Source organism: Limnothrix sp. FACHB-881, from assembly GCF_014698135.1.
GTDB lineage: Bacteria > Cyanobacteriota > Cyanobacteriia > CACIAM-69d > CACIAM-69d > CACIAM-69d.
On record NZ_JACJSN010000001.1, the window covers coordinates 345,614 to 568,455 of the forward strand.

Genomic DNA, 222,842 nt, shown 5'->3' on the forward strand with positions numbered 1-222,842 from the left:
TCTGCTAGGTGGGGCCACCGGGTTAACCGTTGGCCTGCTCACCAAATTTTTGATGCATGTTTCCTGGAGCGGGGCCCTGCGCAACGCGCTGTTGGCCTTGGCTTCCGCTGTCACGGTCATTAATTTGGCATTGGGGGTTGTCTGGCTGGGCATGGTGGGAGCCTTGGCCTTCACCTTTTCCGCCATGCCCCTTTGGACAATCATGGTTGAGCAAAATTTGTCCCAAACCCAACGCCTGTTGGTGATGGCGGGAGTGGCCACCTTGGGCGTGGCGATCGGGCGCTGGGTTGCCTAGGGGCGACTCTCTAGCCGCGATCGCGTAGTTTGATCGCTTGATCGCCTAGTTTGATTGTTCGATCGCCCAGTGCGGTCGCCTAGCCGTGATCGCCCAGTGTAGTCGCCTAGCCGCGATCGCCTAGTTACGATCGCCTAGTGCAGTTGTTCCCAGGTGCGAGCCACCACATCACTCAGCCAGCGCCGGGACTCGCCATCCAGCAAGTTATCATCCGCCAGCACTTCCGCCGTCAGATCTTCCAAGGATTGGCCCTTGGCCCGGGCCGCCGCGATCGCCACGGTGATGGCATCCGCGATCGAATCGATCAACCCTTCACCTGAGGGGATTAACTCCGCCCGTCGGGGGCGCGGCTGGCCATAAGTTGGATTAAACGCATTCACAACCGAAACTCCGAATCGAAAAGGTGTGTTGAGCGGGGAGCGATCGGGAAGTTTATTTCCCAAGGACAGCAAGCGAAACTGCAACGGGCAACGAGCACTGGGTCCCACAGATTTGTCCGGTTTTGGGTTGGCAAGGGCAGGCGCGATCGGGAAGAGATAACCCAATTTCGGGTAGCCATCTCATGTAGCAATCTCGCTGAAACCCCCATCCAACCCCAGTCAAAACCCAATTCAATTGGTCATCCTGGGGACAGGCGAGGTCGGCCATTCGGTGGCGCAGTGGGGTAACCCATCAACCATCCGGCTTGATCAAGCTCGCCTGTCCCCAGACCACTTGCAGATCTAGGGAACCCGCAAGGTGTTCACAGACAGGTCAATACAGAACAGGTCAATACGGGCGGGGCAATTCCGAATCTTTAGGGAGCGATCCCGATGCGATCGTCCCTGCCAAGTCAGCCCTGTTAAGTCAGCTTAGGCAATTACTCTCGATATTTGTAAACTTCTGTAAAGTTTATTAATTATTTTGAGTAAACGGAAGGATAGCGCATTTCTTTCATCTGTCAAGGATATTTCCAGGATTGCTTAAGATCACAGGTGAAACCATCTCGCCTCCGGGGTTCGTGGCCGCTGAGCAGGGATCCGTCGCTTGGCTAGGGCCTCGGAAACACGCGATGATGGAAATGATCGCCAAAGCCTGAGATGCTTTTCAGGCGAGCTTTGCAGCGTCCACAGCACCCCAAGGGCTGAAAAACTTCACCCTAAAAAAGGAAACACTCCCGCTTTGGTTGCAAGTTTGTTGCAAAACGCTTCTTTTTACGCCCGTTTACGATTTGAGTAATCAGAACCCAATCCATGAAAGAACTGCTTTATCTGGAAGTGCCGACTCCGGAAGCCGCAACGGTGCTGAACTGGTTGCAGCAAGAGTTTATGGTTCCCAGCGGGGTGAAGGTAGCGGCTCCCACGGGGTTTCGCTGGCAACCGGCGGGCGATCGGGATGGGGAAACCGTGGCGGGTTGCGTTTGGTCTTTGCAGCGCACCACCTATCTCAAGCTGTTTCGGTGGAGCGATCGCCCGATCGCGGGGGAAGGGGCCTTGGTGCGGGCCCTGCGGCAACAGGTGGCCGAAAAATTCCCCACCACCTACCCAGAACTTCCTGAGATTGACTTAACAAAGAGCAATATTTTCGAGGCCCTTGCGCCCAAATATCCGCAAACCGCTAAGTATTTCCAACGGATGCCCAATGGTGAACGGGATTTGCTGCGGGCCTATTGGTGGGAAAAGCGCTGGCGGGAAGCGGTGCGGAATCCTCAGCAACATAAGCAGGTTATTTTTCAGGGCCAGACTTCTCAGGGCGCGACTTCTCAGGGCGCGACTTCTCAGGGGCAAAACCCCGACCCATTGCCGGCCATTACCTATGACTTGATCTACGTGGGCGGGGCCTTGGGGGTAATTCATGCGGCGATGATGGCGCGGTTGGGCTATCGGGTGTTGTTGCTGGAGCGGTTGCCCTTTGGCCGCATGAATCGGGAGTGGAATATTTCCCGGGAAGAGTTGCAAGTGCCGATCGACCTGGGCCTCTTCACGCCCGCTGAGGTGGAAGGATTGATCGCCACGGAATATCGCGATGGGTTTCACAAGTTTTTTGATGCCAACAATCCACCGCAAGCGCGGGCCAATGTGCTGCACACGCCGACGGTGCTAAATGTGGCGATCGCGGCCGATCGCATCATTCAGCTCTGTGGCCAAAAGCTGCGGGAAGCGGGCGGCGACATTTGGGACGAAACGGAATTTGAACGGGCGGACGTGATGGGCGATCGGATCACCATGACCGCCAAACACTTGCCCACGGGGGAAACTCGCCAAGTAGCCGGTCGGTTGCTGATTGATGCCATGGGCACGGCTTCCCCGATCGCCTGGCAACTGAACGGAACCCGCGCTTTCGATAGCGTTTGTCCCACGGTGGGGGCCGTGATTGCCAATGGGATTGATTGGCCGGTCTGGGATTTGGACTATGGCGACGTACTGTTCAGCCACGGGGACATTTCCCGTGGCCGGCAACTGATTTGGGAGCTGTTCCCCATTGGGGGCAAGGCCGTGACAGTTTATCTGTTCCACTACCACCAAGTTCACCCCGAAAATCCCGGTTCCCTGCTGGAAATGTATGAGGACTTTTTCAGCATCCTGCCGGAATATCGCCGCTGCGATTTGGATAAGCTGACCTGGGGCAAGGCCACCTTTGGCTATATTCCCGGTCACTTCAGCCAAAGCGAGGGCGAGCGGCGTGTCTCGTTCGATCGCCTCTTGGCTCTGGGGGATGCCGCTTCATTGCAATCTCCCTTGGTGTTCACCGGTTTTGGTTCCATGATTCGCAACTTGGGCCGGCTCACAGACCTGCTGGATACGGCCTTGAAACATGACTTGCTGACGGAACAGGACTTGGGTTCAATCCGGGCCTACCAAAGCAACGTGGCGGTTACTTGGATGTTCTCGAAGGGGATGATGGTTCCCACGGGTCGCACGCTGCCACCCCAGCGGGTGAATTCCATGCTGAACACCTTCTTTGGCCTGCTGGCCGATGCCGAAGAGGATGTGGCCGATCGCTTCATTAAGGATCGATTTGATTGGTGGTTGTTCAATCGCCTGGCCCTGAAGGCGGCGGTGCAAAATCCAATGCTGCTGTGGTGGATTTGGGATTCGGCGGGCCCTTGGGATCTGTGGCGCTGGATGGGCAGCTATCTTACCTTTACCCTGTCGAGCTTGGTGGCTTGGCTGCTGGGGTGGCTACCGGCGATCGCCCGCCGAATTCAGCCCTGGTTGGAGCAGCGCGCGCCGGGTCTGTGGTTGCGGGTGTTGGCCCGGTGCTATGCGATCGACCTCACTTGGGGGCAACGGGCCCGCGTGGCTCGCACGGTTCCCCGATCGCCCACGGAAGCGGTTTCCAGCAGCACGATCTAGGCCAGGAGTCGCCGGGCGATCGAAATAGGGTGATCATCCCATCTCGATCGCCCAATCCCATTGCAGTTATTAACACAGGCTTGCCCCACCGTTGGGATCGCGTACGATCGCCCATGAGCAGCGTTTGCATAAGAGATGCAATCCTATGGGTGAGATAAAACGAATCGGAGTGCTGACCAGCGGCGGAGATTGCGCAGGGCTAAATGCTGCCATTCGGGGTGTGGTGATGCGGGCTGCCAGCTACGGCTGGGAAGTGATGGGCATTCGCCACGGTACGGAAGGGCTAACCCGGCAGCCCACCGAAGCCCTGCTGCTGACACCGGACAAGGTTGAGCGGTGGTTAACCTTGGGGGGAACCCTGCTCGGAACCATTAACCGGGGCCAACCCTTTCAGGTGACCTTGCCCGATGGCACGATGCACGATCGCACCTTGGACTTTGCCAAGGGCTGTCGGGAGTTGGAGCTATCGGCCATTGTTGGCATTGGCGGTGATGGCAGCCTGAAAATTCTTCATGATCTGATGACGAAAGTGGGCGTGCCCTTTGTGGGGATTCCCAAAACGATCGATAACGATGTGGCCGCCACGGAACAATCGATCGGGTTTGACACAGCCGTGAACATTGCCACGGAAGCCCTCGATCGGCTCCACTTCACCGCCGCCAGCCACGATCGAGTCATGATCCTGGAAGTGATGGGGCGCGACGCGGGCCACATCGCCCTCCACGCCGGCATTGCGGGCGGGGCCCATGTGATTTTGATTCCCGAAATTCCTTACAAGCTGGAAGTGGTGTCCCAGGCCATTCGCGATCGCCAGGCCGCTGGCAAGGCCTTTTCCGTGGTGATTGTGTCCGAAGCGGTCTGCACCAGCGGCGGTGACGTGGTGACGCAAACCCAGGCCTTTGGGGAATGTCGCCTGGGGGGCATCGGGCAATATTTAGCCCAAGAGCTGGCCCAAAGCACTGGCGCTGAAACCCGCGTCACCGTGCTGGGCCATGTGCAGCGCGGTGGCGTACCCTCGCCGCTCGATCGATTGATTGCCTCGGCCTTTGGTGTGGAGGCGGTGGATCTGATTGCTCGGGGCGAGTTCGATCGGGTGGTGACTTGGCAACAGCGCCAGGTGGTGAGCGTGCCCGTACTGGAGGCCATTTCCCACTGCCGCATCGTTGACCCCAATGATACGCTGCTGAAAACCGCACGGGGCCTGGGGATTTGCCTCGGGGATTAGTAGGCAAGCCAGGACAAGAGGCGACATAGCAAAGGATTAACCAAAAGACCAACCAAAAGACAGAGGACACCCTAAAAAGACAAGGGGCTGAAGCCCCTTGCCCCCATCATCAATGGCACTGAGTCGGGATTGGAAAACTGAATCAAGAGGCTTTCAGAACCAGCCTCAAAACCAGTCCAGAAACCAGTCTTGAATCGATCTCAAAACCACAGACAATCTGACCAGGAAGGGGTGAACTGTACTGTTCCGGTCGTGACTCCATTGCTGGGCTGATCCAAGCGCGTAATGCGCTGCAAAATTTCTAAGTTGGTGGGATCTCGAAAGGTCGCAATTCCAATAAAAATTAGCCCCATCACCCAAAGCTGGCTGTTGTCCTTCGGTGGTGGCGTGGCATCCTTTAAGGTGCAGACTTTGACCTTCCCTTTTTTGGCCTTGGCGATCGCGGCGGCCTCGTCTTTGTCGGTAAAGTGGATTGCTTTGCAAGCGTCGGGCACTGAACCGTTGGGGACATAATAGGAGCCATCGGGCAATTCGACAACGTAACACATGCTCAATTCCCTGATCGATGATCCTGAAAGGATGGAAATTTTAGACAGCACAAATCCGCACAGCTTTTGATGAAGAAAGCTGCTTTGGGTTGACCCTCAAGGTCAAGTCAATTCAGTGCAAAATAGAGAGCGAGAAATGACGAAGACGGCGCATAACCATCCGTCTCGTTTCACGCCTTGTTTTGCATTCAAAAATTTGTACTAGTCATCTATCGAGAAAGCTTCAAAAAATTATGCAAACCTGACCTGATCGGGATCATCCGTTAGGTTTTGGGCCTCGCCAAGATCAACTAGCCGAGGGCATAGAGCCAGCCATCGCGCCCACTCAGATAGACCGTTCCATCCCAGACGATCGGGGTGGCCTCAAAGGAAGATCCCGGGGCAAAGTGCGCCAACAGAGTGACCTCCAAGCGAAACCACTGGCCCCGACCATTGGGCAAAGCGGCCGGGTCTTGGGACTGGGTGGGCAAAAAGCGCAACTGAAACAGCCGCACCCCGTCGTAGCTGGCGGCCACGAGGCGATCGCCCTCGGTGAAAATCGGGGTGGAAATGGTGGGGCCAATCCGGGTTTGAAAGGCCACGTAGGGCGAGTTGTGTGGCCCATCCCGCTGTGGCCCCCAGTGGGCCAGGCCGGTGGTGCGTAACTGGGAGCCAATGTAGAGGATTCCATCGATCGCTCCCGTGGCAAACAGGGGCGGCTGTCCCCGATCGCGATAGTCATCATTCAGGGCCGCTGAGCCGATAATTCCACCCTGCCAATCTTGGTAGCGTAAGGAGCCGGTGGGTAAAAACCATTCCACGGCCTCGGCGGGCGGCCTGGCCGGATTCAGTTTAAAAAGACCGCCGGGCCCGGATGTATATTGCCGCTCGATCGCGCAAAAGAGCTTGCCATCGCGGGAAACCACCGCCGTTCCGTCAATATCCGTACCGGTGAAGAAATCCCAGTCAATTTGCCGACTGTTCAGGTCAACGCCATAAATGTGACCGGAGCCAGCCGCCACAAACAACCGATCGCCCAGTCGCGACGGAGAAGATTCCGCCACCAGGTTGCCGCCATGGCGGGCCCCATCGCCCGGGGCATAGAACAGCAATTCCCCCGCGATCGCCGGTTGGGTGATGCCGTCCCGTTGGGTGACCGTGTTCAGCGCGGCCCCCAAAAAGGAACCAATCCCGTTTTCGCCCACATTAAACAGCAGCCCATTACGCAAATCGAGGGGGCTGCTGTCGTTGTCGCGGCTGTAGCTGGCGGTTTGGCGCACGTTCCACCGCCACAACTCTTGGCCCGTGCGAAAGGAAATGGCCCGCAAACTGGGAACCACCCGCGCCGTAAAGGGCACATTCACCCCCTGGCGACTGCCCTGAAGCACAATCACTTGATCGAGCGGTGGTGCGGTGCGATCGATGTAGATCGTGGCTGTTCCCTTCAGCACGTCGTCAAATCGATAGCGCCAAACCTCTTGCCAAGTTTGCAGGTCAATTTTGCGCAGGTGGTGGTCAAACGCGCCGATCAGCAGATAGTCTCGTCCCCGATCGCGCACGAGGGTGCATTGCCCCGTCCAGCCCGCACCGCTCCAAACCTCCAATCGCCGCCCAATCCTTGTTGGGCCGGATCCCAAAAAGAACTTGCGCCGTACCCCCAATCCCTGGGGAATGCCTCGGCCATAGAACCGGCGGGCTTGGTTACCCAAAAAGCTGGGAATCAGCAGTTCCACTTCGGCGCGGGGATCTTGGGCGGCGGCCAACTGTTCTTGGGCCAAGCGATCGGCCATCCGCAGGCGATCGGCCCAGGCGGCGGGTTGTCCAGGAATTAACGGCGCGGCCTCAGCCTGTTGCCGCAGCTCGCTGACCCGCTGGCCCATGGCGGCTCCCATGGATCCCAACAATCCCCCTTGGGCAATCCAGCGGGTGACGGTACGACGCGAGGGCACGATCGACTCCTGAAGCGAGGCCTAAAAATCAGCCCCATCATCGCAAGATTTCCAGGGTTTTTCAGCCTGCTGTGGAGAAATGGCCGATCGGGGAGGGCGATCGAACCGGGCTACACCGTCGCCGTGGATCGGGGCCCCGGGTGAATTGTGTTTTGAAGCTTGCTGGATCCGCAAATCGGCAGCTCAATGTAAAACTCCGTGCCCCAATCGGGACTGGACTGGCAAGTCAGCGCCCCGCCGTGCTGTTCCACAATCACTTGATAGCTAATGGACAGGCCCAAGCCCGTGCCTTTGCCCGTGGGTTTGGTGGTGAAAAACGGCTCAAAAATTTGATCGCGTACCTCCGGTGGCATTCCTGGGCCATTGTCTCGAAACCGAACAATCACCAATTGCTGATTCAACGTGGCCGTGGTGATTTCAATGCGGCTGGGATTTTGGCGCATTTCCGCAAGGGTTCGGCCCGCATCCCGCAGGTCGATCGCATCGATCGCATTCACCAACAAATTCATAAACACCTGATTCAGATGTCCCCCGTAGCATTCCACTAACGGCAATGGGCCATATTGCTTAATTACCTCAATGGCCAAGCGATCGGAGCGGCCCTTCAGCCGGTTTTGCAAAATAATTAATGTGCTATCAATGCCCTCATGTAAGTCAAACGTTTGCAACTCTGCTCGATCGATCCGAGAGAAAGTCCGCAACGATTGCACAATGTCCTGCACGCGCCGCGCACCCAACTGCATCGATTGAAAAGTCTTTGGCAAATCCTCAACCAAGAAATCCAGCTCTAACTCCTCTAAAGCTTCACGCAAGGTTGGCTCTGGGTCTGGATAGAACGTGTCAAACAAACTCATCGCCTTCAGCAGGCTTTGAACATATTCTTCCGCGTGGGTTAAGTTGCCCGCAATGAAGTTAATAGGATTGTTGATTTCGTGGGCTACCCCTGCCACCAACCCTCCCAGGCTTGACATTTTTTCCGTTTGAACGAGCTGGGTTTGGGTCTGTTTCAGTTGGCTGAGGGTTACTTCCAAGTCCTCCGTGCGCTCTGCCACCCGCTGTTCCAATTGCTCATTTGCCTGGTGAATTTCTAGAAATCTTTCCCGCAAACTTTCGGCCATTAACTGCCCATTGGTTGATAGTTGATCAAACTCCTGAACTGGGCTTTGTGGCCAATCCACATCTTGTTGATCATTCACGCGATCGGGCAGGTCTGTGGTGATTTTTGCCAAAATTTGCAAGGGCTTAACCAAGGCCTTGCTCACCCAATAGGCCGCCAGCATACTGCCATAGACCACCAACATCACAATCCCAAATCGCTGGTTATAGGCCACCTGTAAATCATCCATGTGGGGTTGCGCGGGGAATGAAATCCACAAATGCCAACCCAAATCGCCCGGCAGGATACTATCAAGCCAATAGGTGGACTGGCGAGCACGCACCATCGGCGGCCGAACGGGATCGTTGGTCAAAACCTGATAAAACTCGGTGCTGCCGGTTCCCAGTCGCCGCACCCAAACCTTCGGTTGCTTGAGATTAAAAACATCCTGCGGATCATAGGCGGGGTTCACACTGCCCATCACTTGCTGGTTTTCATTCACCAACACCGCGCCCACCGCCTGATCGTAAATTTTCACCGGACTCGTGAGCGCATCAATGAATCGATCGAACCGCAGATGGGCAATTAAAAATCCCGTGAACTCCAACCCCTGGGTTAAGGGCCGCACCAACCAAAGCTGATGCTCATCGCCAGTTTTGTCCTTCGGAATTGCCACAATTCGCCAGGCTTGAAGCTGATTGGGTTGACTTTCACGTAGCTCCAACTGCGATAGGGACTGAAGGCTGAGAGACACATCAGGATTATTGGTTGCCTGGGTCAGAAAACGTAGTTTGGAATCCAGCACCCAAAGACCATCAATCAGCACATTCTGTTCCAGGGCCGTGATTAACTGAGCTTCGGTCAGGGACTCCGCTTTGAGTTGGGAAAAATCCGTGGCTGTTTCCCAAATTTGTCGCTGCCAATTGCGAATTTGCTCAATGATTGGCGCACTTGCCAGTTGTAAATCTGTCCTGACCGATCGCTCCAAATCCACCAACATTCGGTTGGCATCCAGGGTGAAGAGCAACATAATCGGCAGCAACACAAAAGCTACCAAAATATCGTTCAAAACATCCCGCAATGGCCAGCGAACCGATTGAAACCTTTGTGGAAATCGCTGTCCTAAAAAAGAAAAAATTCCAAGGATGCCGCTGGCAATTAGAGCATTACAGACCCCATTCAGGGCTTGTTTCAGCAAAATGAGCTGCACCTGTAAAACGCCCACCTGCAACAGGGCCCCATAAAACAGAGCCACCAACAACGATCCCACCACCAGCCAATACAGACCATCCAGCAACAGCAAACTTTGGCGATGGCGCTGGCGAACCCACCCCACCAGGGCCGCTTCCACCGTGAAAATAATCATGGCGTAGGGGTGGCTCCAAAGCACCCAGGTATAGCTCCCGATCGCTGCCCCGGCAATGCCACCCCAAAGGGGCCCATAGAATCGTGCTGCCAGTAGAGCGGCCACACTCCCAAAGATAAAATCAACGCCTAAAAATAACTTTGCTCGGTAGTAGTTACCGAGTAAGCCCAAAATAATTAGCCCAATAAAGCAAACAATTTTGAGTCCTTGGGGATGAACCCCCTTTTTCGAAACTGTCATTTTGCCCATTGCTTGAGGAAAAATCTTATTGATCTACAGATATAGACTCAACCGGCACAGATTCCACAGATACAGACCCAATATGAATTTAATTTCATGGAACTGAGTTTGGGCCTCTTGGCGCGACGGACGAGACCGATCGCCCGCTGGGTTGCCGATCGGGTCGGGGAAGCCCGCTATGATGGAGAGGCTTAGAATTATGAAGTTTTTTTGCTAGAAACTTATCAATGGCCATTGCACCGAACCAAAACATCAGTTCCGGCTCCGACGCGATCGCACCCCAGGATCCGCCAACGGGGCGATCGCCTGGTCTGCGCTCGGCGATCGTTGAAAAGCTTTTCTTTGGCAACGAGCCAACCCCGGAACTGATTGCCATTTTGCTGGTGTATCTGGTGCAGGGCATTTTGGGACTGGCTCGTTTGGCCGTCAGTTTCTTTTTGAAGGATGAGTTGCACCTGAGTCCGGCGGAAGTGGCGGCCCTGATGGGGGTTGTGGCCATTCCCTGGATGGTGAAACCGCTGTTTGGGTTCATGTCTGACGGGTTGCCTATTTTCGGCTACCGGCGGCGACCCTACCTCATTCTCTCGGGCATTGGCGGGGCCCTGGCTTGGGTGGCGATGGCCACGGTGGTGCATACGGGCTGGACGGCCATGCTGGCCATTGCCCTGTCTTCCCTGTCCGTGGCCGTCAGCGATGTGATTGCCGATTCTTTGGTGGTGGAACGGGCCCGCAATGAGTCCACGGGCACGGCCGGATCGCTGCAATCCCTTTGCTGGGGGGTTTCGGCGCTGGGGGGCTTGTTGACGGCCTATCTCAGCGGCGTGTTGTTGGAGCAGTTCAGCGCCCAAACGGTGTTTTGGATGACCTCCATGTTTCCGCTGCTGGTTTGCTTTGGGGCCTTTGCGATCCACGAAGCGCCTTTAACCACTCGCCCAGACCTGAGCGTGGTTCAACAGCAGGCACGGGATTTGTGGCAAGCAGTTTCCCAAAAGGCGATTTGGCTGCCCACGTTGTTTCTGTTTCTCTGGCAGGCCACGCCCTCATCGGATACGGCGTTTTTCTACTTCACCACCAACGAGTTGCAGTTTCCGCCAGAGTTTTTGGGGCGGGTGCGACTGGTGACCAGTGTGGCGGCCTTGATTGGGGTTTGGGCATTCCAGCGGTTCTTCAAAACCGTGCCTTTCCGCAAGATTTTCCTCTGGAGCACGTTGGCTTCCACGGCGTTGGGAATGACAACGCTGCTGTTGGTTACCCATGCCAACCGGGCTTTGGGCATTGATGACCGCTGGTTTAGCTTGGGCGATAGCCTGATTTTGACTGTGGCGGGGCAAATTACCTTCATGCCGGTGTTGGTGCTGTCGGCGCGGCTTTGTCCGCCGGGGGTGGAGGCGACGCTGTTTGCGCTGCTGATGTCGGTTTATAACCTGGCGGGGGCGGTGTCCAGTGAGTTTGGGGCCCTGCTGACCCATTGGTTGGGGGTGGATGAAACCCACTTCGATCGCTTGTGGTTGTTGGTGACGATCGCCAACTTGTCAACCCTGTTGCCGTTGCCGTTGGTGGGCTGGTTACCACAGGATGAGGCAACCGATGGCGCTGCCCAGCTATCGGAGTTGCCACCGGAGGTGACAGCCGTGAAACATCGGGAGCCAAACCTGGTGCCAACCTTTATGCCGGAGATGTCTCCGCAGCCCGATCGGCGCGATCGCTCCAAAGCTTAGGGGGCAAGTGGGTGATCTCCCCCCGATCGCCCGCTTGAGATTGAATCATCAAAGCCGTTCAAAGCCGTTGGGCAATTGGGACGATCGGGGCGATCGCAAAATCCACCACACCGCTTCTAGCAAATTAGCCGCCACAAAATCCGGCTGAGTCGCGTGTTGATAGTTGCCCGCCAACACCTGCTCCCCAAACCCCGTCGTCACCAAAATGCCCGTACAACCGGCATTCTTGGCCAGGTCAATGTCCGTTGCCTTGTCACCCACCATCACACTGCGCGACAAGTCCAAATCCCAATCCCAGGCGGCGGCGACCAGCATTCCGGTGTTGGGTTTGCGCCAGGTGCTGTAGCGGGTGAATTCGGGATCCTTACCGCCTTCGGGGCCGCTTAGGTATGGGCAGTAATAGAGCGCATCCAGCTTGGCTCCGGCTTCTTGATCGAGCAGGCGACAGAGCCGATCGTGCAGCGCGTCCACGTGGGATTGGGGATAGTAGCCCCGGGCCGGGCCGGCTTGGTTGGAAGCCAAACAGCAAAACCAGCCCGCCTCGTTCAGTTGGCGCACCGCTTGGGCCGTGCCGGGGATTAGGTGCAGGTCTTCGAGGCGGTGAATGTAGCCCGCCTCTTGGTTTAATACGCCGTCGCGATCGAGAAATACTGCCGGTCTAGACACCCAACTTCTCCAAAATGGCGCTGGGGGGAATGTCACTCATCCGATCGGTCGGGGACTTGATGGCCACGAAGCGATCGTCACCGGGCGGCAGCAGCTTGGTGGGATCGGTTGGGCCAAACAGGGCGATCGTGTACGTGCCCAGGGCCACGGAAATATGCATCGGGCCGCTGTCGCCACAGAGCATCACATTCGCCCCCGCTGTCATTGCTGCGAGCTGGCCAATGTTGTTGGGAGCCACCAGTTTCAGGCTCGGACAAGCGGTCTGCAACGTAGCCACAAAATCCGTATCATCGGGCCCCTTCACCAGCACGATCGGCAGTTCCGGCTTGGCCTGCTGCACCTTGGTCAACACCGCCTTCCAAGAGTCCACCGGATAGACCTTATCAAAGCCCTTCAGCTTGGCCATGGCGCTGGAACCGCCATGTACTAGTAAATAACCCTGGCCCTTGATGCCTAAGCGGGCTTGCTCTGCTTCAGCCCAGGCCAGTTCCTTTTGGGGCACTTGCAGTGACAGGGCAGGCCGGGGCGCTGTGATCCCAAAGCCGCGCACCAGGTCGTGGTAGAGATCGCCCGCGTATTGCTCCAGGTTCAGGGGCACGGGATCGGTCAAAAACATCTTGCCGCCGGCTGCATAGCCCACGCGTTTGGGAATCCCCGTCAGCCACAGCAGCAGCCCCACGGCCCACCGCCGCCCCAGCGACAGCACCGCGTCATATTCCCGATCGCGGATGGTGCCCAGCAGGTTGCCCCAGTCGGCGGGGCTGTTGCGATCCTTGAAGTCAAAGGCGATCGTGTCGCGCACCGACGCACAGACTTGGTAGGCCGCAACCGATCGCGGTTCCACCACCACGTCAATCTGTGCCTTGGGGTAAGTCTGCTTCAGTTGGGTCAGGGCGGGGAAAAATAAGATCTGGTCGCCAATGCCACCAGGTACGAGGGCGAGGATCTGCATCATAAAACTCGCGGGGTTGCCAAGTAGCGGCGGTAAAACAATATCGAAATCTGTGAAATGAAGCCTGAAAGACCGATAGCAAGCGATGGCGTTTCGACCCGCGAGGCCTTCGCAGGCGAATTCCAATTGCTACGGCAAGGAATCGCTCTCAATTTTAGAAGGATCTGCTCTGGGGTCAACTCGATCGCCCAAATCAACTCCAGGGTTTAGGGCAGTCCCATCCACAGCCTTGCGAATTCCCGAGAAAGTCGATTGAATCTTGATCGGGCGATCTGCCCAATCCCATTGGGTTCAGTCACAACATCCACAACATTATTTAGGAAACCGATTTTGTATCTCCTAATTCCGGCGGCCGGCTCCGGCAAGCGCATGGGCGCGGATCGCAACAAACTCCTGATCGACCTAGCGGGCGAAACAATCTTCGCTTGGACGCTGAAGGCCGCCCAGGCCAGCCCGTCGATCGCTTGGATTGGGATTATGTGTCAGCCGATCGACCGGCCGGATTTCGAGGCGATCGCCCAAAACCTACACCTGACCAAGCCCGTTGTGTTTATCCAGGGCGGCGACACCCGCCAAGCCTCGGTTTACAACGGACTGCAAGCCTTGCCCCCCGAAGCCGATCGGGTTTTGATCCACGACGGGGCCCGCTGCTTGGCTACCCCAGACCTGTTCGATCGCTGCACGGCAGAGCTGGCCACCTGTCCGGGATTGATCGCCGCGATTCCCGTCAAGGACACGATTAAGCAAGTGGATGCGAATCAAATTGTTAGCAACACGCCCGATCGCGCCACCCTCTGGGCCGCCCAAACGCCCCAAGGCTTTGAAGTGGCCACCCTCAAGGCCTGCCACGATCGGGGCTTGGCTGAAAACTGGGAAGTCACCGATGATGCGGCCCTGTTTGAGCGGTGCGGCTTGCCCGTAAAAATTGTGATGGGCGAAGAAACCAACCTGAAAGTGACCACGCCCCAAGACTTGGCGATCGCCGAGTTCATCCTCCGCCAGCGCCAACCCTAGCCGTTCCCCAACAACCTAACAACCCAACGCCGCAATCGCCAAAGCGAGCGCTACCATAGCGATCGCAGCCCCCTACGATCGTCTTCAAGACCATTGTGGGAGTGGCTTTCAGTTGATTCGGAGTGGTGAATATCTTGTCTAGCAATAACCCACCGGCTAAATCCGAACGCTCCGGCGTGCCGGCCAGCGACCAAGTGGTCAGTGATATTTTGCGACTGGGCGATCGGGGTAACCTCGTGCAGGTCGTCCAGCATGAATTAAACATGCGCGGTTTTGATGCGGGACAACCGGACGGTATGTTTGGCCCCCAAACCGAAATCGCCGTCAAACAGGCCCAATCCGCCTATGGTCTCACGCCCGATGGCATCGTTGGGGCAGACACCTGGGAGCGTTTGGGCTTCACGTTCCGCTAGATTGCCGCGAGCACGTTCCACCCCAAAACCCATCAACCAAAAACCGACGCGGGGCCCAGCAGCCCCCCATCGGTCAACTCAAAACGGCACTACAGTCCGCTGTTGGTAATTCAGACGCAAAATCTGATCATTACCCGCAATTGATCATCCAAAATTCATCACTTGCAATCGATCACCAGGGAGGAGCTAGAGTGCCCCTCTCTGGTGCGGTGACGTTGCCCTAGACCGCCTCTAGGTTCTTCTCACCGGTCCGAATCCGGATGATTTGTTCCACGGGCGAGATGAAGATCTTACCGTCGCCAATTTCGCCGGTGCGGGCCGCGGTGATGATGCACTCAACGACCATATCCACGTCCTTGTCGTCCACCACCACTTCGATCTTCAGTTTTTGCAGGAACTCAACGGTGTACTCCGATCCCCGGTAGCGCTCCGTTTGTCCCTTTTGGCGGCCAAAACCGCGCACTTCGGAAACGGTCATCCCGACAATGCCGGCGTTGACGAGGGCAATTTTTACATCGTCCAATTTAAAAGGACGCACGATCGCTTCAATCTTTTTCAAGGCTAGTCTCTCCCTTTGAGCATTCGTTATAGGTCTTGGTGATCACTGGGCCATTGTGGCTTTCCCCTTGGCACACCTCAAAATCCTCAGGTTGGGATCGGGTTTGCATCGGAGTTGTTGCACACAGAATCTCAGCGATCGCCCGGTTCTAGCCTGGGTGTTGCAGCCCCATCACCACCCCAGGGATCTGGCTCCTTGGGAGTTGGCAACCCAGTTTGGTAACCAAGCTTGGCAACCCAGTTTGGCAACCCAGTTTGGCAACCCAGTTGGGGTCAACCAACACCCAAGCATAGAAGGGTTGGCCGTGGCCTGCACAACAAACCGATATCTCTGACGAAATCGGCATTCTATTAACCCGGTTATCAACCTGGTTATCAACCCGGCTAACGGGGCAACCGCCAGGCGGCTGAGCTAGATCAGAGATGAACAACGCCGTGGGGCGTTATCCACAGGCTGACCCTTGCAGGCTGGAAAGTGCTGAGCTTGACCCCTGAGTTCGGCCACCGGACGAGGTTGCACGTTGGCGCAAGTGCCTGTACAGGCCACGCTAAAGCCTGGAACTGCCCACCTGCAAGAGCCAGAGAACAGTGGTTGGCATTTTTAAGGCTAGCCTATCAAAAGCCGGGGGCGCTCAGGCTAGTGGGCTGTATATCCCTGGTTGCGTTGGGTTAACAGTTAGCACTGGATCTCATCAGGGTTTTGTAATGTTCGTTACCGGTTGTTGAGCAAGACCTATCCCGAGGGGGGAGGGTTGGGTGCGGATCAGACAAGCAATGGCCCTTTGTCGTCGGTAGCCCTGCTGGCTTGCACTTGCTATGGGATTGGTATCTATTCGTAGGGGCGGCTTTGCTCCGTCATCGGTCGCGCCCGATCGCACCCAAACCTTCCGTGCCCTGGTCTTGATGACTTTGGTAACGGCGCTGATCGGATCCTTGGCGTTTCGCCTCAGTCGCTTGCAACTGGTGGAGGGGGCTGTGCAGCGCCAGGCCGCAGAGCGGAATCGATTGCGGGGGTTGCCCTTGGTTCCCGATCGGGGGGCCCTGTTCGATCGTAAGGGCCAGGTGCTCGCTCGGAGTCGCTTAATCCGCAGCGTGTATCTGTCGCCCCAGCGCCACAGCCCGGCCGAGTGGCAGCGGATCCTGAAGCCGATGGAAAGCATTTTTGATCGCCCCGTTGCGGCCATTGCCCAACAGATTGCCACTCAGCGTCAGCAGGGCCGGGGTGATATGCCCATTCGGGTGGCCCGGGATCTGACCCCTGAAGGATTTGTCCGGCTGGCAGAACTGGATCCGGGAGCAGGCATCCTCGCCGTGCGCGTGGAAGCCGAGCGGGACTATCCCCACGGTTCCACCGCCGCCCACGTGATTGGCTATTTGGGGGAAGCCAACCCCGAAGATATTAAAAACAACCCCGATTTGCCCATGGGAGCCACCGTGGGCAAGGCAGGCATCGAACGCTTGGCAGAATCGACCTTGCGGGGCACTTGGGGCTACGACTGGATTGAGGCCGATGCCAAGGGCCGTCTCCTGCGGCCGGCGGGCCAACGGCCCCCGAAGCCGGGTCAGCCCCTTCAGTTAACGCTGGATTTGGCCGTGCAACAGGCGGCGGAACGGGGACTTCAGGGACGACGCGGCGCAGTGGTGGCCATGGATCCCCGCACGGGGGCCATTTTGGCCATGGCCAGCAGCCCCACATTCGATTCCAATTGGTTTACCCAGCGCATTACCAAAAACCAGTGGGCCCAACTCCAAGACCCCAGCCGCCCCCTGTTGAATCGGGCCCTTCAGGGCTATCCCCCGGCCAGCACGTTCAAGATTGTGACTTCGGTGGCGGCGATCGAGTCGGGAGCCTATAGCCCGAATGCCACGGTGGGCACTGCCGGGGCCCTGTCCCTGGGGGGGACGGTGTTTCGGGAGCATGGGGGCGGCGGCTACGGCACGATCGGCTTTGCCAGGGCCCTCGAAGTCAGCAGCAATACCTTCTATTACCAGGTGGGAATGAAGACCGGCCCCGAGGCGATCGCCCAATGGGGCCAGGCCCTGGGCATTGGTCAGCCGCTGAAGTTGGGGCTGTTGGGCAGTCGGGGCATGTTGCCCACGCCGGCCACCAAACAAACTCTGTACCGTCAACCCTGGTATTTGGGCGATACGGTCAGTATGTCGATCGGGCAAGGATTGGTCTTAACCACGCCTTTGGAACTGGCCACGGTCGTTTCCGCGATCGCCAATGGAGGAAAGCGTGTGGTTCCCCACCTGTTGGCTAACCAAACCAGCCAATCGGACTTTCAACCCCAGTTGATCGGCCTGAAACCCGAAACCCTGAACGTGGTGCGCCAAGGACTCAATGCGGTGGTGCGTCAGGGAACCGCCAAAGTGCTCAATGATCCCAGTCTGCCCCCCAGCGCTGGCAAAACGGGAACCGCCGAAGTGCCCAGCGGCCCCAATAACGCAATGTATGTGGGCTATGCCCCGGTGGATCAACCGCAAATTGCCCTGGCGGTGGCTGTGGAAAATGCTGGCTATGGGGGAGCTGTGGCGGCCCCGATCGCGAAGGAAGTGTTCAAGGCTTACTTTGGCCCAAAACCGCCCGCCTCTAATCCGCCCGCGAATCCGTAGCAGATTCACCAAGGAGCAGATTCGCAAAAATCCACGAAACTCCTGTCAAAAGCCTGCCCAAGACCCATCAAGACCACTCCAGCGAGCGGATCCTTCAAGGCCAACCTTCTGTAGTCCCTGGATCTCGGAACAGTTAAGGGCAGGTCAGTCTCAGCAACTCAGCAACGATTTAGGGGCGATCGCACTAGCCGATCGCCCCTAAATTTATTGATTCGCATCCATTCATGAGGCTCAATTCAGGCAATTGCTCAAGATTTTGAGCCTGATGTCATCAAATCATCAGAATCCCAGGTTCAAAATTTCGAGCCTAATGTCATCAAATCATCAGAATCCCTAATCAGCCCTGCGCCCCAAGCCACAAAACAGCGTTCCATCAGGTCTTTGCGGAACCCGATCGCGCCAAATGCCCAAAACTGGTTTGGTCACCCTCAGAATTTCCGGTAAAGTATTGGGCGACGGCCGATTGGGCATGGGTGACAAACAGAAACCCTCATCAATGGGTCACTTAAGCGCCCGCCGCCCATCAGCAAACCCCCGATCAAATCCCCAAAAGCCTAATTTTTGGGATTCCAAGGGTTGTCGTGTTCCTGGTTTTGTTTTTCCCGTCCCGTTGCTTCTTCCCTGTGCGATCGCCCCGAGCCATTGACCCCGAGCCATTGACCCCGAGCCTATGCGTTGATGCTCAGAGCTAGACCAGTTGGCCCATGACCTGCACCTGTTGGTTCGATCGCTAACTGCTCTTGCGCTTGCTGATTGTTGTCCGCTTGGGATTTTTCCCCTTGCTCCCTCTTTCCATCGGCCGATCATCCTATGACGCTGTTACAACCGCTGTACGATCGCCTCAACACCGATGGCCGCACCATCGGGCGATCAAATCAAGGTTGGATTTTGATGGGTGTGGTTTCCCTGTTGATCTTTGGGGGACTGGCTCAGCGCCTAGTGCATCTCCAGCTCATGGAAGGTGAGGCCCTGCGGGCCCGGGCCGAGCGCAACCGCATTCAAACCATCCCCAAAATTCCTAGCCGGGGCAACCTGCTCGATCGCAACGGCAACCTGCTCGCGGGTAACCAGCTCACCCACTCCGTTTCCGTTTGGCGCACAGCGGTTAACCGGCCCAACTGGCCCCGACTGCGGAATGTTCTGGCCACCACCCTCAATATTTCAGAAGACGATCTCCAGGCCCGGGCCGATCATCTAGATTTTGAATCTCGCTTTCTGATTCCTGTTCAGCACAACGTGAAACCCGAAGAGGTCGTGCGGTTGCGGGAATATGGCGTGGATTTGCAAGGGGTGCAAATTGAACGGGAAACCAGCCGCTCCTATCCCTACGGTGAAACGGCCGCCCACGTCTTGGGCTACATCGGCGAAATCAGCAAGGAAGAACTGGAAGGCAACCGATTTCGGGCCCAAAAATCTGCCAAAGGCTATCGCTATGGCGACATTGTGGGCAAAATGGGCCTTGAAAAATCCCTGGAATTTACCCTGCGGGGCCAGCCCGGTAGCGGTCGGGTAGAAATTGACGGCAAGGGCAACCTGATCAACATTCTGGACGATCGCCCCGCTCGACCCGGTGAAGATATCCACCTCAGCTTAGATGTGGACTTGCAGCGGGCTTCGGAATCGGCCTTGGGGGGACGCAACGGGGCCGTGGTGGTCATGAACCCCAAAACCGGCGAAGTGTTGGCCCTGGCCAGCGAACCCCGATTTGACCCCAATATCTTCACCCGCAAGATTGACCAACGCACTTGGCAAGCCCTGCAAAAGCGTCGCCATCCCTTCGTGAACCGAGCTTTGCAGGCCTATCCCCCCGCCAGTACCTTCAAGGTGGTGACCACCGTGGCGGCGGTGGAGTCGGGCAAGCTCCCGCCGGATGCTGTTCTGCCCACCTATGCCTATTTGCCCGTGGATGGTACTCGGGTTTGGGATTGGAACAAATCCGGCTTTGGCCCCATGAGCTTCATCAGTGCCATGGCCATGAGCAGCAACACCTTTTTTGGGCAAGCAGGCCTGCGGGCGGGCGAAAAAAACCTGGTCACTTGGGCCCGAAAGCTGGGTTTTAGCTCACCAACGGGCATTGAACTGCGATTTGAGGAAGCCAGGGGACTGATTCCCAGTGATGAATGGAAGCGGAAAAATGACTTGGGACGTTGGCATCGGGTAGATACAGTCAATGCCTCGATCGGGCAAGGCTACGTGCAAGCTTCCCCCCTGCAAGTGGCGGTTATGTTTTCAGCCGTGGCCAATGGGGGCTATCGGGTGCAGCCCCGGTTGGTGCAGTCCACGCCGATGCAGCGGGAGTCTTTGGGTTTGAAACCCAGCACCTTGGAACTGTTGCGGAAATCCCTGCGCAGTGTGGTGACGGCGGGTACGGGCAAAGCCCTGAATGGCACGGTGTCGGTGGCAGGCAAGAGCGGCACGGCGGAAGATCCGCCCCGGGAAACCCATGCTTGGTTTGGGGCCTATGCGCCCTATGAAAAACCGGAGATCGTGGTGGTGGCGTTTTTGGAAAATGGTGGCGGTGGCGGCAAGGTGGCCGGCCCCGTTGCCCGATCGGTGATTGATGCCTATTTTGCCAAGGCTCGCCAACCCCAAAAGGGCAAATCCAACACTGCCCAAGCCTCAACGGCCAACCAGCCCACCGGCAACAATCGCCAATCTCAGGATTAGCCATTGGGAATCCAAGGCCGATCGACTGAGAAACCGGTTGAGGCAGTCCCGCCCACGGGGTTGCGCCGTTCCCTTGGGCGCGGAAGCGATGTGAATTAGCTTTATGAATTAGCCCTAATTGATTAGCTCTAATTGATTAGTGTTAATTAATCAATAATGAATCAGTGCCCCAAAACTGGGTGAAACCCAACCGGACTACTCGTGAACCCAAACTCCAACCCGATCGCCCAAAAACCTGAATGGCTCCGCGTCAAGGCTCCTCAGTGGGAGCGCGTGGGCAATGTCAAAGATATTTTGCGGGACTTGGCCCTGAACACGGTCTGCGAAGAAGCCTCCTGCCCCAACATTGGCGAGTGCTTCAATGCCGGAACGGCCACGTTTCTAATCATGGGGCCCGCCTGCACCCGCGCTTGTCCCTATTGCGACATTGACTTTGAGAAGAAGCCCAAGGCCCTGGATCCCACGGAACCAACGCGGCTGGCGGAAGCGGTGCGCCGGATGCGGCTGAACCATGTGGTGATTACATCGGTGAATCGGGATGATTTGCCCGACGGCGGGGCGGATCAGTTTCGCCAATGCATTGCGGCCGTGCGATCGGCCTCGCCGGGAACCACGATCGAGGTGTTGATTCCGGATCTCTGCGGTAACTGGGCGGCGCTGGATATTATCCTGTCGGCGGGGCCGGAGGTGCTGAACCACAACACGGAAACGATCGCCCGTCTTTATCGCCGGGTGCGCCCCCAAGGGGACTATCAACGCACCTTGGAACTGTTGCAACGCGCCAAAACCCTTGCCCCTTGGCTGTATACCAAATCTGGAATCATGGTTGGGTTAGGGGAAACGGCGGCGGAAGTGGAACAAGCCATGGCCGACCTGCGATCGGTGGATTGCGATATTTTGACCCTCGGCCAATATCTCCAGCCTTCGCCTAAGCATTTGTCGGTGCAGTCTTTTGTGACTCCGGAGCAGTTTGAAGCTTGGCGGGTGGCCGGGGAAGCCATGGGCTTTTTGCAGGTGGTTTCTTCGCCGCTGACCCGCAGTTCCTACCATGCGGAACAGGTGCGATCGCTGATGGAACGTTATCCCCGATCGCGCCCGCAGCCTGCTGAGGCGCTTTCCGTCGGCTAGGCAACGGTTAACGGATTCCTCAAATTGAATCCTCAAATTGAATCCTTTCGCTCCAGAACCATGGCGCAGCTCATTGCCCATCGGGGCAGTTCCGCGATCGCTCCCGAAAATACCTTGGTGGCGATCGAACAGGCGATCGCTGACCGGGTTGATGTGATCGAGCTGGATGTGCAGGAGCTGGCGGACGGCACACTGGCGGTGCTCCATGACACAAACTTGCGGCGGTTAGCCGGGGTCGATCGCCCCAGCCATCAACTGACCGCTGCGGACTTAGCCCAATTGGAGGTGGGATCCTGGTTTAGTCCCCGGTTTGCGGGAACCCGGATTCCGACCCTGGCGGCGGTGTTGGCCCAAGTGGGTGATCGGGTGGCCCTGAATTTGGAGCTGAAATGCCATGGCCACGAACGCCAGTTACCGGAAGCCGTGGTGGCTTTGTTGAGGGCGTTTCCCCAAGCACAGGTCACGCTCACGTCTTTTAATTGGGCAATGCTGCAACGGGTGCGGGCGATCGCGCCTGAGTTGCCCTTGGGCCCGATTGCGGCTGACCCGCTGGATTGGGCCGCGCTCGATCGGGAATTGGGGGCGGTGGCGGTGGTGTCGTTGCACCATGGCCAGCTCACCCCCGAAGTGGTGGCTCTGGCGCGATCGCGGCAGGCGGCCCTCTGGGTTTGGACAGTGGACGATCCCATCGAAATGGCGCGGGCCCTGAGCTTGGGGGTGGATGGCGTGATCACCAATGCTCCCGATCGGGCCCGGTTCGATCGGCTGGCTGCGGCGGCTCCTAGCCCGATCGGCTTGGACGGTCAATAGCTCACCAGCGCCCAACGGGAACCCCAGAATTTCAGGGCCCAACTGGCCCAATTACAGGCCAAATTCGCGCTTAATCTGGGCCACCCAAGTGGCAATTCGCTCATCGGTCAAGTCCGGTTGGTTATCTTCATCCAGCGCCAACCCCACGAACCGATCGCCCCGTTGGGCCTTGGATTCGCTGAAGTCATAGCCCGCGATCGGCCACATGCCCACGGTTTGGCCGCCCAGGCTGGCGATTTTTTCTTCCAGTAATCCCATCGCGTCTTGGAAATTGTCCGCGTAGCCCACCTGGTCGCCGGGGCCAAAATAGGCCACCTTTTTGCCCGCAAAGCTGATGTCGTCTAGCTCTCCGTAGAGGCCGTCCCAGTCGCTTTGGAGTTCGCCAATGTTCCAGGTAGGGCAGCCCACAATCAGGTAGTTGTAGGGCGCAAAGTCTTCGACGCTGGCATCCGCCACATCGTGCAAATCCACCACGGAATCGCCGCCCAGGGCCGCTTGAATTTTTTCAGCCAAGGATTCCGTGTTGCCCGTTTGCGTGCCGTAGAACAGTCCGATCGTTGCCATAGGTTCGATTCGTTGAAAGGTTGAGGTTGTTGAGGTCGGCCGGCCGAGTACCGATCTCGCTTCAGGGGCGATCGCCATGCACTGCTGGTTACTGACGATTGACCCTTGAAAGCTTATCTAATGAAACTTACTCTCAATAAATAAGCAATAGCAGCATAGCAAGCTTTTCTTAATTGAGAAAGAGTTTTAATAAACTGAAAATGCCCACCCAACCAGAAAAAAGGGGATCGATCGCCACCCCCAGCGACGGAGCAGCCCCGAATCCCCCCAGTCCTCGTAATCAGCCCTCCATGACCGATTTCGATTTCTGTAAATGACTGACTTTTGGATCAAAAACTCAAAAAACGGTTTGAACGATGCTGGCCAATCAGGCTGGTCGCGGGGCGATCGCCTAGAGCGCCAACAGGCCCGCCCCCTGGGTCAACAGCAGGAAGGCAAAGATCGCGCCGCCCATGCCACCTACCAAGAACATGGCGCTGAACTGGCTCCAGCCGTCCGCCGTCCGCAGGTTTTCGGGCAGCACAGCCGCATTCGCGCTCACGGCCTTGGCCATGCCTCGGAATTGATCCAGGGAGCGATCGCCTCGATTCGGGAAAGTCACCGCCCCGTAGAGCGACAGGCACAGGGACAAAATCAACAGCAGCCCCATGGTGGCAATCAGCCCCACCAGTTCCGCCGATTGGCTCGATCGCATCGGCCCCAGCTTGATGAACGGCCCCACCAGGAAGTAGCCGTGGGCCATGCCAATTTCCAGACCCCGCGACAGGGGCGACAGATTCGGGCGATAGATCGGCAGGTATTGCACCAGGGCCAGGGTCACATCGGAAGCGCTGACGGGTGTGTCCAACGTGCCCGCTTCCGGGGAGCCGCCACCGGGCCGGATAAAGCTATCGCTGCCGAACTTGAAGCCCACGGCCTCCGCCCGCACCCGCAGGGCGTGCCACAAATGCCCCGCCAAAAACAGGATCGCAAACACAAAGTGGAAAGTTGCGAGCCAGCCCCGAGCGGTCACCGTGCCGTCCTGGGTGACGATGCCCAGGGGCCCATAGAACACTTCGGGATAGGCAAAATCATTCACCGACACAAAGTAGGCGGCGAAGAAGCCCATGTAAGCCAAGGCTCCCAAGCTGTAGGACAGGTAGGCTTCTCCCGTCCAATAGAACACCCGCTCCACCCAGAGCCAGGGACGGCTGAGGATGTGCCAGAGGCCGCCCGCGATGCAGAGACCGCCGACCCACACATGGCCACCCACCAGGTCTTCGAGGTTATCGATCGCCGCCATCCCTTGGCTACCGTGGGATCCGACCAGATAACCCCAAATCGTGCCGAACTCCAGGGTGGGATGCTCAACCAAGCGCACCGAGCCGATCGCCGGGTCATAGAGACCGCCCCAGGCCATGGCCTTGGCCACCAACAGGAAGGCCCCCGATCCCAACAGCAACAGGTGAATGCCAATAATCGTGGTCATTTTGTCCTTGTCGCGCCAGTCGTAGCCAAAGAAGCCACTGAAGTTGGCGCGATCGGTCGGCAGCACCTCGGGGCCCAGCACGGCGTGATAGATGCCGCCAGCTCCCAACACTGCTGCACTGACCAGGTGCAACATGCCCACCACCAAATAGGGATAGGTGTCAGCGATCGCCCCATCGGGCCCCAAGCCAAACCCCAAGGTGGCCAAGTGGGGCAACAGAATCAGCCCCTGAGTCCCCATCGGTTGGCTCGCGTCGTAGCGAGACAGCTCAAACAGGGTCATGGCCCCCGCCCAGAGCACAATCAGCCCCGCATGGGCCACATGGGCCCCCAGCAGTTTGCCCGACAGGTTCACGAACCGACCGTTTCCGGCCCACCAGCCCAACTGCGGCATCGCGGGGGCCGCCGTCCGAGAGATCACAGCGCTCATGCAGCAGCCTCCTGGGTGGATTGAGTGGACGAATCAGCGGTGTTAGCAGTGGCCGGGGTGGTTTGCCCAAAGCCAAACCGCACACCAGCCGCTTGCAGGGCGTGGAAAATGTGCCCTTGCAGGAAAAAGAAGCCGAGCCAGAAATGGGCATTGGCCAACCAAACGCGGGAGGTCAATGCGCCATCGGGGCTGAAGAAATAGGGCACGCGATCAAACCCGATTTGCAATGTGGGGCCAAAGAATGCCTCGGGGAAGGCGACAGCGTTCACGGACACAAACAGGGTGGCCACAAAGGCCATCAGGGCCAACGCCCCCAGGCTGTAGGACAAATAGGCTTCGCCCGACCAAATAAACAGGCGCTTCACAACTGCGGACGGCTCCGAAACGATGTGCCAGAGGCCGCCACCGATCAGGATTGCGCCTAACCAAGCGTGGGCCCCGACGATCGTGGGCAGGTCATTGACGCTGGCCAGCCAGTAGCGACCGCCGGCCCCAAAGAAGTAGCCGAGGATTTGCCCCAAATCCCAGTTCAGGTCGCTGACCAACTGGACACGGCCCACCGCCGGATCGTAAAGACCGCCAAAGGTGGTGGCCTTCAGCACCAGCAGCCAAGCGCCCAACCCGAGCAACACCAGGTGAATGCCCAGAATTTGGGTCATTTTGTTGGCATCATCCCAGCGGTAATTGAAAAAGCCGGTGCGATCGAGCCGTTCGGGCCCCTTGAGGGCATGGAACAAACCGCCCGCCCCCAGGAAGGCGGCGCTGATCAGATGAATCGCCCCGATCGCAAACCAATCATCGGTTTGGGCGATCGCCCCGTCGTTGCCCAGGCCCCAACCCAACCGGGCCAGGTTCGGCAACAAAATCAAGCCTTGCTCGTACAGCGGCCGACTCAGATCGCAGCGGGAGACCTCAAACAGGGTCATTGCCCCCGCCCAAAGCACGATCAGTCCCGCATGGGCCACATGGGCCCCCAACAATCGTCCCGACAGTTCCGTCAGGCGGGCATTCCCCGCCCACCAAGGAATCGCGATCGCCGTCTGTGGCGGCGTGGTGGTGACAGTCATAGGAAGTTCCCAACAACAGCTTGCAGCGTTTGCAGTTTTTGCAGGTATGCGCCATTCGGTGCAGATTCGAGTAACTCTCGAATCTTTATTGAAACTTTATAGCAATAAAGCCTGAATCAAGATTTGGAAAATGTCAAGAATAATTTTCAATAAGATTTAAACAAGCAAGTCCAACGGCTGGAGATCCAGCGGCTGACGATCGCCCCGTTTCGTCGCGCCGGTTTCAACCGATGCTCTGGACGGCCTGAAGTAGGGGCGTACGGCCGCACGCCCCATCAAGGGTCAATGATGCGAACGGTTGAGCGAAAACCGTTGAGCGAAAACCGTTGAGTTAAAGCGGATGGTTGCCGGCTTGCAATTGCTCAGAAATTGGGCGATCGCGTGAGATGACGCGGCCTTGGGCCTGGCGACCGAGCAGGCTGCCTGTCAACTCACTGCTGGGGGGTAACCACAACAACCAACGGCTGCGATCGGGCAATTGACTGACCCGATCGACCGCTGAAGTGAGCCACAGCACGGCCCGGGAAGGCGGTTCATGTTCAGCTAGCTCCCCGGCTTGGGTTCCGGCCAGGGTTTCCAATACCACCTGTCGCCCTCGCACCAGCCCCGTGGCCGCCGTCCAAAGGAAGGGATCGAGGTAACAGCGGCTGGCATAGACATACATGGAGGCGGCCGCTTCCACGGCCTGCTCAAAGTCTTCGGGATCCCAGGCGATCGCACTATCGAGGGCCACAATCAGGTCGGGCCCCGTGGCGGCGGTTTCCAATTCCCGCACCTGAAGCTCCCCAAACCGGGCACTGCTGCGCCAATGAATGAGCCGGGTGGAGTCGCCCCAACGGTAGGGCCGCAGGGAGCGGGTGAGGCCTTCGGTTCCCAAACGTAAGGCGCGATCGCCCGCTGCGTTTTGGGCATCCCCTTCGCCCATCCAATCCACGATCGGGCATTGGGCTAGGGGCCAAACTCGAGGATAAACCACCAACTTGGCCGGTGCAGCGATCGGCTGTTGTCGCCAAAACAGACCGAAGGGCGCACCCGATCGCAAGGTGAGACTCGGCCAACGGTAGATGCCGCGCCGCTGGGCCCGAAATTGGGCTTGGATGGTGATGCTGCCTTGGGCGGGAATCAGGGCGATCGAGCCGCTGGCAATGGGCAGGGGGGCCGGTGGCCGATCGACCCATTGCAATAGGGAGCGGGCCGATCGGGCATGGTTGGTGATCCGGCATTCCACCACGGCCAAATCATCAACACTGATCGGTTGAATGGGTGATCGGCTGGCGCTCAGGCCCCCGAGCGATCGCGCCGTCAGCACCGCCGCCACCAACATCAGCGCCAACAGCACCCCACTCATCACATAGAGCCAACCGGCCATGGCGTTGGTGGCCGCCCCAAACAGAAACAGGGTGATCGCGCCCAGCAAAGCCCCCTGAAACGAAGGACTCACCAAACGGGTCTCCCAGCCCATCAGCCACATAACCCAGCGATGGCGCACCGTTGCCAGCAGTTTGAACATGATTGAAAGGGGGATCAGGGCCTTGCGATCGCAGCTTGGACTCTGGAGATCACTTGCACTGTTGATTAACCCATCATAGGGCGATCGCCCCGAATCGCCAGATCCGCCTATTGGCCGAGGGTCAGCTCTTCCTTCTTGCCCAAAATGCCCTGGGGCCGCCACATCATCAGCACCACCAAAATCAGCCCAATGACCATTAGCCGGAAAGCACCCAAGCGGGCATCATCCAAGGGCAACAGGGCCGGCAACACAAACCGGGTGAGGGTGGTGTATCCCCAAAACAGGACAGAACCCAACAGCGTGCCCGCATTGTTGCCCGCACCGCCCAAAACCACGATCGTCCAAGCTTGGAAGGTCATCAGCGGAATGAAGCCATCGGGGTTAATGAAAGTGAGATTCCAGGCATAGAAGGAACCAGCGACCCCCGCGATCGCGCCGCCCAACATCAGGGATTGCAGTTTGTACCAAAACACGTTTTTGCCCAAGGCCCGCGCGATTTCTTCGTCTTCGCGGATTGCCTTGAGCACCCGGCCCCAGGGCGATCGGCCCAGTTGTTCCAGTTGCCAATAGACCAGACCCAAAACGGCCACCACCAGCAACATCAAGCCGCCTTTGTAGTTGAAATCCCAAAGGGCGATCGCCCCACAGCCATAGAGCAACAGCCCCAATAGGGCCGAGATGCCACCCAACACCAGGCGACCCTTGGAGGGGGGCTGTTGGGTTGTGCCGGTGACTTGTCCTTGGGCGGCCTGTTGGCGCGATCGCAAGGCCTGCCGGAACCAACGCCACAGAGACCAACCCGCCGCCCCAAAGATGCCCGTCCAAAGGGCGATCGCCACCGGAGCTATCCAAGGCGCGTCCGGCACTTGGGCCAAGGGCAGCGGGTAGCCATAAACGCCCCTTGCGCCTCGGGTCAGCCACTCTTCATTCAAAGCCACCAGCCGCACCACCTCCGACACCCCGATCGTGACGATCGCCAAGTAATCTTCCCGCAGGCGCAGGGTGGAAATGCCCACCAACAGGCCCAGCAGAGCCGCCAACCCTGCCCCGATCGCCACCGCCAGCACAATCGGCCAACCTTGAAGCGACAGCAAAATGGTGGTGTAGGCCCCAATGGTCATGAAGGCCACATGGCCAAAATTAATTAAGCCCGTGAGACCCCATTGCAAATTCAGACCCAGACCAAAGAGGGCAAAGATGCCTGAAAAGATAATCAGTGAGGTGAGGTAAGCAATCATGGGGGCGCGATCGAGCCTCAGCGTAGGAATAGCCCAAATTTCACGCCCCATTGTAGGGCAGGGAGCTGATGGATCGATGGTTTAGGCGCTGGTTTAGCCTGGCGGGCCAGGGTTGCTTTAGGCGCTGCCCAAGGCCGCATTCACCACCTGAGGAAACAGACCCGAACACCACCAAACCCCCACGGCAGAACAGTAAGGCAAATGGCCCGCCGGGGCGCTGAGGCTGAAGTTACGGCTCTTTTGGCTGGTCCAACCCAGGCGATCGCCAAACCGACACCAAGCCTCCACGGGGCTGGCCGTTTGGCTGGTGACCTCTAGCCAAATGTCGTACTGAATGCGGAAGCCAAAGTGATTGTTGCTGTGGATGGTCCAGAGGCGATCGATCTCGGTTAAATCGCCCTTGGGAAATTGCTCAATGTCTTCCACCCGCAACCAACTGGCCCCCTCGCGGCCCACCACCTTCAGCATGATTCGAGTGGTTTCCCGATCGGCCTCCAGCCACTTTTGCGCTTCCAACAACTGGGACAGCCGCCCGTAGCGATCGACCGGGGCCGGAGTTGGCCCCGGCGAGGGCATCACAAACTGCAAAATGGTCACCTCCTCCTCCGTGGGCAGCCCGTGGGCCGGCGGCATGGGGGCGGAAGGGCGATGTTCCGGCAGGTGGAAAGGATTTTCGTTGCGATCGGGACTTGCCACGGTTGGTTCAGGATTGACCGCCGAACTCGGATTGCCCGTGTCTTGCAGGGCGGCTGTGTCCAAGGGGCCCAAATCAAACGGCAAGGGATCGGATCCCGACCCGATCGGATGGGATTGTGTCGGGGATCCTGCCTGGGGCGATCCTGTCTGTGGTGATCCCTTCTGTGGTGACCTTTGGGGCCCCGCACTCTGTTTCAGGGCTTGGATCTGTTGCTGGAGCTGACCCTGAAGCTGTTGCAGCGTTTCCAACCATTCCGGCGAAAGGGTTTGGAGCAGCAGTTTTTGCGATTCTTGTAGTTGTGTTAGTTCCAAATACAGGTGCGATCGCTCCTGGCGGGCCCGTTTCAGTTGGCCTTCAATGTGGTTTAACTTGGCATCCAAATTTAATCGCTGCCAAAACTCCCGGGCCCAAGTGGTGCGCACCTGGTCGCGGGCCCGCAACAGGGCAATGGTCGCCCGATCGCTCCCCGTGCCCACCAGCGCCTCCGGTAACGGGGAATTATCCCAACCACAGGTTGGGCACAGCACTTCGGTGTCTGACAACTCGGTGGAACAGATAGGACAACGCACAGCAGCCATGGGTCAAAAGGGGGGTGAGGGCAGGGGGATGCTACTGCCGCCCCTATTCTACTCAGCCGGTTGGCACTGTCGGGAACTGCGCTCTCGGCCCAGACGCAGGGGGGCCGGTGTCTGATGCAATCGTTACCGTGATCGGGGGTGGGAGCTGGGCTACACTCAAGGCGCGATCGGGACGATAAAAAGACGATAAGAAGGAGTGTTTATGACCGGCACTGCGTCATTGTGGCAGCGTTACCAAGACTGGCTCTACTATCACGAGGGCTTGGGGCTGTATCTGGACGTGAGCCGGATGCGGTTCGATGATGCATTTGTGGCTCAGATGCAACCCAAGTTGGCGAAAGCGTTTGGGGACATGACCGCTCTGGAATCGGGGGCGATCGCCAATCCCGACGAACAACGGATGGTGGGTCACTATTGGCTGCGGCAACCGGACTTGGCCCCAACACCGGAATTGCGAGACGACATCATCAACACCCTTGACCGCCTCGAAACCTTCACGGCGGCCATCCACAACGGCCAGCTCACGGCCAACGGTCAGCCTTTTACGGATGTGTTGTCGATCGGGATTGGCGGTTCGGCCCTGGGGCCGCAGTTCGTGGCGGAGGCCTTGGCTCCCAATCAGCCGCCCTTGGCCATTCACTTTGTGGACAACACCGACCCCGACGGCATCGATCGAATTCTGTCCAAGAGCACGGGCGGCTCCCCCCTGCGCGATCGCCTGGCCACGACCCTGGTGCTGATCATCTCCAAGTCCGGCGGCACACCCGAAACCCGCAACGGCATGGTGGAAATTCAAGCGGAATTTGGCCAAGCCGGTTTGCCCTATCACCGCAACTTTGTGGCCATTACCTGTGAGGGCAGCGCCTTGGATCAACGGGCGATCGCGGAAGGTTGGCTCGATCGATTCCCGATGTTTGATTGGGTCGGTGGCCGCACCTCGGAACTGTCGGCGGTGGGGCTGTTGCCAGCGGCGCTCCAAGGGATCCAAATTCGGGAAATGCTCTTGGGCGCGCAAATGATGGATCAGGCCACCCGAGACCGCAACCTAAAAACCAACCCCGCCGCCCTGTTGGCCCTCTGTTGGTATTCCGTGGGCCGAGGCAAGGGCGAAAAAGACATGGTGGTTTTGCCTTACAAAGACCGGCTACTGCTGTTTTCGCGCTATCTCCAGCAGTTGGTGATGGAATCCTTGGGCAAGGAACGCGACCTAGATGGCAACTTGGTCTATCAGGGCATTGCCGTGTATGGCAACAAGGGCAGCACCGACCAACATGCCTACGTGCAGCAGTTGCGCGAAGGGGTTCCCAACTTTTTCGCCACCCTGATTGAAGTGCTGGAAGATGGCGGCTCGGGCGTGGTGGTGGAAGACGGGGCGATCGAGTCCGGCGACTACCTCAGTGGGCTATTGCAAGGCACGCGCCAAGCGCTCTACGACAATGATCGAGAGTCAATCACCATTACGGTTCCCCGCGTCAGCGAGCGCATTGTGGGGGCCCTAATTGCGCTCTACGAACGGGCCGTGAGCTTCTATGCCTCCCTGGTGAACATCAACGCCTATCACCAACCGGGCGTTGAGGCCGGCAAAAAAGCCGCCGCCAACATCTTGGCCCTGCAAAAGCGGCTGGTGTCGGTCTTGCAAGACGCGGGAGAACCCCTGTTGATTGCGGAGTTGGCAACGCAGGTGGGGGCGATCGAGCAGGTGGAAACGATCTATTGGATCCTGCGGCACTTGGCGGCCAATGGGCGCGGCCCGGTGCTGGTGGGTAATCCTGGACAACCGGCCAGCCTGAAGGTGTCTTGGAAATAGGTGTTTGGGAAATCTTGATCCATTGCTGAGTTTGCGGTTGCCGGAATTCAATCGCAATTCAACCATTTCCCGGTTTACATTAATGTCCAAAATTAATGTTTAAACCAATGTCCAACTAATACCCAACTAATGTCCAAAAGCGAGTCGGGGTAGATGCAAAACTACCCCGATTTTTTGGGCGATCAATTCCCAATTTGGCTTGATGCAACCATGCGCCCCGCTGCCCTATTCCGGTTCTCGCAGGCGATCGGGCCCCACCCACTCATCCCAATTTTCGTCGTAGTCGTCATAGCTAATGTGGTGCAGGCCATACCAAGCCTTTTTGATTGTTGCGGGATACCAATCGCCCGCCTCATCCTGCACCTCCACCGCCGCTCCCAGGTCATACATCACCGGTTCGTAGGGACGGATGCGATCGGGCGTGACCCACTCTTCTGACTGATCCACCACGTATTGCACTCGGTATTGCGGATCGCCGTCTGAATCGCTCACCTCCACAATTTTTGCCCGATACCAATCCTCCTCATATTCCACCTCCACCCGGCGGCCCAATTGGGGATCGAACTGATCGGTAACTCGTGACAGTTGCATTTGGGGATCAAAATCATGAGTTGTGAAAAACATTGATTTTTGGTCTTCAATGAATGCCACTTCCAATTCCGTGTAGCGGGCAAAATCATAGAGCGTAATCACCCGATCTTCATCCAAATCAACCGTGGGATCTCCTTGTAATCCCTTCAGCAAAGAAGCCGTAAAAGTCCAAGCGCCCGTTGAAGTGTTGTGGGCATAGGCAGAGGTCACACAGGCGTAAGCAATTTCGCTTTCCCGCCGTTTGGCTTCATCAATCAGTCCCCCAGAGAAGCAACAGTCCGCCATCAGTAAGGCATGGGAACCATTGAAGTTTTCTTCAATATCATCAAAGATGCTGGACACTTTCCAATAGGTTTCCGTATCTTCCGCATCGGCATCATAATTGTAAAAATAATGTTCTCCCGATTCGGAATCCCAGCCGCCATGACCAGCAAAGTAGAGCATTAAGAGGGCATTTTCATCGGTGCTGGCCAAAAAATCCGGCAGTTTAGATTGAATGGCGGAGAGGGTGGCTTGACGATCCTGAAGATAAATAATTTGGGATTGAGGCACACCTTGGTTGCGGAAAAATTCCACTAACTGCGCGTCCGACCGATTGGGGACAGCATCAGGAAAAGGGGCGAAGGCTTCTGAGTCTTGCCACTCCAGCAAACCCACCGCAAAGATCCAAGTTGTTTCGGGATTCCATTCCATGGTCAAGGGCATTCTAGGAGGATGCTGTGGGGAGGATAAGGCTACGACTGGGTTCGATCGAACGGCTCTTGGCCGCCCTTGAACTTAGGACAATCGCGATCGGGCGGCGCAATTGAGGGGCAATTGGGGCGCGATCGAGCCATCCTCCGCACATCGGGCCCATCTTAATCCTGGCGTTTGGGATCTGACCACGGGCCCAGTTCGGTTTTGGGTTGCCAGAGGATGATCCCGGCCACCGAGCGATCGCCCTGGTTTTCAGGATTTGGCTCGCTTTCCATGTGATCTTTCCTTGATCTCTACTTGATCCCTGCCTGGTTCTTGCTTGAACCCTGTGGCTGGCGAGCAAACCGTAACAAAGACTACAATTTAAACAGGAAGGTTGCTCCAACTACCTTCAAGGAACGACCCGAAGCATGGAAAGCCAATCGCTGTTTGTGGGTGCGCGCCAAAATCTCGATTTGGCCCTGAAGCATATCGCCATTTCGGAAGATGCGATCGAACATTTAAAGCATCCAAAAGCCAGTCTGCAAGTTTCAATTCCCGTGCGGATGGATGATGGATCGTTACAGGTTTTTCAGGGCTATCGAGTTCGCTATGACGATACGCGCGGCCCTGCCAAAGGTGGGGTTCGCTATCATCCTCAAGTGTCCTTGGATGAGGTCACATCCTTAGCATTTTGGATGACCTTTAAATGTGCAGTGTTGGATTTGCCCTTTGGCGGCGGCAAGGGTGGAATTACGGTTAATCCTAAGCAGCTTTCGCGTTTGGAGTTGGAGCGTTTAACGCGCGGCTATATTGATGCGATCGCGGATTTTATTGGGCCCGATGTGGATATTTTGGCCCCCGATGTTTACACCAACGCCACGATTATGGGTTGGATGATGGATCGCTACAACATCATTCAGCGCAAGTCCTGTCCGGCGGTGGTGACGGGCAAGCCGATCGCCCTGGGTGGCAGTGCGGGCCGAGAAACGGCCACGGCCATGGGAGCTTTTTTTGTGATGCAAACCATTTTGCCCAAGTTCGATCGCCCACCGGACGAAACCACCGTTGCGATTCAAGGATTTGGCAATGCGGGCAGTTTTTTGGCGGAACAAATCTATCGTGCGGGCTACCGAGTGGTGGCGGTCAGCGATTCCAAAGGCGGAATCTATGCTCCGGCGGGGTTAGATATTCCTGCCATCCGCCAAAACAAGGAAGCGGGGCGCGGCATGGAGGCCCTTTACTGCCATGGCACGGTTTGCAACATGGCAGATCATCAATCGATTACCAATGCAGCACTCTTGGAACTGCCCGTTGATGTGTTAATTCCGGCGGCGCTGGAAAATCAAATTACACCGGAAAACGCCGATCGAATTCAGGCCAAACTGATCTTTGAAGTGGCAAACGGGCCGATTACCTTTGAGGCCGATCGCATCCTGAATCAAAAGGGAATTTATGTCTTGCCGGACATTTTGACCAATGCAGGTGGCGTGACCGTTAGCTACTTTGAGTGGGTGCAAAATCGAAGTGGTTTGTATTGGTCGGCGGCGGAGGTGGAACAGCGGTTGGCGGAACGGATGACCCGCGAAACTGAGCGGATTTGGCAGCTCGCCCAATCGCTGGATTTGTCCCTGCGGACGGCGGCCTATGTCCATGCGCTCGATCGCCTGCGGGCAGCGATCGAGGTGAAGGGCACACGCGACTATTACGCACAAGCCAAAGCCTAAGTTCCAATTTCAGCCGAGTTCAACAGCCGGGTTCATTCCCGGTGGGCAGCGGTCACAACCCGATCGCGCCATTGGTTGCGGGTTTCCGTGAGTTCGATCGCCCAATGAATCGCCTCAATCATGCTGGTGGGGTCGGCGATCCCTTGGCCAGCAATGTCAAAGGCCGTGCCGTGGTCGGGGGAGGTGCGCACAAAGGGCAGGCCGATCGTGGTGTTGACGGCGCGATCGAAGGCCATCAGCTTCACGGGAATCAATCCTTGGTCGTGATAAAGCGCTAAGTAGGCATCGGGCAACCCGGCTGGAAGGGTGGGCCCAAACCAAGCTTGGCCCGCTGTCACCCACATGGTGTCTGGAGGAATGGGGCCGCGCAGGGTGGCGTTGGGGTAGCGATCGCGTGCTTGGGCTAACCAGGGAATCAGCCAATCGCGCTCCTCAGTGCCCAGTTGTCCCCCTTCGCCGCTGTGGGGATTCAGACCGGCGATCGCGATGGTGGGATGCGTGATCCCCAAGTCTCGATCGAGCATGGCGATCAGCAAATCCAGCTTCCGATCGAGCAGTTCTGCCGTGAGCACCACAGGAACCTGATGCAGGGGAATGTGAGTGGTGGCCAGGAGGGCACAAAGTTTCCAACCGGTCTGGGGCGATCGACCTACAAAGGCCATCCCAAACCGATCGACCCCGGCCCGTTCGGCACAAACCTCCGTTTGTCCAGGGAAGGCGTGGCCCGCTGAATGCCAGGCGGCTTTGCTGATCGGCGCGGTGACCACTCCCGCAAACCGGCCGGCCGCCGTGGCCGCCAAGGCCGCATCGAGCCAAGCGAAGCTGGCGGCTCCGGCGGCCGCATTTTCAACCCCCCAATGAATCGATCGCTCCAACAGCGGGTCGATCGGAATATCCAGAATCCTCAATTTGGCCGGATCAGCGATCGGCTGGGAACTGCGCGGCTGAAGTTGCGCATAGGTGCGGCTGAGAATCGATCGGCTGCCCACCAGCACCGGCCGCAAAGCCGCCACCGCCGGATCCGCCAGCGCCTTCAGCACGACTTCCGGCCCAATGCCCGCCGGGTCGCCAATGGAAATAGCTAGTCTAATCATCTTGGGATCTGGAGCGTTGTTGTCGAGAGAGGGGGTGAAGGATGGGGCGCGGCATTGCCAAGGGCCTCGGGTCGATCGCCTGGTTGAGTTCGGCCCTGGCCGCTTGGGCAAAAGACCGAAACGTCCAGCCCGCTGCCCGAAATACCGGCCGATGATCTAACCAGACGGCTCCTAGGGTCAGGGTCAAAAACCAACGGTGGGCCACATGGGTCAACTTTTGATTCAGGGGCGATCGACCCCGGCGCAATTGGGCCAGTAACTGACCTTGCATTTGCAAATGTTGGCTTTCGTCCCACTCAATTTGCCATGCAACCGCTTGGGCGATCGGGTGGTCTGTGGCCCCCTGCAATGCCCGGGCATACAACAACCCCATCACCTCCGCCGTTAACAACATTGCCAGCGCCAATTCCCAATTCATGCCCCCCCGCAGCCACCGAAAAGCCGCGTCGGCCCAGTGGTGTCGCAGGCGGGGAAGCTGTTCGCGATCGAGCAGTCGCCCCAAATCCGCCGCGTGGCGCTGTTCTTCCCGCACAAACCACTTGAACACATCCACCCAAACGGGATCCGCTCCTTGGGCAACCCAAGCCCGCACCGTTCGCATCAACCGATGGCCCTCGGAACTTTCCCCCAACTGGAAAATCGCGATCGATTGGCGAAACCGTTTTTGTTCTTGGGGGGTGAAGCCCCCAGTTTGCTGCCAATTAATCGGCAACAATTGGCTGTGATTCTGTTGGAAGTAAGCGAGCCAATCGGCGGCCGTGACGCGATCGGTTGTTGTCGATCGCGCCAACGAAATTGGGTGCAACATAGGATGTTTTTGCCCATGCTAGCGCACCCATTTTTCTATGGGGTTAATAATCGCCATTGGGTCGATCGCCCTTTGGTTAACCGAAAAGGTGCTGACTGTTGCTCAGTTGGGGAGTTTAGTCACCCATTGAGTCACCCAAATTAGCAATTTCGATCGGGTCGATCGCCTCCGCTGGTTCAAAGCCAAAAACCTTGGCATAGAAATAGAATTCTCCGTCCAGAGCGCGACGGATATTTTCTGCCTTGCGGAATCCGTGCTGCTCCCCTTCAAAGGGCACGTAGGCCACCGGAATTCCCTTTTGCTGAAGCGCATTCACCATCATTTCCGCTTGATTAGGCGGCACAATTTTATCTTCAAGTCCCTGGAAAAAGGCCACGGGGCAATTGAGCCGATCGATGTGATGAATGGGCGATCGATCAATGTAGATATCCTGGCGCTCCGGGTAGGGGCCAATCAGTCGATCGAGGTAGCGAGCCTCGAACTTGTGGGTATCTCGGGCCAGGGCTTCCAAATCGCTCACGCCGTAGTAGCTGGCTCCGGCCTTGAACTGGTCACGGAAAGCCAAAGCGGCCAGGGTTGTGTAGCCCCCGGCGCTGCCCCCGGCAATGGTCAAGCGATCGCCATCCACCAATCCCCGATCGACCAAATATTGCGCACCGTTCACGCAATCATCCACATCCACCAGCCCCCATTGGCCATCCAACCGGCAATGGTAGGCGCGGCCATAGCCCGTGCTGCCGCCATAGTTCACATCCAACACCGCAAAGCCGCGACTCGTCCAATATTGAATCGACAAATTCAAACTACTGGAAGTTTGGGACGTGGGGCCGCCGTGAATCTTGACTTTTAATGGTGGCTTTTCGCCCTCCGGTGCTTGGAAATCACGATTTTTCGGCAGATACAAGAGGGCATAGGCTTCCCGATCGCCCGTGGTGGGAAATGCGATCGATTGCGGTTCCGACAAATAGCCCGAATCAATTTCTAAAGTGCTGCTGATTTTCAAAACCTCGATTGTTTCCGTTGCCAAATCCAGCCGGACAATCGCCCCTGACTTAACGGCTGAACCACCCCCAAAAATGACGAAATTCTGCGCCACAAAGGGATCAGAAATTGAAGTATAGGGCTGGTTAATGACCGTTAGTTTTTCATCAGCAAGGGCCAATTTTGCCAATTGCCACAGACCATTTTGGGTATAGGCACAAACCAGGGTTTCTGAGTCCACAAACCCATAGGTGGTCATCCCAAAAACCCACTGCGGCAAGCCAAATTCCGCCTCCATGGGGCAAAGATGCCGCGCCTTGCCATCGGATTCCTGGCGATATAAATTCCACCAGCCGGAGCGATCGCTCACAAAATACAATTGGCCGTCGGGCGACCAACTGGGCTGAAACACGGATTCTTCGGCCCCGCCGGCCACGATCTGGGAATTTTGCAGGGAGCCATCATCGGCAATCGCCGCCACCCACAGAGTGGTGCTGTCCCAAGGCAAATTGGGATGGTTCCAAGTCAACCAAGCCAACTGCGACCCATCGGGACTGAGGGCCGGCGAGGCGTAAAAGTCCCAACCTGTTGCCAATAGGCTCACCTGTTGTGATCCATCCAGGGCGATCGCCACCAACTCGTTCACTGGCTCCCGATCGGGCTGGCTGTGATCTTCACGGATGCCAATCACCCGATCGCGCTGGGCATCCACCACAAAATCCGCATAGCGCCAGGGTTGTTCAGGCGTGAGGGCGATCGGCTCCTGGCCCGGCTGGGTGCGATACAGTCGCTGATCGGCAAAGTTCACAAAATAAATCCAGCCCCGATCGACCGTCCAAGCACCGCCACCATACTCATGCACCCGACTGCGAGCGTTCCAAGGAGCCGCAATCACATCTTGGGTTTGGCCCTCGGGCGATCGGGCCACGATTGCCACACGTCCACCCTCAGCCGGCCGCGATTCACTCCAATACAACGTTTCGCCTTCCGCACGGCCACCGCCCAGCCCGATCGTTCCCGCCACGATCGCTTCGGAAGTAATCGGCGATTTCCAAGTCCCGTAGGGCGCAATTTGAGGCATAGAACCCACTACAACCAACAGTTTCTAAACAATTTCTCATCATCATCCAGCCTTGATCCTGTCGCAAGCAAGGGGAACCGTGACACCTATGGTGGAGAGTCTTTATCAGTGAAAGCGAATAATAGTGAATAATTATGAAGAATAATCTTAATTAGTTTCAGAGGTTTACCTAACCCTAAACCTGGGCTAGGTTGGAATTTATCCCTTTCTAGTTTTTGCCCTGGATAGCCGATGGATAGTGGACTGATTCTTTCCAATATTCTCAATCCTCCCATTTTGTTCTTTTTCTTGGGAATGTTGGCCGTTTTCTGTAAATCAGATTTGGAAATTCCTGCACCACTGCCCAAGCTATTTTCGCTCTATCTATTGGTGGCGATCGGGTTCAAAGGGGGCTATGAGCTACTAGAAAGCGGCATTACTCAGCAGGTGGCTGGCACGCTGCTTGCTTCGATCGTGATGGCTTCTTTGGTTCCAATTTACACATTTTTTATCCTAAGAATTCGCCTGGATCCACCCAATGCGGCTGCCATTGCGGCCACCTACGGTTCCATCAGCGCCGTGACTTTTATTACGGCTAGTTCTTTTCTGGATCAACTGCACATTAGCTATGGCGGCTACATGGTAGCAGCTTTGGCGCTAATGGAATCACCCGCCATTATCATCGGCCTAATTTTGGTGCGAATTTTTGATGCCAAGGATGATAAGGACGATCCCGATCATCCCTTTGCTTGGGGTGAAGTGCTGCGAGAAGCCTTTTTGAATAGCTCTGTGCTGCTGTTGGTGGGCAGCGTGATTATTGGAATGCTGAGCGGCCCCAGTGGTTGGCACAAACTAGAACCCTTTACGCAGGGCATCTTCTATGGTGTGTTGACATTTTTCCTGATGGATATGGGCATCATTGCTGCCAAACGAATTCGAGATCTGAAAAAAACAGGACTATTTTTAATTGGCTTTTCGGTAATTGTGCCGCTGCTGAATGCGGTGCTGGGGATTGTGATTGCCAAGCTGCTGGGCATCGGTGAAGGCAATGGGCTACTGTTTGCGGTGCTTTGTGCCAGTGCTTCTTATATTGCGGTTCCGGCAGCAATGCGGATGACGGTTCCGGAAGCAAATCCGAGTTTATATGTTTCGATGGCGCTGGCTTTGACCTTCCCATTCAACATTATTGTGGGAATTCCGCTGTATTTAGAACTGGAAAAAATCCTGGGGCTGTAGGGGCATTTTTGGGGTTCATGGATTGGCTTGTTGGCTAGTAGGTTGATATGCAATTAACAAAACGTGTGGAAATTATTGTTAGCTCTTTGGAGCTAGAGGAAATTTTGGAAATGCTGGATGGCCTGAAGTTTCCGGGTTATACGGTAATTCGCGATGCTTCGGGAAAGGGCGATCGGGGAGAATTTACCAATGATTTAGGTCGAGAATTTGGCAATTGCTATATTCTGACCACTTGCCAGGATGTGACCCAATTGGATCAGTTGGTGACGTTAATTCGCCCGATTTTGAAGCGGGTTGGGGGGCTTTGCTTGGTCAGTGATGCGGCTTTGGTCATTCACTAAATTCCGATGCAGCTAGATCCGCCAGATGGGGCCCGCCTCCCCGTTCGTCCAACTGGATTGAGTCAAATTTGCCCCATCTATTTTGATCTATCTATATAGATAGAATAGATAGACAACTGGATAGGCAACTGCCATAGATAGACAACTGCCATAGATAGATCGATTAAGGGCGCACTAGCAAAGTACCGGTGCATTGGAGTCCTTCCGGTTCGATCGACAGGCTGTTGATGGCCACGTCTTCGCCTAAGGGTAGGTGCACGGAGGATCCTTGGGCGATCGGCTCACCTGCCTGGTTCAGCCACTGGGGATTGCAGAGTTGCAAGGTTTGGGGGTCAACCAATTCCAACCCCAGGCAGAGTTGCACTGGTTGCCGCTTGATCGCCCCTGACAAAATTAACTGCCCCCCGGCTAGGGTGGCTTGGGGTTGCTCGAAGGTGACGGGTCGCCCCCAAAGGGCCAACAGCGGAGCCAGAAAGTCTGCCAACGCCGGGGCCAGCAGGGGAGCCGCCAAAGAGGCTGCCAAGTCGGGGGCAAAAAGTTTTAATTCCGCACTGACGGGAATGGGTTGCAGTAGCCTGAGGGGTTTGCCGCGCAGCACTTGCCCCAAATTGACGGCAATGTTGGTGGCTTGCAGGTTGAGATGGCTGAGGTGCAAGCCCTGATAGATCACGGATTCGGCGTTGATCTGGGCTTGGGGCAGGCGGCCCGCGAGAATGTCTCGATCGCGCCCATCCAGCCGCACGGTGATTTCAGTGGCGGCTTCTACCTGGGATCTCAGCCAGAGTTTGACCGCTGGCGCAACTAGGGAGGTAATGAGGCGGCTGCCCGTGCTGGAGTTGCTTGGGGCGATCGACTCTTGATTTCCACTACCCATCAACCGAAAACCTCTTGATACACTGGACAGCAATTCTTGCAATTTGTAAACGGTGTGTCCGGCCCTATGTTCCTAGAAGAACTCAAACCCCTTGTTGAAGAAGGCCTCAAACAGCCCGTGAGCTTCTTGGGTGGACTGGCTTCCGGCCTGTTGCGCCTGGATCTGAATCAGGATCCAATTAAGAGCTGGTTGGAGCAACAGTTGGGGAGCGATCGCCCCAATGGCTCCACGGAGTCTGCACCCAGCAGCCCCAGCGGCGGCCCTCAGTCGATCTCGATCGAGTAACTGGATTCAAGTCAATGAATTTGAGTGAATGGGTTCAAGTCGGTGAATTTGAGTCAGCGAATTCCTGAACCCATCGTCAACGTCTGAACCTGAGCGGCCAAAGCTGAAGGCTCAATGGGCGGGATCCCGCTGAGGGTTCCTGGGTTATTGGGGATCCTTATCCATCGGGGATCTTTATATAGATAGATAGGGATCCCCGGGGGATCGAGGCTGAGAGCCGGGCGGGAAGCAACGGGGCGATCGCCCACGGCCACCGAGGATCCGGACAATTGGGGGTGAAGGGTCGTCAACGATTGGTAATGATCGCGAAGGGGCAATTTGCCCCCAAATCCAAGCCATTTACCCGCTGCCAACCCCTGACTTACCCCGGATTGCAAAATAAACTCCCAAGTTTACGCCAGTAGTACCCCTTTAGGGCGCTATCATGGTGATGTTCTTTCAGCTCCTTTTGTTTTGAGCGCGATCGCGATCGGGCACAATCTCAATAGACTTGGGGCCTAGCACCGCGTGGGAATTTAGTTTGTGGAACTGTGTCCCAGTCCGCTAACCCAAGTTCTCATGAGACAAATTGAACTGAAGACTTCACGCGCTTGTTTTACCGTTCCGGACTCAAATGACGATTTACGTTGGCAATCTTTCTTACGACGCTACCGAGCAGGATCTCCAAGAAGTTTTCTCGGAGTATGGCGTTGTTAAGCGTATCACCCTGCCGATCGACCGCGAAGTGAACCGAATTCGCGGTTTCGCCTTCATCGATCTTGAAAGCGACCAGGCCGAAGAGCACGCCATCAAAGAACTCGATGGAGCAGAATGGATGGGCCGCCAAATCCGTGCCAATAAGGCTCGTCCTAAGGAGCCTCGCTCCGGTGGTGGCGGTGGGCGCTCGTTTTTCCACAACGCGTTCTAAGTCTTCAAAGATGGAGCGCGGCGGAAAACAGTCTGCCTAGTTCAGAATTGCCCGATCGGGGAACCAAGATTTTGGTTCCGCTGAAATAGCAATACTCTTCTGGAAAAGGGGTCAGTCTACGAGACTTGGCCCCTTTCGTTTTTGGATATTGCTGGGTCTTGAGCGATTGGTTGGACGATTAAAAGTTTGTTGAATGCTTGCCAGGACACCAACAAACGGGCGCAGCGAACCATTCATCGGTCAATTGCGACGGACTGCAAAGGACTACGACGAACTACGACGAACTAATGAAGTTTCTCTAAAAACACCCCAGCTTTTCGGAAATCGGTTCCTACACTGAAGGCATGACCCCCGGGGGCAATGTTCCGTTGTCGTTCCGTCGTCAGTCACGAGAGGTTCTGAGATGGCTGATGCTGCCAGTGTTGATTCCGCCAGTTATGTCGTGACCCAGGAGCGATCGCTCGATCGAGATTGCACCACGCTGGGTCGCCATGTGCTGCAACAACTGCAAAGTTTTGGCTCCGATGCCCAAGATCTCAGCGCCCTAATGAACCGAATTGCCTTGGCGGGCAAGCTCATCGCTCGCCATCTGAGCCGATCGGGTTTGATGGAAGATGCGCTGGGCTTCACGGGCAGCACCAACGTCCAAGGCGAGGCCGTCAAAAAGATGGATCTCTACGCCAACGATGTTTTTATCTCGGTGTTTAAGCAAAGTGGCTTGGTTTGTCGCTTGGCTTCCGAGGAAATGGAGCATCCCTATTACATTCCCGAAAATTGCCCGATCGGTCGCTATACCCTGCTCTATGACCCGATCGACGGTTCCTCCAACATTGACATTGATCTCAATGTGGGATCCATCTTCGCCATTCGCCAGCAGGAAGGCAACGACGAGACGGGTGAAGCCGCCGACCTGCTGCAATCGGGTCACAAGCAACTGGCCGCTGGCTACATTCTCTATGGCCCCAGCACCATGCTGGTTTACTCGATCGGGCGCGGAGTCCATGCCTTCACCCTCGATCCCAGCCTTGGAGAATTTATCCTCAGCCACGAAAACCTGAAAATTCCCCCCAGCGGCAAACTCTACAGCGTCAATGAAGGCAACTTTGGCCAATGGGAGCCAGCCACCCAAGCCTGTATTCAATACTTTCGAGAGGTGGGCGGCTATTCCTCCCGCTACAGCGGAGCCTTAGTGGCCGACCTGCACCGCATTCTGTTTCAAGGGGGCGTGTTTCTTTACCCAGGAACCCGCCAAAAACCTCAGGGCAAGCTGCGTTTGCTGTATGAGGCGGCTCCCCTCGCCTTTTTGATTGAGCAAGCGGGTGGTCAGGCCAGCGATGGCCAGAAACCGATCATGGATCTGATTCCCGATCGCCTCCATGCCCGATCGCCCTTGATTATTGGCAGTTCCGAAGAAGTCAACCGAGTGGAATCTTTGCTACAGCGGGGATCGGGCTAACCCCCGACGATCGAGACGAACGGCCCGCAAACACCCTATCCGGGCGATCGATCCTCGGCCTTTTCTCCGCTACCCGTGATCATCGATTTCCCTGCCCAACCCCCTTCCTCATTCAGCCTCGATCTTTAGCCTCGATCGCCCCTTTCAGATCCCACTTCCCCAATGCTGACCTTCCAAGAAAATCCCCTGCGCGTTGGTCTTCAGCAAGAACGCATTCCCGAACCCCAAATCCTGATTATCTTTGGGGCCTCCGGCGACCTCACCCAGCGCAAACTGGTACCCGCCCTCTACCAAATGAAACTAGAGCGGCGACTGCCCCCCGAACTTACCATCGTCGGAGTTGCCCGCCGGGAATGGAGTCACGACTTCTTCCGCGAACACCTGCGCGAAGGCATCGAAGAATTTGGTGGCGGAACCCAAAGCGACGACCTGTGGGAAGACTTCGCCAAAGGCTTGTTCTATTGGCCCGCCAACATTGACGTACCCGAAGACTATCAAACGCTCAAAACCTTCCTCGGAGAACTGGACGAACTCCGGGGCACTCGGGGCAACCGGGTCTTTTACCTGTCCGTAGCGCCCAAATTTTTTGGGGAAGCTATCCAGCAACTGGGGGCCGCCGGGATGCTCGCCGATCCCGACAAGCAACGTCTCGTGATCGAAAAACCCTTTGGTCGCGACTTTGCCACCGCCCAACAGCTCAACCGCGTCGTGCAGGCCGTCTGCTCCGAAAAACAGGTTTATCGGATTGACCACTACCTCGGCAAAGAAACCGTTCAAAACCTGTTGGTGTTTCGATTTGCCAACGCCATCTTTGAACCCCTCTGGAACCGGCAGTTTGTGGACTGTGTGCAAATCACTGTGGCGGAAACTGTGGGGCTGGAGGGACGCGCCGGATACTACGAAACTTCCGGGGCCCTGCGGGATATGGTGCAAAACCACCTAATGCAACTGTTTTGCCTCACGGCCATGGAGCCGCCCAACTCCCTTGATGCGGACAGCATCCGTAACGAAAAGGTGAAAGTGCTGCAAGCAACCCGGCTCGCAGACCTGAAAAATTTGGATCTCTGTGCCGTTCGGGGCCAATACAGTCGTGGTTGGATGCGTGGCAAGCCGGTTCCGGGCTACCGCGAAGAGGACGGGGCCAGCCCCACGTCCACTACTCCCACCTATGCGGCCCTCAAGCTATGCATTGATAACTGGCGCTGGAAAGGTGTGCCCTTTTATTTGCGCACGGGCAAACGGATGCCGAAAAAGGTGACTGAGGTGGCCATTCAATTCAAGGAAGTGCCGCTGTTGATGTTTCCGTCGGCGGCGCGCCAAACCAACCCAAATGTGTTGGCCATGCGGATTCAGCCGAATGAAGGGATCTCGATGCGTTTTGAGGTGAAAATGCCGGGTGCATCCTTGAAGACGCGATCGGTCGATATGGATTTCCGCTATGAAAGTGCCTTTGGCCAATCCCAAGGCGAGGCCTATGGTCGTCTGCTGATGGACTGTATGTTGGGCGATCAGTCCCTGTTTACACGAGATGACGAAGTGGAGGCTTCTTGGCGGGCCCTCACGCCGGTTTTGGAGTTGTGGGATGCGCCTGCGCGACCGGAAGCGATTCCGCTCTATGAAGCGGGGACTTGGGAACCGGTGGAGGCGGAGTTATTACTGGAGCGTGATGGTCGGCACTGGCGACGACTTTAGGCAGAACGGGAGGTTATCGAAATCAGGTGTTGCAACTCGGCAATTCGGAAATCAGGCGTTGAACCGTAGGTCGTTCAGCGCTCTCAAGCAGATTCCTCAACCAGATCTTTCAATCAGATCCCTCAGCAGGCAAACCATGACCACAACGATTACACTCCAAACCCCCAAGGATATTTCGCTCGGGGAAATTGAGGCAGAGTTAAACAAGATTTGGCTGAGTCAGGGATCCGGTGATGCGGCGATCGCCACAAGAGCTGCCACGTTCTGCATGGTGGTTTATGAGCCGGAGGAGTTTCAGCAATTGTTGGGTTCCCTGGGGTTTTATAAGGGGGCGATCGATGGGTTGCATGGCCCCGACACCCGTAATGCCATCAAGTTGGCCCAGTCGGCCTATGGGTTTCGGGCGACCGGGCGCGTGGACATGGACACCCTGCGGGCTTTGCGCGAAGACCACGTGAGCTTTGGGCAAACGCGCTCCCCCAATTTAGATTTGCGCGGGGCCACTGTGAGCGACGCGATCGCGGCGCAAAATCCTTCTCGGATTATTGCCCTTTGTCCCACCCTGGGGCCCGATGAAGGGGTAACTGCCCAAGTGTCCGCCTATTGCCCCGTGCAAAAGAGCAAGAGTCGGAATTTGGTTTGCTGCGAATACATCACGCTGCGCGGAACCAAGGAGGCCCTGGAGCGGGTTTCCGATTTGGTGGTGTCGTTGTTGATTCCTGATTTGCCGAAGTTTGCCTGGTGGAAGGCCACGCCCAATCCTGAGCAGGGCCTGTTCCAAGCGCTGTCGGAAACGGCCAATTGCCTGATTTTGGATTCGTCTTACTTCAGCGATCCCGAGGCGGAATTTTTGAAAATTCAGTCGCTGATTGATCAGGAAACCTACATTGCTGATTTGAATTGGCACCGGTTGTCCCTCTGGCAGGAGTTGACGGCGGCTTCGTTTGATCCTCCGGAGCGGCGGATGTGGCTGGGAGAGGTCGATCGAATCTCGATCGATTACGAAAAAGGCAGCGCGGCTCAAGCGTTGATGTTCCTCGGGTGGTTTGCGAGCCGCCTGGGGTGGGAGCCGATCGCCTATCGGGCCACGGGCGGCGACTATGACTTGGTATATGTGGATTTTGAACGCGGTGACGGGCGATCGATCCAAGCAGAATTGGCCGCCATTCCCACGGCCGATGTGGGTGAAATTCCGGGGGATTTGATTGGGCTGCGTTTGGCTTCCACCAATCCCAATGCTGACTGTGCCACGATTCTTTGTTCAGAAATGACGGGCTGTATGCGGATGGAGGCGGGGGGCAGTGCCCAATCGGCCCGCACCGAGCAGGTGACGGCTTTGCCCGACCAAAAGGCAGAATTGCTGATGGCCCAACAGCTTCAGCGTTGGGGCCGGGAGGTGCTGTATGAAGAAAGCATGGCCGTCACCATCAAAATTCTGCAATTGCGGTAGTCCGGAAAAGACCGACTAACGATCGACCAACGATCGGCCAATCATCGATTCACGGTCGCCTAGCGGTGGCCTAACAGTCGCCGGTTTGTTCGCAAGCGCCGATGCTGACCCAGTTGCTGGAACCATCGGCCCAAAATTCTTTTTTCCAAATGGGGGCGTTGTGCTTCAGTTGGTCGATTGCGTAGCGGCAGGCCTCGAAAGCTTCCGATCGATGGGGAGACCCGATCGCCACCAGCACGCTGATTTCGCCAATTTTTAGCTTGCCGATCCGATGGTGAATCACCACCCGATTCACCACGGGCCAGCGTTGGCGAATCTGGGCGGCAATTTGCTGAAAGATAACGATCGCCATGGGTTCGTAGGCTTGATAATCCAGGGCCACCACGGGTTTGCCGTCTGTTTCTTGGCGCACAGTGCCATTCATCACCACGATCGCGCCGTTGGCCGGGTCATCGGCCAAGCGATATACCGCGTCCAGCGAAAGGGGCGCAAAGGTAATGGCGAAGGAGTCGCGTGAGTCGGCCAGGGGCGCGGCTTTGGCAAGGGGAGACGGCACGGACAACATGGCTCTGATCAGGCTCGATCGGGAACGGCGACTCCTGCTATCCTAACGCCTGGCCTTGGACGATCGACACCAATGGCGAGATGGAATCCTGGAACAGATCCATCAGCCGTTCTTAGCTTGTGGTTAGCCTGAGCTTGAAGTCAGCCTTAAGCTGGCTTAACCGGCGCTTGAGCTGGCCGCGTCCTCGAAGCGATCGATGATCCCGCCGCCGAGCAACACTTCACCCCGATACCAAACGGCTGCCTGACCCGGCGTGACGCTGAATTGTGGCTCATCAAACACCAGCTTCACCTGATCGCCCCCCTCTAAGGGCACGATCGTGACCGGCACGGCGGGCGATCGGTAGCGAATTTGCACCTCCGCGTGAATGGGGGTGCGGGGCGGGGCGATCGACACCCAATTCACACGGCTGACCGTGCAACTGGGGCGGGTGGCTCGATCGCGCGTGGCCACCACCACTCGATTTCGCACCGCATCCAGCGCCACCACGTAAAGCGGTTCCGGCGCTGAAATGCCAATGCCCTTGCGCTGCCCGATCGTGTAGTGATGAATGCCTTCGTGTTGGCCCAACACCTTGCCATCGAGATCCACAATCTCACCCGCCTTGGGGGTGATGTACTTGTCGAGGAAGGCCTGCATGGAACCATGGGCCTCAACCAGGCACAGGTCTTGGCTTTCAGGCTTGTCGGCCACATGCAGCCCAAACTTGCGAGCAAACTCCCGGGTTTGGGCCTTGTCATATTCCCCCAGGGGAAAGAGCACCGCGCCCAACACGTCCTGATCCAGGTCGTAGAGGAAATAGGATTGATCCTTGTTGCGATCGAGCGCCCGCAGCAATTGATAACGCCCTTGATCCGGGTCGTAGTCTGTTCGGGCATAGTGACCGGTGGCAATGCGATCGGCTCCCAACTCCTCGCGGGCATAGCGCAACATGGGGCCAAACTTCACCGCCTTGTTGCATTGGGAACAGGGTAGCGGTGTGGTGCCGCTTTGGTAGCCATCCACCAAATAATCGATGATGTAGCTTTCAAAGGTGTCGCGAATATCCACCACGTGGTGGGTAATGCCCAATTTTTCGCAGAGTTGGGCCGCGTCCACCATGCCTTCCGAGCAGCATTGGCCCTTGCCGCGCATCAACCAAAGGGTGACACCCAGGACTTCAAACCCCTGCTCTTTCAGCAACACGGCCGTGGTTGAACTATCGACTCCACCGGACAAACCGACGGCGACTTTGGAATGGAGGGTGGCGTTGCTCATGGCGCGACGAAAGCTGACCCAAGGGGTGTTTTCAACGGGGCGTTTCCTATGATATGGGCGATCGCGGATCTTGCGGATCCAGACCGACTCCAAAAAAATGGCGAATTCCGGACGAATTTTCCTGGCCGGTGCGGTCTGGTTGCCTGGCAATTGCTGGCGTTAGGGGGCAACTTCCACGCCTGATCGGGCCCGATAAACCGCCTGCACGTTGTACCAGTTGAGGAAAACCCGAGCCACCTCCAGGGCCAGTTGCGGCCGACCCCGATCGATCAGCCACTGCAACAGGGGGCGAAGCGTGCGCTCGTTTAAGCGGCCGCCCAAGGACAGCAACCCCCACAGGGCCACATGCAGCCAGGTCATTTGAATCATCAAGCGCACATTCCAGGTGGGATGCTTGCGATAAAACTCAATGCCCATTCGGCCCCGTTCCATTTCCCGCCGAATCAGGCCCGGAATCTCATCGAGGCTGAAGGGAGGATGCCAGTGATAGCCCACGGCTTCCGGACAGGGAATGAGGCGCACGCCCAAGGCCTTGAGCCGCACCCCCAATTCCAAATCTTCCCAGCCATAGAGGGTAAAGCGCTCATCAAAGGCCCCCGCGCGATCGAGCCAATGCTTCGCGATCGCCACATTTCCCGTTGCAAAAAAGGCACGGGAAAGATCCGTGATCTTGAAGGGTTCAGCGGTGGGATCGTCAAAATTGCAAGTATTCACCACCCGCCCGTAGGTGAAATAGGCATCACCACCCGATCGGGTCTGAGCCGCCGCCAGTGCTTGGGCATGGCACTGTAAAAAATCCTCCAGCACCACCAAATCGCTGTCAATGAAGACGATCGTGTCTCCCTTGGCCGCCCGCAAGCCCCGGTTCCGGGCCGCAGCGGGCCCGCCATGATCCTGCTCAATTAAGCGCACATGGGGCAGGCGATCGCGCGACTCCGACAGCCAAGCCACCGTGCCATCCGTCGAGCCATCATCCACCACCACAATTTCATAGCCCGCGATCAGGTTAGGGTCATGCCACCGTTGATGCTCCATGGCCAACAGGCACTTTTGGAGGATGGGCAAGCGGTTATAAGTTGGAATGATGACACTAATAAACACAAGTGGGGGCAAGACCGGGATCTATGGTTGATTGCTTTCTAGGATTGATTGTAGAAGGGGGGCTTGGAAAGGGGGTGCTCAAGGAGGGGGAAATTCTGGGGGAGAAGGCTGGGGTTCAACGATTTCCCAAGGATTCCATCATCCGCCACCAACGCCCCAAGGGCCAGGACACCACCGGCGACCACAAACTGCTGAGAATCGCAGAACAGAGCGTGACCTTTTGATGCAGTGCCCACACATCGCCCGCATCGCGACCGTAGAGATAGGCAAATTGGACCGCCATCGTGGTTTCCGAAACCGCCACCAACACAAAGGTGGTTAGGGGAATCATCACCCAGGCTGTCGTGTTGGCCCGTTGGTGGATGCGGGCCGTCAGCAGGGCTACCAGGGCCAACCCCCAAACATGGCTGGGCCAAAACTCCGTCATCCCATCCTGAAGCAGGCCCGCCACCACGCCGCCGAAGATGGCCACCCACCAGGGGCGACCCACACTCCAGCTCACGACCCAAATGAGGGGCCAGTCAACGCCTACCCCCAGCAGTTCCAGACCGGGTAACCGCAGCGGCGTAAGGGTGGCGCAAAGTAACAATGAGCCGGCCGAAACGGCAACGTTAATCGCCACCTGCACCAGCACAGGGTAGCGATCGAGAATATCGCGTAGTTGGGGTTTTTGCTTGATTCCGTTCAAGGCCTAGACGGCAACCATGCCGATCGAATCAATGGTGGGCTAATCAATGGTGGGCTAATCAAGGGTGGGTTAGTTGGCCGATGCGCGGGGCGTTGCGGGCGGCTTGGGTGCTGGGTTGGTTCCGGAATTGGGGTTAGGCTTGGGGTTCCCCGATCCGCTGGGCGTTGCGGGGGCGGGTTCCTGGAACTGCTGAAAGAGTTCTGGGTTATGGGGCAAGACAGTCACCCATTCCAACGTGCTCAGGGGAGCGGATAGTTCCACCACCGCTTCCGGGGCGAGGGATTTCTTGGTGTCGATCGCGACGATGCGCCCGATCGGCAAGCCCGCTGGGAAGAATTGACTGTAGGCAGAGGTGACGATCGCGTCGCCTGGTTTCACATCGGGCAACTTGTCAAAAAATTCCACCGTTGCCGTGCGATCGCTCTTGCCCCGGAGATAACCCATATAGCGCGATCGGGTCACCGAGATGCCAATGCGGCTGCCGGGATCGCTAACCAACAGCACCCGGCTGGTGTGGGGAGTCACGGCCGTGACACGGCCCACCACGCCCCCGGGAGCCATGACGATCGCCCCCTGTTGAATGCCATCGGTTGCGCCGCGGCCCAAGGTAATTTGTTGCCACCAGCGATCGGCACTGCGGCCAATGACCGGCGATGCAATGCCTTCCACGGGCAGGGTTTTACGGTAATTCAGCAGGGTTTGCAACTGAGCATTGCGGCTCTCCACCTCCTCAAGCCGCTGCTGAAGTTCACGGACTCGGGCATCCGCGAGGTCACTTTGAGAAGGTGCTCCCAGGTGCAGGGGCAACGTCAAGGCCCGGTAGGCTTCCACCAAAAAACCGGCCCGGCTCTGTCGCACACCAAGGGCTAAGCCCAGTGCAGCGACGGCTAGGACTGCCTTTAGCCAATTGCGCCCCCACCATCGTCGAACGTCATACACGACCAGCGCTCCGTTCTAGAAATTGAGTGGCTTGCTTGCCCACGAAAGTTGCTGATTAATCCTGAAATTAAGGGGTTTGTTAGCGGGTTGGCTCCAGGACTTGCGGTGATGCATTCCGGGCTACTCCCGTCTAACCAAGGTGGGCGACCCGTGATTGGCCATGACGAACGGTGGTTGGTAAGGGCCAATCGATACCGGTTAAGGAAACGGTGAATTGGGGTCAGCCAAGATCAGTGCAGTACAGGCTGCGCAATGCAAGCTGAACAACAGAAGCTGAACAGTGCAGGCTCAGGCTGAATGCAAACTGAATGTAGACTGTGCAACTGTAGATGCAAACTATGCAACGCAGGCTTTGACTGCACCTCCACCTTAGCGGAGGTCAGGTGCTTCAGTCGGTCTTAGAGATTACGCGAGCTGCCACTGAAGACCCGCTCTAATTGCTTGAAGTTTTCGAGAACGCGACCGGTTCCCAACACCACACAGCTCAGCGGATCGGGAGCCACGTGAACCACGATGCCCGTTTCATGGCTGATCAGGGTGTCTAGTCCCTTGAGCAACGCGCCGCCGCCCGCCAGCATAATTCCCCGATCGATGATGTCTGAGGCCAATTCCGGCGGGGTTCGTTCCAAAGTCCGCTTCACGGCTTCCACAATCACCGACAGCGGCTCCGACATGCTTTCGCGCACTTCGCCCTGTTTAACGGCAACGGTGCAAGGCAGACCGGACAGGAGGTGCAGTCCGCGCACTTCCAACACCACGTCATCTTCGTTGCTGGGGTAGGCAGAGCCAATTTGGATTTTGACTTCTTCCGCTGTCCGTTCCCCAATGACGAGGTTGTGGACTTTTTTCATGTATTGGGTGATGGATTCGCTGAGTTCATCGCCCGCCACGCGCACGGATTCGCTCAACACCGTCCCCTGCAAGCTGAGAACGGCAACTTCGGTTGTGCCGCCGCCGATGTCTACGATCATGTTGCCGGTGGGTTCCGCCACGGGCAGACCGGCCCCGATCGCCGCTGCGACCGGTTCATCAATCAAGTAAACGTCTCTGGCTCCGGCTTGATGTGCCGCTTCCATGACGGCTCGCCGCTCCACGCCGGTTACGCCGCTCGGAATTCCGATCACAATCCGGGGTGGCACCAGAGCTCTGCCTTCGTTGACGCGCCGAATGAAGTGCTTCAGCATCAACTCCGCTGTGTCGAAGTCGGCGATTACCCCGTCACGCAGGGGCCGCAGGGCCATGACGTTGCCGGGCGTTCGACCCAACATCTTTTTGGCATCTTCGCCAACCGCTAGGGGGACTCGCTTGTCTTGATCAATCGCCACGACGGACGGCTCTTGGAGCACGATGCCCTTGCCGGACACATACACCAAGGTATTGGCCGTCCCGAGGTCGATGCCCATATCCCGAGACAAGGAGAAGCCATTAAAAAGACCCACGTTTTAAGCCCCCACAAGGTCAGGAACTGAAGTTGCTTCGCCAAAAATGACTGTACCGGTGACAGTCGAGCTGGATTCTATTACGTTTTGTACCAGCCGTCTATCCCTGAGTTGGGCGATCGCCCGGGCCGTTGAAACCCTCCTCTCAGTTGCAGGCAGGCTATTTAAAAGAAGCGATGGCATGGTGTGTGGCGATCAGTGGCGATCCGGTAAGTTATGCGCTGGATTCTCTGGATCTTTCCAAGGAGTACGGGGGCGAATCCTGATGGATTTGCAACCAGCTTTCCTGAAGATTTGGGCCTGAGATTTCGGCTTGCCTAGGGATTTGGGAGGAGATTTTGGCCGGGAATCCCTAGGTTTACAAGGAATGGGAAAACAAACGAATTGACAGGGCGTTGGAGAAAAACCGGCTCAGGCAGAGATTGGAATGGGATGAGGAGATAGCTGCCGAATCTGGACTGGTCTTGCCACCAGTCTAGCGTTGATTAGTCCTCAGTCTCGAAACGGGGGGCGATGCAAGCATCCGGCAGCAGCAACATGGCATCTCCAAAGGAGTAGAACCGGTAGCGATCGGGGTAGGGATCCGCTGGCGCATCCAAGGCAGCCTGATATAGCTCCAAGAGACGGGCCCGCCCCACAAAAGCCCCCACCAGCATCATCAAGCTCGATCGGGGTAGGTGGAAATTGGTGATCAGGCCGTCCACAACCCGCCATTGATAGCCGGGATAAATGAACAGATCTGTTTTGCCGCAAAACGCTTCCACTTGGCCATGGCGTGCGGCGGACTCCAGGGTTCGCACCGCCGTTGTGCCCACCGCAAATACCCGGCCGCCATTGGCCCGAGTCGTCCGAATTTTTTCGGCCACCTCCTCGGACAGCAGGGCCCATTCCTCATGCATTTTGTGGGCGGTGATATCTGGGCTGGCCACGGGCCGAAACGTTCCCACGCCCACATGCAGCGTCACGAAAGCCCGTCCCACACCAGCGGCACTCAGGCGATCGAGTAATTCTGGGGTGAAGTGCAAGCCGGCCGTGGGAGCCGCCGCCGAACCGGGATCGCGAGCATAAACTGTTTGGTAGCGATCGGGCGGGGCCGCCGAATCGGTAATGTAGGGCGGCAGTGGCATTTCGCCCCAAGCATCCAGAATTTCCAGCAGAGAGTTGGCCCCTGGCGGTAACTGGAACCGTAGCAGGCGGCCCCCCGTGTTCCGGTCAACGGCCACCACTTCGGCCGACAGTTTGGCGACTGTCGGAGTTGCTGTCGGAGTTGCTGTCGGAGCTGTTGTCGGATTCGTTTGTGCCATGCCGGGCGGTGGGTCAAATTCAATTTGGGTTCCCACCAGCAGTCGCTTGCCGGGCCGCACCAGGGCCAGCCAGCTATCGGGCGATCGCGCTTCTAGCAACAGCACTTCCACCGCCGCTCCGCTGGCCTTGTGGCCATGGAGCCGAGCTGGAATCACAGAAGAATCATTCATCACCAACAGATCGCCGGGTCTTAAGAATTCCGGCAAATCGCGAAACTGTCGGTGAACAATCTCGTGGGGCGAGGTGGCCACCAGCAATCGCGATCGATCGCGGGGTTCTCGCGGATTTTGGGCAATTCGATCATTGGGTAGCTCGTAGTGATAGCCGTCCAGCGATCGATCTGGGGCGTTGATGTATCCCATAAAAAGGGAATAGTCACGTTTTGTAAGAATCGCTTAAGATTTTAAGTCAAGAAACGTAAATCTTGAGAGAATATTAAGTGTATCGATCGCTTGGAAATCCAAGCTCGGGCCATGGAATACCTCTACCGCTTCGCCAACGCCAGTCTAACGCTCCGAGCGATCGAGCATGTCAGTACCTCCTGGCGCTCCTCTCTGCAATTTGTCACCGTTCTCCATCAGATTGATGGATGGATTTTGCGTCTCAAGTTGTTTTCGCCGCTCATTTCCAAAGCCCATCTCGATTTGCAAGCCTTTTTGCAAGAATTAGGCTCGCCTTACTTGCCCTCGCCGCAGCTCAAAGTTGTGCTCTGGAGCCTTGAATTGGGTCAATCTCCCATTTCCGTGATGGAGCGCCATCAAGTGGCCGTCATTTCCCATGGTCGCCCGGACAAAGAAGAAATAGAGGAATTCTGCAAGCAATTTATTGCTGGTTTGGGCTACTGTCCTGCAACCCTCGCTTGATGAAGAGGCTATTGCCTTTTCTGTCAGGGTCAAAGCGGCTGATGTTTCTTGAAGCTCAAACCTGAAGTCCAGCCACTTTGCTCTCTGATTTTTAGGTTCAGGAATTGTGGTCTTTACTCTCTGAATGATTCCTAAGAATCAGGAAAGTTGGGACAAATTCCGAAACTCCCAAAAAAATTGATCAATCAATAAATAGTGGAGATGAATAATTATCATGGGCGATCACAACGATCCCTAGGAATAGTAGCTGTCGCAATCCCTACGATAACTGTCTGAAAGATCAACACCAAATTCTGAAGAGTATCTTGATGAAGATTCTTATCAAGATCACTTACTAAATAATAAAACAACTTAATTATTGTCTTGATTGTTTTTGAAAATTGACTAACTTGATTGAATTCATGATTAAAACTTGACTACCAGAACTCATAAAAATCTATGAAAGTAAATTTGTAAAAATCAAATCAAAATCAAATCAAAATCAAATCAAAATGATTGAATTTAAATAATTAAATCAAGGCAAAGATCAAGCAAGAGAAACGAAAAAATACCTAAAAATCTTTAATAAACATCTGAAAAACCTTAAAAATTAATTTTAACCTGAGACAAAATTTGATCGCGATTTGCACAAACAGGGGCTAATTGCTCGAGAATTGCCGGTTTTGCGCGGTTCCAAGCAAGACAGACCATTAGACTAGAGAAGCAAGCCTTACGGATTGGGCGTTAGAGCGATCGCCCTGCGTGATTGTCCATTGTGATCGTGCATTGCGGTCACCCATGGGCCGCGATCGCTCCGAAATTGGTCGCCCGATCGGGTCTTCTGCAACCGCCACCCAACTCGATTTGATTGCGATCCATGCAAAGCCTTGAAACGAAAACCTCATCAAAACCAGTGCCCTATAGTCTCGCGGACTGGCAGCGGGGCTATGAATCTCAACCCCAAGAGTTTGAGACCTGGATTGATGACATTGAAGGGGAAATTCCCAGCAACCTCACCGGCACGCTGTTTCGCAATGGCCCCGGCCTGCTGGATGTGGCCGGCGAGCCGATCGGACATCCCTTTGATGGGGATGGGATGATTTGCCAAATTACCTTCCAAAATGGTCGGGCCCATTTTCGCAATCGGTTTGTGCGCACCGAAGGCTATTTGGCCGAACAGGCAGCCGGCAAAATTCTCTATCGCGGCGTGTTTGGTACGCAAAAGGCCGGCGGTTGGCTGGCGAATTTGTTGGATCTGAAGATTAAAAATATTGCCAATACCCATGTGATGTATTGGGCCGATCGACTCTGGGCCCTTTGGGAAGCGGCCGAACCCCACCGTTTGGATCCGGAAACCCTGGAGACGATCGGGCTGGATTCGATCGATGGACTGCTGCAGCCCGGCGATGCCTTCGCCGCCCATGCCCGCATTGATCCTGGTACGGTTCCCGGCGCGGCCGAAACAGCCACCGGAGCCAACCGCTGGGCCATGAGTCCCAACTCGGCGGGCGATCGGCGCTTCGTGAACTTTGCCGTGAAGCCCGGCCTTTCCACCAACATCACGATCTATGAATTAGACGAAGCGGGAAAACTCGCCAGCCGCCAAACCCGTAGCGTGCCGGGATTTGCCTTTTTGCATGATTTTGCCATCACTCCCCATTGGTGCATCTTTTTCCAAAATCCCGTCAAATTTAATCCGCTGCCTTTCATGCTGGGATTCAAAGGGGCGGGGCAATGCCTGGAATTTGACCCCAAACAACCCACTCGGGCCCTGCTGATTCCTCGGGATCCGAGCCAAGCGGTGCGCGTGCTGGATGTGCCGCCTTGCTTTGTGTTTCACCACGGCAACGCCTTTGAAAGCCCCGATGGTCAACAAATCACGATCGATTCCGTTTGCTATGACTCGTTCCCAACCCTGGAACCGGGCGCAGACTTCCGATCGGTTGATTTTGGCAGCCTGCCGGAAGGACAGCTTTGGCGATTTGAAATGGACTTGACCACCGATCGGGTGCGATCGCACTGCATCGAAAGTCGCTGCTGTGAATTTCCCAGCTTGCACCCCAATGCCGTGGGCCATGAACATCGCTATCTATATATCGGGGCAGCCCGATCGCCCCAAGGCAACGCGCCCCTGCAAGCGGTGTTGAAATTGGATTTGCAAACGGGCGATCGGGCCCTGTTTGACCTGGGCGCGCGGGTTTTTGGCGGTGAACCTCTGTTCGTTCCCAATCCCCAAGCCACCCAAGAGGACGATGGTTGGGTGTTGCTGCTGGCCTACAATGCCGAGCGCCACGCCTCCGATCTGATCATCCTGGCCGCTCAGGATCTGTCCCTGGTGGCTCGGTTGAAACTCAAGCACCATGTTCCTTATGGTTTGCATGGCAGCTTTGTGCCCCAGGTGTTTGGCATCGCAGACTAGAGATCACAAATCTAGAAATTGCAGAGCTAGAGATCGCAAATCTAGAAATTGCAGAGCTAGAAATTGCAGATTAGAACCGGAAAAACCCGATCGACTGGGCTGAACCATTTGAGCTGGGTGATTTGAGCTGGGTGATTTGAGCTGGGTGATTTGAGCTGGGTGATTTGAGCTGGGTGATTACCCAGCCAAGACCCAGCCCGGTGAACGTTTTCAACCCATCGACCAAGACCAACCAGCAAACTTGTCCCTGCACGGGATGCACAGATTTTGCGATACCCTAGAGGGCGGCTGTTTTGCTCGCCAGAAGTTGTTTTAATCGGCTGGCCGGTGGCGTGCGATCGCCCCAGTCTGCCGCCAACAACCGTGCAATCGCCAAGAACCGAGAGAAGCACCAAGAGAAAGCACTGCAATCATGGCTTACCAACTTCCTGCCCTGCCCTACGATTACACGGCGCTGGAACCCTACATCAGCAAGAACACCCTGGAGTTCCACCACGACAAGCACCACGCCGCCTACGTCACCAACTACAACAAGGCCGTTGAAGGGACTGAGCTGGACGCACAGCCGATCGAAGACGTAATCAAAGCCATTGCTGGTGATGCATCCAAAGCTGGCATCTTCAACAACGCTGCTCAAGCCTGGAACCACAGCTTCTACTGGAACTGCATTAAGCCCAACGGTGGCGGCCAACCGGCCGGCGCACTGCTGGACAAAATTGTGGCTGACTTCGGCAGCTTTGATGAATTCGTGACCCAATTCAAAGCCGCTGGGGCTACCCAATTCGGTAGCGGTTGGGCTTGGTTGGTGCTCGATAACGGCACGCTCAAGGTGACCAAAACCGGCAACGCCGAAAACCCCATGACCGCCGGCCAAATTCCCCTCCTGACCATGGATGTTTGGGAACATGCCTACTACTTGGATTACCAAAATCGCCGTCCCGACTACATCAGCGATTTCGTAACCAAGCTGATCAACTGGGATTTTGTGGCTGAAAACTTCGCCAAAGCTGCCTAGTTGCGGCCTCCGAACCTTGGGGTTCTTGAATCTTTCCGATGATTCAGCCCCCAATGGGTTAAACACCTTTCTCCTTTGCCTGTTTGGTTACAGGTTTGGCTAAAGGTTGATCTGCTGAATGGTCTAAATTATTCCTGGCCGACCCAAGATAGTTTGGGTCGGCATTATTTTGGGTTTTCCCGAAGGCCAAATTTCAATCACCCTGAGCAATCAATTTGGGTGGAAAATGACCTGAAAAAAAACGTCCCGCACCGCTCAGGCTTGGGACGCGTCGCTGAATTGTCGCATTTAACATAGCAGACGACGATCGCCCAAAGACGGATGCCAGTTGTTTGCAATCCTTAATTGGCAATTGTGGTCTTGTTATTTCGGCTGCCCTATGCCCGCAAAATAACCCTTTCAGCCGATCGAATCCGACCCGACATTAGGGGTTAAATTCCGGGCAAAATTTCAAAGCGGGCAGCTCTCGTGCTCGATCGACCCGCGATCGGCTCAGGCATCTGCAAACCTGAACCAATGATCCCGATCGATCGCGCTTAGGGAACCGGCGAGGCAATCAGGGCCGCCCCGATCGCATCAGCCCCCACGCCGGGCACAAAGGCCAAGAAAGCGTTGCTGCTGCCCGCAATACTCATCATGGTTCCAGCCTGACCGTTGAGCGTAAAGGGCGCATAGGCCACGGCCGAGGGAGAGAATCCATCCGTCAAGCCGATGCGATCGACCCCTGGGGTGAAGTCCGTCAAAATATCCGTCACTTCCGGCGTGGGTGCAGGAGTGCTCGTCCGCAACACAAAGATATCGGCTCCATCGCCCCCGGTCAGTTGATCCCGTCCCCGATCGCCCGAAAGGATGTCATCACCAGGGCCACCAATCAACACATCAAACCCAAAACCACCCCGCAGCAGGTCATTACCCGCCCCACCATCAAGGGTATCTGGGCCAATCCGTCCGGAAATTTGGTCATTGCCCTCGCCCCCCTGCAAAACATTCGGCAAGGCATTGCCCAAAATTTCATCAGTACCAGCCGTGCCAACCACGTTTTCTAAATTGGCCCCAATCCCAACGACCCAGCCGTAGCCCATGTCTTGGTAGTCGGGGCCGGTCGGTTCGTTTTTGCCCTTGTAAATGCGTGCGCCCAAGGCAGAACGCTCCGTCAAGCGGCCGTTATCGATCAGATCAAACAGATAATCGCCTGCCGGGAGGGCCGATGCGTCCACCGTGTCATTGCCCCCACCATCCCAAATCGCTTGCACCGTGCGGAGATTACTGGAATCCAGACGATAGGTGGTGTTCTCTGCCCGTGAACCGCGATTGGTGCCATACAAGAACTGCAAAGCGGCAATATCCAACGCCATCAGCGTTGAAGGATCCGCAAATCCCTTGTCCTGCTGAGCATCGCCGTTGTAGCTCATGACCGTGTTCACGATATTGTCGCGAGCCGAATCAAGAAACGGTTCTTCACCTGCGTTTTCTGCGGGTTGGCCAGGATCCTGGTTGGCGGTGGCGTTGTAGTTTCCGGGGTGCTTCAGACCCAAGGCGTGACCAATTTCGTGGATCAGCGTCGAATAGCCATAGCTGCCGGGGCCGGAGGTAAAGGCCGTGCTCGGGTCGCTGTTGTTTGCGGGCTGGAGGTGAACTGCGCCGCCCCGCTCGGAATTGCTGGGATAGTAGGCGTAAGCATTGCCCTCTGGCCCTGGTCCCTGGGAGTAAACGATCCGTACCTTGCTGTCTGCGGAGTCCGCCACTTCCACAAAATTCAGCGGCACAATTTCGCTGTAGTGGCGAAAGATGGCCCGCACGTTGTTTTTGACGGACTCTTCAACCTCCTGGATGTTGGTTTCATCCGGATCGGCGTTGTAGGTGCTAGCGGTGGCAGGGGAAATGAAGCTGTAGGTGATGGTGCCGCCGGGGCCCACGGGCCATTTGTCAGGAGCGCCTGAGTCAGTGGTGGCAATGATCGTATCCACCACAGGCGAACCGCTGCCGGCCGCTAGGGGGCGGGTGGGGGCTGAGCTGCCGTTGGTGCTGCCACCCCGGGCCGATCGACAGGCCCGACAACTGCAACGGGAAGATTCAGAAGCGGTGGGGAGAGAGGCGGGTGCGAGAACAGAGTCACTGAGAGAGAAAGTGGTCATAAAAATAATGAACGGTTTAACATCCCTTCAACCATTCATCCATTTATAGAAATCCTTTCTGTGAATGCCAATGTAAAAAGGAAAATGTTGCTATCCGTAAAGGAACGAATCCTAAATTGATGTTTTGTTGGGAGCTGTTATTAGTTCCTTTCCTTGAATTGGATCATTAGGGACGCAAGGTGATTGAGGCGATGATTGATCTCTCAAAATGCTTGCTCTGGAGTCAATTGACCCGGGAACCTGGACAGGCTAGGGTTCTGGCCAAAGGGTGTCTAGGGTGATGCTGAGGCTCCAATCGGCATCGGTCAGCAAGGCTCCTCGTAGGTCAGCGCGACAGAGGTTCGCCCCGTGCAAATTGGCCCCTCGTAAGTCGGCCCCTTGCAGGTTGGCATCGCTGAGATTCGCCCAGGTAAAGTCTGCGCTAATGAGGCTGGCTCCGGACAGGTCGGCTTCGGCTAGTTGAGCGGCGGCCCAGTGGGAGCGATCGCCCCGTAATTTTCGGGCCTGGAGACCGTGGCCTTGCAGTTGCCCAAATTCGGCCCCCAAGACCAAGGCACGATCGAGCAGGGCCCCTTGCAAAATTGCCCCTTGGGCGCGGGTGAATGTCCAGGTCGATCGCGCCAGTTGTCCGCGACTGAGGTTGGCTCCCCGCAGGTCAGCTTCGGCCAGGTTCACGCCGGCCCAACTCACATCGCGCAAGTCTGCGTGGCGCAGGTCGGCTTGGCGGAAGTTGGCCGCAATGGCTTGGCTGTGGCGCAACTGAATTCCAAAGCCTTGTAGTCCGATCGCCCGTAAACCGAGGCCTTGCAGATGGGAACCGTTGGCCCCTTGCAAGTCAGCGCGATCGAGAATTGCCTGCTGGAGTTGGGCCCCGGCCAAGTCCCACTGGGGCAAACGCCAACCGCTCAGATCTGCGCCGCGCAAGTCGGCGGGCCGATCGCCCTGTTGTGCCCGCCAATCGGCCCACTGTCGGGGTGATCGGGCCAAATACATGAGATCCGCTGCGTCTGCCACGATCGATTGCTACTCCTTTCGGGTCAGGAGCACCGGGGTGCGGCCATCGTTGCCATCATCCCGATCGCGTCCAGAAACATGGGTGATCGCATCCTCGACCGCCGCCACCGCCGCCAAAATATCTCGCTCTTCGCCACCGAGGTACATTCGCCCAAAGCTGCCCACCGCCGTGATGTGCAGAATATTGATCAACGCGGCCTTTTCCGCCTCGTTAGCGGCCAGGGCCGCGTAGGCTGCCGGTTCCACCTCAAAAACGTAGAGGGTTTGACCCGCCAGCAGCATGTTGCCTCGGCTGGTGCGGTTAATTAATTGCGCCTGGTGTGGATCAATATTGCGGATAATTTGGCTGGAGATGATGCGAGGCTTGAGGCGATCGCTTTCCCGCACCCCCAGGGCCTGCAAAATAGCCCGGCCCGCTGTCAGGGTTTCCCCTTGGCGGCTGGAGTGAATTTCTAACAGGCCATATAACCGTTCCACAAACTGCACGCCGGGCCGCACGGAGGTAGCCTTGAGGGCCACATCGGTGATGCGGTTGATTTCAATCCCGGGCGATACTTCAATCCAAAGGGAACTGTCCCCGGGGAGCGGCAAGAAGCCGATCGCCACTGTGCCAATGTAGGCCGCATGTTGGGGTTGCAGGCGATCGAGATAAACGTAGCTTCGGAGTTCGATACCCAAGGAGGAGGCTGGCTTCCGCAGCGGGGGCAATGGCCGGAATCTGTGGGCAATCCACGGGCTTCATTGTGCCAAGGGGCCGGCCCCAACACAAGGCCGATCGCCCAAGGTGGGGGAACAGCGGGCGATCGGGCCAGAAAATTAGACTAGCTCGCAAAATCCCTCGCCAAAGGGAAGATTTTGGGGGGAAAACTTCCGGGTAGAATGTCGATCTATGCCTGCGCAATCCCTGTCTCTTGCGCCGTTAGTTAATGCCCGTGTTATCGCGTTTTCGTACTGCTGCCAGCGCTGGCACTTTTTTGGTGACTGCCGAGGTGATGCCACCGAAGGGCAGCGACACTAGCCACATGTTGGCCATGGCCGAGCAGTTGCAACCTTGGGTTCATGCGGTGAACATCACCGACGGCAGCCGGGCCGTGTTGCGGATGTCTTCGTTGGCGGCCGCGAGCTTGCTGTTGCAACGGGGCATTGAACCCGTGTGGCAGGTGGCCTGTCGCGATCGAAACCGAATTGCCCTCCAAGCGGATTTGATGGGGGCCCATGCCCTGGGGATTCAGAACGTCTTGGCCCTCACGGGTGACCCGGTGAAGGCCGGTGACTTTCCCGAAGCCCGCAGCGTCTTTGACTGGGAAGCGGTGCGCCTGTTGGAAGCGGTGAAGCGGCTCAACCAAGGGCAAGATGCGACCGATCGCCCCTTGGAAAATAGCGGAACGGATCTCTTTGTTGGAGCGGCGGTGGATCCCCAATGCAAGAGTTGGTCGGGGGTGCAGCGGCGTTTTCAGCGCAAATTAGCTGCCGGGGCCCAATTTTTCCAAAGTCAATTAATTTCTGACTTCGATCGCTTGGATCAGTTCATGACCCAGGTGGCTGCCGGTTGCGGAAAGCCAATTTTGGCGGGGATCTTTCTGCTGAAATCAGCGAAAAATGCGGAATTTATCAACCGCAATGTGCCCGGCGTAGAAATTCCTCAGCATTTGATCGATCGCCTGGCTCGGGCCCAAGACCCCTTACGCGAGGGCATGGCAATCGCCGCTGAACAGGTGGCCATGGCCCGCCAAATTTGTCAGGGAGTCCATATGATGGCGGTGCGCCGCGAGGACTTAATTCCCGAAATTTTGCAGATGGCTGGTTTGGAACCCGTGACCCCGCCCGCCCAGCCGATCGACAGCAATGGCCAGTCCAATGGTGATGCCCATAGTCATCCCAACAACCATTCAGACAGCCCCTTAGGCAGCCAGTCAGGCAGCCAGTCAGGCAGCCAGCCAACCGACCAGATCACCGATCAAACCACCGGCCAAGCCACCGGCAATAGTTCATCCCCTTCCTTGACCTCTACCTCCTTTTTGCATCCATGAGCACCCCTGATGATTGGCTTGAAGTGGGCAAAATTGTTGCCCCCCAAGGTCTGCGGGGGGAACTGCGGATCTATCCCGACTCCGATTTTCCAGAACGATTTATGGAGCCGGGCCAGCGCTGGTTGTTGCCGCCGGGGGCCAAGCTGGGGCGGGACGAACCCCAACCGGTGCGCCTGTTGAGCGGTCGATATCTGAATAAGCAAAACCTGTATGTGGTGCGGTTTGCGGAAGTGGTCGATCGCACCAGTGCCGAAAACCTCCGGGGAGCCAAGTTGCTAGTTTCGGCCCACAGCCGCCCTCCCTTGGAAGCGGGGGAATATCACCTGATGGACTTGATGGGCATGGAGGTGTTTGATCAGGTGCAACAGGTTTCGATCGGGCAAGTGGTGGGCCTGGCAACCGCTGCTCAGGATTTGCTGCAAGTGCAACTCACGGACTCGGAACAGGTGATTTTGATTCCCTTTGTGGATGAAATTGTCCCGATCGTTGACCTAACAACCAAGCGTCTGGAAATTGTGCCCCCCGCTGGTCTTTTGGATTTGTAATTCCAGCGGATAAATTCAACCCAAAATCTGCCCGAAATCTGCGGGCGATCGGCTGTTATTTCGGTTGTTGCGGTTGTTATTCCGGCTTTGATTAAACAGCTTCCGCCAGTTCCGGCGCGGATAATTGAGAAGCAACCGCCCAACCCGCGCGTCGAGGCAGCCGGATTTCAAAACCCGTTCCTTGACCCGGTGCAGACTGGCAACTGAGCCGACCATGGTGTTGTTCCACCACAATTTGGTAGGCGATCGACAGGCCTAAACCAGTGCCCTGACCGATCGGCTTGGTGGTGAAAAAGGGGTCAAAAATGCGCGATCGCACCTCTGGGTTAATGCCCGTACCGTTATCGGTAATTTTAACCACCACCTCATGATCTTCCACGACCGTTTGAATGGTGATCTTGGGAACGAGTTTCGTGGAACTTTCCCCACCAGCAACACCATAGGCTAACGGCTGAAACTGGCTTTCCAGGGCATCGATCGCGTTGCTGAGTAAGTTCATAAAAACCTGGTTCACTTGCCCGGGATAGCATTCCACCAGTGGCAAATCACCATATTGGCGATCGATTTGAATCTCCAAGCCCTTCAACGAGGGTAAGAGTCGATGCTGCAAAATCAACAGCGTACTTTCCAAGCCCTCATGTAAATCCACCGCCTTCATTTCCGCTTCATCAACCCTTGAAAAATTACGCAGAGACAGTGCTAGCGATCGGATGCGATCGGTGCCGGTCTTCATCGAGGTAATCAGCTTGGGTAAGTCAGTCTGAATAAAATCCAGATCGAGTTGATCAAGAATTTCTTCTTGCAAGTGAGGCGATTCTTGGTGTGTTTTCAGCAGTTGAATGATCTTCACCAGCTCCGCAGCATATTCTTCGAGATAACGCATATTGCCATAGATAAAACTGACAGGATTATTCAATTCATGGGCAATTCCCGCTACTAATTGACCGAGGCTCGACATTTTTTCTGCCTGAATGAGTTGGAGTTGGGTTGATTGCAACTCTTGCAAGGTGGCTTGCAGGGTTTGTGCCTTTTCTTGTAGATGAACTTTGGATGTTCGGAGCTGGTCTTCCACCTGCTTGCGATTGGTAATGTCGGTGTGGGAACCGGCCATGCGGTAGGGTCGCCCTTGATAGTTCCGTTGCAAGGTTCCTCGGCACAATACCCAGCGATAGGAACCATCACGATGTCGCAGGCGATATTCCAACTCCCATTGGGTGCGATCGCTGGCAAAAAATTGGCTCAATGCCTGAGTGAACCGATCACGATCGTCGGGATGCAAGCGATCAAACCATTGATCAACATGGGGCGGAATGTCTGCGGGTTGATAGCCCAATAAAGCCGCCCAGCGATCGGAAAATAGCGTCCGGCCCGTTTCCACCATCCAATCCCACAGACCATCGTGGGATCCCTTCACCGCCAGGGCAAAACTCGCCGTAGTGCGCCCAAAATCTCGATAGGGCGGCACTTGCAGCACCTGGAAACATTCATGCACTGACTGATAATTCAGGGGAATTGTCCAACCAGCGGCCCCAGCCGCTTGGGCTGCGGGCGCGTCAGTGGGCATCTGCAACAGCGCAATGGTCACCGCCTCCGCGATCGCCCGAGGAACCATGGGCAAAACAGCGAAGGGCCATTCCGGATAGAGCCGAGTACTGAGGGCAAAGGGCAGCGCCGACGGCACAATCGCTGGAGGCGGCAGAATTTGAATGGTGTTTAAGTCCAGCGCCCCCGTTGCCGCGAGCTGTTCCAAAACATGGGTGCTGACGATCCCCACCTCTGCTTGACCCGATTGCACGGCGGCCACCACCCGATCGTGGCTCCCCAAAAACTCCAGCGCCGCAAAATCTCGATAGGGATCGATCGCCGCTTCGACCAATTCCCGCCATGCCATCCGCCAGCCTCCCAGGGAGGTTTCCGCCACCGCCGCCACCGATCGCCCCTTCAAATCTGACAACTGAGTCATGGGCAGGCGATCGCGCCGACTAAAAATTGCGCCGCCAAATTCCGTTGCCGGTTTTCCCAATTGCAGCGTTTTCAAAGTGGCAATTCGGTTCAGACCAAATTGTGTTTCAAACTCCACATACAGCCCCGGATTAACAATGGCAAACTGTACGGCTTGGCTGGCAATAGCTTGATGGATATCATCAAAGCTCAGGGGAACCATTGTAAATTGACGATCAGAAACAACGGCCGATAAATAATCAGCCGTTGGTTGCCACATGGACTCAGCAATCTTTAATCCTCGGTTGGCTAACACTCCAATTTTGAGTGCAGTGCCAAATTCAGATCCTTCACCATCCCATTCAGGATTTTGGTGACTTGCCTCTCCAAAATTAAATGACTTTGCAGAACTAAATTGAATCGCTTTCATTCTTCACGACGGTTGGATAACCCGCTGCTTTCCAAGCTAAAATTCCTCCCTTCAGATGCACCAACGGTAGATTGCGATCGCGCAAGAGTCGCTGACCTCCTTCAGCCGATCGTCTGCCGCTGCGGCAATATAACACCACTGTTCCCAATTCAGCGCTCCAATCTAACCCGTTCAGTTGAATCAAGGGTTGCAAAACAGCATCAGCAATATGCTCTGCCTCAAATTCTTGAACTTCTCGTACATCGATTAAGGTGATTTTTTGAGTTTTCAACCATTGGTTGAGTGTCTCGGGTGTGATTTCTGAAACTGTTTGTTCTGAGATGATCTCTTGAATACTCATGATGTTTAGAATTGCAGATTGAGACTTGAGAGTTGAGATTTATTGCAATCATTCTAGACATTCTGAAATGGGCTATTCAGGATGTCTAGAAAAGAATCAACCTAAACATCACAATGTTATTTGTGTTTTCACTGGCTATGGCTTGACTGAATGCAATCAACAGAAACTAGGAATAATGGGTGAGGCGATTGAGCGATCGCAACCCGGCATCCAGCCCATAGCCGATCGCACCGATGGTCAAAATAGCAGCCATCAATTCGCTATAGGCCAGGCGATCGCGCGTATCCAAAATGAAGTAGCCCAAGCCCGAGCTAACCCCTAACATTTCGGCGGGCACTAACACGATCCAAATCACGCCGACTGCCAGCCGCAGCCCTACGAAAAGGTGCGGCCCGATCGCGGGCAAAATGACCCGACCGATCACCTCCCAACGGGTTGCACAAAGGCTGCGGGCTAACAGCAACCATCGCCGATCGACGCTATGCACTCCCGCCGCCGCATTCAGCAACACGGGCCAAACCGCCGCCACGGTGAGCAGAAAGTACACGGGCGCATCTCCAATCCCAAAGGCCATCACAGCCAGTGGCATCCAAGACAGGGGCGACACCATCCGCACAAACTGAAACAGAACAGACGTGCCCTGCTCCAGGGGCCGCCACAGCCCCAGGGCAATGCCAACGGGAATCCCAATCAGGGCGGCAGCGGCTAAGCCAACCACGACCCGCCGCAAACTCGCGCCAATGTGGGGTTCCAAAGTGCCGTCACCCAGCAGCTTTAGGACGGTGGTGAGCGATTTTTCTGGTGAAAAGTCCCCCACGATCGCGCCGGGATGCAACAGCGGGGACGTGAGCACCCACCACAGCAACAGCCCCAGCAGCAGGCCAAGCAAGGGGCTACTCACGATCCCCAACACTCCGCGAAGTTGTCGAGCAACGCCCGATCGCCCTGCTTTTTGCCACATTCCAACCGCCATGGCTGCCCAATCCCTCCAATGCCTAATGCTTGTCTTGACGATGCTGAATGAGTGGGGCCAATGAGTGGAATCGCTGGCCACCCTTCCCCGGAATCGGCGTGAATCTAGATCGGCATGACTCGGCATGACTGTGATCTGTCGATCGGGAACTGACCCGGTGAAATTGACGTGGAATTGATGCTGAAGCGAGCTGGATCGGGTGATGCCCAAGGCTTCAGAGTGCGATCGTTTCCTTGCGGGTCAGGTTTTCGGGTAACCGGAAGGCAGCGGGGCCGCCCACCGCAGCCAGGGCCGCCTTCACCAAGGAGTCATCCACCAAGTCTTGGGCCACCCACTCGGGGTCAAGATCTTGTAAAAACTGGGTTTCTCCTTCCACTTGGGTTTCCTTGAGCAAGCGCACCAGCTCAGCGGTGTAGGACGGAAAAGGATAGGGTTGAAAATCAATTCGATCGATCTGCCAATCGGGATGGGCGATCGCCCCTTGGGCTTGATAAACGGCTGGGTCGTAGGCCGTTAGGGCCCGAATCAGGGCCGCTTTCGGATGAGGCGTATATTTGCCCCCCTCCTTCGACAAAATTTCAGCCACACCTGCGCGGTTTTCGCCGCTCCAATACTGGGCCTTGACGATCGCCTGCACCACCCGCTGCGCCCAATCGGGATGCTGGGTGAGGTCGTCTTCATGCATCAGCACCACACAGCAGGCGTGATCCTTCCACACATCGCCGGTAAAGCGCAGAATTTTGCCTGTTTTGAGGTTTTCCGCTGCCGCGTTGAAAGGTTCCGCCACGATGTAGCCCGCGATCGCTTGGTTGGCGAGGGCCGAAACCATATCCGGTGGCGGCAGCACGATTAAATTCACCTCGTTGGCGGCCACCTTGGCCTCTTTGGGCCGCCGCACCACCTTCAATCCTGCTTTCTTCAGCAGTTGCTGGAGCACCACGTTGTGGATTGAATACCAAAAGGGCACAGCCACCTTGCGACCGCCCAGGTCTTCCAGGCGATTAATTTCCGGCAAGACGGTCAGGGCTGAACCATTGGTGTGATTCCAGGCCACAATCTTGGCCGGAAACTTGCGGCCATAGCGCAACCACAAGGTGGCGGGCATCAGGATATGGATGACATTCACCTGTCTGGCCAAAAACGCTTCGACCACCTGCGGCCAAGAACGAAAGAGGGTTGGTTTTTCGGCCGTCAGTCCCTCCGCTTGGTATAGCTCGCGGGCATGGGCCACCAACAGGGGAGCCGCATCGGTGATCGGCAGGTAGCCAATTTTGACCGGGGGTTGGGCCGTGGGTGTCGCCGGGGCTGAAGCAGCGGGGCTAGATTGAGCGGGGCCTTGGGCTGGCTGGCAGCCCCCAACGGCCAGGGTTGCCCCCAGGGAGGCTGAGAATAGTCCTGTGAGTTGCAGGAAATCTCGCCGACTGAGGCCGCAGCAGTCGCAACCCAGGCCGGCAGTGGGGCCGCTGGCAAAGGGGGGCGCAATCCAATGGGGGGTGGCACGGCTCGATCGAGCGCGGGCCTGGCGATCGCTGGTCATGGTTGGACACCTCCCGCGATCGAGGGCAGAACAACGGGGTCAATCACGGTCAACAACTCCTCTAAAATTTCGCGACGCAGGGCCCCTTGGGCGGCGGGGTCTCGCAGGGCGCGATCGTTCGGATCTGTGGGGGGTGATCGCAAAATCCACTGGCGACGAATCCGCCCGGGATTGCGATCCATCAACACCACCCGATCGCCCAGGGCCAAAGCCTCATCAATGTCGTGGGTGACCATGAGTACGGCCGCTGGGTAGCGGGCGATCGCCTGAAGCAGCAACGCTTGCATCGATCGGCGCGTAATCGCATCCAGGGCACTGAACGGTTCATCCAACAGCAGCAGTTCCGGTTGCCGCACCAGGGCCCGTGCCAGGGCCACCCGCTGCGCCATCCCGCCCGAGAGTTGGTGAGGATAGGCCCGTTCCACGCCCCCTAAGCCAACGCTGGCCAAGGCTTCGGCCGCGCGCGATCGGGCAACTGCTTTGGCAATGGTGGGCATTCGCCGCAACTTCAATCCCCAGGTGATGTTTTGGGTCACCGTTAACCAGGGCAGCAAGGCCGGCCCCTGAAACACCATCCCCACCGAGGGTTGTGGCTCTTGGATAGGTTGACCCTTCAGCCGCACTTCTCCGGCTGTGGCCCGTTGCAAACCGGCGATGGCCAACAGCAAAGAAGACTTGCCGCAACCGCTGGGGCCCAGCAGGCAAACCAACTCCCGAGGGTGAAGGTCGAGGTTAATTTGCGCGAAGGCCAAGACCCGATCGCGTCCTGCGGAGTAGTGATGGGTTAGCCCCCGCACGGTCAGCAATGGGCGATCCGTTCGATCTGTTTGATCCGTTTCCCGATCGGCCGCAGCGTTCCCGACACCGGATTGAGGTGCGACTGATGGGGGCGATCGAAGAGTTGAGGTTTTGAGGCGATCGGGCGGCTTTGGGGTAGGGATGTCTGAGACCGTGGATGAGCGATCGGGTAACTCCCCGGACTCCCACAGATCCGGCGATCGGCCCACGGTCACCGGCAGCAACTCACTCATCGCCTGACCTCCGATCGGGAGGGCGATCGACTCGCGGCGGTTTTGGCGATCGACGGTGGAATGGCCCCCGTAGCCAGACCGGGGGCCGTGGTCAGGGCTGTGCGGGAGGGGTTGTGGATCGCGGGGCTGATGGTTGACTCGATTTCCGGGGTAATCGCGGTGGCGGGCGTGACGCGGGCCAACTCCGTTTCCAGTTGCACCAAGCTGGGGGTGAGCACCGGTAAAAACGCTACTTCCCGCCAGCGCCGGGCCGTTGCATGGTCGTTGAGATAGGCCCCGCCCCCCTGTGCTTCCAACTCCAACGTGATGGCATCCACGGCCAGGCGGGTTAAGGCAATGCGGACTTCAAACAGATGCCGCGTTTCAGCAAAGGAAAACTCGGAGAGCGCCGCCAATTGCCGCAGTTGCGTGGCCAGCTCGTCGTAGCGGTGATCAAGCTGCTGCAAGGCTCCCCGCAATACCTGCGATCGGGTTTGGAGCGTGTTGCGAATGGCCCGCCGAGCCGATCGAGCCTTGCCCAAACTCAAACCGCACTGCAACAGCAAGAATGCCGGCCGAATGGTTGGCAGAAACTGCCTGGCTCGATCGCTCAAAACCCAAGTGCGATCGACCTCCACCCCTTCCAGGGTTAAGGCCGCCGTGTTGGAACCACGCAGCCCCAACAAATCCAAATCCGCACTACGCGACAGGCCCGGGGTATTCGCCGGAATCACCGCCACGATCGCCTCCCCCTCAGGGGTTTCCGCCGCCACCGCCACCAAAAACTCACCCGGCACTAAATTGGAAGCCCAGGGCAAATGGCCATCCAAGCGTAACCGTTGCCCCTGCCAACGGGCTTGTACCCGCAAGGCCTCAATGCCCGCCAAGTGCTTCATGGCGTTCGATAAACCCGTCGCGCCGAAGCGATCGGCCCGTACCACCTGGGGCAGGAGGGTTTGGCGCAACTTGTCGTTATCACTGGCCACCAAATATTCCGCAAAGGCTCGCTGGCACCAAAACACGAAGGCGCTGGTTAAGCAGTCCTCCGCCGTTTGGGCGATCGCCTCGATGGCATCCAAGCGCGTGCCCCCCGTCCCGCCTTGGCGCTCAGGAATGCCCAGCCCAAGCCAGCCAACCGATGCCAACAACCGCAACGAGTTCCGACTGTCTCGGTAACCCTCGCCATCATTCACTGCTTGGGCTTGCTCCGCCAGCAAAGCCCGAATCGCCTGTGGATCGACAACACCAGTTTTCACATCTATTGCCTACAGAATGATTGCCTACAAAATTACCGACCTAAATCGACCCTAAATTGGTCATTTTTCTGGGCATTAACCTGAGCCTTAAACCTGAGTCTTAGTCCAGCGTTTCCAGACTGGTGAGCCGATCGATGGGCGCACCCACCACCTCGCGGGCTTGCTTCACCGTTGCCTCATCGGGACTGTCATAAAAACAGAGACACTTACTCAAGTCTTCGCAAACATAGGTTCGCTCAAAGGAAACCGCTGGTACTTGAGCATAAAGAGGGGATTTTTCAGCCTTGCGTTGCAAATACTTTTCCATCGTTAGCCCCGCTGGCAAATCCCATTCCACCAGGTAATTAGCTTTGTCCTTCTGGTTTTTAACGGCAGCTAAGTCTTGCCCCACCAAGCGCACAGGCTTAACTAGCTCGATCGTCAGGCTACTATTCAAAAAAGCCGCACGCACTGATACTTCATCCTGGGCATCAAGGATGGCAAAAAGCCGAAAAAGATCCTTGCCAATTTGGGCCTCAATCAATTCCGAATCGGTTGCGAGGGCCGCTTTTGATACTTGATCCAAAGCGGTACGAATTTCATCCCCATGCCGGTTCAATATGGATGCTTCAACCAAAAATAGTGCCATTTTTATCTCTCCTGGTTCTTCGGTTTGGGGCAATGATTGGCAGAAAATTCAGGCTAGTCGATTCATACAGCCTTTACCGAGAACGATTGGTGCGTCAAACCGCAGGTGCTATGAAGCGGTTAGGAGGTGGGCAATGCCCACCCTACAGGTTTGAGCTAGGTACAGGCTGTAATTTTGAATCAAGTGAATTTTGAATCAAAGGGATTGGTCAATCAGTACCGGATCAATGCTGATCAACGGGTTAAAGATTGACCAATTTTGACAACCGACCCCAAGAATCAAAATCCTGGCCTGAATTTTCAGTCAGCTTTGGGTCAATGCCTAGGCGCGATCGGGGCCAGTTTCCACCGGTAAATCAGTGGTGCTGTACTCAGTCCAAGACCCTTCATAAATGCGCACATTGGGATAGCCCAAAAGATGCTTCAGCACCACATATTGCAAAGTGGCTTCCCGTCCAGTGCTGCAAGAAACAATGATTTGTTTGTCGGGGGTGATGTTACGGCTGGCCAGAATCTGCCGAATTTCATCCAAGGACTTCAGCTTGTGGGGATTTTTGAGCGCCTCTTGGGAATTGTTGGCTTCGGTAAAGGTTGGCCAAGGAATGTTTCTCGCACCGGGAATGTGACCGTTTCGCACCCAAAGGGGCTTTTCACCACTGAATAACTCCGGAGGGCGAGGGTCAATAAAAACCACGTTGGGCTGGCCAATTAATTTCCGCACATCGGCCAGGGTGACGCGAACGGAGGGATCGTCTTTGAGTTGGAATGTTTGCCGATCGTACCGGGGATATTCCTTGGTGACGGTTTGACCCGAGGTCTGATAACCGGCAAAGCCACCATCCACGATCGCAATGTCTTTGACTCCCGATCGCTCCAACAGGTAGGCCACCATGGTTGCGCCTAACACGTCATTGCCGTTGGAATAAACGGCGACCTTTTGGCGATTGTTAACCCCAGCTTTGCCAAAGAGCGATGCGATTTTTTCGTTGTCCCAATATTGCACCGGCAAAAAGCCATCGGGGCCGCGAAAGGCTAAATCTGCAATATGCACAGCGCCGGGAACATGGCCCCCGATGTAGTCCAGGGGCGAGTTGCGCACATCCAAAACGCGCAAGTTGGTATCACTCAAATGTTGGCTGAGCCACTGGGGTGACACAAATTCAATTTTCGCCTTGGGAGCGTTGGCGACGGCGGGTAAGGCCCAAGTGGGCAACAACACCACAAGGGCGATCGCCAACATGCCCCACAGCCAGGTTGTGAAGTGCCAACGCCGGAACGCTCGTTTTGTCCAACGATCGCTGCCATTGATCCTGCCCATTTGTCGAAACCCTCATTTGCCCTTGAACTGCTTGGATCTATAAAGATCGGTTTTCCGATCGGATTACCGTTTAATGCAGTGCATGGTATCACTCCTGTTCCAAAAAGTCCACTTTCCCGATCGGGTTACCGATGATTACCAAGAAACGATCGGGGCAAGCGCTCCTGGGGGGAATTGTCCGGTTGGCTGAATCCTTGGCGGGCAAAGAGATGGAAGTTAGGCTAGGCGATAATGGCCCCAGCCGATCGCCCTGTGGATTGGCTCCCGACCTGGGCCCGATGGCTGGCCGGGTCGATCGCTCGTCGCTCATTGGTTTTTCATCGTGACCTCAGAACAACACCCCCGTCCCCAAACCCCAACGACGATCGCGGTTTTTTATCCGTTTTTTGCGGGTGGGGGAGCGGAAGCCGTGACCCTGTGGATGTTGAATGCGTTGCAGGCAGACTATGACCTGACGCTATTTACACTGACCCCGATCGACCTCAATCGGTTAAACCAGCTCTATGGAACCCAACTTTCCGATCGGGTCAAGGTGCGCTATTGCATCCCGGCTCCCTTCAAGAATTTGGTGGAATTTCTAATCGCCAATAGTCAATTTTTTCGCAAGTTTTTTTGCCACTTTTGCATCCGATTTTTCAAGAAATTTAGTCGGCAATATAACTTGGCGGTTTCTGGCTATAACGCGATTGATTTGGGTTGCGATGGGGTGCAATATGTCCATTGGGTGGGTGTCTTAGAAAATCGAAATTTCTATTGGGTTTCGCAGTTTTCGGAAGCCAGAATGCGGCGCAATTGGTCGATCGCCAATTCACGGATGGTGGCCACGGTCACCCAAGAGCGTTACGGTGGCCAACCGGTGGTAGTTTATCCACCCGTGGCCGTGGATGCGCCGACCGTGGCTTGGCCCGATCGCGAGGAAGCTTTTATCTGTAGTGGGCGCTTGACCAAAGCCAAGGAACCGCATCGGGTGCTGGAAATTTTGAAGCGGGTGCGCGATCAGGGTTTTCCGATCAAGCTCTATTTCACGGGTGGCGGTGGCGGGGTTTATGGTCAAAAATATCGGCAGTTTTTACAACAAAAAATTGATGAAAATGCCGATTGGGTGACCCTTTACGAAAACTTGAGCTATGCCGATTATGTGAATGTGCTGTCCCGTTGTCGCTATGGACTCCACTGGAAAAAGGAACCCTTTGGCATCTCGATCGCGGAAATGGTGAAGGTGGGAACTATTCCCTTTGTGCGCGATCGGGGAGGTGGTCAGGTGGAAATTGTTGGAGAACAGAACAAGGAATTGATGTTCGCCAATGACGAGGAAGCGGTGGCTAGAATTGTGGCGCTGCTGTCCTCTTCGGAGCTGCAAAATCGAATGCGATCGGCCCTTGAAAAACAGGCTCAACTGTTTTCAACGGAGCAGTTTTCCCAGGATATTCGGCAAGCCATTGAAACCTATTTGAAGCAGCGCTCTTGATCGATATTTGATCCATTTTGATCGATACCTGAAAGGGTGTCTGAAAAGTCGCGATCGCCTGGGCCGGCTGAATCAACATAGGTTGCCGAAAGCCTTGACCAGTTGCCAAGCCTTTCGACCTGGTAGGCGACACGCCTTAAGCTAGGAGAGCGCTAGGCGAGTGGGGTTAATCAACGGTCCATGCTGCTGTCATTGCGGATTGAAAACTTTGCGCTGGTGGATGCGCTGGAAGTGACCCTTGGGCCCGGGCTGAATGTGCTGACGGGAGAAACGGGCGCGGGCAAGTCGATTATTCTCGACGCGATCGAGGCGGTGTTGGGCGGGCGCATCACGGCCCGATCGATCCGCACAGGCTGCGATCGGGCAGAAATTGAGGCGACCTTTGCTATTGATCGATCGCTGCGGGCCTGGCTGGAAGCGAGGCAATGGGATATGACGGGCGATCAGCTGGTTTGCAGCGTGGAAATTGTCAGCAGTCCCGGCAATGGCGACGGGGGCAAAGGCGGCCGCGGTACGGTGCGCAGCCGGTTTCGCTGCAACGGGCAACCCATCCCCAAAACCCGCATGGCCATCCTGCGCGATCGACTGGTGACCATTGCCGCCCAGGGGCAAACGGTGCAATTGCTGCAAGCAGAATCCCAGCGGGATTGGCTGGATGAGTTTGGCGGCGCACCGATTTTGAAGCAGCGATCGGCCGTGGCCAAGGCCTATGACCGGGCCCAGGAATTGTGGTTGCAACTGAGCAGCCGCCGACAACAGGAAGCCCAGCGACAACAACAACTCGATCTCTATCAATTCCAGTTGCAAGAGCTGATGGCGGCGGCCCTCACGGAAGCGCAGGAACTGGCTGACCTGGAGCAAGAGCGCGATCGCCTGACCCATGTGGTGGACTTGCAACAGCAGAGCTACCAGGCCTATGAGTTGCTCTATGCCGGGGCCGACGATGCGGCTTCTTGTGCAGAACTGTTGGGCAAAGCGGAAGCCCTATTGGAGCGATCGGCCCGGTTCGATCGACAGGTGGAAGCCATTTTGGAGATGGTGACCAGCGCCCTCACCCAAGTCACGGAGGCGGGGCTGCAAATCAACGCCTACGGAGCCAGCCTGGAAAGCGATCCCGATCGGCTGGAGTGGGTGGAGGGGCGAATCATGCAACTCAAGGCCCTTTGCCGGAAATATAACCTCGACCTGGGTGCGCTGATTGCGCGGCGCGATGAGCTGGAACAGTGGGTGGCGGAGTTGACGGACGGGGGGCAATCCCTGGAGGCCTTGGAGCACCAGTACCAAGCGGCCTATCAAGCCCTCGAAGCCGAGTGCGATCGCTTGCATCAACTGCGTCGCCGGGCCGCGCGGGATTTGGAAACGCAACTGGTGGCGGAATTGGTTCCCCTGGCCATGGAGCGGGTGCAGTTTGCTGTGGAGTTTGGGCGGGTTTCTCCCTCGTCGGCCGGGTTTGATCGAATTACCTACACCTTCAGCCCTAACCCCGGAGAACCCTTGCAACCCTTGAGCGAAACGGCTTCTGGTGGGGAAATGAGCCGTTTTTTGCTGGCGTTTGAAGCCTGTTTTTCCCAAGTGAGCCAGGTACAAACGGCGATTTTTGATGAAATTGATGCGGGGGTTTCCGGGCGGGTGGCCCAGGCGATCGCCCAAAAGCTCCATCACCTCAGCCAAGATCACCAAGTTCTGTGCGTGACACACCAGCCGATCGTGGCGGCCATGGCCGATCACCACTTCCGCGTGGCCAAAGTGACGATCAGCACCCCCCTGGCCGAATCGATCACTGACCAAAATGATGCAGAAGGAATCCGAACCGTGGTGCGCCTCAGCGCTTTGGGATCAGAACATCGCCGGTTGGAGCTGGCCCAACTGGCCGGGGGCCTCGACGGCCCAGCGGGTTCCACGGAAACCCTGGCGGCGGCTAATGCCTTTGCCGATTCCCTGCTCGATCGAGCCGCCCGGTTACGACAGGGCGATCGTCCCCCACGGGCCCCGCGCCGCCTCCCTCGAAAAACGTCGTAAAATCAACGACAATCTCGACTCCTGAATCCCTCTATGGTCAGAGTAGCGATCAACCCGTCATCCCAAAATGGCTTTTCAACGCTGGATCGCCCATTCTGGATCGCCCATTTTGTTTGATCGCCTCTTGGACTCCCACAACCACGGCTTCATTCATGGCCCCGGGCCTAAGCCACCGAAGTTGCCCCCTGAGGAAAATAGAATAAACAGACTACACTAGGGCGTAAAAACAATGCTTCGGATTGCATCTCTGAAGCGATCGCCCTAGATCCGTGGACTCAGAAACGCCACGATCCACGCCAATTCTCAGGTTCGGGCAATGGTCTTAAAAACCAATTGCTGACCGGTTAATCACTGGTGACTCATCCAGTAGGGCGATCGATCATCAGCCGCTCCCGCCAGTTGTTTCAGTTCCGTGATTGTTTGAGGTTTCTTCGCACCCATAATCTCCACCCACCGCTGACCCATTTCTCCGCGCACCCTATTTGCACCCCATTCAAGTTACTTCCCTGCTGATTCTGCTTCGATCGCACCTTGACCCGCAGCGATAATCTCCCGAGCATCTATGGCCCCCTCGTCGCCTAAGCAACCGATCGCCCAAGCCACCATTCTCGAAGCCACCGTCGTGGATGTCGTCGCCACGGACTCCCGCGCTACCGAGGTTGTGACGGATAACACCGCTGCCACCCACGAGGCCAGCCGGCCCCCAGCCAATCCGCGCCCCTCCAGCAGCGGCGGCGGTGGGTTAGTGGTCTCGCGCCAAGGCGGGTTTAAGGCGTTCCTCGCACCCCTGAAGCGCGACACCTTTAAACAGGTGGTCACCGACGTGGAGGACAAGCTCCGGGTCGTGAACCAAACCCTCTCCATGTTGGACGTGCTCAACGACAACCAAGGGGGGTTTGAAACGGTTCTGGAGGAAATGCTCGAATCGATCAGCCTGAAAACCGGGGAACTGCTCAACGCCGATCGCACCACCATCTACCTGTTAGACGAAGAGCGCGGGGAGCTGTGGTCGAAGGTGGCCAAGGGCGCACCCGAAATTCGGATTCCTTCCACCGTCGGGATTGCCGGAGAAGTGGCCACCTCCCGCAAAGTCATCAACATTCCCTACGACTTCTACAACGATCCCCGATCGGCCGCCGCCAAAAAGTTTGATCAGCAAAACCATTACCGCACCTACACCATGCTGGTAATGCCCCTGCTCAACGAGTTTGAAGAACTCGTGGCCGTGGTGCAACTGATCAACAAGCTGAAGCCCGGCGTGGATCCGAGCACGGGACTGGCGGACAAAATCGATCTCGAAGGCTTCACCGGCCATGATGAGCAGGTGTTTCGGGAGTTTGCTCCCTCCATCCGTCTAATTTTGGAGTCGTCGCGGGCGTTCTACGCGGCCATCAAACGTCAGCGGGCGGCCAATGCGCTGATGAAGGCCACGGAAGGTCTGAGCAAGAGCAGCTTGGACTTGGAAGAAACCCTGGCCAATGTGATGGATCAGGCCAAGGAACTGATGCAGGCCGATCGCAGCACCCTTTGGCTCTACGACGAAAATAAAAATCAGCTCTGGACCAAAATTCCGATCAACGGTCGGCCCACGGAAATTCGGATTGATGCGGCCAGCACGGCCTTCGCCGCCCAAGTGGCCCAGTCTGGTCAGCCCCTGCGAATTGACTTTGACCTGTACGATCGCCCCGACTCCGAAACCTCCAAACAGACCGACCAGCGCAGCGGCTACCGCACTTGCAGCATGTTGTGTATGCCGGTGTTTAATGCCGATCGGCACTTGATCGGCGTGACCCAGCTCATTAACAAAAAGCGCCAAGGCGAATTTCCCGCCTACGATCCCGCCGATTGGCCCGCTGCCCCCGAATGCTGGAAAGCCAGCTTTGACAGCAGCGACCAAGAATTCATGGAAGCCTTCAACATCCAAGCGGGGGTGGCGCTGCAAAATGCCAAGTTGTTTGCGGAAATTAAACAGCAGGAGCAAATGCAGAAGGACATTCTGCGATCGCTCTCCGACGGGGTGATTTCCACCGACAAAAACGGCAAAATCCTGGCCGCCAACGACAGCGCCAAAAAGCTGCTGGGTCTGGAGTCCGATGACGAATTGGAAGGGCTTTCGGTCACGGATGTGGTGCGCCTGAAGGCCAAGGCCGATCGGGAAGGGGGCGACAAGTTTAACCAGTGGGTGCAAGCGGCCCTTTCCGCCAGCGAGGAAAAAGCCCGCCGGCAATATTACCCCGACCAAACCTTGATGCCTTCGACCCTGATCGAAGCGCCGCCGCCGCCCCCTGCCCCAACTCCCGTGCCCAAGCCCCCCGGCCTTGATGACGACCTGTGGGACGAGCCGACGATGATCGTTCCCGAGCCGGAACCGGAAGCCAAGCAGGAGGAACATAGCGTTAACCTGTCCCTGAACACGATCGCCGACGCAGCCGATCCCACCCAGGTGCGCGGGGCCTTGATCGTGATGGAAGATATCAGCGATGAAAAACGCCTGAAGAGCACCATGTATCGCTACATGACCCAGGAGTTGGCGGAACAGCTCCTGGCCAGTGGTGAAACCAAGATGGGGGGCGATCGCAAGGATGTATCGGTGCTGTTCTCCGACATCCGCAGCTACACCACCATCACCGAAAGCATGACCGCCGAAGAGGTGGTGGCCATGCTCAACGAATATTTCGAGTCGATGGTGGATGCGGTGTTCCAACACAAGGGAACCCTCGACAAATACATCGGGGACGCAATCATGGCCGTGTTTGGCTCACCGTTGCCCCTCGATGACCATGCTTGGATGGCGGTGCAAACGGCGGTGGATATGCGCCATCGGTTGGTGGAGTTCAACCTGAAGCGTCGTGAACAGGGCAAGAAGGAAATCAGCATCGGGATTGGCTTGCATTCCGATGAAGTGATTAGCGGCAACATTGGTTCCAGTCGGCGGATGGAGTTCACCGCGATCGGGGACGGTGTGAACCTGGGGTCTCGCCTGGAAGGGGCCACCAAGCAATATGGCTGCGACATCTTGATTAGCGAAAACACCTATCGCAAGTGCAACCCCGATCGACTCTGGGCCCGCGAACTGGACTACATCAAAGTGAAGGGCAAGAACAAGCCCGTCTCGGTGTACGAAATCATCGCCATCAAAGAAGGGCCCCTGGCTCGCGAAGTGCCCCAAGCCAAGCTGGATATCCTGGATCACTACGGCCGCGGCCGGCGGCTCTATCTCGATCGGCAGTTTGCCCGGGCCATGGCTGAATTCGGCATGGTGTTGGAAATTAACAAGGACGAAAAAGCCGCCCAACTGCAACTCCAACGCTGTCAGCATTACCTGACCAATCCTCCCGAGGCCGAGTGGGATGGTGCATTCACCATGACCAGCAAGTAAATCTGGTAATGCTCGCGTAGCTGCGCAAAATCTGGCGCAATCTAGCGAAACCGGTTCATAAATCCCATTGACCAGCCGATCGACCGGCCAATGGGGTTTACGAGCGTTAACGGGCGATCGCTTCAGCTTTGGAAAGCTGTTGATCCCCCCTGTGATTCTTCCCGATCAGTAGGCTACCTTAATGGACGCAATGGATAGGGTTGCCGCCACCATCACGGGGCCCAGCAATCCCTTGAATTGCAATCCACTTCTTCTTCAGACGTTCTATGGCGAAAAATCGCTTTTTTTGGCACTCCTCCTTGGCAGGGCTAGCTGTGGCCCTCGTGGGTTCGGCCCTGGGCGCACAACCCGCTGCTGCTGAATATCAGTCGGTGACCTTCACTCTGACGAATTCCACCAGTCGGGTGCTCGAAGAATTTTATGCATCTCCCCCCAGCACCAACGATTGGGAATCAGACATTCTGGGAACTGATGTGCTCAATCCGGGCGAGTCCATCGAGATCACGATCGATGACGGCCGCGAGGATTGTCTCTACGATTTCAAAGGCGTGCTCGGCCCCGGGAATGGTGTGGGTCGGGGAGCTTTGATTCAATCCAGCGTTTCTGTCTGTGATGGCGGCACTTACGAATATTCCGAATAGTCACGGCTCGATCGAGCGATTCTAGCGGCTGCTTGCTGTTGGCCTTGGGATGATGGTTACCGCCATGGTTGTCCCAAGGCTCAATATTTTTAGGGCGATCGGTTGGCTATTGCGCTTGGCTGAGGGTTGACTAGAGGCTGATGTAGCGATCGGCCAGTTGCTCCAACAGTTCAATCATGGCCTGAACCATCGGCAATCCTGTTAAAAGCTCAATCCAATGTTGTAGTAATTATTGACCCACTGTGCTTTGGGGAAAAGACCTGGCAGTGAGAAAATTAATGATTCAGTTTCTTGGTGGCAGTATTTGACAACCCAAGGATCTTGTACCTCTGGAAAAGGTTGAAAGTTGTTGAGTTTATGCCACCAAATAGCTCCTAGATTTTGCATTTCTCTCAATGAATCCAAAAGAGTCAGATTCTCTTGAGCTAACTGTCCGGTTTGATCTCAAGAGTGAGCATATTGACTTGGTTGAATAAAGCCAATGGGTTTTGGATGAAGTAATTTTCCTATGAGAAGCGATCAGAAAAAATTGCTAGATATCCTGGAAGCAATCGATCGCATTAAACGATTCGCCATTCCAGGAAAGATCTGAGAAAGTGTTCACTCGGTTAGCGAAGCGGTAAGAAATAAACTCTCCCCTCTAATTCCTCTTCTAACGCACATTCTTCTAAGAGTAAAATATCGTCGATCGCCACTGAAACGGCTACCCGGCGGCTAACTTCAACCAGTCCAGGCATTTTCAGACCTGCTTTGACTCGATCATAGGCAAATCCCGCCATCGTAGACACATCATGGGTTAACGTCACCCGATTCGCGTCAGCAGCCCAAGCCAAAACAGCAGGATCATCCACGCCCGACAAGCCCACATCTTGAACTCGCTCAATATCTATGGCGGTATTGCGCCGTAAAATACCGCGTACAATCTGATTATTGAAATTTTCGTCCGCAAGAAACTTCATACTTTAGAAGTGAATTAGTGACTCATCTGTCGCGCCAGCAGCCGATCGCGCAAACCCACTGGGTTATCAGTTGCTTCAATTCTTTGCTGTACTGTTACCGCCAAATTAGATCGCGATCGCAAATAGTCATCAACTTCCGATCGATGTCGCAAATAATATCCCAACACAGAATAGATATCAGCCAACTGAAGCGAAGGATATTGCTCTTGAATCTCCTCAGCTAAATTGCCTTCTAGAAATGCCAAAATTATTGTGTCCAATGTCACGCGGGTTCCTCCCACGCGAATGACACCTGTAGCATCAATGGCTAAAGGAACGGTTTCTGTCACTGGCATAATTAACATCTTAAAGCCTCCTAATTGATTGGTTCATTTGCTAAGTGCAATTTCTACATAAGGGTTCGGTAGCTTTGGAGATCAAAATTTAATTTATAGCGATCAATGTCGTTGTCCTCACAGTATCTGCATCCTTGATTTGGGATTAGTCCGGTAGCTGTGCGATCGCGAATCTGCATCAACTTCACTGACAAAATCGGCAATATTGATATGCGTCACTTTGAGCGAAGCGGTAAGCTTGGTGGTCTTAACAATCCAGTTAAATGGCTTCTTGGATTGCTTCGCTGGCAAGGGGCAACTCCTCCACAGAAGGCAGCCGCTCGATCGTGAATTCGGGCTTGCGAGATCCGGCCAAACTTTGCAGGAGCTTCGGCTTGGGATCATGGAGTAAATAGATGAGCCGATCGCCCGCTAACCATGGGTCGTGGGCAGAAACCACCATCAGCCGATCGTCCCGAGCAATCAACAATGGAATTAATTCTCCGGTGCGAATCAGGGCCGTGAGATGGGCATGTTGCAAGTCTAAATCGGTCGATCGCATGATCGTTTCTCCGAGTTTGACCGCCCGATCGCTCACCAATTGATTCCACTCCTTGAGGCTGCGTTGGGTGGCAAAGGCGGGTTGCACCTTGCTGCTGCGTTTGGCTTGGCCATTGCCGTTGCTGTTCTCTTCGGTGGGAACGGCGGCCAAGACCCGAGGCGGGGCGAATTCTTCAGCGGCGCGTTGGGCCAAAACCGCATTCACTTCCCCATTGCTGGTGGCCGCGAGGAACGTTCCCACGGACTCCAAACCGGCCGCTTCCAAAACGGCCGTGTCGAGGGCGCTGCTGGAAAACACGCGGAATCCGGCGCTTTCGGCTTGCTTGCAGGCTTCCGGGTCGGTTTCCACGATCGCCACCGCTTCCCCGCGATCGGCAAACAGCCGTGCCACCAGCAATCCAACAGGCGTGGCCCCGGCGATCGCGATGCCGCGCCGCTCCGTGGAGGTTAACCGCAACCAATCGGCTACCCAGCCCGCCGTCAGGCCTTGGGCGGTGACCGTGGTGGCGATCGTCAAAAACACCAAGGCTTTGATGGACTCGCCGCCGGTAATGCCCCCTTGGGTCAACAAAATCGAGAACAGGGAGGCCACGGACGCGGAAACAATTCCCTTGGGAGCCACCCAACCGGCAAATAGTTTTTGTCGCCAATTAAAGTCGCTACCGGCGGTGCAAAGCCACACGTTCAGCGGGCGCACCACCAACATCAACACCAAAACGGCGGCCAAGCCGCCCCAACCAAGGGTGAAAACGCTGGCGAGGGAGAGGTCTGCCGCCAACAGCACAAACAGAACGGAGATGGCCAGCAGGGTCAGTTGCCCTTTGAAGCGGCGTAGGGTGCGGGCTTCAGGCAGCTCAGCGGCCCGGAGAACAATGCCTGCAATGACCACTGCCATCAGGCCGGATTCGCTGGCGGTTTGTTGCGACAGGCTATACAGGCCCCAGGCTCCGGCCAAAACGGTTAAATTCCGAAGGTCATCGGAGAGGAAGGGGGCCCGCCGCAGGAAGGCAGCGATCGCCCAGCCGCCCAACCCACCGATCAAACTGCCGGATCCCAAGCGCCATAACATGCCGGCCAGGATGGCGCTGGGGTCGCCCCCGCCGTCGATGATGATGTCGAGGACGACGACGGCCAAGATCGCCCCGATCGGGTCAATTAATACGCCTTCGCTTTCGAGGAGGGCTGAAACCTGCCGATCGACTTGAATATTTTTCAGCAGGGGGCCGATGACCGTGGGCCCGGTCACCACCACCAGGGAGGAGTAGAGCAGGGCGATCGGCCAAGGAAACTCCGCTAACCAGTGGGCCGCCATGCCGCCGCCCGCAAAGGAAACCAACGTCCCGATCGTCACCAAGTTGCGCAGGCTGCCGGAGACTTTGCCCACATCGCGCAACTCCAGGCCCAGACCCCCTTCAAACAAAATGAGGGCTACTGCCAAGGAAACGATCGCCTCCAGGGCTGGCCCCAACTGTTGCGGGTCGATCGCCCCGAGGCCGCTGCGCCCCAGGCTAATTCCAAACACCAGCAGGCAAACGATGCCGGGCAGCCGCAACCAGGCCGCCACAATTTGGGCCCCGATGCCCACCAAAACGGCCAGGATGAGGGTTTGGGCAATCTCAGCCACAGTTGCCTCCCGCGCGATCGCCCCGAGGATGGGGATCGCGGCTGTCTTGGGTCACAATTCCCTGACGTTTGCCGAGGATGCCATATCCCGCGAGATGCCCCGCGAGGTGCCCCGCGAACCGGTAATGCTGTGAATTGAAGGGCAACAGCAACAGCGCCATCGGGCGCAAGAACTCAGTAAAAAACCTCGCCTGCTCTCCCCCTCATGCTTGTGTTGAGGGTGTTTTGGACAAAACTAGGGAGCTGGATTGGGAGCAATCGAGAGCCTCCCAAGGCGGGGACGGCCAAAACCGCTTGTGGGCCAGTATATCGCAGGGGCCCCCGGGGCCCCTGAAGGTGATCTTTATCGGCCAATGCCTACGTAGTGGAAGCCTGCGGCCTCCAAAGCCGCCCGATCGAGGAAGTTTCGACCATCAACCACCGTGGGATTGTGCATGGCTTTGGCCATCTTGGCGTAATCTAGGGTGCGGAATTGTTCCCATTCCGTGACAATCACCAGCGCATCGCAACCATCCGCCAGCAGCTCGGGATCGGTTTCCACATAGACGTTGGAGAGGCCGTGGCGCATTCCGGTTTGGGAAACGATCGGGTCGTAGGCCTTCACCTTTGCGCCCAGGCGGCTGAGTTGTTCAATCAAAATCAGGGACGGTGCATCGCGCATGTCGTCCGTGTCAGGCTTGAAGGTGAGGCCCAACAGGCCGATCGTCTTGCCCTTCAGGATTTTGAGGGTCTGTTGCAACTTCTCGATCGCGATCGCCCGTTGCCGTTGGTTCACGTTCACCGCCGCCTTCAGCAGTTCCGCATCGTAACCATAGTCACTGGCCGTATGCACCAGGGCGGACACATCCTTCGGGAAACAGGAACCACCCCAGCCAATCCCCGCATTCAAGAACTTGGGGCCAATCCGCGAATCTAAGCCAATGCCCTTGGCCACTTGGGTCACATCGGCCCCCACCCGATCGCAGATATTAGCCACTTCGTTGATGAAGCTAATCTTGGTGGCCAGGAATGCATTGGCCGCATATTTCACCATTTCCGCCGAGGCCAAATCCGTCGTGACGATCGGCACCGGAGGCAGGGCTTGGTTTTCTGCGAAGTCACGCCGGACGATCGGGTCATACAACTCGCTCATCATCCCCAGGGCCTTGGGGTCATTGCTGCCCAACACGATCCGATCGGGGTTGAAGGTGTCGTAAATGGCCGAGCCTTCCCGCAAAAATTCTGGATTGCTGACCACCGCAAAGGCCGGCTCCGGTTGGCCCGGCGAATTTTCCTTAAAGGAATCGAGCACGATGGTGCGCACCCAGTCCCCCGAGCCGATCGGCACCGTGGACTTATTCACAATTACCTTATAGTTGCTGCCACTCTTCAGGCTAGTGCCAATGCCCCGGGCCACCGCTTCCACATAGCGCGTGTCACTTTCCCCCGTGGGGAGGGGTGGCGTGCCCACGGCAATGAAGAGGATGTCGCTGTGATCAACCCCGGAAGCCAGGTCGCTGGTGAACTCGATCGTCCCCTCCGTCATGGCCGCCTGCATCAGTTCCGACAGACCCGGCTCATAAATCGGGGATTGCCCCGACTTCATCAGCTTCACCTTTTCCTCGTTGTTGTCTACGCAGGTGACATGGTGGCCCGTGCGCGCCAAGCAAACTCCGGTTACCAAGCCCACGTAGCCCGTTCCAATTACACAAACACGCATAAATTCACCTTCTGTACAAGTGGAGTCCTTACAAGTTGGGGCGATCGGCAACCATTCAGCTCTATTGGGGCCAAAGGGTGCAGACAAACTGAGATCCGTATTCCCTGGAGCCTGGCATCAGTCCGGTTGATTGCGACCGCCCGGATGGTTTCTGGCCCGGATGGTTCCTGGATGGTTTTGAGACGCTGCCTGTTCCAACTTGCCCCTTAGGCTTCAGCGGTAATCCGTTGGCGGAAGTCCTCGATCGTCTTTTGCAATCCTTCTTCGAGGGGCACGGTTGGCTCCCAACCCAGCCACAGCTTGGCGCGGGTAATGTCGGGACGGCGGCGGCGCGGATCGTCCTGGGGCAGGGGTTTATAGTCAATTTCCACGCCGGAACCCACCTGGGCTTGGACGGCTTTGGCCAGCTCCAAAATGGTGTATTCCCCGGGGTTGCCGAGGTTAACGGGGCCAGTGTGGTCGGGATTGTTCATCATCCGAATCAACCCATCCACCAAATCCGACACGTAACAGAAACTGCGGGTTTGGGAGCCGTCTCCATAAATGGTTAGGGGCTGGCCGCGCAGGGCTTGCACAATGAAGTTGCTGACCACGCGCCCATCGTTTTCCAACATCCGAGTTCCGTAGGTGTTGAAAATACGCACCACGCGGATGTCTACGCCGTTTTGGCGGTGATAGTCAAAGGTGAGGGTTTCGGCAATCCGTTTGCCTTCGTCGTAGCAACTGCGGATCCCGATCGGGTTGACGTTGCCCCGATAGTCTTCGCTTTGGGGATGGACTTCTGGATCGCCGTAGACTTCGGAGGTGGAGGCCAGCAGGAACCGGGCTTTGACCCGTTTGGCCAAGCCCAGCATGTTCATGGTCCCGATCGCGTTGGTTTTAACAGTTTTGACGGGATTGTATTGGTAGTGCACCGGAGAGGCAGGACAGGCCAGGTGATAAACCTGATCCACTTCCAGCCGAATAGCTTCGGTAATATCGTGGCGGACGAGTTCAAAGTTCGGGTGGCCCAGCCAATGAACGATGTTGCGCTTGTGGCCGGTGTAGAAATTGTCGAGGCAAATGACCTCATGACCGGCGTTCATTAGCCGATCGATCAAGTGCGAACCGATGAAGCCCGCGCCTCCGGTGACGAGGATTCTCATGGCAACGTTGCGCTAGGGGGTTTGAAATCCCCAATAACCTAGCACCTGGGATGAGGCGTTGGGTGTGTGGTGATGGATTTTCAAGGAATCGGGCGCGATCGAGGTGCGATCAAGGCGTGATCGGGTTGGTGGGCGCTGATCCCTGAGGCAAATCTTTAGCTGGCTGATGAACTCGAGTCCTTCCTAGTCTTCAAACCAAGCACTACGCCAAGCGGATTCGGCGGAGGCGATCGCCTGGCGATGTTGCACCTTCTCGTAGCGGGTGCGGAGTTGATCAAGCTGCTCCAGCACCTGTTGAATCGCGGCCCGCTGGGGCTTCAGGTCGGGGTTGCTAAAGTGAATTTCCGAGAGGCGCAAATGCACGGCCACCAGGCGGGTGGCTCCGTCGTTGTCGTTGTCGGAATCGTCATCGCCTTCGCCTTGCATGATCAGCTCAATCAGATTAGGCGAGTTGCCGGTGAAGTCGTCGAAGTCTCCCTTTGCGGCAATGTCCAGCATGGCGGGCGGGAGTTTGCGGGGCAAAATGCCGGCCGAGCGCAATAGTTCGTTGGCCTGATGGGATTGGGCCCGAAGGGTGTTGTTGGTGAGCTTTTCGCGCGATCGATGCCATTGCAGCACGCGGCTGGGGTGGGTTGCCAGCGTTGCCAGCACTTCGGGCATTCCAGCATCCAGGTCGATCGCTGGGGGCCGGGGTTCGGGATCTGACTCCGGTTCTGAGTCGGCTGCTTCCTCTGGGTCGGCTGCTAGATCGTCGTCATCGCGCCCTGAGGATGAGTTTGCGTTGGATGAGTTCGCGTTTCGGGGGCGATCGCTCGTTTCGTCGTCAGCATCTTCAGGATCTTCAGCGTCGTCCGCATCATCCCCCTCCAGCTCGATCGACTCAATATTGACCAACGAGTTAAAAGCCGCCGCCAGGGCTGCCGCCATTTCAGCGGTGCTGGGGCCCTCGTTGTCTTCGTTGTCTGATCCGTTGGCCGAACGGCGACCGCCGGATTTGGGTCGATCGATCGCCTCCACCTTCACAATCCGCTGTTTTCGCTCGGGCTTGGGAATGGGTAAGGCCAGGTTTTGTGCCAACTGTTCAGACAGGTCGCGGGCCAACTGTCGCAGGGCCTGCTGTAGGTTTTGGCGCTCCATAAAAGGCAGGGCCAAAAACCGCTCAGGATACTTATGGGTACAGATGCGGTAGCTGGCCAAAATCAACTGCTGACCGGCGGCGGTTCCCAAGGTGCGCAGATAGCTCAAATCCGCCTCGTATAAGGACTCCGCCAGCGATCGAGACCGATCGCTCAGCTCCGCCAATTCTTGCTCCAGTCGATGAATCGGGTCGGTCACGGGTGGTTTCGCCTCTTCTCTCTGCACCAGTTCAAATTCGTGCAAATTCTTACGCACAAATTCTTACGCACAAATTTTTATGCAAATCCCACTGCGCAAATTTCACCGCGCAAATTCAGGCTACATAAACTCAATTTGCGGCAATTTGCAGCAATCTGCACAAGCTCAAACAAATCCAATCTTTCAAACCAGGCTGAACAGTAAACCAGGCTGAACCAGACCAAAATTAGGAACGATCGCCCCAACAGCACCAAAGGCACAGCCACGGATCGTTCGGACGGTTGCGCGATCGATCAGGCCATGCCTTCGGGTTTAATTCAGCCGTTGGGGCGACAAGCCGGACAAAACCGCCTTCCCCACAAATCGGATGGGCCATCCAGCCCCAGCCGTCCTATTTGTTGCCGGTTTGGGCAGCCACTTCCTCAGCGAAGTTGCTTTCTCGCTTCTCGATGCCTTCACCCAACACAAAGCGCTGGAAACGACGAACTTGGATGTTTTCCCCAATCTTCGCGATCGATTCCTTGATCAGTTCTTCCACGGTCTTGCTTTGGTCGCGGATGAACGGCTGAGGCAGCAAGCACAGCTCTTCCAGACGCTTCTTAATCCGACCATCAACAATCTTTTCTTTCAGTTGCTCGGGCTTGCCGGCCAGGTCTTCGCGACCCATTTCGATCGCCTTTTCGCGGGCCACCACTGCCTCAGAAATTTCCGAAGTCGAAATGAACTCCACATTCGGACAAGCGGCAATTTGCATGGCAATGTTGCGCACCAGCTCCCGGAACTCATCGCGCTTGGCCACAAAGTCCGTTTCGCAGTTCACTTCCACCAGCACGCCGATCCGACCGCCGGTGTGGATGTATGCATCAACCAGCCCTTCAGCGGCAACGCGGCCCGCTTTCTTGCCAGCGGAGGCGATGCCCTTTTGGCGCAGCCATTCGGTGGCCTTTTCGATGTCGCCGTTGTTTTCTGCCAGGGCTTTTTTGCAGTCCATCATGCCCGCGCCGGTACGTTCGCGCAGGTCTTTAACCAGCTTTGCCGAAATCTCTGCCATGGGGCCCTCGTTACCTAAGCGTTTGCAAGCGTTGTCGTGAACTGTGCAGCAGTTATTTGCCGTTGATTGTAAAACCTGACGAGTCAGGACGGGGTTAAGCTTGCCCTAACCCGGCTCGCCCGATCGACATCAACTTAATGAACTGAGCTGAAAATGTGCTGAGCTGAACCGAGACGAATGAGCCGAAGAAGCGACGGAAATTAGGACAGTTAATTGAGCCAAAGCTTGGTGAGCCAAGGTCTGGTGAGCCAAAATCTGGCGGTGTTTGATCCGGCTCGATCGACCAGCGCCGACCCTTGCGACCTGGCCGATCGATCCAGACAGTGGCTCAAGCAGTGATTTCAACGCCTGACTTCTTCGGATCTCGCAGCGGAAGAATCAGAATTTTGCCGATCCGAGGACAAGTCTTGAAGACAGACCTTAGGCTTCGGTGCTTTCTTCTTCTTCGTACTCTTCTGCGTCGTAGTCGTACTCTTCGTCGAAGGCTTCGTCTTCGCTATCCAATTGACCGTGGCGACCTTCATAGATCGCATCGGCCAGCTTGCCGATGATCAGCTTGATCGATCGAATTGCGTCGTCGTTGGCGGGAATGGGCACATCCACCGTATCGGGATCGCAGTTGGTGTCCAGCAGCGCCACGATCGGGATCCCCAGCTTCACGCACTCTTGCACCGCGTTGTATTCCCGACGTTGGTCAACCATGACCACGATGTCGGGCAGCTTGCGCATGTGCTTAATGCCGTTCAGGTACTTTTGCAGCTTGGCCATTTCGCGGCGCAGCACCGAAGCTTCCTTCTTGGGCAGCAGGTCAAGACCGCCGGTTTCTTCGCGGCGCTCCAGTTCCTTCAGCCGATCGGCCCGGCTCTTGATCGTGGTCCAGTTGGTGAGCATCCCGCCCAACCAACGCTGGTTCACATAGAAACTGCCGCAACGGCTAGCCTCTTGGGCCACGATGCCAGCAGCTTGGCGCTTGGTGCCCACAAACAGCACGCGCTTGCCTTGCTCGGAGGCTTCGCGCAGAAATTGATAGGCATATTCCATGCACTGGGCGGTTTGCACCAGGTCAATGATATGCACGCCGTTGCGAGCCGCGAAGATGTAGGGCGACATCTTGGGGTTCCAGCGGCTAGCCTGGTGTCCAAAGTGAACACCAGCATCGAGCATTTGGGTAAGGGATACGACTGCCATGGTTGGCGATTTCTCCTGATATTCGGGTTTATCCTCCATCCAGCGAGCGATTTTGCAGAAGGCGAAAGGCTGACTAGCTCAGGGTTTGCGACCTTGGCTTCGGCTCTTTGGCAACCGACAAAACACCCGAAACGCTGGATGTGCGTTTTAGAGAGCTTGACTAGGGTATCACGGGGGGTGCGATCGCGATATTCTTTTGCAAGCGTCCGCTGAGGCGCAAGGCCGATTCCCTAAGGATGCCCCCATGATCTCTTCTCCGGCTCGATCGATTCCTGGGTCTGAGTTGCCCTTGGATGATCGCCCCGACATCTCGATCGTTGTGCCCATCCACAATGAAATTGAAAGCCTGCCCCATCTGCTGGATGCCATTACGGCGGCGATGGAACCAACGGGCGATCGCTACGAGATTGTTTGTGTGGATGATGGGTCGCGGGATGGTTCCGGCGATTGGCTGAAGCAGGCGGCGATCGAGCGCCCCAACCTACGATCAGTGATTTTGCGACGTAATTATGGTCAAACGGCGGCCATGGCTGCGGGGTTCGATCGCTCCCTGGGCCACACGATCGTGACCCTGGATGCGGATTTGCAAAACGACCCCCAAGACATCCCGGCCCTGCTGGAGAAACTCAACGAGGGCTATGACCTGGTGACCGGTTGGCGGGTCAAGCGCCAAGATGCGGCCATGACCCGACTGTTGCCCTCGCGGATTGCCAACGCCATCATTCGCCGGGTTACGGGTGTGCGTGTGCGGGACTATGGCTGCTCGCTTAAGGCCTACCGCGCTGAATTGCTGGCTGATATGAACCTTTACGGCGAATTACACCGATTTTTGCCCGCCTTGGCCTTCATGGAAGGGGCCAGAATCACAGAAATTCCTGTGCGTCACCATGCCCGCCAGTTTGGCCAAAGTAAATATGGCCTGGGCCGCACGATCCGGGTCGTGATGGATCTGCTGACCATTTGGTTCATGAAAAAATTTCTGACCCGGCCGATGCATGTGTTTGGCCCCCTGGGGTTGGGGCTAATTGCGATCGGGGGAGTCCTGTTTCTCTATTTGATTGCAATCAAAGTCTTTTTGGCCCAGGCTATTGGCGATCGCCCCCTGTTGACCATTGCCACTGTGTTGTTGCTGGCGGGTTTTCAATTCTTCTGCTTTGGTCTGTTGTCGGAGTTGACCATGCGCACCTACCACGAATCCCAGGGCCGGCCGATTTATCGAATTCGGGAAGAAGTGGGCTAGTCAACGGTTAATCAAGTTGATCAACCTGATCAAGTTGATCAGCAGCAGCTAATCCGCAGCTAATCCGCATTAATGGCTTGAGTAATGGCTTGGCGGTGGTTGAGCGACACCGGATTCACAGGCCGATCGGTTTGCGGGGAAGCTGTGAAAAGACGTTGACATCAAAAGACTTTGCCAAGGGGCGATCGCGGCCTGGGGCCAAGTGGCGCTTCATTGCATTTTTGTCACATTCGCTACAATGATCAGTCCTATCGCCAGCGTGTAAGCACCTGAAGTTGCCGTGTTATCGCTGTTTCGATCGCTGCCGGCCCACAGTCGGCGGAATTTGTTGTTTTTAGCGGGGGCGGCCTTCCTGTTTTGGTGCAGCATGGCCTCGCAACTGCCGGTGCTGTCCTTATATGTGCGTCAAACGGGCGGCAACGATAGCCAAGTGGGGCTTGTGATGGGAGCCTTCGCGATCGGGCTGTTGTTGTCGCGCCCGCAGTTGGGCCAGTTGGCCGATCTCCAAGGCCGGCGGCGGGTGTTGCTGTTGGGAACCGTGGTGGCGGCGATCGCCCCGATCGGCTACGGCTTGGTCACCTCCGTTCCCCTCTTGATGTTGGTGCGCATTTTTCATGGCCTGAGCATTGCCGCCTTCACCACCGGCTACAGCGCTTTGGTGGTGGATTTGTCTCCTCCGGAGCGAAAGGGGGAGCTAATTGGCTACATGACCCTAACTCAGCCGGTGGGCGTGGCGATCGGCCCGGCCCTGGGCAGCTATTTGCAAACGGTCTATGGCTTTTGGCCCACCTTCATTGTGGCCGCCAGCTTTGGGACGGCCGCCACGATCGGGATGAGCTTTATTCAAGAAACAGCTCCCCCAGCGGAGGATCCTGCCGCCAGCTCATCCGACAGTTCAGAGCGTTTTTGGGCCAAGCTGGCCACGCCCGCTCTGCGGACTCCAGCCCTGGTGATGCTGACGATCGGGCTGGTATTTGGTACGCTCAGCACCTTTGTGCCGCTCTTGATTGTGGAGAGCCGCGTGGCCCTGATTCCCGGCCTGTTCTACACCGCCGCCGCCGTGGCCAGCTTCAGCGCCCGATTTTTAGCGGGTAAACAGTCCGATCGCCTGGGCCGCGGTGCGTTCATCACCCTCAGCTTGGTTTGTTATGTGGTGTCCATGGGCTTGTTGGCCCAGGCGGAATCCGTGGCGGGATTCATCGTGGCCGCCTTGCTCGAAGGGCTGGGGGCTGGGTTGCTGATTCCCTCGATTGTGGCCCTGGTGTCCGATCGGGTTCCTGCCCACGAGCGCGGCCGCAGTTTTTCCCTGGTGTTGCTGGGGTTTGATTTGGGCATTGCGATCGCTGGGCCCGGTTTGGGGGCCGTGTCCGATGCCTTGGGCTATCGAGTGTTGTTCGCGATCGCCTCTGGGTTGGCTTTGGTGGCGTTGATGATGTTTATCACCCTGTCGAGCAAGTCCGTGGGGCGATCGATCCGGTTCGCCTTGGGCCGATCGCCGGATGTCTATGCCCTCAGCCCTTCGGAATCCCACTAGATTCTGATTGCCGTGATCTAACCCCTGGATGTCTGGCCTAACCCGGCCTCTGAATCAACCCTCACCCCATCAGCACCCAGCCCAGAACTCAATCCGACGAGGACTCCGGGCGGGTGCTGAGCACCGAAGGCGAAGCCGCGATCGGTGGAGTGGAGGAAGTGGCGGAACCGTTTTGGGGAGATCGATGGGCGATCGCCGTGGAGCGTCGTTCCGGGCCCCGGCTGGGGTAGCTCGATTGGCGGGTGGGAATCTCGATCGTGAAAGTGCTGCCTAATCCCTCCTGGGACTCGCACAGCAGGCGGCCATGATGTCGCTCCGTCACCACCTGATAGCTAATGGATAATCCCAGCCCCGTTCCCCGGCCGACTGCTTTTGTGGTGAAAAACGGATCAAATAGCTGCGCTCGGATGGACTCTGGGATCCCCGCTCCATTGTCCGAAATGGAAATTTGTACCCAATGGTTATCCAAAATTGGGCGAGTGGAAATCACAATTTGCGGCTGAAAATTCCTCCCCTCAACCTGATAGCGATCTTCTAACGCATCCAAAGAATTGGCCAAAATATTAATAAACACCTGATTGAGTTGGCCCGGGTGGCATTCCACCAAATTCAGATGCCCATAGTTGCGAATCACCTGCGTGGGGGGATGTTTATCGCTGCCCCGCAATCGATGATTCAAAATGGTCAGAGTACTTTCCAAATCATCGTGCAGATTCACTTCTTTCAGTTCTGATTCATCCATTCGCGAGAAGGTTCGCAGGGATTTAATAATGGCTTTAATCCGATCGGCTCCCATTTTCATGGAAGTAAATAGTTTAGGTAAGTCCTGACTGAGATATTCAAAATCAATGTCTTCTAGATGCTCAGCGATCGGCTGAATTGCTTCAAAGTCAAAATATTCCCGACAAAGCAAAATCAAATCGAGCAAATCAATGGCATATCGTTTGGCGTGATCCAAATTGCCATAGATAAAGTTCACGGGGTTATTGATTTCATGGGCCACACCCGCCACCAATTGGCCCAAGCTCGACATCTTCTCCTGTTGGATCAGTTGAGCCTGCGTGTGGCGCAATTCACTAATGGTTTCTTCTAGATCTTTGGCCTGTTGCCGCAACCGCATTTCCGATTCCCGCAAGGCCACTTCCACCGCTTCCCGATCGCTCGCATCCCGAGCAATGACCCCCAAACAGAGGGGATCATTCGTTTGGGGATGGCGAATGACGAAAATGGTGTAATCAACGGGAATATAACTTTGGGCTTGCAGATTCCACAGCCGAAAAGCCCCGCTCCAAGTGCCGTCCCGAAGGGCGATCGGGTGAATGAGTCCAGCCGCGATCGGGCGATCTTCCACCGCGAAAAAGTCCATGAGCTGGTGATTTTGAGCCGCCAATAAATTAGGCAACCCCACCAGGGCCAAGCCCGCCCCGTTCATATATAAAACTTCGCCATCCAGGCTGGTGATGCCAATGAGATTCGGGCTGTTTTCCACCAGCGCGGCCAGTTGACGGCGTTCTTGATCCGCCTGCCGCTTCAGGGTCACATCCGAAAACAAACTGACACAACCCATGTAGGAACCATCTGCATCATGGATGGGGCTGACTCGCAAAAAAATCGTCAGCATTTGCCCACGGGTGCTTTTCATGGTCACCTCGCCCACCCAAGAGCGATCCGATCGCGCCAAGTCATAGATCGCCTGCCAAGTTTGCGGTTGGGCGTAAAGACTCGCCATGCCCCCCGCCGCCACCAGCGTCGATAGCTCATCCACCTGGAACAACCGCGCAAAAGCCCCGTTGTGATAAATCGGTTGCCCCTCCGTATCAACCAACGCCACCGCCTCGCTGGTGCTATCCAGGGCGTAGCGATAGCGCATCCGATCCTTGTGTACGGTTTTGCGCGATCGCTTGAGGCGAGATTCTGCTTGTTTGAAGGAATTCACCTCCATCAAAGTGCCGTGCCACAAAATCGAACCATCCGCCAATAGCTCCGGTTCTGAGGTGGCATAAACCCAACATTCTTGATGTTGATGACCATCAAATCGCCCTTGCCAAAACCAGGACGATCGATTGCGGGCGGCTGCTTGGAGCGATCGGTGAAAAGCCCGGCGATCGCGGCTATGAATGCGCGACAACAAACAGTGACTATCGGTCATAATCGCCTCTGCCGAAAGACCAAATAGTCGATGGCAGCTTTCGCTAATAAATAGAAATGACAATCGGCCATCACGATCCATTAGGAGCTGATAAGCAACCCCTGGCATCTTGCTGAGGAGTGTATGGATAGCAGGGCTTTGCGCGATATCATGCATGGTTTAGAGCTGAGAAGAAATGGAAGCATTGCGCAGATTGTTGTTAAAACAATCAAGTCTCACTGGTCAATGCCAATGATGGGAGTCTAAAAAGATTAAGTAAGAAATTGAGTCGCAATCGGATCAAGTCGAGATCGAAATCAAAGAAAATGAACCCAACGGTATCTTTTCAGCACCTTTAAACCGATCAAAACAGATCAAAGATGCATTGAGAAATGATGCTAATCTCCATCCATCACGATCGCTGTGAGTCTTTGGGTTAAAGGATGAGCGGATTGAAAATGGGAAGGATTACCGAGTTAACCAAGGTTGGTGGTTCTCGACTCATCATTTCTCAGTGCTGCTTTGAATGTAACGGCTTTGAATGTAAAACTATCCTCCTATAAATCGATTGAGAAAGCTAGATTGAAGCTTGACCAATGGTTGGTTGTGAGATTTTTCGCAAATTTAAAGCAATGAACGCTGATTGTATTGTGGCGAAGATTGTCACAACCTGTATGGAAATTTAAAAAAATGTAAAAACTCTTGAGAAAGCTCTGATCCCCTAAAATTTTATAAGTTTTCTTTAAAAACATGCAAAAGTAGACGCATTCATCGGTTTTATGAAGAAAATCTCAAGAAGTGCATTGAATTGGTCTAAGACGAGATGCAAATTGGGACTTTCCCCTGTGGACTCGATCTAAGTTGGGTGAAATTTCAGAAAGTTTTCAGGGAAAACGATTCAATTTCAATAAATAGCGGTCTTTTTTGACTAGAAAACCGTGATCGAAAAGAAGCTGATGTTGGCACATTGATCGAAGGCATAGACAGAAAATAAGCCCCGGTTCAAGGCCCCTAAAAGAGCAAGCCATGGAAGTCATTCATCGAGGCATCTAGGGGATAGCTATGATGAATCGCTTACTTTTACCAATTGATCCCCGCCGATCCGGCAACCTGGCCAGAATCCGTTGGGGTGCTGGTTCGATCGCGCGGGTTCCTCCGGTATTGCCCTTCAGCCCATGCTCCTGGGAAGCTTTTGGGTTGGCTTCCGGCCCGTTGACGAATCAGGCGATCGCCCCAAACAACTGAACCCAGATGCTGAGGGCAACTGGGCACAGGGTGAAGATGGATTCAAGGGACTGACTTTCGGGCAATTAGCTCAACTTTGGACTGAAGTATGGGTTAACGAAACATCCAGTTCAGCGAGTCCAGTTCAGCGAGTCCAGTCTAGGTTGGGCAAACCTGCGCCTACTTCAGCCGATATTCAGCCGATATTCAGCCAATCTTTAGCCGATCGCAGGCTATATCACGTCCTATACAACGTCAAAAAGAACAGTGGTCATGTAGCGATCGGCCCAATCGGCTCCAAAGGCTTTTTCCAACACGCGGCGGGTTTTATCGTTTTGCAGTTGTTGTTGGCAATAGCGCCGCTGACCCATTTCAATGGCGGCAATTTCAGCGGCATCTTCTGTGGGAGAAAGGGCAATCGCCTGTTGACAATGCAGCCGTAAAAAGTCACCAATGCGGGTCACAATTTGTGCTTCTTCCTGGGCATTTTCGGGCCGCACAAACAAGCAGTGAGCGGAAAAAATAGTGCCCCAACTGGGGAATGTTCGTTCTTGGCTGAAAACCAATTCCGGCAAGGCGCTGAGGGCTTGGTCATAGGGGCTGGGCAAGGCGCGATCGTCCATCACGGGTGACAAGTCCGCGATCGCCATGCTCAGTTGTCCCCGTCCGGCCACCAAATCAGACCCAAACATGGGCAGAGCAAAGGTCGATCGAGGGAACATGACACAATGCAAAATATCCAAAGCGCTGCCCACTTGCGCCAATTCCAGGTGAATTTTGCGAAATTCGCGAGTTTGGTAGCAGCGATTTTCAATAATTAACTTTTCGCCTTCTAGGGTTCCTTCCACATACCCCAAATCCTCGGGCATCTGGTAGGGTTCCAGGGTCAATTCCGATTGCCAAATTTGCTCGATCGCGTTGGCAACGGCGGTAATGGTGGGATGCAGTCGATCGCGCAAGGAACCTGGCTTGATAGGCGCTTCTAAAGACATTTCAGAAGTCATGATGATTGTTGAATTTTTGAATGATTTGAATGAACTGAATTTTGAGTGATTGAGCTTGGGATGACTGAAGTTTGGATGAATAAAGCGCCCTAAAACCCCATAGGCAACCATTCCAAAATGGGCGCTGGAACCATTTCTCGGCTGTCTAAGATCTGCACCACAATCAGATAAATTGCCCCCAACAGCAACGAAATTGCGCCAGTGGCAATGGCTACCCACTTCGATCGGGTCATGGGGGTTCCTCGCAAGGTTTAGGGTGTTTTCGCGGTATTTTCGGAATTGACCGAGTTGGCTGGGGTGCTGAAAGTCTCAGTGTCCCGAATCATGGGCCCAACCGGGGCCTTGTGTATTCTTCAGTCTAAGGCTCGCCGGGCCAAGGGCGATCGTCTGCCGGCCCAATGCAAAACCCACACCCACAGGGTTCATGAACAGCACAATGGGGATTGCGACAAATGCGACAAAATTGATGCATTGGCTTGGATCTGGATGCATCCCGTTTTGATCGACCTGTGCTGGATTGATCTTGCTGTACCGACCTTGCTGCATTAACCTTGCTGCGTTGCTATGGAACTGGAATCCTGGATTGTTGAAGCCCACAACATTCGCAAAACCTACCGCACTGGTTTTTGGCTCAATCAATTGGTCACCACGTTGCGGGGCGTGTCCTTGGCGGTGCGATCGGGCGAGACCTTTGGCCTGTTGGGGCCCAACGGGGCGGGCAAAACCACCCTGCTCAAAATTCTGCTGGGAATTGCTAACCCAACGGCCGGGAGCGGCACGGTGCTGGGGCGGCCCTTGGGCGATCGAGCCGTGAAGCAGCGGGTGGGCTATTTGCCGGAAAATGCCTATTTCTATGACCACCTCACCGGTTGGGAATATTTGGAGCAGGCGGCGGCCCTGTTTCAAATTCCGCGTGCCGTTGCCCAAAAGCGGATCGTGGAACTGCTTGATTGGGTGCAACTGTCCGAAACGGCGGCCCGCAAAAAACTGATGAAGCAATATTCCAAAGGCATGTTGCAGCGGGTGGGTATGGCCCAAGCGCTGATCAATGATCCGGAGGTGATTTTTCTGGATGAGCCAATGTCGGGCCTTGACCCGATCGGGCGGCATCAGTTTCGAGAAATTGTGCTGACTCTGAAGGAGCGCGGCAAAACGATTTTTTTCAATAGCCACATCCTCTCCGATGTGGAGCAAGTGTGCGATCGGGTGGCTATCTTGGCTCAGGGGGAGTTGCTCTGTGTGGGATCTCTGGATGAACTACTGGGCCCCAGCAGTACCTATCGTGTTGTGGGCCGAGGGGGGACACCGGAGGCGATCGCGTCGTGGCTGACGGAGGCGGATTTTCAGGGCGATCACTGGCGTGGTTTGCTGAAGGGCGATCCGGCTGAGTTTCTGCGGGCGATCGACCAGGCCCAAGCCCAAGTGCTGAGCCTGAACCTTCAGCGCCCTTCCCTGGAGGATTTTTTCATGAACCTGATCCGCGATCGACAGGTTCGCCCCAGTTAGCCGTTGCGATTGCTGGGCCTCGGGGCAAGGGGCTTAGGGCCTGTCATCAAATCGCCTGAAACCCTGATGACCTCGTTCTTCAAACCAATCAATCGTAGGGGCGGGGTCTCCCCGCCCAGTTCCGGGGTCTCCCCGCCCAGTTCCCGTGACCCTTGGGTGTTCCCAGGGGTGGACAGGGTTGTGGCGATCGCCCAAGTCAGGGTTGGGAGACCCAACCCCTACGGCGCTCGAAATTTTAGAAACTCCCCAGACAGGATTCGAACCTGTGACCAATCGATTAACAGTCGACCGCTCTACCGCTGAGCTACTGAGGAATGTGCGTCCAACGCGGAAACTAAGATAATCGCCGCAGCTAGGGTTTGTCAAGCGAATTGCTCAAGAAATTTTGAATGCTGCTGTTTGGGGTCTGCGAGGCGGTCGGAAAACTTCGGGGAATTTTTGACGATTCCGGCATCCTCTGAGCGCATAACACTTTGAACCACGGCGATCGAGCGGCTCTTGGCTTGAATACTCCAGGATTCGGCGGCGCAGATCCGGATCCTCGCCCCCTTGCCCGAAACATTGGCAGGGAGGATTGTGCAACCCGGCAAATCCGCAACCCCATCCTCAAAAATGCGCTGTTTCGATCCGGTTGGTCAACTGGCTGAGGAAAGCGACGGTTTCAGGGGCGGTTGCCAAGCTGGATGGTCTCGGAAACAGATCGCCACAAGCTTTATCCCGTCTGCTCTTGGGCGTTTTAGGTGTCTGCGATGGTCGATCGCCCCGAAACAGGGGGCCGATTGCGATCGAGCCAGTGACACAGACGCGCGATCGGCAATGGGGCTAGCTCCGTAGAGTGAAGCTGTCAAGAGAAACGCACCTCCCAAGCGCTTCCCCGACAACCTTCGTCGTCACCGTTGTGTTGTGCATCCTGAGGTAAGAATCGTGAACGCTCAACTGGCCACCGCCCCCCAAGTCCGCCGCCCTTCCAGCCCCGTTCCCGCCGCGACCGTTGCCCTCAGCCTTGTGCCAGCCCCCGCCGATGCCAGCGCCCAAGTACAGATGTTGTTGGATGAGGTGATGAATTCGGTGGGGCAAATGCCCACCCGCGCGATCGCCACAGTTGAGCGCATCCTGAACGAAGTCAGCCGTGTTTGCCAAAAGAGCGATCGCATCCAAGCTTCCGGTCAAGTGGACGATTGGGCCCTGTCCTTGGCTCGTCACCGGCTCCAAAAATGCCTGGCTTACTATAAGCGCGGCTCCGAGCGTGGCCGAGTGGAACTGCACAGCACCCTCAGCGCCATGGTCTATCGCTACATTGCTCCGGCCCAAGCGGAACTGAGCTTCCAGGCTCGCTACACCCTGATTGAAGATTTCATGCAAGCGTTTTACATCGAATCCCTGCGGGCTTTTCGGCGGGAAAACGACTTGCTTGAGACCTACCAACCGCGCACCCGGCTGGAGTTGGCTGAATATCTCTCCTTCGCGGAGCAATATGCCAAGCGCCGCATTTCCCTGCCCGGTTGCCGCAACCAACAATTGATTGTGCTGCGGGCGAAAAGCTTTGCCCGTCGCCAACCGCCGGAAGTAGCGATCGACATGGAATTGGCCGTGGAAGGGGGCAAAGGCGAAGAGGCTGAACAATATGCCCGCAGCAGCGCCGTGCAGCAAGTGCGCGAGCAGATGGTTTCGGAGGCGATCGACCCGGCGGAAGCTGTCCTGCGCGATCGAATCTTGAACGAACTGGTGGACTATTTGCGCAACCAAGGTCACCACGACTGCGTGGATTACCTGGCCCTGAAAATGCAAGACCTGTCTGCCCCGGAAATTGACGAAGTGTTGGGCCTCAGCCCTCGCCAGCGGGACTATTTGCAACAACGGTTTAAGTATCATGTGGAGCGCTTTTCCCGGATGCACAACTGGGAATTGGTTCACCAGTGGCTCGGGGCCGATGTGGACGATCGCCTAGGGATGTCCGGTGCGCTGTGGACCTTGTTTTGGGAGGAACTGACCCCCGAGCAACAGCAACTAGTGCAACTGAAGCAAGCTCAAAAAGACGAAAAAACCATTGGCAAGGCGATCGGCTGCACCCCCAAACAGGTACAAAAACGCTGGTTCAAGCTGCTGACCTTTGCTTGGCAAGTTCGCAACGGTGAAGTAACGCTGCTGCAAGAGGCCTAGGCGATCGACCCATTTCCCCCTTAGGGGCCGATCGCTCAGGAATTCAGCCCCTTCGGTAACGACGAAATTCAACGGCAGGCCCCGCGCCTGCCGTTTTTGTTAGCTGGTCAACTTCAGGCAATCTGTTAGAGTAATTGGAAGCTCCGCACCACCGACCCTGCGGGCTGCCGCCAAAGCGGTATGCTCGTTTCCAACCGACGAGAAAGACCCACAGCACCTATGAAATCGAAAGCATTTTGGGGCTTGGTTTCCCTGGTGGCGGCTAGCGTGCCTACGGTGGCCCAAGCTGCGCCTGCGTTGAACCCCCACATCAAAGTTGACTACCACGAGCAAAGCCTTGCTCAAGAGGTGGTCTATGGAACCTACTACGATGGCCCTCGCCTGCGCGTGGTGACCGATCCGACCGGTGCAGCTCTGCGCAAGAGCTTTGAGTTCCCGATCGACCTCTCGATGAAGAAAGAGAGCAGCATCACCACCAGCACCCCGATCACCGATCGCTACAAGATTCACCAATTTGGTGATTGCAACAGCGACAACAAAATTACCTTCGAAGACCTCGATATTCACCGGGGCATCTGCAACTCGCGTTTCCAAGCTTGGTCGCGCGAAGTGCAAGAGTGCATGAAGGCTGGCCCTGTGTTGATTCGTGACCTGACCGGTAACGAAGTGTTCATCTACAACAAGGACGGCCAAGAGCTGTCGCGCGATATTGTGCTGAATGCTTCCGGCAAGGCCGTGTGCCGTCAGTTCATCGGCCGCGCCACCCCCGTGAGCATGGATCGTCAGTGCCGTGACGTGGTGGTTGAGCAACGTCCGTTCGTGGCTCCTTCTGCGCCGATGGTTCCCTCGGGCCCGATTCAAGGTCTGTGGTAAATTAGCCCCTCCTGCTCTGGTTGCTGCATTCGGTTTCAACGCCGAATCGTGATCAATGCTGGCGGAGTCTAAATCAGCGGAGTGAAGCAGCGGAGTTTAGATCCGGTCTCAAGACTCTCTAGATTTGCTGCTGCAAAGTGCTCTGGCAAACAACTCTGAAAAGGGTTTTTGGAAAAGGGATTGGTTTCGGCCAGTCCCTTTTCTATTGCTGGTTGCGGTTATTGGTTGCGGTTGTTGGTTGCGGTTGTTGGTTGCGGTTGAGCTAGGGAGCCGATCGCTTGCATTCGGGAAAATCTGTCTCTAAAGCCAAAAATGCAGGGCAGGGCGTTTTGGTGGTGAGGTTTTCGGGCTTGTTCCAGGTGAAGGGAGCCTGTTGTTCGGCCGCCATCCACAGCAGTCGCTTCGCCCGGGTCATGGCCACGTAAAGCAGGCGATATTCTTCGGCCACTTTTAACCAACGGGCTTGGTGGGTGGCGATCGCGATCGGGGGAAGTTTGGCGGCTCCATGCACCCGATCGCGAATTTGGGCCCGTAAACAGTCGCCCAAGTTAAATGCCCCCAAAAACTCCATTTGCAAAGGCACACGCGCTTCGGTGCTGAAATAGTCGCTGTGGAGGAAGGGCAAAAAGACCCCATCCCAGTCGAGGCCCTTGGCTTTGTGGGCGGTGATGATGGTGAGCTGGCCGGGGCGGGTGTAGGGAGACTCGGGCAACTCCTCGGCTTCGACGGGGGCGAAGGTTTCGTTACTGACAATTTCAGCGAGGTTGTTCAGGGTGGTTTCTAGCCGTTGGTCACCCCGATCGCGCTGCACGAGGGTTTCGATCAATTTGTCGGTGGTGGCCAGCTCGGCGCGATCGTAGCCCAAGGTCATGGCCAAAAAGGACAGGAGGGCATAGTGGGGCAAATGCAGCCGGGCGGCCAAAATGCCAGCACAAATGCGCCGGGCCTGGCGGGCCGGTTCTGCCAAGGGTGGATCCAATGGCCCCGGATAGAGAAACTGTTCGGGCTGGGCGGCCAGGCTGTCCAGGTCTTGGGTGGGGATTCGTTGTCGATCGACCAAAACCCGCAGCAGGGCCTTCAGGTATTGGGGTGAGTGGGGCCGATCGAGAAATTGCAACAGGGTCAACATTTCCCCGGGCACGTGGGATTGGCGATCGCTGGCTCCCACTTCGTAAAGATTGAGCCGATCGCCAAATCGATCGCCCAAGGATTTGGCCACCCAGCGCCCCTGATCATTGGTGCGCACCAAAACCGCCAAGCTGAGATCGGGGGCCTTGGCCCACAGGTCGATCGCCCGTTGGCCAATTTGGGCGATCGATTGGTGAATATCGGCGGGCCGCACCAACTCCAGCCCCAATCCGAGCGGCGTTGGGTTGGCGTTCGGCTGGGGGTCGTTGGGTTCTGCTGGTTGAATGCATTGCAACTCAAAGGGTGGCAGGGCCGATCGAGTGCCAATCTGTTGGGTGAGGCGGGGAAATTCCCGATCGTTCGTCCACTGCACCAGGACGTTGGCCGCTTCCAGAATGATCAGGCTGCTGCGTCCCGATCGATCCATTTGGGCAAACCGTCCCTGCGATCGACAGGCTTCGCAAAACCGCCGAAAGAATACCGGGTCGGCCGGCGTGAAGGAGGAGTTAATCGCCTGATTGGGATCGCCCACCCGCACCAAGTTCACCGCATTCGTGGCCGGGTCGATCGCCAATTGTTCCAACAGCCGCGCTTGCAGGGGCGAGGAATCCTGCGCTTCGTCCTCAAACACCGCAAAGATGCGAGATCGCCAGAGACTAGCCGCCTCTGGATCCGCCAAAACCCGCAAGGCCGCCAAAATCATGTCGTCATAGTCGATCGCATTGCGCCGTTGCAGTTGGGCTTCATAGGCTTCGTAGAGACCCGCCGCGATCGCCAAACCCGGGTAGCGATCGGCGGTCAGCTCCGGTGCTTGGCCCATGTGCTGCAAATCTGCGGGTTTCAGACCCGAGCTTTTGGCCTCGCGCACCACCGTTAGCATCAACTCCGGTAACAAATCTGTTCGCAACACGGACAGTCGCCGCAACCGTTCCGCCTCTTCCCCGTCAAATTCCAACCCCTCCAGCAACAGCCCGTAAAGAGATGGGTTTTGGGTAATCCAATCATCCACGGCATTGGCAATTAGTCGGTGCTGGCGATCGGGAGACACCAGGGTGCGGTCGCGCTCCATGCCCGACAGCTCCGGATTGCGTCCGGCAATTTGCAAGGCCAGCCCATGAAGGGTTTGCACCGTGAATCCCTGGCGCGGGAGGCCCAATATTTGCAGGGATTCGCGAATTTTGGCCTTCAGGTGGGCCGCGGCCGATCGGGTAAAGGTCACCACGGCCAATTGGCGGCGCGCGTCCAACTGGAACCGGGCGATCGTTAGGGCTGCTGCTCGGGCCATGCCCGTGGACTTGCCCGCGCCCGGCACAGCCGAAACCGCCAAGGGCCCACCCGCCCAGTCAGCAATTTCCCGCTGGCCCGGCCGCAAACCATCCCGTAACCGTTGCCAAGCGATCTCGTCTCGACTGCTGGTGATGACCATGCTGGCTATCTTGCTCGTGATTTCCGCAATGATTTGGCCCAAAACTATTCGGCCCAAAACTATTCAGCCCAAAACTAATGGAGTGCTTGGGGAGGGTTGAGGAGCTGAAAAAATCGCTCGATCGTTTGCCAAATTGGCTCGATCGCGTCGCCCATGCCGTGATCCGTTTCCAGTTCGATCAACTCCACCCAAGGATGGCTCGCTGCCCACTGCTGACTCAGCTCGATCGACACCGTGCGATCGGCCCGCCCATGCAAAATCACCGTTGGCAACACCCGCTGAAGCTTGGACTGATCATAGCGCTGGGCATCTTCCCAAAAGCCCAACCCCAAGGGCAGCTCTTTCCCCGCCGTGTAGTGATAAACCATCAACTGGCCGCTCCTTTGCCATTGATCTAACTGATCCGGCGACAGGCGATCGTGCCAACTTTGGGGAAATCCCAAGGCCGGAGCCAACAGCCCCAACCGTTGCACCTGGGGGCATTGTTCCGCCAGCCACAGGGCCGTCAAGCCACCAAAGCTCGAACCAATCAGCCCGATCGGTTCCTCCGGTGTTTGGTTAATCAGGGCTTGCACTTGCTGAATTTGGCGGCTGAGGGTCAGTCCGGTGAATCCCCCCTCATTAAAGTCGGGAATTTCAAGGGTGATTTGATGTTGTTGGAATCGATCGGTCAAAGCCCTGGCCTTGAATGAACTGGGGCCCGAAGCAAAACCGTGCAGGTAGAGATAGCGCATCTGGATCCAAGCCAAGGAAAAACAGCAAACGGGCAGCATGATCGCCGTGATCACCACAGTTACGATCCCAACATTGTGATCGCCCTGATTGGTCAAATGTTCACCAAATTTTTAATAGATTCGCAGCAGAAAATTCGCAGCAGAAAACCGCGCAGGACAGGCGATCCTACACGGCTATTGGGTTGCAGCGTTGGCTAACGCTGGGAAGTTGGCTGGTGCTGGGAAAATAACCAAAAAACCTTTGGGAAACTCTCTGAGCAATTCCTAGCAATTTCCCTAGTCATTTCCCTAGAAAAATTGCTTTGAGGAATCAATTGGAGAACACCAACCTATTGCGGCTCTATTGTGGCCGTTGGTTATTAGGCTGCCCTTGGTTATTGGGTTGTCCTTGCCGATTCCAGCCCTGACCACCTTGATTATTAGGTTGCCCTTGCCGATCTCGACCGCCGGGCCCACCCTGGCCGTCGGGGCCGCCATGTCGCCGGCCGGGCCCGCGCTCCTGCATCCGTTGAGCCAATTGTTGCCGCTGGGCCGGGGTCAAAATTTCCCGCATGGCCAACATGCTTTCAAAGCGCAAATCACCCATTTTTTGCATTTCCGCCTGCAAGCGGTTGTGCTGTTGGCGCAGTTGGTCGGCGCTGGCGCTGCCGGCCATCAGGCGGCCCATCTCTTGGCGAACGGTGTCGATCGCGGTTCTTTGTTGATCCATGCGGCTGCGGAATTGTTCGCGCACTTGATCGAGTTTTTGGGTTTGTTCGGTGGTCAAGTTCAGGTCGCGCAACATGCCGCCGGGGCCACCCCGACCGCCCCGTTGACCACCGGGAGGGCCACCGTCTGGGCCGCCGGGGCCGCCCGGGCCGGGGCGATCGTCCATTTGCGACATCCAATCATCATCGGGCCCCGCTTGGGCGTTGGCCAGCGGCACCAGGGCCGCAGTTCCCACGGTGGCGACGGCGGCCATGGCCATGAGGGTGATCTGAAGGCGATTCAAGTTCCAAAATTTCATAACTGACGAACTCCTGAGAGATGCTGATTAATTAGGGGCTAGAGGTAAGGTGTCCATTGATCGGGAAGCGCCATGGCTGAGAGCGATCGGTTCACCAGCTTGGTCGGCTCCGTTTCCCAGGTGTGGGGGTCAAAACTCCAGGGCAGCGAGTCATCGGTGCTGGCCGTTTGGGTGGTGACGTTGCTGGGCGCGAGGGTCATGCCCCAGGTTTCGTTGATGAAGCTTTCGAGATCGGCTTCCGCAACGCTGGGGGCTGGGGCCTGAGTTCCCGGGCCCGGTTGGAAGAGGGCCCAACAGCCGATCGCGATCGCCCCCAAACTGCCTAACCACCATTGCCGATGGCGGCGGGCGGCCCGCAGTTGGCTGGCCTCAATTTCCAACAGCAGCGATCGCTCTAGACCCGGGGCGGCGGGTGGTGGGCTGGGGCGATGTTGGCGCAAGAAGTTCACCAATTTGACATCCTCCTGACCGGAAGGGCCGGCAGCCGGCTGGGCGGGCCGGCGGGGGTTGCCACCGGGGCGGGGTTGAGCGTTAGCCTCATCGGATGGGTGGGATGGGCGATCGGTCATAGTTCCACCCCCTGTTGCTGCAAAAACTGCCGAATTTGGGCCCGGGCGTAAAAGAGCCGCGATTTGACGGTTCCCACCGGAATTCCCAAAATTTCCGCCGCTTCCTTTTGCGAAACATCTTCGAGATCACACAACACCAACACGGCCCTGGCCTCGAACCCCAAGATGGCCAGCGATCGCTGAACCAAGTCTTGGTAGTGCAGTTGGCTGAGGGGGGACTTGTCTTGGGTTCGGGGATCGATCGCCTGTTCGATCGCCCGTTCCGACAAGTCAGGATCCGCCGTCGGTTCTAAGCGGCGGGCGCGGTTTTTGGCCAACTCCCGCCGCCGATCGCTGGCCACATTCCAAGTGATTCGATAAAGCCAAGTGGAAAAGCTGGCCGACCCTCGAAAACGCGGCAACCCTCGCCAAACCCGCAGGAATACCTCCTGCACCAAATCATCTAAACCATCCGCATCGCAGAGGGAATAGAGCGTGGCGCGTACCCGAGCTTGGTGTTGGCGATAGAGATGCTGGAAGGCCCGCGCGTCCCCACCAGCGGCCCGTTGCACGATCGAGCGATCGTCCGTGGCCACCGCCAAAACCGCCGTCCTTTGCCAGCGACCCAATTGAGCATAGAGAGCCTTTCCCAGCATTCAGCCCTTAAACCTAGAAATCCTAGAAACACTGCTGCTGGCGGCTTGTTTGCCCCTCCATGCTCGCAATGCTGTTGAATTGCTCCTTTGGACAGGGGGCTAGCGAAAAAGGTTCAGCGTTGGGGCAAAGTTTTTGGGGTGATTTTGAATAACGGTTTGTTGAATGGCTGGGCGAAAGGGCTGGGATGCTCTTGGGTTAAGGACTTTGCGGGATTTTTGGGAGGTGTTTTTGGGGAATTTTTGAGGAGTGTTTGCGGAAAATTTGAAACAACTCTCCTGGGGCGTTTATCGATCGACCGGTAGGGCGATCGCCTGACGCAGCAACATCACTTGCCGACCGTCCACCACCATGGCCGTGAATCCCCGATCGCTCAAACGGCGCATCAACTCACCCGCCGCCTTGCTGTCCGTGCTGCTCGATGCCAACAGATACGGGCGATCGGCATAGCTGGCTAACCCCACATCCCGGCTCAGAAAATCCCGTAACTCGCGAGCCACCGTCGGGTCGTCAAAATAATTCACCAACACCGCATAGCCATTTCCTAATGCCGTGGGCTGAAAGGTCGCCGCCGCCCGCGCGCTGGGCGATTCGATCGCAAAAGCCTGCAACCCCGTGCGATCGCGCACATAATCGGCCCAAGCCTTGGCAATGTTCAACGAGGGAAACCCTTCCAAGCGCATCACCGCTTCCCCCACGTAGCGACAGGGTTCCGCCGACACATTTTGGGGCAACGCCGTGTAAAGCCGATCTTCCACATCCCGGCTGGCCCGGCGCACCAACAGCAAAAATTCACCGGACTGGGGCGGTTCGCACTCGGGCAAGTCTTCCCGAGTTTGGGCTTGGGCCGCAGGAATCAGACCACCGGCCGCGATCGCCGCCAGGCTGGTTCCGATCACCAGGGATTGCCACAGGGGCCGCCATAACCGCTGTTTCAACATGGTTTTGAGGGTTAGATTCTGATGGTTGGGTTCAGGGGGGTGGATTCTGAGGAATGGAATCTGGGGTGCAGTCTCCCAAGCCTAACCCGAGCGATCGTGAAAAACCGGACTTTCCCCTAAAAACCAATTCCCCCACATTTGGCAATCACCGATCAACGCCAGCAATCACCGATCAGCACCAAAAGGGAGGATCCGACTGCGGATCCTCCCTCTTCCCCAACGCACAGCCCTGGCCAAGACCAATGGGGGTATTCAGCCTTGCGCTGGTTATCGTAGTCGCTTGTGCAGAGCCTAGTAGCGTGACAGGTTTAATCGATTGGGTCAAAGTCACGAAGCCATTCGTAGTAACAAGGGGCTTAAGCCCCTTGCTGCCTAACGAGTTGGTGACGGCAACAGTCATTTAACTCGACTAACTCGACCTATCAAAATAAGCTTGACGCGCTACTAGCTAGCCGAAACGGGAGCCAACGACTTTAACGGTTCCGGAATCGACTCAGAAGGCGCTTCAAACTGGCCCGTCGCCACATATTCCAACCGTAACCGCAACCAGGTGATGAAGGTGGGGTTGGTGGAAATGATCGCCGCCGACGGTTGGGGGCATTGCTCCTTCATTTCCTTGAACTCAGGAGCTTCCAGGAATGCCGGTTGCTCCACCAGCCAAAAGTCAATTTCCTGTTCCCGCTCGTGATAGTTGCGCGTCCGTTCCTTGAGCACTTCTTCAAGGGGTTCTTCTTCCAGGAGAAAATGACGGCTAGCCAAACAGAAGTGATAGGTGGTCATCGGTTTTGGGGAGAGGTAGCAGGTTTACCAGAGGAATTTTAAGGATTTTGAAAACAGGCGCAGTCAACGGAAGTGCTAGCGACTTTGCATTTTAGCGGCCTGGCGATCGAATCGTTGGGCGATCGCACCCCTAGCGACGAAACTTTATATCCAACGCTGCCCGCTGCAAAATTTCCTTCATCTCGCGCACCGCTCGCTCCATGCCCACCAGCGCCGCCCGACTGACGATCGTGTGGCCAATGTTTAGCTCTTCCATGCCGTCAATGCAGGCCACTTCGTAGGTGTTCCAATAGGTCAAGCCGTGGCCCGCATTCACCCGCAAGCCCGCCTCCCGGGCCCGCCAAGCGCCTTGGGCCAAAATTCCCAGCTCCTTGCGCCGCTCTTCGGGGCTGTGGGCTTCCGCATAGCGACCCGTGTGCAGCTCAATGAATTTCGCGCCCGTTTTGGCAGAGGCTTCAATTTGCTTGCTGTCGGCATCAATGAACAGGCTGACGGGAACGTGGGCATCTTGCAGAGCTTCCACCACATCTCCGAGCCGATCGACCGCCCCCACCACGTCCAGGCCGCCTTCAGTGGTCACCTCTTCTCGCCGCTCAGGCACGAGGGTCACGTAATCCGGCTTGATATCCAGGGCGATCGCCACCATTTCATCGGTCGCCGCCATTTCCAAATTCAAATGGGTGCGCACCGTTTGCCGCAACAGACGCACATCGCGCTCTTGAATGTGGCGGCGATCTTCGCGCAGGTGTACCGTAATCCCATCCGCACCCCCCAATTCTGCCAAAACAGCCGCGGCCACCGGATCCGGCTCCACGGTGCGGCGGGCTTGGCGGATGGTGGCAATGTGGTCAATATTGACTCCGAGGGTCAGCAAGGGGACTGTCTCCGGTATGTGAGTGAATAAAATGATGAATAACTAGCGAAATGACCAACGAACTGGGTCAGACTAGTGGACGCATCTGGATTGATGATTGTAGCGAATGTTGCCGATCGATTGGGCAGTTACGACGGATTGCCGGATTGCCGGTTGCTCGGGTTCAATGGTCAAGTCTGTTGCGTTTTAGCCTGCCGAGTCTGGGGCTTTCAAGCTCAGGGTTAATGCAACGGCTTCCGAGTCTAGGGCTGCTGAGCTTGAGCCTGTCGAGTTTCAAGAAACCCAACGAACCCATAAAAAAAATCCCCATTCCCATTGGGAGCTGAGGATTTGGCATTGGGGTGCATCTATTTTCAAAAACTGATTGCTCGATCGCCCAAGGGCCATCCGGATGATTTAGCCACTTTCCTGGCCAATTTGCGGGGCGATCGGGTCAAGCCAGCTAGCTCACGGAAGCCTTTGAAGACTTTTTCATCACCACAGGGCGATGGGAGGCGGGGGCAACCTTGGGTTGCCTTTCAACGGCTTCATTGCCTTGATATGCTTAGTCCAATGGGCAGAACCATTCAATTTCTTCGTCGATCTATTCAATTTCGTCGATCAACCCCCTCTCGTTCCCTGTCGCACCTTGCTGCATCGTCCTCAGAGCCGGAGTCAACAGGATGGCAAACCCCGAGCACCTCGTGCTGATCGAGCAAGGTGCAGATGTTTGGAACCGCTGGCGACGCGCCAACCCCAACGTCTATCCCAACCTCCGCGAAGCCGATCTCAGCAAAGTTAACTTGCAGCAATTTGACCTCAGCCATGCGGATTTGTGTATGGCGAATTTGGAAGGGGCCAATTTGCAGCGGGCCAGCCTTCGCAAAACCAACCTCTACACGGCCAACCTATCGGGGGTGAACCTGCGGGAATCGGTGATGCGTCATGTGGACTTTCGCGAGGCAACCTTGCGACGGGCGGATTTGTGCATGAGTGTGGTGCGGGAGTCGGACTTTAGCCGGGCTGATTTGCGGGAAGCCAGTCTTTACACGGCCAACCTGAAGGGAATTAAGCTGCGGGAGGCGGATCTCAGCCGCTGCGATTTGCGAGAAGCGAACTTGGGCATGGCAGATCTGCGGGAGGCGAACCTGCGGGAGGCTAATTTGAGCCTGGCGATCGTCTGTCTGGCCAACTTGGTGGGGGCCAACCTATATTGCGCCAATATCCGCATGGCGAATCTCAGCTTGGCTAACCTCTGCATGGCCAGCTTGATGAGTGCCAATTTGGATGAGGCGACCCTGATTGGGGCGAATCTCATTGGGGCCAACTTGTATATGGCAACGCTGCGAGATGCCATTTTACGGGAAGCAGATTTGCGGGAGGTGACCCTCAGCCAGGTGGATGTGTCCGGGGCGAATTTAATGTTGGCTAACCTGAGCATGGCCAATTTGCGAGAAGCGAAGTTCCATGGGGCAAATTTGGAAGGAGCCAATTTACACCGGGCGAATCTTTACTCGGCTTCCTTTGAGGGCGCTCTGATGGCGGCGGCGATTATGCCCGATGGCCACAAGCATGAGTGATGGGCCAAGGATTCCTGAATTATAAGAATTCCTGAATTAATCGTGAATTACGTCTTCCAAATCGCGCTATGATTACTAGTTTGGTTTTGAACAAAGAGCGGTAGGTGAGGCGTATGTCTCTTCCGGTGGTGGCGATCGTGGGACGGCCCAACGTGGGCAAATCGACCCTGGTGAATCGGTTCGCGGGGGATCAATCAGCGATCGTGTTCGACCAACCGGGGATCACGCGCGATCGCACCTATCGGCCGGCATTCTGGGGCGATCGGGATTTCCTGGTGGTGGATACGGGCGGGCTGGTGTTTGATGATGACACGGAGTTTTTGCCCCTGATCCGCGAGCAGGCGATGGCGGCCCTGTCGGAGGCGGCGGTGGCGATTTTTGTGGTGGATGGGAAGCAAGGCCCCACCGATGCCGATCGGGAAATTGCCGATTGGTTGCGTCGCCAACCGAAGCCGGTGTTGCTGGCGGTGAACAAGTGTGAATCACCGGATCAGGGCTTGGCTCAGGCGAGTCTGTTTTGGGAATTGGGATTGGGTGAACCCTTCGCGGTGTCGGGGATTCACGGCAACGGCACGGGAGATTTGTTGGATGCGGCGCTTCGCTACCTGCCGCCTGTGGATCAGTTGCCGGAGGAACCGGAGCTGAACATTGCGATCGTGGGGCGGCCGAATGTGGGCAAGTCCAGTTTGTTGAACGCCTTTGTGGGCGAAAACCGGGCGATCGTCAGTCCCATTTCGGGAACCACTCGGGACTCGATCGACATGGTGGTGGAGCGTAATGGCAAGCGCTACCGGTTGATCGACACCGCCGGGATTCGCCGCAAGAAAATGATCGACTACGGCCCAGAATTTTTTAGCATCAATCGGGCCTTCAAGGCCATCCGTCGATCGGATGTGGTGTTGTTGGTGATTGATGTGTTGGATGGCATCACGGAACAAGATCAGCGCCTGGCGGGCCGGATTACCGATGATGGGCGAGCCTGTGTTTTGGTGGTGAATAAGTGGGATGCGGTGGATAAGGATTCCACCTCAATCTATGAATATGAGCGGGAATTGCGTAGCCGTCTCTATTTCCTAGATTGGGCGGAAATGATTTTCACCAGTGCCGTGACCGGTCAGCGAGTCCCGAAAATTTTGGAATTGGTCGATCGCGCCGCTGAGCAACATCGTCGCCGGGTTTCCACGGCCACAATCAATGAGGTGTTGGAAGATGCGCTGCGTTGGCACTCGCCGCCAACCACCCGCCAAGGCAAGCAGGGCAAGATCTATTACGGAACCCAAGTCAGCAGCCAACCGCCAGCGATCGCCCTGTTTGTGAACGATCCCCACCGGTTCAACGACAACTATCGCCGCTACATTGAGGGCCATTTCCGTAAAGAATTGGGCTTTGAAGGCACTCCGGTGAAATTCTTCTGGCGCGGCAAAAAGACCCGCGACGCAGAACGCACCACAAACCGTGCAACCAGGGTTTAGACGGATCCGGAGGGCGATCGTCGATCGCGGAACTAAAACAGAAGCACTACAACAGTAGTACAGCCATGCAAACCCCCGACTCGGGACAGCGCCCCCCAAATGCCCCCAAGGCATGAACAGGAGGGTCAGTCGTTCCGGGTCGAGTTTGGTTGGGCCCGTTGACCGGTGGGCCCGAACGTTGGATGGCGATGGATTGCTAATGGGGCCCGGTGTGAGGCCATGGGGATCGAAATGAGTAAGCAAATGACGGCGATCGGGTGGATGGTGGTGCTGGCTGCGGGGGGCGTAATGGTCCAGTCGTCAGCACCCGTGATGGCGCGATCGATGCCCACAACCGATGCCATGACTGCCATAACTCGCCCCACGGTTGCTCCCGCTGCTCAGTTAACACAACGAATGTCTCCGGAGGGCCGCCCGATGGTTTCGCCCCAGCCCGATCGCCCGGTGGGCGGTCTTTATGCCCCCAATCCCGATGGCTCTCTTGATCGGTTTGTGTTGGATAAAACCGAGGTGACCGCCCAGGTGACCGGCAACCTGTCGCGAGTGACGGTGCAACAGACCTTTACGAATCCGTTCGATCGCCCTTTGGAGGCGGTTTATGTCTTTCCACTGCCGGAAAATGCCGCCGTGGACGATATGGAAATTCGGATTGGCGATCGGGTGATTAAGGGAGACTTAAAAACCCGCGAAGAAGCCCGCCAAATTTATGAGCAAGCCCGCCAAGAGGGTCGCACAGCAGGACTGCTGGAGCAAGAGCGCGATAATATCTTCACCCAATCTTTGGCTAACATTCGTCCCGGGGAAGCGATCCAAGTCACCATTCAGTACACCGAATCCCTGAAGTTTGAAGGGGGGGATTATGAATTTGTGTTCCCAATGGTGGTGGGGCCGCGGTATAACCCCGGCAACCCGATCGGCCCCAATGGCAACACGGATCAAGTGCCCGATGGTTCGCGGATTAATCCGCCAGTGTTGCCCCCCGGCAGTCGATCGGGCCATGACATCAGCCTCCGACTGTCGATCGATGCGGGCGTGCCGATCGAAGCGGTGCGATCGCCCTCCCACAAAATCGACTTCACCGGCAAGGGGCGCTTCACCGCCGTGCAACTGTCCCCAGCGGACTCAATTCCTAACAAAGACTTCATCCTCCGCTATCGGGTGGCGGGGGCCAATACCCAAGCCAGTGTGCTCACCCAAGGGGACGATCGGGGCGGTTTCTTTGGGCTATATCTGATCCCGGCGATTGGCTATCCCCAGCGGGCGATCGTGCCCAAGGATGTGGTGTTCTTGATGGACACCTCCGGTTCCCAACAGGGGCAGCCGTTGGCCAAGTCCAAGGAATTGATGCGCCGTTTCATCAATGGTCTGAACCCCAACGACACCTTCACGATCATTGACTTTGCCAATGCGGCCACCCGCTTGTCCGATCGCCCCTTGCCCAACACCGCCGCCAACCGACAGCGGGCCTTGGGCTACATCGAAGCCCTGCAAGCCAACGGCGGGACTAATCTGCAAGCGGGCATTGATGAAGTATTGCGGTTTCCAGCGGCCGAAGCGGGGCGATTGCGGAGTGTGGTGCTGCTGACCGATGGCTACATTGGCAACGATCGGGAGGTGATCGCCAGCGTTCAGCGCAATCTAAAACCCGGAAATCGGTTGTTTAGCTTCGGGGTGGGCAGTTCCGTCAACCGCTTTTTGCTCGATCGCCTGGCGGAAGTGGGACGCGGAACCCTGCAAGTGGTGCGCCAAGACGAAACCACCGAAGCTCCCGTGGAAAAATTCTTTCGTCAAATTGCCAACCCGGTGCTCACGGAGGTGCGGGTGCGTTGGGAAGGGCCGGGGCCCGGCCCAGATCTTTATCCGGCCGCCGCGCCGGATCTGTTTGCGGCTCAACCCTTGGTGATCTTTGGGCGCAAGGCCGATCGCGCCCCCGGAACCCTAATTGTGACAGGCAGAACCGCCGGTAACCAACCCTTTGAGCAACGGTTCAAGGTTGAGTTTAGTCAGAGTGATCGACCGGCCATTGCTCAACTGTGGGCCCGGTCACGGATCAAAGACCTCATGAATCAGCTCTATGGCAACGAGGTGAAATCCCTGATCGATCGGGTGGTTGAAACCTCCTTGGCCTATCGAGTTTTGTCTCAATACACCGCCTTTGTGGCCGTGAGTGAGGAAGTGCGTGTCAACCCGGATGGTTCAACCCAGCGGGTGACGGTTCCCGTGGAGTTGCCAGAAGGAACCAGCTATGAAGGCTTCTTTGGCGCATCTGATCGCTCCGAGGCAGCCCGATCGGTGGGTGCTCCCCCGCGCCCCACGGGTGGCCGCAGCGGCTTGCAACCCGCGCCCCTCCCGATCGCCCCGCCGCCGCCCGCTGGGGAAGTGGATGGCGATCTTACGTCTCCTTTGCCAACGGGCCCCACGGTGCAGATTGCCAGCGCACCGGGATTGGATCAACGGGCGATCGAGCAGCTCACGCAATACCTCAAACGCAATTTGCCAGCTAATCTGCGGGGGACGTTCGTGGTTACCCTCACCCTGGAACGCGGTTCCGTGGTGGGCGTGGTTTGGGATGACACGGTTTCCAGTGCCCTGACCCCCGAGCAAGCGGCCCAATTCCGGCAAGTGCTGCTGCGTTGGGCCAATGCTCCAGCCAATTTGCGATCGCTTCAATTGCAAGTGGAATTGCGCTAGGGGGATGCCTGAATAGCCAAAACTGCACAGCCAAAACTGCACAGCCAAAACCGTGACCTGATGGGCTTCGTCGAGGTTAGGGGCTGGCTGGCGCAGGCGAGATCCACCGCTGCCAAGCACTAATTTGGGTTTGGGCGGCCTCGTAGGTGGTGGCTGCCCGGGGAATGCGGCGAGCCAACGCCACCGCACCGGGTAAGTCGCCGTTGGCCGCCTGCTGTTGGGCCAAAGCTAAAAGCTGCTGGCTCCAGCGGGCAATGTTACCGTCAGCCTGACTCCGCCAAGGGCTGTTGCGTTTGACCCGATCGGCCAGCAGGATGGCGCTCACGAGGCCGTCCGGACTGTTGGCGGTGGCGAGCTGTTGGGCCTCCGTGAGTTGTTGTTGATCTTGGCGCTGGGTTTGCCAACGGGCGATCGCCTGTTGGGCCTGGCGATAGAGCGATCGGCCACTGGCAATTTGGTTCGCCATGTCGATCGCCCCCGCGAGGTCGCCCCCCCGAGCCAGCTCCTCCGCCTGTTGCAAAATCGGCTCGTCCTGTCGCTGTTCCAACTCCGCTCGCCAAGCGGCCACCCGACGACGGGCATCGGCAGCCAAAGGGCTTTCCGGTTCAATGCGCTGGGCTTGGGCGATCGCCTCGGCCCAACGCCCCTGACCGGCCAGGGTTTCCGCTTGATCCAACAGGGGGCGATCGCGCAGTTCTTGAATTTGACGGCTCCAGTTGGTAATTTCCCGCCGCGCCAGGGCCGCCAAACCGCTGGTGTCCGGAATTTCCTGAGCCTGGGAAATGGCGTTGGTCAAGTCTACCAATGTGCCCGATTGGGCTAACTCTTTTGCTCGCTCCAACCGCGCTGCATCTTCGCTGTCCCGTCGCCATTGGGCAATTTGGGCTTGGGCCCGTTCATAGAGGGGTCGCCCTTCCGGAATTTTGCTGGCCTCCTCGATTGCCACTTCCAAATCCTTAGGCGTGCCCCCTTTGGCCGCCGTTTCCGCCGTTGCCAGGTTGCGTAAATCTTCCGCTTGGGCCCGCAACGATTCCCGATCGGGCAGCAAATCCGCCCACCGCAACGCCGCCTCTCCATTACCGCGATCGATACTTTTCTGGGCTAAGGTCAGCACCTGTTCCGTTAAATCCGCGATTGTCTGTTGCGCAAGGGGATAAAGTCGCCGCCGCGCTTCAATGCCCCGCAGCAGTTCAAAGGCCTGCTCAAAGCGATCGGGATTGCCGCCTTTTGCCAGCGCCAGGGCCCGGCGAATCCGTCCATCATCCTGGCGCGTTTCCGCAATCAGCACCCGCAGCTCATCGTGTTTGACCGTTGCCCAATAGCGCAGGGGGCCACGCACCAGCCGGTTAGCATTCCCGATCGCCGCATCCCACTTGCGTTGGTCGATCGCCCCAATCACCGCGTTATAAATGCCTTCTGCCTCCCGCCAGTCCCGCTCCCAGTCGGCCATCTGTGCTTTCACTTGGCCGTGATTGGGAACCGTTGTTGGGATCTGACGAGCAATTTTCAGCGCCTCTTCCAAGTTGCCCGCTTGCACGGCCCCATCCGCCAACCGCAAAATTTCCTCCACCCAAGCGACTAAGTAGCGATTCGCTTGGGGGCGCAATTCGTGATCTGCCGGGAGCACCTCCACCAGGGCGATCGCCTCCAGCAAATCCCGCACCGTCCGCTTGTTGGCCGCCACTTCCGCGCAGTAAAGGCGCATGGAAGCCGAAGCCAGCGGCCAAAAGATGGCGGGGCAGTTGGGCAAGGCCGGAACCCGCAACAACAGGGCGATCGCCAGGGCCGTTACAACCAGCAACGCGCCACCAATGGCAGCCGACAGCACCAACCAAGAACGATGAACAGGTTTGGGCGAAATCACAGTGACGCACTCAGCAAGGTTTGGATCGAACGAGTCGATCGCGTCCCGAATTTTAACCTTAGTGGAGAGACGACGGGGATCGCAATCAGCCAGGGGCATGGGCGATTTGCACGCAACCAACGGCTAGCCAAGACCACAATACCCATCAAAAAATTTCGTTAAACAAACTCAATTGGAGGTGATCAAATTCTGAAGGGCTTGCTCCAAAACGAAGGGCGAAATTTCTAAATCATGATAGAAACTGATTTCGGATAAGGGTGATTGATCATCCAATGGAACAGCATCCCCGACTAAATAGGAATACTGAAAATCTAGTTGACCACTCAATCGCCAATAGAAATGGCTGACATAGCTCGGAGCAAAAAATTCTAAAATACGACTTTGAGGCTGGCTAAAAATCATATTAGTAAATGCTGCGCCATGGGGGCCAATGATGACTGATGCCTCGGCAAATAACTGAATTTGCTCGGTAAAAGAGAGTCCTTCGGGAACTGACTCAAATCCCCGTTTCTGAAGTACAGGCCATAGCTGATTTTCATTCAAGATACGGCGTGCGTGCGATCGCCCTAGATATAGCCGTCTAGATTGGAGACGATTTGGCGAAGTTTTAGCTAAGAATATTTGACGCAACTTCTGAAGGCCTTCTCGGCGACCTTCAATTAGACCGCTGGCGTTGAAGGTTAACAGTAAGTCAGCTTGTAAATGGGGAATGTCTTGGCTCGCAAGAATTTGGCTACGTGAAATGCCTAAGGACTCCAAGCTTTGAATCTGAAATGGTAAATAGTCTGCATCAAAATACCAATAGTCAATGGATTTCCCCATGCTTTGGGCAAGATCTAAAAGATCGATCGCCTGGGGCAGAAATTCCGTGACCCAGTGAAAATAATTCTCTGTATGTTGTTTGGCAATGACGGCGACTGTGCCTTGGATGGGTTGTGGGGCAGGCAACCGATGGGAGGTGGCGATTAAGTGCTCCACCCCGATCGAAAGACCATCCACAACTGCTCCATCCCGATCCCAAAACACCCGATTGTAGGCATCAACCCAAACCCGGCCGTTGCTCAAAGCCCAACATTGTCGTGGCAGTTCTTGCAGGGGGCTGATAGCTGGGAAAGTGGCTGTGGGGCGATCGCGCAAAATGGATCGCGGCTCGGGTAATGCGTAGGGAGCCACTACGGGCCAGATCGCTAGTGGTTTCAAGCCCGCCGAGTCACTGGCGGCTAAGGGCACCCGGGTGATCGGGAGTGGGGAACGGGGTGCAAATTCGTCCAGAATGCTGGCGGGCACCAACCGACAAAAACAATCTTTCGCTTCTTCGGGGCGATCAAGGGCCGTTAGGGCCTCAAACAACAGGTTATAGGCAGCGTTATGGGCCGGTGCAATTTGCAATGACCAAAGACACCAGCGGGCTGCGAGGGTTGCATTGCCCTGGTGGATTAATTGGCGAACTTCGGGAATGAGCCGTTTCAAGGCAGCTTGCTCGAAGGCGGCGGCTTCGGTGGGTCGATCGCGCCGCCGCAGCCAACGACTCAGATCATCGAGGGTTTGCAGGGAAATGAGGGTGGGGTTCAGCGCGATCGCGTTCAGGAACTGCTCGATCGCCCCATTGTGTTCCCCCAGTTCCCATTGGAGTTTGCCGAGTTCCCAATGGGCGATCGCCATTTGGGAGGGCTGGGGCAATCCTTGGGCGATCGCCTGGTTCCAGGCTTGGACGGCCGCTGGTCGGCGATCGGCTCCCCGCAGCGACTGGGCTAAGGAACCGTAGGCCAGGGCGGAATCAGGGGCCCACTGGATCGCCTGTCGATCGAGGGTGATCGCCTCTGGCCAGTTGCCCTGCTCACGACAAGCAGCCGCTCGATCAAGCAGCCGCTGCAGGTCTGGGGTGAGGTCTGATGCCGCCACAGGAACTAGCCGTTGATTAACCCTTAAAAAAACCAGCCGTAGGAATGTAGGCCCTTGCCCAGCAGGTTCACGCCCAAATAGCAAACCCAAACCACCACAAAGCCCAAGGCGGCCAGGATCGCCGGTTTGCGGCCTTGCCAGCCCTTGGTTAAACGGGCGTGGAGATAGGCAGCGAACACCAACCAGGTGATGAAAGCCCAGGTTTCTTTAGGATCCCAGCTCCAGTAGGATCCCCAAGCTTCGTTGGCCCACACGCCACCGGCAATGATGCCAATGGTGAGCAGGGGAAAGCCCAGCCCGATCGTCCGGTAGCTGATGTTATCCAGGGTGTCCGCCAGGGTCAACCGTTGGGGCGACAGGTTCAGGGCGGTGGTGCTGTCAGTGGCGGGGCGATCGAGCAGGGCAACCCCGCTGGCTTCACCCCCGATCGACAGGGCGGCCGGTGCTTCAACGGCCGCCGTGCTGACCGCCAGCCGCGCCACCTTATCCCGAAAACTGCCCGTGCCCACGGAGCTACCGCGCAGGGTCACATTCTGCCCCTTCGTCACAATCAAAAAGGCGATCGCCAGCAACGACCCCACCATCAGGGCCGAATAGCTGAGCATCATCACGCTCACATGCATCATCAGCCAGTTGGACTTCAGGGCCGGAACCAACGGCTCAGCGGCCTGCATATTGTCCGGAAGGGACAGGGCCGCAAAGGCCGTGATCCCCATGGCCACGGGAGCTGTGACAATTCCAACCCAGCGGCTGCGGCTGTTGCGTTCGGTCAACAAATGGACAGCCGTGATCCCCCAAGCGAGGAAAAACAGCGATTCATATAAGTTGCTGAGGGGGAAATAGCCCGCCTCAATCCACCGTGCGCCCAACAATGCCGCCATGCAGAGGTTGGCGATCGCCATGCCAGCCGTGCCCAAGGATCCCAACAGAATCCATTGGGGAAACGCCGCCCCCACCCAATACAGCAGCATCGTCACCAGCAGGATGCCAAACGATGCGTTATCTAACCAGGTTTGCAGTACAACCAAATCCATAGCTTACGGCGGGTTTAAAAGCCCCTAGTAATCCCAACCATCCACCCTATCAACTCCCGATCGATTCCGTGCAAGTTTCGGCAGCGACGGCGGTTGACCGTGGCGGGATGTTGGGTTGGGGAAACGATTCGATCGCGGTGTTTTCTTCTCTATCGATTTTAGAGAACTAGGGAGCCAGAAAGTCTGGTCTTGGGGGGCAATCACCTTTTGCGCCGCCGAACTGGATCTTGGGGCCTGGCCGATCGGGGCCGGTAAACTAACAAACAAGCCCCTGATTGCTGTTCCCAATCGCCCAACCAGTCAGGCCATTCCGACCCATGACCCCCTTTTTTCCCGATCGCCCCGAGCCGTCTAACATGCCCGAACCGGAACCACCCCAGCCCCCCCAAGCGCAACAGACCGCCCAAAAGCGGGCGATCGCGTTTTTAACCCTGGATATTCAGCGGGTGAAAGCAGCGGCGACAGAATTGCTCGAAAAGCTAGAAGCGGTGCGAACAGGGGAACTAGACGGTTGGGAGCGGTTGGGTAATGCCTATTGTTTGAATCTGTCGGGCGATCGCGCCACGATTGAAGACACGGTGGATGACGAATCGCCAAGTTGCACCCTGTCGATCGAGGAATTTGCCCAACTCGTTCAGGATTGGATTATTGATCTGGAGGCGGATGAAACGGATGAGAATTTCTGATGGCCGCCAGGGACTAATTCAGTAAAACTTCGTAACTAGAATGTCCTTTCCGCCTTCTCTGCCCTGGCTCTCGCTTCGGCAATTTTGGTTCTGTTTTCTGAGCTATTTACTCTTGAGCACTGTCCTGTTCATGGGTAGCTCGTTTACCATGCTGGCTTGGATTGTTTATCTATTTTTTCTCTTGCCATTCTATGGATTTTTAATTCTGTGGCTGGCAACCTTAACCAGTCGATATCGTGGATATCGGTTACAGGTCAAGCCATTGTTTTTAGTCTTGGTTCTGGTTAGCCAAATTTTGGCAATTATCGTGAGTCCGGGGAATTGCTATGGCTTCAAGCAAGGCAATCAATGCTATAGCCTGGCTCAGGTTTGGTGGGGAAATTTAGGCGAAATCAGCTCTCAAAATCAACCGCCCCATTGGAGTGCGATCGAGCAATCCTTTTTGCCCTTTCTGGTAATTTACGGTTTTCTGTTAGTGCTATCAATTAGTACGCTCAGGCGGTCTAGTCGATAAACAAGGGGCTTAAGATCTTGGTTTTAAACCCCTTGTTCTGAAAATTGGGTGGAAATTTTTGCGTGATGCTAACGTGCGGTTTTAAAGCCGACGTTGAGCAACTAAACCCTACAGCAAACCAGCGTTAGCCAAACCCAAAATCATCCCTGCTCCCAACAGGTGACCAAAGCTCGCGGTTGCCAACAATTCCGGAATCCCAAACCCGGTGAAAATGGCAGGCAAAGGCAAGGGCAAAGTGGGGCCAACGCCGCGCTTTTGAATTGCGTAGTAACCAATCACGATCGCAAACACATTGCAAGTGATCATGATGATCCCCACATTGGGCGACCATTCCGTGGTGGTGGCGGCGGCCAAAAGATTTTGAATCGTGAATAGATTAAACAAGGGTCGTTCCTCCAAGGATTCAGAATGCTAAAGCCATCAATTGCTAAAGCCATCAATTGTTGAGGATAATTAACAGAAATTGCCCAAGAGCAAAGCGTTAAAAATCCAATGGAAATTGATATTGTAAACAGGTTGTGAAGGAATCGGGCTGCTGGGAACTGCTGGTTGGATCAAAAATGGGGCCAATGATTGGTGCAAATTCATGACTCAAATTCATGACCCATTGATCGGTCATTTTGATCGGTCATTGACGGCTCATGGATAGCTTATGACTAGCTCAAATTGCCATGAATGAACCATTGCAGCCTGCTGACTCCCCGCAGCGGAAACCGGCCAAATTATAGAAACCCGATCTCAGGGGTAGACAGCCCTGTTATTAAGACTTAACAGAAGTTTCGGTAGACTTTAACAGTACTCAACATTGCCAACCTTAGGGTTTTTGGACAACAAAGCCCGATCACAACGCTCAGGCTTGGAATTTTTCGGAATTTTTGCTGATGCTCGTCAAAATTTGCGGACTGAAGGATCCTGACCAAGCGGTGGCGATCGCCCGTTTAGGCGCTTGGGCGATCGGGTTTATTGCTGTGCCCGCTTCGCCGCGCTATGTCAGTCCGGCGCAAATGCGCTTGGTAAGCGATCGGCTGGTGGCGGCGGGCTGTGCAGTGGAGCGGGTGGGCATTTTTGCGAACGCGGATTTGGACACGATCGCCGCAACCGTGACCACAGGCAACCTGACGATCGTGCAACTGCATGGGGATGAGTCCCCGGAGTTTTGCGAAGCGGTGCGATCGCGCTTGCCCCATCAAACCCTTTGGAAAGCGCTGCGGGTGCGATCGGCGGAAACCCTTGATTTAGCAGAAGCCTACGCAACGGCGGTGGATGCTCTGTTGTTGGATGCTTACCGGCCTGAGGCCTTGGGCGGCACGGGCCACACCCTCGATTGGCAGCGGTTACAAGCTTGGCGATCGCCCTTGCCTTGGTTTTTGGCGGGTGGCATTACCCCCGATAACGTGCTCCAGGCGATCGACACCCTGGCCATGGCTGCCCCGATCGGGATTGATCTGTCGAGCGGGGTGGAGCGGGGGCCCGCTGATAAAGACCTGGAGCAGGTGGCTCGGTTGTTTCGGGTGTTGCGCCAGCGGTTGCCCTTGGCCGCGCCGGTCACCGATCGCCCCTTGGAGTCTTAAGGGCTGGGCTAATCGCTACCGTCGTCACCGGCTGGGCCAACGGGATGATAGCCGGTGAACTCGGCCACGATCGCCCGCAAGGCTTGATGATCCAGCGGCTTGCTGAGATAGCCCTGCATCCCGGCGGCTAAACAGCGCTGGCGATCGTGCTCCATGGCCAGGGCCGTGGCCGCCACCACGGGTAAATCCTGCCAACGTTCATCACTGCGGATTTGCTGCAAGACCGCCAGCCCGTCCATGTCCGGCAGTTGGATATCCAGCAACACCAAATCCACCGGGTGACTGTCTAGCCAATCGATCGCCCGCCAACCGTCTGGGGCGATCGCCACGCCACAACCCCAACTGCTCAACAGGTCTTGCAGCAACTTGGCATTGGTTGAATCGTCTTCAACAACCAAAATTTGCGGTGGCCGGGCCTGTTCCGCCGCCATCACGCGTGCCGCCGATGCACCGGGTTGAATGGCCGGTGCGGGCGATCGACCGGGAGGCACAAAGGTTAAGGGCAACCGAATCGTGAAGGTGCTGCCTTGGCCCAGCTTGGATTCAAAGTCCACGGAGCCGCCGTGCAATTCCGCTAACTGTCGGGTGAGGGACAGGCCCAACCCCGTACCCTGGTGCCGACGGGAGAGGGAATTATCCAGTTGATGAAAGGGCTGGAACATGACGGCGCGGGCTTCTTCGGGAATTCCGATCCCGTGATCCCACACGCAAAAATGCACGTAGCCGCCTCGCTCGATCGCCTCAAGGCCAATTTCGCCCCCCTCATGGGAAAACTTGACCGCATTACTGAGCAGGTTCAACAGCATTTGGCGCACACGCACCTCGTCGGCCATCAGGGGTTGTAAGCGCTTGGGAATTCGTTTGCGGATCCGAATATCCCGATCGGCCGCCTGTTGACTGACCAGGGCCAACGCCGAATCGCAAAGGGTGGGCACATCGATCGCCTCGATCGCTAGCTCAATTTGGCCCGCCTCAATTTTGGACAGATCCAACACGTCATTAATCAAACTGAGCAGGTGATCGCCACTCTTGCGAATTTGCTCGATATAAACCATCTGTTTTTCGTTCAGGGGCCCATAGAGCTGCTGCTTCAGCAGGGAAGAAAAGCCCAAAATAGCCGTCAGCGGTGTGCGCAGCTCATGGGACATGTTGGCCAAAAAGGCGGATTTCAATTGGCTGGCCCGCTCCAACTCCAAGTTTTTGGCCGCCAACTCCGCTTGGGTTTGCTTTTGATCACTGATGTCGCGGGTAACGATCGAAAAGGCCACGGGACGGCCCTGCTCGTCGGGCACGGGCCCCACCGAGACCAACGCAGGGAACCGATCGCCCCCTTGGCGCTGGCAAATGACTTCCCCGCTCCAACCGCCGTCGATCGCCTGCTGCACCAGCCAATGCACTTGTTTTGTGCCCGCTTCTGGATAAAAAGCTGCTGCATTTTGGGGGCGGTTGGGCCCCGTGATCCAACCAAAAACCCGATCGGTCGCTGGGTTCGCATAGATTAAGCCCCCCTGCAAGTCCGCGATCGCGGTGCTGTCGTGGGTTGATTCCAGGGCCCGCACAAACATCTGCACCTGCTGTTCTGCCTGCTTGCGATCGGTGATGTCCCGCGCAATGCCCAAGCCACCAATCAACTCTCCCCCCGCATAGAGCAAACGCCCATTCACCTGCATGTGAATTTCTCGACCGGCGCGATCGAGCAGCGCAAACTCAAAATCCATCAGTTCGCCCGTGTGCAACAGGTTGGCAAAGGCCTGGCCCGTGGGTTCCTGAAAAGCCGGAGCCACAAAGTCCATGTAGGGGCGGCCGCGCCATTCGCCCGGTTCAATCCCCAACAACCGCTCTCCGTAGGGATTAATAAACACCAGTCGCCCCAGCAGATCCACCGCATACACCATGTCATTGGCGGTTTCCACATAGGCCCGAAACAGCCCCTCGGAGTTAAAGGGATCCACTTCTGTGGGTTCCTGCGTCCGATCCAAGTTGATGCCGTAGGGCTTGGGCGGCGGCCCGGCGGTTGGGCGATCGCGCCATTGGGCCAGTTGTTGTTCCAGCTCATGCACGCGCTGCTGGAGGCGGGCGTTTTCGGCTTCGAGGGTCATGGAGAGACGGGGAAGAAACAAACAACGGGGCAATCATCGATCAGAGTCGCTACGATCTAAGCTAATACAGGCTTCGATCGACCCCTAATCGGCTACTGAATCGCTTCACGATCGCCCGCTGTTGATCCGCCCAATTTCCAAACCCCCATCCCCGATCGCCCGCTTGGCCAGTGGCGACGGCGCATGGGAGTTTGTTCGGCCCTTTGTCCTGAGACTTGACCATGGCTCCCGCCCCGATCGCCCTGAACACCGCCGCCCAAACCGATTCGCAGATTTTGCAGTCCCGCCCCGATCGGCAGCCCCTGCCGCCGCTGTTGGGTGGCTCCCTCACGGAACTCACCCAATGGGTGAAAGACCAGGGCCAGCCCGCCTATCGTGCCAAGCAGTTGCACCAATGGATCTACGAACGCGGGGCCCGATCGCTGATGGATATCACCGTCTTTCCCAAAAACTGGCGGGAAGCGGCCGCCGACATCCCGATCGGTCGATCGGAGCTGCACCACCGCTCCGAAAGCCATGACGGAACCGTGAAATTCCTGCTGAAAATGACCGACGGGCAAATCGTGGAAACCGTGGGCATTCCCACCCGCGATCGGCTGACGGTTTGCGTCTCATCCCAAGTGGGCTGCGCCATGGCTTGCGATTTTTGCGCCACGGGCAAGGGCGGCTTTGTGCGCAACCTGTCACGATCGGAAATTCTGGATCAGGTGCTGACTGTCCAAGAAGACTTCGATCGCCGGGTCAGCAATGTGGTGTTTATGGGCATGGGCGAGCCACTGCATAACCCCGCCGCTGTGCTGAGTGCAACGCGATCGCTCAACCAAGACATCGGCATCGGCAAGCGCTACATCACCATTTCCACCGTGGGCATTCCCGGCCGAATTCGGCAACTCGCCAACGAACGGTTGCAAGCCACCTTGGCCGTCAGCCTCCACGCGCCCAACCAAGAAATTCGTGAATCGATCGTCCCCAGTGCCGCCCAATACCCGATTGAAGAGCTGATCGAAGACTGCCGCGACTACGCCGCCGAAACCGGCCGCCGCGTCACCTTTGAATACATCCTGTTGGCGGGGGTCAACGACAGCCGCGACTGTGCCGCCGAGCTAGCGGAGTTGTTGCGCGGATTCCAAGCCCACGTCAACCTAATTCCCTACAACCCGATCGCGGAGGTGGACTACCAGCGCCCCGACCCGATGCGCGTGCGGGACTTCATGCAAACCCTGGACGATCGCCGCGTCGCCGTCAGTGTCCGCCGCACCCGGGGCCTGGAATCGGACGCAGCCTGTGGCCAACTCCGCGCCAACCTAGGCAAAACCACCGGCAAAATCGGCCGCTTTGGGGGCGATCGCACCCCCCGCCGCTAAAATATCCAAGCCAGGAATGGGGTTAAGCTAAAAGCAAAACCCCTATTCCGATTCGTACAGCGCTGAAAGTCCTTTCAGTCAAAAACTTTATGGCGAAGAATCATCTAGACAACCTAACTATCCATAAATTCCGAGGACTCCGCGATCTAGAACTCAAAGATCTCGGTCAAGTCAATCTATTAGTAGGCGAGAATAACTGTGGTAAAACCAGTGTCCTTGAAGCTGTCAACCTTTACTGCAATCCATTAGACCTACGGGAATGGATTTCTACTATCAGAAGACGAGAAGGTGACGTGCTGCGTTTCGCTTCATCACCTATTGAGTTACTGCAATGGATATTCGCATATGAGATTGATTCAGATCAAGAAGTCATCAATCAAGGGAAAATCTCTATTGATGGACTGGGAAAGTTTATTGTCAGAAACTTGGATGTATCTTGTGAAGCGATTGAAGAAATTCAGTTAACTGGATCTGATGAAGAGCAAAGTCCTTCGTCTGAAGACGATGTAATGTATGACGGCAAAGGATCTGACTTGCGTCGCGGAATTGAACTAAATATCAATCTAAGTATCGAAAGTGAGCAAGTGCAGCTATGGAGTCAATTCAAGGAACTGGCTCCTGTTAAAATTCAGTTATGGGAAAATCAAGCACTACGATTAGGCTCTGCAAAAAGTAAATCCTATAGGCTCTCAACATCAAATATTACGCTACCGTCTCATCGTTCCGAAACTGCTCAGGCTTTGCTCTATTCAGCAGCAATGTTTGATGAATTACAAGAGCATATCAAGCAAGATATCGTAGATATAATGCAAGAACTTGATCACAATATACAAGACATCTTAATGGTCTACTCTCGCCCTCAAGGTGAGGCTACATCCCGTAGACCAAAGCTACACATTCGCCATACAAAACTTGGACTTGTCCCTGTCAGTATCTTTGGTGATGGGGTTCGCCGATGGCTACATATTGCTCTGACAATTTTTCAAGCCAAAAATGGAATTTTATTGATTGATGAGATTGAGTCAGCTATTCATACAGAGGCTCTTCAAAACATCTTTGCAATGATTGCAAAATGGTCAAAAAAACTGAATGTTCAAGTTTTTGCTACAACACATAGCTTGGAAGCGATCGATGCCATGATTGATGCTGCTGATTCAGCATCAGATTTGGTTTTATATCGATTAGAGCCAACTGAGACCAAAACCAGAGTTGTCCGCCACGACTGGGAGCGCCTCAAGCGCTTGCGTGAAAACTTGGGTCAGGAGGTGCGGTGGTGAGTCAGCAACACTTCCTCATTGTTGTTGAAGGTAATCACGATCAATCTTTCATTGGGCGAGTTCTACAAAAAGCACTTAATTTTCGTAAGTTTGATGGCACACATCAACAGTTAGAGGAAGTCATTGAGCTAGACCGGTTCTGGCGAAAATTTATCCCGCGCTATCCAGTAGGTGACGGAAAAGTTCATGAAAGATTGAATCCACCCTCATTTTTCTATAGCAAGGATCGAAGAATTTGCGCTGGTATATATGCAGGTGGTGGTAGTAGTTTAGTCAGCAATCTTGAACTACAACTCGCAGATAATTCAGGTTATCTCGAATACTTAAGCGGCTTTGCCGTTATTGCTGATTCTGACAAGAAAGCTGTACATAAAGTAGCCAATGACTATTCTGAGAAACTGGCAGATCTCTTTCCAGGATTCGAATTAGCAAAAGACTGTATTGGTCAAGTCATCCAAAGTTCGCCAAGAATGGGTATCTACATCCTGCCTAACAATAAAGATCAAGGCGTTTTGGAACATCTCATTACCCAGTGTGGCAGCCTTGCTTATCCAAACTATATGGACAAAGCAGAGGCTTATATTCAGCAGTTTCTAGATGAAGACAACCAACTCTTAAGTCCATATACTCATCTCAAATGGAAACCATTTGATCGAGAGAAAGCGCTGATTGCAACTGTTGTCAGTGTTTTGCAACCGGGTTGCACAAACACGGTCAGTATTGCTCAAGACAAATGGATATCCCAGGAAACACTAGAGCAAGTGCCAGATATGTTGCAGCTTGTGCAATTCCTCAAAGAGTTGCTGGGGATTGAGGATTGAATTTTCGCGAGTGAACGCCTTAGCTATGCTGAAAGCGGAAGGGTTTGAGGTCGATCGCCCGTGATTGCCATTGTTCCAAATACTGACCCGGCTGGCCCAGCAAGCTCCGATCCCCAGTGGGGGCAATGTACCAGACCGGGCAAGGTGCTAAGGTATTTCGGCAGCTTGGTGGGAAATGGCGGTGAAATTCCGCGACTGTGCCGCAGCCGTGATTGGTGGGGCTGTGCCAACAAATATGCTTAGCCAGCCCTGAGCAAACCATGAGTCGGAATGCCTCCAATCTGCTGGGGCGATCGCGCTGCTTCCCTGTCCTGTGCGAGTGGCATTCGATCGGCTGTGAGCCATTAAAAACGCGGAAACTGATCGCCCCGTCAGTTCAAATCACCCATTCCCTTAGACCCTCGGCGATGCACCGGGGCGCGAACTGAAATCCATGCTGAATGTGTCTGTTAAGTCCGCTGAGTCCGTTGAAGCGATCGCCCCGTCTACCCCTGACAAGTTTCCGCTGCTGTTGATTGGTCACGGCACGCGCGACGACGATGGCCGCCGCACCTTCATGGAGTTTGTGGAAGCCTTTGCGGCCTATGACACCTCGCGGCCCGTCGTTCCTTGTTTTTTGGAGTTGACGGAACCGTCGATTCAAGAAGGGGTCGATCGAATGGTGGCCATGGGCTACCAAGAAATGACCGCTCTGCCGGTGTTGCTGTTTGCGGCGCGGCACAACAAGTTTGATGTGACCAATGAACTCGATCGCGCCCGGGCCCGCCATCCGGGGCTGAAGTTCCACTATGGTCGCCATTTTGGTGTGGCCGATCGATTGGTGGAATTGTGGCGATCACGCTTGGATGAACTCGATCGGCAAAGTGAAATCCCCCGCGATGAATCAGTGTTGCTGTTCGTGGGTCGTGGCGCTTCGGATCCCGATGCCAATGGCGATGCTTATAAGTTGGCGCGGGTGCTTTGGGAAGGCAGCGGCTTCAAGGGTTTGGAGCTGTGTTTTAGTGGCATCACCCATCCGCGTTTGGATGCGGGTTGGGAACGGGCTTGGACTTGGAACCCCAAACGGGTGGTGGTGTTGCCGCACTTCCTGTTCACGGGGGCACTGATGAAGCGGATTCACGGCTATTCCGACCAAGCACGGCTCGATCGCCCCGATGTGCAAATCCAATCCCTGCCGGAAATTGGCTTAGATCCCGTCTTGTTTGAGTTGGTGAAGGAGCGGGAACAGGAGGCGATCGCCGGTCAGGTGGCCATGAACTGCGAGCTATGCAAGTTCCGCCGGGCCGTCAGCCGCAATCTGTTGGGCTTGGGTCAGGATGATGGCGAGGCGATCGCCCCGGATGCGCTGGACAGTGGGCATCATCACCACGATCACGGCCATAGTCACGATCACGGCCACGTCCATGGCCACGATCACGGGCATCATGCTCACAGCCATGGGCACAGTCATGATCACGGCCACAGCCATGGGCATGGACACGATCATGGGCATGGGCATGGACACAGCCACGACGCACCCGATCCCTACGCCACCCAAAACGACTATCACGAAAAGGCTTGGCGAGTTCCCTAGGGTTGGATTCACGGATTTTGGATACGGCAAAGGGGCGATCGAACTAGTCGATCGCCCCTTTTAAACACCTTAAATACAGCGTTTCTAGGCAAAAGGTTTAGAAAAACCCAAAGGCTTAAAAACCAAATGCCAAACGGAGATCTAGGCTTCTTTGTTGATGAATGGCAGCAGGGCCAGGATGCGGGCGCGCTTGATGGCTACAGCCAAATCGCGTTGTTGCTTGGCCGTCAGACCGGTTACACGACGGGGCAGGATTTTGCCGCGCTCGGTGATGAAGCGACGCAGCAGATCAACGTCTTTGTAGTCGATCGGCTCTTCGGGTTTGAGGGGAGAAACGCGACGACGATAGTAAGCCATGGTGATTCGCTAAGGATTCAGGGGTGATTCAGGAAAAGCGGGCGGCTCGGCTTGGAAACAGCCGATCGCACCGAGTTCGTATAACGAGACTGCACAATCCGCAACCGGTGCGATCGAGCGCTCCGGGCAAGGACTGGGTTATGGGCGAAAAATTACTTAATTTCGCGGTGCACTGTGTGCTTGTTGCAGTGGGGGCAGAACTTTTTCAGTTCCAAACGCGCGGTGGTGTTGCGGCGGTTCTTTTGGGTGGTGTAGCGCGACACGCCGGGCGAGCGCTTGTCGGTGTTGGTGCGGCACTCGGTGCACTCCAGGGTGATCACGAGCCGTACGTCTTTACCTTTAGCCACGGTGGGAAACTCCTAATGGTTCGATCGGTGCAAAGGGTTTGCGATTGGACGATCGTGCGCCGCCGCATTGGCACTGGGCAAAACAGGCGGGGGGCGATCGCCGATCGAGCAGAACTGCTGATTTTGTCCGCAAACGGATTCGGGCAGTTTTGCAGCACTCTATCTTCGCATAAAACGCTCAGTTCGATCGCGCAGGAGACGATACCACCGTTGCACCTTCAAATCTAGGGAAAACCCCCGAGAAGTTTGCACCACAATCGACCCAATCAGGCGATCGTGAAAGGACTGTTGTTGGCGGCTTTCGTCCGTAGCCGTCACAATGCCATCGACAATTGCCGGAGCCAAACAAAGCAGCGCCACCGGGTTCACCTGCGACAACAGGGACAATCCCTGCAAGGCCAGCCAAGCTTCAATGCCCACGATGCCCTCCCGTTGGGTCAGCTCCACCATCGTTGGCAGGCGGCGGGTGCGGGGGTTCACCAGTTTGATATCCATGGCCAATCGCCCAATACTTTGGCCGCGATTATTGGCTACCATCACCACCCGCACCAGGAGCCACAGGATCACAAAAACCGGCAGTTCAAACCCGGCCCCCAACAGGCTGCTGAACAGTCCCGCAATGACCGCATCGATCGCCGTGGCCACACCACGCCGCCACAGGGGCACACGGGGAAGGTAAGGAGCAGGTTCAAGGCGATCGCGCATGGCAGGTGAGCCTAAACAATGAGGAGGAGGGGGAGATCTAATTCAGAATCAACGCATCAGAATCAGCGCAGTGGTCTGCTGCGATTCTCCCCAAATAATGCCATTAATGCCATGGCTCGAACTGTCATGGCTTGGATTGTCATGGCTCGGAATCCCAAGGCTCAGGCTCTTGGGGTTAGGGGTTGCCCGATCGCGTCGCGATCGCCAATTGCAGGTTGGGGATTTGGCGCAACCGATCCATCACTTCCACCACTCGCCCGTGGCTCACGGCTCGATCGGCCTCAATGGCTACGGTGCGCATGGGTTGGTCTGGGTTGCGGGGTCCCAACTTTGCTTGCACCAGGGTGGGTAATTGTTCGATCGGGATCGGCTGTCGATCGACTGCCAAATTTCCCGCCGCATCCACCGTCACCACTGGCATTGACTGGGTTTGGGCTTGGCCTGTGGCGGCGCTGGGCAAGTTCACCGGCAAACCACGCGATCGGGTCAAGAAAGCCGTAGCCACCACAAAAAACGCCAGAATCGCAAAAATCACGTCCACCATAGGTGTGACGTTAATTTGAAGGGGCGGATCATCATCCGAATCCAGAAAATTCATCACCTGTGCCCCAATTTCAATAACTGCAACGAAATTTAGTCCCGATCTGTTCGCCTATGCTGGCGGTGCCCATGCTGGGAGTGCCCATGCTGGCAGTACCCACGCTCGCAACGGTTAAATCAGTTGAAATTAATGATTGCACTGCGTTGATTTTAGCGACTACCCCTCCTTAGATCGGTTATAGGCGCATCGATCGCCGACCAAGAGCGATCGATGGTCAAATTCTTCCCTTGTCAAATCATTTCTTGTAAGTCATAATCATTATGAGTTTAGGCAAGATTCCATCTCACCCATAAGGAAGTCACCACCATGCTCGATCGTGTCCCCGATGTTGTGTTCAAAACCCGCGTCCGCGATGAGTCCGTGCCGGGCCCTAACCCCTTCCGTTGGCAAGATCTCAGCACCCAAGACCTCTTCGGTGGCAAGCGTGTTGTGTTGTTTTCGCTGCCGGGTGCTTTCACGCCCACCTGTTCCACCAGCCATCTGCCGCGCTACGAAGAACTCTATGAAGAAATTAAGAGCCTAGGTGTGGATGCGGTGGTTTGTTTGTCGGTGAATGATGCCTTTGTGATGTTTCAATGGGGCAAACAACAAAACGCCCAGAATGTCTTCTTGCTGCCCGATGGCAATGGGGAATTTACTCGCAAGATGGGCATGTTGGTAGACAAGTCCAATCTGGGTTTTGGGATGCGTTCCTGGCGCTATTCCATGGTGGTCAATGACGGCGCGATCGAAAAGATTTTCATTGAACCTGGCTATGGAGACAATGCTCCCAGCGATCCTTTTGAAGTTTCTGATGCTGATACGATGCTGGCTTACTTGAAGTCGGTGCAGTCATAAAAACTGCTCGATCGACTCAATTGATCAATTCAACTGATTGGATTAACTGGATCGATTTGATCGGCTTGATCGATCGAGCGGCTTAGCTCAATTAACCCATGTCATCGAGGAGGGGCAAGTTAAAAGACGGGCCCCTCTTTTTGCTGTCGTTCTTGCTGCTGTTTTTGCTGTCGTTTTTTCTGTTAGCTCGGGATGGTTATGGCAATTAGATAGGCATCTTTGGGTTAATTCCAAGACTCATCCCAAGGGTGGGTAGCCATCTTGGCGACCCATTAACGACGCACGCGAGCAGTGAACCCTGCTGCCTTAAATTGCTTGAGCTGGAGTGGTTCCGGTTGGCTGACGGGCACAGAAATCCGAAACTCAAATTCGCTCACGCCGGGCGGAATTTGCTCGATCGCGCCCAAACGAGTGCGATTTTCCATAATGGAATTATCCGTCGCGTCATAGATTCGCCCAAAGATATCCGCATCAAACACCGTTTTTCCCGTGGTGTTGTTTGCCTTGCCATAGACGATGAAGCATTTGGCCGGCAGCGTTGCGCCACCAGAGGTGACGGCCCCAGCGGCCACTTCAGCCGGACATTCCCGATAGTTCAAATCCGACAGCTTGATATTGGTGAGGGCTTGGGCCGCACCAGTGGGAACCATCAGCCACATCAACAAGCCCAACAGGCCGATCGCCCCGCATTGTCCCAGCCGTTTGCTCAGTTGCTGCCCGATCGCCCGCAATAAACCTGAAATTTGCATGATTTTGATCGTTCGGAGGAGATTACCAAAACCCTGACGCGAAGACCGACGGATCCCCGCGACCGGTGAGCAAAGTTGCCTCTTCTCATTAAAAGCGAGATGGATAGAAGCGAGATCGGAACAGGATAAAGAAAAGCGGGATAGGTTTAGCCCTACCCCGCCTTGGATGAGTCAATCCAATCGTTGATCTGAATAATCAAGATCATCAACAAATAGATATTGAGATCGAGAAAATATGAAAATTGGTTGGCGGTCTAAACCGTGCCACCAGCCGCCTGCACCCGAGCACGGGCGCGTTTGAGGGCTTGGGTTGCCTTAATTTTCTCTTGAGGACTGTTAGCGGCAGCTACCCGAGCTTCTGCGTCGGTATATTCTGCTTGGGCGGCGGAACGGTCGATCGAGTCACCCCGTTCGGCTCCATTCACCAGCACCGTCACTTCGTTATCTTCGATTTCAGCAAAGCCACCCATCAGGGCGATCGGCAACCAATCCTTACTGACCCGAACACGCATCACTCCCGTGCCCAACGCCGTCAGCAGCGGCGCGTGGCCGGGTAGGATGCCTAACTGTCCTGTGGTACTCGGCAGGATCACTTCCTCTGCCTGGTTATCCCAAACGGTCTTGTCTGGGGAAATAACACGAACTGTTAAGCTCATAACCTCTTGGCTCGATCGAGCGGAATTGCAACACCGTGAACAAACAACACCAGCGGCAGCGGAGACCGGTTAGCCCAGCCCCCGCATTCCGCAACGCGATTTAAAAACTAGCTATTCAGCAGCTTTTCGCCCTTGGCGATCGCTTCATCGATGTCGCCAACCATATAGAAGGCTTGCTCAGGATACTTATCCAGCTCACCCGACAGGATCAGCTTGAAGCCCTTGATCGTGTCTTCCAGGGTCACGTACTTACCAGGCGAGCCGGTGAACACTTCCGCCACGAAGAACGGCTGCGACAGGAAACGCTCCAGCTTCCGGGCGCGGGCCACCGTCAAGCGGTCTTCTTCAGACAATTCATCCAGACCCAAAATGGCGATGATGTCTTGCAGTTCCTTGTAGCGTTGCAGGGTGGCTTGCACTGCCCGAGCCGTGTCGTAGTGATCGCGACCCACGATCGCCGGTTGCAGCATCGTCGAGGTCGAACCCAACGGATCCACAGCCGGGTAGATTCCCTTAGCGGCCAAGCCCCGGGACAATACCGTGGTACCGTCCAAGTGAGCAAAGGTGGTTGCCGGAGCGGGGTCGGTCAAGTCATCTGCGGGCACGTAGACGGCTTGAATCGAGGTGATCGAACCTTCGGTGGTCGAGGTAATCCGCTCTTGCAGGTCACCCACATCCGTGCCCAGGGTGGGCTGGTAACCCACGGCGGAGGGCATCCGACCCAGCAGCGCCGATACTTCCGAACCGGCTTGCACAAAGCGGAAGATGTTGTCCACAAACAACAGCACGTCTTGCTTGTTGGTGTCGCGGAAGTATTCAGCCATGGTCAGACCCGACAGGCCAACACGCATCCGTGCTCCCGGCGGCTCGTTCATTTGGCCGTAAACCAGCGCAATCTTGGACTCCTTCAGGTTCTCCTCGTTAATTACGCCCGACTCCTTCATTTCGTTGTAGAGGTCGTTCCCTTCGCGGGTTCGTTCGCCCACACCGGCAAACACCGACACCCCACCGTGCTGGGTGGCAATGTTGTTGATCAATTCCATCATGATCACGGTCTTGCCCACGCCAGCGCCGCCGAACAGACCGATTTTGCCGCCGCGACGGTAGGGGGTCAGCAGGTCAACGACCTTGATCCCGGTTTCGAACACGGAGGGCTTGGTTTCCAGTTCGGTCAGCTTGGGGGCTGCCCGGTGGATGGGAGAAAATTCAGTGGCTTCGACGGGCCCTTGGTTATCAACGGGTTCGCCCAAAACGTTGAAAATGCGGCCGAGCGTGGCTTTACCCACGGGAACGCTGATCGGTGCACCGGTGTCTTGGACTTCCATGCCGCGCACGAGACCATCGGTGCTGCTCATTGCCACAGCACGGACTTGTTGGTCGCCGAGCAACTGTTGCACTTCGCAGGTCACAGAAACTTCTTGACCGGCGCGGTTCGTTCCCTGGACTTTGAGGGCGTTGTAAATGCGGGGCAATTTACCGCCGGGGAACTTCACGTCGATCACGGGGCCGATGACTTGCGTGATGTAGCCGACGTTGGTTTTTTCAGTGGTGGTGACCATGCTCGAGCCTGTGAGTTTATCGCTTCAATGATCTGGGTTGGCTTGCTCGCAAATCCAGTGATCGCGCTGTCGTGGTGGGAGGCACCGGGCGATCGCTGATTGGGGTGCGAGCGGTTTTTCAAACTCGGTGTTAACGGGGCGAACCGCACTGAAGGTACGCCAGCGCGCCTTCATCGGTATTTTTGCCAAGTATCAGATTATCACCGATGCGCCACAGGTCACTGTGAATCCCTGGGGGGCGATCGAATCCCAAGGTTGGGGATCGAGGAACTGGGAAATTATCGGGCGATCGGGACGCTCTGGTTTTGCGAATTGGCGACTCCTGGGGGGCGCAACAGGGCGATGCTGCTGGGGGATGAATCTGGGGCGATCGGGCGGGTGCTGACGGGTTTGGAGGGGGTCAGTGCTGAGCAGGGAAACTGTTTTCGCCTCAAAATTCCTCGCCTATACTCGAAACAGAGGAATGATCAGGGGGTTCAGCGGCAAAGGGAGCTGAACTGCATCAACCGAAATGTGGGATGTGGATCGATCGGCTGGGAGGTTCCTGAAAGCTCCCACGGGCAATCAACGGGCGATTAACCTGGCGATCGACTCAATGACCAGTGATTGGCTTCGATTGGCTCTGTGATCAACGCCCAGCGATCAGCACTAAATCAACATCATCCAGATCAACACCATTTGAGCTTGGGTACTTTACCTAGTAAGGGCCGACTCCCCGAATGGCTCACGAGCTAAAGATTTGCAAACGCGCAAGGACAGTCGGTCAGAAATGACCCATAACTGAACACCCACACTCAACGAGGACAGTACGGTGGCTGCAACAAAAACTCAAACTCCCGAGACCGAGAACGGTGTTGCTCCGAAAAACGGACTCAGCACGAACCAAACCGAAGCACGGCCCTGGGGATCTTTTACGGTGTTGGAAGAGGGACGCGGCTACAAAATCAAGCGCATTGAGGTGGGGCCCGGTCATCGCTTGAGCCTACAGATGCATCACCATCGCAGCGAGCATTGGATCGTTGTCTCAGGCACGGCGCGTGTGGTTTGTGGCGATAACGAAATCATGCTCACGCCCAATCAATCCACCTACGTTCCCCAATGCACTGCCCACCGGCTGGAGAACCCCGGCACTATTCCCCTGGTGTTGATTGAAGTGCAGAATGGGGAATATTTGGGCGAAGACGATATCGTTCGTTTTCAGGATGACTACGCCCGCACCCCTGCTGCTAAGTAGGGTAATTGCTTCGATTTAATTTTGATTGGTCTTGCCTGATTGGTCTTGATTTGGCTTGCCCTGATTTTGAATTGAGTCTGTTTGCCTGGGTTTGCCTGAAATCGTGAATGTTGTTGCGATGACACGGGTTTCAGGGGTGGCTCTTGGCGTTTGGCGAGCCAAATCACACTTCGTTGACCGCATTTTTTAAACCATTTCTCAAAAATTCTGTTGATTATCCATGTTGGTTCTGTCTGCTGCGGCCCAAGCTGAAGTTCAACGTCTTGCTCAACAATGGGGACTGGAGCAAGGCTGGTTTCGGCTGGAGGTGCGATCGGGAGGATGTCGCTCCTTAACCTATGTCTTGCAGTTCCACCCACCGAGCCAGGCGATCAGCCCTGATGAACAGGCTCTGGAAGGAGATGGTTGGCGGGCGATCGTGCGCGATCATGATTTGCCCTACCTGCGGGGCTTGACGATCGACTATTCCGAAGACCTGGTGGGTGGTAATTTCCGGTTTCAAAATCCCAATGCTCGCAACAATTGCAGTTGTGGGCACTCCTTTGACCATGGCGAATTGTAGCCGATCAATGCGTTTGGTTAAGGGTTGAGGGCGATCGTCTCGAAACCATGACCACCGCACCGGCCGGGGGACAGCAAACCCTGGCGAAACGCCTGCCTAGGGAAGCCATTCCCAGAAAGCTGTCAACCTAGCTACGCTTCATTGACAAAGGTAACAGCCCATCCGTATAGTTATAGACCGTGACATTTTATGACCCCATCGAATATCTAGAATCTGCCGGTGCAGTAAGCCCATGCCCACGATTCAGCAACTCATCCGATCTGAGCGCGCCAAAGCTAAGAGCAAAACCAAATCGCCAGCGCTCAAAAGCTGTCCTCAGCGCCGCGGCGTTTGCACGCGCGTGTACACCACCACACCCAAAAAGCCCAACTCTGCCCTGCGTAAGGTGGCACGTGTTCGCCTAACCTCCGGCTTTGAAGTGACAGCCTACATTCCGGGCATTGGGCACAATCTGCAAGAACACTCAGTGGTCATGATTCGCGGTGGTCGGGTAAAAGACCTGCCCGGCGTGCGCTACCACATCATTCGCGGAACCCTTGACACTGCCGGCGTTAAAGATCGTAAGCAAGGGCGATCCAAGTACGGTGCGAAGCGCCCGAAGCCCCAAAAATAATGGTGGTTCCGTAGTCCCGGGCCGGCACTGTTAACCGCAACTTCAACATGGTCAGTTCAACCACTGAAATTGCTCATAACGAAGTTGCCGGTGACTGCTCGGGTGCTTGGTACGCAAAGGAATTAGAAAATCGCGGTTAGCCATTTCAGGCTCCCAGCAAGCACCCATGCAGCCCCCTGACTGAGTGCTGACTGGGTGGCAGATATTCATGGACTTTGCGACACCAAAGTTTTAGTTTGCTTGTTCACGCTCTGATTGTGACCTAACGGCTACTGTTATATGTCTCGTCGCACAACTGTCAACAAACGCCCTGTTCCCCCTGACCCTGTTTACAACAGCCGCCTGGTCAGCATGACCGTTCGCCGGATCATGAAATCCGGTAAGAAGTCGGTTGCTTCCCGGATTGTTTACGATGCCTTCAAGTTGATCCAAGAGCGCACTGGCTCGGAACCGCTTGATATTTTCGAGCGGGCCGTGAAGAATGCAACGCCCCTGGTGGAAGTGAAAGCCCGCCGGGTAGGTGGTGCTACTTACCAAGTGCCCATGGAAGTGCGGAGCGATCGGGGCATTGCCCTGGCCCTGCGCTGGTTGATCCAATTTGCTCGCCAACGCGGCGGCCGCAGCATGGTGAGCCGCTTTGCGAATGAAGTGATGGATGCGGCCAACGAAACGGGTAGCGCAATCCGGAAGCGCGAAGAAACGCACCGGATGGCGGAAGCGAACAAGGCCTTTGCTCACTATCGCTACTAGGTTTCGAGAGTTTCGAGCGTTTGTCACGATGATTCATCGGCTGACAAATGGCTCAGTGCTTCAGTCCTCATGAGTTGGAAACTGAGACAAGCGCTTTGGTGGCAGTGGGGTTCGATCGCACTCTAAATAGCGATCAGCCCAATCTGTTCCCCCAGCGTTCTGTCTTTGTTTCGATTACTTAACAAGGATGTAACATGGTATCTGCGATAGGAGTCCCAGGAGGTTAAAGTGGCCAGATCGATTCCGCTCGAACGAGTGCGAAATATTGGAATTGCCGCCCACATTGATGCGGGCAAAACAACGACGACCGAGCGGATTCTGTATTACTCGGGCGTGGTTCACAAGATCGGTGAAGTTCACGAAGGAACTGCCGTCACGGACTGGATGGAGCAAGAGCGTGAGCGTGGGATCACGATCACCGCTGCGGCCATCAGTACGAGCTGGAACGATCACAAGATCAACATCATTGATACGCCTGGTCACGTGGACTTCACGATCGAGGTGGAGCGCTCTATGCGGGTGCTCGATGGTGTGATCGCGGTGTTCTGTTCTGTGGGTGGCGTGCAGCCCCAGTCGGAAACGGTGTGGCGGCAAGCTGACCGTTACAAAGTGCCCCGGATCGTGTTCGTGAACAAGATGGATCGGACGGGTGCGAACTTCTACAAGGTCTATGGTCAGGTGCGCGATCGCCTGAAGGCCAATGCAGTGCCGATTCAAATCCCGATCGGGGCTGAATCCGAGTTGCGCGGCATTGTTGACCTGGTGAAGATGCGTGCTTACCTCTACACCAACGATCTGGGCACCGACATCCAAGAAACCGATATTCCTGAAGATCTGGTTGACCTGGCTGATGAATATCGCCTGAAGCTGGTGGAAGCGGTTGCAGAAACCGACGATGTCTTGACCGAAAAGTATCTTGAAGGCGAAGAGCTGACCCAAGAGGAAATCAAGGGTGCGCTGCGCAAGGGCACAATCGACGGCACGATCGTCCCCATGCTCTGCGGTTCTGCCTTCAAGAACAAAGGGGTTCAACTGCTGCTCGATGCCGTGGTGGACTACCTGCCCGCCCCGATCGACGTGCCCCCGATTAAGGGTCTGCTGCCCGATGGTTCAGAAGTGACCCGTCCGGCCGACGACAACGCGCCCCCGGCAGCCCTGGCCTTCAAGATCATGGCTGACCCCTACGGTCGCTTGACCTTCATCCGGGTCTACTCCGGCGTGATCACCAAGGGTAGCTATGTCTACAACGCCACCAAGGGTAAGAAAGAGCGGATTTCGCGCTTGATCGTGCTCAAAGCTGACGAACGAATCGAAGTAGACGAAATGCGTGCTGGCGACCTCGGCGCAGCCCTGGGTCTGAAGGACACCATCACCGGCGACACGATTTGTAGCGAAAGCGATCCGGTCATTCTGGAATCCCTGTTCATTCCTGAGCCGGTGATCTCGGTGGCCGTTGAGCCGAAGACCAAGCAGGACATGGAAAAACTGTCCAAGGCCCTGCAATCCCTCTCGGAAGAGGATCCGACCTTCCGCGTCAGCATTGACTCGGAAACCAATCAAACCGTGATCGCTGGGATGGGTGAGCTGCACCTCGAAATCCTAGTAGACCGGATGATGCGGGAATTCCGTGTGGAAGCCAACGTGGGTGCGCCTCAGGTGGCGTATCGCGAAACCATCGGCAAGGCTGCCAAAGCAGAAGGCAAGTTTGTCCGCCAGAGCGGTGGTAAGGGTCAATACGGCCACGTGGTGGTTGAAATTGAGCCGGGCGAACCGGGGACGGGCTTTGAGTTCGTCTCGAAGATCGTCGGTGGTGTGGTGCCGAAGGAATACATCGGCCCTGCGGAACAGGGGATGCGCGAAGCTTGCGAATCCGGTATCCTAGCAGGCTACCCACTGATCGATGTGAAGGTCACCATGGTCGATGGGTCTTACCACGATGTGGACTCGTCGGAAATGGCATTCAAAATTGCTGGCTCCATGGCTGTCCGCGAGGCGGTCATGAAAGCAGCACCCGTCCTCCTCGAACCTTTGATGAAGGTTGAGGTTGAAGCTCCTGAAGAGTTTCTCGGTGACGTGATGGGGAACCTCAACTCCCGTCGCGGTCAAATCGAAGGGATGGGTTCCGAGAGCGGAACGGCCAAGGTTGCTGCTAAAGTACCTCTGGCAGAAATGTTTGGTTATGCCACCGACATTCGCTCGATGACGCAAGGCCGCGGTATCTTCTCGATGGAGTTCAGCCAATACAGCGAAGTTCCTCGCAACGTCGCTGAGGCGATCATCGCGAAGAGTAAGGGGAACGCATAGCAAGGAAAAGGAACGCACAAGACTCATGGCACGCGAAAAGTTTGAACGGACTAAACCTCACGTCAACATCGGGACGATCGGTCACGTTGACCACGGCAAAACGACCCTGACCGCTGCAATCACCATGTCGCTGGCGGCTCAAGGGAAGGCCAAGGCTCGTAACTACGCCGACATCGACTCCGCACCGGAAGAAAAAGCCCGTGGGATCACGATCAACACGGCTCACGTGGAATACGAGACCGAAGATCGTCACTACGCCCACGTGGACTGCCCTGGTCACGCGGACTACGTGAAGAACATGATCACCGGTGCTGCTCAAATGGACGGCGGCATCCTGGTGGTGTCGGCGGCTGACGGCCCCATGCCCCAAACCCGTGAGCACATCCTGCTGGCTCGCCAGGTGGGCGTGCCCAACCTGGTGGTTTTCCTGAACAAGGAAGACTTGGTGGATGACGCTGAACTGCTGGAGCTGGTTGAGCTGGAAGTCCGTGAACTGCTGAGCAGCTATGACTTCCCCGGCGACGACATCCCGATCGTGATTGGTTCGGCTGTGAAGGCTGTGGAAGCCCTGACCGCTAACCCCAAGACCGCTCGCGGCGAAAACGAGTGGGTTGACAAGATCCTGAAGCTGATGGACGAAGTGGATGCCTATGTGCCCACTCCTGAGCGCGATGTGGATCGTGACTTCCTGATGGCGGTGGAAGACGTGTTCTCGATTACGGGTCGTGGTACGGTTGCCACCGGCCGGATCGAGCGCGGTATCGTCAAGGTGGGCGACACGGTGGAAATCGTGGGTCTGAAGGACACCCGCAGCACCACCGTGACCGGCGTGGAAATGTTCAAGAAGTCCCTGGATCAAGGGATGGCTGGGGACAACGCTGGTTTGCTGTTGCGCGGTATCCAAAAGGAAGATATCGAGCGCGGCATGGTGCTGGCGAAGCCGAAGTCGATCAGCCCCCATACGCAATTCGAGGCTGAAGTGTACGTGTTGACCAAGGAAGAAGGCGGCCGCCACACCCCGTTCTTCGCTGGCTATCGTCCTCAGTTCTATGTGCGGACTACGGATGTGACCGGTCAAATCACGGCTTACACCGCTGACGACGGCTCGACCGTGGAAATGGTGATGCCCGGTGACCGGATCAAGATGACGGTTGAGTTGATCTGCCCGGTAGCAATCGAACAGGGGATGCGCTTCGCTATTCGCGAAGGCGGCCGGACGATTGGTGCTGGCGTGGTTGCCAAGATCGTTAAGTAGTTGTTGGTTCATCTGAGCTAGACACTGTAGGAACGCTGAATTCAGCGTTCCTACGGCTGTCTTCAGTCAAACCCTGAACCTTGAAAATTTGAGTCTTTACACCCCCTGAGTCTTTGAGTATGGCGACGATTCAGCAACAGAAAATCCGGATCCGCTTGCAAGCTTTCGATCGGAAGCTGTTGGATGCTTCCTGCGAAAAGATTGTGGATACGGCGAACCGCACGAGCGCAACGGCGGTGGGCCCGATTCCGCTGCCGACGAAGCGCAAGATCTATTGCGTGCTGCGTTCTCCCCACGTGGATAAGGATTCGCGTGAGCATTTTGAAACGCGCACTCACCGCCGTGTGGTTGATATTTATCAACCGTCGTCGAAAACGATCGATGCTTTGATGAAGCTCGATTTGCCGGCTGGTGTGGATATTGAAGTGAAGCTCTAGAGATTTTCAGTAGGGCGATTGATCGCCAATTATCCCTAGCAATTTCAATCAGCAATTACCAGCAATTGCTAGTAATTAAAAAAGTTGCCAGTGTTGCCAGTAATTAAATGCTGCGTTGGTTGAATTGCCCAGTGGGGAATTGAGTTTGTTACTCAAGCTAATGCTTCAGCGCCCGAGAGTTCATGTAACTCTTGGGCGTTTTGGATTGATTTTGGATTGACTTTGGATTGAGCTTGAAGCGACTAGGGCTGAGTGGCTTGATTGGCTTGAGCGACGGCCAGGGCGATCGCCTGGGGAAAAATCAAATGCTCTTGGGTTTGGATTCTGGCGTGGAGCGTTTCGGCGCTGTCGGTGGGGTAAACAGGAACAGCAGCCTGCATCAGGATGGGGCCGCTGTCCACCTCTAGCTCCACGAAATGCACCGTGCAGCCAGTGATTCTGACTTGGGCGGCGAGGGCCTGTTCAACGGCTCGAATGCCGGGAAAGCTGGGCAACAGGCTGGGGTGAATGTTGATGGCCCGCTGGGGAAAGGCGTTGACGAGGGTTTCGGTGGCCCGCCGCATCCAACCGGCCATGGCAACCCATTCCACTCCAGCGGACTGGAGCGCTTGGACAACGGCAGCGTCAAACTGGTTGCGATCGGGGTATTGGCGATGGTCGAGGAGAACGGCGGTCACGCCCCAGCGGGCTGCCCGGGCGGCGACTTTGGCCCCGGGATTGTTGTAAACCAGCACTTTCACCTCTGCCCGTAAGCGGCCATCGGCGATCGCCTCCATGATGGTTTCAAAATTGCTGCCACTTCCTGAGGCCAATACACCCAGGGCGATCGGGGGCAGGTTTTGATAGAGCGCTAATAGGTCACCGGACAGTTGAGGGGAGACCAAGTTAGGCTCGGAAGCGCGATCGATCGGAGCCTCGGTCATAGTTCCAGCCATTGCGAAAAATCAGCACGATTGTAGGCTCCGCTTGCCCGAAAGGGAAGTGCTAGAATACGCGACTGCGAAACAAACTGGTGCTTTACGCGGCGCAGCGCAGGAGGTGTGCTGTTTATACTCGTCCTTTGGCTCGATTAATTGAGCAATTGCAACGGCTACCGGGCATTGGCCCCAAATCTGCCCAGCGGTTGGCGCTGTATCTGTTGAATCGCCCGGAAGCGGAAATTCAAACCCTGGCCCAAACGCTGCTGGATGCCAAGCAACAGGTGGGCCATTGCCAAGTTTGCTATCACCTCTCGGCGGAGCCGGTTTGCGAGGTTTGCAGCAACCCGAACCGCGATCAACAGACGATCTGCGTGGTGGCGGATTCGCGGGATCTGATTGCGATCGAGCGCACTCGTGAATATCGTGGGCGCTACCACGTTTTAGGCGGGGTCATTTCCCCCATGGATGGCATTGGCCCCGAAAGCCTGACGATTCAGCCCCTGGTGCAGCGGGTGCATCGCGAAAAGACCCATGAGGTAATTTTGGCGATCGGGCCCAGCATTGAAGGGGAAACTACCACCCTGTATCTATCCCAACTGCTCAAGCCCTTTACCAAGGTGACCAGAATCGCGTTTGGGTTGCCCGTGGGGGGGGAGTTGGAATATGCCGATGAGGTGACCTTGGCCAAGGCTTTGGAAGGGCGGCGCGAGGTGGAATAGTTTCTGATCATTACTGGTAATTACTGGGGTGATTACCTGGGCGATCGCTCGGGCTGGGGAGAGGGAGTCAGGTTTGCTGGATGTTTCTACTGCTAATTTGTTTCGATGCTTTTCTGAAGTTTCTCGCTCCCGATCGCGATCGGGAGGCTGAATTGAAACGTGCTGCCCTTGCCTAGCTCGCTGGTCACCTCCATTTCACCCCCCTGAAGCTCCACCAACCGCCGAGAAATGGATAGACCAATTCCCGCGCCAGTGGATTGGCGACCCTCATGGCGGCAACGACTGCGATCGGCCCGCCAAAATCGCTCAAACACATGGGGCAAATCTTCCTCAGAAATGCCTTCCCCCGTATCCGTGACCCCGACCCAAAGGGCGCGTTCATCCTTGGGGTTGGCCCAAAGGCGAATTGAGCCACAGGTGGTGTGGCGTAAAGCATTGCCCATCAGATTCAGCAACACCTGTTCCACCCGATCGGGGTCGGCAGCCACGAGCGGCAGCACAGCCGGACAATCCAAAATTAACTTTGGTTCATCATCAAATACCTGATCGGCAATGCGGTTAATGATCGATTCCAAAAGGGGCCGCAGATCGATCGACTGCACATGAATTGGCAAATAGCCTGTTTCTGCCCGTGATAGTTCTTGAGTGTCGCTCACCAGTCGCTCCAGCCGTTTGGTTTCGCGAATCAAGCGATCGAACAAATCCGGCGTGGGATCAATGCGCCCTTCACTCAGTTCTTCGAGATAGCCCCTTACCACCGTCAGCGGTGTGCGCAGTTCATGGGTCAGGTCGCTGATCAAATCCCGGCGGCGCTGCTCCGTGCCCTCTAAGCTCGTGGCCAAGCGGTTGAAACTACTGCCCAACTGATTCAGCTCTGGAATATCACTGGCTTGGATGCGGGCATCCAGTTCCCCCGAGGCAAACCGCACAGTCACCTCTTCCATGTGCTTCAGGGGCCGCGCAATCCGCAAAGCCGCCCAATAGCTAAAGGCTCCTGCCGCCGTGGCCCCAACCAGCGCTGACCAAAGGGTACTTTGCTGCAACACAAACCCAAAACTGTTCACCAGTTGCGTGCGGGCATAGCGCAACCGAAACCCCCGCACCTCCAGCTCATCCAGCTTCCAAACAAAGGTTTTGGGGGACGAAAACCAACCCACCAGAGCAAAGCTACCGATGCTGAGGAAAACCACCAGCAGGTGGGATAGCAACAGGCGCGATCGCAGGTGGGGGCGAAGTTTGGTCAGGTCGGTGAGCAGGGAGTTCAAGGGCGATCGGGGGGGGGAGGGTGGATTGATGTGGCTACCGGCCCGGGAACAGGGGCAGCTCATTTCATTGTGCCAAGGTCGATCGGCTTCGTGGCCCCGATGACGTAAATCCCAAGGTCGATCAAGAGGTCGATCAAGAGGCCGATCGATCAAACGCTGGGCAATCGTGGGCATCGCTGGCTACGATCGAGCAATCATCCAACTTTTCACCACATTATCGAAACCGGCGATTCAACATGCCATTGCACAGGCGATGGGCAAGGTGACCATGAAACGACGCAGGCGGCGCTGGCCGCTTCAAACCTGGCAACGTTGGTTACTCACTGCCCTGGCAGAAATCTTGCTGGGCTTGTTGCTCTTTGCGATCGCGCCGTTCTTTCTCAATTCCCATTGGCCCCTCTTGGGGTTTGCGATTGTGTTGGGTGTGCCGATCGCCTGGGTTGGATCGCTGGGTTATGGCCTGTGGCGGTGGCTGGATGCTCGACGGGCCCGAACCCTGTTGGCGCAATACGATCCGGTCTATCGGCGGCTGCGAACGGTGCAATTACTGGCGATTTCTTCACGATCGGTGGAGGAGGCGATCGAAACATTGCAATTGCTCAATCAGGATGAAACCTATCGTGTCTTGAACCGATCGCCCTTGGATTTGTTGCAGCCTTTTCCTGATTAGGAAACTGATCATCAACGACTGATTTCCCATGTTGCCGATCAGTCCCAAGCCGTTAAACCTACTCACCGATCGCCCTAAGATATGACTCAGCACGAATTTTGTTTAAAGTTAATTTCTTAATTAATCGCTTGATCAATCTTTAATTGATTTCTGATAAATATTTTAATTAATTGTCTGCTAAATCTATAACTAATTCTTACTCGGTATTTTGATCATTTGTTTAACTTGTCACCTAGAGGATATTTCAAAGGCTAAAACTGAAATATGGCTTGCCTGATCGATCAACGATTGCCCAATCAATCAATGAAGACCAGAGGCCCAAGCCCCTAGTCATGGAGGCTGATACCTGGCAAGTGCTTCAAGACACTTTTCAGCCATTCTTTTAACTGATTTTTAATTGAGAGTAAGAGCGTCAGCCATGAAAAAATTCCCAAAACGAGTCATCATCCAAACTTCGCTGCTTGCCCTGCTTACCTCAGCCCTTAACGCCTGTGGCATCATTCCTGGAACCAGCATCACCACCGTTGAGCCAGGATATGCCGGCCTCAAAATTCAACTCTATGGTGGCAGCAAGGGAATTGATAAAGCTGAATTGGTTTCGGGGCGCGTTTGGTTTAATGGCTACACAGAAGAAATTGTTGTTTTTCCAACCTTTGTCAATACCTATCCTTTCACCAAAGAAGCAACGGAAGGCTCACCCGTTGATGAGTCGATCGTGTTTTCTGTGGCCGGTAGTCCCGTTTCGGCTGATGTGGGTCTATCGTTTGGTTTTTCTACGGAAGTAATTCCCAACACCACCAAAACCAGACTGCATGAGTTTTATGAAACCTATCGCAAAACCCCCGATCAATTTCGGGCGAATGAGCTGAGAAATGGATTGAGAAATTGTTTTTCGGAAGCGGCAGAAACCTTAGCCCTGACTCCTGTGCAAGTGCCCACCAGCCAGCAGCGATTGGTGGCAACGGTGCGGGCCTGTGTGCAACGACGCTTTCAGTTCATCACCGTTCAAGATGTGTCCCTTTTGGGGCCGTTGCGGCTGCCCCCAGACATTCAAAAAAGCATTAACGAACAGTTTGCGGCCCAACAGGCGGCCCAAACGGCTGAGGCCAATCGCCGCAAAGTGGAAGCAGAGGCGGCCTCCAATGTGGCGAGGGCCAAGGGAGAGGCGTTGGTGACGATCGAGCAGGCCCGGGCGGAGGCGGAGTCCAATCGCCTACGGGCGGGTTCCATCACCCCGCAATTATTGGAGTTGGAGCGGTTGCGGGTGGAACGAACTCGCATTGAAAAGTGGAACGGTCAGCAAGCCCCAACCATCCAAACGCCCAATGTTCAAATCGGCGGTTCGGCGGCGGGTTCCAAGGCTCCTTAGATCTGATGTTCAAGATCTGGCGCTCAAGATCTGGCGCTAACTATGGGCAGGTTGGCCAAATGGCGACGGCGCAGGACAGCAAACCTCGATCGGGGCTTGGGTTTGGGGATGGCGGAAGGCGAGGGTTTGGGCATGGAGCCAATAGCCACAGTCGCCGGGCAGGGCGATCGCCTCGGGATCCCTTGGGGCCTCCGGCGCGATCGGGGTCAGTTGCGGTTGCCCACCGGCCCCATAGAGTGGGTCGCCCACGAGGGGAAATCCGGCGGCGGCTAAATGAATCCGAATTTGGTGAGGACGGCCCGTGAGAATGGTGACTTCAACCAACATTTGGTCACGATCCCGCCGCAACACTTGGCAATCGCTGCGGGCAAAGGCTCCATCCGGGGTGACCCCGTAAAGATGCCCCAATTGGGGGTGGGGAATTTTGCCGATCGGCTGCTCAATCCGAAACCGATCCATGGGAGCGTTGCCCACTGCCAAAGCCCAGTAGACCTTATGCATTTGTCGATCGCGCATTTGTTGGGTCAGGTGCGATCGGGCCTGGGGCGATCGGGCCAACAACACCAAACCGGAAGTGCCGCGCCCCAGCCGGTGAATGGGCACAGGGCTGGATTGTGGATAGCGTTTTTGTAATTGCCGCAACAGGGTATGTTCCAAGAAACCCCCCGCCGGCATCACGGGCAAGCCAGCGGGTTTCGCCACCACCAACAGATCCGCATCTTCATAGAGCACTGCAAAATCCAGGGGCACGGTTGGTTCCACCCAAGGAGGGCGATGATAGGTTAACCGTTGTCCCGATCGCAGAATTTGCTGAGGACTGGCCGGGCCATCTTCAACCAAAATTTGACCCGCCAAAATTCGATCGCGCCAAGTCTGTTCCGTGGAGTGCCGATAGTGTTGGCTGTAGTAGGCCAAAAGGGTGAGGCCCGCCGCTGCGCGATCGACCCGATCTTGATAGACCCAACCCTGATTGAGCTTGCCGGTTTCTCCCGCCATTCAGATATACAAACTCGGATATTCTCGGATATTCAAAGACGGTCGTTACTTTGGGGTGGCGACTGCGGAAAATGTGGCAGCTCCTCATTCAGGCAAACCCACGAAGCTGCGCTCGATGTCCAGATGTCCAACGCTGGATAAAAGTTACTTTGATCGTCAAGCGTCGTGAAGCGTATGGATGTGAAATCGGGCCTTGCTTCGCCGGTTGCGAATAAAGGACTACCGCAATTTGGACAAAAGCTGCGAGTTGTTTGAGCACCACTAGAGGCGCGAACGGAGTACGTGCTTGGAGAACCCGTAACCCTAATGGACTTTGTGGAGACAACCACGCCAGATGCGAATGGCGCTCCGCTAGATTGCTGACAATCGCGACAATGGCAATTGAGCATCGCCATTGGTTGGCTAGAGCACTCGTAGCGTATGACACCGCACGCACAGCCACCTGAAAATGGAACGTTCATAAAAGCTTTTCCTCATTTATGTCTCATAGCGCTTTGAGGCTCAACCATGCATTAAACAACCCTCAAAGGCGCGATCCTCCAATCAGAATAATTCCACCAAAGGCGCAGAACGTCCCGATCGCCACTCGCAAAATTTGCTGGCGACCGGTCACCTCTCGAAATAACCACAGACCCCAAGCTGCATTCACCACGATCGCGAACTGAGTTAGGGGCATTCCCACCGCCATTCCGAGGCGATCGACCGCGAAAAAACTGCCCACATTCGCCACATTCCAAAGCATTCCCGAGCAAACCAACGCCAACAGGCTCGATCGGGGCAACTGCCGCAACACCCGACCGCCCCGTTGCCCAGCCAACAGACTCGCTGTTCCCAAAATCCCAAGGGACATAGACGGCACAAAGGCGATCGGGCTTTGGGCCGCAAAGGCAAAAGGGACTGATTGCGACCCAAACAGCAACCCCACCACGCCACAAAGCCACCAGCCCTGATGCTGGATTTTGGGTCGGCGGCTGGGCTGCTGGCTCGATCGGTTAACCGGTGAATTAGTCGATCGAGTGTCTGGGGGTTGCGTTCCGGCCGGGCGATCGGGCCAATTCATCAGGGCAATTCCCGCCACTAGCAGCGCCACTCCCCCAACGGCCACCGGCAACAACACCGGCTCCCGAAAAAACAACGCTCCCCAAAGAAACGAAACCCCAATCCCGATCGTGGCCCACAGGGCCAACCCCCGCGCCAATCCCAAGGCCCGCACCACAAAAATGGAGCCGTAATTGCCCAAGGCCCAAATCACCCCCGCCAGCAGGCCCCAACCATTGGGAATCCAAGCTCCAGAGGCGATCGCCAACGGAATGGCTAACAGCACAATCCCGATCGCCATGCTCAGTTGCGCCGCCAAGGGATCCACCGTCGGTAGCCGCTTCACGGGCACTAGATACGACCCCCAAAACAGCGCCGCCACCGTTGCCCCCAACCAGCCCACGCCAGGGTGCGCCATCCCCACCGGGGCGATCGAACTAGCCGCCAGCGTTGCCGCCATCCATCCTGTAACATCCAAAAGCCAAACTCTCCCGGTCAGCATTCCTAACCCGGAGATGATGGCACAGGCTAGGCCCAGGCCAAGCGCGGTTTTTCCAAAAAACAGCCTTTGCCCGCCAGGTCGCCAACCAGTAGCCAAAAATTAGCCGAAAAGTAGCCAAAAAAAGGTGGGCGAGTTGACTTTGCTCAACTCACCCATGACCTACCGAACCAAATCCATATCCATTGCTCGATCGAACCGGCGAATGGAACTTCAGCCCAATTGAAAGTGTCACCCGCCAGTTTGATGGCTAGCGATTGCTAACGACTAGCAATCGCTAGCCACCACCTACTTCAATCATCCGCCCATTCAATCATCTGCCTACTGGTGAGTGGCAACCCATGGCAGCATCACTTGATCGGTCTAGCTATCTTGCTGACGACGGCGGGACACCAAGCCCAGAGCCGCAGCAGCAGCCAACGACAGCATCACCGAAGGCTCAGGCGTTGCCACCTTCGAGCCGGAAACACCACGAACCACAAACACCGTGTCGTTATAGTCCAGGTCACCGCCGGTCACGATGTCTTCAAAGCCCATCAGAGTCCAACCATCGCCCAAGTCGTAGGCAACCATGTGTTGCAGCTTGTCGCCATTGCGGTTGGCATCAGCGCCCAAGAAGTTCCAAGTCCCAGTGCCATAGACCTGATCCGAAGTGATGCCAGCGTAGTTTTCGCCACGGCTGTAGCCATCAGAGTTCAGGAAGAAGTCAATCACGCTGCCTTTGCTGAAGGATCCGAGGCTCACGCCTTGACCCCGCTTCAGGGGGCCATCAGCCTCAGCCAAAATCGACTCCTTGGAAGACACATCATTAAAGACCGTGCTCAAAGGGCCATTGTTGGCGGAAAAGAGCAACTGGTTGCGATAACCTGCGCCTTCGTTGATGAAGTAAACTTCCAGCGAATCAGCAGCACCCGACCACTTCAGGCTGTTGGGGTTAATTTGCGAGAGTTCCAGCGCCGTGAATGCTTTGCGCTCCTGTTGGACATAAGTATCGAATTGGGCCAACTGTTCGGGAGTTAGTTGCAACGCGCGAGCAGCGGAGGCAGACATGGTGCCGACGAGGGTAGCCGCTGCGAGGACAAAGCCTTTCCAAATAAAACCTTTCACGATTTAAATCCTCCTAGTCCTAATCCGAATGTTCTTGGTGAGCAGTGGTAGTTTTGCTGGAATCGCTTTTCCTGACAGCACCCTTGATGTCGATCGCGCCCACTTACCAAACCGGTGAATGATTTAGTCCGCTTGTTTTGCCTGGAAAAGCACGCGCTCTTTTGGGTTCTTGATTTACTTGTACTGTGTTTACGAAGGCCTGTCTAGCGTTTTTCTGGCTCTTGGCGGAATCTTTAATTGCAAGCTAGTTTTATGAAGCCTATTTAAAGTTTAAAGATTAAATAAAGATCAAATTTAAAAAGACTAAAAGTTTTTGTGGGCAAAGCTTCTGGCGATTGAGAATTTGAAAAAGTTTAAATTATGGTGACCGTCATCACGGGAAGTTTTTGTCAGAAATCACGAAGCCTTTAGGCGAAAAATTGATAACTCTGTTCAGGTGATTCTGCAAAAGTTGCTCCAAAAATCACTCCAAATTACTCAAGATTTTTGATTGTGATTTCTGATGCCATTGTCCTCTTGGGACTGATGAGTTGTCGTGGCTTTTGTGGCCAAAGGGCTGTTGAACTATTTCGGCTTTCGAGGGGCACGAAGAGGTTAGTAATCCTAAATGAAACGTTTTAGCCCGTTTTTCGGTTAATTCGGCTGTTTAGTGCCGGTTGATGCTGGGCTATGTTGGTTTTTTGCGCTGGGGAGTTGCGCGGCTGGGGCGATCGAGGGTTGCGAGTTGCCCGAATTCGATCAGGGCGATGGGTTGAGGAACTGTTGATTAACCCCAGCGGCTGGCAACCCAGGAGGGGCCATTGGTTTGAGATAATGGGAGCCGCGATGCTTTGTGGTTGCGGGAGGGCTTGAAGGATGGTGTTGGCAAGCTGGCTACTGGCGGGAATTGTGGGAGCGCAGGGCTTGCCACCCGGAACGCCCGCACCGAGTCCGAGTCCGAATCTACGGCCCCAAGAGGTGCGATCGCTCCCGGGACATTTGGATGCGGTGCCTGTGCTGAATAGCAACAGCCCGGAAATTGTCCAGCAAGCGGGAATTTTGCTCTCGACCTTTCCCCCTGCTGGGATGCGCAGTCCCGAGGCACACCTCAACCAGGTGTTTCAAGGGCGGTTTGATATTTTTGCCCACCACATTGCCAAAGCGGCGGCAACGGGGCCGGATGGGGCGATCGACCTGCGATCGCTCTATGTGGGAATTGTGCTGGGCAATGCGGATCCCAATCGATCGGCAACGGTGCGAGTTCTTCAGGGGGCCAGTTATCTCAGCCAGCCCGATGCGCCGTTTATTGCGCTGCCGCCGATGGTGGATAACCTGATCGGCCAGGTCTACTCGGGCCCCGGCAGCCGAGCGGTGGATTGGGTGTTGCGCGGCCGCCGCCAAGCGGATTTGCCCGATCGGGTCACCATTCCCCCGGGCGAGACAGTGGTGTTGACCAGTTTGCCCATTCCGGTTCGATCGCTCAACCCACCCCTGAACGGTCGCTCAACCCTGCTGCGTCTGGACAGCGATCGCCCGGTTTATGCCGCCACCCTCGCCCGTTTTGCCCAGGCAACCCCCGACGGTGGAGAACAGCCCCCCACGGAAGCGGACTGGCGATCCACGCTCACCACCGGAACACTGTCAGGGCCGCGCGAGCCGGTTCCCACAGCCCCCGGCGCACCGGGCCCCCTGCGCTATGGCCGGGTGGCCGGCGTGGCGATCGGGTCCCGTTGGCGCGCGATCGTTACCGATGGGCCCAACAACCCACGCCTCAGCATTCCCGCTCCCGGTGCGGCCTTTTCCTATGGTGTGAGCACCCTGGTTGCCGGTCGGCTGGGGACTGAGCAAGTGCAAACCGCCCCGATCGTGGCTCGCTACCCGGATACGGCCTGGGCTGCCCACGGCAACTACGGGATTGAATATGACCTCACCTTGCCCCTGCATAACCCCACAGCCCAACCGCAGACGGTGGCCATTGCCCTAGAAACGCCAGTGAAATTTGATTCGCCCGCGCCAGGGTTGCAGTTTTTCGATCCGTTGCCCAACTCGGTCTTCTTTCGGGGAACCGTCCGCATTCGATATCCCGACGATCGGGGATTGCCACAAACGCGATATGTACATTTGGTGCAGCGCCGAGGAGAACCGGGTCAGCCCCTCGCGACGGTGCAGTTGCCGCCCCAGGGCGATCGGCTCGTGCAAGTCAGCCTGATCTATCCCCCCGATGCCACCCCGCCCCAGGTTTTGACCTTGCAAACGCGCGCGAATCCATAACCTGAGTCAGGGATGATCCAGGGTATTTGGGGGCCATGATTTTTGTGGCTTCACTGGTTTTTCATTTTTGCGGTTTAGGATGCAATCAACCAAACCCCAAGCAGGATGACTCAGCCTGACATCATTTCCAGAGTCCCATCTAGCCCCAGCATCTAACTTTCCGCGCTCAGTGTTGTCATTTTCTTGGTGCGATCGAATCGATTGGCCTGAGTCAATGAAAAGGTTTTCTGTCTCCCTCGATTTTGAGCCACGCCAGCTACGGAAATCGAAAGATCAAAGCCAAGTCATCGATCAATTCGTCCTTCACCAATTGATTCTTTCTCTCAGCATTGATTATTCGACAATTATTCGATCTCAATTGCTAAATACTACAAACTACGATGACTAAATTATGATTGAGCAGTATGAAAGTTGGTAAATTGGTCTGATTGTGATGTTTTTGTGACTTCGAAATGATTTGACCGTCAAGTAATTATCAAAGATCATCGGAAATCAAAAATTAAATTACTGAAGCATCAAGCTTAAACCATCGAACAATGCTTATTTGTTTTCTTGGTTGAAAATTGAAGAAATAATTGTACGAAGACCTTTTTTAATGAAAAAATCTAAAATCTTCCTTTGAACCGAGTTTTCTTAAGAAATTTATCGCTATATTTTAAAATCAGGGTGCAGATCGATTCAAACACATTCAAACAGAAAAATATGTTTCCTTTAGATAGATAAGACTCAAGAAATTGCTCAACGATGGTCACCCTACCCAAAATTTGAGCGATCGCAGATTACACAGCAAAGATGAAAAACCAGTGAAACTGGCTGTAGTCTTTGATACTCGATCGCCCAGGATCTGCCTTGAAGTCGTTCCTTTAGGTGTCGAACCGTCTCATCAATTTCACGGACTGTCCCAAGAGTCCTTTACAAGTCCGCAACGAAGACAGTTTACTCAGTTCAGCGCTCTGGTGAAACCCGGGTCGTTGGTCAGGGTACGTTCAAGCTGTTGTGATATCGTCATGGCTTTGCATGGCCTTGAGATTGACCTTAAGCGGAAGACGTAAAGACGAAGAGTGAATGAATTGGTTGGCATTGAGTCATGATCAGAACTCAAAATGCATGGATCAATTTCATTCAAAAAATTTAAATTTTTCGAGAATTTTTCAATCAAGATTGTAAATTTTCAATCAAGATTGTGAATTTCCGAATACTCGTTCTGCCACAGTCTGGATGACCTTTCCTTGCTTGGTTTTCACGGTGAATTCGTGACCAATATCATGCGTTGGAACTGCCCATGACCCTTCTCTCGGCACAACTAGTCCATCATTAAATTTAGACGAGAGCGATCAAGTTCTCTCAAATTTATCAATCGTCCGGGGCATCTATTTATTTCCCCGTTAAAGGGATGCAAGACACATTGTTTTCTACCTTTCTGTGAGAGCTTCATGAGCACGCATCAATCAACACAATCATCTGGGTTGACCACGCTGAGTATTTTTGCTGAGGGTTCATCATCGATGCAACGCCAAAGCAATGATCAAAATTGTGATTCGCAAGATCAACATTTTGATAGCTCATTGCAGTCCACCGATCGATCGATTGTTTTGTCTACGTCTTCTCAGTCACGCCAGCCCAACAACCTTGAATCCACCTTGGTTGTGATTGATGCAAGGGTAGAAGCGATCGACCAATTGATTCAGGGAATGCAGCCCGGCACAAGGGTGCTGAAGTTGGAGCCAACGGCGGCAGCTTGGGCCCAAGTGACCCAAGCCTTGGCTGAAAAACCGGTTCAACAACTCCATGTGATTGCTCACGGTCAACCGGGCTGGTTGCAGTTGGGCGATCGGGGGCTGTCTGTGGCGGATCTGTCTCGGGATGTGCAGGACTGGCTGCGTCGCTGGGCCCTGTTGCTGAGTGATCGAGCTGAAATTTTGCTCTATGGCTGCCGCACGGGGGCCGGCATCCTGGGGCAGCAACTGATTGAAACCCTGGCTCACCTGACCCAAGCGACCGTGGGCGCGGCCACCAGTCCGGTGGGATCGGCCGATCGGGGTGGGTCTTGGCGCTTGGATCGATCGACCGGGCCCCTGCAATCCCCAGTGCCCTTCACACAGCAGGCGATCGCCCAATATCCAGGTCTGTTGGATCCCTGTATTCCCAACCAATTCCTTGGAATCGCCAACTTCACCGATCCCTCCAACCCTTCAGCTCCACAAAACGACCTGGTGAGGGTTGACTTGGCGACTGGGGGAGTAACGCTTGAAAAAGCTGATCTCTTCCCTCACACTAGCGATGCAATTGCCCGCAAGCCTAACTCCAACGAGATCTATATCCTTCAGCAGGGTGGAGGACGGATTGACGTTTACAATCTATCGGCTAGTTCCGTCGTAAGGACTATCATTGATCCCGGCATACCCAATTCTGGGCGTTTAGCATTTGATGCTAGCGGGAACTTAATTGCCGGTAGTAATAGCACGATTCAATTTCTTGATCTAGCTAATGGAACTCCCAGTGAAACTTTCACGATCAATCAAGTTGTAGATCAAGTTGGCAATCCTGTATCAAGTCCTGTGCCTACCACAGGTAGTGGAGACTTTGCTGTTGATCCGAATACGGGTGATCTGTGGATCGTTTTACGGAATCCTGGTAATGGCTTTTCCAACGACACACGCATCTATAAAGTTGCTGCTAAAGTAGATGCTACTGTTCAGCTAGATCCAATTTCAAATCCTAGCCGCCAGCTCAGCGCAACACTATTCACACCCTCTAGTACGCTACCCGGCATTGATGCTAGCAAGATCCAGTTTGCCGGTTTAGCCTTTGGCTATGATGGCAAGCTTTATGCAACCACCACAAGACAAACACAAACAGTAGGATCAGTCACTTTGGGTGGCCCTGCTCTGTATGAGATCAATACAAGTAACGGGCAGATCGTCAAACAAGTCCCAATGACGGTTGCGGTAGGAGATTTGGGGACTTTACCAACGCTGCCGCTGCAGCCCGAGATTACATTAGAAAAAACTGACAATCTGGTCACAGCGCTTCCGGGTAGCACAGTCTCTTACACAATTACGGTAACCAACAAAGGGGCTTGTGACCTGACTTTTAACGTGTTTGATCAACCCCCGGCAACTCTACTCAGTCCCGTTTGGGCTCGGTTTGATTCTGGGGGAGCACCTCTACCGGGACCGGCTGATTTGAGTGTTCTGCCTGGTGTTGAAGTAACTCTAAATGCTCCGCCAGAATCGTCCCAAACTTTTCGAGTGTCGGGACGGATTGCAGATGGAGCTACGGGGACAATCACCAACACAGCTTCCATTACCCTGCCCCCTGGGATTTTCAATGCCAGAGGACTAAACGAGCCACCTCCGTCTTTTGATCCCGAAATCCTCCGGGCGGAAGATACAACTCAAGTCGTGGTCAACACTAACAAGCCACCCACACCTCAGAACTTAGTGTTGCCCTATAACCCCACTGGCTCGATTCCTTTGGCCGCAGTGGATCCTGATGGTGACCCGATCCAGGAATTTGTAATCACGGAAATTCCCCCGGGGAGTTCGCTGTTTCTGCTCGATCCACTGACGGGGGCGAAGGTCTCTGTATCAGCCGGACAATCAATTCCGCCGGGGAATATTGGGAACCTGCGGTTTGAGTCTCCAACTAATTCAGGGTCTTTTAAGTATGCTGCAAGGGATAACAAGGGGAACCTGAGTCCAGATTCGGCAACAGTGCAGTTCAATAATCCCCCTTTTGTGCCAGGGCCACCTGTTCCCTTTAATGCCGTTTTTAATGTGATTCCCAATGCGGCAACAGATTTAACGGAACCGCCAGCAAGTGGTGGAATTGTTCGGTTCAACCTGCCGGGTCTACCGCCCGCAGCAAGCGATCCAAATAGTGACACTATTACTCAGTACGTGATCACTGGGTTGCCTGCTTCGGGAAAATTGTATATCGGGAACCCATTCACGGGTGGAACCGAGATTCCTGCCCCAGGGCCTCTCACTCCAGCACAGTTTGGAAATTTATTCTTTTTGCCTGGTGCAGGCTTCACAGGTAAAGATTCTCTAACTTTTGATGTAATCGCTAACGGGGAGACGAGTCTGGTTCGGGGCACAATTTCCTTTATTCGCCCAATTGTGATTCCGCCGCCAGTTACGCCGACTCCGCCAGCTACGCCGACTCCGCCAGTTACGCCGACTCCGCCAGTTACGCCGACTCCGCCGCTGCCGGATAATCCCCCGCCAATTAGTGTTCTGCCATCGAACAACTCATTACCGCTAGGCAGTTTTCCCTTCTTCATCACCAGTTTTGCTGATGTGGCGGGTGTGGCCCCGAATTGCGGTTGCGTGGCCTCGCCGTTGGCGGCTTCCTGGCAAATTCCCAACCCTCTGATTGTGCCTGAGCTACCCGCGTTGGTGATTCCGCCGCCGCCCGAAACCGGCGGTAACCGACTGTTGGGCACGTCGGGTAATGATGACTTGGTGGGCACAGCGTCCAACGATTTTGTGTCGGGGTTTGCGGGGAACGATCGCCTGCGGGGCGGCCCCGGTTCCGATGAACTGATTGGCGACCTGGGCAACGATTCCATTTTTGGTGGCTTGGGCAATCGCGCTGCGGTGGGTTCCGGGGTGGATGCCGATCGCCTCGGCGGGGGCGAGGGCAACGACCTGCTCAACGGCAATGAGGGTGATGATGTGGTCTTTGGCGGCAATGGCCAAGACATCATCAACGGCGGCAAGGATAACGATATTTTGCTGGGCGATCGGGGCAGTGACATCCTGCGCGGTGACCAAGGAGCCGACACCATCATCGGCGGCCAAGGTCGCCCGGATAACCGGCCGGATCCGAGCGATCGGGACTTGATCTTTGGCAATACCGAAAACGACGTAATCAGCGCCAATGAAGGTGAAGATACGGTGTTTGGCGGCCAAGGGGATGACTACATTCGCGGCGGCAAGGAAGCCGACTTGCTGCACGGCGATCGGGGTAACGACATTCTGATCGGTGACTTGGGCAACGACACCCTGATCGGCGGAACCGGTGTGCGCCTCATTGCCGATCCCAACGGCCAAGACCTGTTGTTTGGCTTGGGCGGCGATGACTTGCTCTATGGCAACGAAGGTCAAGACACCCTTTCCGGGGGCGACGGCAAGGACACGGCCTTTGGCGGCCGAGACAATGATTTGATCCTGGGCGATTTGGGCAATGACGTGCTCTACGGTGACCTGGGCAACGACACCCTGCTGGGCAGCGGTGGCAGCAATGCCCCGATCGGGGCCGGCACGGACGATGACCTGCTCTATGGCGGTCGTGGCCAAGACAACCTGAATGGTGGTCAGGGTCAAGACACCATCTATGCCGGTCAGGAGGATGACTTGGTGTATGGCGGTAAGGACAACGATTTGCTCTATGGCGATAAGGGCAATGATGTGCTGTCCGGTGACCTGGGCAACGACACCCTGATTGGTGGCAACAACAACACGCGGGATCCCGATCGCACCGGCAACGATCTGCTGTTGGGCGGCGGCAATGAAGACTTGCTGTTGGGCAATGATGGCAACGACAGCCTGGCGGGCGAAGATGGCAACGATACGGCCAGGGGTGGTCAGGGGAATGACTACCTCTGGGGTGGTGCTGGGTTGGATCTGTTGATGGGCGATCGGGGCAACGACACCCTCTGCGGTGAAGCAGGCAACGATACCCTCTACGGCAACAATCCTGATCGGCCCCAGTCCGTTAGCACGGGTTCCGATAACGATGTGTTGTCCGGTAACGCCGGGAATGACTTGCTATTTGGCAACGATGGCGATGACCAACTGGATGGTTGCGAGGATGACGACACCCTTTTTGGGGGCAAGGGGAACGATACCCTCACGGGCAGTGCGGGCAATGACGTGCTTTCCGGCGATCAAGGGGATGACGTGCTCTTTGGTGGCGAGGGAATCGATACCTTTGTGATCGGTCTCAATCGCGGTCTGGACAGCATTTCTGATTACTTCGCTAACAATGACCGCATTGCTCTGGCTGGTGGATTGCGATTTACCGATTTGTCTTTTGTTGAAGAGGGCAACTCGATCCTGGTGCGAGCTGGCGAGACCCCGATCGCCCGTCTCCAGGGCATCCCCGCCTTGCAATTCGTGAATAGTCAGGACTTCATCTCGGTCTAGATCGAAGTCTAGATCGAATCGGTCTAGGGCAAGCGATCGGCGGGCAGTCGTTGGCAGCAACAACTACCCACCGACAACGGCGGAACTGGCCGGGTGGTTGGGGGATGGCGGGGCGATCGGGTTAGGCTCATGGCGGTTGACCCCTCCTAAGCCGATCGTGTCCCTCCGACTCCCTTTATGGCTGACCTCGCTCCGCAACACCGCGACCACCTGCTAACCATTGAATTGGCTGTCCGCACCTCTGACCCCCGACTTTTGGAGGGGTTGGAGGTGTGGTTGCGTTTGGGGTTGGTGTCGGAAGATTGGGTGCGCGAAGTGGCCAGCACCTGGCTCACCTGTCCATTGCCCGCCACCGCGCGATCGCCCGTGGCTCCCGCCCTTAGTTCCACCCCCCAACCCGCCACCCAGTCCCCCGGTCGGCTGCAGGCCATTACGGCTGAGCTGAGCGTGGTTTGGTTGCTACTGTTGGGGGCGTTTTTGGTGGTGGTGTCCTCTGCCTGGTTGGCGGCCAGCTTTTGGAGCCAAGTGGGGGGCGTGGGGCAATATGGCATCCTGCTGCTGTACACGATGTTGTTTTGGGGGGCTGCCCTCTGGACCGATCGCCAGGCCCGACTGCGCCTGACGGGTCAAACCCTACGCGCCCTGGTGACCCTGCTGTTACCGGTCAATGCCTGGGCCGCCGATGGTTTGGGGTTGCCCCTGTGGGGCTGGTTTGGAGCGGGCGCACTGTGGTTGATGATTGCCTGGACGATGGTGAGTCGGCGATCGGTTGCCCTCTTAATCCTGTTGGCCTGTGGATTGCACTGGAACTGGTCATCGGGCCAAGCTTGGGCTGGGGTGACGATTTGTGCGGGGTTGATTGCCCTGGCGGCCGCCTGGCCCGGCCGGTGGCAACTGCGATCGCGCCATCATCGGGCCCTGATGGCCGGTTCACTGCTGATTTTGCTGTTGCGGGCCCTGGCCACCCAGATCGCCAGCTTGGCCGATGTGGCGTTGGTGATGGTGGTGTCTGGGTTGCTGGTGATTTTGGATGCTCGCGAGGCGACCCGGGCCAAGGTGGGGCTGAATGGGTTTGGCTGGTTGCTGGTGGGCTTGGGTTGGTTGCTGGGGCAGACGGATGCCACGGCTCCTTGGCAGCAATTGACCTTGGCCCTGATTGCGGGAGGTCTGTTGTGGGAACGGTTGCAGCGATCGGGGCGGAGAGCGGATCTGTTGGGCTTAACCCTGGTGATGGCGGGAGCTTGCCGGGGAACCGCAGCCCTGTTGCCCAATGATTGGCGATCGAGCCTGTTGGTTGCGGTGCAATCCCTGCTGGAACTGCGGCAACCGGAACAGGTTTTGGGTCTGCTGTGGTTGCCTTACCCGATCGTGCCGGGGGGGCTGGCGATCGCCCAGCAGCGGCGCGATCGCCCCGATTTGGCGAAATTTGGTTTGGGCCTAGCGCTGGGAATCCTGTTGTTGCTCAATGCCTATGCCCTCGCCCTCTGGCCTCATAACCTGCGGCTTTTGCCCCTCAGCTTGCTCACCACCGCCAGCTTCGGCCTGGTTGCCAGTCGATCGCCCTTGGGATCCCTGCTGCCTCAAGTCCTGGCCAACTGCACCCTCACGACTGCCCTGGCCGCTGTTTATGCCCTGGCCCGGTTTGCCTTGCCCACCACCAGCGCCCCGATCGGTTGGGGGCAGGTGGGCATCGGAGCCGCCCTGGTTTTGTGGAGTTTGGTGGCGATCGGGGGCGATCGTTCCCCTTGGCAACCTTGGGTGAAAACCAGTTGGTGGCTGGGTCTTGGCCTGGCGGGTTTGAGCCTGGTGCAACTGACCCATGGGGTTTGGGAAACCGTCCCTGCACAGGTGGCGACCTCGGGCTTGCTCAGTTGGTTGGTGATCCCGTTGGCTCTGTTGGGATTAGCGGCGATCGGGCCCGGAAGGTTCCGCAAAGCTGCCAAGGGCCTAGGGGCCGGAGGATTGGTCTTGGCCCAATCTCTGGCCATTTCCTCACCCCAGTCCCTCACTCTGTCCCTGGGTGTGGCCGGGTTGGCCTTGGGGGCCAGCTCCCTGCTGCCTGGGTTTCGACAAGGGTGGGTGGCCCTGATGGCCGTGACCTTTGGTTGGTTGTCCCTATCCGCCTTGACCGGGGCCGGCGTGGGGTCTTGGAGCGGGCTGGCCTTTGGCCCTTGGGTGACGTTGCAAAGCGGCCTCTTGGTTGTGGCTTGGGGGCTGTGGTGGTTGGCGGTGGGGCGATCGAGTCCGCTGCTGCGTCTTTATGGCCAAGCCCTCGATCGCTGGGCCACGGCGGTGAGTTGGTTGCTGTTGCCCTTCACGGCCCTGCGGCTGTTGGTGTTGGCCCTGGACGGGGATCAGCCCCAGGCGCTTTGGGAAGGGTGGGTGATTGGGCTGCTGTTGGGGGCGATCGGGTTTCGGTTGCTCACCAGTCGGCGGGCCGGTCGGCCCGCCGCCATTCCGGGGTTGCTCTGGGCGGGAGCCGCGGCCTTGGAATTGGCGACGGCGGAAACCCTTCGCCAACTGAACGGCTCCCTCAGCCACTATGCGGTGGCGACGCTTGGGCTGGGGTTTATCTGCCTGTTTGCGACAGAGCGGTTGGGGCGACAGTTTCCCAGCCGTCGGTGGTTGCCCTTGGGCTATGGCCTGTTAACCCTGTTGTGGCGATCGAGCTATTGGGATGGTTGGACGGGCTTGCTGATGGTGGGGGTGGCGCTCATTGGTTTGCGGGTGGCCGCCCGATCGCCCCATCAACGCTGGCTGAGTTACAGTTCCCTGGCGATCGCCTCCTGGGGTTGGGGTGAATTAGCCTTCTTTTGGACGGGCCATTGGTTGCCCGCCGGAACCACAACCGATGCCCTGGTGTTGTTTGCCGTCGTGGCCGGATTCCTGGCTTGGTTTTATGACCTCGGACGCGATCGATGGGGGCGATCGCTCTTTGCTCTCAATGGCCGCACGCTGGCCTGGACAGCCCATGGCCACTGGCTGGTGGGCACTGGGTTTTCGGGCCTGCTGTGGCTGACGGCGGGCCCCACCCACGGCCCCTTGGCCTGGGCAGCCTTGGGATTGTTGGTGGCCTATCCCTGGGTTCAGGGGTGGCGCACCTCGGGCCTGTGGGTGGATCTGGCGGCTTTGCAAACGATCGCCTGGATCAGTTGGGGCCGCGCTTGGTTGCCTGGCTGGGCCGCCTTTGACCCCCATTGGGCTGTTCTGGCGGCCTTCAGCGCGATCGGGCTGGCGGTTTTGGGCCAAACCCGCTCCCAAAAAACCGCCTGGGAACGGGTTGCCCTTTGGTTGCCCGCCAGCATGAGCCTCTTACTGGCCGGGTCGATCGCCCCGCCCGCGCTGATGGTGGTGGCCGCCAGTTATGGTGCGTTGGCGGCCCTGTTGCGTCGTCGCCGGTTGTATTACCTGGGGCTGCTGTTTGCCACCTGGTCGATTTGGCGGAGTCTGTGGCTGGCCGGTTCCATGGAAGCCCTGCTCTATGTGGGGCCCTTGGGCAGCAGCTTAATTTTGGCGGCGGAAATTGACCCCGCTTGGCAAGGGGCCGAGGGCCGGCCCCTGCGCCACGGCCTGCGATTGGCCGGCACGGGAATCATTGCTTGGGCGGCCTTCGCACAGCACAGCACCGATTGGGTGAGTCTGGTGTTGGCCCTCGGGGCGATCGGGGCCGGCATTTTTTGGCAAGTGCGCGCCTACCTGCTGATGGGATCCCTGTTGCTGGGAGCCGCCACCTTGGCCAATTTTGTGGAGCTGAATGCCCGATGGTCGTTCCTGAAATGGTTGGTGGGGCTGGCGTTGGGCACGGGAATGATTTGGCTGGCGGCCACCTTTGAAACCCAGCGCGATCGAGCCAGGGCCCTGTTACAGCGTTGGTCAGACGACCTCGATCGCTGGGATTAGGAATAATGGTGCTGAGACCTAGGCCGATCCAAAGGCCTGATACCTAAACAAAAGCCGCCCTGCTCGGGCGGCCAGTGACCAATGGGGCAATGGGGCCTCTAGCAATCAGCCCTAGCGCGAGGTGAGCAGGCGCGGGCCTTCCACCGCCACGCGATACTGTTCCACCTTGTCGTTGTATTCAATGGGCAGCACCGCCACCACATTCTCGTGGGGACGCGGGATGATCACCCACGATTCCACCACGCCGCCGAAGACGTTTTCGGCCGCCGCGATGCCCGCTTCAACGGATTGTTTAACTTCAGCCACTTCGCCGCGCACATTAACGGTGAAGCGAGCGCTGCCCACGCGGATATAGCCAACGAGGGTGACGCGCCCGGCCTTAACCATTGCATCGGCTGCGGCCAAGACGGCGGGGAAGCCTTTGGTTTCGATCGAGCCTACCGCTTGGGCCATGGGGCGCTCTCCTGTGAAAAGCCTAGCTAAATGAAAACAATGGGTTGCAAGAGTTGCAAGCTATGGAACCGCTTCAACCGGCAGCGGTCACAACCAATTGCCCAGCGCAAATTCAATTGCTCAACGCAAATTGCCGAACACAAACAGCGCCCGGAGTTGTGACGCGGGGTTGAGCGTCCACGCAACATTGTACGGGCGATTGGCGATCGCGGCGCTGGGTGTTTGGACTTCTTTGGGAATCTGGGGGCGATCGCCCGATTGAATCTTGCAATCGCAGTGATTTTTGATCCTAATCAGCGCCCCCTTGGCCGGGGCCCAAAAGGGGATCGGGCCATGGGGCGAAAGTTCAAGGCCATGCTAGGGTGCGAGAAGCGATCGCAGCGCAGCAAGGGATTGGAGGAGAATGGCGACGTTTGCAGACATCACCAACCACTGGGCCCAAGCCTTCATCGCGGCCCTGGCCGATCGAGGGTTGATTAGTGGATTTCCTGATGGATCCTTCCAACCGGATCGCCCCTTAACTCGGGCCCAATTCGCGGCCTTGCTGGTGCGATCGGTCGATCGGCCCTCCGTGCGATCGCCCCGCAGCTTTCGGGATGTGGCCGCTAACCATTGGGCCCGAGCTGCAATTCAGCAGGCTTGGGAACGGGGTTTGCTCAGTGGCTACCCGGACGGTTCCTTTCGCCCCGATGCCACGATCGTGCGGGCCGATGTGTTGGTGGCCTTGGTGAATGGGTTGGGCTTAACCGGCGGCGAAACCTTGGATCTGAGCCGTTTTTTTGATGATGCCGGAGCGATCGCAACCTATGCCCGACAGCCGGTGCAGCGAGCCTTGCACCGTCGCTTGGTGGCGAATTTTCCCAACTTGCGGCAACTGCGCCCCAGCCAAGCCAGCAGCCGGGCGGAAGTGGCCACCATGCTCTATCAAGCCCTGGTGGCTGATCGCAATTTCCCCGCGATCGACTCACCCTACTTGGTGGAACCCGGGGAGCCGCCGCCCCAGTTGGTGAATCTGTCCCATCGACGGGAATTGCGAGCCGCTTGGATTGCCAGTGTGTGGAATGTGAATTGGCCGTCCAAGGCGGGCCTGTCCAGCGCCCAACAGCAGGCGGAATTGGTGACCCTGCTCGATCGAGCGGCGGCGGCCCGTTTAAACGCCATCTTCCTGCAAATTCGCCCGGAAGGAGACGCGCTTTACGACTCCAGCATTGAGCCTTGGAGCCGCTGGTTAACAGGAACCCAGGGCCGCGCACCCAATCCTTACTATGACCCGCTGGCCTTCGCGATCGAGCAATGCCGCCAACGCAACCTGGAACTCCATGCCTGGTTCAATCCCTACCGGGCCCGCACCTCCCTCAACGCCCCGATCGGCACCGGGAACCACGTGGAAGCCGTTTACCCCAACGCCGTTTACACCTACGGCACGCAGCGCTGGATGGATCCGGGCCTGCCCGAGGTGCAAAACCGAGCTGTGGATGTGGTGTTGGATGTGGTGCGGCGCTACGACATCGACGGCATTCACCTGGATGACTATTTCTATCCCTATCCCGTGGAGGGGCAAGAATTTCCCGATCGCCAAACCTACTGGTCTTGGGGGGGTGGCAAAACCTTGGCCGATTGGCGGCGCGACAACGTAAACAAGCTGGTGAAGCGGTTGTCGGAACAGATTCGATCAGTCAAACCCTGGGTCAAATTCGGCATCAGCCCCTTTGGCATCTATCGCCCCGGAGAACCGGCGGGCATTGTGGGACTGGATCAGTACGATCGCCTGTTTGCCGATCCCAAATGGTGGCTCAAGGCCGGCTGGTTAGATTACGTTGCGCCTCAACTCTATTGGCGGATTGATCAAACGGCCCAAAGTTACCGCACCCTGCTGAACTGGTGGGTGCAAATCGCCAACGGGGCCCATGTTTACCCCGGCAATAACTTGGACAAATTGGGCAGCAGCAGCGCTTGGTCAGTGGCCGAATTTGAGCAGCAAATTACCCTCACGCGGGAGCTGGCGGCCCGGCGAGCCTTGGGAAATGCGTTCTATAACATTGAGCCGATCGCGGAAAACCGCCAGGGATTTGCTGACCAACTGCGCCAGGAACTCTATGCCCAACCAGCCTTGCCGCCGGTTTTGAGGGCCACCGGCAACCCGCCGAGTCCGCCCACGGGGGTGAGGGTCAATGGTGGAGAACTCACTTGGGCTGCGGGTGGCGAAGGGTTGCGTGGTTGGGCCCTTTACCGACAACAGGGCAACAGTTGGACGCTCGATCGCCTGTTGGCGGCCGGAGCGCGATCGCTCGCCTTGGGGGCCGGAACCTATGCCCTCTGCGCCGTGGATCGATCGGCCCGTGAAAGCCAAGGGGTGGTGGTGACCCTGCGATGAGGCGGGTTGTCGGTTAACGTTGGCCCAGAAACCTGGACTAACCGGGGCCGCCGCCACAGGGCGATCGGGTGATGTTGTGGAGAATTGAGCATGTTTCAGGTCGATTCAGTCTTTAACCGCGATCGATTCTTATTGCGACAAAAGTTGATGACCCTCTCGGAAAAATATGACGTTTGTGATGATCACGGAGACCCAATCCTGTTCATTGAACGGCCAACCCATTGGGCGCGTAGCTTGCTGGCGGTTTTGGCCGGTTTAGTTGCCACCATCGTCATGATCGTGCTGCTGGCTCTTCTGATGTCGGTGATGCCAGAAAACTTGCAATTGCCAGTGTTTTTGGTGGGAACAATCGTTATTTGCATCGCAGTTCTGGCGGTGATTGTGCTGATTTCACCCAAACGCCATATCACCATCTATCGAGATGCCAGTAAACAGGAACCACTGATTAAAATCATTCAAGAGAAAAAATTTGAATGGTTTACGGCTACTTTTACTGTGCGCGATTTGAAAGGGGATTTGGCTCGATTTCGCAAGAACTATCTCTACGATATCTTTCGCAAACGGTGGCACTGCTATCGCCCCGATGGCTCACTGCTTTGTGTCGCCAAAGAGGATTCGATTGTGCTGTCATTATTACGGCGCTTTTTAGAACCGCTGATGTGGGTTTTGCGAACGAATTTCATCATTTTGGAGGGGAATAGCGATCGCCAAATTGGGGAATTTAACCGCAAATTTACCCTGCTCGATCGCTACGTTTTGGATATGAGTGCGGATCTCAATCGCTATCTCGATCGCCGGATTGCCTTGGCTCTGGGCGTAATGCTCGATACGGGCGAGGGCCGCTAGGACATCAGCCTATGACCCCCCATTCCAAAGGTTCCGATCGCCGATCGACTGCGGCCCAATTGGGCGAATTGGGTGAAGCATTTGTGGCCGCTTGGTTGATGCAAGAGGGCTGGACGATCGAGGCGCGGCGATGGCGCTGTCGGGCCGGTGAGTTGGACTTGGTGGCGAGATCGGGTCAGGAATTGGCCTTTGTGGAGGTGAAAACCCGCAGTCCTGGAAATTGGGATCGCAACGGCGCGTTGGCCATCACCCCCGCCAAGCAACTGAAACTCTTACGAGCAGCGGAGTTGTTTTTAATTCAACATCCCCAGTGGGCCCATTTAGCTCGGCGGTTTGATGTGGCGTTGGTGGGGCGATCGCCTCGGGGAACGGTAGCTGGGGTTGAGGGATCAGTGATTCGGCCAATCACAGGATTAACGGAGCGATCGAACCCTCAATTGGACCTTAAGTTACCCCATGAGTTGATGCGTCAATCAACCAGCGGGTTACCCCATGAATTACCCAACGAATTCATTACCCTCGGAGAACCCACGCAGTTTCAGGGCCAAGCCCTGGTGTTATGGGACTATTGGCCTGGGGCGATCGAGTTTGATGGCTAAATGCTAAATGGTTGAATGCTGAATGGTCTAATTCTGAAGTTGGTGAACAGTTGTTTAATCCTGTGGTTAACCCGGCAGTTTCCTAATCCTCAGGAGGTGTAACCTTGCCTTCCTGAATTAGGGTTTCCAACAGTCCTTCACAGGCATCAAGCAACAGATCAATAACCTGCTGAAATCCTTCGGGGCCGCCATAGTAAGGATCAGGCACTTCCTTGAGGTCATGGTGGCGACAAAAATCGCACATCATCTTCACCTTGTCGCGATATTTGCGATCGGGATCTCGCGCCAAAATGCCCCAATAGTTATCCCGATCCATCGCCAAAATGAGGTCAAAATCCGCAAAATCAACGGAAGAAAATTGTCGCGCCCGCCCTTGCAGTTTAATGCCTGGCTGATTCGCCGCCGCCGCGCTCATGCGCCGATCGGGTGGCTCGCCCACGTGATAGGCTCCTGTGCCCGCCGAATCACACTCAATTTGCCCCTGCAAGCCGCGCTGTGCAATGAGATGATTCATCAAATTTTCGGCAGCGGGCGATCGGCAAATATTGCCCAAACAGACAAATAGCAGTTTGACAGGCATAGGGCACAGATTTCGCAGAGTCTAGCAAAGTGCCAAAGAAGGCAACTGAATTCGATGTGTCTCACTCACCGCAGGCCAGGGGCCGAAGCCCCTAGCCTTCTGCGATGTCGGAACAGCAGGCTCAGGGGCTGAGGAATTGATCGCAGATCTGTAGGGACTACATGCCCGGTAGCTGAAGATTAGCGGTCAGGGCTTCCATTCGTTGCCGCATGGTTTCTGTGGAAGCGGTGTAGGCGTTTTTCATGGCCGCAAAAACCAGATCCGACAAAACTTCAGCCCCTTCGCCCAAGGCTTCTGCGGAAATTTCTACGCGGAGGGGTTCTTGGTTGCCGCTCATCACCACCTTCACCAAGCCGTTGCCCGCTTGACCTTCAATTTCGGTTTTTTCCAGCTCTTCTTGCAGCTTTTTAGCATCTTCTTGCACTTGCTGGGCTTTTTGGATCGCTTGGGCAATTTCCTTCATTTTGCCCAAGCCGAAGCCAAATCCTTTGTTTTGCGACATAGGTGTTAGTCGCGCGGTCTGCGCGCAGTCAAAATCACGATAGGTTCAGAAACATTGGGTTGGACGGGCGATCGCACTCGATCGTTCTCCGGCCCTGGCCCCTGCTCATGCTATCACTGGCAGCGATCAACACAGCCGCGCCCCTAAGCGGTTGGTAGCCCAAGAATCCACTCCCATTGCGGAGCGATTCATCTCGATCGCATCCTGGTTTCATCCTGGCTTTGTTCTGGGTTCATTCTGGTTTCACTCCAGTTCGCCCTTGCTGTCACCCCGATCGCATCCTGATTCAGGGGTGAGGATGAGGCCGATCGCCCGGAGTCGCTGGCAAATCCAGCAGTACAAACCGCCGAACCTTCGGCCGGCGCATTGCCCGCCCGCCCCGCTGCCACATCAGCCTCCAAATGGCAGGGGAAAACAGCAGCGGCATCGACAGCGCCAAAGATTTCAGCCAGCGCCCCTGATGCCACAATTGGCGAGCTTGCACGAACCGCAGTCGATCGATCCATTGGCGCAACCTTGGGGTCATGGGTGGTTTGGGCGGTTGCGGTTGCGGTTGTGGTGGGCTGGAGATTGGGGCAGCGGGCAGCGCGAGCAAAGGATTGCTGGTTGGCAAATAGCTCAGGCGACTTAAGCGATTCAGGTGACTCAGGCGATTCAGGCGATCGAGGCGATTCCTGATCCGATCGCTGAGGGGTCGAGGGTAATTGGGATGGCGGGGCGCACTGGAGTGATGGGGACTGCTTTGGCGCTGGGCATGGTCTAAATGGTTCAGAAAATTTAAGTCCCGATCGAGCCAACGCCACAGTCGGGCCGCACGGCGCAGCAGCCAAGCCCGTCGCCGGGGCGATCGTTGGGCCCAGCGCACCAAAGGATCGAGCCACAGGGCGATCGCCCAACGCATCACCACCGTTTTCACTACAAACAGAGCCGCCAAGGGGAACCCCTGCTGCCACAGTTGCCGCGCCAACTGCAACCGAAAACGCATCTGTTGCCAGCGCAGTTTGAACCACCCACCCCGCAGCAGCGATTGGGGCGATTGGGCCCGAATCCAGGCCTGAAGGCGGCGCTTCAGATAGCGTTGGGTGTCTCGATAGGTCCAGGTAAGGGCGTGGAAAATACGATTCAGCCGAGTGTGCAACATCAGGCCCCATCCCCGAGCCGATAGCAAACTGGGAGCAGCGATCGAGAAAGCCTTGAACCATTGGTAATGCTTAAGGGCAACTAATCCCCAATGCAGGCGCAGATAGGACTGAACCGCCTGGCTTTCGGGTAATTGTTGCTGAAACCGTTCGTTTACCAGTCCGTGAATTTTTTGTTTAATGGACCAATTGGTGTCAAACCGGCGATCGAACGAAAATTGCCGGTTATAGGCTCCGTCCCAAACGGTGCGATAGGCCAAGCACTGATTTAAAAAAATGGCATCGCCATATTCAGCAATGCGAATCCAAGCATCAATATCATCAAAATTGGTATCAAACTGAGAGTCCCAGCCCCGGGCTTGCAGAAAGGCCGATCGACGAAAAGCCACTTGCACCGGCGTACCAAACGGCACCATCTCCACCAACATGCCGTAGTGAATATCCTCTTGGGGAATGAAATAGGCTAAACCTGGCCCCGTGCGAGGGGTGTGCCCCATTTCATTGCCCTGTAAGTCCACCTGCAAGGCCTGGCAGGAGCACAGGGCCGCGGGTGGACGTAAACCTTTGCCACAGCGTTGATCGTGAATGCGAATTGCCCGCACAAACTCAGCAATGCAATTGGGATCCAGATAATCATCATCATCCAGCAACTTCACCCAGTCGCCCTTGGCCAGCTCCACACCTCGGTTCACGCTGGCTGAATGGCCCTGATTGCTGCTGTTGCGCCAATAGACCAATTGGGCGCGTCGCTCGATCGGGAGGCTGAGTTGCAACTGAGCCACCCATTCGGGGGTATCGTCCCGGGAACAGTCGTCCACCACCACGACTTCACAGGGATAGCTTTGTCCCAAGGCAGAGGCGATCGCCCGATCGAGCAGCCGACGGCGGTTATAGGTAGCGATGACGATACTGAATTGCATAACACGGCTGTGGGCAGACCCAGGCTGCAAGGATGAGCCACGGCGCAGATCCCAAGGAAATCGCCTCAAGTGTTGCAAACTGGGGATGATCACCCGACCCGGCCAGGGCCAGACCCTGGGGTGGTCAATCAACCAGCGCACATACTGCTTACTTCGATCGATGCTGATGTACCCTGCTCGGGACTAATTGGACGGCATTTTCAGCATTTCAGACCCCAAGGGTGATCGCGGGAGGGAAGCCATCCGCAGCCATTGCCCCCCAAGCTAACGATGCCCCCCTAAGCTAACGATGCCCCCAACAGCGGGATCTGCGCTAATGCATCGCCACAACCCTGTCCCTAGTCATTATTCCCGCCCATTCTCCCAGCTAATCCATCAGCTATTCCATCGGTTATGCTCTATGTCTATGAGCAAAGCTGAGGGAACTAATCAAGGTTTCAAGCCAATCTCCCTCGTCCCTGATGGGAGTCTTGGATCGATTTTGAAGGGTTTTTCGACTGATGTTCTGTCGATTTTGTTTTTTGATCTGTTCTTGATCTGCAATTGGCCTTGAACGACTTAAGGATTGACTGCTTTGGGAGTTTGTAATCGCTTCATCATCATTTCCAAAATTGAAGGTCGGAAAGGTCAGCGTCCGATCGCGATTCCGAGCATTGCCTCCCAACCATTGCCTCTGAGCCAAGACAAAACCGATGCAGATGATTTTGAGTCCAGCCTCAAGATGTCCTACTGGTTTTTGTAACGATCCCAACGATGTTACTGAAGCTTGGATGGTTCAAAAATCGGAGTGAAAATTAGGGTAAAATGCTCTAAAACAAATCAATTCTCACAATCAAATCGATTCAAGTGATTGCTTGAATGCAGACAAAATAGACAAGCCCGATTAAAATAACGATTTAATAGAAAATTCGTCATGATCGCGATCAGCCAGTTACAAAAGATTTAGCCATGCCGCTCGCCATGCCGCCGATGGGCGGTTGCTCAGAACGGTTGCCACAGCTACTTATCCAGACCTTATGCGATCCAACTCAACTCGCTTGCCTTGGCCATGGGGTCGGGGCGTTGTGTTTCCGATGGTTCTGAGTGCCTGTGTTGGCACGATCGGGATTAGTCCAGCGGCGCGATCGGAAGAAGTGCGCCTATCCACCAATTCCGCCACCGCGTCCTGCGAGGAATTAGCCAAGGCCGCCATCTTCACGGGCCCAGGCAACTGCTTGGCGGCCAATGGCGATCGCTACGAGGGAGACTTTGTGGCGGGTCAGCGCACGGGGCGCGGCCGCTATGCCTATGCGGCGGGTGGGGTTTATGAAGGACAGGTGGTGAACGGCAAGCTGCAAGGGCGGGGGCTTTATGTGTCGCCTGCGGGCGATCGCTATGAAGGAGACTTTATGGCGGGACAGTTCAACGGTCGCGGCAATTACCGCACCGCCAATGGCGATCGCTACGAAGGGGAATTTCGCAACAATGCTTTCCACGGTCGCGGCATCTATAGCTATGCCAATGGGCAACAGTTGGCGGGGCTGTGGGAAGGGGGCCGACTCAAGGAGGCCCAGCCGATCGAAGCCGTGCGCACGGCCTTGAACCAAGCGACTGAGCCGCGATCACCTGAGCCGGTGACCCCGGCCCCGCGCACCGTACCGGCTCAAACCCCTACCCCCACGCCCCAGAGCCGATCGACCCCCACTTCTGAGGCCACCAATCCGCCAGCGGCGACCCAACCCACCCAGCAACCCACCCAACAACCCACGCCCAGCGCCAGCCCTAACCCACCCACCCAGCGGCGATCGGGCTTTGGCGAAACCACCGCACCGGATGTGTTAGCGCAATAGGCTGATCGGTTGCGCCTTGGTGGTGTAGCGGTTTCTGGCCCGATCGGCCCCTGGTGTGCTTTGGTTGCAACCGCTTCCTTGGGTGGCGGTTGTTTTCCCATGGAAATCTTCAATCAGAAGATCCGATCAGAAGAACTGTTGATTCACCCCAGAGCGGTAGAATGCATCCTGGCTGAGCGCCGGTTGTCTGCCATGGGCCCGCCTTCAATCCCCGAAGCAAGGCCCTGTTCGATCGCCAAACCGCTGCACCTTCGCTCTGACAAGCCCTCAGCCCGGCAATAGTCCTGTTGCCCCGCTCCCCCCTGACCCCCACTTTAGGAGACAGCCCCTTGGCTACGCGCGTTATCCTCATCCGCCACGGACAAAGTAACTTCAACACCCGCCGGATCATTCAAGGGCGCTGCGATCAGTCGGTGCTGACTGACTTGGGGCGTAACCAGGCTACCCAGGTGGCGATCGCCCTGCAAGGTTTGGCGATCGATGCCTTCTATTGCAGCCCCCTTCAGCGTGCGCGCCAAACGGCCGAAACCATCTGTCAGCAATTGCAGCCCGTGCCGCCATTGACCACCAACGAACTGTTGCGAGAGGTGGATTTGCCCCTCTGGGAAGGGCTGGCCGTGAGTGACGTGAAGGCTCAGTTTCCTGAAGCCTATGACCAGTGGAAACACCAGCCCCACGAATTCAGCATGGTGCTGGCCAGTGGGACGCATTTCCCGGTGCTGTCCCTGCGAGAGCAGGCTAAGGCCTTTTGGGAAGAGATTTTGAGCCGCCATCAGGGACAAACGGTGGTTTTGGTGGGCCATAACGGCATTAACCGTTGCTTGCTGAGCACGGCGTTGGGAATTGGCCCCGATCGCTACCACTGCCTGCTGCAATCGAACTGCGGAATCAGCGTGCTGAACTTTGCTGGTGGCCTAGGGGATGCGGTGCAACTGGAATCGATGAACCTGACGGCGCATTTGGGAGCCTTGGGGGGTTCCGCCGTGCCCAAGCCCGGTGGGGGCGATCGGGGGCCGCAGTTGCTGTTGGTGCGCCACGGGGAAACGGAATGGAACCGTCAGGGGCGGTTTCAGGGCCAAATTGATGTGCCCTTGAATGAAACGGGTCACGGTCAAGCGGCCAAAGCGGGCAATTTCCTGAAGGATGTGGCGATCGACTTCGCCTTCAGCAGCCCCATGGCTCGCCCCAAGGCCACGGCGGAGGCAATTTTGGCGCATCACCCGGGGCTGGAATTGGGCTTGCTCGATACTCTCAAGGAGATTGGCCATGGTCTGTGGGAAGGCAAGTATGAATCGGAAATTGAGGCGGAATATCCGGGCTTGCTGAAACAGTGGCAAACGCACCCGGAAACGGTGCAAATGCCGGAGGGTGAGAATTTGCAACAGGTGTTCGATCGCGCTGAGCAGGCCTGGGCGGCCGTGCTGGCTCAGGCGGGTGAAGTGGCAACGCCAGCCGATCGCCCCTTGACCGGTTTGGTGGTGGCCCATGATGCCGTGAATAAAGCCCTGCTCTGTCAGCTCACGGGCCTTGGCCCCGACAGCATTTGGCGCTTTAAGCAAGGGAACGGTGGGGTAACGGCAATTTGCTATCCCGACGGGCCCGATAGTTTGCCGGTGTTGCAGGCGATGAATATTACCCATCACCTATCCGGCACTATTTTGGACAAAACGGCCGCTGGGGCGCTGTAGATGGCGATCGAACTGCTACGGGAAATTCGTCTGATTGACCCGGTGGCCCAGGTTGATCGCCGGGCCACGGTTCTGTTGGATCAGGGGCAAGTGCGGGCGATCGACCCGGATCCCCAAGCCCTGCCAGAGGGAACCCGAGTGATTGAGGCGGCGGGGCAAATTTTGGCTCCGGGCCTGGTGGATTGCTATTCCCGATCGGGCGAACCGGGCCATGAGTCCCGAGAAACCCTCGCCAGTGTGGCCGCCGCCGCCCTGGCCGGTGGGTTCACCACTCTCGCCCTGTTGCCCAACACGCAACCGGCGATCGATCAGCCCGCCATGGTGCAAAACCTGCGCGATCGCTGGGCGGCCTTGCCGGAGCCAAGCCCCCGCCTGCACCTTTGGGGAGCCTTGACCCAAGGAACCCAAGGGGAGCAAATGAGCGAGTTGGCAGAGTTAGCCACCGCTGGCATTGTGGGTTTCACCGACGGTCGATCGATCCGGGATTGGGTCTTAATGGAACGCTTGCTGGATTATGCAGGGCCCTTGGGGTTGCCGTTGATGGTGATGGGTCAAAGGGCCTCGGCCAGTCGCAGCCCGGTGCTGGAAGGGGTTGAGGCGTTGCGGTTGGGGCTGGTGGGGGTGTCGGCGGCGGCCGAAAGCAGTGCCCTAGCCACCCTCTTGGAATTGTTGCGCGATCGCCCCGCCCGCCTGCATGTGATGCGTTTAGCCACCGATCGCGCCGCGGCCCTCGTGGCCCAAGGCAAGGCCGATGGGTTGCCCCTCACGGCCAGCCTGTCATGGTTGCAATTGCTCTGCGACACCAGCCACATTGACGGCCGGCGACCGCTGCCGGGCAGCGATCGCCCCCCTTTACCCTACGATCCCAGCCTGCATCTGCCTGCTCCCTTGGGCAATCCCACCGATCGCCAAGCCCTGATCGCTGCCCTCAAAACCGGAGCGATCGACGCGATCGCGGTGGATCATACTCCCTACACCTACGAAGAAAAAACCGTCGCCTTTGCCGAAGCACCCCCAGGGGCGATCGGGCTGGAGTTGGCCTTGCCCTTGCTCTGGTCAGGGTTGGTGATGACCGGGGAATTGACGGCGCTGGAACTGTGGCGATCGCTCAGTCAGCGGCCCGCCGAGTTGTTGGGCCAAACGCCCCAAGCGATCGGCCCCGGTCAGGCCCAGCCCCTGATTCGGTTTGACCCCGCCGCCACCTGGACAGTGGAGCCGGCCCAATTGCAGTCCCTGGCCCAGAACACCCCATGGCTGGGCCACAAAATTACGGGGCGTGTGGTGCAAACCTGGTTACCGACCTGAACGGTTGATGAACCCTCTGATGCACCCTCGTGCCGCCGCGATGCGGATCGTGAGAATGTTGAACTCTCTTTGCATTCAGCCGGCCGCCGGTTCCCTTCGGGTTACCCTAAAAACTGGGTAGTGATCATGTGCAGCAGCCGTTGTGCAAACGGCAATTGAAGGAGATTGAATTGTGACGGTTTTTCAGGATGCAGGGGCCCCTGCGGAACAGGCGGGTGCGGATCGATCGCGCGTGGATTTGGATGCGGCGATCGAACAAATTACCCAAGCGTTGAACCTGGCGGAGCGTCACCCCCTGTCGCCGGAGCAGCGAGCAGTGTTGGATTGCCTCCTGGCGCGATCGGGTGGAGCCATTGACGGGCCCTGGGCCGGGGCGATCGCGGCCATTTGGGCCAATCCGCAAGCCAGCTTCCTTGACTTGTTGACCCTGGCCCAACTGAATCCCCAACAAGACTTAACCGGCAGACAACTGCTGGGGGTGCGACTGGAGGGGTGTGACCTGAGCGGGGCCAATCTGCAACGGGTGAATCTACGGGGTTCCCAGCTTTGTGATGCGGACTTGAGCGGGGCCGATTTGGCGGAAGCACGCTTAGCCGGGGCAGATTTGTCCGGGGCCCTCTTGAGCGATGTCAATTTAACCAAAGCAGATTTGCACAAGGCCAGCTTGGCCCTGGCCAACCTGAGCGGGGCTAACCTGAGTGGGGCTAACCTGAGCGGGGCCAACTTGAGTCGGGTGAATTTTCATCGGGCGATCGTCACGGGTGCGGTCTTGGGCCATAACGAAGGACTAACGGCCGAAGACTATCAACAGTTGGTAGCCAACGGCGCGATCGGTGATCTCCATGAAACAGAGTCAGGCGGCTGAGTGGATTGAGCAATATCACCAGGGCAAGTGGAATTTTGATCGAGCCAATTTGTCGGAACTACGCTTAAGCGGGGCGGATTTTTCCGGGGCCCGCTTTCGCGAAGTTGTGGCTCGGGCGGTCAATTGGTCTTCGGCCTATCTGTCGGGGGTGAACCTGCGGCGGGCGGATTTGCGCGAAGCCGATCTACGGGGCACTTACCTGCGGCGGGCAGATTTGCGCGAAGCCGATTTACGGGGTGCAGATCTGCGAGGAGCCAGCTTAAACGGGGCGGATCTTTGTGGGGCGGATTTGCGGTGGACTTGGGTGGATGGGGTGGACTGGCGACAGGCCCGCGTGGATGCCCGTACCCAAGGGGCGATCGACTGGTTGCAGCAGGGGGCGATCGTCCTGGGTTCCCACCTGAAAGCCGCGGCCAGCAACCTCAGCCAAGCGGACTTGCGGGGTTGGAATTTAGCCCAAGCCCAGTTACAGGAGGCTTATCTCGATCGGGCAGATTTGCGCGGAACCGACCTGAGCCACGCCCAACTCCAAGGGGCTAGTTTTCACGGGGCATTGATGGACGAGGCCACCTGCTGGCCCCAGGACTTTGACCCGATCGGGGCTGGCCTGTGGTTAATTGCGCCCCAAAGTAACTTGGCCACCGCCGACCTGAGCCACTTTGATTTGTCCGAGGTGGATCTGAGTCGGGCTAACCTCCGCCGAGCCAATCTGATCCGCACCGATTTAAGTCGGGCCGCGCTAATTGACGCGGATTTGAGTCGGGCAGATTTGACCCAAGCCATTTTGTTTGCCAGCAATCTCACCCGAGCCGTTTTGCACGATGCTCAATTGGAGCAAGCGGATTTTCGGCGGGCTACCCTGCCGAATGGGGAGCGCTGGAATGGCCAGGGAACGGTGGCGTTGTATGGAGTCCCGCGCCCTTGGCATTCCGTACCGGAGCGATCGCCCCTAGTGCCGCGCTGATTTGCCGCGCTAATGTGCCGCGTTGATTGGCAACTAAGATTTGCCACCAAGATTTGCCACAAAAAAATCCGGCTCGTGGAGCACAGTCCACCGCCGAATTGAACAGAGAGATTGTGGTGTGTAGGAACACTAGAAAATCCCTAGAAACCCCTAGAAATTTCTAGGTTGCTGGGATTCCCAGGGATTCCCTAGGCAGCCCTCGGGAATTCCGGGAACTGCCTAGGGGGCGTGGCGACAACGGGCGGCCGCGCCAGGCGCTGAGCCAGGGGAAGCAAGGACGTGGCGGTGGTTCCCGCTGGCATGATTCGGCGATCGCTCGGGTTGGGAGCCATCAGGGTGTCGATCGCATCGGCGATCGAGTCCGGCAACCCCGGCACAGCCCAGCGCCAGTCAAAGTCAGAGTCAACACTTTGGGCAATCAAATCTAAGGGATGCTGCCCCGTGAGCCAATGCACGATCGTGCGGCCCAGGCTAAACCAATCGCTGGCGGGGCCAATGGGCTGCCCTTGCCGCTGCTCTGGGGCAATGTAGCCAGCGGAGCCACAGGCCGCCGCCCGCTCACCCACCAGCATTGCCGCATCAAAATCCACCAGGGCCAAATCCCCCTGGGGCCGCCGAATCAGATTGGCGGGCTTCACGTCCCCATGGATCCAGCCGGCTTGGTGCAGGTTGTGAAGCAGGCTGCTGAGTTGCACCCACCAGCGAATCGCTGCCATGGGGTCGATCGCCCCCTGTCGATCGAGATAAGCCTCTAGGGATTCCCCCGCAATCGCCTCCATCACCAGCCCCTGAAAGGGCCAGCGGCTGTCGATCGGTCGCCAGCAAAAGAAGCCATCCACCGCCGCCTTGGGGATTTGGGGATGCTGGGGGCCGCGCATCAGCACTTCCGCTTCCCGATAAAGCCGATCGAGCCGGGTTGATTGTTGACGAATCAACAGTTTCAAAACCTTGGGCCGATCGTCGTCTTCCAAGTCCACCACCTCAAACACTTGCACCTGACCGATTTGAGGCAATCGCGCGGCGGCGGCATTCAGCCCCCGCAGGATGCTGTAGCGATCGTGAATTAAGGTTCCGTCGGGCCAAGCCGTTTTCCGATCCTGAGACAACACCGGAGAGGGAAGGATCATGGGGCATTCTCGACCAAAGTTTCAAGAATTCAGCAACACAGAGCAGGCAGCTAGGGCGCAATTACTCAAGCCCTAAACCCAACATCAACTGCATTAACATCGCCTTGCTTGGAAATTTTTATGCAGGCTCCAAGACCTGGAATTGTTGTTGATTTAGCCCAAAAACCATCAGCAGCCCATTGGCTTGGATCCGGCTGCGGCCCATGACAGCGGGCTTTGGCCCAGAACCCAGATGAATTGCTCGCGGCTTTTGGCCCAGATCCAGGGGCGATCGACCCTAGGTCTGTCCGTTGAACGAATTTGTTAAACGAGTCCTCTGAACTAACAGGAATTCACGAAGGCTGAGCAATCAGTTTCCCCCACGCGATCGGCGCGGAATCGGTGGCGAGATCAGCTTGAAAATCAGAATATCTCGATCCGTTTTGTAAGAGCCAAAGCCAAAATCTTAGGTAAAACTCTAAAATCTTAGGTAAATCTCAAATCTTCGATCAATTCGATGAAACTGACCTAAATCCCGGCCACGAACTTTGGCTAATCGAGCCTTTCCCGAAGGAGGGTGACCAGCAAGCGATGGATAGCAAAAGCACGTTGTTTCAGGAGGTGGGGTGCGAATGGAATCTCGAAGGTCTCTATCGCGACTTGGGCCGAGTCAAGGCCCGGCTGCTGTGGGCAAAGCAGGGGCAGCCCTGTCCGGAGTTTCCCACCGCTGGTGATCCTCGGCGATCGCAACTCAGCCGCACTGAACGCCTCTATTTGCGCGGATTTCTCACAGGAATGAGCATTAAAGCCTTGGCAACAGTGCTTGAAATTAACACCGATGCTCTCCGAACAGAACTCACAAATAAGCTTTACACTTATCTTAAAGCATTATTAAATTGGGAAGGACGTTTTTGTCATCGCCGAGCTTTGGCAATGTTAGCAGAACGTCCCTATCGAATTTCCTCCGTTCCGATTGCGGAGTATCAAAACTTGAAGGTTTATTTACCAGCTCAGGATAGTGCGATTTTGGAGGGCCGCGATCGGGAGTGGGAACACCTGATTCACTGGCTGCAACGGAATCAAGAAGAGCGATTTTGGGTGATTGAAGGCGCTGGCGGAACCGGTAAGACGGCCCTGGCTTTAGCGAGTGTTCATTATTTAATTCAACAAAACTCTTGCCCTTTTCAGTGGGTCTTGTTCACTTCCGCTAAAACCCATTACTTAACGGGGATGGGGTTGCTGCCAGGATGTCGATCGCAACAAACCCTAGAGCAGCTATTATCGGAAATTTTGCAAAATCTCACATCCGATTCTGATCGGGTGACAAATGAATGGAACGATCGCCCGCTGCCCGATCGAATGCGACAGGCTTGGACTTTGATGGCTCAACAACCCATGTTGTTGATTTTGGATAGTTTTGAGGAAATGACGGATCCGCAGGCCACGTTGGCGTTTTTGTATGAATTGCCGGCCACGGTCAAGGTGCTGTTCACCTGTCGCTACCGGTTGCCGATCGCCCGATCGCTCCACCTAGATCCCCTGGAGCCAGAGGCGGCCTTGCGGTGGATCATGCAGCGGGTTCCGGAAACGGGTTGGCCTTGGTCTCTGGGGCAATATCGGCGCTTGGTGGCGGCGGCGGGTTCCCTGCCGGGGCCGATCGCTTGGGGGCTGGGGCAATTGGCGGCGGGCCAACCAATCGCCTGGGTCATTGCCCAACTGGAACAGCCGGATCACTGGGTGACGCAGTTTTACTGTGCCAACACCCTGGAGGCTTTGGGCGGGCAGTTGGCGGGGCAATTCCTGTTGGCCCTCAGTTGGTTTGCGGTTCCCGTGCAACCGGCGCTGTTAGCCCAAGTGGCCGGAGTAGATCCAGAAGCCCACGCCACCTGGGCCCATTTGGCCAAGCTGGCTGAGCAGTCCATGGTGACCCTCCATTGTGACGGGCGCTATGGTCTGTCGTCCTTGGCTCGGCGTTATGTGGCCACGGTGGGGGCCGATCGCCTGGCCCCAACTCAAGCAATGGCGATGCGTGAGCGATGGTTGCAATGGGCGATCGACTACGTGCGGCAACATGGCCAGGGCGATCGCCTGGAGTGGTTAACCGATCACCAGGCGATCGATCTCCATTGGGACACCCTGAATCAGGTTTTGGATTGGTGTTTGGCGACCGGGCGGTTGGAGTCGTTTTGGCAGGTTTTTCAACCCCTCAGGGGCTACAGTCACTTTCGCGGCCATTGGTCAGAGCGGATTGCCCGCGATGCCAAAGCCATCCAACTGGCTCGCCAGCAACAGAACTCGGCCTTGGAGGCACGCTTTTTGTTCGATCGCGGTTGGACCCATGCCCTCCGCAATGACTCCCAATCCCTTCGCCAGGCTTGCGCGGATTTTGAGGCCGTTTGGCAATTGCGGGATCACCTGGATCTAGATTTGCAGTCGGATTTAGCCATTAACCAACTGCGCCTGGCCTATGAACAGGGATCGATCGACCATGGCGATCGGTGGAAACACCGTGTTGAGCAGCTCATTCACAATCCCCAGCTCAACGCCGAGCACCGGTTGCGCTTGGAGTGCCAGAGTCTTTACTACGAAGGCGATGTGGCCCAGCAGGCACAGAACTCCGCCGAAGCCTTGCGACTTTATACGACTGCCCTGAAAAAAGCACAGGCCTTGGGTTGGCAACGGGGAACGGCCTACATTCAGTCCTCGATCGGGCAGGTGCGGATGGCGCAGGGGCAATATTCCCGAGCTTTGCGGGAGTTGGAAGCCAGCTACCGGTTGGCGGCAGTGATTGTTGATCAGCGGTGTTGTGCCTATTGCTGCAAGCATTTGGCCCGCGCGGCCTTGGCCGGGCGATTGCGCAAGGAGTCGCGTAATTGGGCCGAGCGGGCGATCGATCACTTCCAAGCCGTGGGAATGGTCACCGAGGCCCAAGAAATGGAGGATTTTCTGAAAAATCTCTAAACATTTTTAACGAGGTCTTTAGAGCGGATTGATAAAGCGACTATAAATTCCTTTCCAAGATTACTGATTGACTGACAAAACACTCAAATGCTTGGTTTTTCGGTAGGTTGGGTTGAGCTTTGCGAAACCCAACTCGATCACTACGAACCTTGCTGTTGTTGGGTTTCGTGCCTCAACCCAACCTACAAAATGATCGTTGATCAGCCGATCTGGAGGAAAGGGATTTTCGTGAAAGAGGTCTAATTTCCCACATTTGCAACGCCTGCCTCGGCCGTTGCCCTTGGTCAAGGGAACTGATCTTCAAAATATAGTCGTTCCGATTGACAATGAGATCGACCAAGCCTTGTCCGGCAAAGGTTTCAGGTCATGATGTGTCTCATTTCTAATCGAGCCTACTATAAATGCTCAAAACAAATGGCAAAAATAAATGCTCAAAACAAATGGCAAAAACAGAGAAGCGCAACAGTGAATAAAACTGCTGCGCTTCCTCAAAGCCGCGATCGGGTGCTTCTGGCCCCGGTCGTGGGTTAGACCCAATCCATGGCACAACCCAGAGGTTAATGGAAAATTGGATCCACGACGGAGCAAGGAAACCCAAAACGTTTTTAGCCACAGGCCGCTTCGGCCACAGAGGAGAGACTTGGGTTGGGTTAGACCGCTGCACCGTCTTGAACGTCGGTGGTCGTTTCCTCTTCATTGGTTTCCGCTTCGGCCGATGCAGACGGGCGACGAGAGCGGTGCATCCGTCCACTGTTGGAGCGCTTGCGGAATTTACGTGCGTAAGCCAAGTTACGCTGTGCTTTTTCTTTTTTGAGGTTACGGCGCTTTGCCATGTTCCATTTCCCGTTCAGCCCACCTAGCATAGCGCATCTCGATCGCCTTGAGATTGCCTTTCGCGATCGACCCGCAAAGGTTGGCCCGCAAAGGTTGGCTATGTCGGGAAGGATTGGGCTGATTGGAGCCAGCTTTGGGCAAACTGCCGAGCGCTTTCGGAACCCTGAATTTGTCCAATGGCCTGGGCCCGCTCCAGGGCCGCCAACAGTTGACCGACGATCGGCCCCCGGGGCAAGCCAAATTCCGTCATCAACTCGTGACCCGTGAGCGGTGGGCTGGGGTGGGCGACCGGATCGGTGGCATCTTGCCAACGGCCAATCGCCTCGGCCAGGGCGATCGGGGCCGTTCCTTCCGCCAAAGCCAGGAGCACGGCCGCCAAAAATCCTTCCCCAGCCGCCTTGCAAAATTGGTACTGAGCCGCGCGATCGAGAGGCGAGAGGTGATCGGCCGGCAGGCTAGCCTTGGCCCCCAGAATTGCCAGCAGAATGCGCTGATCAACCCGGCTGGTTTTGAGTTGCTCCAGGGCCCGTTGGGCGATCATCAAATCTGACCCCAACAAACAGGCCAGCCGGGCCGCCGCCAAGGGCGATCGCCCATTGGGCAGGGGACAGTTGAGGGGGGCATCGGGCCAAAGGTTTTGTAATTGCTCGATCGCCTTGGATAGGGTCGGGAGCGTTACCCCATGCTTTCCTTGCCAAGGGGGCAGCCAATCGCGCAAAAGCTGAATTTCGCTGGCCGCCATCAGTGCCCGATCGCCCCGGGGCGTTTCCAACAAATAGTCCAACTCAGCCCGCACCCGCTCGGCGGCCACAAACCGCAAATTCGGTACCTGTTGGGCGATCGCCTGGGCCGTGGTCGGCTCCATTTGAAGGTTCAATTGGGCGCTGATTCGATAGGCCCGCAACAAGCGCAGGGGATCCTCCCGCAGGTTTTCCACGGACACCATCCGCAGGGATCGATCGGCTAAGTCTCGCCGGCCTTCGAGAGGGTCAACCCACTCCTGACGATGGGGTTGGTAGGCGATCGCATTCACCGTGAAGTCCCGCCGTCGCAGATCCGCCTCGATCGAGTCGCCCACTTGGGCCGCCACATCCAGCGTTCCCTGCGCAAAAACCACCCGCGCAATCTGGCGTTCTCGATCCAACACCACAAACCCCGCATCGTAGCGCCCAGCAATCGATCGGGCCAGCTCGATCGCCCCCGTCGCCAGCACCACATCCAAATCCACCGCATCGCGTTGCCGCCCCAAAAGGGCATCCCGCACGGCTCCACCCACCAGATAAGCCGTCTCGGGTAAATCCGTCAGTTTTAAGGGGGTGAGTTTTAGGGGCCAGTCCTGCAAATCAAGGCTCATCTCGACAGCTCATTTCGATCGCTCAACCAGGGTTCCATCTCCAGATTCAGGGTCGGAGTTAGTGCTTGCTTCAGGGTTGCGATCCTGACCTGAATTTCGATCACGGCCCGAATCGGGATCATTGCCTAGCTGCTCCAGTTCACCGGAGGTTGCTGAATGGTTCAGACCTCGCAAATTTTGCAAATCTTGGAGCGCCTGTTGATCTCCATAGTTGGCTCGATGGCTCAAATGATCTAATTCATCCAGATCCTCGACATCCAGATCCTCGACATCCAGATCTTCCAAATCATCATCGAGATCATCATCCAGCTCATCTTCTAGGTAGGCCTCCGCATAGCGATCGGGCGGTTGCCAAGTGGATCCACTCGGTAGTCCCGGCCGTTCCGCTCGCCGGTTCAGCCCCTCAGTTCTTGGGTCGTTTCGCTCATCGCGATCACTCCGTTCATTGCGATCGTTCCTGAGGTCACCCCGCAGTTCGCCCCGCAATTCATTCCGTTCACTGCGCCCTTCCAATCGGTTATCTCGACGGCGATCGCGACCAGGTTTCACCAACACCTGCCAAGCGGCCTGAAGACCCGCCGCCGCCCGCCGGGCCGTGGCTCCCACTCGCCGCGCCTGCCGCCGGGCCGTATCCAAGCTGCTGTCCACCTTTTGCACCACTTGACCGGCGCTTTGCACACCATTGGTCATGTCATCCGTCAGGTCACTAATTTCCAAACCCGTGAGGCGAATGGCTTCCAGGGTGGGCGGCAATTCCCTCGTGAGAGTGTCAAATAACTTTTCGGCGCTGCGGGCGGCCCGCCCCAATTCTTGCAGGGCAGGAATGGCAGCGGCCAGGGCGATCGCCAAGCAAATGCTGACGAGCAAAAACGATAGCCCCAGCCAAAATAACGGATCGATCATGGGTTCAGAGGACGGAATGCGCGCCGTTAGCGATCGCCCGTTTGGGTCATGGGGGCGGCCATACGGTTATAGGCCAACTGGCGGGGCTTCGGAGTTGGGGTTGAGCCGGTTGGGATTGCGTCGCCCTCTTCCGATAAGCTGACATCTTCTTGATCCACCGTTTGACTGGCGGCCACACCGCTGGCGATCGCGTCTCGCAGTCGATCGAATGCCCCTTCTAGGCGATCGCGAGTGCGATCGGACCAAATGGCCGCTTGGTCGCGCACCACTTGCCCCAACTCCTCCAACGCTCCCGGCAGGCGATCGCCCGATTGCTTCACCGTTTTTTGTAAGGTGTGTTGCAAAGTGTTTTGCAAAGATTGTTGTAGACGCTGGCGGGAGGCTCGACCCGATCGGGGAGCCAACAATAATCCTGCTACGGCTCCGGTTGCCGCCCCCAACAGGATCCCCAGCGCAAATCGATCGGACTGACGTTTAGACATGATGATGACGCGGGGCAAACGGCACAGCTAGTGGAACTCATGCGGCCATGGAACCTTAGCCCAGAGACCTTTCGATTCTACCCTGCAAAATTGCGGGGTGGCCACCGCTCAAGGAATCCCAAAGCCTAATTCAGTCCAATGCTCAACTAATTCCAATACCCAATTCATCCCAAACAAATACCCGGCCACCATCCTTGGGTTAACCGGGCAAGCAATCGATTATGAGCCTTGAATGGGGCAACTGAATCAAACAACCATCCAGGGAACCCTGAGGGCATCGCTACCGGGCATCATCTACCCTGTTGCTCGATCGCCCTCCATATTCACTCATCCATCAAGTTGAATAACGAGTCTTACCAGCGCCCCAGCGGGAACCAATCACCTTGGGTTGGCTCAGAATATGACCAGCGATCGCTTCCAATTCCTCATCGGTCAGGTTCCGCATCTCCGGGAAAATGTCAGAACTGCGGGTACTGGGGTGCAGTTCATAAATTTCCGTTTCACCGTCGTAGGTGGTCGGATTCTTCATGTAGTCCACCAGGCCAGCGATGTGATCGCGGCTAGGAACGGCACCCGCCAAGGACGAAGGCGACAGATCCACATCGGGGCTGGTCTTGGTCACACCGCCCGCATGGCACTGGGCACAAGTGTCATTAAACAGTCTCTTGCCCAGAGCCACTTGCTCCAGGGTCAAGGTGACGGTATCACCCTTTTCGCTGACCTTGACCGTGCGCAGTTCCGGCTTCATTTCCGCCGCGCTTACGGGGCTAACGGCCAGTTGGAAGGCAAAAAACGCCACCGCTACAACTAGCAAAACAACCTTTTTCAGCATAGTTCTTTCTAGACTTGAGTCTCTTGATCTCGATCAAAGTCAGGCCGATGTTATAGCCGGCTAGATTGTCGCTCGGATCGCGCGATCGCCCCCGCTGCGGCACTCTAACCACAATTCACATCCTCCCCATGCTAAAGCAACGGGGATTCCCGATCTAGGCAGCCAGCTAAAACGGCTGCGTTGATCGGTGGTTTGACCCCAAGGCCCTCTCCACTGCCCAGTGACGGGAGCGGGGTTGGTTCCGGTGTCTTTTCAAAGTGTCCGAGTCTCACCCAGCGATCGCCGGGTAATGATAACGGTTGCCTTTGGCCGGCAAAGCCCTAAACGGTAAATGTTTTGGAGAAAAAATGCGGTAGCCAAAAGTTGATTTTAATCTTACCGGATTGAGGGCAAAGCCCCCGCCTTTCAGGCTCCGGGAGATGGCAAGTTATCAACTCAAGCCGCATCAGTGGGCATGGCTTTCCAAGATCGGGGGCTGAATAACCGTTGGGGGTCAAGGCTTTCAGCCCATGGCCCCAGTCTCGCTTCGGGGGCGGGGTGATCCCCCGTAGAGCCTGGATTCCGAAACCATCGTTCGGAAACATATCGCAATCTCGGGTTGCAATCTCGGGCCGCAATCTCGGGTCGTAATCTTGGCGAGGGCCGCTGGAGCGAATCGAATTGGGTGAACCGAATCACTGCGAGCCGGTTGGAGGATAGCCGGTTAGAGGATTTAGGGCTGGGCCGCGATCGAGCCAGGGGCGATCGAACGTTCCACATGCAACCCATCCCGTTGACCATCCAGCATCACCTCATCCCGCAGCCGGGCCCCATTGGTGGGAGCTGTGGACACCGCCCGTCGGGAAGCGTGATGCAATCGAACCAAGCGGGCCAACGTAGACTTCAGTTGGGTTCGCGGCACGATCGCATCCACAAACCCGTTTTGTTGCAAATATTCCGCCGTTTGGAAATTATCCGGGAGCTTTTCGCGCAGGGTTTGTTCAATGACCCGCCGACCCGCAAACCCGATCAATGCTTTGGGTTCTGCGATGATGATGTCGCCGAGCATGGCAAAACTGGCCGTCACACCGCCCGTGGTGGGATGGGTCAGCACAGGGATGTAGAGACAGCCGGCCTCGCGATGCTGTTCCAGGGCCCCGGAAATTTTGGCCATCTGCATCAAACTCAGCATTCCTTCCTGCATTCGGGCCCCCCCGGATGCGCAGACAATCACCATGGCCCGGCGTTCAGCGGTGGCCCGTTCGATCGCCCGAGTTAGCTTTTCGCCCACCACGGATCCCATACTGCCGCCCATGAACCGAAAGTCCATCACTCCCAGGGCGATCGGCTGGCCTTCCAAATCACCCAAGCCCGTTTGCACCGCATCAATGAGGCCGGACTTGGTTTGGGCCTCCACAATTCGATCGCTGTAGGACTTGCGATCGAAAAAGCCCAAAGGATCCACCGGGCGCACATCCCGATCCAACGCCACCCAAGTGCCCGGGTCAATTAATTGCTGGATCCGCTCATCGCTATAGACCCGCATATGATGCCCACAATCCAGACAAACCATCTGATTTGCCTGAAGGTCTTTCGTGTAGGCGAGAACGCCGCAGGCTTCACACTTCGTCCAGAGACCATCGGCGATTTCTCGCTCTTGGCCTGAATGTCCAGCCGGATCGCTCTTACGACGATTTGCAAACCAATCAAACAACGACATGGGTTCAATACTCTCCGGGTAGATTCCCCGCCCCTCGGGGCGTTACAATACTCTTGCGGACACCAGAAACGGCTGCGTCAAAGGCACTGGTAACGGTCGATTGGGGGTGTTGTAAACCATCCCAGAGGCTCGGCGGATTCGTTCCAACAGGGCTATCAAAATGCGTTGCTGCTTTCGGCCGGCGCAGTTTACCTGCTTCCAGATGCGCCCTTACCAGCAGCGGGTGATCGCTGCCCTAGTTTCCCACGCTCTGGCCCAGAACCCAAAATTCTTCCTTTAGCCATAATGCGCTTGAATTTGCTGATCGCCCTGTTGTGCAGTCCAGGGTCATGATCCAGCGACTCTTTCCGTGATTAGGTGCAATCAGCACAATTTTGCAAGGATCGGGATCGGTGCGATCTTGCGATCACTCATTGTATTTGGCGCGATGTATTTGGCGCGATCCGCGATCACTCATCGTATTTATCGTATTCATTCGGTTTTATCGGTTTTGGGTCAGCCTAAGGCTGGCATCGGACTCAGCAGCCTCAATGTGTTCTCAAGACAACCTTGATTCAGCATGATAGTCCCTTGATTGAGTCGAGTCATCAGCCAGCGCGCACTCGATCGGCGATCGGGTCAGTTAACGGTGGCAGTTGTTCTGAACTTGCGCCCCGTTGACCTGTGCCTTTTTTTTAGGGGCTTCCGTGTTGCCGCCCGGGTTGCGCATACCAAAGGCTGACACTTGGGGGCATTTGCTCCGAGAATTTGCGGAGACAACCAATTGGGCGACGGGATACCTTAAGAGATTTCTCCCTGAATTGATGTAGTAGAAAATACAAGTGTTTTAAAGATTGAGAATAATCACTAATTCATGGCCTGAAAAAAGAATTTCATGCCTGAAAACAAGCGCTTTAAATTTCAATCCTGGCTAGATTTGGCTGATGTTCTCAATTCCTGAGATTAGGGGGTGTCACACAGCAATAAAGTCTGACCATTTCTTGCTAAAACAAAGGGCGATCGCCCCTGACGGCTAAGACTTCCTTAGAAATTGGTGGTATTTGTTCATCTACCAGAACAAGGGGCTAAAGTTCTAATAGAGTGCGTCAGGGATTTCACGGGTGCATCATGAACGGATCGGCTGTGGCCAAGCTGGTCGAATCGTCGCAATACTGCGCGATTGCTGATGATTCTCTTAAGGATGAAGATAACGCTGCTTGGGTCTTAGGACTCGAGTCAGATGTGCAACGGGAATGGATTGAACGGATTGGTTGGATTCGTAAGGTCGATCGATTGGCGGAGGCAGAACTTGTCTGTAAAGAAAATCACACATCTACGGAGCAGCCTAGTTTCCTCGCGTTCTATCGCTCTTGGAAGCGTTTGCTGAGCCATGGCCCGGCGGCCATGGTCACAGAAGATGCCAGTTTGCTGGCGACAATGCAACAGCGCTGGTTTCATGCGGAGGCAAGTCTGAGCGATCGCTTATCTGTGCAGTCGTGGGATCGGTATCTGGATGCAATCTTGACCTACCACACGGACAATCTACGGATTGAAACGTTGGCTGACTATGAAACGATGCTGGAGACGTTGGCGGGTTCCTTTTTCCAGATTCTGCCGTTTTTGAGTCCGTCCCAGTGGGAAGCGGCCTATCACTTTGGAGCGGTCGATCAGTTCTATAACAACCTGCGCGACATCGATGAGGATGCGCGCCAAGGGATCTGCTACTTTCCCCAGGAGGTGTTGGATCGGTTTGGGGTCGATCGGGCGGCGGTTTTGGATCGATCGTGCATCGGCACGCCGGCCTATCACGACATGATGGTTTTTTGGGTGGATGATTATTTGCCGCAGTTGCGCCGACGGGCGTTCAAGCTGGTTTTGGCACGGGATTTACACCCATCCTGGGTCATTTTGCGCAACTGGTGTCTGCATCGCTATGCCCGCATTGAGCGGGTGCTGCGGGAGTGCGATTTTGATTTTGTGCAATTCCAAGTTCTTTACTGGCAAGCGGTTCGCGAGGATTTGGATCAATGGCAGGAGCGATCGTTCATCACCACTGCGACGGCTATTTCACCCACCTTGCAGCGATCGGCCCAGGCGGTTCAAGTGGCTGCTTTTTTGAAAACTAGCCCACTAATGGTGCGGACTGCCCAGCGGCTGGTGCAATGCCTCTGTGAGATGCAAGGAACGTTGCTGAATTTGGCTTGGGGAAATTATTGGCCATCCTCAGTGGAGGAGGTGGTGGCCAGGCTCTGATTCGGGCCTAGCGCACCCAAAATTGCCAGTAGGCTGTGATGATTTCTGGGCCCCACAGCATGGCGATTAGGCTGCCCAGGGCCAGAAATGGGCCGAAGGGTAAGACCCGATCGCGCCGTAGCCAACCCAGGCCCATTGCGCCTAAACCGGCTACTGCCCCGATCGCGCAGGCCAAAAAACTCGCCAGCAACAGCAATTTCCAGCCCAACCAAACCCCCAGCATGGCCGCCAGCTTCACATCTCCGGCCCCCATGGCCGTGCGTCCCCAAATCAAGCTGCCCAGGGTGGCGATCGCCTGAAATAACCACAAACCAAGCGCCATGGCCAACAGGGCATCCAGCAATCCGGCCGCCGCGCCGCTGCCCTGGCCCGCGTCAATCGCTCCGAAGGCGGTTCTGAATCCCAATCCCAACAGCAGGCCCGATTGGGTGAGCGAGTTGGGCAGGGTGAGGGTGTCCCAATCAATGAGCGCCAGGGCCAACAGCCAGCTCACGAAGATCCATCCTCCCAAAATCATGCTCAGGCCCCAAGGACTGAACACCAATTCCGGTTCGGCGGCGCTAATTCGCAGGGCGATCGCGGCAAACAATAGCCCGGTGGTGGCTTCCACCAAGGGATAGCGCGGGGCGATCGGGGCTGCGCAATAGCGACAACGGCCCCGCAACCACAGCCAGCCGAAAACCGGCACATTGTCGTGGGGAGCCAGCCGGTGCAAACATTTGGGGCAGCGGGAGGGCGGGTGCAGCAGCGACAGGCCAGCGGGGAGGCGATAAACCACCACATTCAAGAAGCTTCCGACGGAAACCCCCAGGGCGATCGCCACCACCGCCAGCGCCAATTGTTCGGGGGTGAACATCAGGACGAGCGGCCCACCGGCTGCTGTTGAACCAATGCTTCCACCACTTCTGGCGCATGTTGAGCCAGCCGACTCCCAGCCCGAGCCATTTCCGCTACCCGATCGAGATGCTGAACCTGCTCAGAATACTCACTCAAGCTAAAGCTATTGAGCTGCATCAGCAGTTGGTAAGCATCGCCGATCCAGTGCAAACAAGTCGCCTGCTCGTTGCTGAGGGGTTGATCCTGCACGATTTGGCGAATCCAGTCGGGTAAAGCGTTAGGGTCAGACATGGAACTCAGGAAACTGAAAGAGCCAATCCTCAATTTAATCCGAATGCAGCCCTCTGCGCGATTGGGATCTCACTCATTGCGCATTTTGTTGCATTGGTTGTTGCGCTGGTTGGTGGCATTGAGCGTTCGGCTGGCTCAATTCCGTTGGCTCAATCTCGTTGGCTTAATTCCGTTGGTTGAATTCTGCTGGTTGATTGCTGCTGGTCAAATGCCTATTGATATTGATCCAATCCAGACGGATCGAATCCAGACGGATCCAACTCCAACGGCTCGGGGGTTGCTGGGGCGTTGGTGCTGAGGGTGAGGCCCACGGCGCGATCGAACCGATGCATTTCCAAGCTCAGATCGCCATAGACTCCGCTGATTTGATCACGACAGCATTCGATCGCAAAGTCGTTCAACTCCGCTGGCTCAATCTCGAACATCCGCTGAAAGGTTTCGACTTGCACCCGACAGAACCAGGGGCGATCGTCATAGATCGTGCATTCTCGGTTCAATTGGTCATAATTCATACACCAACCATCGGGCCCCACCATGCTCAGATAGAGCAATAAATCCTCAGGCTCTAAATAGCTTTCCAGGTCGGGGCGTTCGTTGGGATCGAGATGACAGCAGGCTCCACAGCCTTTGATACATTGCCAGGTTGCCACCTCAGTTGTCCTCGTCAGTAGGGTTGATGGATTGTGCAAAATTGACCACCGATGACTTGCTTTTTCCTGCGCTGGAGTTCGCCGGGGGACTTGCCAATTAAGTTTCCGATTCGGTTTCTAAACTCGGTTGCCAAATCGGGTTACCAAATCGATTTCTCAATCATGCCTCGATCGGGTCTCGATCACGCCTCAGTGATTGATACAGCCTTTACCTAAAATAATTGGCACGCCATATCACAGATACCATGAAGCAACGGCTCGGTGGGCAGTGCCCACCCTACGGGCTACTATGCTTAGTAATCGAGGTAAGGGCTGTATCTCAATTCCTAAATGGGTTCCTAAGTTTATGTCTGGGTGTAAGCCCGCATCAATTACTAAGGGCATGAATTACCAAGACACTATTTTTGATCTTGATTACTCTTGACTTTATATTTTGCTTTTTTATTTTTGCTTCTTCATTGAGTGGCTTGGCTGAAGCGCAATCAGCAAGCTTTCAATCAACAAGCTTTCTTTAACTAGTTTTTTAACTGGGGCGCTAGGATTCGAACCTAGGAATGGCGGGACCAAAACCCGCTGCCTTACCGCTTGGCGACGCCCCATTGCCCGAAGGCTTGAGTATAGTAACAACAACTTCCGAGAAGGGTCAAGGGGTTTTCTGAATTTTTTTGAATTTTTTTGAACCGGGTTCGCAAGGCAGAGGAACGGGGGCGATCGCCCCGGGGGATGGATCCTTGCCTAGCGCTTCCCTAGTCCTGGCTGGCCTGTTGATTGGCACGTTTGCGCTCGGCCAGCTTCAGCAGAATTTCCGCGTGGATGTCGCGGGTAATGGGGTAGAAATAAGCCAAAACCAAGCCGCCAATCAGGGCTGCCGTGGGCAAAGGGCCGATCGCCAGCCGAATGGCCAACAGGGCTGAGGCCGGTTGGTTGGCCGGCGTGCCTCCGGCGGCTGTGGGCACATAACCAGCTACTTCCAGCGCAATCCCCACCAGCCAAAGCGCCAGAGCCAACCCCAACTTTTGCAAAAAGACCATGAAGGCATAGAACACACCTTCCCGACGTTGCCCAGTGGTTAGCTCATCCAGCTCAATCACATCCGGCAGCATCGACCAAGGGACTAGATAAGCCGTGGAGACCCCAACGCCAGCCATCACGGCCAACAGGTACAGCAAGCCCGTTTGCCCCGGTTGCAGCAATAACAAACCCGCTTGGGCAATGATCCAAAGGCTCATGCCCGCGAAGTAGACCCCCCGTTTGCCCCAACGGCGGCTGAGGGCACTCCACACAAACAACATGGCAAAGGCGGTGAGCTGCACCCCGATCGCGACCATGAAGAAATCTGCTTGCTGTAGCCCCATGTAGCTCACCACGAAGTAGGGCAGGATGGAGGCGGTGAGTTGCACAGCCAGCCAGGAACAGAGATAGATCCCAATGACGTAGAGGAAGGGGCGATTTTGAAAGACGATCGCCAGTTGTTGTTTCAGACCCAAGCTGGGGGCGGTTTCGTTGCGTTCGGCGCAGCGGCGCTCGGCGGCCATGCCATACCGAAATGTGCCCACGACGCACCAGAGAATGGGCAACACAGAAAACAGGGTGCAAATGGCGGCTAGCCAGATGTATTGCCAAACGGGGTCGGGAATTTGATCGGCAACGACCTTGCCCAAAATCAGCGAGAGAAGACTGCCCCCGATCGAGAAGGCAAACCGGAAGCTGTTGAGGCTGGTGCGTTCGTCATAGTCATCCGTTAGCTCAGCGGTGAGGGCTGTGTAGGGTAAGTTCACCGCCGTGTATGCAATATTGAACAGCAGCCCCAAGACCACGTAGTAGCCATAGAGCAGCCAGGTGTTGCCCGGCGGCACCAGCCACTGCAAGAAAAAGAGAATGCCGAAGGGAATCGCCCCCCAGAGCATCCAGGAATATCGACGACCCCAACGGGAGCGGGTGCGATCGCTCATTACGCCAATGATTGGGTCGTTGATGGCATCGCCAATTTTGCTCACCATCAGCACCGAGCCAGCTAACCCGGCGGGCAACCCGGCCACATCGGTTAAAAATGCCAACTGCAAAAAGACAAGCAGGTTGGCGGTGATGGCTGGGCCTGCGTCGCCGGCCCCATAGGCCAGCTTGGCTGGGAAGGTTAACCGATCGGGAATAGAAGCACGCTCAGCAGTCACAGGTCTCAGTCTCAAAACTGCCGCTAGCTTAACCCCTGAAAGAATTAGGAGTTAACGATCAGTTCCTTTTGGCGCACTTCTTGGGCTGAAACCCAATCGGGGCGTAGGTGCTTGGCTCCTCGAAGATAGGGATGATGAATCCGGGCGATCGGGTCAGGGGTGTTGAAATGCACGAGCAGTCGAATGCATTGGGGCAAACTGCCATCCACATGCATTTGCTGCACATCCATCAGGGGTACGTTTTGCCAGTTGGGCCGCTCGCGGGCAATCTTGGCGGGAAACACGGCATCCAGGTCACGGGTCACCGAAAAGGTGACGCTCACCACCTCATCCATCTCCAGACGATTGTGGGTTTCCAAAGCGTCGAGTAGCTCATGAACCGCCTCCCGAATGGCTTCAATGGTGTTTTCGGTTGCGGTAGTTGCTCCTCGAATGGCCCGGACTCGCCAACCCACGTTCCTGTCCTCCCGATCGAATATGAGGGTGAATGTCACGATTGGGCTTGGCCTGTCGTGGCGATCGCCCAAGCATCAGTCACTCGTGACGGATTAGTGACTGATTAATAGCTAGTTATAGCTCAGTTGGGGTTGCATCTCTACTGTGCAGAATCAAGCCGAGAAACAACACCTAAAACCGCCTGAAAATCGACTGCGAGGCCGGGCTAGGGCAATGCTGCACGCTCTGCGATTCGCCAGATGCGATTCGCCAGATATGTTTGAAAATGCTGACCCCAAGCCTGAGCTAGATCGTGTTTTTTGAGCCTGAGGGAGCCTATAGGCGCATGACCGCATCACTGGCGCTGACGGCCACAAGAGCCGATCGCACCAAATCGGGAGTGGCTCCGGTGATGGTGGCCAAGGTCTGACCCGTGGGCAATTGCAGCACCGTGGAGCCGCCCTGATTTTGCAGCGTCAGTTGCTCCAAGCTCACGGAACCGACAATGCCGATTCGATCGCCCTGAGCCGCACTGAAATCCACCACCAAATCCGCCGCTGCCCGAATCCCGATCGCCGTATCAGTGCGCAGCAGGAACGTATCGGCCCCCGCGCCGCCGGTCAACGTATCAGCCCCAAAGTCACCACAAAGGACATCGTTGCCATCGCCCCCCAGCAGCACATCATCGCCCTGGCCGCCGCGCACAAAATCATCACCCGCGCCGCCATTGACCGTATCGTTGCCCTGATTGCCGTTGAGGAAGTCGTTGCCCCCGTCCCCGTTGATCAAGTCATTGCCATCAATGCCGCGCAGATAATCATCTCCGTCGCCACCGAAGAGCGAATCATTGCCCGCATCACCCCAGACAATATCCGCCGCACTGGAGCCGGTGATTACGTCATCGCCCCCCAACCCCCGCACGCCGCTGGGAGTGGTTTGGCTTTGGGTCGCCGTCAGGGTCACGGTTTCTGCCGCTTCTGTGAGGAAGGTGAATTGGCGGGGCAGGTCAGCCCGGTTCAGAAAATTGTGCGCAGTGTTCAAGCGGGTTGCATCCGTCAGCACCACCGAAGTTCGGCCCGGCAAAACTCCATCCACCACCTTGGCCGCTGTGATGCGATCGCCCGCTTGGATCGCATCCACCGCCGAAAACCCTTGAGTCACCTGGCCAAAGGTGGCGTAATTACCATCCAAAAATGGCAATTCCTTCAGGGCAATGTAGAACTGCGAAGAACCGGAATCGGGCGATTGGGCCCTGGCCATGGCCAGGGTTCCTTGCTTGTGGGGCAAGGCCACCGGCTGAGTGGTGGTTTGGCTATAGATCGGTTCCGTTGCGCCCTGAACTTTGATTTCGAGGGGAATGCTGCGGGCTTGGTTGGTGTCTGGGTCAATGAACCCGCCCGTTCCCAAGCTGCTGAGCGGCACGTTGGGATCTTTGCTCGCCGGATCTCCCGCTTGCACCACAAAGGGATCGGGCGATCGCACCACGCGGTGAAACGAAATGCCGTCATAAAATCCCCGCTCCACCAAGTCCACAAAATTGCCGGCCGTGACGGGGGCGTTGGCCCCATCGATCGCCATTTCGACGGACTGACCGTTCACCAGCATGATGACGGTGGCGGAACCATTTAAACGAGCCGCAGGAGCCATATTCGCAAAATCGGTTGGGTTGCTTCAAAACCAAAATATCAGGCAAGTCCAGGCCCTGGGTTTTCAGCCAATCAAAAATTCAACCGCCAAGGGTTCCGAACCGGGAACGTTTGGGCAAGGTTTTGGCAACCTCTCCCAAGTTTTTGGCCGTTCAGCAATCGTTGGGACTGTTTGGGCTGCTTTTCCGGAGCAGGGGCCTGGCTGCCGCTAGATCGGTGACGTAATCGAACTAGCCAGAGTTTCGGAGCCGGGCGATCGCTCGGCTTAATCCGCAGATTCAGGGCGATCAGGTTGGCTCCGGAACTGGGATTCTCAATCGGACTGGCTATAATCGGAGCGATGCCCTTGGGACGGTGATTTCATGCTTTTTTGGTCTTTTTTGCAGCGGCGTGGTGTGGTGGGAATGATGGGCGCGATCGCCCTGGTCACGGCCGGCAGTGGCGGGGCGATCGCCCAAGCCAGCCCGACCTATCAACCGGGCACGATTTCCAGCAGCAGCGAGTTGAACGACACCCTATCAACCAAGGACATTCCCACCGGCCAAGGGGGATTTGCCCGGGACTATAAAATCTCGCTCACGGCAGGCGATCGGGTTGAAATCACCGCCAGCTCCGACAGCTTCGATACCGTCCTGATGCTCATTGCCGATGACGGTTCCAGCGTTGCCGAGAACGACGACGGCCCCGACAGCGGCACGAACTCCCTGATTTTCACCAGCATTCAGAACACAGGCGAATATGTGGTGCGGGTTCAAACCTTTGGCAAAGCCGTTGGCGGCCCCTTCAAGCTCAAGGTCACCCGCCTGCAACCGATCCAATAGGTGTTAGGAAGCCAGTTCTTCCAAAAAAATTAGCGAATCCCTTGCCAATCCTGATCAAGTTTGCTAATTTATTTAGGCGCTGAAAACAGCAGCGCCTAAAAACCCTAGCCGGGATAGCTCAGCCGGTAGAGCAGAGGACTGAAAATCCTCGTGTCGGCGGTTCAAGTCCGCCTCCTGGCATTACTGAAAAATCAAAAATCACTCTCATAGATTTACGCTCACAGGTTCTTTTATCTTGAGTGTTATCTTTCGATCCCTGTTGTCTCCTCAACGACTAAAATATGAGTAGGGCAATAGCCTTGATCAGGCAATAGGGTCAACGATTGATCGCAGCCTAACAACCAAGAATGAACGGCAACAGAGTAAAAGACCAAGCGGTCTGCTGATGCTGAATGTTGCGGTTGCCGGGCTGGGCATGAGCGATTGTTTCCCACTTGCCTCTAAATCTTGAACAGGTTGAGAGCCAAAGGCCGATCAGGCGATCAAAAGGCTTTTGGCAAAATGTGCATGGCAAAATGTTCACCTTGAAAACATGCACTTTGAAAACGTGCATTCTAGAGTCCGCCTGCTGCTGCTCGATCGACCGGGATCCATCAACACCCACTCAAGAACGCGACCAGATTGAGTGCTTTAGACTCAGCAAGGTTGAGCAAGGCTTAGTAGGGATATTGAGAAAAACCCAGAGCCATTAGGGTTTCCAGCCAGCAAAGTCATAAAAATATAACAATTGATTGCCAACGGCCCCACCACTAACAATGACACCCTCTCCCATCGCCTCCATGCCCCCACGGTCGATCGACTCACACCAGATTTCGCGTATCTACACTGATGGGGCTTGCTCTGGTAATCCAGGGCCCGGCGGTTGGGGTGTTTTAGTGCGATTTTCAAATAGCTCTTGTCATGAATTGGGTGGAGGTACTTCCAACACAACTAATAACCGGATGGAAATGCAAGCCGCCATTGAAGCGCTGCAATTCTGGCATCAATACGGCCAAGGCGAGCCAATCACTTTACTAACGGACAGCCAGTACGTTATTAAAGGGATTACAGAGTGGGTGCGAAACTGGCGACGAAAGGGCTGGAAAACTGCCAGCGGGCAACCGGTGCTCAACCGAGATCTTTGGGAGCGTCTGGATGCTTTGAACAACCCCGCTGTGCGCTGGGAATACGTGCGCGGCCACTCGGGCGAGGCGGGAAATGAACGATGTGATGAAATTGCCCGCGTTTTTGCGGCCGGCCGATCGCCTAAATTAGATCAATTGAAGCTAGAGATTTTCGATCGCTCGGAGTTTCCGGAATCGGAGCCTGCGAGTAAATCCCATCTTGACGCTTCAGACACAACTACAGTCTCGATAGCAGCTATACCTGAAACCATGTCTGAACCTGTTTTGGATCAACTGGCGATCGCGCCAACGGATGCCGATCTGCGCGACGTGCGTGTGGGTCAATTGCGCAACTTGATCGAAACCCTGCGCATTGCGGATGAGGTCGCCGATCGAGGATATCTGATTGCCAGCTCGGAATTGGCTGATCTGATGGACGTTAACGCCAGTGCCGTGACCAGTCGGGGTGAAAACTGGGTCTGGCGGAACTGGATTGTGACTCGCGTGCGACGTGAGGGCAACCAAATTCTGTGGCAATTGGAACGGATCCTCGAAGATGACTAAACGAGGTGCTTGGCTAGTTCAAGTCTAAGGACGCTGAGGCGCTGATCCGCTTTAGCATCCTCAACCCGAGTAACCAAACACATCTCGTTTGCAGTAACCGCACCGCCCTCCATGACGATCCCTCGCAGTCTTTTGCACCAATCGTTCATGACCGGCTCTCAACTACTCTGCCGTGTCTTGTGAGCCAATCGCGATGGACACAACCGCATTGGAGTATGACCCTGCTGTGGGCGGGTCTTCCCCAGTGGCGATCGCTCGCCGAAACACATACCAAGTGAAAACGAAAGCTCTCGCCCTGGGGTTTCATCAGGTGGGAATAGCAGCTATAAGCTCAGAGTACCCACCCTTACCATCGGCCGTATCAGCCCTCCAACGCTGGCTCGATCGCGGGTTTGCCGCCGAAATGAAATGGATGGCAGCTCCCAAGCGATTTGATGCGCGAGAATTTATGCCCGAGGCGCGATCGGTCATTTGCGTTGCCCTGAATTACTACAGCCCTGAGCAGCGGCCCCTTGAACAGCGACCCCTCGAACAGCGGCCCTTAAACCCATCTTTTTCCCAAGCTGAGTCAGCGATCGAGCCTGCCCCAGCTCAGCCCGAACTTAACCAGCCCGAACTTAACCAGCCCCAATTTGGCAAAATTGCCCGCTATGCCTGGGGGCGAGATTACCACCGAGTTTTGGAAACCCGCCTGAAGGCTCTGGCTCAGTGGTTAGTGACGTTGGATCCCCGAGCACAGAGCCGCTGGGCCGTGGACAGCAGCCCGGTGCAGGACAAGGCCTGGGCCCAGGAAGCGGGTTTGGGGTGGATTGGCAAAAATGGCAATTTAATTACGCGCCAGTATGGTTCCTGGGTGTTTTTGGGGGAGCTGTTCACCACGCTGGAATTATTGCCCGATCGCCCACATACCAGCCATTGCGGCACTTGTACCCGTTGTCTGGAGGCTTGCCCCACGGGGGCGATTCCCGAGCCGTTTGTGGTGGATGCTAACCGCTGCATTGCCTACCACACGATCGAGAACCGTGCGGAGACCCTGCCTTCGGAAATTGCCGAGAACCTTCAGGGTTGGGTTGCGGGCTGCGACATTTGCCAAGATGTTTGCCCCTGGAATCAACGATTTGCCCAGCCGACGGATATTGAAGACTTTCGACCGCGATCGGGGGTGGTGGCTCCGCGCTTGGATCAGCTTGCTCAGCTCAGCGATGAGGCTTGGGATCAAGCCTTCCGGGGATCCGCTTTACGACGCATTAAGCCTGCGATGTGGCGACGAAACGCCCGTGCTAGTCTGAAATTAGACCCGAATGTTTCGTTTCAAGCTTCGTCGCAGTCCCTGCCCCGATCGGCCGATCTCCCTCCCGATCACCCCGTCGATCCCTCTATTGATACCCAACTGGATTCTGAGTCTCATCCTTGAACGCCCATCACGTGCTTGCGTCTACGGCGGCGGCCGGCGGGCCGCAGTCCTTGCCCACCAGTGCTGCATCGGTTGATCCTCAGCACTTGCGGTTAATTTTGTTCGATTTTGATGGCACGTTGGCAGACTCCTTTCAGGCGGTGGTTGAAATTCTCGATCGCCTCTCGGGACGCTTTGGCTATCCCCGTCTGACCCCGGAACGAATTGCCCGACTGCGGGATTGCGATTCCCGCATGGTGCTGCAAAACAGCAATGTGCCCCCTTGGCAGCGCCCTTGGCTGATCTATTGCCTGAAACGGGAACTCCAGGCCGATTTGCATCGCCTCCAGCCCATTCAGGGCATTGAGGACGTGTTGCGAGAACTGCGATCGGCGGGCTACCGGCTGGGGATTGTGACTTCCAACCAGCGATCGACGGTCGATCGATTCCTCACCCTGATGGGCTGGCGGCACTATTTCACCTGGATTGATGCCAGTTTGCGTCTGTTCAGCAAGGATCGCGCTATCTCGCGGGTGCGGCGGCAGGCCGGCCTTCAGCGCGAAGCCGTTGCCTACGTGGGCGACGAAACAAGGGATGTGGAAGCGGCCCGCCGATCGGGCGTGGTCAGCCTTTCCGTGGCTTGGGGGTTTAATTCTGAACGAGCGTTGCGCAACAGCCAGCCGGATATGCTGTTTCAGCATCCTCAGGAGCTGTTAACTTGGGTGCGATCGACCGCTGCGGCCTCGGAAAAATCCCAAACTCATGCCTAAACGAGCTGGGCGAATGCAGCGTTAATTCCCGGGGCGATCGGGCATGAATGCATAGGTTTAATCAACGGTCAAATAACGGTGAATTAAGCAGAGATTAATCCTTGTATGGGGATCGAAATTCCCCGGCAGCGGTAAACTCAGACAGCATTCTTTGGCGACAGTGGCGGACTGTGGGCTACCTCGTTGTGATTGCCCATTTCCAGCATCGCGTCACCAGGAATTCAACCTAACAATCTCAACTGACTACACAAGGGGCAACCGCATGACGCGCGCCATTATGGAAACCGCCAAGGGCACGATTCATATCGAGCTGTTCGATAATGATGCTCCCAACACGGTGAAAAACTTCGTGGATCTGTCGGAAAAGGGCTTTTACGATGGTCTGACCTTCCACCGCGTAATCCCCAATTTTGTGATCCAAGGTGGCTGTCCCAATGGTGATGGTCGTGGTGGCCCGGGCTACACGATCAAGTGCGAAATTAATTCGAACAAGCACATGGCGGGGAGCCTGTCGATGGCCCATGCCGGTCGCGACACGGGTGGCAGCCAATTCTTCATTTGCCATTCGCCCCAGTCGCACTTGGACGGCGTGCATACGGTGTTTGGTCGCACGGAGGACATGGATGTGGTGAATGCAATCCGTGCCAATGACAAGATTCTGTCTGTAAAAATTGAGCACTAGGCTCTAGCTTCAGAATCAAAAACCAGGATTCAAAATGAGGGTCTTAAACCCTTAATTCTGGTGTTGCAAAATCGCGAGGGCAAGGGGCTTCAGCCCCTTGTCTTTTCTGGGTTTGTGCTGGAATTTGACTGGACTGAAGTTTGATTAAATTTTGGGTGATTCTACTGAGTGGAATTGGTTGGGTTGTCTTTGCTGAATGGTGCTTTCAGAAAATTGTATTGATGAGTTGGACTAAAGGGGCGATCGCCTAGGTTTCTCGGAGCACATAGCCCACGCCGCGCACGGTTTGGATCAGGCGTTTTTGGCTTTCGTCTTCAAGCTTCAGGCGTAAATAGCGCACATAGACTTCGATGATGTTTGACTCGCCCATAAAGTCGTAGCCCCAAACATTTTCGAGAATTTGCTCGCGGGTGAGCACTTCGCGCGGGTTTTCCATTAGGTAGCGCAATAGCTCAAATTCCTTCATGGTTAGGGCGATCGTGTGGCCGTTGCGGATGGCCGTGCGGCGATCGAGATCTAGGGCCAAATCGGCAAAGTGCAACAGGGGTGTGCCCGTTTCCGTGGGGCGTAGATAAAGCCGCACCAATTCCAGTAATTTTTCACTGCGATAGGGCTTGAGCAAATAGTCATCGGCCCCGGCTTCCAGGCAAGCGGCCCGGTCTTCCACTTCATCGCGGGCCATGATCAACAACACAGGGGCTACGTTCCCCAACTCCCGCAGTTGATTGCATAGCCACAACCCCGATTCGCCGGGAACCAACAGCCGATCGACCACAATCAGGGAGACGGGCAAGTCTCGCGCATAGGTCAAACCGGCTTGGGCATCCTTGGCCGTGGCGACGGCATACCCGGCGTTTTTGAGATCCGTCATGGCCCGATCGAGGATCGAATCATCACTTTCCACGAGCAAGATCGGAGCGTTGAGCGTGCTAGTGGGTGGGGCGATCGAGGATTCAGTTCCGGCCATAGGACGCGACAAGAAAACAGCAACAATCAGTCAAAATCCAAGCAGTCAAGCTCAAAGCAAACAAGGCCAAAGCAAAGATAATTTAAACTCCAAAGATAACCATAGAAAGGGCAATTGAAGGGCAATTTCTGGATTAAGCAGCATCCAAAATCTGCACATCATTGGCCGATGGTTCGCTGAAGTTAAGCATCCAGCAAAACAGATTCGGCTCGATTCGATCGTACTCCGGTTTTCGTTCAACTTCAGCGCCCACAGGACTCAAAGAGATGGCGCAGGGCGATCGCAACGATCGCGGGGACTGCCCCCAGCCGATCGAAAAATCCCACCCCCTTGAGCGTCCGACTGGTTAGACAATAAGGGTTCGCCCTCTCAGCTTATTTCCAGCCAGGATTTCCCATGACGCAGATTTCCAATGCACCGACGCTTGCGGCCCAAGATTGGATCCCTACTGATTTGGTGTCTGATTTGCCCCTGACGATCGCCGGTCGCACCTTTCGATCGCGCCTGATGACCGGCACGGGTAAATATCGCAGCATCGAGCAAATGCAGGCCTGCATTGCCGCGAGTGACTGCGAAATTGTGACCGTGGCCGTGCGCCGGGTGCAAACCCAAGCCCCGGGCCATGAGGGGTTGGCCGAGGCGATCGACTGGTCAAAAATTTGGATGCTGCCCAACACGGCCGGCTGTCAAACAGCCGATGAGGCGATTCGGGTGGCGCGGCTGGGGCGCGAGATGGCCAAGCTGCTGGGCCAAGAGGACAACAACTTCGTGAAGTTGGAAGTGATCCCCGATTTGAAATACCTGCTGCCCGACCCGATCGAAACCTTGCGGGCCGCCGAGCAGTTGGTGAAAGAAGGCTTCGCCGTACTGCCCTACATCAACGCCGACCCGCTCTTGGCCAAGCATTTGGAAGAGGCGGGCTGCGCCACCGTGATGCCCTTGGGTTCCCCGATCGGGTCGGGCCAGGGCCTGAAAAACGCTGCCAATATCCAAATCATTGTGGAAAACGCCAAGGTTCCCGTGGTGGTGGATGCGGGGATTGGCACGCCCAGCGAAGCCACCCAGGCGATGGAGTTGGGGGCTTCGGCCGTGTTGATTAACACCGCGATCGCCCAGGCCCAAAACCCCGCCGCCATGGCGCGGGCCATGGCCCTGGGTACGGCGGCCGGTCGGTTGGGCTATTTAGCCGGGCGAATTCCGGTGAAGGGATTGGCTAGCGCTAGCTCACCCCTGACCGGTTTGGTGACCAGCAGCTAGGGACGGCTCTTGACCGGGGCCGGTCGATGTTTGTTACAGTGGCGAATTAATGCTGTGTTGCTAACAATTGCAAAGGACTGTAACAAATGCCTTACACCACGGAAGATGGCGGTCGCCTGAATAATTTCGCCAAAGAACCGAAGATGTATACCGCTGACACGCCCTCTTCAACGGAAAAGCGGAACTATGTGGTTTTGGGCGCTCTGGGTCTGGGATTGGTGCTCGGGGTGATGGCGATCGCCTTCGTGGTGTCCTAGGGGCCAACCACCGGATTATCCGGATCATCAAGACTGCTGTGGGGTTGGGGTGCGGCCGTGCCGTGCCCCATTGTTTTGGGACTGGAGACCTATGAAGGTTGGTGTAGTTGGCTTGGGGTTGATTGGTGGGTCGCTGGGCTTGGCCTTGCGGCCCTTGGGGCACGAAATTCTGGGGGTGGCGCGGCGGCCGGAAACGGCGGCCCGGGCGATCGAGCTGGGCATTGCCGATCGGGCGGGTTGTGAATGGTCGCTGCTGGCTGAGGCCGACTTGGTGGTGTTGTGTACGCCGATCGGGGCGATCGAACCGACGGTGCGCCAACTGATTCCCCACCTCAACCCCCACACAGTGTTGACCGATGTGGGGTCGGTGAAACAGGCGATCGTCCAAGCGATCGAACCCCTGTGGCCCAACTTTGTCGGGGCCCATCCGATGGCGGGCACGGCGGACAGCGGCATCGAAGCGGCTCTACCGGACTTGTTTGTGGGTCGCCCCTTTGCGATTACGCCCACCGATCGCACCCCCACCGAGGCGATCGCCCGGGTCACGGCGATCGCCCAGGATTTGCGATCGACCCTGTACCGCTGCACCCCGGAACAACACGATCGCGCTGTGGCCTGGATTTCCCATTTGCCCGTGGCGATTAGCGCCAGCCTGATTGCGGCCTGCGGAGCGGAGCCAGACCCCGAAACCCTGGCATTGGCCCAATCCTTGGCTAGTTCGGGATTTCGGGACACCAGCCGGGTCGGCGGTGGCAATCCGGAATTGGGGGTGATGATGGCCCAATTCAACCGGCCGGAATTACTGCGATCGCTCCAGCGCTATCGTGATCAACTGGATCAGATCATCGGGGCGATCGATCAACAGGATTGGGCCACGCTCCAGACCTGCTATGAACAAACCCAACAGGCGCGATCGGCCTTTGTCGATTAAGCAACCCAATCCGGTAGGGGCGCAACGCTTGCGCCCTCAGTATTGCGGCATTGAATCGACCAACCGATTCCAACACTATCAATCGGCGACATTGATCGCTGAATGGCTCAATCGATCGAGGGCGCACATCGGTGCATTCCTGCGGGGACTGATCGCTGAATGGCTTAATCGATCGAGGGCGCACATCGGTGCGCCCCTACGGGAATTGGGGGTTGATTTCCCTTTTTTAAAACGATTCAAGACAACCATAGTTTTCAGATTTTTCGGGTTCCTATGACTGCTTCCGCCGATCGCGTCCAAGGCATCTTTAACCGGATTGCGCCCGTTTATGACGATCTCAACGATTGGTTGAGCTTGGGGCTACATCGGGTTTGGAAACAGATGACCGTGAAATGGAGCGGCGCAAAACCGGGCGATCGCGCGTTGGATCTTTGCTGTGGCAGCGGTGACTTGGCCCTGCGGTTGGCGGCGGCGGTGGGCCCCGGCGGTCAGGTGGTGGGGGCGGACTTTTCGGCGCAAATGCTCGATCGCGCTCGGGAGAGACCCCAAGGATTTCGGCCGTTGGCCCCAATTGCCTGGGTGGAAGCAGACGCGCTGAATTTGCCCTTTGCCGATCGGGAATTTGACTGCGCCACGGTGGGCTATGGCTTGCGGAATGTGACCGACTTTGACCAAGCCCTCCGGGAGCTATATCGCGTTCTGAAACCCGGCGCGACCCTGGCGGCCTTAGATTTCCATCGGCCCGCCAGCGCGATCGCCCAGCAATTTCAGCAACTCTATCTCGATCGGCTGGTGGTTCCCGTCGCCCAGCAATTTGGCGCAACGGCTGAATATGAATACATCCTGCCCAGTTTGCAGCGGTTCCCCGTAGGGCGCGAGCAGGTGCAGCGGGCCCAGGCGATCGGCTTTCGATCGGTGCGGCACTATCCCTTGGTGGGCGGCTTGATGGGCGTGTTGGTGGCGACCAAGCCCTAGGGTATATCCAGTAAACCCGTGTAGATTATGGAGATCGTTAGATATCGTGGGCTAGGACGCAACAGGGCGATCGCGCCGGCCGTTGGGCCAAAGGCGACCGCCCTGTTGAGCGTTGACCGTTTCTAACGTCCCTCGAAACATCTACCCAAAAACAAAGGCTGACCGAATATGGTGACGCTAGCGGATGCGCGGCGAGTAATTGCGGCGGCGGAACAAAAAGCGATCGAACTGGGGCAACCCATGAACATTGCCGTGGCCGATGGAGGTGGCAACCTGGTGTCCCACGTGCGGATGGATGGCGCTTGGATTGGCAGTATTGATATTTCAATCAATAAGGCCTACACATCACGGGCGTTTGACATCGCCACGAAGGATTTGGCGGAGCATTCCCAGTCTGGCGGTCAATTCTTTGGGATTCATGCGTCGAATGGCGGCCGGATCATGATTTTTGCTGGCGGGATTCCGCTCTACCGCGATGGACAAGTGGTGGGGGCGATCGGGGTCAGCGGTGGCTCCGGCGAACAGGATCACGCGGTGGCGGCAGCGGGCGCGGCGGCGTTCTAGGCAGAGTTCTGGAACGTTCCAGCCTCATCAACTCCAGGCGATCGCCAAATTCCAAACTGAGGCCAACGAACCCGAACGGAGGTGCAACTTGCGCCCCCGTTCGGGCGTTTCGGGCCTGAGTTTAGGACAAGTCCAGCAGCCACTCGGAGGCCCGATCGCCCAGGTCGATCGGGATGCTCACGGCCTTGCCCTGCCGGGGCCGGTTTTTGGTGGTTTCAATAAACGATCGCACCTGCTCCGCCGCGCCCCAACCTTGGATGTAGGTGGCCACCGTGGACAGATGCTCAAAATATTCCGCTTCCGTCATCGGAAACGACATCTGTTCCAGGTAGCGCCACATCACCTGCACAAAAATTTTGTCTTTGATTTTGCGGACTTGCACATCGTAGGAAAAGCCCCACTTGTCCACAATCCATTGGTGTAAGTCCTGACCAGTCATGGCGCGATCGAGTGATGGTGATGATTAAAAAGCAGGGGCCTGGCCGTCAGGACAGGTTGCAAACCTGACCCTACCATTCATGATTATTTGTAACGCAATATGAAGTTTTATACGGATCTGTTACGACCGCCCGATCGCCCCTCAGCAACGCGATCACCTGGCCCGAGAGATGCAATAATACCCTAGCAATTGCGGTGGCTTTGTTTGACCCGTTCAAACCCCACCCTTGCAGTCATACAATCTTTAAGATTCGTTATAGAACCCCCAAGAGAAGGCACGCGAGTAGGCATTATGGCTCAAGCTTCCAGCCCTGCGGACGTACCCAGCATGGGTCGCCGCCAGTTCATGAATTTTCTGACCTTTGGCTCGGCAACGGGTATCGCCCTGGGCGCGCTGTACCCCGTTGTGCGCTACTTCATTCCCCCTTCGACCGGTGGTACTGGTGGCGGCGTAGCGGCTAAGGATGCTCTGGGCAACAGCGTTAAACTCAGCTCGTTCCTGGCCGAGCACAACGTGGGCGATCGGGTGTTGGTACAAGGCCTCAAGGGCGACCCCACCTATCTGGTCGTCAACAGCAAAGAGGCGATCGCCGATTACGGTCTGAATGCCGTTTGCACTCACCTGGGCTGCGTGGTGCCCTGGAACGCCAGCGCCAATAAATTTATTTGCCCTTGCCACGGTTCCCAGTACAACAACGAAGGTAAGGTTGTCCGCGGCCCCGCGCCCCTGTCCCTCGCCTTGGCTCACGTGTCGGTTGATGACGACAACGTTAGCCTCAGCCCCTGGCCGGAAACCGACTTCCGCACCGGCGAAGAACCCTGGTGGTCGTAATTTCTACAATTGCTCATCAATATCGCGGCTGACCGTACTTTTTAGACAACTCATGAAGACTGCTTTCAAGGTTTTGACTCGCGGTGCGATCGCCGCGATCGCCGCGATCGCCCTGTTGATCGGTGGCGACTTCGTAGCTCCCCAGGCTGCCATGGCCTATCCGTTCTGGGCCCAACAAGTGGCTCCGGCAACCCCCCGGGAAGCCACGGGTCGGATCGTTTGCGCCAACTGCCACCTGGCCAAGAAAGAAACGCTCGTGGAAGTGCCCCAATCGGTACTGCCGGATACGGTGTTTGAAGCGGTGGTGAAGATTCCCTACGACACCAGCGTGCAACAGGTGACCGGCACGGGTGAACCTGGCCCCCTGAACGTGGGTGCGGTGTTAATGCTGCCCGAGGGCTTCAAAATTGCGCCCGAAGACCGGATTCCTGAAGAACTGAAGGAAAAGACCGAAGGCCTGTTCTACCAGCCCTACGCAGAAGGTCAAGATAACGTGGTGATCGTGGGGCCGCTGCCCGGCGATCAATACCAAGAAATCGTGTTCCCCGTGCTGTCGCCCAACCCCGCTGAGGACAAGGCGATCAAGTTCGGCAAGTACGCGGTGCATGTGGGTGGCAACCGTGGCCGCGGCCAGGTTTACCCCACGGGCGACAAGAGCAACAACACGGTTTACAACGCTTCGGCGGCTGGCACGATCGGCTCGATCGCCAAGACCGATGACGGTGGCTACCTTGTGAGTATTACCAAGGAAGATGGCTCGACGGTGGAAGATGCTATCCCCGCTGGCCCGCAACCGATCGTCAAGGAAGGCGATGTGGTGACGGCTGGTCAAGCAATCACCAACGATCCGAACGTGGGCGGCTTTGGCCAAACCGATACGGAAATCGTGCTGCAAGATCCCAACCGCGTCCTGGGTCTGCTGGCCCTGTTTGTGGCGGTGATGATCACCCAAATTCTGTTGGTGCTGAAGAAGAAACAGGTGGAGAAGGTGCAAGCCGCCGAAATGAACTTCTAGGATTTGCTGCCTAGGTTCCTTCGTGCCTTCATTGCCCGATCGCAAAGCCCCTGCTCAGTTCATGAGTGGGGGCTTTGTTTTGGGGTTAATCAACGGTTCAAGCTTGATTGGGATTTCAAAAACAGCCTAGTTGCCCATGGTTTCAAAAAACGCCTGGGCATTTTGGGAAGGGATAATCCGCACCCGCGATAGCCACTCATCTTCCCGCTCCGAAAGAACCGAAAGAAACTCATCAAAATCCACCACCTGAATTTGAACGGTGGCGGCTAGCTCGGGATTTTGCTCCGCAAAGGTTTTGGCCACCACTTCCGCTTGGGCCCGATCCATATAAAAGCGAATTTCTTCCGTTCCATCCCGATCGACCGTGACATAGGTGGGGGCTGACCCGTCGCTTGCGGTGACCAAAAATAGTGGAATTCCCTGCAATTTTTCCGGCGGTTGTTGATTTAATGCCAACAGTTCCCGGGCTAATTTCACCTCTTCCAAATCAGGGATTAGTTGCAATTGATATTCGGTAGATGGTTTTTGCAATAGCTCATAGATTGCCGACAGGGGAATGGCATTGACCCGTAATTCGCTGGATGAACTCACGGCTCCCGCTTGCAGTCGCTTCAGCCACTCTTGGGCATCTTGTGGGTTCAAAAACATCCGAGCCACCGTTGTGCGCTGGCCATCGGCATTTCCCACATCAATCAGGGCGGGCGTACCTTGGGCATCGGTGAGGGCAAAAACCGGCACGGCTTCTAATTTGCGGGCAATTTCCTCCGGGGGCAGCGCTGCCAAGGGGCTGATCGCGGCCAACCAAGCCAGGGAGCCGATCGCCCAGCCTCCAGCCAAGTGCCGCCAGTTCGATCGCACTGACTGCCAACGCTCTCGCAATCCCAAACTCACCATCGTCCATTCCATCCTGTTGATCAAACCGTTCATGCGCCCGGTTCCATGCCCAAGGCGATTCCCAAACCAGTCTAGGAGCTAACCCACTTTCCAAAATCAAAACCGACCAGTGCGCTAATTGCCCCGGTCGGTTTTGCACACCATTTAGCGGGTGTGATGATTAGCGGGTGCGATTAGCGATTAGCCGGTTGTCCTCCCAACCCAGCCGCCCCGCTCGCGGGAGCCGGAGTGGCAGGGCGAGCACCCGACTGCCCAGCACCCTGACCATTGGGCTGACCGGGTTGGTTCGATCGCATGGCCCGCATATAAAACGCCGCTGCCGAAGAGGACGGAATCAAGCGCACACTGCCCACCAACGAGTTAGGATCCGTGGCCTTTTTCAGCTCCTCAATCAGTCCATCCAGCGTAAAGACCCGCAGTTGGGCCCGGTTGATGATGTCCGGTTGACGCTGTTTGTAATCATCCAGCATCGCTTGCAAGTCTCGCTTGCTGAAGAAAAACGGCACCACTTCGCGATTGTCTGCCCGCAGCGTCAGAGGCGCATCCTCCGCTTGGGGATCTACCGCATAAAACAACGGAATCCCCGCAAATTGCTCAACGGACTGGCCCTGTTGCTTCAAAATCGCGATCGCCGCTTCCACATCTTCCTTGCTGGGGGTGACCACCAAGTCGGGCATTTCTGGCTTATTTTGAGCCTCCGTCCACATCCGATAGAACTGGCCCAGCGTCAACAGAGCCAAGCTAACTTTGCGGGATTCAGGCGGCGCTTCGCTTTGAACGCGATTCGCAAAGGCCCGCACATCCTCCGGATCCACAAAGTGCAAAATTGCGCCATCAGCCGGTTTGGGTTCGGCGGCCGGTTGGTTCTGTTGCTTGGGGAACACCAAAATGGGCTGGCCATTTTCTTGGGTGACGGAAAACAACGGCACCACATCCAAGCGCCGCACAATTTCATCGGTGCTCAGGGCCTGCACGATCGAAGGGAAACAGACCATCGATCCCAGCACCGCGCTCACGGCGGCCAGGGTTGCGGCTGAAGCGCGAGAAAACAACGATTTCACGAAAAGCCTCCTGAGTCTCGGAAAGCGACAGCCCGGGTGAATGTACTGGCTGGCTGTCTAAATGAAGCGAGTTAGATACCCAAACGAGCCGATCCCAAGTCGATAGTGATTTAACGCTGTCGTTTGCACGCTTTCACCCTCAACAGTGCCAGAGCGTCTGGTGATGAAAAACGTTTACGCGCCAGTGTCAGCCTGTTCGGGGCGATCGGGCTTGGAGTCTCGATGGAATTGCCATCTCATAATACGACCTCTTGTTAAAGCTGAAGATTTTTAAAAATTTCGCGAAGTATTCGTGCCAGTTTCTAAATTGCCCCGCTTAGCACCATCCCTTCTGGAATGGCTGAAACGTTCCAAACCCTTGAGAGCGCAACGTTACTGTGCTCAAGGTCAATTTATGAACTGATCCGGATCAATCAAAGTCTGAAGCTCAGTTGCGAAAGTGAAAATGCCAATCCTCGTGCTGGTTTTGAGACCTTCTATTGTCAGTTTTAGAGCGATCGGTTGCAGTTTTCCCGAAATGCGAAAGGTCAACCGAAAGAAGGACTAGAGACTCTCAATATTGCACGAGGTTGTATGACTCAAATGCACATTTCCCCTACCAAGCCGTCCCTGTTCGCCCGCGTAGGTGCAGCGATCGCCACTGGGGTTGTGACCATCACAGCGGCAGGCGTGATCCAAAATGCTGCCCCGTTGGTCGCTCAGGCAACCTCTGCTCATGATCAAGACTCATCCCAAGCCCTCTTGGTTGTGGCCCGCGCGGTTAGCAATCAAGACCCCCCGCGTCGTGGTGATGAACGTCGTGGCTAAAGGCGCGGCTAAATTAGACAACCTAACTAGCAGAACTGACCAACAATAAACCAACAATATTTGATCAATCCAGAGACAAAGATGATCTCAATCGATCAAATCTTTTCATTACTGGTTCAGCGTTGGTTTAGGGTTGGCTGAAGGTTAATTTAGCGCCGATTTAGCAAGTCTTGACCTCTGATTGTTTGAATTGTGGTGACGATTTGAGATGGCCCGGAGCAACTGCCTCGTTGGGATCGATCGAGCTTCATCATGGTAATGCTGTCTCACTCCCCAGTCATGCTCATGGGCGAAATTCAGGTGCATGGTTTGAGGCAACTCGAAAGCCAATGAGTCAGTTGTTGAAGCTGGTTTCTGAGCATCGCGTTTTCCATCATTCGGCTGTTTTGTGACTAAGTACCATGTGACCTCTAAGATTGCATGAATGCTCTAGAATCTGAGCTGACCTGTTATGACAGAATCCTCCGTCGGGGGATTTTTTTATTGCTACTTTCTGGAAAACTGATCAGTAAGAAGAAGTTCTAAGTTGAAATAGATTGCTTTGAATTTAATCTTAGTTAATTGTCGATTACTTAAGTCTAAATAATCTAAATAATCTAAATAATTTCTAATGAACTAGAGAAAACAGCCTGAGATCTGAAAATTATCGATGATTCATCAAAAATCAATAATTGATCATGCAATGACGGTCAGTCGCGCCGAAAAGTGGCCGATACTTGAATCACCAGGGTTTCAATGATCGATAGAATTTTGATTAGGAATTTGAACTGGCTTTCTGAACTAGCTGTATGTCTAGTGCTCGATCGGCTGAGTTGGCTGACTGGAGTGAAGGCTAACTTGGCACTAACGCAATGCCAATTCAATCAACTAATTCTAACTATTGCGCCTATTATCATTGCGCCTGCTGTCTATGAAACTTCGACAAGTCTTTGTCCAAATCTGGCGTGTAAATGCAGTCCTGATCCTGTTGGGTGGTTTGCTCTCTCTGGGTGTGATGGGATTAGCACTGATCTCAATGCTGCTGCACAACGCGCGATCGCACTCCGCTTCGCAGGTGATGAACATTGACCAAACCCAATCGATTGAAACCCGAACCCGATTGGGAAATTTTGCGCGAATCGAGGGAACCAACACCTTACGCGCACCGCTGCACCTAACCCAGGATTATGAACAAAGCCGTGGATTTGCCAACTCTTCCTATTCCAAAGAGGCAGATTCCCTACAGAACTATCTCTTTTTTAACGAGCTGACACGTCAAACCTATTGGCTCAAACCACCCGATCGGGGACTGATTTGGGTGGATGAAAAGCTTTTAGCCGCTCCCGCAAAGCCCACGGATCCTCCGAGCACAACACCAGTTGGGTTTGTTTATCTGGTCATTACAACCGACAGCAATCAGGATCGCCGCCTGACCGAAAAGGATCGCAAAACCCTGGCAATTTCCGATGCCAACGGTGAGCGCTTTGCATTGTTGATTGAGAATGTAGATCAGTTTCACGGCGCATCGGGTGTGAAAGATCAGCGCCTTTCGGTGTTTTATACCCGTGACCAAGTGCTGAATGTGGCAGAGTTGGATCTACAAACTCAAAAAGTCTTGAGCACCACCTCAGTTTCCACGCCCCAAGGTTCACCAGCCCCCTAAGCTGAATCGCCAACGCTGAGCTTAAGGGATGGCTTAGGGGATGCCTGAAAAGTAGCTTGAGGCACTCGCCAATCACCAACCAACTATCCTGGAGACCTGGGGATGGGGGTGTCTCATCACTCCCTTGCGTCATCCCCGATTTACGCCCAGGATCATGTTTCAATGCTTTCCCGTGGATAACCAAACCGGCTCGCAGCCCCTGGATGGCGGTTCTGGTTTCCAGGGTGAAGAGCCTCAATGTTTCCAGGGTGAAGAGCCTCAATTTTGACGATTGGGAGGCTTCTTAGTCCGTATCCCACCCAGAATTGGTAAAAATTCTACAAGAAGACTAAACTTTTGCTGCGTGAGATGCTAATATCCAATCAGAGCGAAAGCCAAAGGGCCACGTTCAAGTAGCCCTCAAGTTTTCCTCCCAAAAGACGTAGACGAATTCGGAGTCGCCTTCCCCCCTCGCGATTCCGATTTTTTTATCGAAATCTTGGCAAAACTAGGCTTCTGTTGAGCCACCGGCTAGTGAGTTACCCCCCGTAACTCATCAAGCATTGCTTGGCGGCTTTCGACGTTGACCTGCCTTAACTATTAAGGTTTCAGGTAAAGCTGATCTAGGGCTGCGGATGAACCTTAGAGCTATCCGTCAATCACCCGGGACAGAGGCAAGAACGGGAACAAACTCAAGAGAGCGTCAGCATCCGTGTTCTCTCGCCTGAGTTGCTGTCCTGATTATTCCCTAGGAGAAGGGGATTCGACAAGTTTTTGGCTACCATCTTCATCAAAACTTTAAAAAAGTTGCGAAAGTCTGGCGAGCGATCGGGCGCGGAGATCGCTGCCGTTGGGGGGAAATTCTGATGATGATGAGGCCAAGATGACAATGGGGTGATGGTGCTTCTTTGCGGTTGGCTGCAAGCCGGGGCCTGGAAATAGGCGAGAATGAAGGACTGTTGGGCTGGTAATGCCGCCATTGCACGATCGCCCCAATTTTGATCGCCCTCATCCCTCGCTTGTAGTTAATCGCTTGTGTTACCTGAATCGATTCTGAAGCAATTAACGGATTTGGCCCGGGTGGACGGGGCAACGCTCCACTTGGGGGTTTATTACAAAAACACGCTTGTGGCCCTGTGTCATGCCTTGGAAGATGCGATCGCCCAGTCCCAGGGCCGGCCGGTGGTGCTGGCGGCATTTCAACTGGGTAAATGGTATTTGCAAGAGGCCGATCGTTACGGGCAGTTGGCGGATCGATCGCGCCAGATTGTGATTCTAGCTGCGCCGGATGCGGGATTTGCGGAACATCCCACCAGCCAGCGATCGAACGTGGCGATTGTGCCCCTCAGTCCCACGGATCCGGTTGCCCAAGAATGGCACTTAACCATCGTGTCGCCGTCCTACTGTGCCATGGTGCTTTGTCAGGAATTGACGGCGGCGGACTATGGCCCCGAAGGGCTGCCCCAATCGGACTTAGAGCGTAAGTTCTATGGCTTGTGGACTTTTGTGCCCCAGTGGGTCGATCGCGGTGCGGCCTTGCTGGTGGAACGGGTGGCTCGCTATCAACCAGCCCTGGCAGAACAGCTTCAACGGCAATTGGCAGCGGTGGCCCAAGAGCAGGCCACGGCCCCAGGAGAAGACTGGTTGACCATTACCCAGCAGGTGGTGAACTACTTGCAATCCACCCATCAACATCGCCACCCGGCATTGCAACCGGGGCAATTGGGGTTTGAAGTGGGGGCCCCTCTGGATCAAAACCTGGTTTCCAACGAATTGCAGGCATTTTTGCGGTTAGCGGAACTGCTGGAGCTGTCCGATGGGCAAAATTCCGGATCGGCGGCGGAAGTGGCGGCGCTGACGGAGGCGATCGGGCAATTGCTGGATTTGCCAGCGGCCCAACTCAAGCGAATGCGATTGGCCGCCGCGCTCCATCGCTTGGGCCGTTGGCCTGCCGTTTGGCGTGAAGGGCTGGCTGACCCATCTGCCGATTGCTGCGATCTCAGTGCGGTGCAGGTGTTGCGAGTGATGCCGCGCTTGCGCCCGATCGCCCACATCTTGAACCATTTAACGGAGCATTGGGACGGCTCCGGGCAGCCTTCGGGGTTGGCGGGGGATGCTATTCCGCTGGAGTCGCGATTGGTGGCCCTTTGTGCCGACTTCCAGCACCGTCGATCGGGCGGTGAGCAACCGAACGAAATTTTGCAGCACTACCGCGATCAGTCAGGACGCTGGGATCCAAAGCTTTTGGAGGCTTTGACCCTGTTGGCCCAGGGATTGCAACAGGGCTGGGAATTGCCACAGATGTCGCTGCGAGCTTCCTCGGGGTTGTGGCTGTTGGATGAGGGGGCGACCTCCTAGGCAATTCCCCCTGCTCAACTCCATCACTTTCAGTTTGGCCGGTGTTATGACTAGTCTTTCTCCGCTTGATTTGGATGCCATTCGCGATGGTCAGCTTTTGCAGCTAGCCGATCGGGATCTGACGGGTGTGGACTTGGAAGAGGCCCAGCTATCCAGGGCGGATCTGAGTCAGAGTCGGTTGGTGGGAGCTATTTTGACCGGGGCAGACCTGCGCCACGCTTGCTTAAACCGGGCGGTGCTTTCGGGTGTGAATGGGGTGGGACTGCAAGCAACTGGGGCGATCGCCCGAGGAATTTGGGTTGGGGCCAATTTAACCCAGGCGGATTTTGCGGAAGCGGATCTGCGGGGGGCTAATTTTCGGGGAGCGATCCTGATGGGGGCGAACCTGACTCGGGCCATGGCGATCGGGGCGGTTCTGAGCGGGGCCAACCTCGCCGGAGCCAATCTGCGGGGAGCCGACTTGCGAGGAGCCGACTTGCGGGGAGCCAACCTCAGCCAAGCCCAATTGCAGGGGGCGGACTTAAGCCAGGCCGATTTGGCCGGAGCCAGCTTAACCGGAGCCAATTTGGAAGAGGTGAACGGCCAGGGGGCTAATTTAGCGGGGGCTGATTTCACCAATGCCTACGGACTTTGTGCCAACTGGTTGGAAGCGCGTGTGACGGGGGTGAGCCAGCGAGGGGCGATCGCCCTGGATTTGCCGCCGGAACCCCCGCAGCCCTGAACCTGGAAATTTAGCCCTTGCCCCAGTTGGTTTCAAGTGGGTTTAGCGATCCGGAGCCAACAGGGCCCGCACCACCCGATCGAGGCCAACTGATCGGGAAGCCTTCAGGAGCCAAACATCTCCCGATCGCAACTCCCCTTGCAGGCGATCGATCAGTGCTTCGTGGGTGGTGAAGGTCTCGCAGGGAATGCCCTCGGCCCCCGCTGCGAGATGCAAGGCCGTGGGGTCATCGGCCAAAATTAACAGACCCTCCAGGCGTAAATCTCGCGCCAACTCACCCACCTGTTGATGGAACTCGGGCGCGCGATCGCCCAATTCCTTCATGGTTCCCAAAACCGCCAAGCGCCGCTGCCCCGGTGTTTCCGCCAACAGGTACAGAGCCGCCGTCATCGACTCCAAACCAGCATTGTAGGTTTCATCCAACAGGGTCACCCCATTGGGCAAGTCGTGGCGACGGGCCCGCCCATCGGGTAATTCCACCGCCAAGCCCGCCGCGATCGGCTCCCAATCTACCCCCAACACCTTGGCCACGGCCAAAGCGCCCAGAAAATTGAGGGCATTGTGACGACCGGGCAACGGGAGGGGAAAGGTTTTGCCTTCCACGCTTAGGGTTTGGGCATCTAGCAAGTGACCGCGAAAGGTTCCGTTGGCAAAACCGTAGTCAATCACTTCCCCCGGCCAAAGGCGGCTGGCCGTCTCCATCAGCCGGGCACAGTCGGCATTCAACACCGCCACACTATCGATCGGCATTTCCGTCAGCAGTTCGCACTTGGCCTCCGCGATCGCCTGTTCCGATCCCAGCAATCCAATATGGGCCGTGCCCACGTTGGTGATCAGCCCCACATTTGGGCGAGTAATTTGGGTTAGCTCGGCAATTTGTCCCCGACCGCGCATGGCCAACTCCACCACAGCGAAATCATGTGCTCCGGTGATTTGCAAAAGGGTTTTGGGTACGCCAATTTCGTTGTTGAAGTTGGCGTGGGTTTTGTGAACTTGACCCGCTGTGCCCAGGACGGCGGCGATCAGCTCCTTGGTGGTGGTTTTGCCCGCCGAACCGGTCACGCCCACGACAGGGATGTTTGCCCGATCGCGCCAGGCCCGTCCCAGGGCCTGATAGGCCGTCAGGGCATTGGGGACGATCAGTTGCGGACAGGGCTGGTCGATCGGCTCCTCAACGATCGCCGCCACGGCTCCCGCCGCGATCGCCCCCGGCACAAACGATCTCCCATCAAAATTTTCGCCACGCAGGGCCACAAACAGCTCCCCTGAGCCGATCGCGCGGCTATCGGTGCTGATTTGGGCGATCGGCTGGGCCAAGGCGCGATCGTCTAAATGCCGCACCGTTGCTCCCGTGATGTGGGCCACTTCCTGCAAAGAAAATGGCGCGATCGTTCCTAAGCCGTTGCCCATGACCCTACCCTTATGCTCAAGATCTCTGAAAGATATTGCCTAATATCGTCGCACCGGATCAGCCGTTGCTAAACCTAGGGCTGATTGGTTGGGATGCTGCTGGCCATGGACTCTTTCCGGCGGCCGCTCCCACGGGCGATCGCGATCGACCCAATTCCCGAAAACCCAATTCCTGAAAACCCATAACCTCGTTTCGTGATGCAACGACCGCTGTTGGTTCACCGTCCCCTCGCCCCCGCCGATCGCCAGCATCGGTTGATCGGCCTGTCGCTGGTGGCCTCCCCGATCGTTGCGGCCCACTGGCTGGCCCACAGTCACCAAACTTCACCGCTGATCTGTCCCTTTCACTGGCTAACGGGGTTACCCTGTCCCGGCTGTGGCTTAACCCGATCGTTCGTGGCGATCGCCCGGGGAGACTGGCCGGGGGCGATCGGCTACCATCCCTTCGGCCCCCTGTTGTTCGCGGCCCTGCTGGGTTTGGGATTGCAATGGGCCGTGGAACTACGGGCGCGGCGGCGACTGGTTTGGCCGATCGGGCGATCGCTTCGGCGGGCGATCGGGCGCGGGCTGCTGATTCTCGGGCTGGTTTGGTACAGCGCCCGACTCTACGGCCTGTGGGGCAGCGGCGCGGCAGCCCTGGCCTGGAGCCGATCGCCCCTGGGTCAGTGGCTTGGTGGTTAGCACCCGGCCACAACTCCCGCAAACGATTCCGCCCAAAGTGGTTCCATTTGGTACGATAGATATTTGGCGATTTTCTTAGCGATCGCCCTCTTTTGCCAGCGCCCAATTTGCCTCAAAAGAGTCAGCGTCATGCCTTTGGGCCTGTGCGCCATATGTTGTCCACCTATCGCAAGGAGTGAAACCGCATGACCCAAGTGGTTTTGGGTGAAAACGAAGGAATCGAATCCGCGCTACGCCGTTTCAAGCGCCAAGTCTCGAAAGCCGGTATCTTGGCGGACGTGAAATATCGCCGGTACTATGAAACCCCGATCGAAAAGCGCAAGCGTAAGGCCGCTGCTGCCCGCCGGAAGCGCCGTTATCGGTAAAGTTTTTTGAGCAATTGCACCGTATTGAGCGGGGACAAGGGAGGTGAGCCTATGTCCCCGCTCTGTTTTTTGCCGGCTAAGGTCGATGCCAAACTGAGGCGATCGCCCGGCCCAGTTGCCGCCCCAGCGATCGCACCGGGAGCTGGCACAGCAAACAGGCCCCCAGCACCAAAGCCGCTCCCACCCGGCCCCGATCGCCCAACTGTTCCCCCAACCAAGCCGCCGCCATCAGGGCCGCCCAAACTGGCTCCAAGGTATACAAAATCGCCGCCACCGGAGCCGCCACCGATCGCTGGCCGATCGCCTGCAACCAGGCCGTGCCCGCCGTGGCAAAGGTTCCCAAATAGACCAAATCTAGCCAAGGAATGGTTTGGGGGTTCCAAATTGCCGACGAAATCGCCCATGAAGACCCCCACACCCACAGGGCCGCCGCCAGAGTCGTGATCCCCAACTGAATTAACGACAGCCACAGCACTTGGGCCCGAGCCGCGTAGGCCTCCATCCGCCAAATATAAAAAGACCAAGTGATGGCTGTGCCCACGCTCCACAAATCCCCAATATTGGGCGGTGCGCCATCGTAGGACAGCAACGCCACCCCCAACGCCGCGATCGCCGCCGCCCACCAAACCTTAGGGAACAGCCGCTGGCCCGCAACGCCCGTCAGCAACGGAACCAACACCACATAGAGGGCGGTGATAAACGCGCTACGCCCCGCCGTGGTGTATTGCAGCGCGATCGTGTGAGCTACATAGCCCAAGGCCATCCAGAAGCCTAATTCCAAGCCTCCGCGCCCCGTGACCGCCCAAGCGGCTGAATTTTTCGGCAAACCGCTCCAGAGGGTGATCGGCAGCAGAGCAATGGTGGCAATGCCAAACCGCACCAACATCAAAACGCTCGGGGAAACGGCCTCTAAACTAGACTTGACAACAACATAGGTACTTCCCCAAAGTACGCCCGCAACTAACAGCGCGATCGGGTTCAACCATTGCTCGCGATCGGCCCTCTCTACCCCGTGGATCATGTCTCGCCTCAATGATCGTGCTTACCAACTCCTGAAGGGAGCCATCCGCGCTCGCTATCAACAACAACCCGCCGCCCGGATTCCCAAGGAAGTGCTGTGGCAGCGGTTAGAAAAGTTGCGGTTGCAGTCTGGCGAGCCGGCCGGCTTTGAAGATCTGCGGGCGATCGTGAGTGATGCTTTCCCGGATTTTGATCTGGGCTTGCTCAAGTCCGCCGCTCGCCTTAACCAGCCTAAGACGGGCTGGGGATTTTGGGCTTGGGGATCTTGGGGCTGTGGTTTGGCGGGCGTGGTGGTGGCGACGGGGGGAATTGCCCTGGCCAACCTGCCATTGCCGCCGATTCGGAATGTGGTGGCAGACAACGCGCCATTGCTGTTGCTGCCCAGCTTTTGGATGATGGATCAAGATTATCGAGCCGCCACCGCCGCCACGGCCCAGGCCAAGCAATTGCTCGACAATGCCACCAGTGCGGCCGATATTGAACTGGGAGCCACCAAAACCCAAGCGGCCCAAGCAGCGCTCGATCGCCTGCCCGTTTGGTTTTTGGGGTCTCGGCCAAAGACTTATTGCACTCTGTTTTCATGCCGGTGGCGATTCACGTTGGATGAATTTGCCGCCGCCCGCCAAACCGTGGCCCGTTTGGAAGCGCAAGTGTTTCAGGAGCGCAATGCCCAAGCTTTGTTGAATCAGGCTTTGGCAACCGTGGAAACGGCCCGCCAACAGCACCAAAGCGCCAAGGACAGCAGCGCCCAAAACGCGGCTCTTGGTGATTGGCAGTCGGGAATCGATCGCCTGCGGGAAGTGCCCCAGGAAACCCTGGCCGGGCGGCAAGCACGCGCCAAATTAGCTGGGATCGATCGAGACTTTCAGTCGGTCACCGGTCGGGCGGTGGGGCGGCAGCAAGTAGGCAGCCTAATCACGGGGGCCAAGGAATATGGGTTTCGGGCGGCCTTGGCGGCTCAAAAACCCCCTCATCCGGTGGAACAGTGGCGGGTGGTGCAAAACCTGTGGCAAGAGGCCTTGGCCCTGTTGACCCAAATTAAGGATGATGATCCGCAATTTGCGGCCGCCCAGCGACTCCGAGCGGAATATGCGCAAAATCTGGCAATTGCCAAGCAGCGGGAGGCTTTGGAACGCCAGTCGATCGAGTCTTTGGAACAAGCGGATCGGCAAATCGCCCAATGGCGCACCCTGGCCGCTGCTGACCCCAGCAATCCCCGACTGTTGGGAACGCTCCAGGAAATCGAAAACAACTTGGAGCGGGTTCACCCGGCCAGCACTGCCTACGCCAAGGCTGAACAGTTGCGCCAGTTTGCGAACCAAGCGCTCCAGCGCTACCAACCCATGACTCCGCAGCCCAATGTTGCCCCGGATGCTCCTGCCACCCAAGCTCGCTAGGGCAAGAACGACCCAGCCTTTCCCAGGTGAGCGAGCACAGTCTCTATGGCTGCCCCATTGCGACGGTGCGTAGATACTGTGTTCCCCGGATAGACGCAAGGGGCTGAGAGTGAAGAAAGGTAAAGCTTAAGAGCCAGGAGCTGTGGCGACCGCTAGTTGGCTGGGGTCAAACGGTCTGCCAT

The 222,842-nt window shown here is 56.2% G+C and carries 186 protein-coding genes, 3 tRNA genes, 3 pseudogenes and 1 riboswitch (1 of these 193 cut by a window edge); of the genes and pseudogenes, 91 read left to right on the forward strand and 101 right to left on the reverse strand.

What is annotated here, in order from left to right; translation table 11 throughout:
• Nucleotides 1–295: the 3' end of a pentapeptide repeat-containing protein gene (locus H6G52_RS01505; protein ID WP_190525956.1), read on the forward strand. Its footprint begins 953 nt before the window's first position; 295 of the gene's 1,248 nt are visible here — the last part of the coding sequence; its start codon lies off the left edge, out of view; the stop codon is at nt 293–295.
• Between the two features lie 134 nt (nt 296–429).
• Here H6G52_RS01505 and H6G52_RS01510 read toward each other — a convergent pair whose 3' ends face one another.
• A complete protein-coding gene (locus H6G52_RS01510) occupies nt 430–783 on the reverse strand; it encodes a hypothetical protein (protein ID WP_143473019.1) in 354 nt (117 codons plus the stop codon).
• 744 nt (nt 784–1,527) lie between these two features.
• On the opposite strand from H6G52_RS01510, the gene H6G52_RS01515 reads away from it, so the two are divergent.
• Together H6G52_RS01515 and H6G52_RS01520 are read left to right on the forward strand one after the other, a co-directional pair.
• Nucleotides 1,528–3,630, forward strand: a complete 2,103-nt coding sequence (locus tag H6G52_RS01515; protein ID WP_190525958.1) for a flavin-dependent dehydrogenase — start codon at nt 1,528–1,530, stop codon at nt 3,628–3,630.
• A 145-nt stretch (nt 3,631–3,775) separates the two neighbouring features.
• The gene (locus H6G52_RS01520) at nt 3,776–4,855 is read left to right on the forward strand and encodes an ATP-dependent 6-phosphofructokinase (protein ID WP_190525960.1); all 1,080 of its coding nucleotides are present in this window, start codon (nt 3,776–3,778) and stop codon (nt 4,853–4,855) included.
• Between the two features lie 200 nt (nt 4,856–5,055).
• Here the strand turns inward: H6G52_RS01520 and H6G52_RS01525 are convergent, their stop codons facing one another.
• The 3 genes from H6G52_RS01525 to H6G52_RS01535 form a co-directional block, all read right to left on the reverse strand.
• Nucleotides 5,056–5,403 carry a hypothetical protein gene (locus H6G52_RS01525; RefSeq protein WP_190525962.1) on the reverse strand — a complete coding sequence of 116 codons (348 nt, stop codon included), beginning with the start codon at nt 5,401–5,403 and terminating at the stop codon, nt 5,056–5,058.
• Between the two features lie 290 nt (nt 5,404–5,693).
• Entirely contained in the window at nt 5,694–7,331 is a 1,638-nt protein-coding gene (locus H6G52_RS01530) for a PQQ-binding-like beta-propeller repeat protein (RefSeq protein ID WP_190525964.1), read from the reverse strand.
• 110 nt (nt 7,332–7,441) lie between these two features.
• Entirely contained in the window at nt 7,442–10,033 is a 2,592-nt protein-coding gene (locus tag H6G52_RS01535; RefSeq protein WP_190525965.1) for an ATP-binding protein, read from the reverse strand.
• 227 nt (nt 10,034–10,260) lie between these two features.
• On the opposite strand from H6G52_RS01535, the gene H6G52_RS01540 reads away from it, so the two are divergent.
• Nucleotides 10,261–11,751, forward strand: coding sequence for a folate/biopterin family MFS transporter (locus tag H6G52_RS01540; RefSeq protein ID WP_190525968.1), 1,491 nt, complete (start codon nt 10,261–10,263; stop codon nt 11,749–11,751).
• A gap of 48 nt (nt 11,752–11,799) precedes the next feature.
• Here the strand turns inward: H6G52_RS01540 and H6G52_RS01545 are convergent, their stop codons facing one another.
• Both H6G52_RS01545 and H6G52_RS01550 read right to left on the reverse strand, forming a co-directional pair.
• Entirely contained in the window at nt 11,800–12,417 is a 618-nt protein-coding gene (locus H6G52_RS01545; RefSeq protein WP_190525970.1) for an HAD-IIIA family hydrolase, read from the reverse strand.
• Nucleotides 12,410–13,369 (reverse strand): glycosyltransferase family 9 protein, encoded by a 960-nt coding sequence (locus H6G52_RS01550; protein WP_190526199.1) that lies wholly within the window; start codon nt 13,367–13,369, stop codon nt 12,410–12,412. The genes H6G52_RS01545 and H6G52_RS01550 overlap by 8 nt, the downstream gene beginning before the upstream one ends.
• A 330-nt stretch (nt 13,370–13,699) precedes the next feature.
• Here H6G52_RS01550 and ispD point away from each other — a divergent pair, with 330 nt between their 5' ends.
• Both ispD and H6G52_RS18330 read left to right on the forward strand, forming a co-directional pair.
• The gene (ispD, locus tag H6G52_RS01555; RefSeq protein WP_099533362.1) at nt 13,700–14,383 is read left to right on the forward strand and encodes a 2-C-methyl-D-erythritol 4-phosphate cytidylyltransferase; all 684 of its coding nucleotides are present in this window, start codon (nt 13,700–13,702) and stop codon (nt 14,381–14,383) included.
• A 125-nt stretch (nt 14,384–14,508) separates the two neighbouring features.
• Entirely contained in the window at nt 14,509–14,796 is a 288-nt protein-coding gene (locus H6G52_RS18330) for a peptidoglycan-binding protein (protein WP_199291406.1), read from the forward strand.
• A 220-nt stretch (nt 14,797–15,016) separates the two neighbouring features.
• On the opposite strand, the gene H6G52_RS01565 is transcribed toward H6G52_RS18330, so the two are convergent.
• Complete coding sequence (locus H6G52_RS01565) at nt 15,017–15,355, reverse strand: P-II family nitrogen regulator (protein ID WP_099533361.1); 339 nt, start codon at nt 15,353–15,355, stop codon at nt 15,017–15,019.
• Between the two features lie 815 nt (nt 15,356–16,170).
• Between H6G52_RS01565 and mrdA (H6G52_RS01570) the strand changes: the two genes are divergently transcribed.
• The 4 genes from mrdA (H6G52_RS01570) to H6G52_RS01585 all read left to right on the forward strand — a co-directional run bounded on the left by mrdA (H6G52_RS01570) (nt 16,171) and on the right by H6G52_RS01585 (nt 22,575).
• Nucleotides 16,171–17,970: a penicillin-binding protein 2 gene (mrdA, locus tag H6G52_RS01570; protein WP_099533359.1), complete on the forward strand. Its 1,800-nt coding sequence runs from the start codon at nt 16,171–16,173 to the stop codon at nt 17,968–17,970.
• An 810-nt stretch (nt 17,971–18,780) separates the two neighbouring features.
• A complete protein-coding gene (gene mrdA / locus H6G52_RS01575; RefSeq protein ID WP_099533358.1) occupies nt 18,781–20,637 on the forward strand; it encodes a penicillin-binding protein 2 in 1,857 nt (618 codons plus the stop codon).
• 201 nt (nt 20,638–20,838) lie between these two features.
• Nucleotides 20,839–21,765: a lipoyl synthase gene (lipA, locus tag H6G52_RS01580; protein ID WP_190525972.1), complete on the forward strand. Its 927-nt coding sequence runs from the start codon at nt 20,839–20,841 to the stop codon at nt 21,763–21,765.
• A gap of 60 nt (nt 21,766–21,825) precedes the next feature.
• On the forward strand, nt 21,826–22,575 hold the full coding sequence (locus H6G52_RS01585; RefSeq protein WP_190525974.1) for a glycerophosphodiester phosphodiesterase family protein: 750 nt from the start codon (nt 21,826–21,828) through the stop codon (nt 22,573–22,575).
• A 51-nt stretch (nt 22,576–22,626) separates the two neighbouring features.
• Here H6G52_RS01585 and fldA read toward each other — a convergent pair whose 3' ends face one another.
• From fldA to H6G52_RS01615, 6 genes are all read right to left on the reverse strand, one after another.
• Nucleotides 22,627–23,139, reverse strand: coding sequence for a flavodoxin FldA (gene fldA / locus H6G52_RS01590; protein ID WP_099533419.1), 513 nt, complete (start codon nt 23,137–23,139; stop codon nt 22,627–22,629).
• Between the two features lie 391 nt (nt 23,140–23,530).
• Nucleotides 23,531–25,036 (reverse strand): chlorophyll a/b binding light-harvesting protein, encoded by a 1,506-nt coding sequence (locus H6G52_RS01595; RefSeq protein ID WP_190525975.1) that lies wholly within the window; start codon nt 25,034–25,036, stop codon nt 23,531–23,533.
• Nucleotides 25,033–26,103 (reverse strand): chlorophyll a/b binding light-harvesting protein, encoded by a 1,071-nt coding sequence (locus H6G52_RS01600; RefSeq protein WP_190525977.1) that lies wholly within the window; start codon nt 26,101–26,103, stop codon nt 25,033–25,035. Before H6G52_RS01600 ends, H6G52_RS01595 begins: the two co-directional genes overlap by 4 nt.
• Nucleotides 26,104–26,434: 331 nt before the next feature.
• A complete protein-coding gene (locus H6G52_RS01605; protein WP_190525979.1) occupies nt 26,435–27,613 on the reverse strand; it encodes a DUF58 domain-containing protein in 1,179 nt (392 codons plus the stop codon).
• 107 nt (nt 27,614–27,720) lie between these two features.
• On the reverse strand, nt 27,721–28,851 hold the full coding sequence (locus H6G52_RS01610; protein ID WP_190526201.1) for a branched-chain amino acid ABC transporter permease: 1,131 nt from the start codon (nt 28,849–28,851) through the stop codon (nt 27,721–27,723).
• 117 nt (nt 28,852–28,968) lie between these two features.
• Complete coding sequence (locus H6G52_RS01615) at nt 28,969–30,126, reverse strand: GUN4 domain-containing protein (protein WP_190525981.1); 1,158 nt, start codon at nt 30,124–30,126, stop codon at nt 28,969–28,971.
• Between the two features lie 202 nt (nt 30,127–30,328).
• On the opposite strand from H6G52_RS01615, the gene H6G52_RS01620 reads away from it, so the two are divergent.
• Nucleotides 30,329–31,933 carry a glucose-6-phosphate isomerase gene (locus tag H6G52_RS01620; RefSeq protein ID WP_190353914.1) on the forward strand — a complete coding sequence of 535 codons (1,605 nt, stop codon included), beginning with the start codon at nt 30,329–30,331 and terminating at the stop codon, nt 31,931–31,933.
• A 225-nt stretch (nt 31,934–32,158) separates the two neighbouring features.
• Here the strand turns inward: H6G52_RS01620 and H6G52_RS01625 are convergent, their stop codons facing one another.
• Nucleotides 32,159–33,217 (reverse strand): agenet domain-containing protein, encoded by a 1,059-nt coding sequence (locus H6G52_RS01625; protein ID WP_199312091.1) that lies wholly within the window; start codon nt 33,215–33,217, stop codon nt 32,159–32,161.
• A gap of 413 nt (nt 33,218–33,630) precedes the next feature.
• Here H6G52_RS01625 and H6G52_RS01630 point away from each other — a divergent pair, with 413 nt between their 5' ends.
• Nucleotides 33,631–34,926: a Glu/Leu/Phe/Val dehydrogenase gene (locus H6G52_RS01630; protein ID WP_190525983.1), complete on the forward strand. Its 1,296-nt coding sequence runs from the start codon at nt 33,631–33,633 to the stop codon at nt 34,924–34,926.
• 32 nt (nt 34,927–34,958) lie between these two features.
• On the opposite strand, the gene pdxA is transcribed toward H6G52_RS01630, so the two are convergent.
• The 3 genes from pdxA to H6G52_RS01645 all read right to left on the reverse strand — a co-directional run bounded on the left by pdxA (nt 34,959) and on the right by H6G52_RS01645 (nt 38,890).
• Nucleotides 34,959–36,020: a 4-hydroxythreonine-4-phosphate dehydrogenase PdxA gene (gene pdxA, locus H6G52_RS01635; protein ID WP_190525985.1), complete on the reverse strand. Its 1,062-nt coding sequence runs from the start codon at nt 36,018–36,020 to the stop codon at nt 34,959–34,961.
• Nucleotides 36,013–36,828, reverse strand: coding sequence for a hypothetical protein (locus tag H6G52_RS01640; protein WP_190525987.1), 816 nt, complete (start codon nt 36,826–36,828; stop codon nt 36,013–36,015). The genes pdxA and H6G52_RS01640 overlap by 8 nt, the downstream gene beginning before the upstream one ends.
• Before the next feature lie 115 nt (nt 36,829–36,943).
• On the reverse strand, nt 36,944–38,890 hold the full coding sequence (locus tag H6G52_RS01645; RefSeq protein WP_190525989.1) for a S9 family peptidase: 1,947 nt from the start codon (nt 38,888–38,890) through the stop codon (nt 36,944–36,946).
• A gap of 231 nt (nt 38,891–39,121) precedes the next feature.
• On the opposite strand from H6G52_RS01645, the gene H6G52_RS01650 reads away from it, so the two are divergent.
• Entirely contained in the window at nt 39,122–40,105 is a 984-nt protein-coding gene (locus H6G52_RS01650; protein WP_099533345.1) for a sodium-dependent bicarbonate transport family permease, read from the forward strand.
• Nucleotides 40,106–40,152: 47 nt separating this feature from the next.
• A complete protein-coding gene (locus tag H6G52_RS01655) occupies nt 40,153–40,446 on the forward strand; it encodes a transcriptional regulator (protein WP_099533344.1) in 294 nt (97 codons plus the stop codon).
• A 163-nt stretch (nt 40,447–40,609) separates the two neighbouring features.
• Here the strand turns inward: H6G52_RS01655 and H6G52_RS01660 are convergent, their stop codons facing one another.
• The gene (locus H6G52_RS01660) at nt 40,610–41,320 is read right to left on the reverse strand and encodes a DUF2993 domain-containing protein (RefSeq protein WP_190525991.1); all 711 of its coding nucleotides are present in this window, start codon (nt 41,318–41,320) and stop codon (nt 40,610–40,612) included.
• 66 nt (nt 41,321–41,386) lie between these two features.
• On the opposite strand from H6G52_RS01660, the gene H6G52_RS01665 reads away from it, so the two are divergent.
• The 5 genes from H6G52_RS01665 (at nt 41,387) to opcA (ending at nt 47,110) form a co-directional block, all read left to right on the forward strand.
• Nucleotides 41,387–41,605 carry a hypothetical protein gene (locus tag H6G52_RS01665; protein ID WP_099533342.1) on the forward strand — a complete coding sequence of 73 codons (219 nt, stop codon included), beginning with the start codon at nt 41,387–41,389 and terminating at the stop codon, nt 41,603–41,605.
• Between the two features lie 613 nt (nt 41,606–42,218).
• Entirely contained in the window at nt 42,219–42,512 is a 294-nt protein-coding gene (locus H6G52_RS01670; RefSeq protein ID WP_099533340.1) for an RNA-binding protein, read from the forward strand.
• 403 nt (nt 42,513–42,915) lie between these two features.
• Nucleotides 42,916–43,968: a class 1 fructose-bisphosphatase gene (gene fbp, locus H6G52_RS01675; protein WP_190525993.1), complete on the forward strand. Its 1,053-nt coding sequence runs from the start codon at nt 42,916–42,918 to the stop codon at nt 43,966–43,968.
• Nucleotides 43,969–44,130: 162 nt separating this feature from the next.
• Nucleotides 44,131–45,660 carry a glucose-6-phosphate dehydrogenase gene (gene zwf / locus H6G52_RS01680; protein WP_190525995.1) on the forward strand — a complete coding sequence of 510 codons (1,530 nt, stop codon included), beginning with the start codon at nt 44,131–44,133 and terminating at the stop codon, nt 45,658–45,660.
• Nucleotides 45,661–45,796: 136 nt separating this feature from the next.
• Nucleotides 45,797–47,110 carry a glucose-6-phosphate dehydrogenase assembly protein OpcA gene (opcA, locus tag H6G52_RS01685; protein WP_190525997.1) on the forward strand — a complete coding sequence of 438 codons (1,314 nt, stop codon included), beginning with the start codon at nt 45,797–45,799 and terminating at the stop codon, nt 47,108–47,110.
• 70 nt (nt 47,111–47,180) lie between these two features.
• Here opcA and H6G52_RS01690 read toward each other — a convergent pair whose 3' ends face one another.
• The 7 genes from H6G52_RS01690 to queA all read right to left on the reverse strand — a co-directional run bounded on the left by H6G52_RS01690 (nt 47,181) and on the right by queA (nt 54,766).
• Nucleotides 47,181–47,675, reverse strand: a complete 495-nt coding sequence (locus H6G52_RS01690) for a molybdenum cofactor biosynthesis protein MoaE (RefSeq protein ID WP_099533336.1) — start codon at nt 47,673–47,675, stop codon at nt 47,181–47,183.
• 156 nt (nt 47,676–47,831) lie between these two features.
• Nucleotides 47,832–48,932 carry a tRNA 2-thiouridine(34) synthase MnmA gene (gene mnmA / locus H6G52_RS01695; RefSeq protein ID WP_190525999.1) on the reverse strand — a complete coding sequence of 367 codons (1,101 nt, stop codon included), beginning with the start codon at nt 48,930–48,932 and terminating at the stop codon, nt 47,832–47,834.
• Between the two features lie 159 nt (nt 48,933–49,091).
• The gene (locus H6G52_RS01700) at nt 49,092–50,033 is read right to left on the reverse strand and encodes a glycosyltransferase family 2 protein (RefSeq protein ID WP_370567653.1); all 942 of its coding nucleotides are present in this window, start codon (nt 50,031–50,033) and stop codon (nt 49,092–49,094) included.
• 115 nt (nt 50,034–50,148) lie between these two features.
• Nucleotides 50,149–50,721 carry a rod shape-determining protein MreD gene (gene mreD / locus H6G52_RS01705; RefSeq protein ID WP_190526003.1) on the reverse strand — a complete coding sequence of 191 codons (573 nt, stop codon included), beginning with the start codon at nt 50,719–50,721 and terminating at the stop codon, nt 50,149–50,151.
• Between the two features lie 69 nt (nt 50,722–50,790).
• On the reverse strand, nt 50,791–51,660 hold the full coding sequence (gene mreC, locus H6G52_RS01710) for a rod shape-determining protein MreC (protein WP_190353905.1): 870 nt from the start codon (nt 51,658–51,660) through the stop codon (nt 50,791–50,793).
• A 398-nt stretch (nt 51,661–52,058) separates the two neighbouring features.
• Entirely contained in the window at nt 52,059–53,063 is a 1,005-nt protein-coding gene (locus tag H6G52_RS01715; protein ID WP_190353978.1) for a rod shape-determining protein, read from the reverse strand.
• A 521-nt stretch (nt 53,064–53,584) separates the two neighbouring features.
• Nucleotides 53,585–54,766 carry a tRNA preQ1(34) S-adenosylmethionine ribosyltransferase-isomerase QueA gene (gene queA / locus H6G52_RS01720; RefSeq protein ID WP_190526005.1) on the reverse strand — a complete coding sequence of 394 codons (1,182 nt, stop codon included), beginning with the start codon at nt 54,764–54,766 and terminating at the stop codon, nt 53,585–53,587.
• Between the two features lie 111 nt (nt 54,767–54,877).
• On the opposite strand from queA, the gene H6G52_RS01725 reads away from it, so the two are divergent.
• The 3 genes from H6G52_RS01725 (at nt 54,878) to H6G52_RS01735 (ending at nt 58,680) form a co-directional block, all read left to right on the forward strand.
• Complete coding sequence (locus tag H6G52_RS01725) at nt 54,878–55,267, forward strand: hypothetical protein (protein ID WP_099533415.1); 390 nt, start codon at nt 54,878–54,880, stop codon at nt 55,265–55,267.
• 856 nt (nt 55,268–56,123) lie between these two features.
• Nucleotides 56,124–57,665: a carotenoid oxygenase family protein gene (locus H6G52_RS01730; protein ID WP_190526007.1), complete on the forward strand. Its 1,542-nt coding sequence runs from the start codon at nt 56,124–56,126 to the stop codon at nt 57,663–57,665.
• A 412-nt stretch (nt 57,666–58,077) separates the two neighbouring features.
• Nucleotides 58,078–58,680 (forward strand): superoxide dismutase, encoded by a 603-nt coding sequence (locus tag H6G52_RS01735; RefSeq protein ID WP_190526009.1) that lies wholly within the window; start codon nt 58,078–58,080, stop codon nt 58,678–58,680.
• 536 nt (nt 58,681–59,216) lie between these two features.
• On the opposite strand, the gene H6G52_RS18885 is transcribed toward H6G52_RS01735, so the two are convergent.
• The 3 genes from H6G52_RS18885 to H6G52_RS01750 all read right to left on the reverse strand — a co-directional run bounded on the left by H6G52_RS18885 (nt 59,217) and on the right by H6G52_RS01750 (nt 62,507).
• A complete protein-coding gene (locus H6G52_RS18885; RefSeq protein ID WP_190526011.1) occupies nt 59,217–60,815 on the reverse strand; it encodes a matrixin family metalloprotease in 1,599 nt (532 codons plus the stop codon).
• A gap of 249 nt (nt 60,816–61,064) precedes the next feature.
• Nucleotides 61,065–61,829: a pentapeptide repeat-containing protein gene (locus H6G52_RS01745; RefSeq protein ID WP_190526013.1), complete on the reverse strand. Its 765-nt coding sequence runs from the start codon at nt 61,827–61,829 to the stop codon at nt 61,065–61,067.
• A 9-nt stretch (nt 61,830–61,838) separates the two neighbouring features.
• Nucleotides 61,839–62,507 carry a hypothetical protein gene (locus H6G52_RS01750; protein ID WP_190526015.1) on the reverse strand — a complete coding sequence of 223 codons (669 nt, stop codon included), beginning with the start codon at nt 62,505–62,507 and terminating at the stop codon, nt 61,839–61,841.
• Nucleotides 62,508–62,755: 248 nt separating this feature from the next.
• Here H6G52_RS01750 and H6G52_RS01755 point away from each other — a divergent pair.
• Together H6G52_RS01755 and rimM are read left to right on the forward strand one after the other, a co-directional pair.
• Nucleotides 62,756–63,649: pseudogene (locus H6G52_RS01755) on the forward strand (methylenetetrahydrofolate reductase); the annotation flags it as partial.
• 206 nt (nt 63,650–63,855) lie between these two features.
• The gene (rimM, locus tag H6G52_RS01760; RefSeq protein WP_190353898.1) at nt 63,856–64,404 is read left to right on the forward strand and encodes a ribosome maturation factor RimM; all 549 of its coding nucleotides are present in this window, start codon (nt 63,856–63,858) and stop codon (nt 64,402–64,404) included.
• Nucleotides 64,405–64,495: 91 nt separating this feature from the next.
• On the opposite strand, the gene H6G52_RS01765 is transcribed toward rimM, so the two are convergent.
• The 8 genes from H6G52_RS01765 to H6G52_RS01800 form a co-directional block, all read right to left on the reverse strand.
• Nucleotides 64,496–66,775, reverse strand: coding sequence for a PhnD/SsuA/transferrin family substrate-binding protein (locus tag H6G52_RS01765; protein ID WP_255508469.1), 2,280 nt, complete (start codon nt 66,773–66,775; stop codon nt 64,496–64,498).
• Complete coding sequence (locus H6G52_RS01770) at nt 66,756–67,115, reverse strand: rhodanese-like domain-containing protein (RefSeq protein ID WP_190526021.1); 360 nt, start codon at nt 67,113–67,115, stop codon at nt 66,756–66,758. Before H6G52_RS01770 ends, H6G52_RS01765 begins: the two co-directional genes overlap by 20 nt.
• 166 nt (nt 67,116–67,281) lie before the next feature.
• The gene (locus H6G52_RS01775) at nt 67,282–68,088 is read right to left on the reverse strand and encodes an ABC transporter permease (RefSeq protein ID WP_242026113.1); all 807 of its coding nucleotides are present in this window, start codon (nt 68,086–68,088) and stop codon (nt 67,282–67,284) included.
• A 214-nt stretch (nt 68,089–68,302) separates the two neighbouring features.
• A complete protein-coding gene (locus tag H6G52_RS01780) occupies nt 68,303–69,625 on the reverse strand; it encodes an ABC transporter substrate-binding protein (protein WP_190526023.1) in 1,323 nt (440 codons plus the stop codon).
• Nucleotides 69,622–70,656 (reverse strand): ABC transporter ATP-binding protein, encoded by a 1,035-nt coding sequence (locus H6G52_RS01785; RefSeq protein ID WP_190526025.1) that lies wholly within the window; start codon nt 70,654–70,656, stop codon nt 69,622–69,624. Before H6G52_RS01785 ends, H6G52_RS01780 begins: the two co-directional genes overlap by 4 nt.
• A complete protein-coding gene (locus H6G52_RS01790; RefSeq protein ID WP_199309138.1) occupies nt 70,653–71,891 on the reverse strand; it encodes an acyl-CoA dehydrogenase family protein in 1,239 nt (412 codons plus the stop codon). Before H6G52_RS01790 ends, H6G52_RS01785 begins: the two co-directional genes overlap by 4 nt.
• Before the next feature lie 100 nt (nt 71,892–71,991).
• A complete protein-coding gene (locus tag H6G52_RS01795; protein WP_190526026.1) occupies nt 71,992–72,519 on the reverse strand; it encodes a DUF4242 domain-containing protein in 528 nt (175 codons plus the stop codon).
• Between the two features lie 321 nt (nt 72,520–72,840).
• Nucleotides 72,841–73,758, reverse strand: coding sequence for a sulfurtransferase (locus H6G52_RS01800; protein WP_190353975.1), 918 nt, complete (start codon nt 73,756–73,758; stop codon nt 72,841–72,843).
• Between the two features lie 209 nt (nt 73,759–73,967).
• Between H6G52_RS01800 and H6G52_RS01805 the strand changes: the two genes are divergently transcribed.
• The 5 genes from H6G52_RS01805 to H6G52_RS01830 all read left to right on the forward strand — a co-directional run bounded on the left by H6G52_RS01805 (nt 73,968) and on the right by H6G52_RS01830 (nt 81,343).
• Nucleotides 73,968–74,162, forward strand: coding sequence for a hypothetical protein (locus H6G52_RS01805; protein ID WP_190526028.1), 195 nt, complete (start codon nt 73,968–73,970; stop codon nt 74,160–74,162).
• A complete protein-coding gene (locus H6G52_RS18955; RefSeq protein ID WP_199312093.1) occupies nt 74,159–75,304 on the forward strand; it encodes a glycosyltransferase in 1,146 nt (381 codons plus the stop codon). The genes H6G52_RS01805 and H6G52_RS18955 overlap by 4 nt, the downstream gene beginning before the upstream one ends.
• 180 nt (nt 75,305–75,484) lie before the next feature.
• Nucleotides 75,485–77,323 (forward strand): DNA repair protein RecN, encoded by a 1,839-nt coding sequence (gene recN, locus H6G52_RS01815; protein WP_190526030.1) that lies wholly within the window; start codon nt 75,485–75,487, stop codon nt 77,321–77,323.
• A gap of 562 nt (nt 77,324–77,885) precedes the next feature.
• Nucleotides 77,886–80,702: an adenylate/guanylate cyclase domain-containing protein gene (locus H6G52_RS18335; RefSeq protein WP_199291401.1), complete on the forward strand. Its 2,817-nt coding sequence runs from the start codon at nt 77,886–77,888 to the stop codon at nt 80,700–80,702.
• Between the two features lie 266 nt (nt 80,703–80,968).
• Nucleotides 80,969–81,343 carry a hypothetical protein gene (locus H6G52_RS01830; protein WP_099533030.1) on the forward strand — a complete coding sequence of 125 codons (375 nt, stop codon included), beginning with the start codon at nt 80,969–80,971 and terminating at the stop codon, nt 81,341–81,343.
• Nucleotides 81,344–81,951: 608 nt separating this feature from the next.
• Here the strand turns inward: H6G52_RS01830 and H6G52_RS01835 are convergent.
• From H6G52_RS01835 to rpsB, 9 genes are all read right to left on the reverse strand, one after another.
• A complete protein-coding gene (locus H6G52_RS01835; RefSeq protein ID WP_190526032.1) occupies nt 81,952–82,302 on the reverse strand; it encodes a DUF5615 family PIN-like protein in 351 nt (116 codons plus the stop codon).
• Between the two features lie 14 nt (nt 82,303–82,316).
• Nucleotides 82,317–82,646 carry a DUF433 domain-containing protein gene (locus H6G52_RS01840; RefSeq protein ID WP_190526034.1) on the reverse strand — a complete coding sequence of 110 codons (330 nt, stop codon included), beginning with the start codon at nt 82,644–82,646 and terminating at the stop codon, nt 82,317–82,319.
• A gap of 250 nt (nt 82,647–82,896) precedes the next feature.
• Entirely contained in the window at nt 82,897–84,801 is a 1,905-nt protein-coding gene (locus tag H6G52_RS01845; protein ID WP_099533025.1) for a sodium:proton antiporter, read from the reverse strand.
• Nucleotides 84,794–84,961 (reverse strand): hypothetical protein, encoded by a 168-nt coding sequence (locus tag H6G52_RS01850; RefSeq protein ID WP_158234409.1) that lies wholly within the window; start codon nt 84,959–84,961, stop codon nt 84,794–84,796. Before H6G52_RS01850 ends, H6G52_RS01845 begins: the two co-directional genes overlap by 8 nt.
• A gap of 182 nt (nt 84,962–85,143) precedes the next feature.
• Nucleotides 85,144–86,499, reverse strand: a complete 1,356-nt coding sequence (locus tag H6G52_RS01855; protein WP_190526208.1) for a UDP-glucose/GDP-mannose dehydrogenase family protein — start codon at nt 86,497–86,499, stop codon at nt 85,144–85,146.
• Nucleotides 86,500–86,705: 206 nt separating this feature from the next.
• On the reverse strand, nt 86,706–87,644 hold the full coding sequence (locus H6G52_RS01860) for a UDP-glucuronic acid decarboxylase family protein (RefSeq protein WP_099533023.1): 939 nt from the start codon (nt 87,642–87,644) through the stop codon (nt 86,706–86,708).
• Between the two features lie 183 nt (nt 87,645–87,827).
• A complete protein-coding gene (locus H6G52_RS01865; RefSeq protein WP_190526036.1) occupies nt 87,828–88,979 on the reverse strand; it encodes a hypothetical protein in 1,152 nt (383 codons plus the stop codon).
• A gap of 391 nt (nt 88,980–89,370) precedes the next feature.
• Nucleotides 89,371–90,030 carry a translation elongation factor Ts gene (gene tsf, locus H6G52_RS01870; protein WP_099533020.1) on the reverse strand — a complete coding sequence of 220 codons (660 nt, stop codon included), beginning with the start codon at nt 90,028–90,030 and terminating at the stop codon, nt 89,371–89,373.
• 420 nt (nt 90,031–90,450) lie between these two features.
• On the reverse strand, nt 90,451–91,218 hold the full coding sequence (gene rpsB / locus H6G52_RS01875) for a 30S ribosomal protein S2 (RefSeq protein ID WP_099533040.1): 768 nt from the start codon (nt 91,216–91,218) through the stop codon (nt 90,451–90,453).
• A 244-nt stretch (nt 91,219–91,462) separates the two neighbouring features.
• Between rpsB and H6G52_RS01880 the strand changes: the two genes are divergently transcribed.
• Both H6G52_RS01880 and H6G52_RS01885 read left to right on the forward strand, forming a co-directional pair.
• Entirely contained in the window at nt 91,463–92,458 is a 996-nt protein-coding gene (locus H6G52_RS01880; RefSeq protein WP_190353886.1) for a glycosyltransferase, read from the forward strand.
• Between the two features lie 280 nt (nt 92,459–92,738).
• On the forward strand, nt 92,739–93,992 hold the full coding sequence (locus H6G52_RS01885) for an MFS transporter (protein ID WP_370567654.1): 1,254 nt from the start codon (nt 92,739–92,741) through the stop codon (nt 93,990–93,992).
• Nucleotides 93,993–94,080: 88 nt separating this feature from the next.
• On the opposite strand, the gene H6G52_RS01890 is transcribed toward H6G52_RS01885, so the two are convergent.
• From H6G52_RS01890 to H6G52_RS01900, 3 genes are all read right to left on the reverse strand, one after another.
• Entirely contained in the window at nt 94,081–96,297 is a 2,217-nt protein-coding gene (locus H6G52_RS01890) for an ATP-binding protein (protein WP_370567655.1), read from the reverse strand.
• Nucleotides 96,298–97,589: 1,292 nt separating this feature from the next.
• Entirely contained in the window at nt 97,590–98,348 is a 759-nt protein-coding gene (locus H6G52_RS01895; RefSeq protein ID WP_242026114.1) for a phycocyanobilin:ferredoxin oxidoreductase, read from the reverse strand.
• Nucleotides 98,349–98,437: 89 nt separating this feature from the next.
• The gene (locus tag H6G52_RS01900) at nt 98,438–98,581 is read right to left on the reverse strand and encodes a hypothetical protein (protein WP_099533016.1); all 144 of its coding nucleotides are present in this window, start codon (nt 98,579–98,581) and stop codon (nt 98,438–98,440) included.
• A 331-nt stretch (nt 98,582–98,912) separates the two neighbouring features.
• Between H6G52_RS01900 and H6G52_RS01905 the strand changes: the two genes are divergently transcribed.
• Nucleotides 98,913–99,854 (forward strand): ABC transporter ATP-binding protein, encoded by a 942-nt coding sequence (locus H6G52_RS01905; RefSeq protein ID WP_190353884.1) that lies wholly within the window; start codon nt 98,913–98,915, stop codon nt 99,852–99,854.
• A gap of 242 nt (nt 99,855–100,096) precedes the next feature.
• On the opposite strand, the gene H6G52_RS01910 is transcribed toward H6G52_RS01905, so the two are convergent.
• A tRNA-Asn gene (locus H6G52_RS01910) sits at nt 100,097–100,168 on the reverse strand.
• A 610-nt stretch (nt 100,169–100,778) separates the two neighbouring features.
• On the opposite strand from H6G52_RS01910, the gene H6G52_RS01915 reads away from it, so the two are divergent.
• Together H6G52_RS01915 and H6G52_RS01920 are read left to right on the forward strand one after the other, a co-directional pair.
• Nucleotides 100,779–102,014 carry a HetZ-related protein gene (locus H6G52_RS01915; protein WP_347343084.1) on the forward strand — a complete coding sequence of 412 codons (1,236 nt, stop codon included), beginning with the start codon at nt 100,779–100,781 and terminating at the stop codon, nt 102,012–102,014.
• Between the two features lie 219 nt (nt 102,015–102,233).
• Nucleotides 102,234–102,887, forward strand: coding sequence for a hypothetical protein (locus H6G52_RS01920; protein ID WP_190526040.1), 654 nt, complete (start codon nt 102,234–102,236; stop codon nt 102,885–102,887).
• Between the two features lie 262 nt (nt 102,888–103,149).
• Here H6G52_RS01920 and H6G52_RS01925 read toward each other — a convergent pair whose 3' ends face one another.
• The 8 genes from H6G52_RS01925 to H6G52_RS01960 form a co-directional block, all read right to left on the reverse strand.
• Complete coding sequence (locus H6G52_RS01925; protein WP_190526042.1) at nt 103,150–105,441, reverse strand: ATP-dependent helicase; 2,292 nt, start codon at nt 105,439–105,441, stop codon at nt 103,150–103,152.
• Between the two features lie 74 nt (nt 105,442–105,515).
• The gene (locus H6G52_RS01930) at nt 105,516–106,232 is read right to left on the reverse strand and encodes a YqiA/YcfP family alpha/beta fold hydrolase (protein WP_370567656.1); all 717 of its coding nucleotides are present in this window, start codon (nt 106,230–106,232) and stop codon (nt 105,516–105,518) included.
• A 283-nt stretch (nt 106,233–106,515) separates the two neighbouring features.
• Nucleotides 106,516–107,181 (reverse strand): Spy/CpxP family protein refolding chaperone, encoded by a 666-nt coding sequence (locus tag H6G52_RS01935; RefSeq protein ID WP_190353880.1) that lies wholly within the window; start codon nt 107,179–107,181, stop codon nt 106,516–106,518.
• 38 nt (nt 107,182–107,219) lie between these two features.
• Nucleotides 107,220–107,750: a hypothetical protein gene (locus tag H6G52_RS01940; RefSeq protein WP_190526044.1), complete on the reverse strand. Its 531-nt coding sequence runs from the start codon at nt 107,748–107,750 to the stop codon at nt 107,220–107,222.
• Complete coding sequence (locus H6G52_RS01945; RefSeq protein WP_099533008.1) at nt 107,747–108,385, reverse strand: sigma-70 family RNA polymerase sigma factor; 639 nt, start codon at nt 108,383–108,385, stop codon at nt 107,747–107,749. The genes H6G52_RS01940 and H6G52_RS01945 overlap by 4 nt, the downstream gene beginning before the upstream one ends.
• 285 nt (nt 108,386–108,670) lie before the next feature.
• Nucleotides 108,671–109,324, reverse strand: a complete 654-nt coding sequence (locus H6G52_RS01950; RefSeq protein ID WP_190526046.1) for a hypothetical protein — start codon at nt 109,322–109,324, stop codon at nt 108,671–108,673.
• A 444-nt stretch (nt 109,325–109,768) separates the two neighbouring features.
• Nucleotides 109,769–110,104: an MgPME-cyclase complex family protein gene (locus tag H6G52_RS01955; protein ID WP_190526054.1), complete on the reverse strand. Its 336-nt coding sequence runs from the start codon at nt 110,102–110,104 to the stop codon at nt 109,769–109,771.
• Nucleotides 110,105–110,234: 130 nt separating this feature from the next.
• A complete protein-coding gene (locus tag H6G52_RS01960; protein WP_190526057.1) occupies nt 110,235–110,978 on the reverse strand; it encodes a pyridoxine 5'-phosphate synthase in 744 nt (247 codons plus the stop codon).
• A gap of 662 nt (nt 110,979–111,640) precedes the next feature.
• Between H6G52_RS01960 and H6G52_RS01965 the strand changes: the two genes are divergently transcribed.
• The 3 genes from H6G52_RS01965 to H6G52_RS01975 all read left to right on the forward strand — a co-directional run bounded on the left by H6G52_RS01965 (nt 111,641) and on the right by H6G52_RS01975 (nt 116,700).
• Nucleotides 111,641–112,537: a pentapeptide repeat-containing protein gene (locus H6G52_RS01965; protein ID WP_099533004.1), complete on the forward strand. Its 897-nt coding sequence runs from the start codon at nt 111,641–111,643 to the stop codon at nt 112,535–112,537.
• 113 nt (nt 112,538–112,650) lie between these two features.
• On the forward strand, nt 112,651–114,009 hold the full coding sequence (gene der, locus H6G52_RS01970) for a ribosome biogenesis GTPase Der (RefSeq protein WP_099533003.1): 1,359 nt from the start codon (nt 112,651–112,653) through the stop codon (nt 114,007–114,009).
• Between the two features lie 231 nt (nt 114,010–114,240).
• Nucleotides 114,241–116,700, forward strand: a complete 2,460-nt coding sequence (locus H6G52_RS01975) for a VIT domain-containing protein (protein WP_242026115.1) — start codon at nt 114,241–114,243, stop codon at nt 116,698–116,700.
• A gap of 76 nt (nt 116,701–116,776) precedes the next feature.
• Here H6G52_RS01975 and H6G52_RS01980 read toward each other — a convergent pair whose 3' ends face one another.
• The 3 genes from H6G52_RS01980 to ccsB all read right to left on the reverse strand — a co-directional run bounded on the left by H6G52_RS01980 (nt 116,777) and on the right by ccsB (nt 121,500).
• The gene (locus H6G52_RS01980; RefSeq protein ID WP_190526059.1) at nt 116,777–118,663 is read right to left on the reverse strand and encodes a chromosome segregation ATPase; all 1,887 of its coding nucleotides are present in this window, start codon (nt 118,661–118,663) and stop codon (nt 116,777–116,779) included.
• Nucleotides 118,664–118,732: 69 nt separating this feature from the next.
• Nucleotides 118,733–120,466, reverse strand: a complete 1,734-nt coding sequence (locus tag H6G52_RS01985) for a glycosyltransferase 61 family protein (protein ID WP_190526061.1) — start codon at nt 120,464–120,466, stop codon at nt 118,733–118,735.
• A gap of 23 nt (nt 120,467–120,489) precedes the next feature.
• Complete coding sequence (gene ccsB / locus H6G52_RS01990) at nt 120,490–121,500, reverse strand: c-type cytochrome biogenesis protein CcsB (RefSeq protein WP_190526063.1); 1,011 nt, start codon at nt 121,498–121,500, stop codon at nt 120,490–120,492.
• 317 nt (nt 121,501–121,817) lie between these two features.
• Here ccsB and H6G52_RS01995 point away from each other — a divergent pair, with 317 nt between their 5' ends.
• Both H6G52_RS01995 and H6G52_RS02000 read left to right on the forward strand, forming a co-directional pair.
• A complete protein-coding gene (locus H6G52_RS01995) occupies nt 121,818–122,186 on the forward strand; it encodes a hypothetical protein (RefSeq protein ID WP_190526065.1) in 369 nt (122 codons plus the stop codon).
• Between the two features lie 130 nt (nt 122,187–122,316).
• Entirely contained in the window at nt 122,317–122,700 is a 384-nt protein-coding gene (locus tag H6G52_RS02000) for a hypothetical protein (protein ID WP_190526067.1), read from the forward strand.
• 108 nt (nt 122,701–122,808) lie between these two features.
• Here H6G52_RS02000 and psaK read toward each other — a convergent pair whose 3' ends face one another.
• Nucleotides 122,809–123,084 carry a photosystem I reaction center subunit PsaK gene (psaK, locus tag H6G52_RS02005; RefSeq protein ID WP_190526069.1) on the reverse strand — a complete coding sequence of 92 codons (276 nt, stop codon included), beginning with the start codon at nt 123,082–123,084 and terminating at the stop codon, nt 122,809–122,811.
• Between the two features lie 497 nt (nt 123,085–123,581).
• Here psaK and H6G52_RS02010 point away from each other — a divergent pair, with 497 nt between their 5' ends.
• Nucleotides 123,582–124,271, forward strand: coding sequence for a phosphoribosylanthranilate isomerase (locus H6G52_RS02010; protein ID WP_190526071.1), 690 nt, complete (start codon nt 123,582–123,584; stop codon nt 124,269–124,271).
• Nucleotides 124,272–124,279: 8 nt separating this feature from the next.
• On the opposite strand, the gene H6G52_RS02015 is transcribed toward H6G52_RS02010, so the two are convergent.
• Both H6G52_RS02015 and H6G52_RS02020 read right to left on the reverse strand, forming a co-directional pair.
• Nucleotides 124,280–126,370: a PAS domain S-box protein gene (locus tag H6G52_RS02015; protein WP_190526073.1), complete on the reverse strand. Its 2,091-nt coding sequence runs from the start codon at nt 126,368–126,370 to the stop codon at nt 124,280–124,282.
• Nucleotides 126,371–126,431: 61 nt separating this feature from the next.
• Nucleotides 126,432–126,593: a hypothetical protein gene (locus H6G52_RS02020; protein ID WP_190526074.1), complete on the reverse strand. Its 162-nt coding sequence runs from the start codon at nt 126,591–126,593 to the stop codon at nt 126,432–126,434.
• Here H6G52_RS02020 and rlmN point away from each other — a divergent pair.
• From rlmN to H6G52_RS02040, 4 genes are all read left to right on the forward strand, one after another.
• A complete protein-coding gene (rlmN, locus tag H6G52_RS02025; protein WP_190526076.1) occupies nt 126,592–127,734 on the forward strand; it encodes a 23S rRNA (adenine(2503)-C(2))-methyltransferase RlmN in 1,143 nt (380 codons plus the stop codon). The two genes, H6G52_RS02020 and rlmN, sit on opposite strands and share 2 nt — an antisense overlap.
• 89 nt (nt 127,735–127,823) lie before the next feature.
• Complete coding sequence (locus H6G52_RS02030; RefSeq protein WP_190526078.1) at nt 127,824–129,011, forward strand: ATP/GTP-binding protein; 1,188 nt, start codon at nt 127,824–127,826, stop codon at nt 129,009–129,011.
• Nucleotides 129,008–129,832 (forward strand): DUF3226 domain-containing protein, encoded by an 825-nt coding sequence (locus tag H6G52_RS02035; protein ID WP_190353868.1) that lies wholly within the window; start codon nt 129,008–129,010, stop codon nt 129,830–129,832. The genes H6G52_RS02030 and H6G52_RS02035 overlap by 4 nt, the downstream gene beginning before the upstream one ends.
• A gap of 124 nt (nt 129,833–129,956) precedes the next feature.
• A riboswitch (cobalamin riboswitch) is annotated at nt 129,957–130,129 on the forward strand.
• A gap of 136 nt (nt 130,130–130,265) precedes the next feature.
• Nucleotides 130,266–131,405, forward strand: a complete 1,140-nt coding sequence (locus tag H6G52_RS02040) for a sirohydrochlorin chelatase (protein WP_190526080.1) — start codon at nt 130,266–130,268, stop codon at nt 131,403–131,405.
• A 141-nt stretch (nt 131,406–131,546) separates the two neighbouring features.
• On the opposite strand, the gene rpsR is transcribed toward H6G52_RS02040, so the two are convergent.
• The 4 genes from rpsR to H6G52_RS02060 form a co-directional block, all read right to left on the reverse strand.
• Entirely contained in the window at nt 131,547–131,762 is a 216-nt protein-coding gene (gene rpsR / locus H6G52_RS02045) for a 30S ribosomal protein S18 (RefSeq protein WP_099532992.1), read from the reverse strand.
• 152 nt (nt 131,763–131,914) lie between these two features.
• On the reverse strand, nt 131,915–132,109 hold the full coding sequence (rpmG, locus tag H6G52_RS02050) for a 50S ribosomal protein L33 (protein ID WP_099532991.1): 195 nt from the start codon (nt 132,107–132,109) through the stop codon (nt 131,915–131,917).
• Between the two features lie 159 nt (nt 132,110–132,268).
• Nucleotides 132,269–132,814: an RDD family protein gene (locus H6G52_RS02055; RefSeq protein WP_099532990.1), complete on the reverse strand. Its 546-nt coding sequence runs from the start codon at nt 132,812–132,814 to the stop codon at nt 132,269–132,271.
• A 175-nt stretch (nt 132,815–132,989) separates the two neighbouring features.
• Nucleotides 132,990–133,412, reverse strand: a complete 423-nt coding sequence (locus tag H6G52_RS02060; RefSeq protein ID WP_099532989.1) for a biopolymer transporter ExbD — start codon at nt 133,410–133,412, stop codon at nt 132,990–132,992.
• Between the two features lie 309 nt (nt 133,413–133,721).
• On the opposite strand from H6G52_RS02060, the gene H6G52_RS02065 reads away from it, so the two are divergent.
• Nucleotides 133,722–134,252: a peroxiredoxin gene (locus H6G52_RS02065; RefSeq protein ID WP_190353863.1), complete on the forward strand. Its 531-nt coding sequence runs from the start codon at nt 133,722–133,724 to the stop codon at nt 134,250–134,252.
• A gap of 272 nt (nt 134,253–134,524) precedes the next feature.
• Here H6G52_RS02065 and H6G52_RS02070 read toward each other — a convergent pair whose 3' ends face one another.
• The 3 genes from H6G52_RS02070 to atpD form a co-directional block, all read right to left on the reverse strand.
• The gene (locus H6G52_RS02070; RefSeq protein WP_099533033.1) at nt 134,525–134,911 is read right to left on the reverse strand and encodes a hypothetical protein; all 387 of its coding nucleotides are present in this window, start codon (nt 134,909–134,911) and stop codon (nt 134,525–134,527) included.
• A 344-nt stretch (nt 134,912–135,255) separates the two neighbouring features.
• Nucleotides 135,256–135,657, reverse strand: coding sequence for an ATP synthase F1 subunit epsilon (atpC, locus tag H6G52_RS02075; protein WP_099532987.1), 402 nt, complete (start codon nt 135,655–135,657; stop codon nt 135,256–135,258).
• A 107-nt stretch (nt 135,658–135,764) separates the two neighbouring features.
• On the reverse strand, nt 135,765–137,216 hold the full coding sequence (gene atpD, locus H6G52_RS02080; protein WP_099532986.1) for a F0F1 ATP synthase subunit beta: 1,452 nt from the start codon (nt 137,214–137,216) through the stop codon (nt 135,765–135,767).
• Between the two features lie 255 nt (nt 137,217–137,471).
• Between atpD and H6G52_RS02085 the strand changes: the two genes are divergently transcribed.
• The 8 genes from H6G52_RS02085 to rpsJ all read left to right on the forward strand — a co-directional run bounded on the left by H6G52_RS02085 (nt 137,472) and on the right by rpsJ (nt 144,371).
• The gene (locus tag H6G52_RS02085) at nt 137,472–137,795 is read left to right on the forward strand and encodes a hypothetical protein (protein WP_190526081.1); all 324 of its coding nucleotides are present in this window, start codon (nt 137,472–137,474) and stop codon (nt 137,793–137,795) included.
• Nucleotides 137,796–138,027: 232 nt separating this feature from the next.
• Nucleotides 138,028–138,450, forward strand: a complete 423-nt coding sequence (locus H6G52_RS02090) for a phosphomannose isomerase type II C-terminal cupin domain (RefSeq protein ID WP_099532984.1) — start codon at nt 138,028–138,030, stop codon at nt 138,448–138,450.
• Between the two features lie 220 nt (nt 138,451–138,670).
• On the forward strand, nt 138,671–139,012 hold the full coding sequence (locus H6G52_RS02095) for an iron-sulfur cluster assembly accessory protein (RefSeq protein WP_190526083.1): 342 nt from the start codon (nt 138,671–138,673) through the stop codon (nt 139,010–139,012).
• Between the two features lie 232 nt (nt 139,013–139,244).
• Nucleotides 139,245–139,625 (forward strand): 30S ribosomal protein S12, encoded by a 381-nt coding sequence (gene rpsL, locus H6G52_RS02100; protein ID WP_099532982.1) that lies wholly within the window; start codon nt 139,245–139,247, stop codon nt 139,623–139,625.
• 279 nt (nt 139,626–139,904) lie between these two features.
• Nucleotides 139,905–140,375 carry a 30S ribosomal protein S7 gene (gene rpsG / locus H6G52_RS02105; protein ID WP_190353862.1) on the forward strand — a complete coding sequence of 157 codons (471 nt, stop codon included), beginning with the start codon at nt 139,905–139,907 and terminating at the stop codon, nt 140,373–140,375.
• Nucleotides 140,376–140,603: 228 nt separating this feature from the next.
• Nucleotides 140,604–142,679 (forward strand): elongation factor G, encoded by a 2,076-nt coding sequence (fusA, locus tag H6G52_RS02110; RefSeq protein WP_099532980.1) that lies wholly within the window; start codon nt 140,604–140,606, stop codon nt 142,677–142,679.
• A gap of 25 nt (nt 142,680–142,704) precedes the next feature.
• Entirely contained in the window at nt 142,705–143,934 is a 1,230-nt protein-coding gene (gene tuf / locus H6G52_RS02115) for an elongation factor Tu (protein WP_190526085.1), read from the forward strand.
• Between the two features lie 119 nt (nt 143,935–144,053).
• Entirely contained in the window at nt 144,054–144,371 is a 318-nt protein-coding gene (gene rpsJ, locus H6G52_RS02120) for a 30S ribosomal protein S10 (protein WP_099532978.1), read from the forward strand.
• Nucleotides 144,372–144,613: 242 nt separating this feature from the next.
• Here the strand turns inward: rpsJ and purN are convergent, their stop codons facing one another.
• Nucleotides 144,614–145,306 (reverse strand): phosphoribosylglycinamide formyltransferase, encoded by a 693-nt coding sequence (purN, locus tag H6G52_RS02125; protein ID WP_242026116.1) that lies wholly within the window; start codon nt 145,304–145,306, stop codon nt 144,614–144,616.
• A 77-nt stretch (nt 145,307–145,383) separates the two neighbouring features.
• Between purN and recR the strand changes: the two genes are divergently transcribed.
• Nucleotides 145,384–146,010 (forward strand): recombination mediator RecR, encoded by a 627-nt coding sequence (recR, locus tag H6G52_RS02130; protein WP_099532976.1) that lies wholly within the window; start codon nt 145,384–145,386, stop codon nt 146,008–146,010.
• Between the two features lie 92 nt (nt 146,011–146,102).
• Here the strand turns inward: recR and H6G52_RS02135 are convergent, their stop codons facing one another.
• On the reverse strand, nt 146,103–147,449 hold the full coding sequence (locus H6G52_RS02135) for a cell wall metabolism sensor histidine kinase WalK (protein WP_242026117.1): 1,347 nt from the start codon (nt 147,447–147,449) through the stop codon (nt 146,103–146,105).
• Between the two features lie 94 nt (nt 147,450–147,543).
• Between H6G52_RS02135 and H6G52_RS02140 the strand changes: the two genes are divergently transcribed.
• Together H6G52_RS02140 and H6G52_RS02145 are read left to right on the forward strand one after the other, a co-directional pair.
• Nucleotides 147,544–147,945, forward strand: a complete 402-nt coding sequence (locus H6G52_RS02140; protein ID WP_190526088.1) for a hypothetical protein — start codon at nt 147,544–147,546, stop codon at nt 147,943–147,945.
• A 418-nt stretch (nt 147,946–148,363) separates the two neighbouring features.
• Entirely contained in the window at nt 148,364–149,314 is a 951-nt protein-coding gene (locus tag H6G52_RS02145; RefSeq protein ID WP_190526089.1) for an SPFH domain-containing protein, read from the forward strand.
• 36 nt (nt 149,315–149,350) lie between these two features.
• Here the strand turns inward: H6G52_RS02145 and H6G52_RS02150 are convergent, their stop codons facing one another.
• The 4 genes from H6G52_RS02150 to H6G52_RS02165 all read right to left on the reverse strand — a co-directional run bounded on the left by H6G52_RS02150 (nt 149,351) and on the right by H6G52_RS02165 (nt 152,954).
• A complete protein-coding gene (locus tag H6G52_RS02150; protein WP_190526090.1) occupies nt 149,351–150,310 on the reverse strand; it encodes an RluA family pseudouridine synthase in 960 nt (319 codons plus the stop codon).
• A gap of 32 nt (nt 150,311–150,342) precedes the next feature.
• The gene (locus tag H6G52_RS18960) at nt 150,343–150,771 is read right to left on the reverse strand and encodes a GFA family protein (RefSeq protein ID WP_099532972.1); all 429 of its coding nucleotides are present in this window, start codon (nt 150,769–150,771) and stop codon (nt 150,343–150,345) included.
• A gap of 62 nt (nt 150,772–150,833) precedes the next feature.
• Nucleotides 150,834–151,808 carry a GRP family sugar transporter gene (locus H6G52_RS02160; RefSeq protein ID WP_190526091.1) on the reverse strand — a complete coding sequence of 325 codons (975 nt, stop codon included), beginning with the start codon at nt 151,806–151,808 and terminating at the stop codon, nt 150,834–150,836.
• Nucleotides 151,809–152,210: 402 nt separating this feature from the next.
• Complete coding sequence (locus H6G52_RS02165; RefSeq protein ID WP_190526092.1) at nt 152,211–152,954, reverse strand: DUF4114 domain-containing protein; 744 nt, start codon at nt 152,952–152,954, stop codon at nt 152,211–152,213.
• An 855-nt stretch (nt 152,955–153,809) separates the two neighbouring features.
• On the opposite strand from H6G52_RS02165, the gene H6G52_RS02170 reads away from it, so the two are divergent.
• From H6G52_RS02170 to H6G52_RS02180, 3 genes are all read left to right on the forward strand, one after another.
• Nucleotides 153,810–155,204, forward strand: coding sequence for a DUF3370 domain-containing protein (locus H6G52_RS02170; RefSeq protein ID WP_190526094.1), 1,395 nt, complete (start codon nt 153,810–153,812; stop codon nt 155,202–155,204).
• A gap of 1,592 nt (nt 155,205–156,796) precedes the next feature.
• Nucleotides 156,797–161,359, forward strand: a complete 4,563-nt coding sequence (locus H6G52_RS02175) for a DUF4347 domain-containing protein (protein WP_190526097.1) — start codon at nt 156,797–156,799, stop codon at nt 161,357–161,359.
• 177 nt (nt 161,360–161,536) lie between these two features.
• Complete coding sequence (locus tag H6G52_RS02180; protein ID WP_190526099.1) at nt 161,537–165,259, forward strand: hypothetical protein; 3,723 nt, start codon at nt 161,537–161,539, stop codon at nt 165,257–165,259.
• A 111-nt stretch (nt 165,260–165,370) separates the two neighbouring features.
• Here H6G52_RS02180 and H6G52_RS02185 read toward each other — a convergent pair whose 3' ends face one another.
• A complete protein-coding gene (locus H6G52_RS02185) occupies nt 165,371–165,712 on the reverse strand; it encodes a carbon dioxide-concentrating mechanism protein CcmK (protein ID WP_099532966.1) in 342 nt (113 codons plus the stop codon).
• Nucleotides 165,713–166,115: 403 nt separating this feature from the next.
• Here H6G52_RS02185 and H6G52_RS02190 point away from each other — a divergent pair, with 403 nt between their 5' ends.
• The 3 genes and pseudogenes from H6G52_RS02190 to H6G52_RS02200 form a co-directional block, all read left to right on the forward strand.
• Nucleotides 166,116–168,086, forward strand: a complete 1,971-nt coding sequence (locus H6G52_RS02190) for a family 10 glycosylhydrolase (protein ID WP_190526101.1) — start codon at nt 166,116–166,118, stop codon at nt 168,084–168,086.
• A gap of 90 nt (nt 168,087–168,176) precedes the next feature.
• Entirely contained in the window at nt 168,177–168,932 is a 756-nt protein-coding gene (locus H6G52_RS02195; RefSeq protein WP_190526103.1) for a hypothetical protein, read from the forward strand.
• Nucleotides 168,933–168,943: 11 nt separating this feature from the next.
• Nucleotides 168,944–169,330: pseudogene (locus H6G52_RS02200) on the forward strand (YraN family protein); the annotation flags it as partial.
• A 283-nt stretch (nt 169,331–169,613) separates the two neighbouring features.
• On the opposite strand, the gene H6G52_RS02205 reads toward H6G52_RS02200, so the two are convergent.
• The 3 genes from H6G52_RS02205 to H6G52_RS02215 all read right to left on the reverse strand — a co-directional run bounded on the left by H6G52_RS02205 (nt 169,614) and on the right by H6G52_RS02215 (nt 172,672).
• On the reverse strand, nt 169,614–170,111 hold the full coding sequence (locus H6G52_RS02205; protein WP_099532962.1) for a low molecular weight protein-tyrosine-phosphatase: 498 nt from the start codon (nt 170,109–170,111) through the stop codon (nt 169,614–169,616).
• 157 nt (nt 170,112–170,268) lie between these two features.
• The gene (locus H6G52_RS02210; protein ID WP_099532961.1) at nt 170,269–170,613 is read right to left on the reverse strand and encodes a YbaB/EbfC family nucleoid-associated protein; all 345 of its coding nucleotides are present in this window, start codon (nt 170,611–170,613) and stop codon (nt 170,269–170,271) included.
• A gap of 286 nt (nt 170,614–170,899) precedes the next feature.
• The gene (locus H6G52_RS02215; RefSeq protein ID WP_190526107.1) at nt 170,900–172,672 is read right to left on the reverse strand and encodes a glycosyltransferase family 2 protein; all 1,773 of its coding nucleotides are present in this window, start codon (nt 172,670–172,672) and stop codon (nt 170,900–170,902) included.
• Nucleotides 172,673–173,237: 565 nt separating this feature from the next.
• On the opposite strand from H6G52_RS02215, the gene H6G52_RS02220 reads away from it, so the two are divergent.
• The 6 genes from H6G52_RS02220 (at nt 173,238) to H6G52_RS02245 (ending at nt 179,323) form a co-directional block, all read left to right on the forward strand.
• On the forward strand, nt 173,238–173,414 hold the full coding sequence (locus H6G52_RS02220) for a hypothetical protein (protein ID WP_190526109.1): 177 nt from the start codon (nt 173,238–173,240) through the stop codon (nt 173,412–173,414).
• Between the two features lie 331 nt (nt 173,415–173,745).
• Nucleotides 173,746–174,501, forward strand: a complete 756-nt coding sequence (locus H6G52_RS02225) for an MORN repeat-containing protein (RefSeq protein ID WP_242026147.1) — start codon at nt 173,746–173,748, stop codon at nt 174,499–174,501.
• A gap of 329 nt (nt 174,502–174,830) precedes the next feature.
• Nucleotides 174,831–176,189 (forward strand): histidine phosphatase family protein, encoded by a 1,359-nt coding sequence (locus H6G52_RS02230; RefSeq protein ID WP_190526113.1) that lies wholly within the window; start codon nt 174,831–174,833, stop codon nt 176,187–176,189.
• Entirely contained in the window at nt 176,190–177,494 is a 1,305-nt protein-coding gene (locus H6G52_RS02235) for a dihydroorotase (RefSeq protein ID WP_190526115.1), read from the forward strand. It abuts the gene before it with no gap.
• Between the two features lie 172 nt (nt 177,495–177,666).
• Complete coding sequence (locus H6G52_RS18965) at nt 177,667–178,359, forward strand: pentapeptide repeat-containing protein (protein ID WP_199312097.1); 693 nt, start codon at nt 177,667–177,669, stop codon at nt 178,357–178,359.
• Entirely contained in the window at nt 178,337–179,323 is a 987-nt protein-coding gene (locus H6G52_RS02245; protein WP_099534486.1) for a pentapeptide repeat-containing protein, read from the forward strand. The genes H6G52_RS18965 and H6G52_RS02245 overlap by 23 nt, the downstream gene beginning before the upstream one ends.
• A gap of 188 nt (nt 179,324–179,511) precedes the next feature.
• Here the strand turns inward: H6G52_RS02245 and H6G52_RS02250 are convergent, their stop codons facing one another.
• Nucleotides 179,512–180,450 carry a serine/threonine-protein kinase gene (locus H6G52_RS02250; RefSeq protein ID WP_190526117.1) on the reverse strand — a complete coding sequence of 313 codons (939 nt, stop codon included), beginning with the start codon at nt 180,448–180,450 and terminating at the stop codon, nt 179,512–179,514.
• Between the two features lie 570 nt (nt 180,451–181,020).
• On the opposite strand from H6G52_RS02250, the gene H6G52_RS02255 reads away from it, so the two are divergent.
• Nucleotides 181,021–183,390, forward strand: coding sequence for an NB-ARC domain-containing protein (locus H6G52_RS02255; RefSeq protein WP_190526119.1), 2,370 nt, complete (start codon nt 181,021–181,023; stop codon nt 183,388–183,390).
• A 382-nt stretch (nt 183,391–183,772) separates the two neighbouring features.
• Here the strand turns inward: H6G52_RS02255 and H6G52_RS02260 are convergent, their stop codons facing one another.
• From H6G52_RS02260 to accD, 7 genes are all read right to left on the reverse strand, one after another.
• Complete coding sequence (locus H6G52_RS02260) at nt 183,773–184,003, reverse strand: hypothetical protein (protein ID WP_190526121.1); 231 nt, start codon at nt 184,001–184,003, stop codon at nt 183,773–183,775.
• Nucleotides 184,004–184,040: 37 nt separating this feature from the next.
• Complete coding sequence (locus H6G52_RS02265) at nt 184,041–184,223, reverse strand: hypothetical protein (RefSeq protein ID WP_099534512.1); 183 nt, start codon at nt 184,221–184,223, stop codon at nt 184,041–184,043.
• Nucleotides 184,224–184,321: 98 nt separating this feature from the next.
• Nucleotides 184,322–185,578 (reverse strand): CCA tRNA nucleotidyltransferase, encoded by a 1,257-nt coding sequence (locus H6G52_RS02270; protein ID WP_190526123.1) that lies wholly within the window; start codon nt 185,576–185,578, stop codon nt 184,322–184,324.
• Nucleotides 185,579–185,587: 9 nt separating this feature from the next.
• Nucleotides 185,588–186,481 (reverse strand): hypothetical protein, encoded by an 894-nt coding sequence (locus H6G52_RS02275; protein WP_190526125.1) that lies wholly within the window; start codon nt 186,479–186,481, stop codon nt 185,588–185,590.
• A gap of 26 nt (nt 186,482–186,507) precedes the next feature.
• Nucleotides 186,508–186,963, reverse strand: a complete 456-nt coding sequence (locus H6G52_RS02280; RefSeq protein WP_190526127.1) for a YtxH domain-containing protein — start codon at nt 186,961–186,963, stop codon at nt 186,508–186,510.
• 334 nt (nt 186,964–187,297) lie between these two features.
• Nucleotides 187,298–187,795, reverse strand: coding sequence for a photosystem II cytochrome c-550 (psbV, locus tag H6G52_RS02285; RefSeq protein WP_099534491.1), 498 nt, complete (start codon nt 187,793–187,795; stop codon nt 187,298–187,300).
• Nucleotides 187,796–188,507: 712 nt separating this feature from the next.
• Complete coding sequence (gene accD, locus H6G52_RS02290; RefSeq protein WP_190526129.1) at nt 188,508–189,494, reverse strand: acetyl-CoA carboxylase, carboxyltransferase subunit beta; 987 nt, start codon at nt 189,492–189,494, stop codon at nt 188,508–188,510.
• A 1,107-nt stretch (nt 189,495–190,601) separates the two neighbouring features.
• Here accD and H6G52_RS02295 point away from each other — a divergent pair.
• Complete coding sequence (locus tag H6G52_RS02295; protein ID WP_099534494.1) at nt 190,602–191,726, forward strand: squalene/phytoene synthase family protein; 1,125 nt, start codon at nt 190,602–190,604, stop codon at nt 191,724–191,726.
• Nucleotides 191,727–191,733: 7 nt separating this feature from the next.
• Here H6G52_RS02295 and H6G52_RS02300 read toward each other — a convergent pair whose 3' ends face one another.
• From H6G52_RS02300 to H6G52_RS02330, 7 genes and pseudogenes are all read right to left on the reverse strand, one after another.
• Nucleotides 191,734–192,582, reverse strand: coding sequence for an A24 family peptidase (locus H6G52_RS02300; RefSeq protein WP_099534495.1), 849 nt, complete (start codon nt 192,580–192,582; stop codon nt 191,734–191,736).
• Nucleotides 192,582–192,854: a hypothetical protein gene (locus tag H6G52_RS02305; protein ID WP_099534496.1), complete on the reverse strand. Its 273-nt coding sequence runs from the start codon at nt 192,852–192,854 to the stop codon at nt 192,582–192,584. Before H6G52_RS02305 ends, H6G52_RS02300 begins: the two co-directional genes overlap by 1 nt.
• A 302-nt stretch (nt 192,855–193,156) precedes the next feature.
• Nucleotides 193,157–193,504 (reverse strand): annotated as a pseudogene (locus H6G52_RS02310) (YkgJ family cysteine cluster protein); the annotation flags it as partial.
• Between the two features lie 527 nt (nt 193,505–194,031).
• A tRNA-Gln gene (locus tag H6G52_RS02315) sits at nt 194,032–194,103 on the reverse strand.
• 147 nt (nt 194,104–194,250) lie between these two features.
• Nucleotides 194,251–195,684 (reverse strand): MFS transporter, encoded by a 1,434-nt coding sequence (locus H6G52_RS02320; protein ID WP_190353967.1) that lies wholly within the window; start codon nt 195,682–195,684, stop codon nt 194,251–194,253.
• Nucleotides 195,685–195,719: 35 nt separating this feature from the next.
• Entirely contained in the window at nt 195,720–196,130 is a 411-nt protein-coding gene (gene aroH / locus H6G52_RS02325) for a chorismate mutase (protein ID WP_099534499.1), read from the reverse strand.
• A 316-nt stretch (nt 196,131–196,446) separates the two neighbouring features.
• On the reverse strand, nt 196,447–197,757 hold the full coding sequence (locus H6G52_RS02330) for a peptidylprolyl isomerase (RefSeq protein ID WP_099534500.1): 1,311 nt from the start codon (nt 197,755–197,757) through the stop codon (nt 196,447–196,449).
• A 361-nt stretch (nt 197,758–198,118) separates the two neighbouring features.
• On the opposite strand from H6G52_RS02330, the gene H6G52_RS02335 reads away from it, so the two are divergent.
• The 6 genes from H6G52_RS02335 (at nt 198,119) to H6G52_RS02360 (ending at nt 203,089) form a co-directional block, all read left to right on the forward strand.
• A complete protein-coding gene (locus H6G52_RS02335) occupies nt 198,119–198,577 on the forward strand; it encodes a PPC domain-containing protein (protein ID WP_199309155.1) in 459 nt (152 codons plus the stop codon).
• Nucleotides 198,578–198,684: 107 nt separating this feature from the next.
• Nucleotides 198,685–198,757, forward strand: a tRNA-Phe gene (locus H6G52_RS02340).
• 575 nt (nt 198,758–199,332) lie between these two features.
• Nucleotides 199,333–200,244, forward strand: coding sequence for a ribonuclease HI (gene rnhA / locus H6G52_RS02345; protein ID WP_242026118.1), 912 nt, complete (start codon nt 199,333–199,335; stop codon nt 200,242–200,244).
• Between the two features lie 193 nt (nt 200,245–200,437).
• Nucleotides 200,438–201,658, forward strand: a complete 1,221-nt coding sequence (queG, locus tag H6G52_RS02350) for a tRNA epoxyqueuosine(34) reductase QueG (RefSeq protein WP_190526131.1) — start codon at nt 200,438–200,440, stop codon at nt 201,656–201,658.
• 11 nt (nt 201,659–201,669) lie between these two features.
• Nucleotides 201,670–202,407 (forward strand): HAD-IA family hydrolase, encoded by a 738-nt coding sequence (locus H6G52_RS02355; RefSeq protein ID WP_190526133.1) that lies wholly within the window; start codon nt 201,670–201,672, stop codon nt 202,405–202,407.
• A 262-nt stretch (nt 202,408–202,669) separates the two neighbouring features.
• Nucleotides 202,670–203,089 (forward strand): peptidylprolyl isomerase, encoded by a 420-nt coding sequence (locus tag H6G52_RS02360; protein WP_099534504.1) that lies wholly within the window; start codon nt 202,670–202,672, stop codon nt 203,087–203,089.
• Between the two features lie 247 nt (nt 203,090–203,336).
• Here H6G52_RS02360 and nblR read toward each other — a convergent pair whose 3' ends face one another.
• A complete protein-coding gene (nblR, locus tag H6G52_RS02365; RefSeq protein WP_099534505.1) occupies nt 203,337–204,056 on the reverse strand; it encodes a response regulator transcription factor NblR in 720 nt (239 codons plus the stop codon).
• A 396-nt stretch (nt 204,057–204,452) separates the two neighbouring features.
• Here nblR and H6G52_RS02370 point away from each other — a divergent pair, with 396 nt between their 5' ends.
• The 5 genes from H6G52_RS02370 to H6G52_RS02390 all read left to right on the forward strand — a co-directional run bounded on the left by H6G52_RS02370 (nt 204,453) and on the right by H6G52_RS02390 (nt 208,040).
• Nucleotides 204,453–205,313: a thiazole synthase gene (locus tag H6G52_RS02370; RefSeq protein ID WP_190353830.1), complete on the forward strand. Its 861-nt coding sequence runs from the start codon at nt 204,453–204,455 to the stop codon at nt 205,311–205,313.
• An 86-nt stretch (nt 205,314–205,399) separates the two neighbouring features.
• Nucleotides 205,400–205,570, forward strand: a complete 171-nt coding sequence (gene psb34, locus H6G52_RS02375; RefSeq protein WP_143473129.1) for a photosystem II assembly protein Psb34 — start codon at nt 205,400–205,402, stop codon at nt 205,568–205,570.
• A gap of 91 nt (nt 205,571–205,661) precedes the next feature.
• Nucleotides 205,662–206,501 (forward strand): prephenate/arogenate dehydrogenase, encoded by an 840-nt coding sequence (locus H6G52_RS02380; protein ID WP_190353829.1) that lies wholly within the window; start codon nt 205,662–205,664, stop codon nt 206,499–206,501.
• 273 nt (nt 206,502–206,774) lie between these two features.
• Nucleotides 206,775–207,476 carry a bifunctional demethylmenaquinone methyltransferase/2-methoxy-6-polyprenyl-1,4-benzoquinol methylase UbiE gene (gene ubiE / locus H6G52_RS02385; RefSeq protein WP_190526135.1) on the forward strand — a complete coding sequence of 234 codons (702 nt, stop codon included), beginning with the start codon at nt 206,775–206,777 and terminating at the stop codon, nt 207,474–207,476.
• A gap of 168 nt (nt 207,477–207,644) precedes the next feature.
• Nucleotides 207,645–208,040: a heme-binding protein gene (locus H6G52_RS02390; protein WP_190353825.1), complete on the forward strand. Its 396-nt coding sequence runs from the start codon at nt 207,645–207,647 to the stop codon at nt 208,038–208,040.
• A 121-nt stretch (nt 208,041–208,161) separates the two neighbouring features.
• Here the strand turns inward: H6G52_RS02390 and H6G52_RS02395 are convergent, their stop codons facing one another.
• Complete coding sequence (locus tag H6G52_RS02395; RefSeq protein ID WP_190353824.1) at nt 208,162–208,479, reverse strand: DUF3067 family protein; 318 nt, start codon at nt 208,477–208,479, stop codon at nt 208,162–208,164.
• Nucleotides 208,480–208,770: 291 nt separating this feature from the next.
• On the opposite strand from H6G52_RS02395, the gene petC reads away from it, so the two are divergent.
• Nucleotides 208,771–209,310 carry a cytochrome b6-f complex iron-sulfur subunit gene (petC, locus tag H6G52_RS02400; protein ID WP_190526138.1) on the forward strand — a complete coding sequence of 180 codons (540 nt, stop codon included), beginning with the start codon at nt 208,771–208,773 and terminating at the stop codon, nt 209,308–209,310.
• A gap of 52 nt (nt 209,311–209,362) precedes the next feature.
• Complete coding sequence (gene petA / locus H6G52_RS02405) at nt 209,363–210,325, forward strand: cytochrome f (RefSeq protein WP_199312099.1); 963 nt, start codon at nt 209,363–209,365, stop codon at nt 210,323–210,325.
• Between the two features lie 126 nt (nt 210,326–210,451).
• On the opposite strand, the gene H6G52_RS02410 is transcribed toward petA, so the two are convergent.
• Together H6G52_RS02410 and H6G52_RS02415 are read right to left on the reverse strand one after the other, a co-directional pair.
• Nucleotides 210,452–211,231 carry a Tic22 family protein gene (locus H6G52_RS02410; protein ID WP_190526141.1) on the reverse strand — a complete coding sequence of 260 codons (780 nt, stop codon included), beginning with the start codon at nt 211,229–211,231 and terminating at the stop codon, nt 210,452–210,454.
• A 161-nt stretch (nt 211,232–211,392) separates the two neighbouring features.
• Complete coding sequence (locus H6G52_RS02415; protein ID WP_158234332.1) at nt 211,393–212,280, reverse strand: Tic22 family protein; 888 nt, start codon at nt 212,278–212,280, stop codon at nt 211,393–211,395.
• A gap of 582 nt (nt 212,281–212,862) precedes the next feature.
• Here H6G52_RS02415 and H6G52_RS02420 point away from each other — a divergent pair.
• The 4 genes from H6G52_RS02420 to H6G52_RS02435 all read left to right on the forward strand — a co-directional run bounded on the left by H6G52_RS02420 (nt 212,863) and on the right by H6G52_RS02435 (nt 217,787).
• Complete coding sequence (locus tag H6G52_RS02420; protein ID WP_190526143.1) at nt 212,863–213,087, forward strand: hypothetical protein; 225 nt, start codon at nt 212,863–212,865, stop codon at nt 213,085–213,087.
• 910 nt (nt 213,088–213,997) lie between these two features.
• On the forward strand, nt 213,998–214,729 hold the full coding sequence (locus H6G52_RS02425; protein ID WP_190526145.1) for a hypothetical protein: 732 nt from the start codon (nt 213,998–214,000) through the stop codon (nt 214,727–214,729).
• Nucleotides 214,730–215,743: 1,014 nt separating this feature from the next.
• A complete protein-coding gene (locus tag H6G52_RS02430) occupies nt 215,744–217,066 on the forward strand; it encodes a DICT sensory domain-containing protein (protein ID WP_190526147.1) in 1,323 nt (440 codons plus the stop codon).
• 46 nt (nt 217,067–217,112) lie between these two features.
• The gene (locus H6G52_RS02435; RefSeq protein ID WP_190526149.1) at nt 217,113–217,787 is read left to right on the forward strand and encodes a pentapeptide repeat-containing protein; all 675 of its coding nucleotides are present in this window, start codon (nt 217,113–217,115) and stop codon (nt 217,785–217,787) included.
• Nucleotides 217,788–217,829: 42 nt separating this feature from the next.
• Here H6G52_RS02435 and murF read toward each other — a convergent pair whose 3' ends face one another.
• Nucleotides 217,830–219,197, reverse strand: coding sequence for a UDP-N-acetylmuramoyl-tripeptide--D-alanyl-D-alanine ligase (murF, locus tag H6G52_RS02440; protein ID WP_190526151.1), 1,368 nt, complete (start codon nt 219,195–219,197; stop codon nt 217,830–217,832).
• A gap of 35 nt (nt 219,198–219,232) precedes the next feature.
• Between murF and H6G52_RS02445 the strand changes: the two genes are divergently transcribed.
• The 3 genes from H6G52_RS02445 to rpsU all read left to right on the forward strand — a co-directional run bounded on the left by H6G52_RS02445 (nt 219,233) and on the right by rpsU (nt 220,243).
• Nucleotides 219,233–219,373 carry a hypothetical protein gene (locus H6G52_RS02445; RefSeq protein ID WP_190526153.1) on the forward strand — a complete coding sequence of 47 codons (141 nt, stop codon included), beginning with the start codon at nt 219,233–219,235 and terminating at the stop codon, nt 219,371–219,373.
• Between the two features lie 22 nt (nt 219,374–219,395).
• The gene (locus H6G52_RS02450; RefSeq protein ID WP_190526155.1) at nt 219,396–219,878 is read left to right on the forward strand and encodes a DUF2752 domain-containing protein; all 483 of its coding nucleotides are present in this window, start codon (nt 219,396–219,398) and stop codon (nt 219,876–219,878) included.
• 185 nt (nt 219,879–220,063) lie between these two features.
• Entirely contained in the window at nt 220,064–220,243 is a 180-nt protein-coding gene (gene rpsU, locus H6G52_RS02455) for a 30S ribosomal protein S21 (RefSeq protein ID WP_099532024.1), read from the forward strand.
• 76 nt (nt 220,244–220,319) lie between these two features.
• Here rpsU and H6G52_RS02460 read toward each other — a convergent pair whose 3' ends face one another.
• Nucleotides 220,320–221,264 carry a DMT family transporter gene (locus H6G52_RS02460; RefSeq protein ID WP_099532023.1) on the reverse strand — a complete coding sequence of 315 codons (945 nt, stop codon included), beginning with the start codon at nt 221,262–221,264 and terminating at the stop codon, nt 220,320–220,322.
• Between H6G52_RS02460 and H6G52_RS02465 the strand changes: the two genes are divergently transcribed.
• Complete coding sequence (locus H6G52_RS02465; protein ID WP_190526157.1) at nt 221,263–222,660, forward strand: hypothetical protein; 1,398 nt, start codon at nt 221,263–221,265, stop codon at nt 222,658–222,660. The genes H6G52_RS02460 and H6G52_RS02465 overlap by 2 nt on opposite strands.
• The last annotated feature ends 182 nt before the right edge of the window (nt 222,661–222,842 follow it).

Excerpts from the sequence above, each read along its gene's own strand:
- H6G52_RS01515 (WP_190525958.1), top strand. The coding sequence starts at position 1,528 with ATGAAAGAACTGCTTTATCTGGAAGTGCCGACTCCGGAAGCCGCAACG.
- H6G52_RS01520 (WP_190525960.1), top strand. The coding sequence starts at position 3,776 with ATGGGTGAGATAAAACGAATCGGAGTGCTGACCAGCGGCGGAGATTGC.
- H6G52_RS01525 (WP_190525962.1), bottom strand. The coding sequence starts at position 5,403 with ATGTGTTACGTTGTCGAATTGCCCGATGGCTCCTATTATGTCCCCAAC.
- H6G52_RS01535 (WP_190525965.1), bottom strand. The coding sequence starts at position 10,033 with ATGACAGTTTCGAAAAAGGGGGTTCATCCCCAAGGACTCAAAATTGTT.
- H6G52_RS01540 (WP_190525968.1), top strand. The coding sequence starts at position 10,261 with ATGGCCATTGCACCGAACCAAAACATCAGTTCCGGCTCCGACGCGATC.
- H6G52_RS01550 (WP_190526199.1), bottom strand. The coding sequence starts at position 13,369 with ATGCAGATCCTCGCCCTCGTACCTGGTGGCATTGGCGACCAGATCTTA.
- mrdA (WP_099533359.1), top strand. The coding sequence starts at position 16,171 with ATGGGATTGGTATCTATTCGTAGGGGCGGCTTTGCTCCGTCATCGGTC.
- mrdA (WP_099533358.1), top strand. The coding sequence starts at position 18,781 with ATGACGCTGTTACAACCGCTGTACGATCGCCTCAACACCGATGGCCGC.
- H6G52_RS01585 (WP_190525974.1), top strand. The coding sequence starts at position 21,826 with ATGGCGCAGCTCATTGCCCATCGGGGCAGTTCCGCGATCGCTCCCGAA.
- fldA (WP_099533419.1), bottom strand. The coding sequence starts at position 23,139 with ATGGCAACGATCGGACTGTTCTACGGCACGCAAACGGGCAACACGGAA.
- H6G52_RS01595 (WP_190525975.1), bottom strand. The coding sequence starts at position 25,036 with ATGAGCGCTGTGATCTCTCGGACGGCGGCCCCCGCGATGCCGCAGTTG.
- H6G52_RS01600 (WP_190525977.1), bottom strand. The coding sequence starts at position 26,103 with ATGACTGTCACCACCACGCCGCCACAGACGGCGATCGCGATTCCTTGG.
- H6G52_RS01605 (WP_190525979.1), bottom strand. The coding sequence starts at position 27,613 with ATGTTCAAACTGCTGGCAACGGTGCGCCATCGCTGGGTTATGTGGCTG.
- H6G52_RS01610 (WP_190526201.1), bottom strand. The coding sequence starts at position 28,851 with ATGATTGCTTACCTCACCTCACTGATTATCTTTTCAGGCATCTTTGCC.
- H6G52_RS01615 (WP_190525981.1), bottom strand. The coding sequence starts at position 30,126 with ATGGCTGCTGTGCGTTGTCCTATCTGTTCCACCGAGTTGTCAGACACC.
- H6G52_RS01620 (WP_190353914.1), top strand. The coding sequence starts at position 30,329 with ATGACCGGCACTGCGTCATTGTGGCAGCGTTACCAAGACTGGCTCTAC.
- H6G52_RS01625 (WP_199312091.1), bottom strand. The coding sequence starts at position 33,217 with ATGGAATGGAATCCCGAAACAACTTGGATCTTTGCGGTGGGTTTGCTG.
- H6G52_RS01630 (WP_190525983.1), top strand. The coding sequence starts at position 33,631 with ATGGAAAGCCAATCGCTGTTTGTGGGTGCGCGCCAAAATCTCGATTTG.
- pdxA (WP_190525985.1), bottom strand. The coding sequence starts at position 36,020 with ATGATTAGACTAGCTATTTCCATTGGCGACCCGGCGGGCATTGGGCCG.
- H6G52_RS01640 (WP_190525987.1), bottom strand. The coding sequence starts at position 36,828 with ATGTTGCACCCAATTTCGTTGGCGCGATCGACAACAACCGATCGCGTC.
- H6G52_RS01645 (WP_190525989.1), bottom strand. The coding sequence starts at position 38,890 with ATGCCTCAAATTGCGCCCTACGGGACTTGGAAATCGCCGATTACTTCC.
- H6G52_RS01650 (WP_099533345.1), top strand. The coding sequence starts at position 39,122 with ATGGATAGTGGACTGATTCTTTCCAATATTCTCAATCCTCCCATTTTG.
- H6G52_RS01655 (WP_099533344.1), top strand. The coding sequence starts at position 40,153 with ATGCAATTAACAAAACGTGTGGAAATTATTGTTAGCTCTTTGGAGCTA.
- H6G52_RS01660 (WP_190525991.1), bottom strand. The coding sequence starts at position 41,320 with ATGGGTAGTGGAAATCAAGAGTCGATCGCCCCAAGCAACTCCAGCACG.
- H6G52_RS01665 (WP_099533342.1), top strand. The coding sequence starts at position 41,387 with ATGTTCCTAGAAGAACTCAAACCCCTTGTTGAAGAAGGCCTCAAACAG.
- H6G52_RS01670 (WP_099533340.1), top strand. The coding sequence starts at position 42,219 with ATGACGATTTACGTTGGCAATCTTTCTTACGACGCTACCGAGCAGGAT.
- fbp (WP_190525993.1), top strand. The coding sequence starts at position 42,916 with ATGGCTGATGCTGCCAGTGTTGATTCCGCCAGTTATGTCGTGACCCAG.
- zwf (WP_190525995.1), top strand. The coding sequence starts at position 44,131 with ATGCTGACCTTCCAAGAAAATCCCCTGCGCGTTGGTCTTCAGCAAGAA.
- opcA (WP_190525997.1), top strand. The coding sequence starts at position 45,797 with ATGACCACAACGATTACACTCCAAACCCCCAAGGATATTTCGCTCGGG.
- H6G52_RS01690 (WP_099533336.1), bottom strand. The coding sequence starts at position 47,675 with ATGTTGTCCGTGCCGTCTCCCCTTGCCAAAGCCGCGCCCCTGGCCGAC.
- mnmA (WP_190525999.1), bottom strand. The coding sequence starts at position 48,932 with ATGAGCAACGCCACCCTCCATTCCAAAGTCGCCGTCGGTTTGTCCGGT.
- H6G52_RS01715 (WP_190353978.1), bottom strand. The coding sequence starts at position 53,063 with ATGGGCATCGACCTCGGGACGGCCAATACCTTGGTGTATGTGTCCGGC.
- queA (WP_190526005.1), bottom strand. The coding sequence starts at position 54,766 with ATGGGATACATCAACGCCCCAGATCGATCGCTGGACGGCTATCACTAC.
- H6G52_RS01725 (WP_099533415.1), top strand. The coding sequence starts at position 54,878 with ATGGAATACCTCTACCGCTTCGCCAACGCCAGTCTAACGCTCCGAGCG.
- H6G52_RS01730 (WP_190526007.1), top strand. The coding sequence starts at position 56,124 with ATGCAAAGCCTTGAAACGAAAACCTCATCAAAACCAGTGCCCTATAGT.
- H6G52_RS01735 (WP_190526009.1), top strand. The coding sequence starts at position 58,078 with ATGGCTTACCAACTTCCTGCCCTGCCCTACGATTACACGGCGCTGGAA.
- H6G52_RS18885 (WP_190526011.1), bottom strand. The coding sequence starts at position 60,815 with ATGACCACTTTCTCTCTCAGTGACTCTGTTCTCGCACCCGCCTCTCTC.
- rimM (WP_190353898.1), top strand. The coding sequence starts at position 63,856 with ATGAGCACCCCTGATGATTGGCTTGAAGTGGGCAAAATTGTTGCCCCC.
- H6G52_RS01765 (WP_255508469.1), bottom strand. The coding sequence starts at position 66,775 with ATGAAAGCGATTCAATTTAGTTCTGCAAAGTCATTTAATTTTGGAGAG.
- H6G52_RS01770 (WP_190526021.1), bottom strand. The coding sequence starts at position 67,115 with ATGAGTATTCAAGAGATCATCTCAGAACAAACAGTTTCAGAAATCACA.
- H6G52_RS01775 (WP_242026113.1), bottom strand. The coding sequence starts at position 68,088 with ATGGCGGTTGGAATGTGGCAAAAAGCAGGGCGATCGGGCGTTGCTCGA.
- H6G52_RS01780 (WP_190526023.1), bottom strand. The coding sequence starts at position 69,625 with ATGACCAGCGATCGCCAGGCCCGCGCTCGATCGAGCCGTGCCACCCCC.
- H6G52_RS01785 (WP_190526025.1), bottom strand. The coding sequence starts at position 70,656 with ATGAGTGAGTTGCTGCCGGTGACCGTGGGCCGATCGCCGGATCTGTGG.
- H6G52_RS01795 (WP_190526026.1), bottom strand. The coding sequence starts at position 72,519 with ATGGCACTATTTTTGGTTGAAGCATCCATATTGAACCGGCATGGGGAT.
- H6G52_RS01800 (WP_190353975.1), bottom strand. The coding sequence starts at position 73,758 with ATGTTGGCGATCGCCCTTGTGGTGTTGTTGCCCACTTGGGCCTTACCC.
- H6G52_RS01805 (WP_190526028.1), top strand. The coding sequence starts at position 73,968 with ATGATTACCAAGAAACGATCGGGGCAAGCGCTCCTGGGGGGAATTGTC.
- recN (WP_190526030.1), top strand. The coding sequence starts at position 75,485 with ATGCTGCTGTCATTGCGGATTGAAAACTTTGCGCTGGTGGATGCGCTG.
- H6G52_RS18335 (WP_199291401.1), top strand. The coding sequence starts at position 77,886 with ATGGCCCCCTCGTCGCCTAAGCAACCGATCGCCCAAGCCACCATTCTC.
- H6G52_RS01830 (WP_099533030.1), top strand. The coding sequence starts at position 80,969 with ATGGCGAAAAATCGCTTTTTTTGGCACTCCTCCTTGGCAGGGCTAGCT.
- H6G52_RS01835 (WP_190526032.1), bottom strand. The coding sequence starts at position 82,302 with ATGAAGTTTCTTGCGGACGAAAATTTCAATAATCAGATTGTACGCGGT.
- H6G52_RS01840 (WP_190526034.1), bottom strand. The coding sequence starts at position 82,646 with ATGTTAATTATGCCAGTGACAGAAACCGTTCCTTTAGCCATTGATGCT.
- H6G52_RS01850 (WP_158234409.1), bottom strand. The coding sequence starts at position 84,961 with ATGGCGCTGTTGCTGTTGCCCTTCAATTCACAGCATTACCGGTTCGCG.
- H6G52_RS01855 (WP_190526208.1), bottom strand. The coding sequence starts at position 86,499 with ATGCGTGTTTGTGTAATTGGAACGGGCTACGTGGGCTTGGTAACCGGA.
- H6G52_RS01860 (WP_099533023.1), bottom strand. The coding sequence starts at position 87,644 with ATGAGAATCCTCGTCACCGGAGGCGCGGGCTTCATCGGTTCGCACTTG.
- tsf (WP_099533020.1), bottom strand. The coding sequence starts at position 90,030 with ATGGCAGAGATTTCGGCAAAGCTGGTTAAAGACCTGCGCGAACGTACC.
- rpsB (WP_099533040.1), bottom strand. The coding sequence starts at position 91,218 with ATGGCAGTCGTATCCCTTACCCAAATGCTCGATGCTGGTGTTCACTTT.
- H6G52_RS01880 (WP_190353886.1), top strand. The coding sequence starts at position 91,463 with ATGATCTCTTCTCCGGCTCGATCGATTCCTGGGTCTGAGTTGCCCTTG.
- H6G52_RS01890 (WP_370567655.1), bottom strand. The coding sequence starts at position 96,297 with ATGCATGATATCGCGCAAAGCCCTGCTATCCATACACTCCTCAGCAAG.
- H6G52_RS01895 (WP_242026114.1), bottom strand. The coding sequence starts at position 98,348 with ATGACTTCTGAAATGTCTTTAGAAGCGCCTATCAAGCCAGGTTCCTTG.
- H6G52_RS01900 (WP_099533016.1), bottom strand. The coding sequence starts at position 98,581 with ATGACCCGATCGAAGTGGGTAGCCATTGCCACTGGCGCAATTTCGTTG.
- H6G52_RS01905 (WP_190353884.1), top strand. The coding sequence starts at position 98,913 with ATGGAACTGGAATCCTGGATTGTTGAAGCCCACAACATTCGCAAAACC.
- H6G52_RS01920 (WP_190526040.1), top strand. The coding sequence starts at position 102,234 with ATGAAATCGAAAGCATTTTGGGGCTTGGTTTCCCTGGTGGCGGCTAGC.
- H6G52_RS01925 (WP_190526042.1), bottom strand. The coding sequence starts at position 105,441 with ATGGTCATCACCAGCAGTCGAGACGAGATCGCTTGGCAACGGTTACGG.
- H6G52_RS01935 (WP_190353880.1), bottom strand. The coding sequence starts at position 107,181 with ATGAAATTTTGGAACTTGAATCGCCTTCAGATCACCCTCATGGCCATG.
- H6G52_RS01940 (WP_190526044.1), bottom strand. The coding sequence starts at position 107,750 with ATGACCGATCGCCCATCCCACCCATCCGATGAGGCTAACGCTCAACCC.
- H6G52_RS01945 (WP_099533008.1), bottom strand. The coding sequence starts at position 108,385 with ATGCTGGGAAAGGCTCTCTATGCTCAATTGGGTCGCTGGCAAAGGACG.
- H6G52_RS01950 (WP_190526046.1), bottom strand. The coding sequence starts at position 109,324 with ATGTTGAAACAGCGGTTATGGCGGCCCCTGTGGCAATCCCTGGTGATC.
- H6G52_RS01955 (WP_190526054.1), bottom strand. The coding sequence starts at position 110,104 with ATGACCACCTATCACTTCTGTTTGGCTAGCCGTCATTTTCTCCTGGAA.
- H6G52_RS01965 (WP_099533004.1), top strand. The coding sequence starts at position 111,641 with ATGGCAAACCCCGAGCACCTCGTGCTGATCGAGCAAGGTGCAGATGTT.
- der (WP_099533003.1), top strand. The coding sequence starts at position 112,651 with ATGTCTCTTCCGGTGGTGGCGATCGTGGGACGGCCCAACGTGGGCAAA.
- H6G52_RS01975 (WP_242026115.1), top strand. The coding sequence starts at position 114,241 with ATGAGTAAGCAAATGACGGCGATCGGGTGGATGGTGGTGCTGGCTGCG.
- H6G52_RS01980 (WP_190526059.1), bottom strand. The coding sequence starts at position 118,663 with ATGCCCCTGGCTGATTGCGATCCCCGTCGTCTCTCCACTAAGGTTAAA.
- ccsB (WP_190526063.1), bottom strand. The coding sequence starts at position 121,500 with ATGGATTTGGTTGTACTGCAAACCTGGTTAGATAACGCATCGTTTGGC.
- H6G52_RS01995 (WP_190526065.1), top strand. The coding sequence starts at position 121,818 with ATGACCCCCTTTTTTCCCGATCGCCCCGAGCCGTCTAACATGCCCGAA.
- H6G52_RS02000 (WP_190526067.1), top strand. The coding sequence starts at position 122,317 with ATGGGTAGCTCGTTTACCATGCTGGCTTGGATTGTTTATCTATTTTTT.
- H6G52_RS02010 (WP_190526071.1), top strand. The coding sequence starts at position 123,582 with ATGCTCGTCAAAATTTGCGGACTGAAGGATCCTGACCAAGCGGTGGCG.
- H6G52_RS02015 (WP_190526073.1), bottom strand. The coding sequence starts at position 126,370 with ATGACCCTCGAAGCCGAAAACGCCCGCCTCCAGCAGCGCGTGCATGAG.
- rlmN (WP_190526076.1), top strand. The coding sequence starts at position 126,592 with ATGGCTCCCGCCCCGATCGCCCTGAACACCGCCGCCCAAACCGATTCG.
- H6G52_RS02020 (WP_190526074.1), bottom strand. The coding sequence starts at position 126,593 with ATGGTCAAGTCTCAGGACAAAGGGCCGAACAAACTCCCATGCGCCGTC.
- H6G52_RS02030 (WP_190526078.1), top strand. The coding sequence starts at position 127,824 with ATGGCGAAGAATCATCTAGACAACCTAACTATCCATAAATTCCGAGGA.
- H6G52_RS02040 (WP_190526080.1), top strand. The coding sequence starts at position 130,266 with ATGCTGAATGTGTCTGTTAAGTCCGCTGAGTCCGTTGAAGCGATCGCC.
- rpsR (WP_099532992.1), bottom strand. The coding sequence starts at position 131,762 with ATGGCTTACTATCGTCGTCGCGTTTCTCCCCTCAAACCCGAAGAGCCG.
- H6G52_RS02055 (WP_099532990.1), bottom strand. The coding sequence starts at position 132,814 with ATGCGCGATCGCCTTGAACCTGCTCCTTACCTTCCCCGTGTGCCCCTG.
- H6G52_RS02060 (WP_099532989.1), bottom strand. The coding sequence starts at position 133,412 with ATGAATTTTCTGGATTCGGATGATGATCCGCCCCTTCAAATTAACGTC.
- H6G52_RS02065 (WP_190353863.1), top strand. The coding sequence starts at position 133,722 with ATGCTCGATCGTGTCCCCGATGTTGTGTTCAAAACCCGCGTCCGCGAT.
- H6G52_RS02070 (WP_099533033.1), bottom strand. The coding sequence starts at position 134,911 with ATGTGGCTGATGGTTCCCACTGGTGCGGCCCAAGCCCTCACCAATATC.
- atpC (WP_099532987.1), bottom strand. The coding sequence starts at position 135,657 with ATGAGCTTAACAGTTCGTGTTATTTCCCCAGACAAGACCGTTTGGGAT.
- atpD (WP_099532986.1), bottom strand. The coding sequence starts at position 137,216 with ATGGTCACCACCACTGAAAAAACCAACGTCGGCTACATCACGCAAGTC.
- H6G52_RS02095 (WP_190526083.1), top strand. The coding sequence starts at position 138,671 with ATGTTGGTTCTGTCTGCTGCGGCCCAAGCTGAAGTTCAACGTCTTGCT.
- rpsL (WP_099532982.1), top strand. The coding sequence starts at position 139,245 with ATGCCCACGATTCAGCAACTCATCCGATCTGAGCGCGCCAAAGCTAAG.
- rpsG (WP_190353862.1), top strand. The coding sequence starts at position 139,905 with ATGTCTCGTCGCACAACTGTCAACAAACGCCCTGTTCCCCCTGACCCT.
- tuf (WP_190526085.1), top strand. The coding sequence starts at position 142,705 with ATGGCACGCGAAAAGTTTGAACGGACTAAACCTCACGTCAACATCGGG.
- rpsJ (WP_099532978.1), top strand. The coding sequence starts at position 144,054 with ATGGCGACGATTCAGCAACAGAAAATCCGGATCCGCTTGCAAGCTTTC.
- purN (WP_242026116.1), bottom strand. The coding sequence starts at position 145,306 with ATGGCTGGAACTATGACCGAGGCTCCGATCGATCGCGCTTCCGAGCCT.
- H6G52_RS02135 (WP_242026117.1), bottom strand. The coding sequence starts at position 147,449 with ATGCCCACGATTGCCCAGCGTTTGATCGATCGGCCTCTTGATCGACCT.
- H6G52_RS02140 (WP_190526088.1), top strand. The coding sequence starts at position 147,544 with ATGAAACGACGCAGGCGGCGCTGGCCGCTTCAAACCTGGCAACGTTGG.
- H6G52_RS02145 (WP_190526089.1), top strand. The coding sequence starts at position 148,364 with ATGAAAAAATTCCCAAAACGAGTCATCATCCAAACTTCGCTGCTTGCC.
- H6G52_RS02150 (WP_190526090.1), bottom strand. The coding sequence starts at position 150,310 with ATGGCGGGAGAAACCGGCAAGCTCAATCAGGGTTGGGTCTATCAAGAT.
- H6G52_RS18960 (WP_099532972.1), bottom strand. The coding sequence starts at position 150,771 with ATGAACGTTCCATTTTCAGGTGGCTGTGCGTGCGGTGTCATACGCTAC.
- H6G52_RS02160 (WP_190526091.1), bottom strand. The coding sequence starts at position 151,808 with ATGGCGGCAACGCTGGCGGCTAGTTCGATCGCCCCGGTGGGGATGGCG.
- H6G52_RS02170 (WP_190526094.1), top strand. The coding sequence starts at position 153,810 with ATGGTGTTGGCAAGCTGGCTACTGGCGGGAATTGTGGGAGCGCAGGGC.
- H6G52_RS02180 (WP_190526099.1), top strand. The coding sequence starts at position 161,537 with ATGGCTGACCTCGCTCCGCAACACCGCGACCACCTGCTAACCATTGAA.
- H6G52_RS02185 (WP_099532966.1), bottom strand. The coding sequence starts at position 165,712 with ATGGCCCAAGCGGTAGGCTCGATCGAAACCAAAGGCTTCCCCGCCGTC.
- H6G52_RS02190 (WP_190526101.1), top strand. The coding sequence starts at position 166,116 with ATGGCGACGTTTGCAGACATCACCAACCACTGGGCCCAAGCCTTCATC.
- H6G52_RS02195 (WP_190526103.1), top strand. The coding sequence starts at position 168,177 with ATGTTTCAGGTCGATTCAGTCTTTAACCGCGATCGATTCTTATTGCGA.
- H6G52_RS02205 (WP_099532962.1), bottom strand. The coding sequence starts at position 170,111 with ATGCCTGTCAAACTGCTATTTGTCTGTTTGGGCAATATTTGCCGATCG.
- H6G52_RS02210 (WP_099532961.1), bottom strand. The coding sequence starts at position 170,613 with ATGTCGCAAAACAAAGGATTTGGCTTCGGCTTGGGCAAAATGAAGGAA.
- H6G52_RS02215 (WP_190526107.1), bottom strand. The coding sequence starts at position 172,672 with ATGCAATTCAGTATCGTCATCGCTACCTATAACCGCCGTCGGCTGCTC.
- H6G52_RS02225 (WP_242026147.1), top strand. The coding sequence starts at position 173,746 with ATGGTTCTGAGTGCCTGTGTTGGCACGATCGGGATTAGTCCAGCGGCG.
- H6G52_RS02235 (WP_190526115.1), top strand. The coding sequence starts at position 176,190 with ATGGCGATCGAACTGCTACGGGAAATTCGTCTGATTGACCCGGTGGCC.
- H6G52_RS02245 (WP_099534486.1), top strand. The coding sequence starts at position 178,337 with ATGAAACAGAGTCAGGCGGCTGAGTGGATTGAGCAATATCACCAGGGC.
- H6G52_RS02250 (WP_190526117.1), bottom strand. The coding sequence starts at position 180,450 with ATGATCCTTCCCTCTCCGGTGTTGTCTCAGGATCGGAAAACGGCTTGG.
- H6G52_RS02255 (WP_190526119.1), top strand. The coding sequence starts at position 181,021 with ATGGATAGCAAAAGCACGTTGTTTCAGGAGGTGGGGTGCGAATGGAAT.
- H6G52_RS02265 (WP_099534512.1), bottom strand. The coding sequence starts at position 184,223 with ATGGCAAAGCGCCGTAACCTCAAAAAAGAAAAAGCACAGCGTAACTTG.
- H6G52_RS02270 (WP_190526123.1), bottom strand. The coding sequence starts at position 185,578 with ATGAGCCTTGATTTGCAGGACTGGCCCCTAAAACTCACCCCCTTAAAA.
- H6G52_RS02275 (WP_190526125.1), bottom strand. The coding sequence starts at position 186,481 with ATGATCGATCCGTTATTTTGGCTGGGGCTATCGTTTTTGCTCGTCAGC.
- H6G52_RS02280 (WP_190526127.1), bottom strand. The coding sequence starts at position 186,963 with ATGTCTAAACGTCAGTCCGATCGATTTGCGCTGGGGATCCTGTTGGGG.
- psbV (WP_099534491.1), bottom strand. The coding sequence starts at position 187,795 with ATGCTGAAAAAGGTTGTTTTGCTAGTTGTAGCGGTGGCGTTTTTTGCC.
- accD (WP_190526129.1), bottom strand. The coding sequence starts at position 189,494 with ATGTCGTTGTTTGATTGGTTTGCAAATCGTCGTAAGAGCGATCCGGCT.
- H6G52_RS02295 (WP_099534494.1), top strand. The coding sequence starts at position 190,602 with ATGAACGGATCGGCTGTGGCCAAGCTGGTCGAATCGTCGCAATACTGC.
- H6G52_RS02300 (WP_099534495.1), bottom strand. The coding sequence starts at position 192,582 with ATGTTCACCCCCGAACAATTGGCGCTGGCGGTGGTGGCGATCGCCCTG.
- H6G52_RS02305 (WP_099534496.1), bottom strand. The coding sequence starts at position 192,854 with ATGTCTGACCCTAACGCTTTACCCGACTGGATTCGCCAAATCGTGCAG.
- H6G52_RS02330 (WP_099534500.1), bottom strand. The coding sequence starts at position 197,757 with ATGGCTCCTGCGGCTCGTTTAAATGGTTCCGCCACCGTCATCATGCTG.
- H6G52_RS02335 (WP_199309155.1), top strand. The coding sequence starts at position 198,119 with ATGCTTTTTTGGTCTTTTTTGCAGCGGCGTGGTGTGGTGGGAATGATG.
- rnhA (WP_242026118.1), top strand. The coding sequence starts at position 199,333 with ATGACACCCTCTCCCATCGCCTCCATGCCCCCACGGTCGATCGACTCA.
- queG (WP_190526131.1), top strand. The coding sequence starts at position 200,438 with ATGGACACAACCGCATTGGAGTATGACCCTGCTGTGGGCGGGTCTTCC.
- H6G52_RS02360 (WP_099534504.1), top strand. The coding sequence starts at position 202,670 with ATGACGCGCGCCATTATGGAAACCGCCAAGGGCACGATTCATATCGAG.
- nblR (WP_099534505.1), bottom strand. The coding sequence starts at position 204,056 with ATGGCCGGAACTGAATCCTCGATCGCCCCACCCACTAGCACGCTCAAC.
- H6G52_RS02370 (WP_190353830.1), top strand. The coding sequence starts at position 204,453 with ATGACGCAGATTTCCAATGCACCGACGCTTGCGGCCCAAGATTGGATC.
- psb34 (WP_143473129.1), top strand. The coding sequence starts at position 205,400 with ATGCCTTACACCACGGAAGATGGCGGTCGCCTGAATAATTTCGCCAAA.
- H6G52_RS02380 (WP_190353829.1), top strand. The coding sequence starts at position 205,662 with ATGAAGGTTGGTGTAGTTGGCTTGGGGTTGATTGGTGGGTCGCTGGGC.
- ubiE (WP_190526135.1), top strand. The coding sequence starts at position 206,775 with ATGACTGCTTCCGCCGATCGCGTCCAAGGCATCTTTAACCGGATTGCG.
- H6G52_RS02390 (WP_190353825.1), top strand. The coding sequence starts at position 207,645 with ATGGTGACGCTAGCGGATGCGCGGCGAGTAATTGCGGCGGCGGAACAA.
- H6G52_RS02395 (WP_190353824.1), bottom strand. The coding sequence starts at position 208,479 with ATGACTGGTCAGGACTTACACCAATGGATTGTGGACAAGTGGGGCTTT.
- petC (WP_190526138.1), top strand. The coding sequence starts at position 208,771 with ATGGCTCAAGCTTCCAGCCCTGCGGACGTACCCAGCATGGGTCGCCGC.
- petA (WP_199312099.1), top strand. The coding sequence starts at position 209,363 with ATGAAGACTGCTTTCAAGGTTTTGACTCGCGGTGCGATCGCCGCGATC.
- H6G52_RS02410 (WP_190526141.1), bottom strand. The coding sequence starts at position 211,231 with ATGGAATGGACGATGGTGAGTTTGGGATTGCGAGAGCGTTGGCAGTCA.
- H6G52_RS02420 (WP_190526143.1), top strand. The coding sequence starts at position 212,863 with ATGCACATTTCCCCTACCAAGCCGTCCCTGTTCGCCCGCGTAGGTGCA.
- H6G52_RS02425 (WP_190526145.1), top strand. The coding sequence starts at position 213,998 with ATGAAACTTCGACAAGTCTTTGTCCAAATCTGGCGTGTAAATGCAGTC.
- H6G52_RS02435 (WP_190526149.1), top strand. The coding sequence starts at position 217,113 with ATGACTAGTCTTTCTCCGCTTGATTTGGATGCCATTCGCGATGGTCAG.
- murF (WP_190526151.1), bottom strand. The coding sequence starts at position 219,197 with ATGGGCAACGGCTTAGGAACGATCGCGCCATTTTCTTTGCAGGAAGTG.
- H6G52_RS02450 (WP_190526155.1), top strand. The coding sequence starts at position 219,396 with ATGCAACGACCGCTGTTGGTTCACCGTCCCCTCGCCCCCGCCGATCGC.
- rpsU (WP_099532024.1), top strand. The coding sequence starts at position 220,064 with ATGACCCAAGTGGTTTTGGGTGAAAACGAAGGAATCGAATCCGCGCTA.
- H6G52_RS02465 (WP_190526157.1), top strand. The coding sequence starts at position 221,263 with ATGTCTCGCCTCAATGATCGTGCTTACCAACTCCTGAAGGGAGCCATC.
- H6G52_RS02460 (WP_099532023.1), bottom strand. The coding sequence starts at position 221,264 with ATGATCCACGGGGTAGAGAGGGCCGATCGCGAGCAATGGTTGAACCCG.